This is a genomic window from Pseudobdellovibrio exovorus JSS (genome assembly GCF_000348725.1).
Classification (GTDB): domain Bacteria; phylum Bdellovibrionota; class Bdellovibrionia; order Bdellovibrionales; family Bdellovibrionaceae; genus Pseudobdellovibrio; species Pseudobdellovibrio exovorus.
Genome location: NC_020813.1, coordinates 1,610,172 through 1,840,857, shown reverse-complemented (window position 1 = coordinate 1,840,857; position 230,686 = coordinate 1,610,172). Strand labels below are relative to the sequence as shown.

225 protein-coding genes, 5 tRNA genes and 2 riboswitches (1 of these 232 running past the window's edge) are annotated in these 230,686 nt (G+C 41.8%); of the genes, 129 read left to right on the top strand and 101 right to left on the bottom strand.

What is annotated here, in order from left to right:
* Nucleotides 1-23, top strand: the 3' end of a protein-coding gene (glpK, locus tag A11Q_RS09100) for a glycerol kinase GlpK (protein WP_015470515.1). Its footprint begins 1,480 nt before the window's first position; 23 of the gene's 1,503 nt are visible here — the last part of the coding sequence; its start codon lies beyond the left edge, outside the window; it ends in the stop codon at nt 21-23.
* A 95-nt stretch (nt 24-118) separates the two neighbouring features.
* Here glpK and A11Q_RS09095 read toward each other — a convergent pair whose 3' ends face one another.
* The 3 genes from A11Q_RS09095 to A11Q_RS09085 form a co-directional block, all read right to left on the bottom strand.
* Nucleotides 119-841 carry a hypothetical protein gene (locus A11Q_RS09095; RefSeq protein WP_015470514.1) on the bottom strand — a complete coding sequence of 241 codons (723 nt, stop codon included), beginning with the start codon at nt 839-841 and terminating at the stop codon, nt 119-121.
* 19 nt (nt 842-860) lie between these two features.
* On the bottom strand, nt 861-1,889 hold the full coding sequence (locus tag A11Q_RS13600) for a hypothetical protein (protein WP_015470513.1): 1,029 nt from the start codon (nt 1,887-1,889) through the stop codon (nt 861-863).
* 260 nt (nt 1,890-2,149) lie between these two features.
* Nucleotides 2,150-2,518 (bottom strand): Crp/Fnr family transcriptional regulator, encoded by a 369-nt coding sequence (locus tag A11Q_RS09085; protein WP_015470512.1) that lies wholly within the window; start codon nt 2,516-2,518, stop codon nt 2,150-2,152.
* Between the two features lie 306 nt (nt 2,519-2,824).
* Here A11Q_RS09085 and A11Q_RS13595 point away from each other — a divergent pair, with 306 nt between their 5' ends.
* A complete protein-coding gene (locus A11Q_RS13595; protein WP_015470511.1) occupies nt 2,825-5,176 on the top strand; it encodes a lytic transglycosylase domain-containing protein in 2,352 nt (783 codons plus the stop codon).
* A gap of 1 nt (nt 5,177) precedes the next feature.
* Here A11Q_RS13595 and ychF read toward each other — a convergent pair whose 3' ends face one another.
* The 7 genes from ychF to A11Q_RS09045 all read right to left on the bottom strand — a co-directional run bounded on the left by ychF (nt 5,178) and on the right by A11Q_RS09045 (nt 10,879).
* Nucleotides 5,178-6,278, bottom strand: coding sequence for a redox-regulated ATPase YchF (ychF, locus tag A11Q_RS09075; RefSeq protein WP_015470510.1), 1,101 nt, complete (start codon nt 6,276-6,278; stop codon nt 5,178-5,180).
* A 22-nt stretch (nt 6,279-6,300) separates the two neighbouring features.
* Nucleotides 6,301-6,879, bottom strand: coding sequence for an aminoacyl-tRNA hydrolase (gene pth, locus A11Q_RS09070; RefSeq protein WP_015470509.1), 579 nt, complete (start codon nt 6,877-6,879; stop codon nt 6,301-6,303).
* A gap of 117 nt (nt 6,880-6,996) precedes the next feature.
* Nucleotides 6,997-7,638, bottom strand: a complete 642-nt coding sequence (locus A11Q_RS09065; protein WP_015470508.1) for a 50S ribosomal protein L25 — start codon at nt 7,636-7,638, stop codon at nt 6,997-6,999.
* Nucleotides 7,639-7,712: 74 nt separating this feature from the next.
* Nucleotides 7,713-8,666 (bottom strand): ribose-phosphate diphosphokinase, encoded by a 954-nt coding sequence (locus A11Q_RS09060; protein WP_015470507.1) that lies wholly within the window; start codon nt 8,664-8,666, stop codon nt 7,713-7,715.
* A gap of 95 nt (nt 8,667-8,761) precedes the next feature.
* Complete coding sequence (gene rdgB, locus A11Q_RS09055) at nt 8,762-9,367, bottom strand: RdgB/HAM1 family non-canonical purine NTP pyrophosphatase (RefSeq protein WP_015470506.1); 606 nt, start codon at nt 9,365-9,367, stop codon at nt 8,762-8,764.
* 29 nt (nt 9,368-9,396) lie between these two features.
* Nucleotides 9,397-10,140, bottom strand: coding sequence for a ribonuclease PH (gene rph / locus A11Q_RS09050; protein WP_015470505.1), 744 nt, complete (start codon nt 10,138-10,140; stop codon nt 9,397-9,399).
* Nucleotides 10,141-10,144: 4 nt separating this feature from the next.
* Nucleotides 10,145-10,879, bottom strand: a complete 735-nt coding sequence (locus A11Q_RS09045; protein ID WP_015470504.1) for an N-acetylmuramoyl-L-alanine amidase family protein — start codon at nt 10,877-10,879, stop codon at nt 10,145-10,147.
* Between the two features lie 199 nt (nt 10,880-11,078).
* On the opposite strand from A11Q_RS09045, the gene A11Q_RS09035 reads away from it, so the two are divergent.
* Nucleotides 11,079-11,657 (top strand): PilZ domain-containing protein, encoded by a 579-nt coding sequence (locus tag A11Q_RS09035; protein WP_015470503.1) that lies wholly within the window; start codon nt 11,079-11,081, stop codon nt 11,655-11,657.
* A gap of 19 nt (nt 11,658-11,676) precedes the next feature.
* On the opposite strand, the gene A11Q_RS09030 is transcribed toward A11Q_RS09035, so the two are convergent.
* Both A11Q_RS09030 and A11Q_RS09025 read right to left on the bottom strand, forming a co-directional pair.
* Nucleotides 11,677-12,849: a mechanosensitive ion channel family protein gene (locus tag A11Q_RS09030; protein ID WP_015470502.1), complete on the bottom strand. Its 1,173-nt coding sequence runs from the start codon at nt 12,847-12,849 to the stop codon at nt 11,677-11,679.
* Entirely contained in the window at nt 12,846-13,610 is a 765-nt protein-coding gene (locus tag A11Q_RS09025; protein ID WP_015470501.1) for an undecaprenyl-diphosphate phosphatase, read from the bottom strand. Before A11Q_RS09025 ends, A11Q_RS09030 begins: the two co-directional genes overlap by 4 nt.
* Before the next feature lie 158 nt (nt 13,611-13,768).
* On the opposite strand from A11Q_RS09025, the gene A11Q_RS09020 reads away from it, so the two are divergent.
* The 3 genes from A11Q_RS09020 (at nt 13,769) to A11Q_RS09010 (ending at nt 17,113) form a co-directional block, all read left to right on the top strand.
* Nucleotides 13,769-15,304 carry a S8 family serine peptidase gene (locus A11Q_RS09020; RefSeq protein WP_015470500.1) on the top strand — a complete coding sequence of 512 codons (1,536 nt, stop codon included), beginning with the start codon at nt 13,769-13,771 and terminating at the stop codon, nt 15,302-15,304.
* A 172-nt stretch (nt 15,305-15,476) separates the two neighbouring features.
* Nucleotides 15,477-16,574 (top strand): sensor histidine kinase, encoded by a 1,098-nt coding sequence (locus A11Q_RS09015; protein WP_015470499.1) that lies wholly within the window; start codon nt 15,477-15,479, stop codon nt 16,572-16,574.
* A 41-nt stretch (nt 16,575-16,615) separates the two neighbouring features.
* Nucleotides 16,616-17,113, top strand: a complete 498-nt coding sequence (locus A11Q_RS09010; protein ID WP_015470498.1) for a hypothetical protein — start codon at nt 16,616-16,618, stop codon at nt 17,111-17,113.
* A gap of 46 nt (nt 17,114-17,159) precedes the next feature.
* Here A11Q_RS09010 and A11Q_RS13590 read toward each other — a convergent pair whose 3' ends face one another.
* Together A11Q_RS13590 and A11Q_RS09000 are read right to left on the bottom strand one after the other, a co-directional pair.
* Nucleotides 17,160-17,816 (bottom strand): iron-containing redox enzyme family protein, encoded by a 657-nt coding sequence (locus A11Q_RS13590; RefSeq protein WP_015470497.1) that lies wholly within the window; start codon nt 17,814-17,816, stop codon nt 17,160-17,162.
* Nucleotides 17,800-18,492, bottom strand: coding sequence for a hypothetical protein (locus A11Q_RS09000; protein WP_015470496.1), 693 nt, complete (start codon nt 18,490-18,492; stop codon nt 17,800-17,802). The genes A11Q_RS13590 and A11Q_RS09000 overlap by 17 nt, the downstream gene beginning before the upstream one ends.
* Nucleotides 18,493-18,738: 246 nt before the next feature.
* Here A11Q_RS09000 and A11Q_RS08995 point away from each other — a divergent pair, with 246 nt between their 5' ends.
* Both A11Q_RS08995 and A11Q_RS08990 read left to right on the top strand, forming a co-directional pair.
* A complete protein-coding gene (locus A11Q_RS08995) occupies nt 18,739-19,002 on the top strand; it encodes a hypothetical protein (RefSeq protein ID WP_015470495.1) in 264 nt (87 codons plus the stop codon).
* Nucleotides 18,995-23,860, top strand: a complete 4,866-nt coding sequence (locus A11Q_RS08990; protein ID WP_015470494.1) for a beta strand repeat-containing protein — start codon at nt 18,995-18,997, stop codon at nt 23,858-23,860. Before A11Q_RS08995 ends, A11Q_RS08990 begins: the two co-directional genes overlap by 8 nt.
* 16 nt (nt 23,861-23,876) lie before the next feature.
* On the opposite strand, the gene A11Q_RS08985 is transcribed toward A11Q_RS08990, so the two are convergent.
* Complete coding sequence (locus A11Q_RS08985) at nt 23,877-25,214, bottom strand: dihydroorotase (protein WP_015470493.1); 1,338 nt, start codon at nt 25,212-25,214, stop codon at nt 23,877-23,879.
* An 85-nt stretch (nt 25,215-25,299) separates the two neighbouring features.
* On the opposite strand from A11Q_RS08985, the gene A11Q_RS08980 reads away from it, so the two are divergent.
* Complete coding sequence (locus A11Q_RS08980; RefSeq protein WP_015470492.1) at nt 25,300-26,280, top strand: hypothetical protein; 981 nt, start codon at nt 25,300-25,302, stop codon at nt 26,278-26,280.
* 1 nt (nt 26,281) lies between these two features.
* Nucleotides 26,282-26,896 carry a HEAT repeat domain-containing protein gene (locus tag A11Q_RS08975; protein WP_015470491.1) on the top strand — a complete coding sequence of 205 codons (615 nt, stop codon included), beginning with the start codon at nt 26,282-26,284 and terminating at the stop codon, nt 26,894-26,896.
* Between the two features lie 7 nt (nt 26,897-26,903).
* Here A11Q_RS08975 and A11Q_RS08970 read toward each other — a convergent pair whose 3' ends face one another.
* From A11Q_RS08970 to A11Q_RS08950, 5 genes are all read right to left on the bottom strand, one after another.
* The gene (locus A11Q_RS08970; protein ID WP_015470490.1) at nt 26,904-27,410 is read right to left on the bottom strand and encodes a hypothetical protein; all 507 of its coding nucleotides are present in this window, start codon (nt 27,408-27,410) and stop codon (nt 26,904-26,906) included.
* A complete protein-coding gene (locus A11Q_RS08965; RefSeq protein WP_015470489.1) occupies nt 27,391-28,872 on the bottom strand; it encodes a carboxypeptidase-like regulatory domain-containing protein in 1,482 nt (493 codons plus the stop codon). Before A11Q_RS08965 ends, A11Q_RS08970 begins: the two co-directional genes overlap by 20 nt.
* 142 nt (nt 28,873-29,014) lie before the next feature.
* On the bottom strand, nt 29,015-30,856 hold the full coding sequence (locus tag A11Q_RS08960) for an ABC-F family ATP-binding cassette domain-containing protein (RefSeq protein WP_015470488.1): 1,842 nt from the start codon (nt 30,854-30,856) through the stop codon (nt 29,015-29,017).
* 11 nt (nt 30,857-30,867) lie between these two features.
* A complete protein-coding gene (locus A11Q_RS08955; RefSeq protein WP_015470487.1) occupies nt 30,868-31,128 on the bottom strand; it encodes a hypothetical protein in 261 nt (86 codons plus the stop codon).
* Between the two features lie 75 nt (nt 31,129-31,203).
* A complete protein-coding gene (locus A11Q_RS08950) occupies nt 31,204-31,644 on the bottom strand; it encodes a hypothetical protein (RefSeq protein ID WP_015470486.1) in 441 nt (146 codons plus the stop codon).
* Nucleotides 31,645-31,980: 336 nt separating this feature from the next.
* On the opposite strand from A11Q_RS08950, the gene A11Q_RS08945 reads away from it, so the two are divergent.
* From A11Q_RS08945 to A11Q_RS08935, 3 genes are all read left to right on the top strand, one after another.
* A complete protein-coding gene (locus A11Q_RS08945) occupies nt 31,981-34,017 on the top strand; it encodes a response regulator (protein ID WP_015470485.1) in 2,037 nt (678 codons plus the stop codon).
* A gap of 83 nt (nt 34,018-34,100) precedes the next feature.
* Nucleotides 34,101-34,197: riboswitch (purine riboswitch) on the top strand.
* The gene (locus tag A11Q_RS13795; RefSeq protein WP_015470484.1) at nt 34,189-34,776 is read left to right on the top strand and encodes a hypothetical protein; all 588 of its coding nucleotides are present in this window, start codon (nt 34,189-34,191) and stop codon (nt 34,774-34,776) included. It overlaps the preceding riboswitch by 9 nt.
* Nucleotides 34,777-34,874: 98 nt before the next feature.
* Nucleotides 34,875-35,696: an EamA family transporter gene (locus tag A11Q_RS08935; RefSeq protein ID WP_015470483.1), complete on the top strand. Its 822-nt coding sequence runs from the start codon at nt 34,875-34,877 to the stop codon at nt 35,694-35,696.
* Here A11Q_RS08935 and A11Q_RS08930 read toward each other — a convergent pair.
* Together A11Q_RS08930 and A11Q_RS08925 are read right to left on the bottom strand one after the other, a co-directional pair.
* Entirely contained in the window at nt 35,672-36,946 is a 1,275-nt protein-coding gene (locus A11Q_RS08930) for an NAD(P)/FAD-dependent oxidoreductase (protein ID WP_015470482.1), read from the bottom strand. The genes A11Q_RS08935 and A11Q_RS08930 overlap by 25 nt on opposite strands.
* Nucleotides 36,947-36,983: 37 nt before the next feature.
* Nucleotides 36,984-37,736, bottom strand: coding sequence for a YdcF family protein (locus A11Q_RS08925; RefSeq protein ID WP_015470481.1), 753 nt, complete (start codon nt 37,734-37,736; stop codon nt 36,984-36,986).
* A gap of 251 nt (nt 37,737-37,987) precedes the next feature.
* On the opposite strand from A11Q_RS08925, the gene ggpS reads away from it, so the two are divergent.
* The 3 genes from ggpS to A11Q_RS08910 are packed head-to-tail and all read left to right on the top strand — an operon-like array spanning nt 37,988 to nt 42,088.
* Nucleotides 37,988-40,255 carry a glucosylglycerol-phosphate synthase gene (gene ggpS, locus A11Q_RS08920; protein ID WP_015470480.1) on the top strand — a complete coding sequence of 756 codons (2,268 nt, stop codon included), beginning with the start codon at nt 37,988-37,990 and terminating at the stop codon, nt 40,253-40,255.
* Nucleotides 40,256-40,271: 16 nt separating this feature from the next.
* Complete coding sequence (locus tag A11Q_RS08915) at nt 40,272-41,510, top strand: hypothetical protein (protein ID WP_015470479.1); 1,239 nt, start codon at nt 40,272-40,274, stop codon at nt 41,508-41,510.
* Complete coding sequence (locus A11Q_RS08910) at nt 41,507-42,088, top strand: ATP/GTP-binding protein (RefSeq protein WP_015470478.1); 582 nt, start codon at nt 41,507-41,509, stop codon at nt 42,086-42,088. The genes A11Q_RS08915 and A11Q_RS08910 overlap by 4 nt, the downstream gene beginning before the upstream one ends.
* 28 nt (nt 42,089-42,116) lie before the next feature.
* On the opposite strand, the gene A11Q_RS08905 is transcribed toward A11Q_RS08910, so the two are convergent.
* Both A11Q_RS08905 and A11Q_RS08900 read right to left on the bottom strand, forming a co-directional pair.
* Nucleotides 42,117-42,782 (bottom strand): sulfite exporter TauE/SafE family protein, encoded by a 666-nt coding sequence (locus A11Q_RS08905; protein ID WP_015470477.1) that lies wholly within the window; start codon nt 42,780-42,782, stop codon nt 42,117-42,119.
* Nucleotides 42,783-42,837: 55 nt separating this feature from the next.
* A complete protein-coding gene (locus A11Q_RS08900) occupies nt 42,838-43,524 on the bottom strand; it encodes an SIMPL domain-containing protein (protein ID WP_015470476.1) in 687 nt (228 codons plus the stop codon).
* A gap of 211 nt (nt 43,525-43,735) precedes the next feature.
* On the opposite strand from A11Q_RS08900, the gene A11Q_RS08895 reads away from it, so the two are divergent.
* The 9 genes from A11Q_RS08895 (at nt 43,736) to A11Q_RS13585 (ending at nt 54,169) form a co-directional block, all read left to right on the top strand.
* A complete protein-coding gene (locus A11Q_RS08895) occupies nt 43,736-44,506 on the top strand; it encodes a hypothetical protein (protein ID WP_015470475.1) in 771 nt (256 codons plus the stop codon).
* Between the two features lie 174 nt (nt 44,507-44,680).
* Nucleotides 44,681-45,061 (top strand): hypothetical protein, encoded by a 381-nt coding sequence (locus A11Q_RS08890; RefSeq protein ID WP_015470474.1) that lies wholly within the window; start codon nt 44,681-44,683, stop codon nt 45,059-45,061.
* 326 nt (nt 45,062-45,387) lie between these two features.
* Entirely contained in the window at nt 45,388-46,368 is a 981-nt protein-coding gene (locus tag A11Q_RS08885; protein ID WP_148284976.1) for a hypothetical protein, read from the top strand.
* On the top strand, nt 46,368-47,129 hold the full coding sequence (locus A11Q_RS08880; protein ID WP_015470472.1) for a hypothetical protein: 762 nt from the start codon (nt 46,368-46,370) through the stop codon (nt 47,127-47,129). The genes A11Q_RS08885 and A11Q_RS08880 overlap by 1 nt, the downstream gene beginning before the upstream one ends.
* A gap of 15 nt (nt 47,130-47,144) precedes the next feature.
* Nucleotides 47,145-47,522 (top strand): ASCH domain-containing protein, encoded by a 378-nt coding sequence (locus tag A11Q_RS08875; RefSeq protein WP_015470471.1) that lies wholly within the window; start codon nt 47,145-47,147, stop codon nt 47,520-47,522.
* A gap of 73 nt (nt 47,523-47,595) precedes the next feature.
* Nucleotides 47,596-49,071 carry a DUF3375 domain-containing protein gene (locus A11Q_RS08870; protein WP_015470470.1) on the top strand — a complete coding sequence of 492 codons (1,476 nt, stop codon included), beginning with the start codon at nt 47,596-47,598 and terminating at the stop codon, nt 49,069-49,071.
* Nucleotides 49,068-49,655: a DUF4194 domain-containing protein gene (locus A11Q_RS08865; RefSeq protein ID WP_015470469.1), complete on the top strand. Its 588-nt coding sequence runs from the start codon at nt 49,068-49,070 to the stop codon at nt 49,653-49,655. Before A11Q_RS08870 ends, A11Q_RS08865 begins: the two co-directional genes overlap by 4 nt.
* The gene (locus tag A11Q_RS08860) at nt 49,636-53,031 is read left to right on the top strand and encodes an ATP-binding protein (protein ID WP_015470468.1); all 3,396 of its coding nucleotides are present in this window, start codon (nt 49,636-49,638) and stop codon (nt 53,029-53,031) included. Before A11Q_RS08865 ends, A11Q_RS08860 begins: the two co-directional genes overlap by 20 nt.
* Nucleotides 53,024-54,169 carry a Wadjet anti-phage system protein JetD domain-containing protein gene (locus A11Q_RS13585; RefSeq protein ID WP_015470467.1) on the top strand — a complete coding sequence of 382 codons (1,146 nt, stop codon included), beginning with the start codon at nt 53,024-53,026 and terminating at the stop codon, nt 54,167-54,169. Before A11Q_RS08860 ends, A11Q_RS13585 begins: the two co-directional genes overlap by 8 nt.
* A 172-nt stretch (nt 54,170-54,341) precedes the next feature.
* Here A11Q_RS13585 and A11Q_RS08850 read toward each other — a convergent pair.
* Nucleotides 54,342-54,418 (bottom strand) — tRNA-Met (locus A11Q_RS08850).
* A gap of 286 nt (nt 54,419-54,704) precedes the next feature.
* Between A11Q_RS08850 and A11Q_RS08845 the strand changes: the two genes are divergently transcribed.
* Nucleotides 54,705-55,703, top strand: coding sequence for a PstS family phosphate ABC transporter substrate-binding protein (locus A11Q_RS08845; RefSeq protein ID WP_015470466.1), 999 nt, complete (start codon nt 54,705-54,707; stop codon nt 55,701-55,703).
* A gap of 101 nt (nt 55,704-55,804) precedes the next feature.
* Nucleotides 55,805-57,058 carry a metallophosphoesterase family protein gene (locus tag A11Q_RS08840; protein ID WP_015470465.1) on the top strand — a complete coding sequence of 418 codons (1,254 nt, stop codon included), beginning with the start codon at nt 55,805-55,807 and terminating at the stop codon, nt 57,056-57,058.
* Between the two features lie 28 nt (nt 57,059-57,086).
* On the opposite strand, the gene A11Q_RS08835 is transcribed toward A11Q_RS08840, so the two are convergent.
* Nucleotides 57,087-58,538, bottom strand: coding sequence for a hypothetical protein (locus tag A11Q_RS08835; RefSeq protein WP_015470464.1), 1,452 nt, complete (start codon nt 58,536-58,538; stop codon nt 57,087-57,089).
* A gap of 35 nt (nt 58,539-58,573) precedes the next feature.
* Nucleotides 58,574-59,515, bottom strand: a complete 942-nt coding sequence (locus tag A11Q_RS08830) for a hypothetical protein (protein ID WP_015470463.1) — start codon at nt 59,513-59,515, stop codon at nt 58,574-58,576.
* Nucleotides 59,516-59,600: 85 nt separating this feature from the next.
* Here A11Q_RS08830 and A11Q_RS08825 point away from each other — a divergent pair, with 85 nt between their 5' ends.
* From A11Q_RS08825 to A11Q_RS08815, 3 genes are read left to right on the top strand one after another with little or no spacing between them, the layout of a single operon-like run.
* A complete protein-coding gene (locus A11Q_RS08825) occupies nt 59,601-60,401 on the top strand; it encodes an HNH endonuclease family protein (protein ID WP_015470462.1) in 801 nt (266 codons plus the stop codon).
* A 37-nt stretch (nt 60,402-60,438) separates the two neighbouring features.
* Nucleotides 60,439-60,855 carry a hypothetical protein gene (locus A11Q_RS08820; RefSeq protein ID WP_015470461.1) on the top strand — a complete coding sequence of 139 codons (417 nt, stop codon included), beginning with the start codon at nt 60,439-60,441 and terminating at the stop codon, nt 60,853-60,855.
* The gene (locus A11Q_RS08815) at nt 60,848-61,603 is read left to right on the top strand and encodes a DUF2799 domain-containing protein (protein ID WP_015470460.1); all 756 of its coding nucleotides are present in this window, start codon (nt 60,848-60,850) and stop codon (nt 61,601-61,603) included. The genes A11Q_RS08820 and A11Q_RS08815 overlap by 8 nt, the downstream gene beginning before the upstream one ends.
* Nucleotides 61,604-61,622: 19 nt before the next feature.
* Here the strand turns inward: A11Q_RS08815 and A11Q_RS08810 are convergent, their stop codons facing one another.
* On the bottom strand, nt 61,623-62,297 hold the full coding sequence (locus tag A11Q_RS08810; protein ID WP_015470459.1) for a CvfB family protein: 675 nt from the start codon (nt 62,295-62,297) through the stop codon (nt 61,623-61,625).
* Between the two features lie 119 nt (nt 62,298-62,416).
* Here A11Q_RS08810 and A11Q_RS08805 point away from each other — a divergent pair, with 119 nt between their 5' ends.
* The 5 genes from A11Q_RS08805 to udk all read left to right on the top strand — a co-directional run bounded on the left by A11Q_RS08805 (nt 62,417) and on the right by udk (nt 67,761).
* Nucleotides 62,417-63,892 carry a CoA-acylating methylmalonate-semialdehyde dehydrogenase gene (locus tag A11Q_RS08805; RefSeq protein ID WP_015470458.1) on the top strand — a complete coding sequence of 492 codons (1,476 nt, stop codon included), beginning with the start codon at nt 62,417-62,419 and terminating at the stop codon, nt 63,890-63,892.
* Between the two features lie 51 nt (nt 63,893-63,943).
* Entirely contained in the window at nt 63,944-65,200 is a 1,257-nt protein-coding gene (locus A11Q_RS08800) for a GTP cyclohydrolase II (RefSeq protein WP_015470457.1), read from the top strand.
* Between the two features lie 9 nt (nt 65,201-65,209).
* A complete protein-coding gene (locus tag A11Q_RS08795; protein ID WP_015470456.1) occupies nt 65,210-66,436 on the top strand; it encodes a URC4/urg3 family protein in 1,227 nt (408 codons plus the stop codon).
* A gap of 70 nt (nt 66,437-66,506) precedes the next feature.
* A complete protein-coding gene (upp, locus tag A11Q_RS08790; RefSeq protein ID WP_015470455.1) occupies nt 66,507-67,139 on the top strand; it encodes a uracil phosphoribosyltransferase in 633 nt (210 codons plus the stop codon).
* Nucleotides 67,108-67,761: a uridine kinase gene (gene udk, locus A11Q_RS08785; RefSeq protein WP_015470454.1), complete on the top strand. Its 654-nt coding sequence runs from the start codon at nt 67,108-67,110 to the stop codon at nt 67,759-67,761. Before upp ends, udk begins: the two co-directional genes overlap by 32 nt.
* A gap of 55 nt (nt 67,762-67,816) precedes the next feature.
* Here udk and A11Q_RS08780 read toward each other — a convergent pair whose 3' ends face one another.
* A complete protein-coding gene (locus A11Q_RS08780) occupies nt 67,817-68,188 on the bottom strand; it encodes an arsenate reductase family protein (protein WP_015470453.1) in 372 nt (123 codons plus the stop codon).
* Nucleotides 68,189-68,344: 156 nt separating this feature from the next.
* Between A11Q_RS08780 and A11Q_RS08775 the strand changes: the two genes are divergently transcribed.
* Nucleotides 68,345-68,827: a hypothetical protein gene (locus A11Q_RS08775; RefSeq protein ID WP_015470452.1), complete on the top strand. Its 483-nt coding sequence runs from the start codon at nt 68,345-68,347 to the stop codon at nt 68,825-68,827.
* Between the two features lie 36 nt (nt 68,828-68,863).
* Here the strand turns inward: A11Q_RS08775 and A11Q_RS08770 are convergent, their stop codons facing one another.
* Nucleotides 68,864-71,464: a hypothetical protein gene (locus tag A11Q_RS08770; protein WP_015470451.1), complete on the bottom strand. Its 2,601-nt coding sequence runs from the start codon at nt 71,462-71,464 to the stop codon at nt 68,864-68,866.
* 186 nt (nt 71,465-71,650) lie between these two features.
* On the opposite strand from A11Q_RS08770, the gene A11Q_RS08765 reads away from it, so the two are divergent.
* The gene (locus A11Q_RS08765; RefSeq protein ID WP_015470450.1) at nt 71,651-72,127 is read left to right on the top strand and encodes a SixA phosphatase family protein; all 477 of its coding nucleotides are present in this window, start codon (nt 71,651-71,653) and stop codon (nt 72,125-72,127) included.
* Here A11Q_RS08765 and A11Q_RS13580 read toward each other — a convergent pair.
* Genes A11Q_RS13580 through A11Q_RS08750 form a run of 3 tightly spaced genes read right to left on the bottom strand, consistent with a single transcriptional unit; the run spans nt 72,124 to nt 77,455 of the window.
* Nucleotides 72,124-72,759: a TetR family transcriptional regulator gene (locus tag A11Q_RS13580; RefSeq protein ID WP_015470449.1), complete on the bottom strand. Its 636-nt coding sequence runs from the start codon at nt 72,757-72,759 to the stop codon at nt 72,124-72,126. The two genes, A11Q_RS08765 and A11Q_RS13580, sit on opposite strands and share 4 nt — an antisense overlap.
* A 26-nt stretch (nt 72,760-72,785) precedes the next feature.
* Entirely contained in the window at nt 72,786-76,019 is a 3,234-nt protein-coding gene (locus A11Q_RS08755; protein WP_015470448.1) for an efflux RND transporter permease subunit, read from the bottom strand.
* Nucleotides 76,020-76,021: 2 nt separating this feature from the next.
* Complete coding sequence (locus A11Q_RS08750; RefSeq protein WP_015470447.1) at nt 76,022-77,455, bottom strand: TolC family protein; 1,434 nt, start codon at nt 77,453-77,455, stop codon at nt 76,022-76,024.
* A gap of 195 nt (nt 77,456-77,650) precedes the next feature.
* On the opposite strand from A11Q_RS08750, the gene A11Q_RS08745 reads away from it, so the two are divergent.
* From A11Q_RS08745 to A11Q_RS08730, 4 genes are all read left to right on the top strand, one after another.
* Nucleotides 77,651-78,262 (top strand): TetR/AcrR family transcriptional regulator, encoded by a 612-nt coding sequence (locus A11Q_RS08745; RefSeq protein WP_158320366.1) that lies wholly within the window; start codon nt 77,651-77,653, stop codon nt 78,260-78,262.
* Nucleotides 78,263-78,333: 71 nt separating this feature from the next.
* The gene (locus A11Q_RS08740; protein WP_148284975.1) at nt 78,334-79,248 is read left to right on the top strand and encodes a sulfite exporter TauE/SafE family protein; all 915 of its coding nucleotides are present in this window, start codon (nt 78,334-78,336) and stop codon (nt 79,246-79,248) included.
* Nucleotides 79,238-79,600 (top strand): DUF1634 domain-containing protein, encoded by a 363-nt coding sequence (locus tag A11Q_RS13575; protein WP_015470444.1) that lies wholly within the window; start codon nt 79,238-79,240, stop codon nt 79,598-79,600. The genes A11Q_RS08740 and A11Q_RS13575 overlap by 11 nt, the downstream gene beginning before the upstream one ends.
* Nucleotides 79,601-79,646: 46 nt before the next feature.
* Entirely contained in the window at nt 79,647-79,898 is a 252-nt protein-coding gene (locus A11Q_RS08730; protein WP_015470443.1) for a hypothetical protein, read from the top strand.
* Between the two features lie 153 nt (nt 79,899-80,051).
* Here the strand turns inward: A11Q_RS08730 and A11Q_RS08725 are convergent, their stop codons facing one another.
* From A11Q_RS08725 to A11Q_RS08715, 3 genes are read right to left on the bottom strand one after another with little or no spacing between them, the layout of a single operon-like run.
* Nucleotides 80,052-80,846, bottom strand: a complete 795-nt coding sequence (locus tag A11Q_RS08725; RefSeq protein ID WP_015470442.1) for a heme ABC transporter ATP-binding protein — start codon at nt 80,844-80,846, stop codon at nt 80,052-80,054.
* On the bottom strand, nt 80,839-81,879 hold the full coding sequence (locus tag A11Q_RS08720) for a FecCD family ABC transporter permease (protein ID WP_015470441.1): 1,041 nt from the start codon (nt 81,877-81,879) through the stop codon (nt 80,839-80,841). The genes A11Q_RS08725 and A11Q_RS08720 overlap by 8 nt, the downstream gene beginning before the upstream one ends.
* Nucleotides 81,876-82,754 (bottom strand): heme/hemin ABC transporter substrate-binding protein, encoded by an 879-nt coding sequence (locus A11Q_RS08715; protein WP_158320365.1) that lies wholly within the window; start codon nt 82,752-82,754, stop codon nt 81,876-81,878. The genes A11Q_RS08720 and A11Q_RS08715 overlap by 4 nt, the downstream gene beginning before the upstream one ends.
* A gap of 244 nt (nt 82,755-82,998) precedes the next feature.
* A riboswitch (guanidine-III (ykkC-III) riboswitch) is annotated at nt 82,999-83,062 on the top strand.
* Between the two features lie 17 nt (nt 83,063-83,079).
* On the opposite strand from A11Q_RS08715, the gene sugE reads away from it, so the two are divergent.
* The gene (gene sugE, locus A11Q_RS08710) at nt 83,080-83,409 is read left to right on the top strand and encodes a quaternary ammonium compound efflux SMR transporter SugE (RefSeq protein ID WP_015470439.1); all 330 of its coding nucleotides are present in this window, start codon (nt 83,080-83,082) and stop codon (nt 83,407-83,409) included.
* A 33-nt stretch (nt 83,410-83,442) separates the two neighbouring features.
* On the opposite strand, the gene A11Q_RS08705 is transcribed toward sugE, so the two are convergent.
* Nucleotides 83,443-84,081: a DedA family protein gene (locus tag A11Q_RS08705; RefSeq protein WP_041575962.1), complete on the bottom strand. Its 639-nt coding sequence runs from the start codon at nt 84,079-84,081 to the stop codon at nt 83,443-83,445.
* A gap of 173 nt (nt 84,082-84,254) precedes the next feature.
* Nucleotides 84,255-84,881 carry a hypothetical protein gene (locus A11Q_RS08700; protein ID WP_015470437.1) on the bottom strand — a complete coding sequence of 209 codons (627 nt, stop codon included), beginning with the start codon at nt 84,879-84,881 and terminating at the stop codon, nt 84,255-84,257.
* Nucleotides 84,882-84,975: 94 nt separating this feature from the next.
* Here A11Q_RS08700 and A11Q_RS08695 point away from each other — a divergent pair, with 94 nt between their 5' ends.
* Both A11Q_RS08695 and A11Q_RS08690 read left to right on the top strand, forming a co-directional pair.
* Nucleotides 84,976-85,827, top strand: a complete 852-nt coding sequence (locus tag A11Q_RS08695; RefSeq protein WP_015470436.1) for a LysR family transcriptional regulator — start codon at nt 84,976-84,978, stop codon at nt 85,825-85,827.
* A 168-nt stretch (nt 85,828-85,995) separates the two neighbouring features.
* Nucleotides 85,996-87,249, top strand: a complete 1,254-nt coding sequence (locus A11Q_RS08690; RefSeq protein ID WP_015470435.1) for a lysozyme family protein — start codon at nt 85,996-85,998, stop codon at nt 87,247-87,249.
* Between the two features lie 15 nt (nt 87,250-87,264).
* On the opposite strand, the gene A11Q_RS08685 is transcribed toward A11Q_RS08690, so the two are convergent.
* A complete protein-coding gene (locus A11Q_RS08685) occupies nt 87,265-87,798 on the bottom strand; it encodes a hypothetical protein (RefSeq protein ID WP_015470434.1) in 534 nt (177 codons plus the stop codon).
* Nucleotides 87,785-88,309, bottom strand: coding sequence for an RNA polymerase sigma factor (locus tag A11Q_RS08680; RefSeq protein WP_158320364.1), 525 nt, complete (start codon nt 88,307-88,309; stop codon nt 87,785-87,787). Before A11Q_RS08680 ends, A11Q_RS08685 begins: the two co-directional genes overlap by 14 nt.
* A 177-nt stretch (nt 88,310-88,486) precedes the next feature.
* Between A11Q_RS08680 and A11Q_RS08675 the strand changes: the two genes are divergently transcribed.
* The 3 genes from A11Q_RS08675 to A11Q_RS08665 are packed head-to-tail and all read left to right on the top strand — an operon-like array spanning nt 88,487 to nt 89,801.
* A complete protein-coding gene (locus A11Q_RS08675) occupies nt 88,487-89,116 on the top strand; it encodes a hypothetical protein (RefSeq protein ID WP_015470432.1) in 630 nt (209 codons plus the stop codon).
* An 8-nt stretch (nt 89,117-89,124) separates the two neighbouring features.
* Nucleotides 89,125-89,418, top strand: coding sequence for a heavy-metal-associated domain-containing protein (locus A11Q_RS08670; RefSeq protein ID WP_015470431.1), 294 nt, complete (start codon nt 89,125-89,127; stop codon nt 89,416-89,418).
* Nucleotides 89,419-89,423: 5 nt separating this feature from the next.
* Nucleotides 89,424-89,801 (top strand): hypothetical protein, encoded by a 378-nt coding sequence (locus tag A11Q_RS08665; protein WP_015470430.1) that lies wholly within the window; start codon nt 89,424-89,426, stop codon nt 89,799-89,801.
* On the opposite strand, the gene A11Q_RS08660 is transcribed toward A11Q_RS08665, so the two are convergent.
* Entirely contained in the window at nt 89,798-90,430 is a 633-nt protein-coding gene (locus A11Q_RS08660; RefSeq protein WP_015470429.1) for an exopolysaccharide biosynthesis protein, read from the bottom strand. The two genes, A11Q_RS08665 and A11Q_RS08660, sit on opposite strands and share 4 nt — an antisense overlap.
* A 9-nt stretch (nt 90,431-90,439) precedes the next feature.
* On the bottom strand, nt 90,440-91,492 hold the full coding sequence (locus tag A11Q_RS08655) for a hemolysin family protein (RefSeq protein WP_015470428.1): 1,053 nt from the start codon (nt 91,490-91,492) through the stop codon (nt 90,440-90,442).
* A gap of 250 nt (nt 91,493-91,742) precedes the next feature.
* On the opposite strand from A11Q_RS08655, the gene A11Q_RS08650 reads away from it, so the two are divergent.
* Genes A11Q_RS08650 through A11Q_RS08640 form a run of 3 tightly spaced genes read left to right on the top strand, consistent with a single transcriptional unit; the run spans nt 91,743 to nt 93,469 of the window.
* A complete protein-coding gene (locus tag A11Q_RS08650) occupies nt 91,743-92,087 on the top strand; it encodes a tRNA-binding protein (protein WP_041575194.1) in 345 nt (114 codons plus the stop codon).
* A 19-nt stretch (nt 92,088-92,106) separates the two neighbouring features.
* Nucleotides 92,107-92,610: a nuclear transport factor 2 family protein gene (locus A11Q_RS08645; protein ID WP_015470426.1), complete on the top strand. Its 504-nt coding sequence runs from the start codon at nt 92,107-92,109 to the stop codon at nt 92,608-92,610.
* A gap of 49 nt (nt 92,611-92,659) precedes the next feature.
* On the top strand, nt 92,660-93,469 hold the full coding sequence (locus tag A11Q_RS08640; RefSeq protein ID WP_015470425.1) for an alpha/beta fold hydrolase: 810 nt from the start codon (nt 92,660-92,662) through the stop codon (nt 93,467-93,469).
* 72 nt (nt 93,470-93,541) lie between these two features.
* Here A11Q_RS08640 and A11Q_RS08635 read toward each other — a convergent pair whose 3' ends face one another.
* From A11Q_RS08635 to A11Q_RS08625, 3 genes are all read right to left on the bottom strand, one after another.
* The gene (locus A11Q_RS08635) at nt 93,542-93,892 is read right to left on the bottom strand and encodes a hypothetical protein (protein ID WP_015470424.1); all 351 of its coding nucleotides are present in this window, start codon (nt 93,890-93,892) and stop codon (nt 93,542-93,544) included.
* 114 nt (nt 93,893-94,006) lie between these two features.
* A complete protein-coding gene (locus A11Q_RS08630; protein ID WP_015470423.1) occupies nt 94,007-95,332 on the bottom strand; it encodes a DEAD/DEAH box helicase in 1,326 nt (441 codons plus the stop codon).
* A gap of 104 nt (nt 95,333-95,436) precedes the next feature.
* Nucleotides 95,437-97,803, bottom strand: coding sequence for a heavy metal translocating P-type ATPase (locus A11Q_RS08625; RefSeq protein ID WP_015470422.1), 2,367 nt, complete (start codon nt 97,801-97,803; stop codon nt 95,437-95,439).
* A gap of 111 nt (nt 97,804-97,914) precedes the next feature.
* On the opposite strand from A11Q_RS08625, the gene A11Q_RS08620 reads away from it, so the two are divergent.
* From A11Q_RS08620 to A11Q_RS08605, 4 genes are all read left to right on the top strand, one after another.
* Complete coding sequence (locus tag A11Q_RS08620; RefSeq protein ID WP_015470421.1) at nt 97,915-99,012, top strand: PA0069 family radical SAM protein; 1,098 nt, start codon at nt 97,915-97,917, stop codon at nt 99,010-99,012.
* A gap of 276 nt (nt 99,013-99,288) precedes the next feature.
* A complete protein-coding gene (locus tag A11Q_RS08615) occupies nt 99,289-99,873 on the top strand; it encodes a GNAT family N-acetyltransferase (protein ID WP_015470420.1) in 585 nt (194 codons plus the stop codon).
* Between the two features lie 101 nt (nt 99,874-99,974).
* A complete protein-coding gene (locus A11Q_RS08610) occupies nt 99,975-100,178 on the top strand; it encodes a type II toxin-antitoxin system HicA family toxin (protein WP_041575192.1) in 204 nt (67 codons plus the stop codon).
* The gene (locus A11Q_RS08605; protein WP_015470418.1) at nt 100,175-100,600 is read left to right on the top strand and encodes a type II toxin-antitoxin system HicB family antitoxin; all 426 of its coding nucleotides are present in this window, start codon (nt 100,175-100,177) and stop codon (nt 100,598-100,600) included. The genes A11Q_RS08610 and A11Q_RS08605 overlap by 4 nt, the downstream gene beginning before the upstream one ends.
* A gap of 84 nt (nt 100,601-100,684) precedes the next feature.
* On the opposite strand, the gene A11Q_RS08600 is transcribed toward A11Q_RS08605, so the two are convergent.
* From A11Q_RS08600 to A11Q_RS08580, 5 genes are all read right to left on the bottom strand, one after another.
* Nucleotides 100,685-100,760 (bottom strand) — tRNA-Glu (locus A11Q_RS08600).
* Between the two features lie 17 nt (nt 100,761-100,777).
* Nucleotides 100,778-100,853 (bottom strand) — tRNA-Lys (locus A11Q_RS08595).
* A 67-nt stretch (nt 100,854-100,920) separates the two neighbouring features.
* Entirely contained in the window at nt 100,921-102,219 is a 1,299-nt protein-coding gene (locus A11Q_RS08590; RefSeq protein ID WP_015470417.1) for an adenylosuccinate synthase, read from the bottom strand.
* Between the two features lie 3 nt (nt 102,220-102,222).
* Nucleotides 102,223-103,206 carry a hydroxyacid dehydrogenase gene (locus tag A11Q_RS08585; protein WP_015470416.1) on the bottom strand — a complete coding sequence of 328 codons (984 nt, stop codon included), beginning with the start codon at nt 103,204-103,206 and terminating at the stop codon, nt 102,223-102,225.
* On the bottom strand, nt 103,203-104,345 hold the full coding sequence (locus tag A11Q_RS08580) for a pyridoxal-phosphate-dependent aminotransferase family protein (protein WP_015470415.1): 1,143 nt from the start codon (nt 104,343-104,345) through the stop codon (nt 103,203-103,205). Before A11Q_RS08580 ends, A11Q_RS08585 begins: the two co-directional genes overlap by 4 nt.
* A gap of 78 nt (nt 104,346-104,423) precedes the next feature.
* Here A11Q_RS08580 and lptE point away from each other — a divergent pair, with 78 nt between their 5' ends.
* The 11 genes from lptE (at nt 104,424) to A11Q_RS08525 (ending at nt 117,567) form a co-directional block, all read left to right on the top strand.
* Nucleotides 104,424-104,966 carry an LPS assembly lipoprotein LptE gene (gene lptE / locus A11Q_RS08575; protein ID WP_015470414.1) on the top strand — a complete coding sequence of 181 codons (543 nt, stop codon included), beginning with the start codon at nt 104,424-104,426 and terminating at the stop codon, nt 104,964-104,966.
* 37 nt (nt 104,967-105,003) lie between these two features.
* Nucleotides 105,004-106,005, top strand: coding sequence for a DNA polymerase III subunit delta (gene holA, locus A11Q_RS08570; protein ID WP_015470413.1), 1,002 nt, complete (start codon nt 105,004-105,006; stop codon nt 106,003-106,005).
* Between the two features lie 125 nt (nt 106,006-106,130).
* Complete coding sequence (gene smc, locus A11Q_RS08565) at nt 106,131-109,715, top strand: chromosome segregation protein SMC (RefSeq protein ID WP_015470412.1); 3,585 nt, start codon at nt 106,131-106,133, stop codon at nt 109,713-109,715.
* Between the two features lie 23 nt (nt 109,716-109,738).
* A complete protein-coding gene (ftsY, locus tag A11Q_RS08560) occupies nt 109,739-110,950 on the top strand; it encodes a signal recognition particle-docking protein FtsY (RefSeq protein WP_015470411.1) in 1,212 nt (403 codons plus the stop codon).
* A gap of 9 nt (nt 110,951-110,959) precedes the next feature.
* A complete protein-coding gene (locus A11Q_RS08555; RefSeq protein WP_015470410.1) occupies nt 110,960-111,544 on the top strand; it encodes a hypothetical protein in 585 nt (194 codons plus the stop codon).
* A 92-nt stretch (nt 111,545-111,636) separates the two neighbouring features.
* The gene (locus tag A11Q_RS08550; RefSeq protein ID WP_015470409.1) at nt 111,637-111,960 is read left to right on the top strand and encodes a cell division protein ZapA; all 324 of its coding nucleotides are present in this window, start codon (nt 111,637-111,639) and stop codon (nt 111,958-111,960) included.
* A 29-nt stretch (nt 111,961-111,989) separates the two neighbouring features.
* Nucleotides 111,990-112,550: a 5-formyltetrahydrofolate cyclo-ligase gene (locus A11Q_RS13570; protein ID WP_015470408.1), complete on the top strand. Its 561-nt coding sequence runs from the start codon at nt 111,990-111,992 to the stop codon at nt 112,548-112,550.
* Entirely contained in the window at nt 112,541-114,103 is a 1,563-nt protein-coding gene (gene rny, locus A11Q_RS08540; protein WP_015470407.1) for a ribonuclease Y, read from the top strand. The genes A11Q_RS13570 and rny overlap by 10 nt, the downstream gene beginning before the upstream one ends.
* The gene (gene tyrS, locus A11Q_RS08535; RefSeq protein ID WP_015470406.1) at nt 114,103-115,323 is read left to right on the top strand and encodes a tyrosine--tRNA ligase; all 1,221 of its coding nucleotides are present in this window, start codon (nt 114,103-114,105) and stop codon (nt 115,321-115,323) included. Before rny ends, tyrS begins: the two co-directional genes overlap by 1 nt.
* Before the next feature lies 1 nt (nt 115,324).
* Nucleotides 115,325-115,726 (top strand): 2Fe-2S iron-sulfur cluster-binding protein, encoded by a 402-nt coding sequence (locus A11Q_RS08530; protein ID WP_015470405.1) that lies wholly within the window; start codon nt 115,325-115,327, stop codon nt 115,724-115,726.
* A gap of 182 nt (nt 115,727-115,908) precedes the next feature.
* The gene (locus A11Q_RS08525; protein ID WP_015470404.1) at nt 115,909-117,567 is read left to right on the top strand and encodes a Calx-beta domain-containing protein; all 1,659 of its coding nucleotides are present in this window, start codon (nt 115,909-115,911) and stop codon (nt 117,565-117,567) included.
* Nucleotides 117,568-117,686: 119 nt separating this feature from the next.
* Here the strand turns inward: A11Q_RS08525 and A11Q_RS08520 are convergent, their stop codons facing one another.
* On the bottom strand, nt 117,687-118,013 hold the full coding sequence (locus A11Q_RS08520; RefSeq protein ID WP_015470403.1) for a HesB/IscA family protein: 327 nt from the start codon (nt 118,011-118,013) through the stop codon (nt 117,687-117,689).
* 163 nt (nt 118,014-118,176) lie between these two features.
* Between A11Q_RS08520 and A11Q_RS08515 the strand changes: the two genes are divergently transcribed.
* Complete coding sequence (locus A11Q_RS08515) at nt 118,177-120,438, top strand: vitamin B12-dependent ribonucleotide reductase (protein WP_015470402.1); 2,262 nt, start codon at nt 118,177-118,179, stop codon at nt 120,436-120,438.
* 30 nt (nt 120,439-120,468) lie between these two features.
* On the opposite strand, the gene A11Q_RS08510 is transcribed toward A11Q_RS08515, so the two are convergent.
* Nucleotides 120,469-121,539: a branched-chain amino acid aminotransferase gene (locus A11Q_RS08510; RefSeq protein WP_015470401.1), complete on the bottom strand. Its 1,071-nt coding sequence runs from the start codon at nt 121,537-121,539 to the stop codon at nt 120,469-120,471.
* A gap of 57 nt (nt 121,540-121,596) precedes the next feature.
* Between A11Q_RS08510 and A11Q_RS08505 the strand changes: the two genes are divergently transcribed.
* The 3 genes from A11Q_RS08505 to A11Q_RS08495 all read left to right on the top strand — a co-directional run bounded on the left by A11Q_RS08505 (nt 121,597) and on the right by A11Q_RS08495 (nt 125,266).
* Nucleotides 121,597-122,286, top strand: coding sequence for a hypothetical protein (locus A11Q_RS08505; protein WP_015470400.1), 690 nt, complete (start codon nt 121,597-121,599; stop codon nt 122,284-122,286).
* A gap of 81 nt (nt 122,287-122,367) precedes the next feature.
* The gene (locus A11Q_RS08500; RefSeq protein WP_015470399.1) at nt 122,368-123,774 is read left to right on the top strand and encodes a M35 family metalloendopeptidase; all 1,407 of its coding nucleotides are present in this window, start codon (nt 122,368-122,370) and stop codon (nt 123,772-123,774) included.
* Between the two features lie 130 nt (nt 123,775-123,904).
* On the top strand, nt 123,905-125,266 hold the full coding sequence (locus A11Q_RS08495; RefSeq protein WP_015470398.1) for a hypothetical protein: 1,362 nt from the start codon (nt 123,905-123,907) through the stop codon (nt 125,264-125,266).
* 73 nt (nt 125,267-125,339) lie between these two features.
* On the opposite strand, the gene A11Q_RS08490 is transcribed toward A11Q_RS08495, so the two are convergent.
* The gene (locus tag A11Q_RS08490) at nt 125,340-127,580 is read right to left on the bottom strand and encodes a glutamine synthetase III family protein (protein WP_015470397.1); all 2,241 of its coding nucleotides are present in this window, start codon (nt 127,578-127,580) and stop codon (nt 125,340-125,342) included.
* A 152-nt stretch (nt 127,581-127,732) separates the two neighbouring features.
* A complete protein-coding gene (locus A11Q_RS08485) occupies nt 127,733-128,866 on the bottom strand; it encodes a competence/damage-inducible protein A (RefSeq protein ID WP_015470396.1) in 1,134 nt (377 codons plus the stop codon).
* A gap of 117 nt (nt 128,867-128,983) precedes the next feature.
* On the opposite strand from A11Q_RS08485, the gene A11Q_RS08480 reads away from it, so the two are divergent.
* Both A11Q_RS08480 and A11Q_RS08475 read left to right on the top strand, forming a co-directional pair.
* Complete coding sequence (locus A11Q_RS08480; RefSeq protein ID WP_015470395.1) at nt 128,984-130,177, top strand: acyl-CoA dehydrogenase family protein; 1,194 nt, start codon at nt 128,984-128,986, stop codon at nt 130,175-130,177.
* Nucleotides 130,177-130,878: a TrmH family RNA methyltransferase gene (locus A11Q_RS08475; RefSeq protein WP_015470394.1), complete on the top strand. Its 702-nt coding sequence runs from the start codon at nt 130,177-130,179 to the stop codon at nt 130,876-130,878. Before A11Q_RS08480 ends, A11Q_RS08475 begins: the two co-directional genes overlap by 1 nt.
* Nucleotides 130,879-130,891: 13 nt before the next feature.
* Here A11Q_RS08475 and A11Q_RS08470 read toward each other — a convergent pair whose 3' ends face one another.
* The gene (locus A11Q_RS08470; protein WP_015470393.1) at nt 130,892-132,481 is read right to left on the bottom strand and encodes a pseudouridine synthase; all 1,590 of its coding nucleotides are present in this window, start codon (nt 132,479-132,481) and stop codon (nt 130,892-130,894) included.
* 51 nt (nt 132,482-132,532) lie between these two features.
* On the opposite strand from A11Q_RS08470, the gene A11Q_RS08465 reads away from it, so the two are divergent.
* From A11Q_RS08465 to gloA, 5 genes are all read left to right on the top strand, one after another.
* Nucleotides 132,533-133,117, top strand: a complete 585-nt coding sequence (locus A11Q_RS08465) for a LemA family protein (protein WP_015470392.1) — start codon at nt 132,533-132,535, stop codon at nt 133,115-133,117.
* 11 nt (nt 133,118-133,128) lie between these two features.
* Nucleotides 133,129-133,848, top strand: a complete 720-nt coding sequence (locus A11Q_RS13875) for a TPM domain-containing protein (protein ID WP_015470391.1) — start codon at nt 133,129-133,131, stop codon at nt 133,846-133,848.
* The gene (locus A11Q_RS08455; protein WP_015470390.1) at nt 133,849-134,496 is read left to right on the top strand and encodes a hypothetical protein; all 648 of its coding nucleotides are present in this window, start codon (nt 133,849-133,851) and stop codon (nt 134,494-134,496) included.
* Between the two features lie 31 nt (nt 134,497-134,527).
* Nucleotides 134,528-134,603, top strand: a tRNA-Arg gene (locus A11Q_RS08450).
* A gap of 40 nt (nt 134,604-134,643) precedes the next feature.
* Nucleotides 134,644-135,135, top strand: coding sequence for a lactoylglutathione lyase (gene gloA / locus A11Q_RS08445; protein ID WP_015470389.1), 492 nt, complete (start codon nt 134,644-134,646; stop codon nt 135,133-135,135).
* A 39-nt stretch (nt 135,136-135,174) separates the two neighbouring features.
* On the opposite strand, the gene A11Q_RS08440 is transcribed toward gloA, so the two are convergent.
* The 5 genes from A11Q_RS08440 to hemB form a co-directional block, all read right to left on the bottom strand.
* A complete protein-coding gene (locus A11Q_RS08440; protein ID WP_015470388.1) occupies nt 135,175-136,269 on the bottom strand; it encodes a linear amide C-N hydrolase in 1,095 nt (364 codons plus the stop codon).
* 89 nt (nt 136,270-136,358) lie between these two features.
* Nucleotides 136,359-136,730, bottom strand: a complete 372-nt coding sequence (gene rnk, locus A11Q_RS08435; protein ID WP_015470387.1) for a nucleoside diphosphate kinase regulator — start codon at nt 136,728-136,730, stop codon at nt 136,359-136,361.
* Nucleotides 136,731-137,082: 352 nt separating this feature from the next.
* Nucleotides 137,083-137,412, bottom strand: a complete 330-nt coding sequence (locus A11Q_RS08430) for a hypothetical protein (RefSeq protein ID WP_015470386.1) — start codon at nt 137,410-137,412, stop codon at nt 137,083-137,085.
* 38 nt (nt 137,413-137,450) lie between these two features.
* Nucleotides 137,451-139,310 (bottom strand): hypothetical protein, encoded by a 1,860-nt coding sequence (locus A11Q_RS08425; protein WP_015470385.1) that lies wholly within the window; start codon nt 139,308-139,310, stop codon nt 137,451-137,453.
* A gap of 78 nt (nt 139,311-139,388) precedes the next feature.
* Nucleotides 139,389-140,366 carry a porphobilinogen synthase gene (gene hemB, locus A11Q_RS08420; RefSeq protein ID WP_015470384.1) on the bottom strand — a complete coding sequence of 326 codons (978 nt, stop codon included), beginning with the start codon at nt 140,364-140,366 and terminating at the stop codon, nt 139,389-139,391.
* Between the two features lie 86 nt (nt 140,367-140,452).
* Here hemB and A11Q_RS08415 point away from each other — a divergent pair, with 86 nt between their 5' ends.
* The 9 genes from A11Q_RS08415 to hemH are packed head-to-tail and all read left to right on the top strand — an operon-like array spanning nt 140,453 to nt 150,278.
* Entirely contained in the window at nt 140,453-141,382 is a 930-nt protein-coding gene (locus A11Q_RS08415; protein WP_015470383.1) for a Rossmann-fold NAD(P)-binding domain-containing protein, read from the top strand.
* Between the two features lie 5 nt (nt 141,383-141,387).
* Nucleotides 141,388-142,833 carry a hydroxymethylbilane synthase gene (gene hemC / locus A11Q_RS08410; RefSeq protein ID WP_015470382.1) on the top strand — a complete coding sequence of 482 codons (1,446 nt, stop codon included), beginning with the start codon at nt 141,388-141,390 and terminating at the stop codon, nt 142,831-142,833.
* 7 nt (nt 142,834-142,840) lie between these two features.
* Entirely contained in the window at nt 142,841-144,124 is a 1,284-nt protein-coding gene (locus A11Q_RS08405; protein WP_200860209.1) for a glutamate-1-semialdehyde 2,1-aminomutase, read from the top strand.
* Between the two features lie 2 nt (nt 144,125-144,126).
* Nucleotides 144,127-145,017, top strand: coding sequence for a sensor histidine kinase (locus tag A11Q_RS08400; RefSeq protein WP_015470380.1), 891 nt, complete (start codon nt 144,127-144,129; stop codon nt 145,015-145,017).
* Nucleotides 145,010-145,690 carry a response regulator transcription factor gene (locus tag A11Q_RS08395; protein WP_015470379.1) on the top strand — a complete coding sequence of 227 codons (681 nt, stop codon included), beginning with the start codon at nt 145,010-145,012 and terminating at the stop codon, nt 145,688-145,690. The genes A11Q_RS08400 and A11Q_RS08395 overlap by 8 nt, the downstream gene beginning before the upstream one ends.
* A 49-nt stretch (nt 145,691-145,739) precedes the next feature.
* Complete coding sequence (locus A11Q_RS08390) at nt 145,740-146,765, top strand: uroporphyrinogen decarboxylase family protein (RefSeq protein WP_015470378.1); 1,026 nt, start codon at nt 145,740-145,742, stop codon at nt 146,763-146,765.
* Nucleotides 146,759-148,102, top strand: a complete 1,344-nt coding sequence (gene hemN, locus A11Q_RS08385; RefSeq protein ID WP_041575188.1) for an oxygen-independent coproporphyrinogen III oxidase — start codon at nt 146,759-146,761, stop codon at nt 148,100-148,102. Before A11Q_RS08390 ends, hemN begins: the two co-directional genes overlap by 7 nt.
* Nucleotides 148,099-149,352, top strand: coding sequence for a protoporphyrinogen/coproporphyrinogen oxidase (locus A11Q_RS08380; protein ID WP_015470376.1), 1,254 nt, complete (start codon nt 148,099-148,101; stop codon nt 149,350-149,352). The genes hemN and A11Q_RS08380 overlap by 4 nt, the downstream gene beginning before the upstream one ends.
* Entirely contained in the window at nt 149,349-150,278 is a 930-nt protein-coding gene (hemH, locus tag A11Q_RS08375) for a ferrochelatase (RefSeq protein ID WP_015470375.1), read from the top strand. The genes A11Q_RS08380 and hemH overlap by 4 nt, the downstream gene beginning before the upstream one ends.
* Nucleotides 150,279-150,288: 10 nt before the next feature.
* Here hemH and A11Q_RS08370 read toward each other — a convergent pair whose 3' ends face one another.
* Genes A11Q_RS08370 through A11Q_RS08355 form a run of 4 tightly spaced genes read right to left on the bottom strand, consistent with a single transcriptional unit; the run spans nt 150,289 to nt 154,806 of the window.
* Nucleotides 150,289-151,239, bottom strand: coding sequence for a hypothetical protein (locus A11Q_RS08370; protein WP_015470374.1), 951 nt, complete (start codon nt 151,237-151,239; stop codon nt 150,289-150,291).
* Nucleotides 151,236-152,441, bottom strand: coding sequence for a glycosyltransferase family 9 protein (locus A11Q_RS08365; RefSeq protein WP_015470373.1), 1,206 nt, complete (start codon nt 152,439-152,441; stop codon nt 151,236-151,238). Before A11Q_RS08365 ends, A11Q_RS08370 begins: the two co-directional genes overlap by 4 nt.
* A 33-nt stretch (nt 152,442-152,474) precedes the next feature.
* Nucleotides 152,475-153,926 carry an ArnT family glycosyltransferase gene (locus A11Q_RS08360; protein WP_015470372.1) on the bottom strand — a complete coding sequence of 484 codons (1,452 nt, stop codon included), beginning with the start codon at nt 153,924-153,926 and terminating at the stop codon, nt 152,475-152,477.
* A gap of 13 nt (nt 153,927-153,939) precedes the next feature.
* A complete protein-coding gene (locus A11Q_RS08355; protein ID WP_015470371.1) occupies nt 153,940-154,806 on the bottom strand; it encodes a lipase family alpha/beta hydrolase in 867 nt (288 codons plus the stop codon).
* Between the two features lie 229 nt (nt 154,807-155,035).
* Here A11Q_RS08355 and A11Q_RS08350 point away from each other — a divergent pair, with 229 nt between their 5' ends.
* The 6 genes from A11Q_RS08350 (at nt 155,036) to A11Q_RS08325 (ending at nt 159,836) form a co-directional block, all read left to right on the top strand.
* Nucleotides 155,036-155,608, top strand: a complete 573-nt coding sequence (locus tag A11Q_RS08350; RefSeq protein WP_015470370.1) for a hypothetical protein — start codon at nt 155,036-155,038, stop codon at nt 155,606-155,608.
* A 52-nt stretch (nt 155,609-155,660) separates the two neighbouring features.
* Nucleotides 155,661-156,380 (top strand): phosphatase PAP2 family protein, encoded by a 720-nt coding sequence (locus A11Q_RS13565; protein ID WP_015470369.1) that lies wholly within the window; start codon nt 155,661-155,663, stop codon nt 156,378-156,380.
* 140 nt (nt 156,381-156,520) lie between these two features.
* Entirely contained in the window at nt 156,521-156,958 is a 438-nt protein-coding gene (locus A11Q_RS08340; protein WP_015470368.1) for a helix-turn-helix domain-containing protein, read from the top strand.
* Between the two features lie 117 nt (nt 156,959-157,075).
* On the top strand, nt 157,076-157,591 hold the full coding sequence (locus A11Q_RS08335) for a hypothetical protein (RefSeq protein WP_015470367.1): 516 nt from the start codon (nt 157,076-157,078) through the stop codon (nt 157,589-157,591).
* A gap of 62 nt (nt 157,592-157,653) precedes the next feature.
* Nucleotides 157,654-158,892 (top strand): RDD family protein, encoded by a 1,239-nt coding sequence (locus A11Q_RS08330; protein WP_015470366.1) that lies wholly within the window; start codon nt 157,654-157,656, stop codon nt 158,890-158,892.
* Nucleotides 158,889-159,836: a rhomboid family intramembrane serine protease gene (locus A11Q_RS08325; protein ID WP_015470365.1), complete on the top strand. Its 948-nt coding sequence runs from the start codon at nt 158,889-158,891 to the stop codon at nt 159,834-159,836. The genes A11Q_RS08330 and A11Q_RS08325 overlap by 4 nt, the downstream gene beginning before the upstream one ends.
* Here the strand turns inward: A11Q_RS08325 and A11Q_RS08320 are convergent.
* Genes A11Q_RS08320 through A11Q_RS08310 form a run of 3 tightly spaced genes read right to left on the bottom strand, consistent with a single transcriptional unit; the run spans nt 159,765 to nt 163,867 of the window.
* Nucleotides 159,765-162,713 carry a proline dehydrogenase family protein gene (locus A11Q_RS08320; RefSeq protein WP_015470364.1) on the bottom strand — a complete coding sequence of 983 codons (2,949 nt, stop codon included), beginning with the start codon at nt 162,711-162,713 and terminating at the stop codon, nt 159,765-159,767. The two genes, A11Q_RS08325 and A11Q_RS08320, sit on opposite strands and share 72 nt — an antisense overlap.
* Nucleotides 162,714-162,758: 45 nt before the next feature.
* Complete coding sequence (locus tag A11Q_RS08315; RefSeq protein ID WP_015470363.1) at nt 162,759-163,379, bottom strand: fumarylacetoacetate hydrolase family protein; 621 nt, start codon at nt 163,377-163,379, stop codon at nt 162,759-162,761.
* Nucleotides 163,376-163,867: a histidine phosphatase family protein gene (locus A11Q_RS08310; RefSeq protein WP_015470362.1), complete on the bottom strand. Its 492-nt coding sequence runs from the start codon at nt 163,865-163,867 to the stop codon at nt 163,376-163,378. Before A11Q_RS08310 ends, A11Q_RS08315 begins: the two co-directional genes overlap by 4 nt.
* A gap of 57 nt (nt 163,868-163,924) precedes the next feature.
* Between A11Q_RS08310 and A11Q_RS08305 the strand changes: the two genes are divergently transcribed.
* Nucleotides 163,925-164,818, top strand: a complete 894-nt coding sequence (locus A11Q_RS08305; RefSeq protein ID WP_015470361.1) for an Hsp33 family molecular chaperone HslO — start codon at nt 163,925-163,927, stop codon at nt 164,816-164,818.
* Nucleotides 164,819-164,906: 88 nt separating this feature from the next.
* On the opposite strand, the gene A11Q_RS08300 is transcribed toward A11Q_RS08305, so the two are convergent.
* Nucleotides 164,907-165,464 (bottom strand): hypothetical protein, encoded by a 558-nt coding sequence (locus tag A11Q_RS08300; protein WP_015470360.1) that lies wholly within the window; start codon nt 165,462-165,464, stop codon nt 164,907-164,909.
* A 25-nt stretch (nt 165,465-165,489) separates the two neighbouring features.
* Nucleotides 165,490-166,491, bottom strand: a complete 1,002-nt coding sequence (locus A11Q_RS08295; protein ID WP_041575938.1) for an isocitrate/isopropylmalate dehydrogenase family protein — start codon at nt 166,489-166,491, stop codon at nt 165,490-165,492.
* Between the two features lie 449 nt (nt 166,492-166,940).
* On the opposite strand from A11Q_RS08295, the gene A11Q_RS08290 reads away from it, so the two are divergent.
* Nucleotides 166,941-167,603 (top strand): matrixin family metalloprotease, encoded by a 663-nt coding sequence (locus A11Q_RS08290; protein ID WP_235044596.1) that lies wholly within the window; start codon nt 166,941-166,943, stop codon nt 167,601-167,603.
* Between the two features lie 68 nt (nt 167,604-167,671).
* Nucleotides 167,672-167,896: a hypothetical protein gene (locus A11Q_RS08285; protein WP_015470357.1), complete on the top strand. Its 225-nt coding sequence runs from the start codon at nt 167,672-167,674 to the stop codon at nt 167,894-167,896.
* 317 nt (nt 167,897-168,213) lie between these two features.
* On the opposite strand, the gene A11Q_RS08280 is transcribed toward A11Q_RS08285, so the two are convergent.
* The 3 genes from A11Q_RS08280 to A11Q_RS08270 all read right to left on the bottom strand — a co-directional run bounded on the left by A11Q_RS08280 (nt 168,214) and on the right by A11Q_RS08270 (nt 169,370).
* Nucleotides 168,214-168,573 (bottom strand): hypothetical protein, encoded by a 360-nt coding sequence (locus tag A11Q_RS08280; protein WP_015470356.1) that lies wholly within the window; start codon nt 168,571-168,573, stop codon nt 168,214-168,216.
* 92 nt (nt 168,574-168,665) lie between these two features.
* Complete coding sequence (locus tag A11Q_RS08275; protein WP_015470355.1) at nt 168,666-168,956, bottom strand: hypothetical protein; 291 nt, start codon at nt 168,954-168,956, stop codon at nt 168,666-168,668.
* Nucleotides 168,957-169,040: 84 nt separating this feature from the next.
* Nucleotides 169,041-169,370: a hypothetical protein gene (locus A11Q_RS08270; protein ID WP_148284974.1), complete on the bottom strand. Its 330-nt coding sequence runs from the start codon at nt 169,368-169,370 to the stop codon at nt 169,041-169,043.
* A 143-nt stretch (nt 169,371-169,513) separates the two neighbouring features.
* Between A11Q_RS08270 and A11Q_RS08265 the strand changes: the two genes are divergently transcribed.
* Nucleotides 169,514-170,470 (top strand): PBECR2 nuclease fold domain-containing protein, encoded by a 957-nt coding sequence (locus tag A11Q_RS08265; protein ID WP_235044593.1) that lies wholly within the window; start codon nt 169,514-169,516, stop codon nt 170,468-170,470.
* Between the two features lie 16 nt (nt 170,471-170,486).
* Here the strand turns inward: A11Q_RS08265 and A11Q_RS08260 are convergent, their stop codons facing one another.
* From A11Q_RS08260 to lnt, 3 genes are all read right to left on the bottom strand, one after another.
* Complete coding sequence (locus A11Q_RS08260; protein ID WP_015470352.1) at nt 170,487-171,179, bottom strand: hypothetical protein; 693 nt, start codon at nt 171,177-171,179, stop codon at nt 170,487-170,489.
* A 203-nt stretch (nt 171,180-171,382) separates the two neighbouring features.
* The gene (locus A11Q_RS08255; protein WP_015470351.1) at nt 171,383-173,716 is read right to left on the bottom strand and encodes an endonuclease MutS2; all 2,334 of its coding nucleotides are present in this window, start codon (nt 173,714-173,716) and stop codon (nt 171,383-171,385) included.
* Entirely contained in the window at nt 173,703-175,325 is a 1,623-nt protein-coding gene (gene lnt, locus A11Q_RS08250) for an apolipoprotein N-acyltransferase (RefSeq protein ID WP_051056758.1), read from the bottom strand. Before lnt ends, A11Q_RS08255 begins: the two co-directional genes overlap by 14 nt.
* Before the next feature lie 49 nt (nt 175,326-175,374).
* On the opposite strand from lnt, the gene A11Q_RS08245 reads away from it, so the two are divergent.
* A complete protein-coding gene (locus A11Q_RS08245; protein WP_041575185.1) occupies nt 175,375-176,142 on the top strand; it encodes a hypothetical protein in 768 nt (255 codons plus the stop codon).
* 117 nt (nt 176,143-176,259) lie between these two features.
* On the opposite strand, the gene A11Q_RS08240 is transcribed toward A11Q_RS08245, so the two are convergent.
* The 4 genes from A11Q_RS08240 to clpS are packed head-to-tail and all read right to left on the bottom strand — an operon-like array spanning nt 176,260 to nt 182,100.
* Nucleotides 176,260-177,684: a S8 family peptidase gene (locus A11Q_RS08240; protein WP_015470348.1), complete on the bottom strand. Its 1,425-nt coding sequence runs from the start codon at nt 177,682-177,684 to the stop codon at nt 176,260-176,262.
* Nucleotides 177,685-177,727: 43 nt separating this feature from the next.
* On the bottom strand, nt 177,728-179,509 hold the full coding sequence (locus A11Q_RS08235; protein WP_015470347.1) for a lytic transglycosylase domain-containing protein: 1,782 nt from the start codon (nt 179,507-179,509) through the stop codon (nt 177,728-177,730).
* The gene (gene clpA, locus A11Q_RS08230) at nt 179,506-181,785 is read right to left on the bottom strand and encodes an ATP-dependent Clp protease ATP-binding subunit ClpA (protein ID WP_015470346.1); all 2,280 of its coding nucleotides are present in this window, start codon (nt 181,783-181,785) and stop codon (nt 179,506-179,508) included. Before clpA ends, A11Q_RS08235 begins: the two co-directional genes overlap by 4 nt.
* Nucleotides 181,786-182,100 carry an ATP-dependent Clp protease adapter ClpS gene (gene clpS, locus A11Q_RS08225; protein WP_015470345.1) on the bottom strand — a complete coding sequence of 105 codons (315 nt, stop codon included), beginning with the start codon at nt 182,098-182,100 and terminating at the stop codon, nt 181,786-181,788.
* A gap of 142 nt (nt 182,101-182,242) precedes the next feature.
* Here clpS and A11Q_RS14035 point away from each other — a divergent pair, with 142 nt between their 5' ends.
* From A11Q_RS14035 to A11Q_RS08195, 6 genes are all read left to right on the top strand, one after another.
* Nucleotides 182,243-182,821 carry a type IV pilin protein gene (locus A11Q_RS14035; protein WP_015470344.1) on the top strand — a complete coding sequence of 193 codons (579 nt, stop codon included), beginning with the start codon at nt 182,243-182,245 and terminating at the stop codon, nt 182,819-182,821.
* Between the two features lie 136 nt (nt 182,822-182,957).
* Nucleotides 182,958-183,650 carry a hypothetical protein gene (locus A11Q_RS08215; RefSeq protein WP_015470343.1) on the top strand — a complete coding sequence of 231 codons (693 nt, stop codon included), beginning with the start codon at nt 182,958-182,960 and terminating at the stop codon, nt 183,648-183,650.
* Nucleotides 183,651-183,739: 89 nt separating this feature from the next.
* Nucleotides 183,740-184,852 (top strand): molecular chaperone DnaJ, encoded by a 1,113-nt coding sequence (dnaJ, locus tag A11Q_RS08210; protein ID WP_015470342.1) that lies wholly within the window; start codon nt 183,740-183,742, stop codon nt 184,850-184,852.
* 134 nt (nt 184,853-184,986) lie between these two features.
* On the top strand, nt 184,987-186,903 hold the full coding sequence (dnaK, locus tag A11Q_RS08205; RefSeq protein WP_015470341.1) for a molecular chaperone DnaK: 1,917 nt from the start codon (nt 184,987-184,989) through the stop codon (nt 186,901-186,903).
* Between the two features lie 62 nt (nt 186,904-186,965).
* Nucleotides 186,966-188,882: an acetate--CoA ligase gene (gene acs, locus A11Q_RS08200; RefSeq protein ID WP_051056796.1), complete on the top strand. Its 1,917-nt coding sequence runs from the start codon at nt 186,966-186,968 to the stop codon at nt 188,880-188,882.
* Nucleotides 188,883-188,905: 23 nt separating this feature from the next.
* Entirely contained in the window at nt 188,906-189,433 is a 528-nt protein-coding gene (locus A11Q_RS08195; RefSeq protein WP_015470339.1) for a DUF6580 family putative transport protein, read from the top strand.
* Nucleotides 189,434-189,444: 11 nt separating this feature from the next.
* Here A11Q_RS08195 and A11Q_RS08190 read toward each other — a convergent pair whose 3' ends face one another.
* Nucleotides 189,445-190,566 carry an ATP-grasp domain-containing protein gene (locus A11Q_RS08190; RefSeq protein WP_015470338.1) on the bottom strand — a complete coding sequence of 374 codons (1,122 nt, stop codon included), beginning with the start codon at nt 190,564-190,566 and terminating at the stop codon, nt 189,445-189,447.
* Between the two features lie 52 nt (nt 190,567-190,618).
* On the opposite strand from A11Q_RS08190, the gene A11Q_RS08185 reads away from it, so the two are divergent.
* A complete protein-coding gene (locus tag A11Q_RS08185; RefSeq protein WP_015470337.1) occupies nt 190,619-191,677 on the top strand; it encodes a tRNA-dihydrouridine synthase family protein in 1,059 nt (352 codons plus the stop codon).
* Between the two features lie 22 nt (nt 191,678-191,699).
* Nucleotides 191,700-191,822 (top strand): hypothetical protein, encoded by a 123-nt coding sequence (locus A11Q_RS14030; protein WP_015470336.1) that lies wholly within the window; start codon nt 191,700-191,702, stop codon nt 191,820-191,822.
* Between the two features lie 65 nt (nt 191,823-191,887).
* On the opposite strand, the gene A11Q_RS08180 is transcribed toward A11Q_RS14030, so the two are convergent.
* The 3 genes from A11Q_RS08180 to A11Q_RS08170 are packed head-to-tail and all read right to left on the bottom strand — an operon-like array spanning nt 191,888 to nt 193,670.
* Entirely contained in the window at nt 191,888-192,151 is a 264-nt protein-coding gene (locus tag A11Q_RS08180; RefSeq protein WP_015470335.1) for a glutaredoxin domain-containing protein, read from the bottom strand.
* Between the two features lie 52 nt (nt 192,152-192,203).
* Nucleotides 192,204-193,157 carry a tRNA dihydrouridine synthase gene (locus A11Q_RS08175; protein ID WP_235044591.1) on the bottom strand — a complete coding sequence of 318 codons (954 nt, stop codon included), beginning with the start codon at nt 193,155-193,157 and terminating at the stop codon, nt 192,204-192,206.
* Between the two features lie 6 nt (nt 193,158-193,163).
* On the bottom strand, nt 193,164-193,670 hold the full coding sequence (locus A11Q_RS08170) for an EVE domain-containing protein (protein ID WP_015470333.1): 507 nt from the start codon (nt 193,668-193,670) through the stop codon (nt 193,164-193,166).
* Between the two features lie 59 nt (nt 193,671-193,729).
* Here A11Q_RS08170 and A11Q_RS08165 point away from each other — a divergent pair, with 59 nt between their 5' ends.
* From A11Q_RS08165 to A11Q_RS08145, 5 genes are read left to right on the top strand one after another with little or no spacing between them, the layout of a single operon-like run.
* Nucleotides 193,730-194,536, top strand: coding sequence for an SDR family NAD(P)-dependent oxidoreductase (locus tag A11Q_RS08165; protein ID WP_041575181.1), 807 nt, complete (start codon nt 193,730-193,732; stop codon nt 194,534-194,536).
* Between the two features lie 26 nt (nt 194,537-194,562).
* Nucleotides 194,563-195,957: a class II fumarate hydratase gene (gene fumC / locus A11Q_RS08160; protein WP_015470331.1), complete on the top strand. Its 1,395-nt coding sequence runs from the start codon at nt 194,563-194,565 to the stop codon at nt 195,955-195,957.
* The gene (locus A11Q_RS08155) at nt 195,957-196,841 is read left to right on the top strand and encodes a hypothetical protein (RefSeq protein ID WP_015470330.1); all 885 of its coding nucleotides are present in this window, start codon (nt 195,957-195,959) and stop codon (nt 196,839-196,841) included. The genes fumC and A11Q_RS08155 overlap by 1 nt, the downstream gene beginning before the upstream one ends.
* 12 nt (nt 196,842-196,853) lie before the next feature.
* A complete protein-coding gene (locus A11Q_RS08150; protein WP_015470329.1) occupies nt 196,854-197,276 on the top strand; it encodes a hypothetical protein in 423 nt (140 codons plus the stop codon).
* Nucleotides 197,277-197,310: 34 nt separating this feature from the next.
* A complete protein-coding gene (locus tag A11Q_RS08145; RefSeq protein WP_015470328.1) occupies nt 197,311-199,317 on the top strand; it encodes an ATP-dependent helicase in 2,007 nt (668 codons plus the stop codon).
* A 35-nt stretch (nt 199,318-199,352) separates the two neighbouring features.
* On the opposite strand, the gene A11Q_RS08140 is transcribed toward A11Q_RS08145, so the two are convergent.
* Nucleotides 199,353-200,003, bottom strand: a complete 651-nt coding sequence (locus A11Q_RS08140) for an RluA family pseudouridine synthase (RefSeq protein ID WP_015470327.1) — start codon at nt 200,001-200,003, stop codon at nt 199,353-199,355.
* Nucleotides 200,004-200,030: 27 nt separating this feature from the next.
* Here A11Q_RS08140 and A11Q_RS08135 point away from each other — a divergent pair, with 27 nt between their 5' ends.
* The 3 genes from A11Q_RS08135 to A11Q_RS08125 all read left to right on the top strand — a co-directional run bounded on the left by A11Q_RS08135 (nt 200,031) and on the right by A11Q_RS08125 (nt 201,798).
* On the top strand, nt 200,031-200,579 hold the full coding sequence (locus A11Q_RS08135; protein ID WP_015470326.1) for a hypothetical protein: 549 nt from the start codon (nt 200,031-200,033) through the stop codon (nt 200,577-200,579).
* Nucleotides 200,579-200,860 carry a BolA family protein gene (locus tag A11Q_RS08130; protein WP_015470325.1) on the top strand — a complete coding sequence of 94 codons (282 nt, stop codon included), beginning with the start codon at nt 200,579-200,581 and terminating at the stop codon, nt 200,858-200,860. Before A11Q_RS08135 ends, A11Q_RS08130 begins: the two co-directional genes overlap by 1 nt.
* A 68-nt stretch (nt 200,861-200,928) precedes the next feature.
* A complete protein-coding gene (locus A11Q_RS08125; protein ID WP_015470324.1) occupies nt 200,929-201,798 on the top strand; it encodes a hypothetical protein in 870 nt (289 codons plus the stop codon).
* Between the two features lie 41 nt (nt 201,799-201,839).
* On the opposite strand, the gene A11Q_RS08120 is transcribed toward A11Q_RS08125, so the two are convergent.
* The gene (locus tag A11Q_RS08120; protein ID WP_015470323.1) at nt 201,840-202,097 is read right to left on the bottom strand and encodes a hypothetical protein; all 258 of its coding nucleotides are present in this window, start codon (nt 202,095-202,097) and stop codon (nt 201,840-201,842) included.
* Between the two features lie 58 nt (nt 202,098-202,155).
* Here A11Q_RS08120 and ettA point away from each other — a divergent pair, with 58 nt between their 5' ends.
* The gene (gene ettA, locus A11Q_RS08115) at nt 202,156-203,832 is read left to right on the top strand and encodes an energy-dependent translational throttle protein EttA (RefSeq protein ID WP_015470322.1); all 1,677 of its coding nucleotides are present in this window, start codon (nt 202,156-202,158) and stop codon (nt 203,830-203,832) included.
* A 66-nt stretch (nt 203,833-203,898) separates the two neighbouring features.
* Here the strand turns inward: ettA and A11Q_RS08110 are convergent, their stop codons facing one another.
* The 3 genes from A11Q_RS08110 to A11Q_RS13555 form a co-directional block, all read right to left on the bottom strand.
* Complete coding sequence (locus A11Q_RS08110; protein WP_015470321.1) at nt 203,899-205,200, bottom strand: hypothetical protein; 1,302 nt, start codon at nt 205,198-205,200, stop codon at nt 203,899-203,901.
* Between the two features lie 129 nt (nt 205,201-205,329).
* Nucleotides 205,330-206,934 (bottom strand): B12-binding domain-containing radical SAM protein, encoded by a 1,605-nt coding sequence (locus tag A11Q_RS08105; protein ID WP_083860503.1) that lies wholly within the window; start codon nt 206,932-206,934, stop codon nt 205,330-205,332.
* Between the two features lie 2 nt (nt 206,935-206,936).
* Nucleotides 206,937-207,413 (bottom strand): DnaJ domain-containing protein, encoded by a 477-nt coding sequence (locus A11Q_RS13555; RefSeq protein WP_051056754.1) that lies wholly within the window; start codon nt 207,411-207,413, stop codon nt 206,937-206,939.
* A 325-nt stretch (nt 207,414-207,738) separates the two neighbouring features.
* Between A11Q_RS13555 and A11Q_RS08095 the strand changes: the two genes are divergently transcribed.
* From A11Q_RS08095 to A11Q_RS08080, 4 genes are all read left to right on the top strand, one after another.
* Complete coding sequence (locus A11Q_RS08095; protein ID WP_015470318.1) at nt 207,739-208,125, top strand: SWIB/MDM2 domain-containing protein; 387 nt, start codon at nt 207,739-207,741, stop codon at nt 208,123-208,125.
* An 87-nt stretch (nt 208,126-208,212) separates the two neighbouring features.
* Nucleotides 208,213-208,971 carry a type I methionyl aminopeptidase gene (map, locus tag A11Q_RS08090; RefSeq protein ID WP_015470317.1) on the top strand — a complete coding sequence of 253 codons (759 nt, stop codon included), beginning with the start codon at nt 208,213-208,215 and terminating at the stop codon, nt 208,969-208,971.
* Nucleotides 208,972-209,158: 187 nt separating this feature from the next.
* Nucleotides 209,159-210,451, top strand: a complete 1,293-nt coding sequence (gene ahcY, locus A11Q_RS08085) for an adenosylhomocysteinase (RefSeq protein WP_041575919.1) — start codon at nt 209,159-209,161, stop codon at nt 210,449-210,451.
* 155 nt (nt 210,452-210,606) lie between these two features.
* The gene (locus tag A11Q_RS08080) at nt 210,607-210,816 is read left to right on the top strand and encodes a DUF423 domain-containing protein (protein ID WP_015470315.1); all 210 of its coding nucleotides are present in this window, start codon (nt 210,607-210,609) and stop codon (nt 210,814-210,816) included.
* Nucleotides 210,817-210,872: 56 nt separating this feature from the next.
* Here the strand turns inward: A11Q_RS08080 and orn are convergent, their stop codons facing one another.
* Both orn and A11Q_RS13550 read right to left on the bottom strand, forming a co-directional pair.
* Complete coding sequence (orn, locus tag A11Q_RS08075) at nt 210,873-211,433, bottom strand: oligoribonuclease (RefSeq protein WP_015470314.1); 561 nt, start codon at nt 211,431-211,433, stop codon at nt 210,873-210,875.
* A gap of 6 nt (nt 211,434-211,439) precedes the next feature.
* Nucleotides 211,440-211,748 (bottom strand): hypothetical protein, encoded by a 309-nt coding sequence (locus A11Q_RS13550; RefSeq protein WP_015470313.1) that lies wholly within the window; start codon nt 211,746-211,748, stop codon nt 211,440-211,442.
* 168 nt (nt 211,749-211,916) lie between these two features.
* Here A11Q_RS13550 and A11Q_RS08065 point away from each other — a divergent pair.
* From A11Q_RS08065 to A11Q_RS08050, 4 genes are all read left to right on the top strand, one after another.
* Nucleotides 211,917-211,993: transfer RNA gene (locus A11Q_RS08065), tRNA-Asp, on the top strand.
* A gap of 754 nt (nt 211,994-212,747) precedes the next feature.
* Nucleotides 212,748-214,562: a retron Ec67 family RNA-directed DNA polymerase/endonuclease gene (locus tag A11Q_RS08060; protein WP_015470312.1), complete on the top strand. Its 1,815-nt coding sequence runs from the start codon at nt 212,748-212,750 to the stop codon at nt 214,560-214,562.
* A gap of 173 nt (nt 214,563-214,735) precedes the next feature.
* Nucleotides 214,736-215,344 (top strand): hypothetical protein, encoded by a 609-nt coding sequence (locus A11Q_RS08055; RefSeq protein ID WP_015470311.1) that lies wholly within the window; start codon nt 214,736-214,738, stop codon nt 215,342-215,344.
* 60 nt (nt 215,345-215,404) lie between these two features.
* Nucleotides 215,405-215,725, top strand: coding sequence for a hypothetical protein (locus A11Q_RS08050; protein ID WP_015470310.1), 321 nt, complete (start codon nt 215,405-215,407; stop codon nt 215,723-215,725).
* A 592-nt stretch (nt 215,726-216,317) separates the two neighbouring features.
* On the opposite strand, the gene A11Q_RS08040 is transcribed toward A11Q_RS08050, so the two are convergent.
* The gene (locus tag A11Q_RS08040) at nt 216,318-216,791 is read right to left on the bottom strand and encodes a hypothetical protein (protein ID WP_015470308.1); all 474 of its coding nucleotides are present in this window, start codon (nt 216,789-216,791) and stop codon (nt 216,318-216,320) included.
* A 198-nt stretch (nt 216,792-216,989) separates the two neighbouring features.
* On the opposite strand from A11Q_RS08040, the gene A11Q_RS08035 reads away from it, so the two are divergent.
* The 3 genes from A11Q_RS08035 (at nt 216,990) to A11Q_RS08025 (ending at nt 218,911) form a co-directional block, all read left to right on the top strand.
* Nucleotides 216,990-217,631, top strand: a complete 642-nt coding sequence (locus tag A11Q_RS08035) for a class I SAM-dependent methyltransferase (RefSeq protein ID WP_015470307.1) — start codon at nt 216,990-216,992, stop codon at nt 217,629-217,631.
* Complete coding sequence (locus A11Q_RS08030) at nt 217,628-218,353, top strand: phytanoyl-CoA dioxygenase family protein (protein WP_015470306.1); 726 nt, start codon at nt 217,628-217,630, stop codon at nt 218,351-218,353. The genes A11Q_RS08035 and A11Q_RS08030 overlap by 4 nt, the downstream gene beginning before the upstream one ends.
* A 141-nt stretch (nt 218,354-218,494) precedes the next feature.
* Nucleotides 218,495-218,911 carry a hypothetical protein gene (locus A11Q_RS08025; RefSeq protein ID WP_015470305.1) on the top strand — a complete coding sequence of 139 codons (417 nt, stop codon included), beginning with the start codon at nt 218,495-218,497 and terminating at the stop codon, nt 218,909-218,911.
* Between the two features lie 67 nt (nt 218,912-218,978).
* Here A11Q_RS08025 and A11Q_RS13870 read toward each other — a convergent pair whose 3' ends face one another.
* The 3 genes from A11Q_RS13870 to A11Q_RS08015 are packed head-to-tail and all read right to left on the bottom strand — an operon-like array spanning nt 218,979 to nt 220,050.
* A complete protein-coding gene (locus tag A11Q_RS13870) occupies nt 218,979-219,152 on the bottom strand; it encodes a hypothetical protein (protein ID WP_158320363.1) in 174 nt (57 codons plus the stop codon).
* Between the two features lie 59 nt (nt 219,153-219,211).
* A complete protein-coding gene (locus A11Q_RS08020) occupies nt 219,212-219,676 on the bottom strand; it encodes a low molecular weight protein-tyrosine-phosphatase (protein WP_015470304.1) in 465 nt (154 codons plus the stop codon).
* Between the two features lie 20 nt (nt 219,677-219,696).
* Nucleotides 219,697-220,050 carry a hypothetical protein gene (locus tag A11Q_RS08015; RefSeq protein WP_015470303.1) on the bottom strand — a complete coding sequence of 118 codons (354 nt, stop codon included), beginning with the start codon at nt 220,048-220,050 and terminating at the stop codon, nt 219,697-219,699.
* 477 nt (nt 220,051-220,527) lie between these two features.
* On the opposite strand from A11Q_RS08015, the gene A11Q_RS08010 reads away from it, so the two are divergent.
* Both A11Q_RS08010 and A11Q_RS08005 read left to right on the top strand, forming a co-directional pair.
* Nucleotides 220,528-220,983, top strand: coding sequence for a hypothetical protein (locus A11Q_RS08010; protein ID WP_041575178.1), 456 nt, complete (start codon nt 220,528-220,530; stop codon nt 220,981-220,983).
* Nucleotides 220,984-221,054: 71 nt separating this feature from the next.
* A complete protein-coding gene (locus A11Q_RS08005) occupies nt 221,055-221,495 on the top strand; it encodes a DUF3617 domain-containing protein (protein WP_015470301.1) in 441 nt (146 codons plus the stop codon).
* A gap of 45 nt (nt 221,496-221,540) precedes the next feature.
* Here the strand turns inward: A11Q_RS08005 and A11Q_RS08000 are convergent, their stop codons facing one another.
* The 7 genes from A11Q_RS08000 to A11Q_RS07970 all read right to left on the bottom strand — a co-directional run bounded on the left by A11Q_RS08000 (nt 221,541) and on the right by A11Q_RS07970 (nt 227,277).
* Nucleotides 221,541-221,813 (bottom strand): hypothetical protein, encoded by a 273-nt coding sequence (locus A11Q_RS08000; protein ID WP_015470300.1) that lies wholly within the window; start codon nt 221,811-221,813, stop codon nt 221,541-221,543.
* A gap of 21 nt (nt 221,814-221,834) precedes the next feature.
* A complete protein-coding gene (locus tag A11Q_RS07995) occupies nt 221,835-222,554 on the bottom strand; it encodes a hypothetical protein (RefSeq protein WP_148284973.1) in 720 nt (239 codons plus the stop codon).
* Between the two features lie 213 nt (nt 222,555-222,767).
* Nucleotides 222,768-223,412 carry a hypothetical protein gene (locus A11Q_RS07990; protein WP_015470298.1) on the bottom strand — a complete coding sequence of 215 codons (645 nt, stop codon included), beginning with the start codon at nt 223,410-223,412 and terminating at the stop codon, nt 222,768-222,770.
* A gap of 539 nt (nt 223,413-223,951) precedes the next feature.
* Entirely contained in the window at nt 223,952-224,392 is a 441-nt protein-coding gene (locus A11Q_RS07985; protein WP_015470297.1) for a hypothetical protein, read from the bottom strand.
* 58 nt (nt 224,393-224,450) lie between these two features.
* Nucleotides 224,451-225,698 carry a glutamate-5-semialdehyde dehydrogenase gene (locus A11Q_RS07980; RefSeq protein ID WP_015470296.1) on the bottom strand — a complete coding sequence of 416 codons (1,248 nt, stop codon included), beginning with the start codon at nt 225,696-225,698 and terminating at the stop codon, nt 224,451-224,453.
* Nucleotides 225,664-226,515 carry a glutamate 5-kinase gene (gene proB / locus A11Q_RS07975; RefSeq protein WP_015470295.1) on the bottom strand — a complete coding sequence of 284 codons (852 nt, stop codon included), beginning with the start codon at nt 226,513-226,515 and terminating at the stop codon, nt 225,664-225,666. The genes A11Q_RS07980 and proB overlap by 35 nt, the downstream gene beginning before the upstream one ends.
* Before the next feature lie 42 nt (nt 226,516-226,557).
* The gene (locus A11Q_RS07970) at nt 226,558-227,277 is read right to left on the bottom strand and encodes a response regulator (RefSeq protein ID WP_015470294.1); all 720 of its coding nucleotides are present in this window, start codon (nt 227,275-227,277) and stop codon (nt 226,558-226,560) included.
* Between the two features lie 56 nt (nt 227,278-227,333).
* Here A11Q_RS07970 and A11Q_RS07965 point away from each other — a divergent pair, with 56 nt between their 5' ends.
* The 3 genes from A11Q_RS07965 to A11Q_RS07955 all read left to right on the top strand — a co-directional run bounded on the left by A11Q_RS07965 (nt 227,334) and on the right by A11Q_RS07955 (nt 230,637).
* Nucleotides 227,334-229,415, top strand: coding sequence for a sensor histidine kinase (locus A11Q_RS07965; protein ID WP_015470293.1), 2,082 nt, complete (start codon nt 227,334-227,336; stop codon nt 229,413-229,415).
* 46 nt (nt 229,416-229,461) lie between these two features.
* Nucleotides 229,462-230,295: a hypothetical protein gene (locus A11Q_RS07960; RefSeq protein ID WP_015470292.1), complete on the top strand. Its 834-nt coding sequence runs from the start codon at nt 229,462-229,464 to the stop codon at nt 230,293-230,295.
* 69 nt (nt 230,296-230,364) lie between these two features.
* A complete protein-coding gene (locus A11Q_RS07955; protein WP_015470291.1) occupies nt 230,365-230,637 on the top strand; it encodes an Lrp/AsnC ligand binding domain-containing protein in 273 nt (90 codons plus the stop codon).
* The last annotated feature ends 49 nt before the right edge of the window (nt 230,638-230,686 follow it).

Below are 230,686 nucleotides of genomic sequence, written 5' to 3'. Positions count from 1 at the left end.
AAAAGTCTCAGATAACAAAATAGAATTAAAATAGCGTTAAAATAGAAAAAGGCCAGTGCTGCTGGCCTTTTTTATTGAGTCGAATGGACCCAAAGAATTATTTAAATCAGATGTAGGCTTATTCTTCTGTGCCAGCGTTTTCGCTAGCGCCTTCGTCCGCAGCACCTTCTTCACCACCTAGGATGATATGTGTTGCAAACTCAAAAGGTTTTTGTACAAGGCCAAGAACAGAACGTCTTTCGCCGTAATCAGTTCTTAAGTCTTCTAGGACACCATATTTTTCAACTTTAATGGAAGCCAATTCAACAAGACCGAATGTCTCGCCTAAGTCCGAAGGAGACTTAAAGCGTAACTCATCAATTTTTTGAGATAGCGCCGATTGAGCCTGAGGCTGAGATGCTTTACTTAAAGATTTCATCGCATCATAAAGTTGGATAGAGGAAACAACTTCATCCATATTTGTATTTGTTGTTTCTTTTACGACTTTAAGGATTTTGATGTGTCTTTCTAAAACGACGATAGCGATAACACCATCTTTCAGTTGTTCAGACAAGGCCGCTGCTTTAGAAGCAGTTGTAATCTTTTTTGTTACTTCTTCTACTTTTCCGCTTAATTTAACTTGTTTCAAAGAAGCATTTAATTGGCTTAGATCTTTTTCGCTACCAGAGTAGAACACAGTTTTACTTTGTCCTGTGATCTCGGATAGCTCTTTTAATTCCATCACTTTACCAGCAATGGCTTTGTCCATCGTGCTAGGTCGCTCTGTTGGTTTGTTACAGCTCGTCATAGTTACGGCAACTGTGCTTAAACCTAAAACTAGAAATAATACGTGCTTCTTCATATCGCTCAATCCTTTATTCTTAAATGCTTAGAGTAAGACCTACAGAGTAAGTTGATGATGTGTCATCAAAAAACTTCAAGTTACTTTCATAAGTTTGTGCTTTGTACATAGAGTTACTGTTGGTGTGAGTAAAGTTAACACCCACAACATCATTGATGTCGTAACCTAAACTTTGAAAGTGCAAGAACGAGTTTCTTACGATGCCGCTAACTGAGTAGTTAGAATCAAATTGGAAGCGCGTTGAAAGTGATAATTGATCCGTAAAGTTATAACCGATGTTGTAACGTTGACGAATACGGTAAGCGGTATTCGGATTACCATCTAGGCGAGTATCGTAGTCAGTGAAGTTGCGATTGTAGGAAACGCTTGTGCTTAGTCTCCAGTTATCCCAGCCCAATGTTTTTGTATTTACTGATAATGAAAGAGCCGCACCGATATTGTACATCAAACCCACGTTGTTTTTTGAGTTATCTGTCATCGGTAAGATTAAGCTCATAGAAGGGCCTAAGTTGAAGTAGTCATTTAATTTCCAAGCTTTACGGCTGAAGCCAAACGCTGGATCAATGAAACCCGCACTATTTTTTGAATCAGCTAAATCCTGTACGTATGTGAAACTCACATTGGCACTGTAGTCGCTGTATTTCATTGAAGGCATCAACGTAAAATCTTGCTCTTGCGAACGAGATCCATCGTCTTGCTGTTTTGCTTGTAAAGTATAGTTCGTATCGAACATAAGCCCAAAAGAAACAGAAGGTTTTTCTTCCGCCTTAGCTGCAGGAGCTTTTGTTGTGCTGGTTGCGGCTTTTTGAGCTGCGGCAGCAGGCTTAGCTACAGAGGCACTGCTCGTAGGAGCTGCCGTCGCTGTTTTGGCTGCCGGTGCACTTGGAGCTGCTGCTTGCGCTTGGGGAGCCGCAACAGTGCTTTGAGGTGCTGTAGGGGCAGCGGCTTGCGCCGGTCTGACCATACGGACAGTTGGGGTGCCGGCGGCGTGTGCGCCAACACAGATCAAACTTAATAATGGAACCGAAATCCACAGATTCTTTTTCATGCAAAGCCCTCTTTGATAAACGAATTCGATTTACATGTATTCAATTCGCGTGCCTTGCGTAGATACGATATATTTAATCTGATGTGTACAACATTGATACACTGGGGCCAAACTATGTAAAATAGATAAGGTAGAATCAATAAATTAGTCAGTCTGTGGAGTCATTCCGTAACCAAGCTTTGACCGGTATCGACTAGATTGGTCGCTCTAGTAATAAATCGGCCCCTTATCGGAGCCCTGAGAAGATCCTATATAATAGGTTATTGGGATTTAAGGTCTTTTAAATTGCTATTCATCTGTTTCAGGCGTTTAGAGAACGAACGCAACATAGACGAGGCCCAAAGGGGGAGGTCATTCAGCATGGTTTCGTACCCTTCGGCCGAAACCTTCATCACTTTCACATCCGTCAGGGCTTGAGCGCTGGCTGTGCGGGCTCCTTGGCTGATCAGCGCGAACTCTCCAAAAGTTTCCCCATCAGACAGACGTGCGACTTCTATCTTTTTTCCAGTTTTATCTTTTACAAAAATAGAGACACTTCCAGATTCAATAATAAAAAAATGGGTTTCAATATCACCTTCGAAGAAAATAAAGTCTCCGGCTTTGAATGTCTCTTTGCTTATCTTATTCATATATTATTCCTTTTGAAGATAAGTTTAAAACTCAACTTATTTAAGCATGCACATTTAATCATGCACAGGTTTTAGAAAATTCACACGGATAATTTTACTGAGACTTTGGTCTGTGTGATGTGTTTGCTCCACGTGATTACTACCACTGGCCAGTCTTACTACGTACCAATTTTGTCTTCTGATTTTCCTTCTTAGGAAGATCTGTAAGCGCTGCAAGACTGACATACTAAAATAGTTTTGTTCTTTGATTTTACTAGAGGATCAGAGTTAACATAACAGAGGTTCAAAGCAAAGGTATTGAAATTGATGAAAACGAAAACACTCCGCTTCAGAACAGTTCTTACTTGCATCACGGCTTTCTTGCTTAGCAGTACGGCGTTGGCTAATCATCTTGAAGACTATTTCAAATATAGATCTGAAGGAAAAAAGGTAAGTGCGCGCACCAGCCTGAATAAATGGAATCCTAAAAGTTTTGAAGAGCAATCCTATAAAAAATATTTCATGGCTATGAATGAAAATTCAACGGCGATGTTTTGGCAGCTTTACCAAGAGTTGGCTAAAAGTAAAAAGATGCTGAAGCTTCAGCATGACTCTTTAAAAAAAATTCTAGAAATTGACGTCGAATCTAAAGCGGATACGACAGCGGGATTGCCAGAGTTTCCTCGTATTGCGAAGTCCATGTTGGCGAACTTGCGAGCTCAGCCCGAAGGCTTTGAATATGAACTTCTGTATTTGAAGTGGATTCTAAAAAATAAAAACTTAAAAGAACTCTGTCAGACAGAAAGACAGCGTTGGTTATCGCAGCCAACATTGGCTTTAAGTGAAGTGATTTTAGGCCTTGAAACTTGCGAAATGACATTTCGAGACTTTACTTACAGAACACGCATGTTAATTTTTGCTGGTGAAGAGGGGAAAGCACAAAGCGAAGTTAATGAGTTCATCAACTTACGAAAACTGAGCGGCTGGGAAAAAGCTTTCGTACAGGCAGTATTTTACACAAATGTTGGTGATCCCACTTCGGCTTTTGAAACTCTAAGCCCTTATGCGGATGATTTGAAAAACTTCGATGAGTACTACGCGAACTTTTTTTACATTGCGATTCGAGCTGGAGAGTTGAAAAAAGCAGAAGAAGTCGTGAATAACATTATATCTTCTGCTGGAAATGATCGTCGCCGCCGCGAGTACACCTATCAGAAAGCATTTTTGTTTTATCAAACACGTCGCTATAAAGAGGCTTCCAAAATTTTAACAACGTTGATCAACACGCATGCGTCGCATAAGCGTAAAAATAAAACACGCGAATATGATGATCTGACATGGTTAAGAGCGTGGTGCTATTACTTAGATAAAGATGCTCCTAAGGCGAAAGAAGCGCTGTTAGCCAATCAAAAGTGGGCGCGAGACAAAGCTCGTAACTTGTATTGGTTAGCTCAAGCCGAATGGAATATGGACAATCGCGTGCAGGCGGTAGAGTACTTTAAACAGTTGGCTCAGCCTGTGCGTGATGGACGATTTTTTAGCTATTACAATTATTTAGCGTGGCTTCGTTATGAGTCCTATAAAGATTTCGCTACATCAGAGCTATTACAAGCTCACATTGGCAATATGCGTGCAGGGCGTGGGTTCTTTGTTTTGCCTGATGGAAACTCATCATGGATGATGCTTCAAGATTACGATGCCTTCTTTGGTGATCTCGGCTCTACAGACGAGGGCAGTATTCAAATAGCCAATGAAGAAGATCTAGGTGAGGATGATAAAAAGACAAAAGGTTTAACCGTCTACACCTCAAAAGAATTACAAAATGAAATGTCATGGGCCGACGATTTAATTAAGTGGGGTTATCGTGACCTTGCAAAGTGGCATTTGTTCGAAGTCGAAAAAACACTTTCAGGTAGTCCTCTGACAAATAAAATCCAAGCCGAGCCATTGATTCGCTATTATTTAGATAAAGAGTTTTATAACCGCGCTTTAGCTCTTTCAAACGGAGTGAATCCTCCATCAGGTAAAAGGTTAGACTTGAAAGAGGACAATCTTCTGTGGACATCGCTGTATCCGAAGGCCTATGTCAAAGATGTCGAAAAAGAGGGTGGCAAGCGTGATATTTCACCTTATTTAATTTGGTCGATCATGAAAGCCGAAACGCAGTACAAGTACGATGCGATTTCTCCGGTGGGTGCAGTGGGTTTAATGCAGTTTATGCCGTACACATCACAAAAAGTGGCGATCATGTTGAAAGAGGACCACAAAGTTGGTGATCTTTTTGAGCCTCCGACTGCTGTTAAGTACGGAGCTATGTATTTAAGAAAACTTTCGGATGAGCTGGGGAATCAGTATCCACTTATGGCTGCTGCCTATAATGGTGGTCCACATCGTGTGAAGTTGTGGTTACGCAACTTCAAAGAAAAAGATGGCACGAATACGGATTACGACGTTTTCATTGAGCACATTCCATTTAATGAAACACGCGCGTACGTTAAAAGAGTAATGAGCTATTATTTGACATACACGAAGCTGTACGATGACAAATTAGATTTTGCGTCGACGAAATGGCTCATTGAAAAGAATCCATTTAAACTACGCGAGCCGATCGTCCTTAAAGAAGAATGGCCTTTTGATAAAGACCGCGAAGTTGCTTCTAAAGAAAAATCAGCAGAATAAATTAAACGTTGAATTTAAAGAATAGAATATCACCGTCTTTGACGGTGTAGTCTTTCCCTTCAGAGCGGTATTTACCAGCAACTTTAACTGCCGCTTCCGACTTTAAAGTGAATAAATCTTCACAGTGATAAGCCTCAGCGCGGATGAACCCTTTTTCGAAGTCGGTGTGGATCACACCAGCAGCTTGTGGAGCTTTCATACCGATTTTGATGGTCCATGCGCGCACTTCTTTTTCACCAGCAGTGAAGTAAGTTGCAAGACCTAAAAGCGCGTAGGCTTCACGAATCAGACGATTTAAGCCTGGCTCTGTGGCTCCCATACTAGATAAGAACTCTGTTCTTTCTTCTGGTGGTAACTGAGCAATTTCTGCTTCCATAGCCGAGCAAATCAAAATAGTTTTATTGTTTTCTTCAGCCGCACGTTTTTCAACAGCGCGAACCCAGTCATTTCCGCCAGCTGCAAAGTCTGTATCTGAAACGTTGCAAGCATAAAGAACTGGTTTGCTCGTCAATAAATGCAATTCGCGTGCATAAGGAGCTTCTAAGTCATTCAGAACAACAGAACGAGCGGGTTTTCCTTGTGCTAAAGCTTGATGAAGACGTTGAGTCACGTCTAAATCCATTTTTACTTTAGGATCAGCAGAGGTCTTCGCCGCTTTTTCAATACGTTTTAATTTTTTATCAACAGTTTCGTAATCGGCTAACATCAACTCTGTGTTGATCACATCCATATCGCGTAATGGATCAACGCTACCAGATACGTGAATAACATTTGGATCATCAAAACAACGAACCACGTGCACGATAGCATCTGTCTGTTTGATATGTCCTAAGAATTGATTTCCTAAGCCTTCACCTTGGCTGGCACCTTTTACGATACCTGCGATGTCCACGAACTCCATTGTTGTCGGAACAACGCTTTGAGGTTTTACGAAGCCCGTGATTTTATCTAGGCGCGGATCAGGTACAGTTACAATGCCTACGTTTGGATCGATAGTGCAGAAGGGGTAGTTCGCTGCCTCAGCCTTAGCTGATGTTAAAGCATTGAATAATGTTGATTTTCCCACGTTCGGAAGCCCGACGATTCCCACTTGTAAAGCCATATAGATCCTCGCTTAAAAAATTCTAGGTCAACTTAACAGGTCCGTTAAATTTTGTCGAAGCTTTAGTGAGCCCATCGAAGATGAAGCTTTCAATGGCATCTGAGGCAGCTTCTAGGTATTGATCCATCTGAGCCATTTCCTCTTTTGGGAAGTTTCCTAAAACATAGTCACTGACGGCGAAATCGGGATGGGGTGGGCGGCCCACTCCTAGTTTTAGGCGGGCATATTCATTACCACCAAGGACTTGGGAAATACTTTTCACCCCATTTTGTCCTCCGGCCCCACGATTAAAATGAATCTTCATACTGGCAAAGGGCAGATCAATATCGTCATGGATCACTAAAAGGTTTTCCTTAGGGATCTTATAGAAATTCATAAGGCTAATAACAGATTCACCAGACTTATTCATATAGGTTTGTGGTTTCGCTAAAATGACATCAAGGTCATTCAGTTTAAATCTTTTAGTGAGTGCTTTATGCTCTTCACGATAGTCGGCACCATTCAAAGACTTAAGCCAGTAGTCACAGGCCATAAAGCCGATGTTATGTCGATTTAATGAATATTTAGAACCGGGATTTCCAAGGCCAACAACTAAGTACATGGGCGTAGATTAACATAGCGTGCACCTGCGGTCATTAGGGGCGAAATAAAAAGTGATGAAATAAAAAAGGCGACCTTAAAGATCGCCTTTTTAGAAGTTTTATTTGATAAAACTAAATTATTTTTTAGCTGCTGGAGCTTTTCCATCAGCCGCTGCTGCTGCCGGAGCTGCTGCTGCCGCTGCTGGAGCTGCAACTGCTTCTTCTTGTTGCTCAACAACTGCTGCGATAGTGATTTCTGGACGAGAAATCATTTTAACGCCTTCTGGAACCACGATATCAGAAACGTGCATTGAATCACCAACGTTTAAGTTAGTTACATCAACTACTAAAGCTTCTGGGATTGCAGTTGGTAAACACTCAACCTCAACTTGACGAGCAACGATATTTAACAATCCACCTTCAGCTAAACCGATTGCTTTACCTTCAACACGAACCTCAACAGAAACACGTACTGTTTTAGTTAAGTCGATTGCGAAAAGGTCAACGTGCTCAGGTTTTCTAGTTAATGGGTGAACAACAACTTCTTTCAATAAAGCTACTTTACCATTCAATTTAGAGTCATCGCTTTTCAAAGTTAAAAGAGTATTCTCGTAAGCACGAGTGTTGTACTTCACGATATCATTTACGTGTACAGCTACAGTTGCATTTTCGATTGCGCCATAGATTACCCCTGGAACCATTTTTCTAACGCGTAAACCGCGTGCGCCAGCTCTACCAGATGTTCTTGTTTCGATATTTAGTTCGATCTTTTGTTTCATTTCTCTCTCCTCACTACTTCCGTCAGTGCAGCACACCCATTGTGCCACCTGAGGCCATCGTTGTTTTAAGTTTTCTAATCAAATAAAGAACTCACAGAATCGTGATCGTGAATTCTTTTAATCGCTTCTGCCAACACCGGTGCCACCGAGACGACCTGAAGTTTACCAGAAGCTAACGCCGCTTCACTTAAAGGGATCGTATCAGTAACGAAGACCTTTTCTAGCTGACTTTCGATTAAGCGTGTAACCGCAGGACCGGAAAGGACAGGGTGAGTTGCAACGGCGAACACTCGTTTTGCCCCATTTTTAAGTAGGCTGTCAACTGCTTGTGTCAGAGTCCCAGCCGTATCGATCATGTCATCTACGATAACCGCTGTTTTATTGGTCACATCCCCGATCAGATGCATGGCTTTTGCCTCATTTGGCCCAGAACGGCGCTTATCAATGATGGCTAAGCTGGATTCGATACGTTTAGCGAAGGCACGGGCACGCTCGACTCCACCTGCGTCTGGACTCACTGTGACAATGTACGGTCCCACACCGATCTGTTCTTTGAAGGCGCGGGCAAGGGTTGGAGTCGCAAACAAGTGATCAAAAGGGCAGTTGAAGAAACCCTGAATTTGGGCCGCATGTAAATCGACAGAGACGACGCGGTCGGCTCCTGCTGTCGTCAGTAAGTCGGCCATACACTTTGCCGAGATCGGCGCTCTTGGAGCCACCTTACGATCTTGGCGAGCGTATCCGTAGTAGGGAATCACAGCTGTTACAGAGGCTGAAGAGGCGCGTTTTAGCGCATCGAGCATGATGAACAGTTCAACGTAGTTTTGATTTACCGGAGTGCACGTGCTGTGAATGATAAACACATGTTTACCACGCACGCTCTCTTTGATCTCGACTTGGGTTTCCCCATCGGCGAAAGAGTTCACTTGGCTCTGCCCCAATGGGACATTCAGCAGTCGCGAGACTTCCTGAGCTAAATTTTTAGTTGAATTGCCAGCAAAGATTTTGAAGTTCGAAAGCGACGACATAAAACCTCTTAAGTGTATGAGGGCAAGGTAACAGCTCGATAGCAGAGTGTCACTGTCTGAGGAAAAAATTTCCCTGTATGTCGTTAAATCACACTTTATATAATGAAAGAGCCTGAACGCAATTTGTCTAAAAATTGAGCCAAAGCGTGGGCGCGATGCGAGTGTTGTAGCTTATAGGCAGGGCCGAGCTCGGCAAGAGTTTTTGTTTCCCCATCAGGGATAAAAATAGAGTCGTAACCAAAACCATGGGTTCCCGTTGCTTTTAAAGAAATCTGTCCCTTAAGTTCGCCCTCAAAAACCCACTCTTCATTCTGTGGAGTCAGAACGACAGTGACACATTTAAACTGAGCTTGGCGATTGGCCGCTGTGCGGATTTGTACCATCTTCAGCAATTTGGCCGTATTTTCTGAGTCGCGAGCATGTGGTCCCGCATAGCGAGCCGAGTGAACACCGGGAAGATTATTAAGCCCTGCGACTTCCAGCCCCGAGTCTTCACCTAAAATCCAGTGTTCAGACTTCAATGCTTTTACAGACTTGGCTTTAATGCGAGCATTATCTAAAAAAGTAGCGCCATCTTCAGGGCGAGGAGTGAAGTGAGGCAAATCTGCTTGAGAGTAAACTTTGAACTCAGGAACTTTATTCAGCGTCAGTTTGTATTCTTCTAATTTGCCTTTATTCCCAGTTGCAATCCAAAGTTCCATAAATTTCCTCTATCTAAACTCGACTCAAATTATCTTTTTAACGGAAAGAAGCTGCCGATGATTTTTTCTTGTTCGGCAAATAAATTCTGACATCCCACTTCGGCTAAAGACATCATATCTAAAAGCTGTTGTCTTGAAAAAGTACCTTCTTCTGCAGTCCCTTGAATCTCGATAAATTCATTCTTATCCGTCATAACGAAATTCATATCAGTACCGATTTCAGAATCCTCTTGGTAATTCAAATCTAAGATCGGAGTCACCAGTTGGTTGTCTTCGTAAAGACCAACTGAAATAGCGGAAATATAATGAGTTAATGGAATTGTTTTAATTTCAGATAGTGCGTGTAACTTTTTAAAGGCTAAAGCCAAAGCCACAAAACCACCTGTGATCGCTGCTGTGCGAGTTCCTCCGTCGGCATTGATGACATCGCAATCGATCGTGATTTGTTTTTCTCCGAGAGCTTTCAGATTTACACATGATCTTAAAGCACGGCCAACAAGGCGTGAAATTTCTTGCGTGCGGCCACCTGTCATGGATTTATCGCGCTTAATGCGGGTATGAGTTGAACGAGGCAGCATGCCATATTCAGCTGTGACCCATCCACCGCCAGTGCCGGCAAGCCATGATGGAGTTTTAGCTTCGTAACTGGCAGCGCAGAGCACGCGTGTCTGTCCGAACTCAATCATGACTGAGCCTTCGGCGTAGTCTAAAACATCTGGAGTTATTTTGATTTTACGTAATTGATCTGGGCGGCGGGAATCATGTCTTGTCATGCCTCTATTTGTCTAACACGGCTGAGCTTTTGTCACCTTTTTCTTTGTACTCGATAATAGCAGTCGCCAATTGGCGTGTGATTTCGCTTTGAAAATCTTCAGAGGTTAATTTTTTAGCTTCTAGCTTATTCGAGATAAATCCGAGCTCTATCAATACCGCAGGCATAAGAGTGTGATCAATTACAAGAAAAGGTGCGCGTTTGATAACACTTTTAGTATTGGGTTGAGCTGATTTCTTCATCATCGTATGAGTCAGCTTCAAACTACGAGACGTTTTGTCGTAAAAAGCGAAGTCATCACGTATTTTTTGAATCACATCACGATTATCAAGAGGTTTGCTTTCATCACGATCCGCTATGGAATGATTTACAGCTTGCGGAGAGTTAAAATAAAACTCCATACCTGTGACTGTATCTGAATTAGAAGTATTGGCGTGTAAACTCACAAAAAGATCTGCATTTTGTTCGTTGGCGATTTGCACACGATTTCTTAATGCAATTCCACGGGCTGTTTCGCGAGTTAAGGTGACTTTGATATCAGGGTAGGACTCAAGCTGACTTTTTAATTTTTTTGAAATTTCGAGGACGATTTCTGACTCCACATAGGCATCGCGAACTGCTCCAAGGTCTTGTCCACCATGGCCGGGATCAATGACAACTCGAAAGGGACTTGTCTCGGACCATGCGTGAGTGGTCACCGAGATGAGAAGATAAAGAAATACGGTCCGAATGAATTTCATATTCTGAGGTTAGCGGTATTCTGGGGTAAAGGGCAAAAAAAAAGACGGCCAGGTTGGGGGGGACTCCTAGCCGCCATGGGGGGGTACCTTTTACTTAAGCAAGACTTAAACCCATTTCATGAGGCCTATATCTCAATAGGAATGTATATAATTTTGACAGTGACAATACAGGGCGGTAACTTCGAATAGAGGGGTCAATGTGAGTTCAACTTGGGCGCTACATAACGCTTTAAAAGCGTGGACTTTATATAATCTCAGCGAATCCGAGCTGAGGCTTCTTCTATTGGGCCTTTCTGAAAACGAACTCAAACTAGCTAAAATCTGTAAAAAGCAAGATTCCGAATGGCAAAGAGTCGATAAGACTCAGCATGCGGGGCTGCTGACTCGTCAAGGGTTAGAAACCTATTCGTCAGCAGAGGGCTATCCCGCAGTTCATCACGATGTGGGTTCGGCTTGTGATACAGAGTACTTTGTTATTAAACCCAATAAAGTGATTCAACCGCGTTTACACAAACGCTATGAAATCGTGGTGCCGTGTACTCTGGTAGGGAGTAAAGAATTTCTAACAGAGACGATTGATTTGTCGGAAGGGGGATTGTACTTCAAAGATATAATCCCTTCGTTTATTGCAGGATACTTTTTGGTGATCGTAGATGGAAGATATCGCTTGATGTGTAGCCTTGTTGAAGATCAAAAAGAAAAGAAACGTGTTCAAATCGTTTCTGAAGAGTCAGACGCACACTTTGTGCAATACAAAGCGTGGCTCAGCACGCTTTGATTTCTATCTATTAAAAATACTAAGTTGTCGGTGGGCGATTTTCCAGTAGGCGATTGCTTTCTTCTGGCGAGTTCTGCTGTTGCACGATAATAGTTCGTGTTGGGAACGCAAAAGAAAGACCACAGTCAGCAGCGACCTGATAGATAAGATCTAAGAAATTATTAATACGAAGAGGGTCTGTTTCGTCTGATTTCAAAAGGTAATGAAATTGGACTAATACATTTAAGCTAGAGTCTCCGTAACTGTTGAAGTGCACCACGATACGTTTTGAATCCACAGACTCATCTTGAAACAGTTGATAGCGTAGATTTTCACAGAAAGACTGTAGCATTTGCGGAGTCGCATCGTAGGTGAAACCTAGAATATGACGGAAGCGTATCCAGCCTTTTCGTTTTGACAGATTATCAATACGCTCTTTAGCCATAACCGAGTTAGGAATAGATAAAAGAGAGTTGTAAGGTGTGCGAATGCTGGTCGAACGAAAGCCAACCTCTTCAACGATACCTTCTGTTTCGCCGATCTTAATGGTGTCACCGATTTTAAACGGATCATCTAAGATAATAGTGATAGTTCCGAAAAGATTAGCCACAGTATCTTGTGCAGCAAAGGCGATCGCGATACCGCCGATACCTAAACCGGCAAGGAGTGTTGTGACATTCACGCCAAAGCTTTGCAGTGTTAATAAGAAACCGATAACCAAGACAATGACTTTGATTGTTTTGCTGACAAGAGGTGCGAGCTGGTTACTGATAGGAGTTGAATTCGCTCTAACCCAAGAATTAAGGGCCATGCCGAAAGCTTCTGCGGCACGATAACAGGTGCGAATGATATTCCAAATCATGATCAATTTCAGGATAAAAAGTAATTTACTTTCAATTGAAGGTAGAACTTGTAAAGAGCTGATCGCGGACATTGCCAAATAGGAAACCAATATCCAACTGAGTGGGCGTTCGATTTTCTGCTCGATGAAGTAATGAGTAAATGTCTGAGGATCTACCTTAAAGCCCATCTTTTTGATACGGCTTAAAAGATAGCGAAGCCCCATGCGTAGAAAGTAAAGCCCGACAAAGATGCCGATTAAAGAGAGCCACTTCCACGTGGGCATATCCCATACGACATGGTTAAAAAAAGCCTGAACCTCTTCTGAAAGAATTTTTTGACCATTCTCGATTGAAGCGTTGATATCGCTCATAGAACACCTGTATACAGCCCTAAAAGAACAAGAAGACCAAGTACGATTCGGTAGTAACCGAAATACTTGAATCCAAACTTATTCACCACGCTGATGAAAAATTTAATAGCGAAGATTGCAAAGATAAAAGAGAACAAAATACCCAATGACAAATTCACAGCTTGTGAAGAGTCAATAATGTCACGAATTTTCCACAGCTTATAAGAAGTGGCGGCTCCCATTGTTGGGATAGCTAAAATAAAAGAAAATTCCGCTGCTTTTTCCCGTGAAAGACCGGCAACTTGTCCACCGATAATGGTGGCCGCAGAACGTGAAACCCCTGGGATCATGGCAATACATTGAAAAAGACCGATCATCACTGATGATTTCGGAGTTAAGTCGCGATGAGGCTTATTCTTAAACCACGAGTCGATTCCGATAAGAACAAAACCACCAAGAATAAGAAAGATAGCAACTGTCAGTGTACTTTCTAAAAGAGCCTCCACATGTCCTTTAACAAGGAACCCAATGATAGCCGTGGGAATAAAGGCCAATATGACATTGCGATAAAAAATCGGATTCCACTTCAAGCGATCTCTATATAAGTAGACAACAGCTAAGATAGCGCCGAATTGAATGATGACGTCGAAAGCCTTTGTAAATGTGGTGGGCTCGATATTCATCAAAGCACCAGCTAAGATAAGATGGCCTGTGGACGAGACGGGAATAAATTCGGTTAAACCTTCAATCAACGATAGTATGAGAACTTCAATAAATGTCATATATATAGTATGGTTCGGCCAATTGGGGTTGACCTCAACCAATGTCTAGGTGCGTAAAACTGTTATTTTTCTATTATTTTCCAAAAAAGTCGGGATACGATCTTTCAAAGTTAAAATGGTTCCAAGTAGGAACTAGCTATTTCACGGAAGGAAATAAAATGAAACTGACCAATGTAGTTTTGTCGTTGGCGTTAGTATTGGTAGCTCAATCATCATTCGGAGCTGAATACATCGTTAAGTACAAAAACAAACAAGCACTTAATAAAATGGCAGCAATGCAAACTGAGTCTACAGGACTTCAAATGAAGAGCCTGCATGAAGCGGGTAGCTTTGTAACTGTTGCTATTAAAAACAAAAAACATGAAGCAAGAACTTTGGCATCTATCCAAGCAGATCCAAATGTTGAGTACGTTGTAGAAAACGTAACGATCAGAGCTTTTGAAGCCCCTGTTGATGGCGAAAACTTAAGAGAGCAATATGCTCTTGCTAAAGTTAACGCAGTTAAAGCATGGGAGCGCGCTGGTAATCGTGGTAACAGAAGTGTTCTATTAGCTGTTATCGACACTGGTGTTGATTACCGTCATAAAAACTTAGCTCCAAATATGGTTGCTGGTTATGACTTCCGTGATAACGATTCTGATCCAATGGATCAAACATCTGCACAAAACCCAGGTCATGGTACTCACTGTGCTGGTATCGTAGGTGCTACTGGTGTTGTTGAAGGTGGTATCGTAGGTTTGTCTCCTGAAGTATCAATGATGCCTCTTAGATTCTTAGGCGCTGATGGTTCTGGAAGCTTAGAAGGCGGTATTAAATCAATCGATTACGCTATCGAACATGGTGTTCACGTTATTTCTGCAAGCTGGGGTGCTTCTGTGTCTCCTGCGAATGCACGTCCACTTGTTGAAGCAATCGAAAGAGCTGAAAAAGCTGGTATTATCTTTGTAACAGCAGCAGCTAACGATGGTAAAAACAATGATCGTACTGATGTTTACCCTGCAAATGCTCCTGTATCTAACGTGATCACAGTAGCGGCTTCAAACTCATCAGATACAAAACCATCTTGGTCAAACTACGGTAAAGCAAAAGTTCACGTATCAGCTCCTGGTGATGCGATTATGTCAACTGTTCCAGGTGACAAATACTCGAACATGTCTGGTACTTCTATGGCGACTCCACTTGTTGCTGGTTTAGTAGCTTTCTTAAAAGCTCAAGACCCTGCATTGACTGGCCCAGAAGTTAAAGCATTGATGCAAACTACAGGTACTAAAGTTCAAATCGAAACAGCTTGTAACTGCCGTGTAGACGCTTTTGCTGCTGTGGATACTTTATTATCTAAAAAAGCATGGTTAGTTCCTACAGCAACAACTTTAGCTGTAGATGCAACTCAACAAGTAGTTATGAAAAATGCAGTGGGTGCAGTTCAGTTTGAATCTTCAAACCCTGCTATCGTAACTGTTGATGCTACGGGTTTAGTAAAAGCTGTTGCTAATGGTACTGCAACAATCAAAGCTACTGACTCTACTGGTGCTGTAGCTCAATCTTTAGATTTCAACGTTGGCACAAGCAGCGGTGGCTCTAACCCTGGTGAACCAGGAAATCCTCCAGGTGGCGGCGGTGACTGTCCATTCGGAGACGAGGCAATGTGCCAAATCATCTGCCAAATCATGCCTCAAGCACCTTGGTGCCAATAGGCCTCTGAAAGTTAGAGCTTAGAAATAAAATTTCGAATTCTAAAATAAAAAAGGACTCACTTGTGAGTCCTTTTTTATTTTGTCCCATATCAATACGCTGCTGATCAGAACCTCGTCAAAATTCTAAATAATTCTAGATCTTCGTCCGATAGGTATCCCTGATGTGGTACGTATGAAGACTTCTATGGGTGATTTTTTAGACTGTTTGGATAGTTCGGCTCTGATCTTAGATACAGATGACTCTATTGTTAAGATCAATAAAAAACTCCAAGAAGAAAATAAAGTTTTCAAATTTTTTCATTTAAAAAACGACTCTTATCAATTAAATCAAATCGAAAAAGAAGATTGGTATAAGTATCTCAGTATTTGTGGCACTACGGGCAGTGCTAAATTTCTTATAAAATCCTGCTTTTATGAGTGTGTGATGAATCGTCTTTCGATTGAGGGTAATAAACTGATTATGGTTCAGTTTTTTGAAAACAGATCACTTAAAGAAGATGTGGCTGAATACTTCCTAAATGACTTTCGACTTTCACAATTAAAAGAGCTAGGTGAAATTGCGGCAGGTATTGCACATGAAATTAATAATCCTTTAACGGTCGTTTCAGCGCGTGTACAAATGTTGTTGCAAGCGCTGAAAGAAAAGAAAACTATCCCTGCAGATGTCTTAGAAAAGAACTTAGATAAGGTCTATACTCAGGCTGAGCGAATTAAAAAAATTGTCGATGGTATGCGGGTATTTTCACGTAACTCAAACTACGATGAAAGAGTTTTGTATAATCTGAAGTCTATTGTAGAAGAGGCCTTTTCCTTAGTTTCAGGTGGTATGCGTGATAATGGAATAGAGTTTCGCTTTAACTTACAAAGTAATGAAAAGTATATCAGTTGTAAACCCACAGAGCTGATTCAGGTTTTTGTGAATCTGTTTAACAATTCGATTTATGCTTTATCCAAAACAACATTTCCGACAATAGATGTACACTTTGTTGAAGATTCACAAAATTACCATATCTACTTTAAAGATAATGGGCCGGGTGTACCTGAAGATTTTGATACAAAAATATTTGCCCCATTCTTTACAACGAAACCAGTGGGTGCGGGAACGGGGTTAGGGCTGAGTATATCAAATAGAATTATTCAATCTTACGGAGGCAGTTTATCATTAGATAGGACTCATGGTAATAGCTGTTTTTATATTAAGCTACCGCGAGCTTATCCGCAGGACTTCCCCGCGGATGGAGCAACGGATATTTATAAGTACAGTTCTTAATGTGGGTTTATTCAGACAAAGATAAAGGAAAAGGTTAAGACGTGAAAGTATTCAATAAGCGTTCCCCCGATTACAGTCAGTATGACTTGCAGGCTGAAAAAGATAATCTGAGGAAGTTTTTAGATGAAAATGATTTGTGGATACCCGAAAGCTTTTATAACAATATCCGTGTAGGTGATGTCATTGATGTGTACAACAATCCTCCTGATATCAGTCAGATTTATGCCAATAAGCAGTTTAAAGCTCTGTGTTCTTATTCTGAAGAGCAGATGAAGGATGTTCCATTTCCTAAATTGTTTTATCGTTCTGATGATGTGCAGTTAGCACTTATTAAACAAATGACGGATGTGGCGTTGAATAAAGATGATGCTGTTCCATGGAATTTAAAAGATCACGAGTTAGTGGAAACTTTGCATCCGAATAAAAGAACTTTCGAAATCAATATGGGGTGGGTAGCACCCTGCTTTAAAAAGGGAACGAATGAAAGAGTCGCTTTTGCCTCGTCTTTAAAAGTCGGATTGATCTTTGAATGGGGCTAGCTTCTTCTGCTAGCCCATAAATATGTATTTTTATACAACTTTTGAATCAGTTCACTAACTGCTCACTGTAATTTTCTACAGATGTCTGTTGTGATACCTGTTGTGATTGAATCACACATTCTTCCAGCAAAGCGCGGTAATTTCTAACAGATTGGCGCATATTATCCTGTATTAGAAGTTGAAGCTGAGCGGGTAAGCTCGCTATAGCCTCAAGAGCTTTATCCACATGATCTGGATCTTCTTCGACATGAAGCTTTAAGAAACGTGAGGACTCAGTGCCATGTGCGCGATAAACTTTTTCGATAAACAGAGGGCAGATCAAACTCGCAATACCTTCTAATGCTAAAATATATCCGAATAATGAGGCTGGGTGTTCTCGCTCAATCTTAAAATATTGGGTTTCATATAGATTTTTAGCCGTGATAGATTTTGCTTCTAGATTTTCGACGCCCAATTTTTTTAAATCATTCAACGCAATTTTTTCGTGCCCTTTTTCTTCTGCAATATGGGCTGAATAACGACGATGCAAAGAGTCTTCTTCTAAAGAAGCATGGGCAGCAGCTAAGGCCAATAGACGGGTTGAGTGTTGCACGAAGTAGTAAGTTTGAGTTAGAAAGCTGATGTAAAACTTACGATTTTCCCATGGAAGATGAATCATCATTTCTGACAGAGATGAGATTTCGTTTTTAAATGTGGTTTTCATAATTCTCCTTTGAATTATTGTTGTTGGTTATCAATGAAAGTCTTTGCATCCACAGTTTCTGCGTTTCATCTGAGAAATAGTGGTTTTGTAGATTGCTTGAAAAAAAACAGACAAGATCAATCAAAACGCCATGATGTAGGACGTCTTCAAAGACTGTGGTGCCACCGGCTTTTTGAATAAGAAGATGGACAGAACGATCTTTGCGGGGAGTGCCAAAGGCTAGTTCAGACTGCGTGTGCAAAGTCATTATGGCAATGAGTTCAGATAAAATTAAACCGAAGTTCAAGGTTGTAAATCCGGTACTGCGGCGGCACTTAGGATGGATACTCAGCCAGCTTGGAACCAAAGCCTTTTTAAATGATACAGAGAGCTGTTGCAGGAAAGAAGGAGGCCAAGGTTTGAACCACGAATCATTTAAGCTGGCATTTAACTGTAAATCCATTTTTTTAAAACAACAGAGGGCAATGACTTCTTGATTGTGAGCGATGGCCACCATGAAATCGTTACGAGTAAACTGATCGCTGTAGAGATGTGTTAGGCCATCTAAATCTGTTAATGTTTTTGACCAAACAGAATGCCATAGTTGATAAGCAGAATTATAGAGTGCAGTGCTCGCCTGTTCGAACGGCGAGCATGGAAGTATATAAAGCTGAAATAACGAAAGTGTGTCTGACATATACGGAGCGGGAAAATAGATTTTAAATTTTAGAACGGCAAAGAGTATTCGTTACCGTATTTGCTTTTGAAAAAATACAGATGGCTTATAAATATTATAGGACCAATCTTAACGGATTCTTTACAAGTGTTAAAATTTGCTAAATTGCAAAACTAAGGTCTGGTTGGTGCGCACCTAGTCTTAATTTTTCTACGTATCATACCGATACAGTCTTTAGGGGTATTCCCTATCCATGAAGGAGAAAAGTTGAACGGACGCACACGTGTACTTATTTTAGCTCTTGTATTTGCTGTCTATGGCACTAGCTGTAGTCCGGCAAAGGATTCAACAGAAGAGAATATGACTCCTCCGCGTCCCGTGGCTCCGATTGATCAATCTGGTGATAATAATTTTAAATATGCGCAGACTGTAGTTTCAGAAAATGGGTGGACTGTAACCTATGACAGTGCTGATGCAGTAGAAGAAGTGGTGTTACCAGATGGTTGGCATGTTGAGGTGAAATATGAATAACAGTCATCAGTTCTGGATGAAGATCGTTATTATTTTTTCGATATTAGTGAGTGCTGCCATTACAAAAGCAGAAATTGGAGTGCCGGTTCAGTTAAGAGTCAAGTCACCGACAGGATTTTATCCTACAGAGTCAGGTGTCAACTTTAAGTTATTAGTTTTATCTCCTCCTGGCGGAGCGGGTGGAAATTGTATTCTGCGTGAAGAAAACTACAGTGGTCGAGATATAACCAATGGTAATATCTCTTTAAATTTAGGAAGTGGATCACGCGGTTCACGTGATCCCAATTTAACACTGCAACAAGTATTTGATAACTCCTCTGCCAAGGCGAGTTTATTTTGTGTTGATGGAAATAATAATATCGTTTCCAGCGAGCAAAGCTATACGCCGACCTCATCGAGTCATCGTGTCTTGCGTATTGTTGCCGAAATTAATCATGAAACTCTTTTAGTGAACTTCAATATGCGTGCAGTTCCATTTGCGATGCAGGCTGAGTCTATCGGCGGAAAAAAATCGGAAGATCTGTTGTCGCGAACTGCGGGAACACAACTGACTCAAGGAAATCTAAATTTATTATTACAAGACTCTACGCGCTTAACCAATTTGTTACGTTTAGCTGAACTGGGTGAAGCCACGTCAGCGACTACCGCGCAAAACTTTACAGGCAGTTTAGCAGGGGATGTGACGGGCACACAGTCGTCCACTACGGTGGCTAGAATTAGAGGTGTGACAGTCAGTACTTCGGCGCCGAGTTTACATCAGGTCTTGCGTTATGACGGCAGTGAGTGGGTGCCTTTTACACTTCCTGGCGCGCCAGTAACAAGTGTTGCGGGTCGAACTGGAGATGTAGTTTTAGCTCATACCGATATTTCAGGTCTTGGAACTGCTGCAACATTGGATGCGGGTACCGCGGCTTCGAATCTAGTACAATTAGATGGCGGAGCTAAGATTCCTGTGGCTCTTCTGCCCAATTCTGTTTTGTTAAATAGCAGCACCGCAGGTGGAGACATCTCAGGAACTTTTTCAAATCTCACTGTGGACACAGTAGGTGGGAAAACCGCGACCGCAGTGGCAGGAGCTGTCGACACAGTTTCTGCGGCTACGGCGGCGAATACAGCAAACACATTAGTTCAGCGCGATGGCAGTGGTGATATTAGTGTTCAGTCACTACAGTCTGCTGCTGTACAAACGACAGCGGCTTCTGTACGTACGCTGGCCGTATTTAATGCGAACAACAACAAAGTGACTGTGCAATCGCCAGCGGCTTTTTCCGATTATGGCCTGACGTTGCCTGTGGATGCAGGAACAAGTGGACAAGTGCTCACTACTGATGGATCTGGTGTTTTGACATGGAGTTCTCCGACTGGTGGTACGGTAACGCAAGTGACGGCTACGACGCCGTTATCCTCTTCAGGCGGAACGACTCCACAGATTTCTATTTCCCAAGCGAATACAACAACCTCGGGATATTTGAGTTCAACGGATTGGAATACATTTAACTTAAAGCAGGCGGCCTTAGGTTATACACCACTTGATCCAGCAAATAATTTAAGTGAGTTATCGGCGACAGCGTCTACAGCTCGTACGAATTTAGGTTTAGGAAGTGCAGCGACTTTGAATGCAGGTGTGGCAGCATCCAATGTGGTGCAATTAGATGCTGGGGCTAAAATACCAGTGGCGCTATTGCCTAATTCTGTTTTGCTCAGCAGCAGTACAGCTAGCGGTGATGTCTCGGGAACATTTTCAACTCTGTCTGTGGACACAGTGGGTGGGAAAGCCGCGACCGCAGTAGCAGGAGCTGTAGATACAGTTTCTGCAGCTACGGCGGCGAATACAGCAAACACATTAGTTCAGCGTGATGGCAGCGGTGACATCAGCGTGCAAACACTACAATCTGCGGCTGTGCAAACGACAGCAGCTTCTGTTCGTACGTTGTCGGTGTTCAATGCTAATAATAACAGTGTGACGTTGCAGGCTCCAACTCCGTTTGTGAATTACAGTCTGACCTTACCAACAAGTGCCGGCGCCAATGGACAGGTCTTAACGACGAATGGCAGTGGTGTCTTGTCATGGACATCTCCGACAGTGGGAACGGTGACACAAGTGACGGCTGTTGCGCCGTTAGCATCGTCTGGTGGAGCAACGCCAGAAATTTCGATGGCACAGGCGAACACGACAACTTCTGGATATTTGAGTTCAACAGATTGGAACACATTTAATTCGAAACAAGGAGCCCTTGGTTATGTACCTTTGGACCCAGCCAATAATTTAAGTGAATTGACTGCCACCGCTTCTACGGCTCGTACGAATTTAGGTTTAGGTGCTGCGGCCACAATGAATGTGGGAACAGCCGCGGGCACAGTGTCCGCGGGTAATGATTCTCGTATTACAGGTGCTCTTCAGTCGTCGACATTTAATGGTTATGTGGCCTCAGCAAGTTGTGAAACTACGGAAACAATGTACTGGAGTAGTGTGACGGGAACCTTCCTGTGTCAAAGCATTGATTTTCCAACGGCTCCAGTGACCACTGTAGCCGGACGCACCGGAGACGTAACATTATCGAATACCGATATTTCAGGTCTTGGAACTGCCGCTACTTTAAATGCTGGCACAGCCGCTTCGAATCTAGTGCAATTAGATGCTGGAGCTAAAATTCCAGTGGCGCTATTGCCTAATTCTGTTTTGCTAAATAGCAGCACTGCAGGTGGAGACATCTCGGGGACGCTTTCGAATTTAACAGTGGACAGTGTCGGTGCAAAAACTGCAGCTGCTATTGCGACTAGTGTGGATGCAACAACTGCGGCGACAAGTGACAATACGGTATCGACTCTGGTGAAGCGTGATAGCAGTGGTCAGGTCAGTGTGACGGCATTGAATGCTTCTAGTGTTGCTAGTACGACAGTGGCAGCCACTAATGTTAGAGCTTTGAATGTGAATATACGTGGCAGTGATGACGCGAATCATATTCAGCTGCGAGCTCCAGCGGCAGGAACATTTTCAGATTACAATTTAACATTACCAACCGGTGCTGGTGGTAACGGGCAAGTATTAACAACGAATGGCAGTGGTGTTCTTTCGTGGACGACACCAACAGTGGGGACTGTGACGCAAGTGACGGCTGCTGCGCCGTTGGTATCTTCTGGTGGAGCGACACCAGAAATTTCGATTTCACAGGCGAACACGACAACCTCTGGATATTTAAGTTCGACAGATTGGAATACATTTAATTCGAAACAAAGTGCATTGGGGTATGCGCCATTAGACCCAGCCAATAACTTAAGTGAATTGACCGCTACTGCTTCTACAGCTCGTACGAATTTGGGTTTAGGAAGTGCGGCCACTTTGAATGCAGGGACCGCAGCTACTAATTTAGTGCAGTTAGATGCCAACTCTCGAATTCCAGTGGCGCTATTGCCAACAGCCGCTTTGCTGACAACAAGCAATGCTGGCGGTGATGTATCTGGAACATTTACGAATCTTACTGTAAATGCAGTGGGTGGAAAAACAGCGACGACTCTTGCTGGAACCGTGGACACGGTAGCCGCAGCCACAAGTGATAGCACGGCATCGACATTAGTGAAGCGGGATAGCAGTGGCCAAGTGACCATTTCAACACTGATAGCTCCAACAGTTAATAGCAGTAACATTTCCTCATTACATTTCAACGTTCAAGATACAAATGGGACTAATCGCATTCAGGTACGTGCACCTACCGCGGGAACATTTGAAGATTACAATTTAACATTACCGACGAGTGCTGGTGGTAACGGACAAGTATTAACAACGAATGGCAGCGGAGTTTTGTCATGGACATCTCCGAATGCAGGAACAGTGACACAAGTGACGGCTGTTGCGCCGTTGGCATCGTCTGGTGGAGCGACGCCAGAGCTTTCTATTTCACAGGCAAACACGACAACTTCGGGATATTTAAGCTCGACAGATTGGAATACATTTAACTCAAAGCAGGCGGCCTTAGGTTATACACCACTGGCCCCAGCCAATAACTTAAGTGAATTGACCGCCACCGCTTCTACGGCTCGTACGAATTTAGGTTTAGGTGCTGCGGCCACCATGAATGTGGGAACGGCTGCCGGTACAGTGGCTGCGGGTAATGATTCTCGTATTACAGGTGCTCTTCAATCGTCGACATTTAATGCCTATTTCGCATCAGCAAGTTGTACAACAACAGAAACACTGTATTGGAATAGTCTAACAGACACTTTTGCTTGCCAATCTATCAACTTCCCAACGGCTCCAGTGACCACAGTGGCGGGGCGCACCGGAGATGTCACTTTATCGAATACCGATATTTCAGGTCTTGGAACTGCGGCAGTATTGGATGCAGGAACAGCCGCTAGTGAATTGGTACAGTTGGTGGCAGGTGGACGTTTACCAGCATCCGTTGTGCAAAAATCAGAGCTACCGAGTTATGTAAAGAAGACATCAGGACAAGTATTTTCTTCAACAGCTTTATCTGATGTAACGGGGTTGACAGTTGCTGTCACTAGCGGAAGCGTTTATAAAATTCGCTACACGATTCTGTATACATCTGCTGACATCAGCACGGGTCTGCGTTTAAGTTTAGTTTATCCATCGGTATCAGCGGCCACGGCTGTTGCAAAAATCCCAGTGGAAGTGGACGGAGTGAATGCGACTTATGTTGGACACATAACATCTTCAGGCAATGTTGTCGCTTCATCGGCAACTCCGACGGCAGGTGATGTTTATATGGCGACAGTCGAAGCGGTTGTTGTTCCAAGTTCTAATGGAACAGTTGTACTGCGAGCCGCAAGTGCCGTGAACAGTTCCGATATCACGGTCGTAGTGGGAAGCTTTGCTGAAGTTTCAGTTTTGAATTAAATCAATAATACATCTATTAGGCGAATTGAATCGGTTCGCCTGTACTTTCCAGTTTTACCACATCATCTTGCATAACGACTTTACCTTTTAAGATCGTATGAGTCGGCCAGCCTGTGACTTTCATGCCATCAAAAGGAGTGTATCCACACTTAGAGGCAATCCATTTGTTGGTGATCTCTTTTTCTTTTTTAAGATCCACAATCGTAAAATCAGCATCATAGCCAATTTGAATACGCCCTTTATTTTGTACACCGAAAAGTCGTCTTGGATTTTCAGTCACTAGGCGAGTTAAGTGTTCTAGTGAAAGCCTTTGTTGGTGTACATGGTTGAGCATAATAGGAAGCAAAGTTTGAACACCCGGAAATCCCGACGGAGATTGCGGGTAGGGCTTGTTCTTTTCTTCTAAGGTGTGAGGAGCATGGTCAGAACCAATCACATCCACAGTCCCATTGAGGACAGCTTTCCATAAATGTTCCATATGCCGTTGATCGCGGATCGGAGGATTCTGCTGCGCCAGAGTACCCAATCGTTCGTAGCACTCCGGAGATGACAAAGTCAGAAACTGCGGAAGAATTTCCACACTGGCAATGTCTTTGTTCTGTGCTAAAAACTGCATCTCTTCAGAAGAGGAAATGTGCAACATATGCACAGGACGATTATATTTTTTCGCCAGAGCAATAGACTTGCGCGTAGAGATCATAGCGCTTTCTTCATCACGCCATAGAGGATGTGCGCGAGGATGTGCGGCCTCTTCGGCAATATGTTTACGGGCACGCATACGGGCTTCATCTTCAGAATGAATCGTCAAGCGGCGGCGACCATTTTTCATGACATGTTCAAAAACAGCATCGTCATCCACGAGCAACGAACCGAAAGAGGCTCCTAGGAAAATTTTAATTCCAGAACAGTGGGGCAAATTTTCATAGGTATGAAGGTGTTGTGCATTGTCGGCAGAGGCCCCCATAAAAAAAGCATAGTGGCAGTGTGCACGTTGACGGGCCAAACTCAGTTTGTGTTCGAAGGCTTCTTGAGTTGTCGTTGACGGATTTGTATTCGGCATCTCGAAAATGGAGGTGACGCCACCAAGGATGGCTGCACGTGTACCACTTTCAATATCTTCTTTATGGGTCATGCCGGGTTCGCGGAAGTGGACTTGTGAATCAATGACTCCAGGTAATACGCAAAGACCTTTTAGGTCTAGAGTTTCGCGGGCGGCATATTGAAGAGGACTTCCAATATCTAAGATCTTTCCATCAAGTACGGCTATATCCACAGAGACTTTCTTCAAATGATTCGTATCATTATCAAACACCAAGGACTCTGTATTTTTTAATAGAAGATCAACTTGTTTCATGCTGTTAAATTTAAAACAGCTCTCGCTATAAGTCTAGGGACTTCGCTTGCCACAAAGCTGAAGTAACAGAGATAATAAGGACTACATGGCGAATATAATCAACTGGCTTGTGACACAGAATACGTTATTGATCCGAATTGGTTTTACTGCGGTATTAATACTAGTGGGGATCTACATTTACAGAACTGTGTTTAAACAGCGTGTGAATGCATCCGATAAAAAATCCAAAGTCGCTGAAAAGCCAGTAGAGCAAAACTCAACAGCAAAAGAAAAAGAAGCGGAAAGTGCTCCGGCTGCCAATGAAAAGACAGCCGCTCCGAAAACCGCAGAAGCAGCGGCAACAGCTACGGCTGTTCTATCTGAGGCTCAAGTCGCTGAAATGACACGCTTAAAAGATGAAGTGCAAAAACTATCTGCGGATTTAGCTTCGTCATTGGCACAAAATGAAGAATTAAAAAAGAACAGTGCAGCCGTAACAGAGCCTGAAGTTGTCCAGTCAGCAAAAGAGCGCATCAGTGAAGCTGGTGGTGACGAGTTAGCGGCTGAGTTACAGGATAAAATCCAACAATTAGAGTCACGTCTAGCTGAATATGAGATTATCGCCGAAGATATTGCTGAGATCTCACAGCTCAGACAGGAAAACCAAGAGCTTCGCAAAAAAACAAGCACAGCTAACCCTGAAAGCTCAAGTTCTGAAAGTGAAATGTCCACAGCAGAGCCTGTAATTGAAGCTGAGGAAGTTGTTGTGGATAGCGAGCCTAGCAATGAAAGTAGTGACGAAACCAGTGACGAAATAATTGCGGACATTGCCGACGTAGCTTTAACGGAAGAACTTGTGGAACCGGAAATTTCGGCCGAACCAGCCGCTATGGAGCTTTCAGAGGCAGAACTTTTACGAGCAGAACTAGAAGCTCTAACGGATCAGATTGAATCGGTTCCAGCTGAAGAAGTTTTCGCAGACAAATCAGCAGAGTTTAATCTAGTTAGTGAAAAACCGGTGACTCAGACGGAACAAGAGTTAATCGATCAATTTGAACAGGATATCGATAATAAGAAGGATTCTTAATATGCGTCAGATGATAGTGGTTCTTTTATTGGGGTTGTATGCAGGGGCTGCACACACAGCAAATTTTCAAACCTATATTAATTCTGCAGGTAATAAACAGCTGAATATGAACGAGCGTTGGAGTTCGTTAGTTAAAGCGGCAGAAGTAGCAACAGCAGGACAACTGGGGCAAATAAAGGAATTTTCAGATCACTCTGAATGGTTTATGCGAAATGCAGCTTTAGTCGCTCTAAAGAAAATCAATCAGCAAGAGGCTCGTCAAGAAGCGCGTAAGCTTATTAAAGATAAGGCCTTAGTTGTTAGATCAGCAGCAGTCGATATCTTAGCGGAAGATCTTGTGGCTTCTGATGATCGTCGGTTATTGATGGAAGAGCTGAACCAAGATTACAACTTTAATAAAAAAAGCAGTTTGTGGATTCGCCAGCAAATTTTAGAAAAACTTTCAGACACGGCAACAGCATCTGATCGTCAGTTCTTTGCGAAAACTCTTTTTGATGCAGATAAAAACTTAGCAGAGTTAAGTGCACGCACTTTAGCTAAGATTGATGGACAAGGCTCTGAAACTAAATCACTACAGCAGTGGCAGAAGTTAGTTAAAGAGCGCAATTGGTTGTAATAGTCTTTTAGTTGTTCTCTTGCATAGCGGCTCTTCTAAGAGCCTGTGCGATCACGATTTCACGTTCAATACGATAAAAGATACTTTGTTCTTCAAGCCCATCTGAGGGAACTATTTTTTTCTCGGAAATAAAATCACGGAAGATCTCGATTTTTTTCTCGATTGTCACGCGTGTGGACTCGCGTCCTCCGGTAGTCCCTTTGGCAAAGGTCAGGATCAGTTTATAGCGTGCGCTTTTGTATTCGGGACGTGTTTGATCTGGCGGTAGCCAACCATCAACAGACTTAATGTAATCTGTTTCGATGATGCCATAATCCTGATTTTCGCTGGCTATAGTATAAGAAATGGCAGCGTGAGCAGCCCTCCAAACAGAATCATAAGAAGCATAGAAAATCTTCTGCTGCGATGCCTGTTCTAGGATCTCATTAGGAGAAGAGCGCGTGGCTAGAAGCCCGCACCCTGATAAGCCCGATAAGAAAAAGGCAAGAAGTAAACTAGAAATCAGCCGATGCATGAGTCACATGTGTTGCATTGTTGATAAGGCGATCGTCGATATCAGTTGATTTGCTGATTGTCGAACCGATGAAGTTAACTTCAACGCGCTTACGGTTGTTTGTTTGTGGTAATGACCAGTCAGGCAAAGTAATGCTTTGATTCCATCCAGCACCGATAACTTCCCAGCGTTTGATAGCTAAAGTGATTTTTTTGTTACCATCTGTAACTTCAATTAAATCAGAAATTGCCGCCGATGTTGCCGTTGGATTGATTCCTGCCGTGTGAGGAAGATTTGGTAAACGGATTGTGTACTGATTAGAACCACTGATAGTGGGATTAGCCATTAATGGTAAAAGGCGAGGACTTACAGTGGCTGTATAAGGAACCATAGAAGCGCTCATGCGGCTAGCTCCTGGGGCATCTGACATAAACTCAGATTGTTTTTTGATAACGTTAACAATCACTGTTTGCTTTCCAGCAATAGATTGTAAATTTAATGGTTGGCCATGAGTGGCGCGTTTAACATCTGTCGGCATCATAAAGCCTGAAAAATCACTAGCCGCCAATACGATCTGAATTTCATCAGCTAACGCACTTGCTGTTTGCACAGGAATTTGCTGGTTGAAAGCCATGTCATTGCCGGAAATTTCTAAATTAGTAACTCCGCTGACAATAGTCACATCACGCATTGAACCACCTTCAATAGAGAAGTGATTGATCAAGTCGTGGAATGATTTACCTTTTCTTAGTTCTGAAACAACATCTTTAAATACAAAGCGTCCGCGAGCGGCAACAACTTTGCGATTTCCAAGCTGATTCATTTTTAAACGATAAAGTGGTTTATCTAAAGTGACACCAATGATGTAGCTTTCTTTTTGCTTAGGAATAGAAACGTTGCTCGGAATATCGCTTTTTTGCCCAGCAGCGGATAATGTATCTGTGTAGGGGCTGATCACTTGTCCGATATCGAAATTCAAAAGATCTGCCCGTGTTACTGCGGGCATAACTAAAGCAAAATCAATTAACTTGTCACCATTAACTACTGGTAACTGAGTTACATTGCCACGCATTTCTGCCTGCTCATTTAAAGGAAGAGGATTTAATTTAAGAACGATATTGCCAGGGGCTTGGTTCAAAAGAGTTTGGCGAATATAACCACGGGCATCGATCGTTACAGAAGCTGGTGTTTTCCATGAATTTGAAATTGTTGCGCGGCCCGAGCTATCCGTTGTCACAAAGTTATCACGGAAAGGATTGTTAGGGGCTTGTCCAACAAGAATTTGTGCGCCAGAAATGGGCTCACCAAATTGGTTCACTACACGGATTTGTGCCGCTGCGATTTCTGATTTAGGGCTCCAGTGGTGACGCTCAACAACGCCTGCTGATGAAGAGTCAGGTTTTTCATTTTTATCACGGCTACAGCCTGAAAAGCCGATGCCTAAACCCAGAACAGCCACAGAAAATAGTTTGGAATACTTCATGTATTATCTCCTTAAAAATCCTTTATTTATATAGAGTATTCCACCTAGGATCTGAGTCTAGGTCACCCATTTTCTGGTGTTGCTGCGAGTTAAGTTATTGATTCTTTTAATTATTAAGAGCTGTATGACGCGCGAAGTTGTGTCATTGGTTTTGGCTGCGCTCACTGAGGTCGGCCCATCGATCCATAAGTTGGGCGATACGACTTTCAGTATCTGAAATCAGCGAGGTCAGCTCGTTTAATCGCACGTAGTTACTTTGTGTTTCTGGCAGAGCCAGCTCCGTTTGTAACTTCAGTAGGCGATCCTCTTCTGACGAGATCACAGATTCAATTTTTTCAAATTCGATTCTTTCTTTGTAGCTGAGTCCGGCGCGTTTAGCAGAGGTTTTTGCCGACACCTCATTTTGAGTATCACTTTTGATGGCAGCTTTCGCATCTTGAGGACGAGGTTGTCTTTTGCCAGACTTGAACCATTCTTCCCACTGAAGAGTGTCAGCAAAGTTAATGATCGAGTGTTCATTGGAGTCAAAGGCCCAAATGACATCACAGTTTTGATCCATAAAGTAACGGTCATGGCTCACTAGAAGAACGGCACCTTTGTATTCACTCAGGCAATCACTGAGGGCTTCAAGTGTTTCCACATCCAAATCATTGGTTGGCTCATCTAGAATTAGAACATGGGCTTGCTTCAGCATAAGCCGTGCTAAAATCAGACGACTTAATTCGCCGCCTGAAAGGCGATGGGCGGGCATATCCATTTGCTGTGTTTTAAAATTAAAGCGACTCAGATAAGAGCGAGCAAAGACGGGTTGACCTTGAAAGTGAACGTAGTCTCCTTCAGGGCAAACAATTTTTAAAACAGTTGTGTTCAAATCCAGTTGATCTTTGCCCTGTTCAAAATAAGAAATTTCGATATCTTCATTGACGACGACTTGTCCAGAGTCCGGTGGAACTTTTCCAATAAGACATTTAAGCAACGTGGATTTACCACTGCCATTCGCTCCAATCAAACCATAGCGATGGCCGGGCCTGACCATCGCACTAAAATCTTTAAATAAAGGCTGGCCACTATAGCTTTTAGTGATGTGACTGGCTTCGATTAATTTTTTAGGCGATTTAGCCGTGTTACCAAAATCTAAGTCTAAAGCACGTTTAGTATTTTTTTGTTCTAAATCTTTAACTTCATCAATAATTTCGTAGGCCCGTTCGATTCTGGCTTTCTGTTTTGTCAGACGAGCTTGTGGTCCGCGAGCTAACCATTCTTTTTCACGGGTCATGGTGTTGCGGCGTTTGTCTTCAAGACGTTTTTGTCCATCCAAAAGCATTAATTTACTTTCGATGTGTTGGCTATAAGAGCCACTGGTACGCAAAAGTCCATTAGGCAGTTGTGGATCAAGATCGAAAATAACAGTACTTGTATTCTGTAGAAAACGTCGGTCATGGGTTACAGTTAACAAAGCGACATCAGTACTTTTTTGAAGGAAGTCTTCCAGCCAGATGATACTTTCAAGATCCAGATGATTCGTCGGCTCATCTAATAACAATAGATTGGGGCGTTTCATGAGTTCGCGAGCCAGCGCCACTTTCTTTTGCCAACCTCCAGAAAGTTGTCCTACTTTTTTTTCGGCGCCTTCCGGAAAAATATCCAAGTTCATTTTGGAAATCAGTTCGTAGGCTAATTGGATATTATCTGAATCATATTCGTCAGAGGTGATCTGAATCAAAGCTTCATAGATAGAAATGTCTAAAGGTAAAATAGGTTTCTGCTGTAGATAACCCAAAACTAAGTTGTTTGCGAATGAGATCTTTCCTTGATCGGCCTCTTGCTCTTTTGCAATCAAGCTCAGCAGAGTGGATTTGCCGGCTCCGTTGGGACCGATAAGACCAATGTGTTCAGAGGTTTCAATGGCAAATGAAATACTTTGAAAAAGAGTTCGCGAGGCAAAAGACTTCGATAGTTGGTGGGCAGAGATCAATGTGGGCATGAATTTATAAACTATTTTTCCGCTTTAAGCTGAGATTTTTTTGCTTTGCAATCTGAGATAACAGAAGCGGGTACATTGACGCCACTAACACTTTGTCCATTTAGCAGAGGCTGCGTGCAAGTTTTAGAAATATTCTTGTTGTATCCGGCGGCTTTGCAGGCATCCATGATCTGGATACATGAGCCTTCGCGGGTTTCTGTAGAGCTTTGAGCCATGACTGTGTGACCAACTGTGCAGGTAAGCACTAAAGTCAAAGATAACAGTGTTTTCATGGTTCCTCCTAGTCAATAGCTAACAGTTCATTAGCTAAACGGGACACATGGTCCCGTTAGTCTATTTTGACGCTGTTATTTTCTATCTACAATCAAAATCTTGTTACCAACGATGCTGGTCGGCATCTTGTTTTCTACATTCACTTTAAACGAGATCTGTCTTTCTTTGATATTGCCTGATTTGTACATCACTAATAAAGAGCATTTGGCGATGCGTTCATTACAGTCAAATTTCAAGTCTTTAACGTTGCCTGTGTACTCCTCATCGTCCATATCACCTAAAAGAGGAATATGTGAAAAGATGTGTAAGATGTATTCTCCGGCATCTTCCAAAGCCGCTTTTAAATTAACTTCTCTGCCATCGGCTGTGTAACCGCGCATATCGTCGATGTTTTCATTTAGAATTTCGAAAGCTTTGGTTGCGTAGTCTTCATCAAGGTTTACTTCTGATGGAGATTGAGCGAAAGCTGAAAATGAAAAGACAACTACAAGTGTGGCTAAGATAAATTTTTTCATAAAGACTCCTTTAATAATAATAATTTTTAATAATCTAAGTAATAAAACTGTTCATATTGGGTAACAGCACGCCCGATGCCAGCTTTAAAGGCTGTAAATTTTAGTTGATAGGTGGATAGGCGCAAAATTGTTAGACAGTTATCGGGATGGCATCGAGTTATGTCTGAGTGTTATGTGCTTTGAAGAGATGTCTCAGAATGAGAAAATACAAAAATCAAGAGAATGTAAAGTTCTCTTAACATTGAGATATCACTGAATAAGATTTGCACATTATGCGGGATATTATAAACAAGAATTTAGAGGAGTTACCATCTAAGTCTGATATCATGAACCCCTATGCTTCACCGAAAAATAGATCGTATTTGGAAAGATCTATCAGTCTCGAAAAAACTGTACGTTGTCGTCGGGTTGATGACATTTTTGATCGTCTTTGAGCTTCTGACTCTTAAGTACACGGCTAACATCTTGTCTTCGGTTAGAGGATTTGTCGCAGGTGAGAGTCTTTGGTCGAAATCGCAAAAAGATGCTTTGCTGGCGATGCATAATTACATCGTTTCAAAAGATGAAAAGTACTATGGACAATTCTTAGAGCATTTAGCCATACCATTGAATGATCGTATTGCGCGGGAAGAGCTGGAAAAAGCACAGCCTGATCACGAACGCATGTATCAGTCCTTCATCAATGGAGGGATTCATCCAGATGACATCCCATCCATGATTCATTTGATTCGCTATTACAAAAATTTTTCGTATGTGCAGAACTCCCTTGAGGCATGGCGGCAGGGGGATACTGCGATTGATGAGATTTTAGCTCTGGGGCAGACGATACACCAAGAAGTAGAAGAGTCTTTAAAAGGCAGTTCTCCTCTTCTGCCGATTGCTAATCAAGATTTGCGATTGCAGCAACTTGCAGAGTTGAATGTACAGGTTTCAGCCCACGCTGATCGCTTCAGCTACACGCTGGCAGAAGCTGCACGTTGGGTGGAAACTCAGTTCTTTTTGTTTTTACTTTTTGCAATTTTAGTTTTGCAGTCAGCAGGTCTTTATTTTGCTTTTAGATTGAGTAAGGGGCTTCTGCACTCTTTACTACATTTAAACAAAGTGGCTTATCTGATTGGAACGGGCGACTTCAGTCAAAGAATCCCAGTGGATTCTTTAGATGAGTTGGGCCAGCTAGCCTCTTCATTGAATTTATTAAGTTTGAATTTACAAAACATGTCTGGCGAAAAAGACCAAGCGGAAGAGGCAAATCAAGTTAAGAGTTTATTTCTAGCGAATATGAGCCATGAAATTCGAACTCCGCTAGGGGCTATTTTGGGCTTTGTCGAAATTTTAAAGGAGCCGAATCTCAGTGACGAGCAGCGGAAGCAATACCTGAATATCATCAGTCGTACAGGTGATACTTTAGTCACGATTATAAATGATATTTTGGATTTGTCTAAGGTCGAAGCTGGAAAGATCGAAGTCGTTAAAGAGGTGTTTTCTTTATCGCAGCTTTTACGTGATGTGGAATTGTTAATGAAGTTACGAAGCGAAGCCAAAGGAATTGAATTGGTTTTCGAGTCATCTCGTCAAACTCCAGAAGTGGTGTACTCAGATCCATTGCGACTACGTCAAATTTTGATCAACATTATTGGAAATGCCATTAAGTTTACTCAGCGAGGGTCAGTCCGTGTTTATTGTGAAGCGACGCCATCGCACTTGTTATTTAGAATCAGTGACACAGGCTTAGGGGTTGAATCTCAAGATGTGGCCAAATTATTTAGACCATTTTCTCAGGCCGATCTGTCTATTCGTAAAATGCACGGCGGGACAGGGTTAGGTTTAGTGCTTTCGCGAGAGCTCGCACGTCTTTTAGAAGGTGATATAGAACTGGAAAGTACGCAGCCTGGTGTTGGCAGTGTGTTTGTTGTTAAGGTTGCCTACCGAATTCCACGTCACCTGCGTCCAGAAAAGGTTGCTGTACATGAGCGTATTGAACGACAGGCAGCCATAGATCCAATGAAGGGCATTCAAGGGAAACATATTCTTTTAGTTGAAGACACATCCGAGAATCAGATTTTGATCACTCATATTTTGTCGAAGAGTGGTGCCACTGTTCAAGTTGCTCACAATGGTCAAGAGGCGCTTGAGTGTGTAGATAGTGGTACCTATGATTTGATTCTTATGGATATGCAGATGCCGATTTTAGATGGTTATTCGGCCACTCGAATGCTGCGTGAAAAAGGTTATCGCAAGCCGATCATCAGTCTTACGGCACATGCTATGCGCGAGGATTTGCGCAAATGCATTGAGGTTGGATGTGACGATGTTTTAACCAAACCGATTAATAAAGTACTTCTTATTGAGACCCTCACTCGATATTGTAACTAAAATTGTAACTGAAAAAGGCAGATCCCTTTCTTATACGCAGCACGCCAAAGCTTTTAATGAAAATCTTGCTTAAATGAAAATAATCTTCGATGCTGACCCCGCATCATATAAGTCAGTAATGGGACTGACGTTTCTACAAAGCACCGAAAATGCTTAACTATGGGGGCAAAAATGCTATCTTCTTTACGAGTCACAGCGTCTACACTGGTTCTTTTTTTCAGTCTTAATCTTTTCGCAGGTCTAAGCGAAGATTATCATGCTCTAAAAAACTCAGGTAAAAACTTTCAAGCTATCGGCACTATCTGCGAGCTTGTTGCACAACTAAGATTTCAAGAACAATATCCTGAACCTGAATATCGTGTAGTTACTGGAATTGCTTACAACGACACAGTTAGAACTATTGGTGAGTTAGATCTTATCGTATTTGATCAGCAAGAAAATAAAGCTTTATTAGTAGGTGAAGTTAAATGCTGGAAAGACCCTAAAGGTGGCTTAGCCAAAGCTCGTGATCAACGTCAGCGTTTTTTAAATCATTTGCGTTCAAACAAACCAATTCGTTTTAAATACTTAGAAAACCCATCTGAGCCTTTCGATAAAGCACAATTTATCGATGTAACTGAATTTATTTCTATCGCACAAAAAGGTACAGCTCGCGTTGGATTTGATTATGAATTTGATTACACATTAGATGAGTTGATGCAGTTAAGAGCTGACATTATGTCTTGCCAGAAATCTGGTGAGTGCCAAAGACCTCAATAAGGTCTTTGTAAAACAAAAGATCGGCATACAGAAGATTGGGACAATCCAAAATTACAACCACACATCCTTTCTTCTTCGTCCTACTACTTCTAGTCGCAATGGCCTCAATTCAATCTGGGGCCTCTTTAGCAAAAAGTTTATTTTATATTTTAACTCCTCAAGGTGTAACCGCCTTAAGGCTGTTATTTTCTTCTTTGTTATTACTTCTTGTGTGGCGCCCTTGGCGCTATACACTTGATCGCAGTATTTGGAAGTCGATCTTTCTTTACGGAGCCTCATTAGGTGGAATGAACTTGCTGTTCTACATGGCTTTGCAAAGGATTCCATTGGGAGTCGCAGTAGCCCTTGAGTTTACGGGGCCCTTATTGGTGGCTCTTTTGGCATCACGTCATCTGCGTGATCTTCTTTGGGTAGGTCTTGCGATTTTAGGGATATTACTTTTATTGCCATTGGGATTAATTGACGGAGCCAACCTCGATCCGGTCGGAATTACTTATGCTTTACTAGCTGGAGCCTGCTGGGCTTTGTATATTATTTTCGGACAAAGAACGGGTAGTAGTGTTCCCAGTGGGGTCATTACTGCGTGGGGAATGTTAGTTGCGGCTATCGCTGTTGTACCCTTCGGCGTATTCGTTGCACATAAAGAACTTTTTAATTTGGATGTGTGGCCAATCGCTTTCGGTGTGGCTGTACTTTCCAGTGCCTTACCCTATTCGCTCGAAATGGTGGCGTTGAAACGATTGCCTGCAAAAACCTTTAGTATTCTGATGAGCTTAGAGCCCGCCTTGGCGGCTTTATCAGGTTTATTGTTTTTAAATGAAAAATTGAATTTCACGCAATTGCTGGCAATTGCGCTTTTGATTATAGCTTCTGTGGGAACAACTTTAACGTCTCGCTATGATGAAGCCCGCGGCGGCTGATTCGATCTCCACTCTTTGTCTAAAATTAAGCGAGCTCCACGTTTAAAGGTGATATAAGACCATGCCCATTGGAAGAAAACAAAAAACTTATTCTTAAATCCGATCAGATAAAAGATATGAACAAAAAGCCATGCGGCCCACGCCATAAAACCACCAAACTTTAAGTGAGTGGTTTGAGCGATTGCTTTTTTTCTTCCAATGGTGGCCATCATGCCCTTATCAACATATTGAAAGTCGGTGTAGGCGTCGCCTGCAATGGCGCGTTTGATATTGCGTCCTGCATGAGTTCCCTGCTGCATCGCCACCGGAGCCAAACCGGGAAGGGTACTGCCATCGGGTTGTGTGAATGAAGCTTGGTCACCGATAACAAAAATTTCTGGATGATTTTCCAGTGTCAGTGACGAGTTGATGATCACGCGGCCTTGACGATCCAAAGGAGCATCTAAAGCTTTTGAAAGGCTAGAGGGTTGAACACCGGCGGCCCAGATCACAGTTTTAGCTTTTACAAATTCTTCGCTCAGACGTGCGCCCTCTGAGGTGATTTCAGTTACACGAGTGGAAGTCCATATTTGCACACCAAGACGTTCTAAATCTCGTGCCGCTTTTTTCGAAAGGCTCTCATCAAACCCAGCAAGGACACGAGGGCCTGCTTCGATCAAAATCACACGGGTGCGTGAGGGATCAATGCTGCGAAAATCTTTTTCAAGAGTGTAACGACTGATCTCGGCGATTGAGCCTGCAAGCTCGACTCCGGTTGGTCCACCACCCACAATGACAAAAGTGAGCAGAGTTTTTCTTTTGTCGGGATCTTGTTCTTTTTCAGCAAGTTCAAACGACAGAAGAATACGGCGACGAATTTCTGTGGCCTGTTCTAGCGTTTTTAAACCAGGTGCATTTTCCTCCCAGTCATTATGACCGAAGTAGCTGTGTTTCGCTCCGCAGGCCAAGATCAAATAGTCATAGGGATATTCAGCATCGATAGTGCGAACCTTTTTGTTTTCTTTATCGATGGATTGCACATTGCCATAGACCACATTGACATTAGAGTAGCCGGAAAAAACACTGCGAATAGGTGTCGCTATGTCAGCCGGAGATAATCCTGCTGTGGCTACTTGATAAAGTAAAGGTTGAAATAAATGATAGTTTCGACGATCGATAATCGTGATCTGGACATCTTTTTGTTTCGCCAATTGACGGGCAGCTTTTAAACCACCGAATCCGGCGCCAACGATAACAACGGATTTTTTCATAGTAGGTTGATGGTATCAGTCCGTTGAAACCTTGTCTTTAGTTTTTCTTATTCCATCCCATCATATTATAGTAATGAAACTGAGCGATTCCCGTGGCTTCATGTAAAGCGCTATCAAGTAAAAAGAAATTGCGCGAAGCCACACTGTAACTTTTAAGTGACTTAAGGTGACTGGCTGGTGCCGGAATGGGATCAAGGTCAAAAAAGTTAAAAAACAGTAAAGAACGTCTCATATGAATACCAGAGGTCACTAAATATATCTGGTCAAAAGATTTATCGGAAGGTTGTTCTGAAATGATTTTTTTTGAGTTGCGCGCATTCAAAAAAGTATTGCGGCTTTCAGCTTCTAAGATAACGTCATTTTCTGGAACACCAATCGCTATCAACTCATCGGCCATAACACGGGCTTCGGGTTTACCGAAGCGTTGAGGATCGCCTCCGCTGACCAGGATTTTACAAAAATGTTTTTGTTGAGAACAGTTTGTATACAGCCGTGCGGCTTCGTAAAGACGAGAAACCTCTAAAGGATAAGAGCTAAGCTGTTCATCCTGCGTCCAACGAGTCGAACCATATCCTAAGAGGATGATCAGATTGTTATTTTTCCACTCGGGTTGTGTAATGTGTGGATGGATCTGAAATTGTCGCAAGACGTATTCCGTTGCAAAGCCATTCCAAATCGAAAAGATAAGGATGACTTCAACCAGAAGTAGAATCATTCCCCATAGGCGTTTTTTAAAGAAAAGCAAAAGTGTCGAAATCAGACCAACAGTGAAAATTAAAATTAGACTCATAGATGTATCTCAGCATCAGTTGAAGATGAGGTCAATTTTATAGCTTTCAAATAGAGCTAAATTATGCTATACTGATTTCTTTTGAGCAGAAAATTTTAGTTAATTTGTCAGAAGCTCATTCTAAGACAACAAAAATACAATACTGGTTTTGAAAATCATTCAGCAGAATGATTGGATCAATTTTATTTTTCATACACCAGAAAAATTTCAGAAAACCACCAGAAAAATCCTAAAAACTTGGAGGAGTATATATGAGGTATAAACTTAAATCGCAGCGTTTGACTTTGGTTGTGGATTTGGATGGAACTTTTCTGGCTTCGCATCCATCACCGAAAGATCCACTTTATCAGATGATTCAAGAAAATCGCGAAAGAATCCATCTTGTATTTTGTTCTGGTCGCGGGCTAGAGAGTATTATCCCCTTACTTTATCAAAGCGATATCCCACGTCCTGACGATATTATTGGTGATGTGGGGGCCAGTGCCACTGAAGTGCAAGATCTAAAACCGATAAGCGATATTCAAAATTGGATTGATAAAAACTGGGCCGGTGAAGATTTAGCAAAGATGATATTGGCCGACTATCCACAGTTGATTCGCCAGAATGTCCCACAAGATCGGCGTTGTTCCTATTTTATTCGCGATCCCAGCATGAACTTATCATCGTTACGTCAAGCTCTAGAACAAAAGGGATATGATCTGCTTCTTTCGGACAATAAATATTTAGATGTTTTGCCTAAAGGTGTAAATAAGGGCTCAACCATTCAGAAACTTTTAGAGTATCGTAAAATTGCTACAGATTCAGTTTTAGTCGCGGGTGATACACTGAATGACCTATCGATGCTAACCAGTGGCTTAAAAGCTGTGGCTGTTGGTGGATCCGAGCCTGCGCTACTTCAACAGACGCAAAAGATGACATCTGTATTTCAAGCTAAGAAAAAAGGGACTTTGGGGATACTCGAAGCACTCGCACACTATGGATTCGTCGAACATGAAGAAGATAGTTCACAATCCCATCAGATCACTTATGGAAAGTCTAAGTTGGTGATGGTTTATCATCGCCAGCCTTTTGATGAAATCAGAAAAGGTAAAGAGGTGATTCGTCGGACACCTCAAAGTCCGAATGGAATCATTCCTACATTGATGGGCTTTTTTGATAAAGAAACACCAGCGTCTTGGATCGCATGGTCATTGCATCATGACTCAAAGGAAAAATTTGACACTCATGTTCCGGTTAATGAGGAACTGTATCCACAGCTTACGGTTGCACGGATACCATTGACCAGTGAAGATGTGGACCTGTTCTATAAGAAATTTTCAAAAGAGGCATTCTGGCCAGTTATTTTTTCATTTCCTGGAAAAGTACAGATTAATCACGCGCATTGGCAGCACTTCAAGACAATCAATCAGCGATTTGCACAGATGACGGCTCAAGAGGCGGCAAAAGGGGCATTGGTGTGGATTCATGATTATAATTTATGGTTAGTCCCTGGCTTTTTACGCCAGATGAGGCCCGACTTAAAAATTGCTTTTTTTCATCACACATCATTTCCATCACCTGATATTTTTAATATCCTTCCTTGGAAAAAAGAGATCGTTGGCAGTTTGATTCAATGCGATCATGTTGGTTTTCATATCCCTAGCTATGCTGAAAACTTCTCTCAGGTTGTGCGGTCTAACTTTCGAGCGAAAGTTTTAGAAAGCACATCGGCGGCTCCGCGCTTTATGACTTATGGTGGAGCTCTTGGGGTTGAAAGCTATGGCAGCCGTTTATATGTGGAAGGACGAGAACTCACTTTAAGTGCTCATCCCGTCGGGACAGACGTGCAACGAATACGTCAAACTTGTAAGCAAGAGCCTATTCAAAATCAGTGGCAGCAACTCAAAGAAGAGTTTGCTGGACGTCAGGTTATTTTGTCTGTTGAGCGTTTAGACTATGTCAAAGGACCGATTCAAAAAGTCGAAGCCTTTGAAAAGCTATTGGAAACACATCCCGAGTTACACGAAAAAATTGTATTTATTAATATCGTAACTCCACCAGCACCGGGTATGGAAGTCTATAAACAGACGCGTGATAAACTGGATCAAGTCATTGGACGCGTGAATGGTCGCTTTACAAAAGTGAGCTGGACACCGATTCGCTATTTTTACAAAGCATTTCCATTTGAAGAGCTACTTGCTTTTTATGCTCTAGCTGATATTGCGTGGATTACACCTTTACGTGATGGTTTGAATTTAGTTTGCAAAGAGTACATCGCAGTTAAAGATGCAGTTCAACAATCAGGAACGTTAGTTTTGTCAGAGTTTGCAGGGGCTTCGGTTGAGCTGCATGGCTCAATTCTAACGAATCCATTTGATAAAAACGAAATGGTCGAGTCCTTATTAAGGGCGATTCAACTAGACCCTCAAGAAAAAAAGCTCAGACAAAGGCAGTTGGCTTCTATTGTAAATCAGTATGATGTTGTGAAGTGGGGGGAGTCTTTTTTAGAAAGTGTTCGTCAGTTGACATCGACCAAATAATGCTTAATTTAGAGATATGATTACAGTATTAAATCCTAGCTACAGCTCGTCTTCAGATTCCACCCTAACGACAAAGTCGGAAGCTTTAGCTAGGGAAGCCACACAAAAAGTTTTGCAGCAAAAGCCCGGTGGACTTAAGGGGATCGAAGCATCCTTAGAAGCTCTATCGGTTATGCCTGAAGAGTTGAATCTTTTCAAAAACCGACATTCGCGCTTTGTTGTCGTGGGAATCGGTGGAAGTAGTTTAGGTATTCAAGTTTTAGCAGAAATGAAGCAAGCTTCTAACTTTCAGTTTATTGATAATGTGGATGCATATCATTTCGAGCAACTTTTTGAAACTATGCCCGAACCTGAAAAAACAGGTTGGCTTTTTATTTCTAAAAGCGGCGGTACCATTGAAACCTTAACGGCACTTGAGTTTATCGAGCAAGAGCTGAGCACAAAAAATATCTCGTTATCCGAACACAGTTTAGTTATTACAGAAAAAAAAGACAGTGACCTTTATCGCTGGTCTCAGCAGAAACAGGTGTTGTTTTTTGAAATGCCCGTCAGTGTTGGGGGGCGATTTTCTGTTCTAACGGAAGTGGGATTAATTCCTGCATGGCTGATGGGTTTTGATATGAAAGCCCTGCGCACCGGAGCTATGGAAGCGTATAATGCATCCGATGTTTTAGCCAAAGTGACATCCGAGACTTTAAAAAGCTGGCAGCGTGAAGAATGGATCACGGTCTTGTGGAGCTACAGCTCACGTTTAAAATCGTTTGGTCTTTGGTGGCAGCAGCTTTGGGCCGAGTCTTTAGCGAAGAAAGTCGATATTCAAGGCCAACCGGCGGCACGAGTCAGTACGCCGTTGCCATTAATTGGGGCTACGGATCAGCACAGCGTTCTACAGCAAGTGATGGAGGGAGCCCGTGACAAGTTAGTTGTTTTCTTGCGTGTGCAAGAGGCGGAAGCTGGAAAGTCGCTGCTACAGAAATCCCAAATGCGCGAAACAGCTTTACTGCAAGGGCGTAATATGGGGACGCTGCTACGTGCAGAAGCCGAAGCCATTCAGCAAGCTCTTAGCGAAGTACAGGTTTCAAATATCTCGTTACAAATTTCAGATGTTCGCGATCAAAGTGTTGGCTATCTGTTTATGTTCTTTCAGCTTTGGGTGATGTGCTTGGGTGAAGCAATTCAGATCAACACATTTGATCAGCCGGGAGTTGAATTAGGAAAAGTAAAAACAAAAAAAATCCTTTCAGGGCAACTATGAGTTCGGTAAAGCGTATTGTCTTAACGGGAGCACCTTCTTCGGGAAAAAGCTCGGTGATGGCTGAAATACAAAAACGTCAGTGGCCCCATGTGGCACTGGTTCCCGAAAGTGCAGTCGTCTTGTTGTCAGGCGGATTTCCAGCTCCACAACATCATGACATTGAACAAATACGCAGCTTTCAAAATGTAATTCTGACTTTACAAAGTCATCTTGAGCAGGTGATTGCTAGACAAAACCCTGCAGCAAAGTATTTAGTCTTAGACCGCGCCCGTTTGGACGGGGCGGGATTTTGGTCATTAGGTGTTCAAGATTATTTGCAGCAGTTTCAAGTTTCTAAATCGGATGAGTACTCACGATATGATCAAATTATTTTCCTAGGACTGCCAACTGATGAATTCTTTGAAGGAGTGAACGAACGTCGTTTTCACAACTTTGAACAGAGTCAGCAGAGTGAAAAGCAATTACTAGAAGTTTGGTCTGGACACCCGAACTTTCACTTTGTGCCTGCCGAGCGGGATTTTAATGTGAAAGTAGAGAACGTCTTATCGTTGATTCAGCAGTCGATGTTATCATCCTAGTCTCAATATCAGGTCGCTCTTGACGCGATCATGTGCATATAAGTGAACTCGGAGAGATTTCCGCTTCATGCTTAAGAGGCGTTTTGAAGTGCAGAGTTAGTGCGTAAATCGCAATGCTCAAATAAATAATAAAAAACAGTTTGCGATTAAAAACCAATGACCTCAAACGAGGGAAGTATTTACTTGTCAGGTGATGAGTCAGGTTGATAACCGAAAAAACAGGAATAGTTCCCACCCAAAAGATCACAATAAAAATATAGAATAAGAAAAGGCTTTGAATTTTAGAAAGCGTAATCAAAATTAAGAACAACCACGCACAGGGCAGTAAGCCATTTAAAAAACCAAAAAGAGCTAAAGAGGACACCCGCTTTTGTGGCACTGTTTTTTTAATACAGCAGTGGTGGGAGAGGAATTCATCTTTCGAGACTTTAATAAAATAGCCAAGGAATAGTAACCCCCACGCCAGCCAGAGCCATTGATTGCGTAGTGCGATCTCTCCGATGAAGTAAATGGCGGTGCCCACAGTTAGATAAGCGGTTAGGCGTCCAAGGTGGTATGGGGTTAGGTTTTTCGTTTTGTAAGTGGCGACGAGGGGTACACACATAATCGCACAGTGATTGCTGCCAATAAGACTGACAAGCAGTAAGATCAGAGGAAGTAAACTAGATTGTAGGTCTAAATTTAAAAAGTCCAACGAGGTAGACTCCTGTTACCAGTAATCTACCACGAAATTGAAAAGGGCGGAATATCTAATTCAAATAGTAGCCGACTTGAGTAACCACACGAACTTTTTTCGTGATGGACTGGCGCGATTCATAATCAGAGTTCATATCAGTAATACTGAAAAGCCCTTGGGACGCCGATTTGATTTTTCCTAAACTAGAGTTAGTGTCGTCAGCAAATTGTTGCGCTGATTGGCGGGCATTCGCTGTAGCTTCTTTAATCATTTCAGGTTTGATGCTATTTAAGTCAGTGAACATGTAATTAGTCGTCGAGCTTTCAAAAGTCACACCTAACTGAATCAGCTCATCTGTTTTATCCAAAGCTTTCGCCACTTCAGAGACTTTTTTTGTGCTGACACTGACGGTGCCGCGAATGGTGATGCGATCTGGTGGACGAGAGTTTCCATAGTAGTTTGCCCAATTGTCGACGATATTCGCCGGTGATTTTTGAATCTCGTCTTCACTAAATCCTAATTTTTTGAAGAACTCTAACAGAATTTTTTGATTTTTTTGATATTGAGCATTGGTGGCATTCAGATCGTTACCCTGAGCTGCATAAGTGATCGCCCAGTAGGCCTCATTAGAGGTCACCATTCGTTCTGAGAGACCACGAACCTCGACAACGCGTTCAGAGCTACGAAATTGCTCTAACCCAGATTTGACTAGAAATGCACAGATAATAGCTGTTGCTGTGTAAGTTAATGTACGAAACATAAGGACCTCATTTGTTGTTGCTTTCTATGTTTTCACTGATTGTGAAAGGGGTCAATTCACGATGTGTTCAGTCGTTAGTCTAGACATTTACTTAACATCAAGAAGCTTTTGTAGATACTATGGGGCAAGAAAAAGTTTATATAAGTGGCTTCCATTACAGAGTGGCTTATAGAGGTGGTAAAAATAATCAGCTAACGAAGGAGAGAGTACAGTGAAAAATATAATGGGAAAGAGCTTGAGGAATAAAGCTGGAAATAAAATAGCACTGCTGGTTTTATTGGCTTCAGGTCTAATCGTGAGTGGATGTACTCATTCTATCGAAATGAACTCGGCACATTTTATAACGCCGATGACCAATGACAATCAATGGGGCGGAATGGTGGCTCTATCAGGAGCTAAGCCTACGACAGTGATGTTAGTTGAGGGTATTGGGTCCAATCCGCCAGTGCGTAATGGTGTCAAAATCAATGACGATATTAATTCTACAGAGTTAATTTTATTAGAATACTTGGATGTGGATTTAAAACTTTCAGTTTACCCCAGCGTCGAAGTTACAGTGGACAGCGAAGTGGTAGGGGTTAAATGGCAGTTCTTAAATCATCGTCAGTCAGATACTGTGTTAGCTTCACTTTTAGTGGGCTATGGAAGCCGTAGTAAAGAAAGCTCTACGGGAACAGCAAAAGCAAAAACAGAATTACAAACAACACGCACGGGAGTGAGTGTGGGCTATGGTTTTGCCGAGTGGGCTCCGTACGCCTCATTTGTGTATGATCAACATAAAACGAAAACAGAAGTGAACAACAACTCTGGTAAGTTCAACTATGATGATAAAGGGACACATCAAAATATCTCGATTGGTGTCAGCACTCGCGGACAAGCTCTAGCGGCAGCTTTAGAGTTCAATCACGTGATGCTCGATTGGGATGGCGCTAAAAAAACATCGCAAGATGGCATTGGTATCCAGTTAGGTTATCAGTGGTAGTTGGCGAATTTGGTCGAAGTCGTCTTTGTCAATTTAACAGAATCTTGACATAAAGACTGTCGACCAAATATACGCTTGATTCTTTTTTTCAAATTTTTGAGAGTTCATTGAAGTCCCACTTCAATGAACTAGTGTGCGCAGCAAGATAAATTAACAATTTTTTTGGAGTTTATAATGAAGCCAGCACTTGGACTACTTTTGGGGATCTCTATTTCAATTGCCGCTTTTGCCAATACAGAAAGTAAGACACCTTTTTATTACACTCAAGGATCACTCAAGAGTCAGACTGTCGAAGATACGACTTTTTTAGCCTACGAAGGTTACGGTGAAGCTTGCTATGTGGGGAACGCATGGAAGGCCCGAGCTGTTTTGAAAAACATGGCCAATGACGACATCGAAAAAACCAACGTGCAAGTTTGGTTAGATCAAAACACCGGAGCTCTGACATTTTCATACGTAGACACCAAGTGCACCGATGATTCAGGCTACGAATCCGAGGAAGCAGCAGTAGAAGCCTGCTCGGTTTCCGTGGTTATTCCGGCTTGTGGGAGTTGATATCTGAGAAATCCTGAGAATAAAAAAAGGCTCAGAGTTTAAAGTCTCTAAGAGTTCATCTCACACAAAGTTATAAGGGCAATGAGGGGTGATCGAAAAGCTTGAAAACAAACCAAAAAGACTATGCTTGTTTCGTCTTACAGCGAAATAAGCATAGCATAATTTAGTTAAAATAGCAACGCCTTAAATTTTATAGTTTTTGATCATTTGTCTAAATAAGCTCCTATTTTTATTTAAAAAAACAATAATTTCATATAATTAACAAAATATAAATTATATTAACATTTTTATGTTACTAACCGATATATAATGTTACTATGGTGTATATGGAACAAATAGACTTTAGAAATTATTTAAACGATTTGACGGGGATTCCTAACCTTACGGGCAGTCTTAAAGGTATTCAGGCTGAGCGAGTAAATCTGCCTAAATTGATTCTCAATCGCTATGATTTGAAACAGATTGAGATCATGAATAAAGAGTTTATATTAGCTCAAACTAAAAATGCCGATATCGAAGTTAAAAAGCTAACAACACATGAAAAGCTGATTCGCAAAGCCTTTAAAAAACCCGTAATTTTCTTTTTTAATGAATTAGGCCATTATCAAGCTAAACATTTAACGAGCCATAGAATCAATTTCGTAGTCAATCAGGGGGATGTATTTCTACCTGAAGTTCTGTTGATACTTAACGGGTACAAAAAAGAAGAAATGAATAGAGAAGTTGTTAAGTTAACTAATTGGGCTATGATGGTTTTAATTTACCAGCTCAATTACAAAACACTTCAAAACAAAAAAATTACTGATCTAGCTTTGATTTTTAAATGCACAAAAATGCAAGCCAGCCGTATTGTTGATGAACTTAAGGCTGCAAAACTTGTCGAGTTAAATCAAAAAGGTACTTATAAATATATCCAGTTTCCAAAAACACAGGATCTTTGGAATAGCCTAAAGCCGTTTTTTCAAAATCCCATTATAAAAAGAATATATACAGACGAAAACTTAGCCACGGGCAAACTTGCGGGTTATACCGCTTTAGATAGATATTCAATGTTACACGATGGTGGTATAAAAACTAAAGCTGTCTATAAAAAGAAATTTGCGGAAATGACTAAGGGCAAGGAAGTTAAAGCGACTCCTAAAGAGTTTGCTAAATACTGTTTTGAAATATGGAATTGGGACCCACAAGTATTAGCAAAAAAAGATGTGGTCGATCCAGTATCTTTGTATTTAAGTATGCGAGATTATACTGACGATAGAACGCAAATAGCTTTGGATGATTTATTAAAAGAAATTGGGGTTAAATAATGGTTCACGGATTAAAACACTTTGCAGATCGACTGGCCGAATTTAAAGACCATTATGTCTTGGTCGGTGGAGTGGCTGGTGACATGCTGATGGACGCAATAGGGGGCGAGTTTCGTGCCACTAAAGATTTAGACATCGTCGTATTTATGAAGCCAGATCAGAATTTTTTATCAGCATTAGCTGTTTACATCAAAGAGGGTGAATACGAAAACAAAGAAAAAAGTGATGGAAGCCCTCAATTCTTTAGATTCAACAAACCTCGTAAGTTAGAGTTTCCAAAACAGATAGAGCTTTTTTCTAAAAAACCCGAAGACCTAAAACTCTTAGAAGACCAACACATTATTCCTATTCAAAATATAGAGGCTGGAACTCAATTTTCGGGGATCTTGCTCGAAGATGAATATTACGACCTCATTAAAAGTAACGCACAAGATGGCGAAAACTGTAAATACATAACAGCGGTCGCTCAGATTCCATTAAAAGCACGAGCATTTAACGAGCTTAGAGATAGATCTGCTCGGGGTATTTCAGTTGATGAGCGTGATATCAGAAAACACCGCAATGATATTTTATTGTTTTCAGCTGCATTGCCAAATGGTGGAGCTTTCAAACTTACTGGGCTTCCGCAGGCACATCTAGCTGAGTACATCAGAGTTGTTTCTGAAATGGAGACTGATATTGGAATTAAAGATTTCTGTAAGCAAAACAATCTTGGAACTCTTGCGGATGTGATCGCATCTGTGAAAACATTTTATTTATAATATGAAAATGAAGTTATGAAAATGTATTTCAAAGACGTTGAAAGCGGTCGTGCAATCAGTATTCAGCAGCCGTTTATAGAGCAAATTTTAACTGGAAAAAAGAAATACGAATACCGAAGTCGTCCAACTCAAATTCGTGGACGTGTATTCTTATACGCCTCGCTAAGACCAGGCGCTGAAGAACGTTGGAAGCGTACAGGTTATAAACCAGGTGACTTGCCGACAGGTTTGATTGTTGGCTCAGTTGAAGTTGTAGATTGTGTATATCTTAAGGAAGATAAAATATACGGCTATAAGCTACGAAAGCCTCGTCGTTATAGAAAGCCGATCAAACCGAAGCAGCAAGCCCAACCTTGTTGGTTTTTTCCGTTTGGGAAAAGGCAATTGGCTTAAAATATAAGCACAAAATAAGACATTATTTAGTTTTATCTTGCTGATATATTACCACTCAAGTTAAACGATTTAGGTGAAAATTCGCCATGAAATTACATTCGAGCAATTACATCATCTACGCAAGTTTAGTGCAGCTTGGGGATTGCTATCTTCAACTATGGCTCCTTTCGTTGCGAGCTTTCTATATAGAGTATTTATACAAACTAATCGACGATCTATTACTGTTTCTGAAATAATAGAAGCTCTAGATAATTATTTGTACGTCATTCGTCAAAAGTATCCAGATGATGCTCCACCAAAGTCTGCTAAAGAATATATTGAAGATTGGAGTTCGCCTGATAAAGCCTGGTTAAGTCAAAGATACACAGGCCGTGGAGACATGCCTGAAGTTGACCTTACGCCAGATGCTGAGCGAGCAATTCGATGGCTGGAAACTCTTAACCCAAGAAATTTTGTAGGGACGGAGTCGAGATTACTTACCATATTTCAATTATTAAACGAACTTAATCAAAAAATTGAAACAGATCCTAATAAAATTTTAGACGATCTTTATAAAAAGAAAAAAGAAATCGAAGACCAAATTGATAAATTTAAATCAACAGGTAAAACGGAAAGACCTGATGCTACTCAAATTAAGGAGCGTTACTACCAGTTAGATGATACAGCAAATACATTGCTATCTGATTTTCGTCAGGTTGAAGAAAATTTTAGAAAGCTAGATCGGGAAGTCAGAGAAAAGATGACATTATCGGTAAAAACCAAAGGTGATTTTCTAGATGACGTATTTGGTGGAGAAGATGAAATTTCAGAGAGCGATCAAGGAAAAAGCTTCCGAGCTTTTTGGGAATTTTTAATTCACAGTGAAAAGCAAAATGAATTTGAGGAACTATTAGAAAACGTATTAAAACAGCCTGAAATCGCCACACTTGAAGATAAAGGGGTTCTGCCTTTGTTTAGAGACTTCCTCCTCGATGCTGGAAATAAGGTCTATATAGTTAATAATCAACTGACTAGCCAGTTAACTAAATACTTGTCTGAAAAATCCATTGCCGAAAACAAACGTATTGTTGAAATGATTTCTGAAATGGAAAAAACTATTATTGAATTGCGGGGTGCGGACTTTGATAAGTATTTCTTTTCTGTACCTTTTTTGAAGCCGACTTTAAATCTAAGCGCAAGTCGTCCCTTGTTTGAAATACCAGATATGATTCCACTGAATGAGCCGGTAGACAGCACAGATGAGACCATTCTGTCTGAAAATGACATGAGCAAGCTCTTCTCACTTAATATAGTTGATGAACAACTGTTAGAAAGAATTATTGAAAGTTCACTGGTTCAAAATGAGCAAACCTCCCTAGAAGATATCTTAAAAGAAAATCCACCAAGCAAGGGGTTATCTGAAGTTATCAGTTACTTAAAAATTGCTGAGCGTCGCAAACATACTCATGTCTATGAAGACAAGTTCTTCATAGCTGAAATGTTGAATGAAAAAGGAAATAAAAAAAGAGTTAAATGTCCACAGGTGATTTTTCAAAGGATGCTATTATGAGCTTTGACATTAAAAAAACAAAAGTACTTGTCCAGCTATTAAAGGGACCAATTTATCGTGATTCAATGCCAGTCCTGTGGCAAGACTTTTTGATTTATAAAGAGCAAGTTCACGACTATTTTCAACATATAGGTCTTAATGTTTTTGTTCACGATGACTTTGGTTTTGCATTTTTGAGGCAGCCTCTAGCTAGTGAATCTGTTGATGACGACAAAGTAGTGCCACGACTTATCCAGCAAAGGGAGCTTTCGTTTGAGTTAAGTGTTTTGCTCATATTACTTAGAAAACGTTTGGCAGAGCATGATAATTCATCAAGCGAAGCTCGTGTCGTATTGGATGAGCGTGATATAATTCAAATGATGAAAGTATTTTTACCAGAAACTAATAATGAAACTAAACAAAAGAAAGATGTCGACAGCCTTATTGAAAAGGCAGTGGATATGGGTGTTTTACGAAGAATGACTCACGATCAAAGAAAATTAGAAGTGTTAAGAATTTTAGCGGCCCTATTTGATGCTTCTAGGTTGGCTGAGCTGCAAAATCGAATAGAGGAATATAAAGAGTATGCACAAAGATCAACTTGATTTATTCGTTAAAGGTCAGCGACCTGGATTTCGGTTAAAGCATCTCGAAGTATATAATTGGGGTACTTTTCACAATAAAGTATGGACACTATTCACAAACGGAGGCCAAAATCTTTTAACGGGTGATGTTGGGTCTGGTAAGTCATCATTAGTGGATGCATTAACAACTTTGCTAGTTCCGCATAATAAAATTACATATAACAAGGCCGCTGGTGCTGATAAGCAGGAACGCAGTCTTTATACTTACATTAAAGGTGCATATGGAAATGAACAGGACGAAGAAAGTCAAACGAGTAAGCTTTTAACTCTTAGAGATGAAACTTCTTACTCAGTTATTTTGGGTGTATTTCATAATGAGGCCATGCAAAGGTCAATAACGTTAGCGCAGGTCTTTCGTTTGCGAAAAAACGATAAAAATCCAGATAGATTTTACGTTCTTGCCGAAAATGAACTTTCAATTAAAAACGACTTTTTTGCTGTCAAAAAAGATATTTCAGATATCAAATCGAATTTGAAGAAAAAAGATGGGTGTGAAGTTTTTGACAGCTTTAAAGAATATAGCATTCGCTTTAGACAAGAATTTGGAATTAAAAGCGATCAAGCGCTAGATCTGTTTTATCAAGCCGTGTCTATGAAATCAGTTGGCAACCTGACTGAGTTTGTAAGAACGCATATGCTTGAAAAAACTGAAGTTGAAAACCACATTGAAGAGCTGTGTAGTTCTTTTGAAGACTTGCGTAATGCACACGAGGCAGTTATTAAAGCTCGTAAACAAATTGAACATCTAGAGCCAATAGTTGAATTGGGTAAAAAATATAATGAAGATCAAAAAATAAAATCTGAAAACATACTATATCGTAGTCACACAGAATCCTATTTAGCAAAAATTAAATTTCAATTATTAGAAGAGTCGCTTCTAAATCTAAATGAAAAAAAAGAAAGAACCGAATCTAATTTAACCAATGTGCAAAATCTAAGACAAGCGGAGTCTAAAAATCTTATTGATTTACAGGTTTCTTTGCAGTCGGCAGGTGGCGGACGTATCCAGTCTTTGAAGAGCACAATAGAAGAAAAATCTAAAGAAAAAGATCGCAGACTAAGTCAGCATAATAGATACGATGAACCTTGTTCGTTTTTAGGATTGCCAACGCCTAAGAGCGTAGATGAGTTTATAACCAATAAAAATCAAGCTCAAGTAATACAAGATGAAACAAAGTTGGCCAAAGACAAAATTGAAACAGAAATCCTGAATCTAAATATAGATGTTTCAAAGCTTAAAACGCAAGAAAGTTCAATAATTGAAGAGATTGAGTCTCTAAAAAGTCGTCAGAGTAATATTCCAAAACATAGTTTGGATTTACGAGCTAACATGGCGAGAGAATTAAATCTCAATGAGCAAGATTTGCCATTTGTAGGAGAGCTTTTGCAGGTCAAATCGAGCGAAAAAAAGTGGCAAGGTTCAATTGAGCGGGTCTTAAGAAGTTTCGGTTTAAGTATACTGGTTTCGGAAAAAGATTATCTGGATGTATCTGCTTATGTAAATAGGACACACCTGAAGGATAAACTTGTATATTTTAGAGTAAATGAAGCTAGAAGAACAATTAACTCAAAACCAGCGCAAGATACCTTATTAGGAAAGCTTGATATCAAAAAAGACTCTCAGTTTACTGCATGGCTCAGGCAGGAACTAGAAGGGCACTTCAATTTCATATGCTGTGAGTCTGTAGAGGATTTCCAAAAACAAGTACGGGCGATTTCGATTAGTGGTCAAATAAAATCCTTTAATAAACGCCATGAAAAAGATGATAGATTTAGAATAGATGATAAAAGTAGATACATTCTAGGCTGGTCAAATAAAGAAAAAATTGAATCTTTAAAGAATGATCTTAAATTGCTTCAGCATGAAGGGCAGAAGTTAATCGATAAAGTTTTACAAAATAATAAAACTAAATCTGAATTAGATTCACGAATGTCGAACTGCCAAAGAATTTTACACTTTTTGTCTTTCGAGGACATCAACTGGTATGACATATCGCAGTTAATTTTAAGCATTGAAAAAGAAATCAAAAAACTAACGGCTGAGTCAAGCAATCTTAAAGCAATTGAGGACTTAATTAAAGTTTCTAATGATAAAATACAAGAATTCGACAATAAACTGAACGAAATGCAGAAAAGTTGGGGTGCTCTTGACAGCACTATTAAACAGCAAGAAGAATCCAAAGTTAACTGCTTAGAGCAATTAAGTACTTTAGATTCAGAAGTGACTGAAAAAGTATTTCCTCATTTAGATGAAATTTGTCAGACGTTAAAATTATTTTCAGATGTTAATTTGGCAAATTTAGGTAAAAAACAAAATCAACTGCGTGACAGTATTCAAAGTAAAATAGATGCACTTTCAAAAATAACTGAAAAAGATCAAGAACGAATTGTCAGGTTGATAGGTGGATTTTTAAGTCAGTTTCCAGAATTTACAACCAATATAGATGCTTCACCAAAAAGCTTATTTGAAATTTCAAATATTCTTAAAAAGTTGAAAGACGAAGATTTGCCACGTCATGAGCAACGGTTTTATAAAAAATTGAAAGAAGATACAATTAAAGGCATGGCGATGTTTCAAGAGTTACTTGAAAAAGAGAAAAGAAATATCGAGGGTAAGATTAAGACAATCAATGTTTGTTTAAGAGATATTGATTACAATGAAGGTACTTACATAAGTATTCTTTTAAACAAAAGTGCAGATCAAGAAATTGTAACTTTTAGAAACGACTTAAGACAAATTTTATCTAATACCGCAGGGGTAGAAAATGTCTATAATGAACAAAAGTTTACTCAAGTTAAAACTTTGATTGATAGGTTCAGAGGAAGACAACAATTTAGTGATATAGATAAAAGGTGGACAGCTAAAGTAACAGACGTAAGAAATTGGTTTACATTTGCGGCGTCAGAAAAATTTCACGCTGATAACACTGAAAAAGAGTTCTATCCAGACTCAGGTGGTAAATCAGGAGGCCAAAAGGAAAAATTAGCCTATACTGTGCTTGCGTCTGCTTTGGCATACCAGTATGGAATAGATTCGATGCAGGAATCACCTAAATCATTTAGGTTCGTAATGATTGATGAGGCATTTGGGCGAGGCTCTGACGAGAGTGCTAGGTATGGTCTTACTTTATTTGAAAAACTAAACTTGCAGTTATTAGTGGTGACACCACTTCAAAAAATTCATGTAATTGAAGACTACGTCAGTCATGTGCATTTTGTTCATAATGAAGCGTCTAAAGAATCTCGATTGCACACGCTAACTATAGAGCAATTTCGAGAAAGTAAAAATTCTCATCGCAACAAGCAAGCTAATGTTGGAGATGTGGTTGATGCTTGAAGATTTAAAAAAGAAAGCACAAAGGCTCTATGAGTCAAAAGAAATATTCAGATCCTACTTGTTAGGTGAAAATAAGTTTCCATTGGAAATTTCTTTACGTAATGTTTCCAGTGCTCAATTAAGAGATCAGTTTGTAACGGTCGGGCAGCAAATAGATGAACTGGCTAAAGAATGTAAAAAGTTTTCTTTAGAAGTTGTTTCTACTGAGGTTAACAATAGGCAGCGGGGAACTCAAAGCATTCCTGATAAAGTAGTTTTTCCAAATCTTGAATCTTATTTGAAGTTTATTTCTAAAGTTAAAGATTATCAGTTGTTTAAAAACACAATAGATGAGCTATTACTAATTGATAACTCAAAGCTTAGAGAGTTTTTTGTGAAATCACCTCAGTTGGCAATAGAATACAATTCTGTTTGGTCGAAGATTTTGGCAGTAACTAGATTTTTAATAAATAATCCCAAAACAAATTTATATATACGTCAGTTAGAAATTCCTGATGTAGACACTAAATTTATTCAAAACCATAAAAAGATAATTTTACAGGTTGTAAGTGCTCTTACCGGTGACGATGAAGCCATTCTTGAAAATTTAGAATTTGAAGAAAGGTTGGGTCTAAGAAAAGAATCGGGAAGAGTCAGGTTTAGAATTTTAGATCCAAATATTCAAAAACTTTTTTATGGATTAGAGGATATCGAAACTTCGATTGAAAAATTAGCTGAAACAGAAATACCATGTGAAAATATAATTATAGTAGAAAATAAGATTACGGGGTTATGTCTTCCTCATTACGATAAGACAATTGTATTTTTTGAACTCGGTTACAAAGCTGCTTTACTTAAACAAATCCCATGGATCTCGAATAAGCGAATTGTTTATTGGGGTGATATTGATACTTATGGTTTTTCGATTCTTTCTAATATTCGTGAGGCCTTTCCAAAGGCTGAGTCAAGACTGATGGATCTTGATACATTATTTTCATATCAGAATTTGTGGGTTGAAGAGAAAGTTCAGTATCAGGGGGCTTGTGGTGGTTTGTCACAAGCCGAGTTAGAATTATTTAACGATTTAAGAAGCAATAGATACGGTCAAGGGGTTCGCTTGGAGCAAGAACGTATTAAAATTTCTGATTTTAAATTGTAGATTTCGGCTGCTATTTTCAACTAAAATACTGAAGAGAACCAGAGGAGGGCTTTCGGGTATAAGAGCTTTAAAAATTACCGACTGAGAACGCTAAGTGCTTGTTTATTTAAGACTTTTTGAATCTATCTAACGTGAAGTGAAGAGAACCAGAGAACCAGACTTTTGAGAAAATTGGTAGTGAGAGGCGGACTTGAACCGCCGACCTACGGATTATGATTCCGTTGCTCTAACCAGCTGAGCTACCCCACCACGTTGTCAAAGAACAATCAGTTTTAATGGCCCACGGAAGCCTTGTCAACTTTCGCCTTTTATAAGTCCCAAATTCCATCCCTCAAAACCAACCCAATAGCACGACATCACAGAATAAGCCCAAAAAACAGGCTAAAATTACCTATAAACACCCGCAAAAGCTTCCTTCCAAAACTTCCCCAAGCCCTCTTAGAATCTTAATAAAATCCTAACAGGACTGTCGCGGTCATTCAGGGCAAAGTAAGCTCATAAAGATCCCTGAATATTGTCTACAGGAGACGACTCTATGTTGAAGCAAACTTTGACTCTTATCACATTGACCACAATCGTACTTTCTCAAGCTCACGGGCAATCTCTTATCAAAGCCGATGGCTCCAGCACGGTGTATCCCATCACAGAAGCGATGGCGGAAGAGTTCCAAATGGCGCAGAAAAACAAATACAAAGTCACCGCCGGCATCTCAGGAACGGGCGGTGGATTTAAAAAATTCTGTCGCGGAGAAACGGATTTGCAAGGAGCGTCTCGTCCGATCACGGCTGTTGAAGCAGCTGATTGCAAAAAAAAGGGTATTGAGTTCTTTGAACTTCCGATTGCTTACGATGCAACAGTAGTGGCCGTTCATCCTAGCAACAAATGGCTCAATGAAATCACAGTGGAAGAATTGAAAAAAATCTGGGAGCCATCTGCGATGAGCAAAATCAAACGCTGGAAACAAGTAAACCCTGCATGGCCAGATGAAGAGATGAAACTTTTCGGAGCGGGTTCAGATTCGGGAACGTTCGATTACTTCACGGAAGCCATCATGGGAAAAGCCAAATCATCACGCGGAGATTACACCGCTTCAGAAGACGACAACACTTTAGTTAAAGGTATCGGTGGTGATCGTAATTCAATCGGTTATTTGCCAATGTCGTATTATGTGGAAAATAAAAAATCACTAAAGGCCTTAGCGATCATTGGCGGCGCAAAAGCTCCTGTTAAAACCGGAGTCCTTCCTTCGAAAGAGACAGTTGAAAACAGCACTTACTTTCCGCTTTCGCGTCCATTGTTGCTGTATGTGAATGCGAAGTCAGCTCAGCGCCTAGAAGTGGGTGAGTTCGTGAAGTTCTATTTAAAGAATGCTCAGGCGATTGTTCCAGAGGTGAAGTATGTGGCGCTACCAGCTCAAGCCTATACGATTGCTGCCGATCACTTCGTTAAGGGGAAAACTGGGACTGTTTTCGGTGACGGGCACTATGTGGGTCTTAAAATTGAAGATCTTTTGAAAAAAGAAGCCAGTCACTAATAGCCGGAAAACTAACAGTGAAAGTTAACGGCAGAAGATAGCCATAGGTTCACTCATTCTAGCCACTTTACCTCGGCCTAACAGACTGCTAGGCTGGTGGTATGAAAACACACAGCTATTCAACATTGCTCAAAGCTGCAGGGGTAGGAATCCTATTCACTGTGACTTTTGCATTCTTATCTTCTTGCGGTTCGACGCCTAAAACAGAGTCACCAGCCGCGAACTTCAAAGCCTTTCAGATTCGCAAAATCACAGGAAGCGGCTTACAAACTGTCAGCATCAAACCACAGTCTTCAGATTGGCCCCAACTGAGCTTTCAAAATTCAACACAAGGCTCAACATCAACCTCAACATCGAAAACGAGCGGCAGTGCTGAAAAGTTTAAAATGAACGCTTCGCAATTGCGTTTGGCGGTTATCGGAGACACTGGTTGTCGACTCAAAGAATCTAAAGGGAAGTACTCGTATCAAAACTGCCTTGATGGACAAGACTGGATATTTCCTCAACTCGTACAATCAGTGGTGAAAGAAAATTATGATTTCTTAATTCATACCGGAGACTACCACTATCGTGAACACTGCACTCGCGAAGAGTGTCCCAGTGTCACCAAAAGCAGTGGCTATGGCTGGGCGGCATGGTGGGATGATTTCTACGGGCCATCACAGGATTTATTTAAGAAGTCTCCTGTTTTGTTGGTGCGCGGTAATCACGAAGATTGTGAGCGGGCTTATGTAGGGTGGGCGCCGTTATCAGCCCATCAGCAGGATTTTACGTCTGAGTGCCGTGACATAGAAGAGTATCAATGGATTGAAATGCAGGATCTTGTCTTTATCAGTTTTGATAACTCATCACTCTCTGGCAGTGGAAAGATAAAGGATAAACACCGCCAGAAGTGGCTGCCACTTTTAAAGCAAGTGACAGAAAGAATTCAAAAAGAAGCGCAAGGTAAAGAAGTGTGGCTACTAACGCATGTGCCAGCCTTTGCTTTTGTGCCAGATGAAAAATTGGCCGAACCAGTAGAAGCCAGTGATCGCTTCGCTGTCTTAGCTAAAGAAGCGGGCTTGTTGAATAAGGTCGATTACATTTTATCAGGTCATGTGCACAGTCAGCAGATCGTGCCACGCAAGCAATTACCACTGCAAATCGTTGTTGGAAATTCGGGAACTGTTTTAGATGCTTTCGGGCGGATTATTAATAATCACCGCGTGATCACCACGACAGAAACACGAAGCAGCTATGGTTATGGAGTGTTTGAACGTGAAGGCTTTAAAAAGTGGAAGCTGCATTTTAAAGACAAAGACGGAGAAAAAGTGTTAACGTGCGAGATGGAACAACAGCGCGTTTTCTGCGAGTAGTGGAGTCAATTTAGTCTTTATAGATGGCCTAGTCTTTTTGGTTTTTTTCGATATGTTTTTGTAAAGACCACAGACGCATGGTCTTAAGATATTCATCCTTCATTCCAAAGAGGACAAACTGCTGTAGAGTGAGTTTGTCCTGTTCGGGTTTTTCGCTGACAAAGTGAACTTTTCCCTTCACTTCTTGCAGATGATTTTCATCTTCCTGAGGTAGAGCGATCTCAATCACTTCCCCGAGCTCGTGGATATGTTTATCTGAAAATAGCATCGCCGCTTCTGAAAATTCTTTGATTTTAATCACTTCAGCTAATGCGGTCACTTCATTCACCACGGCAGTCAATTGCATCACTTCATCACTGACGGTAATTTTAGGAAATAACAGGTGGAACAACTTGATCATTAAAGATCGGTCCACAGGTTTTTCAAGTCTTAGATATTCAACTTCTAAACGCGGCTTCAGCTCAAGGCGTGTTAGGTTTTCGTCAAACAGACGGATAATCAGAGGCTGATTGCTAAATTGAGCCTGCAAACTGCTATCGCTGTGTTTAATATCCGTAATCAGAACATCGGCTTCAATCAGAGCTGTTGCTGAGCCGCTGGCGGGATTCGCATTACCGGTATCCCCAGTTCCTGCATCTAGGCAGTTGATAAATGTAAGTCCTTGATAGTAGCGATTTAAAACTTCTTTTATCGATTCGGCTGTTTTTTCATCTGTTTGTAGGGCAATTTTTAAAGTGGTTTGAGCATTGTCACTGATACCCACCCACTGCGGCGTCTTAACTTTGTTTTTGGAAGCGGCGATATGTTTACGAATTTGCGAAAGCACAGCATTTGTATTCTGACAGAAAAAAAGCTCGTAGTGAGTGTCTGTTTCATTGATCATGCGCGCCCAGATATGTTGAGCTTTTCGATGACTGAAGATCGGGTGATAAAACTTATAAGCTTTATTTTTTTCTAAGGGATATTTCTTAGTGATCTTAAATCCAAATTCTGAAACTTCAAGCAGAGTGAATTTTTTTAAGTGCTCGATAATGGTTTCAGTCTGCGTGGTGTGCACATGCTGAGTTTTTACCTGATTGCCATGAAGTAAAGCAAAGCGGGTGTGCTCTTTTAAGATGGTTAAATCAAAAGGTTTATAAAGCACATTGCGAACAGAAAGAGTCTCGATGTTTTTGATGGATTTTACGGGATCGTTAAAAAGTGAAAGCATGATCTCAGCACCATAGAGTTCTTTCAGCTTTTGAATTTTAGTTTCAAGGTCTTCTGTCTCTGGTAAAAGCAAACGAAGTTCTTCGATAGTAATCAGAATTAAAAGAGGTTTTTTACCTTCATTGTCGGGATCAGCCATGAATTCTTGGAAATCGGCAAGGGATGAAAACAACGACATCTCGTGATTCAATTCAACAGTGACTTCAGACCAACTGTCTTGAATCTCTTTGAAGCATTTTGGATCACGTTCGATGGCGACCACATAGCCCATAATGTCTATATTTTAGCCGAATTCGATCTAAATAACTACTGAGAACTGGATTGTCCTAGCCTGATACATAATATTTCAAGTTGTTGGGCATCAGATACACTAAAATCGCGGCCATTAATGCGACTCAAGGCAAGAACCTCTGTTGGTAGAAACTCGGGTTTACTAGACCATGCACTCCAGATCGTAGATGAGGTGGCATCATCTTGTATCTCTGAAAAAACAAGGGAGTGCAGAGTTTGAAAAAGATGGACAGGATGTGAGTTCATATCAGAGATAATGTACTCGAATCCTTTGCGAAAGTTTTCCGACTCTAAAAGTCGGGTCAAAGATTTGTTGTGTAAGATACTTTCAATAAAGCGATAGAATCCCAACTGACCATCGCGATGAAGGGGATCATGAAAAAAATGATCGGCATGTATAAGATCATGTAAAACAAATCCTAAAAAATCGCGATCGGCATAAAGTGTGTCAGGCCACGAGGTAAAATCTTCGTTGTACGAAAGCACGCGTCGTCCTGCTATTTGCAAATGCAATAACTCTTCAGGCGTCGGTACTTCTTGTGTTACCCAAAGAGGATAACGACCTGTATGGGTATAGATCAGACTGCGAAAGCAAGATTCCGGTACAGCCTTAACGAGCAAGGTATTTAAAGCGTCGAGGACATTCATATCACCGGAAACTTTATTGGGTATTCTGATAGGACTTCCTGCGAATAAGTTTTCCAAACTCAGCGGATGTAATGGTTCGCTCATGTGAGGACTGATTGATCGAGGACGACGGCCTCCAAACCAATCTTCTGGACGCCTTAAGCAGCAGAGCGCCAGCGTCCATGCGGTGGCTTTTTCCACATCGGAAAAGCCATGGAAGCGAGTTTTCCACAGACGGAAAAGAGCTTGATGTTTTATATAGAAATCACGATCGCAAAAAATTGTACGATAACGATCTTTATAATTCCTTTTATGAATAATGTCTGACATGCAATGTATAATTTAGTGCTTGCTAATCCACTAAAGGTCAAGTTCAAATAGGGGCAGCTCTGACTGTGATTCAAGGAGGGATCTCATGAAGAAGTGGCCTGTGGCGCTTATCGCGTTTGTCTTTTCTGTAGCTGCCTTTGCAGATCTCAATGCACTTAATGTTGATGCGTTAACATCCAGTGGTGAAGACTTTCATTACTCTGATTATTTTGAAATCCAAGAAGCCCCTGTTTCGGGATTTATTAATTTGCTGAATTATCGTCATATACAAAAAAGTTTTCCACTGCCGCAAGCTCCATATAATCGCGATCGTCATTTCGGCGGATGGCTGCGGGACGAGACTCCAGAATCTTGTCTGAACACGCGCGGTAAAGTTCTTATTCGTGATTCGCAGACAGAGGTGAAATTAACAACCAGCGGTTGCAGTGTTGAAAGTGGTGAGTGGGATGATCCTTACACAGGTCGTATGCACTTCAAAGCGTCTGATATCCAGATTGATCATTTGGTCGCTCTTAAGAATGCTTACATGACCGGAGCCCACGAGTGGGATTTCGAAAAGCGCTGTCTGTATGCGAACTATATGGGAAATAACTTCCATTTACTTTCTGTGAATGGCCGCGAGAACTTAAAGAAAAGTGATCATTCTCCAGCAGGCTATACGCCACCGAACAGAGCCTATATGTGCCAATTCGTTAAACAGTGGTTGAATGTAAAACTGATTTGGACTTTACGTGTAACCCCAGTGGAAAAAGAAGCCATTCAGCAGATCGTGGAAGAGAATCACTGTAATCGATCTTGGTTTGATGTGACATCGCAAGAGCTACGCACTCAGCGTGATTATATGCGGCAGAATGCGAATCTCTGTGTTGCACCCCCAGTTTTTTAACAGGACAAACGCTATTTTTTGGGTTTAAAATAATCCAATGCCTGAGTTAGCTTTAATTTTTGCGGCTGGATGTTTAGCATCTTTAATCACTGGCCTGCTATTTTCATTTTTTCAATTATCCCGCTATCGTTGGGTGAAGTATCGTACATTACAAAAAAATCTAGTTAAAATAGGACTGCGTTGGAATGACCTTGAAGGAGTCGTTTCCGATAATGAAGATGGTCACACCATGGCTGAGTATAAGAAAGCGCGCACGACCTATACCATTTTTACAGTGGTGGCGGTGATGCTCAGTTGGGTGGGCTGTGCTTTACTACTTTTGATTTGGATATCTATTCGTATGTTGGTGAAGTCAGGTTTAGAAACGGCAATATTTGCCAGTGATTTGGCCTCGCAGGAGTTGACGGAAGCTCAAGTTAAAGAAAAGTGGGAGACCTTAAGAGCTTATGAATAAGAAAAAGATCGTTTCAATATTGTTATTAGTAGTGGTGGGTTTAAGTCTTTCTTCGTGTGCTTCTTACTTTAAACGTAAAGACTGTGAATCCACTAATTGGTTTGACTATGGTCAAAAGGTGGCCTTGGATGGACGTCGTTTAACCGGAGACCAATTCATTTTAGAATGTCGTCAGGCTGAAGCGAATATCTCGGATTCAGATTTAGATCGCGGCTTTAAAAGTGGATTAGCCAAGTACTGTCAGCCTGAAACTATTTATCAAGTGGGACGTAACGGTCAGTTTTTTTCTAGCGAGATGTGTATCGGCGAGAACCTAACATTGCTTCGTACGCGCCACTTAGAAGGCGTGACCGCTTATTGTCAAAAATCCAATGGCTATAGCGCTGGTAGCGCCGGACATCCTTACAATAAAATCTGCCCCTCTGGTTTAGAGCCAGAATTTTTAAAAGAGTTTAATCGTGGACGTAAACGATACTTGAATGTGATGATCACCGAAAATGATCGTCAGATCAGCTCACTCGAGCGCGAGATTAGCTCTGCTGAAAGTGAACTGCGTCTACGTCGTTTAGAAATGCAGCGCTATCAATTGTCAGCCAGCCAAAACGAGCAGGCTATGGAACGCTATAACAGCCTTAGTTCACAGGTCAGAAATTTGGAATACACTGTAAGTAATAAGCGCAGCGAGCAAAACAAATTGCGCGAACAGAATCGTCAATTGCAAGTGGAAGTGGTTCGTACAGAATACTAATTGAATGGCTTTCTGATTATTACTTATTAATTAAATGAAGCCCGTCATCTTCGATACGGACGAGTCGCTTTTTATAAATAAAACCTAGGGCCATTTTATACTTCTTTTTACTGACACCGAACAGGCGATAAATTTCTTCGGGTGGAGTTTTCTCTGTCAAAGGTAAGAAGCCGTTATTGTCTTCAAGAGTTTGGATGATCATCAGACCCAATTCTTCCGCGCCTTTGTTTCCTGCTGCCTGTAAAATTAAATCAATCTTTCCATCTTCGCGAACTTTACGAATGAAGCCACTGATTTCATCAAGGTAATGTAAAGGTCTAAAAACTTCATTTTTGTAAAGCAGTCCGAAGTGAGTGTTGTTGATCAAAGCTTTGTATCCCAGATCTGTTTCCGCAAATACAATCAGATCTACCTTTTGTTCGACTTTATAGACTTGAGTCCCATCTTGGGCTGTGAACTTTTCTATTCGCATCGAAGCCGTCGGTCGACCTTGGTTATCTGAATAAATATAAACTAAGACTTCCTGTCCGATTTGCAGTCTTTGAGTCTGTTCGGCAAAAGGAAGAAAAAGGTCTTTATCCTCTGGTTGTGAGTGTGCTGAACTGTATGAGCGCCATGCGTCTCCGTTCAAAAATGCACCGATATTTTCTAATGAAACAACTCTGAGAATGGCGAATAAACCTGTTGAGGACATAGAGTAGATCTTAGACGATTATACCCCGCATCAGCAAGGGATGTCCTTGCTAAGACAAGTCTTTGTTTTATTCTTAATCTTTGGTTTATTTTAAGTTTGCTTAAATCAGGGAGGTTTTTATGCAGACGATTTTACCTGTCGAACCGGTTATTTGTCATAACCTCATTAATGGTGAATGGGTTAAAGGTGAGGGCGGACAGCCCGATGTGTTTTCTCCGTACAATGGTAAAAAAATTGGTGAGGTTTCTTTACCGAGTCCCAATCAGATCGAGATCGCTTTACAAGCCGCCGCTGAAGCTCAAGTGAGTTGGGGAAAAACACCGATCAAAGAGCGCAGCCAAATTCTTTTCAACTTTCGTAATATTTTATTGCGTGATCTGGATCAAATTTCACATTTGAAAAGTTCTGAATGCGGAAAAACATTTGCTGAAGCCAGAGCGGGTTTAATGAAGGGGATTGAGGTCCTTGAGTTTGCTTTATCATTACAGAATTTAGATCTAGGTGGAAAGTTAGAAGTTTCCCGCGGTGTGACCTGTGAATACCGCCGTGAGCCTTTAGGGGTGATTGCGAACATCACACCATTCAACTTTCCGGCTATGGTGCCGATGTGGACAATTCCTATATGCTTGGCTCTAGGAAATGCTTATGTTTGGAAACCTTCAGATAAAACTCCATTGACGGCTTTGCGTATCGCGAATGCGCTACTGGAAGCAGGATTACCAAAAGGTGTTTTCACTGTGCTTCATGGTGGAGCTTTCACTGTGGACGCAATCATTGATCATCCTGCAGTTAAAGCCATTGGATTTGTGGGATCAACTAAAGTTGCCAAAATCGTCTATCAGCGTGGGACTCAATTGGGTAAACGTGTTCTGGCCTTAGGCGGAGCTAAAAACCACATTGTCCTTTTACCAGATGCCAACGCAGAACTCAGTGGTATTGGAATTTCTGATTCTTTCACTGGATGTGCGGGACAGCGCTGTATGGCTGCCTCTGTTTTACTGGCGGTCGGAGATGTGGATCGTCATATTCAAAAAGTCATAGCGCGTGCTTCGTCAATGGAGCTTGGCAAAGATATGGGGGCGCTGATCACGAAATCTCAAAAGGATTTCTTAGTCGACGCTATTGATAAAGCGGAAAAAGCAGGAGCTAAAATTTTACTTGATGGACGTAAAGCAAAGGCTCCAGCAGGTATGGAAGATGGTAACTGGATTGGACCTACAATCCTAGATGATATTCAGGTGGGATCAGAGGCGGCAACAGTTGAACTCTTCGGACCTATTCTGAGCATCGTGCGCTGTAAAGATATTTCAGAAGCCATGAAAATTGAGAACTCTGTTGAATACGGAAATGCCTGCAGTGTTTTCACCTCTAGCGGTCCTTTAGCTGATCGTGTTGTGCGTGAAGCCTCAACAGGTATGGTCGGTGTCAACATTGGTGTGCCGGTTCCTCGCGAGCCATTTTCATTTGGCGGCATCAATGCTTCAAAATTTGGTCATGGTGATATCACAGGACATCATAGTTTAGATTTTTGGTCGAATGTGAAAAAGATCACAACTAAATGGGAAACCCAAGCTGACTCCAATTGGATGTCATAGTTTTTAAAGTAAAACTTATAGGAAATAAAACAAAGGAAGAGATAGGCTAAAATGGAAAAAGAAAAACGCTCTCCACATATTATATTAGCTTCGCAGAGTAACTTAAAATTCAAAGAAACATTACCCATTAAATGGGGTGCTCAGACAGCCATGGAACGTGGACCAGTAGTGGCTTCTAACACCAACCACAAAGCGCGTAATGCGATTGGCGCTCACAGCGGAAGCTACACGGTCTATCGCGCGCTCTCTATTGCCAGTGGAAAGTTCCCTCCGATGCATCGTCCGGATTTAAACAACACTCAAAGTCCTGTTAAAATTGGACCTTACCCTCAGTGGAAGGACCCGTTAAAAATGGTAACTGTGGACCCATGGGGATTAGATCCACAGTTGAATTTCAAACCACTTTTTGAAGAGGGTTATGATATTCGTCCCACTATTTCTGTGACACAGGCCCATTTGCAGATTCCTGAAATCAATGAGGCCATTGATAAAGGTCGTTTGCAGGTGGATGGCAGTATCATTCGTGAAAATCGCGATGTCTGTGTGACCAAGGTGGCGATTGATCCTGTATGGTACTTACCAGGGGTGGCTGAACGTCTGAATGTAGACGAAGGCGATCTTCGCCGCATTTTATTTCAGGAAACTGGCGGCATGTATCCAGAATTCATTACGCGCCCAGATCTGAAAGTTTGGCTTCCACCTATTGGCAGTTCGACGGCGTATATTTTTGGGAAGGCAGAAGATCTAGCAAATCCAAAGGTAGAACTCACATGCCGTGTGCATGACGAATGTAATGGTTCGGATGTATTTGGTTCGGATATTTGCACGTGTCGTCCATATTTGATGTATGGAATTGAAGATGCGACTCGCACAGCCCAACGAGGCGGTGTGGGGATTATTATTTACTATCGTAAAGAGGGCCGCGCTCTTGGTGAAGTGACGAAGTTCTTAGTTTATAATGCTCGTAAGCGCCAAGAGGGTGGTGATACGGCCGCGACTTACTTTAGACGCACAGAGTGTGTGGCTGGAACGGAAGATGCGCGTTTCCAAGAGTTTATGCCAGACTGTTTACATCTTTTTGGAATTAGCAAAATTCACAACCTGCATTCTATGAGTAATATGAAATACGATGCCATCGTCAAAAGTGGAATCGAAGTGGTGAACCGCGTATCCATTCCGGATCATCTGATTCCCCAAGATGCACAAGTAGAGATGGAAGCGAAAAAAGCGGCGGGATATTTTTCGAAAGAGCCGAAAAAAACGACTGAGGAACTTAAAAAAGTAACTGGTCGCGCGATTAAAGAGTAGGAATTAAGTATGAGTCAGAATTTGAATTTGACAGAAAAACAAGTGAATTATTTGTTATCGCCAGCGGCCATTCGTGAGCGCGCGCAAAAAATTTTACAACTGACAGAGTCAGGTAAAGGTCACTTTGAATATCACCCAGAAAAGTTAGATGAAACTGTAGACTATGTTTTGTCAGTGATTCGTCAAAACTATCCTGATCTGAATATCCCATTTCACTCAAGATGGGGACATTTTCGTGCAGGACAAATTGATCGTGCAAAAAAATTCAGATCACTTTTAGATCCCACAGATAAAATGGAACGCGTGCGTTCGCAATTAGATCTTGTGATCACATCGGTATTGTTAGATGCCGGCGCGGGTGCGGATTGGAAGTATTTAGAAGAAAGCACAAAAAAAAGTTTTGCTAGATCAGAGGGGCTAGGCGTTGCAAGCTATTACATGTTCACTTCCGGAGTGATGTGCTCGGATGGCTATTCTATGAAGGCTGATCAAGAGGGCTTATTGAAAGTGACGGCGTCCGATTTGAAAAAGTATTTTCAAGTTTCTGATAGCAATCCTCTTGTGGGTGTTGAAGGACGTGTTCAGCTGTTGAATAATCTAGGCAAGGCCATGGAAAATCGCACTATTTTTAAAGATGGGCGACCGGGAAATATTGTCGATTATTTAGCGGCGAAATGTGGCCAAACAATTCCTGCCACAGAAATTTTCCGTGCAGTATTGGATGGCCTAGGAGTTATTTGGCCGGGGCGTTTGTCGGCAAATGGAGTCAATCTTGGGGATGTTTGGCGCCACTCTCAATTAGGAGATGCAGGTAGTTTTGAAAGTCTTGTGCCTATTCACAAACTATCGCAGTGGATGACTTATTCACTGATTGAGCCAATTGAAGAAGCGGGCTTCAAAGTCACTCAAGTAGAGGGGCTTACAGGGCTTGCAGAATACCGCAATGGTGGACTGATGTTAGACTCAGGTCTTTTAACACTTCGAAATCCTGAAGCGGCCCAAACGCCATTAACTCCTGACATGGATTTGATTGTGGAATGGCGAGCTTTAACAGTTCTGCTATTAGACATGATCGGGGAACGTGTGCAGAAGGCTTTGAACAAATCTGCTGAGGACTTTCCTTTGGCAAAAGTTCTTGAAGGAGGCACATGGTGGGCAGGTCGCTTTATTGCTCAACAAAAACGAGCAGGTGGGACTCCGCCATTGAACATTCAAAGCGATGGAACAGTCTTTTAACTGTAGGATTAAGTAGAAAGATTAAGCTGTAAGACTAAATTATAAGACTAAATAGTAAGATGAGGATTTTATGTCTGGAAAAGTAATTGTAATTGATCATCCCCTGTTACAACACAAATTGGGATATTTACGTGATAAAGAAACAGGCTCGGGCGAGTTCCGTGAGCTAGTAAAAGAAATCAGTCGTATCTTGGCTCACGAAGTGATGCGGGATTGGAATGAAATGCGGGATGTGGTGGTTGAAACACCTATCGCACAAACGAAAGTGCAACGTATTGCCAATGCACCAGTTGTGGTTTCGATTATGCGTGCAGGAAATGGGATGTTGGATGCTGTCCTTTCCATGATTCCTTTCGCCTCTGCTGGCTTTATTGGAATCTATCGCGATAAGTTTATTCACAATACAGTTGAGTATTATTTCAAGATGCCAGAGGACATTAAAGGTAAAATGGCCATCATGTGTGACCCCTTGGTTTCAACGGCAGACACGATGATTGCGGCGATTGACCGCTTAAAAAGCTATGAAGTGAAAAAAATACGCATTTTAACCATCCTTTGTAGTGAGTTTGCTATTGAAAAAATTAGACATTTTCATCCGGATGTTGATATTTTTACTTTAAACATAGAAAAAGAAATAAACGATCTTGGGTATTTAGTTCCAGGATTGGGCGATGCAGGAGACCGACTTTATCAAACCAAGTAGTCAAGTCAGACCATTCATTTTAGGTGTTGCGGGGGGCAGTGGCTCGGGAAAGACATTTTTCTCGGAAGCCCTAGTACAAGAGTTAACTCGTCAACACGGTGAAGGTGTTTGTCAAATTGTCTACCAAGATAATTTCTATATCGATCAGTCCCACAGATTCGACAAAGATGGTGGGGCTGTTAATTTCGATCATCCCGATAGTATTGATTTTTCTTTATTAGCCCAGTGCCTGCGCCGTCTTAAAGCGGGCGAGTCTGTGCAGATTCCCACCTATGATTTTGCCACTCATAAAAGACGCAATGAAACGTTAGAAGTCATTCCTAAAAAAATTATTATTGTGGATGGGATTTTAATTTTCCATACACAAGAAGTGCGTGATCTTTTTGACGACTTAGTGTTTTTTCAAACCCCAGAAGAGTTGCGCTACTCGCGCCGCCTTGAAAGAGACGTGAAAGAAAGAGGCCGCACACCTGAAGGTGTGAAAGAGCAATTCCTGAAACAAGTAAAGCCGATGCACGATCTATTTGTTGAACCATCAAAAGCTTTTGCGAAGACGATTGTTCACGATTTAGGGGATTACAATCAGGCGTTGAAAGAATACAGTCTTAAACTAGTAAAGTAACTAAGACTGTATCCGGCTTCACAATCCTATGGATACTACAAATTCGATTATAAGATTACTTCGTAAAGAGCTTCTTCCAAACATCTTCCTTAAAACCCACAGTTCCAGTTTTGTCGCTTAAGATGAAGGGACGCTTGATCAGTTTTCCGTTCGCCGCTAGTAACTTTAAAGCTTCAGTTTCTGTCATACCAGCCTTGAGTTTATCTGATATACCGAACTCGCGATAAAGCTGTCCTGAGGTATTGAAAAGATTTTTGAAGCTTCCACCTTGTTCTTCTAAGTAGGACAGCATAGTTTTCAGTTCTTTCAATGTGGGAGGCTGTTCGACGATAGGGAGCTTTTCATATTTAACTTTTTTTGTATCTAAGAATTTCAATGCTTTCACACAAGTGCTGCACTTGCTGTATTCATAAACTTTAAGACCCATTTCAACCTCCACCAGACTTTTTGCTTATTTTTGATCAATAAGTAATCACATTTTTTTTTGAAAATCGTAGTTTGAAGATTTCATCAAATGAATTCTGAATCAATTAAAAACTGCTCGCTTACAAATGAGTCAAGAAAACAACGAAAGGTGAACAGCATGTTTCAACATTACAGCAAGAGAGCTGGAAAGATCGTAAGTTTATTGGTCCTTATTTTTTCGACGTCAGCATTTGCAGAGGAGATGCAATTGGGTGTGATTTTGGGTTCATTGACTGGGATATCAGGTAAATATCGCCTAGATAACGGGCGCGCTATTGATGGGGCTTTGGCTTACACTTTTGATGGGCGTAAGGGAATGTCGATCCATGCGGACTATTTGATTGATCCTGCACGGAGGCTCAATGCTGGTGAGCTGACTCCGTTAAATTTGTATTATGGTTTGGGCGCGCGCGTCAGTGATATTACAGATGGCAGTGATAGAGGTAAAGCGCGTGTGGGAATTCGAGCCCCCATTGGCATTAATTACTTAACGACAAATCCTAATCTGGAATTATTTGGTGAATTGGTGCCAGTGCTAGATTTGGCTCCGAGTACAGATGTGCATTTAAATGCAGGCATCGGAGCCAGATTTCGCTTCTAGAGGATCGCTACAGGATAGCGTGATTTGATTTAGGTGCTACCATCCTTGCTGTAAATTGGGTTCTGAAGTCGGGATGGTGGCACAACTGCGGAAGTACGGAGCCATACGTGCAAAGGCCTCTGCCTGTTGTGTTGGTCCATTGACCTTACCTTCCAGATCTGAAGCTTTAATAATATTCATATAACAGAAATTGGATTTGTCATCCTCGACATAGCGGAGTTTGTTAAGTTCGCGTTGCCAGTAGAAAAGATTGTAAGCGGTCCACAGATAACCAAAACGATAGTCCGTGGGGTTTTGCGAGTCGTTGGCTTCCCATGCAGTTACTAGTTTTTGGTGGGCTGGCTGCATAGGAATAAGGGATTTTCTTCTGTCTGTGATTTGTCGTCCTGTTTGAAGCAAGCGATCAAGGCTGTTGAAGAATGGCTTCATCTCATTCGCTGATTTATTTTTAGAACGGGCTAGACGGGCTTCATAAATATTAAAAACAAACGCGGCCCTTAATGAATTGATATGGGCTCCGTCTGTGAATTCTTGTAAGAAAAACTCAAGACCTTTAATTATTTTTTGTTCTTTGAATGCCTGTATACGTTGAGCATCTTGTTGAAACGTATTGGCCATGGCCCTTAATAAGGGCTTAAGTTCAGAGTTGTATTTAGCTTCATTCAAATAAAAAGGGCGAGCGAATTGGAAAGCCCAATCATCGCGAAATTTATTAGGCTGAGTTAGAGGTACTGAATTCTTTAGCGGAGAAGGCAGGTTCTCGCGGGTCCACATGCCGATTTCATCAAAACTATCGACTCCGGCCATGTAGGCCATGCCATTGCGTTTCTCAATAGAGTTCTGCCGAGCATTTGAATGCTGACCTAAAATCAAAAGACGATGTTGATTCTGAGAAATAGACGAGATCAATTGTGCTAGACCACTAGAGCGACCATCGACTTTTTCATCTAAGCGGAAAGTGTCACGAATAATTTCTTGGAAAGCCAAAGCAGAACTGGCTGCATTTAAACGTGGATTCCACGCGGCCTCGGCTGTGATCACATCATTAAACCAATAGCCCCATTCCCAACCACTAGAAAAAATAACTTGCCCGTGAATATGCGCATTTTTCCGTTTCATTTCTCCGGAAGTTTCATCGCGTGCGATCAAGCGCAAATCGTGGACGCGGCGGTAGGCATAGACGGGTAGAAATAAAGGCACATCAATATCATAAGAAACCCAGTAAGAAGTTTCGGGATAAAATAGAACTTCACGACGGCGTCCTTCGACAGCCCCTGTGGCCGCCATTTTGATAAAGCGGAACATATCCATGAAGTTTTCATTTTCGTAAGTCGGGGCTGGATCATCTAAAGAATAAATCTGAATCGTGTGTGGAAGTACACCCACATTTGAATTGGCATAAAGAGGCAGGTAATTGAAATTGATGTCTTTTCTTGTCATAGGGTCTTGGTAACCCTTGGCATACTGTTTCTGCGAGACATGCACTTTTACGCGGTAAGGAACTTTTGGATTTTGTGCGGCTAGATGATCTGCAATCGCATTGAGTTCTTGGATTGTATTAGCAGCAGGGGCACTGCTGAATTCACCTTCGCCGAGTTCTCCGCCAATAGCGGTGAAACCAGCCTGTAGAAGCCAATTGATATTGTGTAGAATTTCGTTGATATTTTGTCGCTCTTCATTCGGCTGACCTTTACGAGATTCGTGATTTCTTAGTAAGGTCCATCCATTTTGTTGAACGAAGCGAACAGGGGTAACGGCGCCAACATCAACACCCCAATCTTTTGATACAGTTGTCAGGCGCTTCAGTCGGTTTTGTCTTTCGGCACTTTGATTATAAGTACCTGCATTCGGCGACCAAAGTAACATCCACTCTACTTCGTTTTGCTTATGTGCAGTCATCCATTCCATGAAATACGTCCAATAGGGAAGCATCTCTTCCCAGCCGCGTAGATCTTGTGGGCCACGTAGTCCCCAACCATTGACAAGGTTGGTGAGTTCTAAAGGATGCATAGTGTGCAGATGCATAGCGCGTGTTTCCCAACGTGGTTCTTCTGTGCGTGAAAGCTTTTCGAGTTTGGAAAAATCTAAAGTGACCGAGTCATTCTGCGGTTTAAGTGGGTGTAAGAAACGGAATCCCAAGTCTTGCATGACAGCGTAGGCACCATAGCTGGCACCCCGTGAGGATTTAAAATCTGAAAGCTCGGTGGCCTTTCCATCGGCGGCTAAAGTCAGACAGTGGGGAAGACGTCCTTTTTGCGCTTTGATAATAAATCCCTCATTTGTTTTAAGGGCACGTTTTTCAGCCAACTGAATTGGTCCATCAGGTACATAACCAAACTGTAGATGTAAATGACGTGACGATGTTGTCGGACAACTGTTTTCTGTCACTTGAGGAAAAGTAGACGTAATCAGGGACGAAAGACGAAGGCGAATAGCTTCCGGTAAACTGTCAGACAGCTTAAATGAAACAGTCACTTCAGATAACGAGGGATCTACAGACTGAGGAAGTCTTTCTGTTACAGAGGTCGTTGTGCGATGATCTTCATTAAAATCAAACCAACAGGCCATACCTAGAACGCCACAGAACACAGTTAAGACAAGCCCGTAAACAAGTGATTGAAAATATCTGAATTGCATAGACCTTTTTATCGGATTTCGAATTGAGTAAATTAAAAAAATCATCGGATTCTAAGGGGATACAGATTTTCGTTTCATTGTGGGACAGATTTTCATCCGTGAGGATGGATTGCCGAAAGATTCTATGTCTTAGAGCTATAAAGACTGTGGCTATGGATGACGATATTCGATGGAATAGGGGATAGAATGACAAAGACGCTCATCTTTGTACGTCATGCAAAGGCATTAGATCGTGCAGTGGCACTTATTAAGAAAATTAAAGAAGCTCAACGACCGCTGACAGAAGAGGGAATAGAAGAGTTTCGTAAACAGGTAAAGAAAAATAAAAAGGTATTCAAAGAGGTGGAGCTATTTATTACAAGCCCTTATCTACGTGCGGCACAGACCTTAGATATTTTGCTGGAAGGATTGGAACTCAAAGAAGCCTTCATCGAAAGTAATTCATTGATTGAACCAGATAAGAATCCAATAGAGTTTTTAAAGTGGTTACAAGATAGAGGCGAAGAATGTGTGGTCGCTGTATCCCACGAGCCTTTTCTAAGTAACTGTCTGAAGTCTATTTTTAAAAAAGAGACTGATTTTATCAAAATCAAAAAAGGTGCAATTGTAGTTATTAAGTACCAAAAAGATCAGAAGAAGTATCAGCTCGTCAATATTTTCTAGTTTTTATAAGCGACATCTTTGGCGATAGTGGCAATGAGTTTTTCTCGAAACTCAGGATTCTTCAAAGAGATATGGAAGTGCTGTTTGCTGGATTTAAAACTTCTTAGTAGACTAGAGATAGGCGAAATAGTTCGCAAAGATAAAATCTCGATATCGGTCTCTGCAGAGATCAAACCTTGGGATTTTGCCTTTTCTAAGAAAGCCATGAAGCTTTGATAAAGTCCGACAAATGTTTTTGGAAAAAGATCCTGCGCCTCTTGGCTTTCAAGCTCTAGCTCACAAAAGAATAAAATCAGAAGCTCATGGTGTTGCGAGAAAAAATCTGTAAGTTCTTTAAGAAAATTATAAGTTTTTTGTTCTAACTCTTCACGGGAGTTGATCGGTCCAGAGAAAAGACGATCTGTATCGAAAATTTGATGCTGACTTAATTCTTCAAAAAGATTTTGTAAAAGACCTTTTTTGCTACCGAAATAAAATGAAATCAGACTGATATTGGCTTTGGCTTTTTCGCTGAGTTCTTTTGTGCTGACAGCGTGAAAACCTTTTTCAGAAAACAATTTGAGTGCGGCGCATTTTAAAGCTTCTCGCTTTGTGGGCTTAAGAATTTTTTTCTTTAAATCTGCCGCACTCATAATAACCTTTCGGCCTAGGGGTTAATCTAGGCCTCAGTTGGTTCAGAGGCATTTGAGTTAACGATTGCCGGCTGAACAGTTTCGATTTCTTTCTCTTCTTGGTGCTGACTTGCTGTTGGAGCAGCACCAGATTTTTCGTGTGAAGTGAAACGGGCACCATAATTATTAGCCCACACTCTGAAACGATCTACGTACACGAAAAGAGCCGGAACCACGATCAGAGTCAGGATTGTAGACAATAGAACACCGGCCACAATCGCCACACCCATAGAGGTACGAGTTCTTGATGCCGGATTTAGACCAATCGCGATTGGAAGTGTACCAGCGATCAAGGCAAATGAAGTCATTAGGATTGGACGAAGACGTGTGCGTCCAGCTCTAATTAATGCTGTCGTACGATCGATACCTTGATCCATCAACTGTTTTGTAAAGTCGACTAGAAGGATACCATTCTTACCTGCGACACCAATCAACATAAAGAGACCGAGGATAGCAAATAGATTGATCGTTTTTCCTGTGATGAATAAACCAAGGAAAGCACCACTCAATGCTAGAGGTAGAGCCACTAGAATCGTGATCGGAGTGATAAACGATTCGTAAAGACTCGCAAGAATTAAGTACACACACAGAGTACCGAAGATAATTGCTAGAACAGCAGAACCTGCTAACTCTTGCATATTTTCCGCATCACCTGCGAAGCTGTAACGAACATCAACAGGTAATTTAGTGTCTCCGGTAGTCATAGATTTAACAAGGTCGTTAACCACTTCACTTAAACCTACACCTGGCGCCACACTGGCAGTCAATTGCACGTAACGAGATCTATCTTGTCTTTCGATAGAGGCTGGTCCCGCAACAACTTCTCCATTTGCGATATCAGAAAGTCTAACAAGCTTTCTATTGATATTAGGGACATAGATGTTTTTAAAGTCTTTTTGTAAGTCACGTTGGTCGTCTTTTAGACGAACACGAACATCATACTCACGACCCATTTCACGGAACTTAGCTGTTGTTAAACCCTCAACTTGAGCGCGTAACTCAACACCCATAGTAGAAGTATTGATACCATACTCTTTAGCAGCCCCTGGTTTAAGACGTACTTGCATTTCTGGTTTACCAGTTCTGTAGTTCGTATTTGGATCTTTTACGCGCGGATCATTTTTTAGTCTTTCAAAAACCTGATCAGCAGCTTTTGCTAAAGCCTCAGGGTTAGGAGACAACAAATTCAGCGTAATAGGCTGTGCTTGCATACCACCACTTGTATCGTATTTTTTTACGATAGGGTTGTACTCCTCAACGAAACCAGCAAGTTCTTGTCGCAATTGATCACGATACATTAAACTTGTAATTTTACGAGTTGGTTTAAGTTTTACAAGGATATCGGCTTTATTTGCTTCACCGTAAACACCACCAATAGTCACCAGTGAAAATTCCACATCAGAGTTTTTCTTGATGATAGTATTCACTTCGTCCACTGCCTGAGCTGTGCGATCAAGGCTGGCACCTGGAGCTAACTCAAGAGTTACAGCAACCTCACCACTGTCATCATCTGGGATAAACTCAGAAGGGACGTGGGCTACAGTATAGATACTCAGAGCAAAGACGACAAATGTCCCCGCGATTGTTAGACGTGTATGACGTAAAGACCACTCTAACATATTTTCGTAAACATTTTCTAACCATGTTTGGAAACGATCGAAACCTCTTAACATACGACCAATAGTTTTTTCGTATAGTCCATGAGGTTTGTGTTGTTTGCCATGAGCGCCATGTCCATCGCCACCGAAGTAAGCGGCTAACATTGGGATGATCGTTAAGGCTACGAACAAACTGATCGCCATAGAAATAGCTACGGTTAAACCGAATTGCTTTAAGAACTGACCCACGATACCAGTCATCATAGCAACTGGAACGAAAACGGCGATAACCACAAGAGTGATGGCGAAAACAGCCATTTGGATTTCGCTCGTACCTTTTTCAGCACCTTCTAACGAGTTTTCACCTAGCTCCATACGGCGGTAGATATTTTCGATAACTACGATGGCATCATCGATAAGAAGACCGACGGCAAGGGTTAGGGCCAATAAACTCACAACGTTGATAGAGAATCCTGCAAACTTCATCAGAGCAAAGGCACCGATCAATGAAACCGGTAATGAAAGTGCTGTGATTAAAGTAGAACGCATACTTCCTAAGAAGAAGAAAACAGTGATAACTGTTAAGATAATACCGATAATAATAGTTTCGTAAACGTCAGCTACGTTGTTACGGATAACACGGCTGGAATCGATCACAACTTGAAGTTGTGGAGTTCCTTCTAATTGAGATAGCTCAGGTTCGATTTTAACAAGTTGTTTTTTGATGTCATCTGTAACACTTAAAGTATTTGATCCAGCTTGTCTGAACACTTGAAGCACGATAACTTTATCGCCCTCAAAGAAACTGCGTGTTTTTTCATCTTCTAATGTATCAACAACAGTACCAAGATCGGCTACGCGGGTAGGAACTTCATTTCCGTAAAGGTTAACTAGTGTATCTGCAACTTCTGGAACAGAACGAAATTCACCTAGGCCACGGAAAATTAACTCTTGATCACCTTTGTTAACTTTACCACTTGGGATGTTTTCACCTGAAGCTCCAATTTGTGCCGCTACTTGTCCGACAGAAATTTCACGAGCTTTAAGCTTTTGACGATCAAGGATAACGTGAACTTCTCTTTTTCGTCCACCGACGATTTCAATCGCACCGACGTTATTCACTTGCTCTAAGCGCGGCTTAACGTATCTATCTGCAATGTCATAAAGTTTTGCATCGCCGATATCCTTGGCAGATAAGGCCAACATCATGATAGGGCTATCTGCAGGGTCAAACTTTTTAATGACAGGTTCTTCAATATCATCTGGCAAGTTTGGCTTCGTCAGATTGATTTTATCACGAACTTGTTGCTCGGCATCTTTCGCTTCCACAGTACTTTGGAACTCGACGATAACCATACTGACGCCTTCAAGGTTTCGCGATGTCAGACGCTTAATTCCGGATATTGTACTGACATTGTCCTCAATAGGGCGACTGATTAAGTTTTCAATCTCTTCTGGGCCTGCTCCAGGGTAGACTGTTTGTACTGATACGACAGGGATACTGACGTCAGGGTATAAGTCGACACTCATGGCTTTAAAACCAGCGATACCGGCAGCAAGAATCGCAATGATCACACTGGTGATAAAGATCGGTCTTTTAATGGATACGTTAGCGAGACTCATAATTAGATCCCATCTGCGGCGTCAGAGTTTGAGGCCTGATAAAGTTTAAGTTGTGATTGTAAAGCTAAAATTTGCGAAGCTGCACGGATACGAGACGCCTGCGCTTGGCTGTAATCTTGTTCGAACAATAGGATTTGATACGTAGTTGTACGGCCTTGTCTTAGGCGAACACGTTCATTATCCAATTTTGATTTTTGAGCTTTTTCCATCGCTGTAGTCAATTTCAGAGTTGCTTTTGCTTCTTCGATTTTTTCAACAAGATCAGCCCAGTGTTGGTCTTGCGTAAATTTAATATATTTTTCATTTTGTTCCGCAGCTAAAACACTTTTACGTGCCCCTTCGCGAGCGTCCGATGTGGCGCTGAAATTCAAAGGAACTTGCAGTCTGACACCGATAAAAGCTGTTTCGCGATCTGCACGATTAACATCAGTCATCGCATCAGTGGCTTTGGCCTCACGACCATTCATTGCATAGATACCATAGAGATCTACTTTAGGACGGTTACGCTCTAAAACGACTTGGCTATTCGCGCGCGCTAGCTCTGTTTGAGCTTGTGCGGCTTTTACGTCTGCTCTGTCACCAGGGCGGACTTTAGTGACTTCCACATTTTCTAAAGCTTGTAGATCCAGAGCGCTCAAAACAGGAACTTCAGTATTGAAGTCTTGATTGAGATGTAAGTTGAAATTACGTTTTGCCGCTTGTTCTTCGATTTCGGCTTGTTTCAATTGTAATTGATAAGCTTCAACTAATGCAGTGGCTTGTAATACATCAGCAGCTTCACCTAAGTTCTTACGTTTCTTTTCGTTTACATAGTTATAGATGTTCTGTGCTGCTTTCAAAGCTTGTTGTTGGACTTTCAAGCTTTCTTGAGCAGAAGATAGTCTCCAGTAAGCGATTTCCGCTTCAATTAAAGAACCATCAACTTTGGCTAAGTTACCATATTTAGCGGCTTCGGCTTGGCTACGGATTAACTGTTGATTGGCGCGATCTGCACGACCAAAACCATTCTGCCAAAGGGGTAAAGACCACTCTAGGCGCGGAGATGCATCCCAATAAGAGGTGGGCACGTTGGGACCGAAGTTGGCTCCATCAAAATCTGTTTTGTTTAATTGGTAAGATAAAGAGGCTTTTAGACCGAAGTTAAACTGCTGAGATACACCAACAGAATAGTTTTGCGATTTCAGGTCATCGTAAACCATGACGGGTGGGCTAGAAAGCTTGGCGTCGTGGCCACTGCGACCTTCAGCAAAAAAATGCGGAGTAAAAAGTAAGTCAGCTTCACGAGCCTGCAAAGCAGCACCTTCGGCGCTATTCACATTGCTTTGGTAGGAAAGACTGTGCTTTTTTACCTGTTCAAGGTATTCGGGTAAACTAAGTGCGGAAGCGTTAAGCGATACAAAACTTAGCGCTAAGACAAGTAAGGGTTTCGTCATCATAGGAACGGTCCTTTCGGGTGCTTTAAATAAGTAATCAAACGATTACTTAACAATATGAACTAAAATCTTAAAGTAATCAAGCGATTACTTAGTTGAAAAGCAGGTGAGAATTCGCTATAATCTAAGAAACCCAATAAAACCCTGTGTTTTTAATGAGTTAAGTTGAGGTGAGTGGTGAGTCAAAAAAAGACGGTAGTGCGATTAAATGATAGAGCAGCTTCAGAAGAGCGGTTATTAAATGCCGCCGAAGAGCTCTTTTCTAAGATCGGCTATGATAGAGCAACTACTCGAGAAATCGCCAAAAAATCTGATGTGAACATCGCTCTGATCAATCGCTACTTCGATGGTAAGCAGGGACTATTAATCGCCCTTCTAAAAAGAAAGATGGAAAGATTTAAGATCGAACAACTGTCTTATCCAGAAGAAGCTACTGTAACAAAAGAAGCGGTCAGTTACTGTGCTAGTAAGATCCATGGTGTTTGCCAAGATCTGAGTTTCGTGAAAATCATTTTCGTACAACTGCTTGTTGATCCAAAGTTCAGTAAAAAATTTAAAGAGCAACTGACTTTCTCGCAAAAAGTAAATCCACTTTTCCTAGAGCGCATGGAAAAATTCAGAAAAGCTGGAAAACTCAAATCATCTCGAACGACGGAAGAGATTTGTGAACCGCTAGAGCTATATGCGTTTAGTTGCGTTTTATTTAAGATCATTATGGACAATGAACCTAAAGATGTCGTGTTAAAAAATCTTAAAAATTTTGTTGAAGACTACATCTATCGCTTTGATGCCGACAGGCACAAGTCTTAATCCATATAAGTTGTCACATCTAACTCTATAGATTAAATTGAAGACTCAGAACTCATAAGAAGGGACGCTGAGTGGACGCACTTACAAGTTTACCAACCTTATCCATAAATTTATCAGTGGCCTTGATCTGCGGCTTAATTTTTACCGGTGTCTTTGCAGGTATTTTAGGAGCACTAATGGGTGTCGGCGGTGGGATCATCGTTGTCCCTATACTGGTATTGGCCTTTGGTTTCGATATTAAAGTAGCCGTAGTCTCATCCTTATTTGCCGTGGTCGCATCTTCCACAGCCGCTGGTAGTGTCTATGTGGGTAAAGGTTTGGCGAATATGCGGTTAGGCATGTGGTTAGAAGTAGCAACTACTTTGGGCGGTATCGCAGGTGGTTTAGTTGCTGTATTTGTCTCTTCGCATTTGATTACTATGATTTTTTCTTTTCTGATGATGATCATCGCTTTTTTAGTCTTCAGAGCAAAAGATAAAACTAAAACAGTGAAGTTTGATGGGACAGAGGACTCGAAGACAGTGATGATCGAATCGCAAGAAGATGCTCACAGTCTTTCGGGGTCTTATTACGATGTCAGCAGTCGTTCGACTATTCACTATCAAGTCGAGCGAAGTTTTCTAGGCAGTATCATCTCATTTTTTGCAGGGATGCTGTCAGGTCTTTTAGGTGTTGGCGGCGGCTTTATTAAAGTTCCAGCGATGCATCTAGGGATGAATGTTCCGATCAAAGTCGCAACAGCGACCTCTAACTTTATGATTGGGGTGACGGCGATTTCCAGTTTATTTGTGTATTTTATGAAAGGCATGGTTTATCCATTGGTGGCAGCCCCTGTAGCGATCGGTGTTGTGGGTGGCGCTTTATATGGAACAACTTTGGCGCAGAAAATATCGGCCGCGCTTATGAAAAAAGTATTTGCGATACTGCTGGTGTTGGTTGCTGTTCAAATGTTATTGAGTGCGATGGGGGTGAAGTTTGGGCAATAAAATTAAACTTCCACAAAAATCAAATACGGCATTTGAAAGAAAATCAGTGCAGTTTCTTCTTAGCGGTGGAGTGATCTTATCTGTAACGTTAATGTTGGTGGGATTGATTGCTTTACTCTGGATGGGCGAGACCTCGCTGACAGCAGTCAGTATTTTGGATATTTTTTATTCTGATTTAGGTTGGGCTTATCGTCTTTTGTCTTTTGGGATGTTGATTCTAGCATTGACTCCGGCATTTCGTGTTATCACATTGCTGTTCTTATGGTGGCGTGAAAAGGACTGGAAATTTGTAGGTGTTTCACTGGCCGTATTAATCACATTGACGCTTTCTTTAATTTTAGGGGCGATTTAATTCTGGCAAGATTTATGCATTCAGCTTTCTATATACAGGAGGTTGTATGGACTCATCTTTAAAAAATGCAGCAATGGCGGTAATAGCGCCAAAAGTAGTAAAGAGCTTTCGGTGGCAGTGGCTTCTTTACGGAGCAGCTGCTTATTACGTCCTAAAATATCTCGCGGGACGGGGCTTTTTTGGAAAGATGCCACCACTTAAACAGTTTATTGATGTTGAAGCGACATCGGTTCAAGAAAAAATCGATTTATCCGATTACAGACCAAGTGATGTGGCGCAAGCGAGCACACTTCACTAGCACACGTCATGAGTGAGCCAGTGAAATAAACCAGTGAAATAAAAATTAATTAAATTAAATCAAATTTTTATTAACGACAGTTTACAAAACGGCAGTTGTCCTGCCGTTTTGCTTGAGATTGTGCAGCAGAAGTTATATCTAGAGAAGTTGTACCTAGATCAGATACGGGCAGCCTCTTGTAGGATCTTGCAACACGTTTGCATGATAGTTAAAAGCTTCAGCGATATTCTCACTGGTGAAAACGTCTTGTGGTGTTCCTAACGCTAAAGTTTTTCCTTGTTTCATAATCAATAGGCGATCGGCATAGCGGGCTGCCAGATTAAGATCATGTAGAATAGCTAGGATACCCACATTGTTTTTTTTGATTTTTCTAAGAAGCTCTAGAAGTTGATGTTGATGGTAAAGATCAAGACTACTGGTCGGTTCATCTAAAAGTAAAAGCCGCTCTTCTTGAGAGTCTCCGAGCTGCGCTAAGACGCGGGCCATGTGGACACGCTGTTGTTCTCCGCCAGACAAAGAGAGGTAACCCCGATTAGCGAAATCTTGTAGATCTACGAGTTCTAAACAATGCAGTGCCAGTTCACGATCAAATTGTTTTATAGAGTTAAATTCGGAATGAGGCGTGCGCCCTAACAACACCACATCTAGAACCGAGTAATCAAAAGTTAAAGAGGTGAATTGTGTTAAAACAGCGCGACGCTTCGCCAGTTCACGAGGATGGTGCTCACCGAGTTCTTTGCCAAAAACCTGCACGGAACCTTCATTAGGTTTAAGCTGTTTCGTGATTAACTTCATCAATGTACTTTTGCCAGCACCATTGCGGCCGAGGATAACAAGTAGTTCTTGGCTGCTGACAGCAAACTCTAATTGATCCACTAATTTTCTTTTTGAACTTTTATCGGAAATTTCAAAAGAGAGATTTCTAACCTGAAGAAGTGGGTTAGCCATGTAAACCTCGGCGTTTCTCTCTTAAAATAAGGTATAAGAAAAATGGTGCTCCTAGAATAGAAGTCATTAATCCAATAGGCAGCTCTTGTGGTGTGATAACAGTTCTTGCTAAGAGATCTGCAGAAGTGAGTAGAATAGCACCTACTAAAATAGATCCCGGAATTACTAGTTTATGATTAGGGCCTGTTACCAATCGAACTAAATGGGGCACGATCAAACCGATGAAACCAATCAGACCGGAAATGGCGACTGAGGCTCCTACGCCAAGAGCCACTAAAAAGATAATACACCACTTCAAGCGCTCGACGCGCACACCAAGATATTGAGCATTGTCTTCACCTAACAACAAGGCATTCAAAGAGCCTGCTAAAAAGGGAAGGCCGAAAATACTCACCAGCATAAATGGGCCAGCAATGGCTAATGATGTCCAACTGGCACTGGCTAGTGAACCCATTTGCCAAAATGTAATGGTACGCAGCTGCTCATCCGTTGAAAAATAAGTGGCAAGTCCGGTCCCTGCCATAAAAAATGAATTTAAGGCGATACCAGCTAATAACATACTGGCGACCTGAGTTTTTCTGGCGGAATGTGATAATCCCGAAACTAATAAGATGGCACAGGTGCTACCGACAAAAGCTGCGAGTGGTAAAGTAAAGAGTCCAAATTTGTGAAATTGTAAAACCACCGCGGCGGCCACAAAAAAGGAAGCTCCGCTCGAGATACCAAGTAATCCAGAATCTGCTAAAGGATTTCTAAAAAGTCCCTGTAGCACAACGCCAGCGGCAGCCAGTGTGGCGCCAACGATAACACCTTGTAGAACGCGTGGGAGGCGAATCGCCCAGATAACGGCTTCATGTTGTGCATCCACAGAGGTCTGAGTGAGTAGTCCAAAGTTTTTTAATAAAATGCGAACAACTTCGGCTGGTGCAATAGTGACGGCACCTTTAGAAATAGAAATGACTATTGTCAGCAGCAGCGCTGCTAACAATAGTATAAAGGAAACTAAAATGACAGAGCGACGGGCAAGATTCATTTCGCTAGAGCCGTATTTAACTCTTGTGCAAACTCAGGGAAGCGAGGTCCAATCCAACGAACGCTGTCATCGATTTCGATAACACGTTTGTTTTTTCCTGCAGGTGTTAACGAGATTCCTTGTAGTTTTAATACGCCCTCAGTTCCACCTAAGTTTTTAGAGACACGTTTCAAAACCAGAATGGCATCTGGCTGCATCTTTACCATAGCTTCTGAAGTGAAGTCTTTAACGCCTTCAACTGATTCTGCGGCATTATGAGCGCCAGCAGCCTCGATTAAATAGTGGGGACCAGTTTGTGTTCCATAGATGCGGCCCGAAGCCGCTCCGTGGGCGTACAGGAAGAAAACTTTTGCTGACTTGCCTTCAGTCGCAGAACTGTTGATTTTTTTAAGTCCTTCTTCAAAACGCTGAATTTCTTTTTCTGCTTTTGCTTCAATATCAAAAGCTTTTGCTATCATGCGAACACGGCGTTTGTAGCCATCAACGCCACTTTTATCTGAAGCTTCAAGTACTAAAACGGGAATCTTTGCAGATCGAATTTGTTGAGCTGTTGCAGGCGGAAGACTATCTTCCGTAGCAATTACCAGATCTGGTTTTAAGCTGATGATACCTTCTGCTGAAGGTCTATAAGGGTGACCTACTTTTGGAAGTTTTTCAGCGACAGCAGGATAAGTAGAGCCGGCATCAGTGCCGACAATGCGATCTCCGAGTCCTAAGGCAAATAAAGTTTCTGTTGCAGATGAATTAATAACAACAAGACGTTTTGGGTTTTGAACACTGACTTCTGTATTGTCAGCTCCTTGAACGGTAGCACCTTCTGCAAAATTGAAAGATAGTAATACAAATGGCAATACATAAACGAAAAATAATCTCACAGGCATGAGGAGTCTCCTTTTTTTGAAGTTGTCGTAGATGACAGTCTGTATGTTGAAGCTCTTATAGGCCCGTTCATTCCTTCGGAGCAAGAATTCGCTTGAAATGGATATAACTGAATACGAGTTGAATAAATAAAAATTCAGTGGTTTCAGAGTGGAACTATAAAGTTGTACAAAAAGTTATAAAAAAGGTTACATGAAAACACATTTTAATTTTTATGGATTTGTGTTTTGTTTGTGCTAGAATCACTGAGTGGCATCAGCCCCTGACGAGGTGAACCGTACCAGGTAAGTAAAGACGGGTCTTCTAACAAAAGGAGAAAACATGTCGACGACTTGGTCTTGGATCATTCTTATTATTGCGGGCTTATTTGAAATTTGTTGGGCCATCGGATTGAAATACACCGAAGGCTTCACCAAACTAGTTCCCAGTATCTTCACTCTTTCTACATTGGCGATCAGTATGTTTTTATTAGCGAAAGCAAGTCAGACATTACCGATTGGTACGGCTTATGCGGTATGGGTAGGTATCGGAGCCATGGGAGCTGCGATCCTAGGTATTTTTCTTTTCAATGAATCGGCATCACCGATGAGAATTTTTTTCGTTGTGTTGCTGTTGGTTTCCATCGTGGGACTTAAGCTCACATCAAAATAGAAGTCAGATTAACCAAACGCCACTAGTTAGAGACTAGTGGGCGCGTCTTTTTTCAAAATAATTTTGAACAAAAGGCCAAACGACAGGAATTAAAGAAACGGCGATAACTCCAAAAATAACAATGTGGAAGTTGCGTTTAACCACAGGAAGATTTCCGAAGAAGTGTCCAGCGAATAAGAAAATACTCACCCACAAAATAGCACCGGCCACATTGTAGGTAATAAACCTGCGATATTGCATAGTTCCTATGCCAGCAACGAACGGAGCGAATGTTCGTACAATCGGAGCAAAACGGGCCGCTACGATTGTAAAGGCCCCCCAGCGATCATAGAACTTTTGTGTCTGTTGCAGATATTCCGGACGGAAAACACGCGGATACTTTTCAAAGGCAAGAGGGCCAAGGTATTTTCCTATATGGTAATTGACAGTATCACCGATAATACCTGCGATAATTAAAGAGACCAGTAGAATCCAAAGATTTAGTCCGCCTGCAAAAGTCGTCATGGCCCCTAAGGCAAATAGTAAAGAGTCTCCCGGCAGGAATGGGGTTACAACCAATCCTGTTTCCGCGAAGATGATTAAGAACATGATGACGTAGATCCAAGGTCCGAAAAAGGCAATCCACTGTGGAAGGTGGGTGTCGAGATTCAAGATAATATCCATGAAATCCATGATGCTCATAACTGCTCCTTTTTCTAACATTGTGAATTTATCTAAAAAATGATCTAGCGTCTAGACGTAGTTCTTTTGATAATTCGATATGTTACATAATACTTTTTGTGATTGCTTAAGTATTAAGATAAAGAAGCAGAAATGGCAGGGACAATAGCACGATTTAAAAGACTTTATTTACGGATACAAAAAGAGCCGTTGTTGTCTTTTTGTGTGTAGAAAAAAGTATCCCACTTCAATGTGATAAGCTGATTGTCGATCTCAGTTTGCACTTCAGCTTCTACATCCAGTTGATCCATACTGATCGTGATAGTTTTGCTGCTGTCTAATTGATGAGGTCCGTGGCTGCGTAAAACAGTACGTAGTTTGAGGTCTTTAACTTCGATAGGAACACTCAGCGTTAGGCCAACCCAGTCTTTACCTGTTTGGTGTAAGTAACCCTCAAGTTGAAGTGTGGCTGTAGAAGGCGTGTTGGTGCAGGTAACAAGGAAGCCCGAGTGAACTTGGCATTCTCCGTTGTGTTTGGCCACAATGAGGCTGGTTTTGCGGACGGAAAAATCACCTTGTAAGCCTAATTTTTTCTGGATGATGTCCACGAAGTTCTGTGAACTGCGAACCATGCTGTCTCTTAAAATAAGTGTGTGTTCGTTAACTTCAAAAAGAGCTTCACGAAACATTCTGTTTTCACATACGAAGTGTGTCTCTTTAATAGGATTTTTAGCTGCTAAATCAGCAGCTTGAGCTACAGACAGAGTATTTAAAGTTAATCCTAAGAGGGTGCATACGATAAATCTTTTCATTTTTTCTCCTTTAGTCAGGCAAGGCCTGTAAAAACAGCTTGTTTATAGAATTATCTTGGTATTTTTTAAAATTAATAATATTAGTTTTACTATTATGAAAATTAATACCTATCCAAACCCATGGGACCTCAGATACTTTCAAGAGATCGCCTACACGCAAAATCTTTCACGTGCGGCAGAAAGGCTGGGGATAGGGCAGCCTGCTTTGAGCCTATCTTTGAAAAGATTAGAAGAAAGTATTCAGGCGAAGCTCTTTTACCGCCGTCACAAAGGACTGACGCTAACCTCAGCAGGACAGAGGCTGCTTAAAGAAAGCAATCGTCTATTGGCTGATTGGGAAGCTTTAATAGCTCAGACAAAAAAATCACAGAACGAGATGGTGGGACGCTTCAGCTTAGGGGCCCATCCTTCTGTGGCTCTGTACGCTATAAATAAGGCTCTAAAGAAAATATATTCAGAACATCAAGGGATCGAAATACAATTGGAGCATGATCTGTCGCGCGTGATCAGTGAACGGGTGATCAGCGGTGAAATTGATTTTGGTATTGTCGTGAATCCCACACGGCATCCTGATCTTGTGATTCAAAAGTTAGCCACGGATGAAGTTGGATTTTGGAAAGTGAGTGGGGGGCTTAAAGATGTGCTGTTGTGTAACAGTCATCTGCACCAGACACAGAGTCTATTAAAAAAAATCAAATCTAAAAAAGTATTCTCACGCACGATTACATCCGACAGTTTAGAGGTTGTGGCTTCGTTGGCGCAGGCCGGATTGGGCACGGCAATACTCCCTACGCGAGTAGCAAGATTCTTTAATAAAGATCTTGAGTTAGTCGAGGGGTTACCCGTTTATCAAGATGAAATCTGTTTTATTTATCGTTCCGATCTTGTGAAGACGAGCAGCTCCCGTTACCTCATTGATACATTTACAAATTATAAACTCTTATAGTTTTGTAAAGGGAATGGTAGCCCTATGACAATATTAGGCTCTTTATTCTCTATTTATAAATAATCTCATACTGAGACACCTCAGCTTAAATTTAAAAGCATTTCAGCTATTTTAAACGGAATAGAAATTGATATGTAAAGGGTGAGTAAAAAATCACGAGGTGTGTTTATGGCTAAAAATCTGGATCAATTCGCTAAGTTAACTCTTGTTGTTCTGTGCAGTCAATTATGCAATCCATTGGCATGGTCTTATGAAATGGAAAATGCACTGTATGTTGATGCACCCGGAGTTATTGAACAGGGTGAACAGACAGATGAAGAGGTCATAGATCAGGGCAGTGAGGCTTTCGCTGTAGAGCCATCTGAAAATGAGTTTGTGCAAGATGAAGATGCAACTGATTCTCTTGAGGCGCGTTTGGCCGAGATGAGTATAGAGGATATTCTGAGTCATTATACGGTAGAAGAACCAACAGATGGCTACGAGCGTGTTATCGTCAACATGGCAGATCAATTTGGCTCTAGTGTCGATACCAGTCTTTTTTCTGCAAGCGATTTAAACCCAGGTCCATCGTTTGGAATGGATTATGACGGTAAACAATATCTATTACTGGAATCAGGATACATGCGTGGTGGAATGGATACACAGTTAACAGCGGGTATTATCGCTAATCCGAATGTGGCCAGTTTGTTTCAACGTTACGCTGCTTTAAGAAATCATCGTGGAATTGCATTGCCAGCCGCATTTACTCCACTAATTCAATTTGTTGAAGGTTATATCCGCTCTAACGCACGTGAAGGTGCAGAAAGAACTAATGGTTTATCACACCGCGCTTTAGCGAGTCATGTGGTGAGAGCGTCTTTCTGTTTTGGGAATGATCCCTTTATGGTTTTATCAAAGATGAGACGCGAGACACACTTCTCGCGCGCAGAGGAAAGTCCAACGGGAGCGGTGGGTTTTTCACAGATGACTGGTGCGGGTATTCGTGAAGTTCAAGATCAGATGAGTGGTAATAGCACGATCTCGATGGGAAATGCGCGCGCGACATTCCAAAAAGCAATTCGCTGCTTTACAGGTCTTGAGAATTTCTCAGTGCCGACTGGCGGTCGTGTTGAAGTACAAAAAAGTTTAACAGAGCGTTGGGGATTGGATTTAATTTTCGGTCAGATTATGACAAAAGCGATTGTGAGTTATGTTAAGGCTGGTGGCGGTCTTAGCAATAACAGTGCAGGAAATATTGAGGCTTATCGGACTACATTCCAAATGTACAATGGTGATGATGCGATGACTCGTGGCCAGTGTTTACGCCGTGATCGCGTGCAAATGCGTGAAGAGTACGCCTGTGATGTGATTTCGCACTTCAGCCGTATGAGTGCGCAGTGGAACCGCTTTATCACACGCAGTACAGGTCGTGATCGAACTTAAGAGTTGAGTAAGAGTTTAGGCAGTGGCTTTTTTAAATTTCCACACAAGCGTGGTCGCAATGAAGCCACCTAACAGTGCACCCAGTAGCCATAAAGCTCCGATGCTTAAAGCCATTTCGACGCCGAAGGATAGGAAGATACCAATCGAGATAAGTCCTAAAGTTAAATTTTGTAAAAGCTCTGTTCTTTTCAGAGCTTTTATTTCTTCCAACGTTAAGAAATAACCTGAGAATAACAAACTGATGCTTACGAATGTCAATCCACAGCCAAGCATACAAAAGTGGTGACCACCGACTTTCATGAACCAATCGGCTAAAGAGTATTGAGTTTGGAAGGGATTAAGTCCGAATTGATGGCACACAGCTAAAGAAAGAAATCCCGTTACCAGATGCACACCTAATATTTTTGAAAACACGAATAGGGCATTCGGTTTTAGCAGAGGATTGATTTTACTGAAAACAGCAGTGGTCTGATCCGGTGGAACGGGAGTTTGTTCTGCATCCAGAAAATCTTGATAATCTTGAAGCCATTTATCACTATGATCTGTCATGATTTCCTCCTACTTTTTCGCTAGGATTAACCAGTTGTCTTAGGCGTCTAATACCACGACTGATAATCTGTCGTGCATTGTTTTCGGACATATTCAGTGTTGCCGCAATTTCATTAAATGTTTTGTCATCAACATAGCGAAGCTCAAGGGCCTTTTGTTGCTGTGAAGGCAGTTGGCCAAGCAGAGAGTCCGTATCAATTGGGCTAGCGGTCACTTCAGGCCCAGAAGCGATAACATCTTCGAACATAACATGTTGTCCTTCTATTTTTTTATCTTTGCGAACTTCATCAATCAAAACGGACTTTGTAACAGTAAAAATCCAAGGAAGCACGGCAAAGCTGTCATTATAACGATGCTTAGATTTGTGTATTTTAATGAAGACCTCTTGATAGATCTCGGACACTTTTGCCTCATTTGGAATACGCTTTTTTATAAACCCATAGATTTTGGACGAATGACGACTGTAAAGCTGTTGGAAAGCAGCTTCGTCTCCGTTTTGATACAGCTTCATCAGCTGTTCATCGGTCATCTCGTTAATGGTTACTGGCCCTTTGGGGTGCACATATTCCTCTATAGGCTATTACGTGGGTGCTGCTTACTTTGTGACAACGCCAACAAAAATAAAAACTAGTACTTGTCACAATCTATCTTCTTTTAAACGTAAGACAAGGTGAAAGAAAGGGTGATTATGCGATCTGTGCTATTTGGATTGTTACTTTTGCTTGGGGGGCAGGCTTGGTCTCATCCTGTATCTTATAAAGGTGCCGTGAGTTTGATGTCTTACAATACCGATCAGATGAATGAGCTCTTGTTGAACTACTCCCTCAGTCATCGCGTAGCTATTGGAGGAATGTACTTACAGGCAGATAAGTCAGAACTCTATATACCTCGTGCTAATTACTTAGTTAAAAGATGGAATAATGAGGACTCTCAAGGAAACTTTTATATCAGTGCTGGGGCCGGAGCAGAAAAGTATAACTCTGATGTCTATGGTGTGCGAATGTTAGAAGTGGTGGCGGATTGGGAAAGCCGTAAGTATTACACGACATTTGAACATTTATATTTATCCCGCGATAATCGTCTGAATCCTCTTTGGGGTCAGCGTGATGACCATCGCACTAAAGTCAGACTGGGGTTTGCTCCCTTCTTAGCTGATTATACAGATTTGAATATCTGGTTTATCACTCAATTTTCAAAACAAAATGATAAGCCTATTGGAACTACTCAACTATTGCGATTCTACATCCGCAATGTTTTGTGGGAGGTAGGATCTGATTTTGGTGGCGGATACACATTTAACTTTATGATCCATATTTAGGGGGATTTATGAAAAAGATAATCACAATAGCTTTGCTTTTTAGCTCAGTGGCATTCGCACAGGCGAATGCGCCGATAGACTCAGCCCGCATCAAAACAGTAGGCGTTAATGGTATGGTTTGTGCTTTCTGTGCACAGGGGATCGAGAAAAAATTTAAAAGCCAATCAGAAGTAGAAGATATCGAAGTCAGTCTGGAAAAGAAATTTGTCAAAATCAAATTTAAAGAAGGCAAGAGCCTAAGCGAAGATAAAATTACTGAGCTTCTAAAAGACTCAGGTTACGAAGCTGTTTTTAAAGAGTGAATAATATGACGAAGATAAAAGAGTCCCTTTTAAATTATTTCACTCTGTTTGGTTCACTGAGCACATTGTTGTGCTGCGCTTTGCCAGCGTTACTCGTGAGTTTAGGACTGGGTGCTGTTCTTGCCGGAATGGCCTCTAATTTTCCAGCATTAATTTGGATGTCAGAACATAAAGTTAAATTTTTTATATTTGCTGGCAGTATGTTGGCCTTAAATGGTTTCTTATTATGGCGAAACCGAAATGCTCCATGTCCAATAGATCCCAAGTTACGTGAAGCTTGCATTTCGGGAAGAAAGGCAAGCCGTAATTTGTACATTGTGAGTGTTGGAGTTTTTGTATTAGGCTTTCTATTTGCTTACGTTTTACCAGTCTTGATGTTTTAAATCGCAGCGACTGTTGGCATTGAATTGTCGATAAATTCGATGCCAGTTTTCAATCCATAGGCAAGCGTTGTGAAGAAAATCAGACTGAGCACTGCTTGTATATAGGAAATCAGAACTAATACGCCATCGCGCTCAAGATGACCAATCGCTTGCAAAAGGATCACCCATGCTGGAATGGCATTCGAAAAAGGTATGGGAAGAGGCAGTGCTAATAGAATTGCATTCAAAATAATAAATATAATATTGATAGATTTAAAAGGTTCAGAAAAAAGAAACTCTAAACGAGGTTTGATGAATCTTTCGAGCTTTTTAAAAAACTTTTCAGCTCCTTCTGCTATTTTTAAGAGGGTGGTGTGATTGATGGTTTTGTTTTGCCATCTTTTAGGTAAGTAAGGAGGTTTTTGCAGATAGTAAAAAAAAGCGACTAGTGAAATCAATAGCCCGAAAGGGGTTGAAAGTCCCATCAGAGGAATGGGCTGTAAGAATGGAAGAATACAAAATAAAATCAGAACGAAGTGTCCATCGGTACCGAAAATAGTGACAACATCTTTCAATGTAATCTCTTGGTGTGCTGCTTTTTTTTCTAATTCAGTGAGGTGTGCAATTAAGGGGCTTTTGTGTGTTTTCATATGTAATACCTATTTTTGTGGCTTAACCATTCTGGATTTTGTTTTTGATGCATAAATTTTACGAATACGGCCATCATCGTCTTCATCGAAGATATCTCCCACAACTTCTTCAAGAATATCTTCTAAAGTCACAATGCCGGCGACTTGCCCCTGTGGTGTTATGACTACAGCCATATGTGTTTTTTTATCCTGTAACAGGCGCATAGCCCCAAGAGCTGAGTCTGTAGATTTAACGACAGTGTGAGGCCTAATGATTTTTTGCCATTCGGTTTCTCCGGATTCTTTAAAAGAGATAAACTCTTTTGTATGCAGGACACCTGCAATAGTGTCGTTGAGTCTGACGGGTAATCTGGTGTGGCCTGAATTCAAAACAGTTTGTAGAACATCGCCTATATCTGTCACGACATCAACGGACACGACTTGAGCAAATGGCAACATAATGTCTTTGATTTGTTTTTTTTCGATATCGGCTAAGTTGAGCATGAAGGTTTGGTGAATCGGGGACAGTTCATTTAACTCAATCGTCGGAAGTTCCTGTGGCATGGCTTTTTTAGAGCGAGGAAATAGATTTTTTAAAAGGAACTGGGTTGACCACTCAAGTACCGTAATAATAGGTGAAAAGATTCTATCGGCGACAAATAAAAACTTAGCTCCGGCTAGAACCACTTTTGAAGGGTTTCTTAACGCAAGAGTTTTCGGGACAAGTTCCCCTACGACCACACTGAGGTAGGTAATGGGAACGACGACGATCAGAAGTGAAATGGCTTCTGCGACACGCTCAGAAAGATGAAAGGTTTGCATTAAGTAGGGTTCTAAAGTTTCTCCGGCTCCAGCTCCGCCAACAGCAGCGGCGATGGCACCTACTAATGTGATACCGATTTGTATAATAGAGAGTGTGCGCTCTGGGTTTTCCCGTAGATTTAAAAGAGTTTTGGCTTCATTATGGCCTGCTTTAGCAAGGGCTCTAAGTTCAGATCTGGCCACAGAAACAAACGCCATTTCATAGGCGGCTAAAAGGGCATTGAGTAACAGACAAATCGCGACAACGATAAGCTCATCCATGGATTAAATTCCTAACTTTAATTTCTTTAATTGTTGTAAGGCAAAAGAAGATCAACGCATTCGAAGCGTTAATAATTTGAAATAGATCACAGACTTTTGATGTATATGCAGTGGTGCACCTGGCACCGCCGGGGTCATCGTCCATGGCGTTAATTAAACAGATAAATAGCCATGATGTCAAATGAACAACTATTACGCATCTTCTGAAAATATGGTTAAAAAAATATGCAGAGTGAGTTCTAATAACAAGATGAGTACACAGGATTTTATATCGTGGGATGATTTCGTAAAAGTCGATATTCGGGTGGGAACTATTCTTGAGGCGAGGCTTTTTCCTGAAGCAAAAAAACCTGCATATAAACTAAAAATTGATCTTGGCGATTTCGGCATTAAAAACAGCTCAGCACAAATCACGCAAAACTATACGCCAGAGCAATTGGTGGGTAAGCAGGTTATTTGTGTCGTTAACTTTAAACCACGACAAATAGCAAATTTTATTTCTGAAGTTTTAACAACGGGATTTTATCTGGAAGATCAATCTGTTGTCTTAGCCACGACAGAAAGAAACGTGCCAAACGGCGCGAAATTACTATAGTCACAAAAAGGGAGTTTTTATGAAAAAAATAGTATTTGGATTTATTTTGTTACTGCAGTTAGGGGTGAGTGCGCAAGAGGCCGTGACACCAGCGCCAGATATCGAGAAGCTATTTACAAGTGCAGATCCGAAATTACATGCCAACAAACAAGTGGTGTATTTCATTATCCGTGATTTGTTAGAAGCCAACAACTGGAACTTAGCCGATAAATATATCTCAGAAGAGTATATTCAACATAACCCCAATGCCGCTTCAGGAAGAGATTCTGTTGTAAAGTTTTTTACTGAAGTTTTAAAGGTTAAACCAACACGTATTCCAAAGAAAATTCAAAAGTATAAAGTAGTAGCTGTGACCGCAGAAGATGACTTAGTCACTGTGGCCTTTGTGCGAACAGTTAAAGACAAGAACGATCCGAAAAAGTCATATACTACAACCTGGTTTGATATGTGGAGAATCAAAGACGGGAAGGCCGTTCAGCATTGGGATTCCAGTTTAAAAGGTGAAGCGGCCGATCTGCATTAAGATTAATTATTAAACGATAAGACATGAGCAAGATTTGTCTTGAGGTTTCATGAGCGCTATTACTCACGATCATTGGATACAAACTCCTAAAGGGAAGCTGTTTGCACGTTCTGTGTCAACAGAGGCTGCACCAGTAGCATCAGAATTAGCACCAATTGTATTGTTTCATGATTCACTTGGTTGTGTTCAGTTATGGCGGAGTTTTCCTGAGTTATTGTCCCACAAGTCCAAAAGGACAGTCATTGCCTATGATCGTTTGGGCTTCGGGCAATCTGATGCCTATGAAGAAGAACCACACACAGATTTTATTCAAGAAGAGGCCGCTTATTTTTTTCCGTATGTTCGGGAGCAATTAAATTTACAACAGTTCGTGGCTTTCGGCCATAGTGTGGGCGGAGCAATGGCGGCGAGCTGTGCGGCGTACGTGTCTACTCAATCAGAAGAGTCTTGCGTCGCAGTTATCACTGAGTCCACACAGGCATTTGTTGAACAGTTGACGCTAGAGGGTATTTCGGCAGCGAAGACGAGCTTTTCCAACCCAAGTGAACTTTCACGCCTACAGAAATACCACGGCAGTAAAACTGAAAGAGTCCTGCGAGCATGGACAGATATTTGGTTGTCAGCTGAGTTTTCTACGTGGAATTTGAAGGAAGTTTTATCGCAGGTAAATTGTCCGTTGTTGGCCATTCATGGTGACCGCGATGAATATGGATCATTGCAGTTTCCCGAGATGATAACCCAGTGGAGCGGCGGTAGCTCTAAGAAGCTTATTATCAACGATTGTGGGCACGTGCCTCATCGGGAAAAGACAGACGAAATTTTAAGTGCTGTTGAAGAGTTTCTGAAAGAGAAAAAATAGCTCCTCTTAATAGCTCCTCTTAGATGTAGAGGTTAGATGTAGAGGAGCTGAAAGAGGGATGAAGTTAATTCGTTATCTGTACTCACACTTTACGATATCTTTAATTGTTGTTCCGCGAGTGGTGACTTCTAATGTGTTCTTATTTAAATCTAATTTGAATTTTGCATTAGAAGCATTGCCGCGAATAACACCTTTTTCAATTAATTGTTCGACAGTTTTATTGCTGATAAAGGCATTGAAGAGGTCTGCATATTGTGCTTTTTCGTATTCACGGTCCCAGATTTCGGCAACGGTTCCTGACTCATCCGAGTAGGTTTCGTTATAACTAAGAACAGTTTTGGTTTCGAATCCTTTACAAACCAGTGTCCCTGCAGCCGCGTTGATTGAAATAGACAACATCAGAAATGCAATAACAGTCTTCATGTAGAGCCCCTTTTGTTTAAATAGAACATTCGTTAGTGTTTTATCATTAGTGTCTTAGCACTAGTGACGATTTTTCTAAAGAGGCGTTGTAAAAGTTATAGAATCAAAAGGTCTTTATCGTTTAATGCGTCCGTGAATCTTCAGCATAGTGGCATCAGAAGGTTTTGGCTTAGGTTTAAACTTCGGAGGAGCACTTCTTTTCGGTTTACTAGGTTTTCCGGTTGTAGCCTTTCCTGTAGCTAACTTTGTTGGACGCGGTTTACGCTGCTCTTCGGTCACATGCAGGCGCTTTCCAGATTTATCTTGAAAGCGTTTCTTGAGCTCTTTCGGGGATTGACCTTTTCCTTCGATATTAGCGATCAGATTCAGATCTCTTTCTGTGACAAGGTTGACCACAAGTCCCGAGCGTCCTGCGCGCGCCGTACGTCCTGCGCGGTGGAGGTAGTTTTCTTTCTGTTGAGGCAGGTGATAGTTGATAACTCGTCCTACGTGTTCAATATCCAAACCGCGAGCTGCAAGGTCTGTTGAAACAAGAATATCGATTTCTCCTGTACGGAACTTTTTCAAATTAGTGCGGCGTTCACCTTTGTCCATTTCTCCGCGGTAGACGAGGCATTGATAACCTTTTTCCGTGATAAGCTGAGCTAGTTTATCACATTGCTCACGGGTATTCGTGAAGACAATAGTTCCACCTTCTACTTTTTGTTTTAGGTATCTTTCAAATATAGGCCAGCGTATACCATCAATGACGGTTTCATTTTTAGTTATTAACTTCTTCGCCGTTTTTCCACTGCCACTGCTGCGAACAACTTCTGCTTTTGTAAAAATAGAGTTAATCAGAGCTTGCACGGTTGTGGAAACAGTTGCTGAAAACAAAGCCAGAGTGGTGTCTTCAGGGCAAATATCAACGATAGCTTGTGAGTCTTCTAAAAAACCTTTATCAAGCATTTGATCGGCTTCATCGAAAACGAGCATGCGGACATCATGTAAGTAGATTAAGTCTTTCGAAATCAGTTGTGCCAGTCGCCCCGGCGTTGCCAGTAGAATTTCAAATGGACCACTGACATTACGACGAGCATGCTCGAACTCCATACCACCCAAGGCAGGGCGGACGCGAACGCGTGTATCATGGGTGAATGTTTTAAAAACTTTCGAAACCTGTTCCCCTAATTCACGGGAAGGAACCATCACGATTCCGCGCGGAGCGGCTGTATCAGTTACAGGACGGCCTTCATTTTCCAATGTCTTCAGTAAATGCAGCATAGGCAGTGCGTAAGCTAATGTTTTTCCACTGCCAGTTTCAGAAACGCCAACTGTTGATTGTCCTGACATCGTCAAAGGAATGGTATTACTTTGAATTTCTGTAGGTACAAAAATTTTCTGAGCTTTTAGAGTTTTAAGAATTGAAGGCAATAAACCAAAATCAGAAAACGTTTTCATGTCGAGAGTCCTTTAAGTAAAGATTACAAAAAGGAATATATAGATACTGGCGGCAAGCTGCCAGTAGTTTCACTCTATTTCGATAAAATTAGAAAAATTAACAATTAATGCTCCCTAATTTTAAGGTTCCTAAGGCGTAGGGCATTTCCCACGACCGAGACAGAGCTAAGGCTCATTGCTAAACTAGCCAGCATTGGGCTCAATAGAATACCAAAAGCAGGGTAAAGAAGGCCCGCCGCGATGGGAACACCGAGCATATTGTAACCAAAGGCAAAGACTAGATTCTGACGGATATTGGACATGGTAGCTTGGCTGAGTCGGTGGGCGCGAACGATGCCAATCAGATCGCCTTTCACTAAGGTCACACTGGCGCTTTCAATGGCCACATCTGTGCCTGTACCCATGGCGACACCGACATTGGCTTGCGCCAAGGCGGGGGCATCATTGATCCCGTCTCCGGCCATAGCCACGATGTGTCCTTCACTTTGTAGCTTTTTGATGATTTCGTTTTTTTGTTGAGGAAGCACTTCCGCCTCAACGCGATCAATTCCCATTTCACGGGCCACCACTTCGGCCGTATGACGACTGTCTCCGGTTAACATCACCACTTGAACTTTTTTCGAGTGAAAATAGGCAATGGCGGGTTTTGCAGATTCTTTAATTGGATCTTTGACGGCAATAACTGCTGCAGGTTTTCCATCAATTGCGGCGAGCATAGCTCCATGACCTGTGCTTTGAAGTTCTTTTGCGATGCTGACAAGTTCGGTTGTATCTACTAGAAATTTTTCTAGAAGTTTGCGGTTACCTACAAGTACAAGGCGATTTTGCACAGTTCCTTTTACACCCATTCCGGTGATAGATTCAAAATCGCTAACCGCATGGATTTGTAATCCTTTTTCCACTGCGCCATTGACGATAGCTTCCGCCAAAGGATGCTCGCTAGATTTTTCAAGAGCAGCAACAGCAGACAAAGTCGTGGCTTCATCAAATCCATTTAGAGTTTTGACGTGCGCTAGCTTCGGTTTTCCCAATGTTAAAGTCCCAGTTTTGTCGACAACCAAAGTGGTGATCTTCTCTAAACTCTCTAAGGCCTCTGCATTTTTAATTAAGACACCGAGGTTGGCTCCTTTGCCTGTGCCCACCATAATCGACATCGGAGTTGCTAACCCCAAAGCACACGGGCAGGCGATGATCAGTACCGCGACGGCATTGACAATCGCATGTGTCAGTTTAGGCTCTGGACCGACAAAATACCAAATTAGCGCAGTCACGATTGAAATTAAAACGACCGCTGGAACAAAATAGCCCGACACTGTGTCGGCTAATTTTTGAATAGGAGCTCGGCTTCTTTGTGCTTGGGATACCATTTTTACAATTTGAGACAACAGTGTATCCGAGCCCACTTTGGTAGCTTTCATGACAAAGCTTCCTGTACCATTGACAGTGGCTCCCGTTACATGTGAACCGATTTGTTTTTCTAAAGGAATGGGTTCCCCAGTGATCATGGATTCATCAACAAGGCTTCGACCTTCTACGATTGTGCCGTCCACAGGAATTTTTTCTCCGGGTCTGACACGTAGAAGGTTTCCTAAGTGAATATGTTCAACGGGAATATCTTCTTCTGTACCATCGGCTTTTATTCTACGTGCAGTTTTTGGGGCTAATCCTAGCAGTGCACGAATTGCATTTCCGGTTTGGTTGCGAGCACGTAGTTCAAGGACTTGTCCCAATAGAACTAGCGTAATAATAACTGCGGACGCTTCATAGTAAAGTGGGGGAAGGCCTCCGTGCATTTTTAAACTTTCAGGAATAAGAGAAGGAATGAAAGTTCCGACCAAACTAAAGAGGTAAGCAACACCGGTGCCGAGAGCAATCAAGGTGAACATATTGAAGTTTTTTGACTTAACCGAGGCCCAGCCTCTTTCGAAAAAAGGTTGTCCTGCCCAAAGTACAACAGGAGTCGCCAAGATAAACTGTATTATCGCATTTAACCATGCGGGGATGGCGTGTTGTACAGGTTGACCGGGAATCAGGTCCGACATCGCTAACAGTAAAAGAGGAACTGCCAATGGAATACTGACTTTTAATCGTCGTGTAAAATCAATGAGCTCGGGATTTTCAACATCCTCCAAAGAAATTTCTTCTGGCTCTAAAGCCATCCCACAGATAGGACAACTACCGGGCCCTTTCTGACGAATTTCTGGATGCATCGGGCAGGTGTAGATAGATTCCAATTCAGCTGTTGTTAGCTCTTTCTTCGCTTCATTGGTGTTTGAGGAAATGTACTTTTCAGGTTCAGCTTCAAATTTAGTTTTGCATTTAGGGTTACAGAAGTAGAAATTTTTTTCTTTGTAGCGCGTACTTCCACCCTTAGCTGTTGCGGGTTCAACAGTCATCCCACATACGGGATCTTTTTCAGAAGTTGGCGATGGTGGCGAGTGATGATGGTGTGAATGATCTGAATGGCTCATAAAGTCTCCGCTAGGTATAGCTCAATATAGAGTATACGAAGAGAGCTTAAATTTTGTGACAAGAAATTGATTTGTATTGCTTGTTTTTAGTATGTAAATTATATGTAAATAATGAGTGAAAAAGCAAGAAAATCTTTAGACCTATTATTAAAAACAAAAGGACGTGGGGCTGTCAGCAATCAGTCGGGGCGATTTAATAAAACCCAGCGTATCTATGATGTGACGGATGCTGATTACTACGCCGATGAAAACGAGATTCCCTCACTCAAGACTGAGTTTTTGGTCGATAGTGCGAAATCGATTCTTTCCCGTAATGATAGCCCCGACATGGGCAAGATGGTCAGTATGAATGTCTATCGAGGTTGCGAGCATGGTTGTATCTATTGTTATGCAAGACCAACTCACGAGTATTTTAATTTATCCGCAGGATTGGACTTTGAATCCAAGATATTTGTTAAATACAATGCTCCTGAGTTGTTAAGAAAAGAGCTGATGAAGCGCAGTTGGCAGCCCGAAGTGATTATGACCAGCGGAGTGACGGATTGTTATCAACCCATTGAAAGAAAACTTCAACTGACGCGTCAGTGCTTACAAGTTTTGGCAGAGTTTAAAAATCCAGTGGCTTTAATTACAAAAAATTTCTTAGTCACCCGTGATGTGGACATTCTTTCTAAGATGGCTTCGGAAAATTTGGCGGCAGTGACTTTGTCTGTTACCACATTAGATGATCATTTAGGTCGCGTGATGGAGCCACGAACATCAACGCCGAAGCGCAGATTAGAAGCCATTCGAATTCTGTCCGAGGCGGGCGTACCTGTATTTGTAAATGTAGCTCCGATTATTCCCGGCCTTACCGATCACGAAATTCCACGCATTTTAGAGGCGGCTGCCAAAGCCGGAGCTAGATCTGCCGGTAATGTCGTGGTCAGACTTCCACACTCGGTAAAAGATCTATTCAGCGAATGGCTTGAAACCAACTTTCCCGAAAAAAAAGAAAAGGTTTTAAGCGCCATCCGAGATATCCGTAACGGCAAGCTGTACAATGCCGACTTTGCAACCCGCATGACCGGAACAGGAGCGCGAGCCGATCACATCGCCGAAGTCTTCCAAATTTTCAAACGCAAATATTTCCCCAAACAAGACTACCACCCACTGCGCACAGACTTATTTAAACGGCCTAGTGATCAGTTGAGTTTTGAGGTGGATTAAAGTTCAAAAATTTTTTGGATAAGATTGACTTCATTAATACGGCTAAGTTAGATAGTCCCAGATCAAAATCAAAGGAGGTCTGTATGGAAAAATTAAATTCACAATCTGAGCAGTCTTCTTTGTCTGTTATTTAGTTATTTGAATTACTGTCAAATTTTTCTGCTCAAGTCACAGTATAACAATACAGAGTATTTTATTAATCTATAACAAACTTGAGGTTAATCATGTTTTTTTATAACAAAAAACGACCAATAACTTTGGTCGGAAGGACCCTCTATGCGTAGAGGTCTTTTTAAAACGCGCCGACTTATTTTAAGAGCTATTAATTCCAAAGACTATGATGTTTGGTTTGATGCCTACGTCAATAGACTGCCGCAGAAAAGCAGATGGGATGCTCCGCCGTTGTCAGCTGACAAATGCACTCGCAAAATCTTTCAAAAGGTTTTGAAAGAGCACGAGCAGTTGGCAAAGGTAGACGACTATTATCGATATTATCTTTTTGAAAAAAAGACGGGTGCCATCGTTGGTCAAGTTGATTTCGATATATTCGTCAGAAGCACGCATCAGTTCGCGAATTTCGGATATCAGATTTACAATCGACATTGGGGTAAAAAGCTTGGAAAAGAAGCGGCCACCATGGGACTTAAAATCGGCTTCAAACATCTGAAGTTGAATCGTCTAGAAGCGGCAATCAATTTGGATAACAAAAAATCTATCAAATTGGCCCGTTCTATCGGAATGAAAAAAGAAGGCATTAAAAAGCGCTACTGGTACGAAGACGGACAGTGGGTCGATCACGTGATCTATGTGGCGAATCCAGAGGATATCGGATTGAGAGGGAGAAAACCGATTTTCGGATAGACTATCCGTCTATTGTTATAAGAGTCATTTTCGGCAGCTCTAACTATTTGCAATTACATGATATTTTCGTGTAATTGCAAATACCACTTTTAAGTGGTATTATGATAAAGGTTAGGTCGAATATGCCGATAAGTGGTAAAGAGATGCTCAAACTATATAAAGAGCATGGATGGCAAGAGCTGCGGCAAAGTGGCAGTCATGTCACAGTTGGAAAAGGTATACGGCGCGAGACTATTCCGCTGCATCGAGAACTGAAAAAAGGTTTAGAGCAGAAATTGAGGAAAAGATTGAAAGGCAATTTATGAAATATCACTTTAAAGTTCATAAAGATAAAAAAGGATTTTGGGCTGAGTGTATCGAGCTAGACTGTCTAACTCAGGCAGAGAGCAAAGAAGAGTTGGTTACGAATATGCAAGAAGCTTTGGATCTACACTTAGCTGAGCCCGAGAACTCGAACGTTTTATTTCCAGAGCCCCAAGCTGATTTGAAAGGAAGAAGTATCGTGGCTGTTCAGGTTTCACCGAGTGTGGCCTTTGCGATGGAGCTTCGTCAAACTCGCTTGAAAAGAAAGATGACTCAGAAAGCGATGATGGAGCTATTGGGAATTCGGAATCTTTCCAACTATCAACGCCTTGAAGATCCCGATCGTGCGAATCCAGAACTGAAAACTTTATTTGAATTGCAGGGTAAGTTACCTGAGTTGAGTGTGGCGCGGATATTCGGATAATTAAATTAATTGAAGTAAGACTTTAGATCCACCAAAACGAAAAAACCCGAATCTTTCGACTCGGGTTTTTTTAATTTACAAACTTGGCGTTCCCAAGGGGATTTGAACCCCTGTATCCTCCGTGAAAGGGAGGTGTCCTAGGCCACTAGACGATGGGAACAGACAGAGATTCAAAGTTGGTGACCCGCGATGGATTCGAACCATCGACCCTTTCATTAAAAGTGAAATGCTCTACCAGCTGAGCTAGCGGATCACTTTGAATCAATGAAGAGCCAATTTCTATCAGACTTGCGAATCAGTCAAATACTTTTTCGCAGTGCTTAATCTTTATACAAGGGTTTGATCCAAAGGGTCTGATCTCGGTCTGGTCCCACTGAAACCACGTCAATTGGACAGCCTACATGGCGTGAAATAAAGTCAATGTAGCCAATAGCTTGGCGAGGTAAATCTTTTACTGACTTAACTTCAGTCAAATCCTCTTTCCAGCCTGGTAAATATTCAATTACTGGCTCTAGGCGACTCACTAGCTCTGTAGATGTTGGGAACTCGGTGATCACTTCACCATCAAGCTTATAGCCCGTACAAACGCCGATTTGCTCATGCTCAGAAAGAACATCTAACTTCATCATGGCTAAACTGTTGATACCATTTAAACGGATCGCATATTTCAAGGCGACCAGATCTAACCAGCCACAGCGACGGGCACGCCCAGTGGTAGAGCCAAACTCGTGCCCATCCTTCTGAATTTTAGTGCCGACATCGTCATGTAATTCTGTTGGAAATGGACCGCTACCAACACGCGTACAGTAAGCTTTAAAAACACCCACAATTTTTGAAAGATGGTGAGGCCCAATACCCGCACTGATAGAACCAGAACCTGCAATCGTTGAAGAGCTGGTTACAAATGGATACGTGCCGTGATGAATATCTAATAACGTACCTTGAGCGCCTTCAAACAAGATGCGTTTTCCCTGTTTGATTTTCTGAGAGACCAAAAGACTCACGTCAGTTGTACGATAAGCTTTGAGTTCACCAATAACAGTTTGAATTTGATCAAAGATATCTTTCGCTTTAATTTCTGGAGCATCATAGAGGTTTTGTAAAAGCACGTTCTTTTCTTTTAAAACGGCTTCGAGTTTTGCTAATAAAGTCTTTTCATCAAAAAGATCACTCATCACTAAAGCGCGACGGGCCGCGCGATCTTCATAGGCTGGGCCGATTCCTTTTCCTGTTGTTCCAATTTTCCCTTCAGATAGAGCCTTTTCGCGGGCTTGATCTAAAGCTTTATGGTAGGGAAGTAAGGCTGTGGCATTATCTGAAATCAACAATTGTGAAGAGCCAATTTCAAATCCACTTTCTTTCAACTGACGAATTTCTTGAGTTAATCCGAAGATATCCACGACAACGCCTGAAGCGATCACGCAGGTTTTATCGGTATGTAAAATTCCTGAAGGAATTAAATGAAGCACTGTTTTTTTGCCGTTAACGACAAGTGTGTGTCCTGCGTTCGATCCGCCTTGAAAGCGGACAACTAGATCAGCTTTCGCTGCTAGAACATCGACTAATTTACCTTTTCCTTCGTCTCCCCATTGGGCTCCGATAACTACCGTTGCTGACATAACTCAGACCCTTTCTGCAAACGACAGGCTTCCCCAGTCGTTTTTAAGTGGCAATGTGTTCAGTGTTTTATTCAATTCGAAGAATTCTGTCACTCTTTGTGCGGCTTCTAACGAGGCTTTTGAAAAAGCTTCCTCAGTATAGGCTCCAAGATGAGGGGTTAAAATAACATTTTGACATTTATTGAGCTTAGAATCCCGTGTTAGAGGCTCTTTTTGAAAGACGTCTAAGGCGGCAAATCGAATTTTTTTATCTAAAAGGGCATCGGCTAAATCATCTTCGTTGATAGCACTGCCTCTAGAGGTGTTTACAATAATCACTTCTGGATTTACATATTCGATTTGCGATCTAGAAAACATATTTTTGGTTTCAAAGGTGGCCGGAACATGAAAACTCAGAAAATCAGATTGTTTTAGAATCTCTTCGTAACTGACGCGCAAAGCTTGTGTCTGCTGAAAAACGGCTTCGTCTTGGTAGGGATCGAAAGCCAGAGTCTTCATTCCAAAAGCTTTGGCAAAATTGGCCACACGTGAGCCGATACGACCCAAACCAATAATACCTAAGGTTTTTCCACTCAGTTCATGGCCTAAAAAAGGTTCGCGATTCCATTTTCCAGCTTTCATCTCGCGATGGGCGGCGCAAACTTGGCGATTAGCTGCCATCAGAAGTGACCATGCCAGTTCCGCTGCCGATATCGCATTAGCTTCTGGGGTAAACATCACAGTAATGCTGCGTTTCTGTGTTTCCTCAAGGTCAATATGATCAAAACCACTGGTGCAAGTGACGATAAGTTTTAAATTCGGTGATTTATCTAACTGCGCTGCTGTGATACGAAATTTCGAACGAATAACAAGAGCATCCGCAGTTTCAGATTTTTCATCTGAGTAATTTTCAACAAGAAACTTTTTATTTTTCTTAAGTTCGAGCAAGGCTTCTAAGTCAAACCGCTCACAAATTAAAATATTTTTGATGTCGGAGTTCATGTTCATACAGTGTGGGACTTCAGCCAATTTTCGCTGGCGACTTTAATTTGTTGAGGATCGATGTTGAATTGAAAGTCTTGCAAAGCCTGAGCGAGGCGAGTCATCGTTTCCACCATATCTTCATCGCGGATGTAACCCATGTGACCAATGCGCAGAATTTTTCCTTTTAATTGATCCTGTCCACCCATAACCGTAACTTGATATTTCTGTTCTAGGTGAGTGCGCAGTTTGGCTCCATCAATTCCCTCTGGAACACACAGGGCTGTGACGGAATCAGAAGGGGATTTTGAAAAAAGTTGCAGATTCATTTGGCGGGCCAGTTCACGTGTGAAGTCTGCACGTCGACGCAGTTGTAAGAAATGTCGTTGTAAACCAACTTCTTGAATACGCGTCAGCACAAAATCCAAAGCTTTAATTAAAGGTACACTAGAAGAAAAAAGAGTTTCTCCGTTTTGATTCGCTTTATATTCTTTACGTAGATCAAAATAAAAACGTGGAAGCGGAGCTGTCTGCGCCACTTTCCATGCTTTTTCCGACAGGCAGACGAAGCTAAGACCGGTTGGTAACATCACTGCTTTTTGACTGCCAGCCACAAGGCCATCAATATGCCATGTATCCATTGGAATGTTGTAAGCACCTGTTGCTGTGATGCCATCAACTAAAAATAATGCGGATGTTTTAGAAATGATCTTTCCAAGAGCTTCGATATTGTGTGCGGTTGCCGTACTTGTTTCTGTTGCTTGGCACAAAACTAAACGTGTCTGTGGGTGTTGATCCAGATATTGTTGAACAACATCCGGATTCACAGCTTCGCCCCATGTGACATCAAGGCGATGCACTTTGGCTCCGTACAAAGCGGCCATATCGGCCCAGCGCTCACCGAATTTTCCAGAGACAATTGCTAGAACTTCATCGTTTGGTGATAGTAAGTTTACGAGCAAAGATTCCATACCGCCGCTACCAGTAGAGGTGTGCATAAAAACAGGTTGAGTCGTTTGAAATAAAAATTTCAAATCTTGCAAAACACGTTTTAGGATGGCGTCGAATTCAGGTGTGCGGTGATGGATCATGGGTTGTGCCAAGATCTTCTGCACTTCGGGGTGCAGTTGAACCGGGCCTGGAGCTAGAAGAATAGCATTTGACATTGGTCTTTCCTTGCGGGTTTATTAAAGCAGATGAAGACTAAATTTTCCCTCATTTTTTTGCTCATAACGGCCTCAGTCATGTTGCTCGTGTCTTCTGGGTGTGCTTATCGATTAAGCTCTGAGTATGCCACATTGCCGGGTGGGGTTAAAAGTATTCAAATTCCAGTGTTTAAAAATGAGTCCCCAGAAGTTGGAGTTGAAACTTTTTTCACCAACTCGTTGAAATCAGAAGCTTTACGCTCACGATTTGTGCGTTTGCAAAATGAAGAGTCGACCGCCGAAGCTGTTTTGCAAGGAACTATTAAAAGTATCACTGTGATTGCCGATGAGTCGGTCATCGAAGCAAAAAACACTCAGTACATGCCAACAGAAACCGTTTTAGCGACTCAATATAAGGTGACTGTAAATGTAGATGTGGTTTTAAAAAGACGTGGCAGCACGGAAGTGTTGTGGAGCGGAAGTTTTAGACAAGAGTCGAATTATTCAGCACCACAAATTACGCTACCGGTTATTAATACGGCCAATGCACTTTACAACGTCTCGGCTAAAAGGCAGACTCTTGACGCTATTGCGAAAGAGATGATGCAAGCTGCGTTCGATCGCATGGTAGAAGATTTTTAATTTGGCAAATTTAACTTAGGTTAATTTAGGTAGAATAATGGCGATAGTAGATCATCAGAAATTTTATAAAGACCTTGAAGATAAGAAATTCAAGCCGGTCTATTTTCTGTTTGGTGACGAGCCCTATTTACTGAATCAATGTGTGAATCGTTTCAAGTATGCGGTTTTAGATGAAAACAGCACGGATTTTAACTACTCACTCTATTATGGTGGTGATGCTGATATCACGCAGGTCAAAGATACGGTTGAAACATTGCCAGTTTTTGCTCCAAATCGCTTAGTTATTCTTAAGAATGCACATGACTTAAAGGATTCAGCCTTACAGGAATTAGAATCGCTAATCACAAATCCTGTAGATTCCACTGTGTTTGTGATGTTGGCTGAAAAAATTGATAAACGGAAAAAAGTTATCAAAAATATTCTAGATAATGCCACCTGTGTCGAATTTAAAAAGCCCTATGAAAACCAAGTGCCACAGTGGATTTCTTATATTTGCAAAAATGTGAACTTAAAAATCACAACTGATGCGATTCATAGATTGCATAGATTAGTCGGAAACAACCTGACAGAGCTTGAAAATCAGATTTTCAAAATTCAAGATTATATCGGGGATAAGACTCAAATTGACATCACCGACGTCAACACGGTGGTTTCTGTCAGTCGTGAAGAAAGTGTCTTTGATTTTACCAAAGCGCTAGGTCAAAAAGATCGCGTGAAAGCCCTAGAACAATTAGTGAACTTGATGGATCAAGGACAAAACGAAATTGCTATTGTCAGCTTAGTGGCGCGCCACATGCGCCTTTTACTGACAGTGCGTGCGGGCATGGATCAGGGTTACGGCGGTGCTAAGTTAGCCGGCCTTGCTAATGTGCCGAGTTATTACATTGAAAGCTACTGCGATCAGGCCCGCATTTGGCCCGTGAAAAAGATTGAAGAAGCCCTGATCGTATTACATGAAACAGACAAAGCGCTTAAATCATCACCACTGTCTTCGCATATTTGGCTTGAAAATTTGGTATTAAAATCCTGCTCTTTATAGGTATTTGCTCCGTTTTTCGCCATCAAAATTAGCCCTATATTTCAGCAACAGAAAGTTGATTTCATTATTGACTCACTACCCAGACCAAAGGACAGTTATATACTGTGTTATAAGGAGAAAAACCCGTGAGAATTAAAAAACTCGAACTTATTGGTTTTAAATCTTTTAAAGATCGTACGGTTATTCAGTTTGATGCGGGTATTACCGGTGTTGTTGGACCGAACGGTTGTGGTAAATCTAATATAGTAGATGCCTTAATGTGGGTTATGGGTGACCAATCCGCAAAAGATCTGCGCGCAAGCGCTATGACGGATGTAATCTTTGCTGGTGCTGAAGGTTATGCTCCGTTGGGAATGTGTGAAGTTTCGTTGACGTTAGAAAACGATGGCGGTCCATTCCCAGCCAAGTATTTAAAACATTCTGAAATTATGGTGACTCGTAAACTTCACAGAAATGGTGAAGGTGAGTACTTTATCAATAAAGAACCTGCTCGTTTAAAAGACGTACAAGAGATCTTTATGGATACGGGTGCGGGCTCTAAAGGTTTCTCGATCATTGCTCAAGGTATGATCGGAAAAATCATCACAGCGAAACCAGAAGATCGCCGTATGTTGATCGAAGAAGCGGCGGGGATCACTAAGTTTAAAGCTCGTAAAAAAGAATCGCAAAGAAAGTTGATTTCAACTGATCAGAACTTAGTGCGTTTGCAAGACATCATCGGCGAGTTAAAACGCCAAATTGATTCTTTACAAAGACAAGCACAACGTGCTGAACGCTACCGCAATATCAAAACTCAAATCGAAGACCTAGAGTTGTGGTTATCTTCAGCTCAATATGTGAATTTGAAACAAGCGGCTGATGAAGCCCAACGCATTTTCGATGAAGCTCAATCTATTGAAGTGGGCAGCGAGGCGAATTTAGCGTCAATGCAGTCAGAACTCGAAACTTTGAAGTTGTCAGTTCTAGAGCAAGAAAAAGCAGTCGAAGCGAAACAACAGGATTTTTATAATTTCCAAACTTCAGTTCAAAAGAAAGAAATGGAAATTCAAGAGCTTCGCTTTGAGTTAGAACAAGCGAAACGCAATGAGCAAATGACGGGGAATATCCTTAGCGAGCAAAAAGCTCGTCATGAGTTATTAGCTCGTGATTTATCGTTCCTTGTTGAGCAAGCGGATACTTTAAAAATTGAATCTGAAGAACTAGCTGCGGATTCCATGTTAAAATCAGAAGCCTTTTCATCGGCGCAAGCTCGTTACAGCCAAATTGATACAGAATTGACTGAAAAGCGTCGTCAGCAAATTGCTTTGGGGCAAAGTGAATCGGCATTAGATGCGCAAACACAGTCATTCTTAGGACGTAAATCTGAACTTGAGTCTTCTCAAGCAGAAGAAGAAATCACTTTGAATGAGTTGCGCGAGACATTGCATGACTTTGAAGGCCGCCGTAGAAAAGTGTTAAATCAGTTAGAACAAGAGCGCCAATTACAAATGGACCTTTCTAGCGATGTGACAGCTTTTGAAACGAATAAAAAAATCCTAACGGAACAATTGCAACAAAAGCAGGTAGAGGTTCAGGATTTTAAAGATAATTTAAATGAAACGGCATCACGCCTTTATGGCTTAGAAAATTTAGCAGCTAACTTCGAAGGTTTCGAAGAGGGTGTTAAACAAGTGATGTTGTGGAGCAAAGCTAAGTCAGTAGAAATGCATGCTGATGGAACTGTAAGTGAGTTCTTCAAGCCTGTTTCTGAAGTGGTAGAAGTCCCTGCGGACTATGAAATCGCGATGGAAGCAGCTTTAGGCTCTAAACTACAGATGTTATTGTCACAAAAACCAGATACAGCAGTTGAAGCTGTTGATCACTTGAAGTCACAAAATTCAGGTCGTTCAAGCTTCTACTCAAATGATGGACATTACATCAAACATTTACAGGGTAATCCTAAATCTGAAACAGGTGTTATTGATCTGTTAAAGAATGTAGTGAACTCAAATGAAATCTATCAAAGCAAAGTGTCTGAGATTTTAGATGGCGTTGCGATTGTGGATTCTATTCGTACGGCTCTAAGACTACGTCCGAACTATAAAGGATGGACTTTTGTCACGATGGATGGCGATACGTTGTCAGCTGATGGCGTATTAACAGGTGGATCTAAAGACTCTGCGGAGTCTGGTGTTCTAAAACGTCGTCGTGAAATCAAAGAGTTGTCAGACAAAAAGAACGAATGGGCTGGTAAATTAGCCTTAGCAACGGCTGCTTTGAAAAAAGTGGAAGAGCAATTAGCTAACGTGGTTTCTGACTTCGAAGGGGCGCAACAGCGTCGTATTGAACAGGAAATTAAAGTTGCTGAATTGAAAAAAGACTACGAACGCGCAGATGTCGAGTTTAACCAAGCTCAAAATGCAGTTGAAAAACAAGAAAAAGAAGTGCGTCGCGTAGCTGAGCAAATTGAACAGTTATCTGAAAAGATTGAAGACCTAGAAAGTCGCTTAGTTGAAACAAGAACTCAAAAGCTAGAGTTGGAAACATCATTAGCTGAATTGAGTACTGAGTACAATTCGATGAAAGATGGTTTTGAATCACAACAGTCTGAAGTGATGGATCTGCAGGTACGTGCGGCCTCTAAAGCGCAAGAGTATGCAGGTGTTAGTCGTCAATTAGATATGGTTCAAAAACAAGTGAACGATCTTGAATCTCAACTTTCACGTATGTCAGAAGAGGCAGAAGGTTACACGTCACAAATGTCAGAAGGTCAGTACGCGCTTGAACAAGCGAAGATTGATTTCGAACGTATGTTGGCGGATGTGGAAGCTCGTCGTCTTGAAGTTTCGCAGGTGAAAAACCAGTTCGAGATGGAAACATCGCATATTCGTGAACTAGAAGACAAAGTGATCACGATGCAACGTGAAAGAAATGAGCGTCTTTCTAAAATGAATGATGCTCAGTTGAAACTTGAGCAAGCGAAAATGAAAGAACAGTATTTGATCGATCAAGTTCGTGAAAAGTACATGTTAATTTTACCTGATGTTGTTGAAAAATACGCTGGCCGCGAAGGTGATCCAGTGGTCGCTGATGCTGAGCTAAAAGACTTAAGAGATAAATTAGCTAAGATTGGCGAAGTGAATCTTTCGGCGATCACTGAGTTCTCTGAAACTCAAGAGCGCTATGCTTTCTTGACTCAGCAGCATGCTGATTTGACAGAGGCGAAAGAACAGCTTCGTAAAGTTATTGATCGTATCAATAAAATCTGTGCGAAACGCTTTAAAGAAACATTTGATCTTGTTAATGATCGCTTCCAAAAAGTTTTCCCTGTCTTATTCGGCGGTGGTGAAGCCATGCTTCAACTGGTAGAAGATGAAGATAAGGGCGAAATGGGTATCGAGATCATTGCGAAACCTCCAGGAAAGAAAATGCAGAACGTAACGTTGATGTCGGGTGGTGAAAAAGCCCTGACAGCGGTGGCGTTGGTATTCTCGATCTTCCTTGTGAAGCCGTCTCCGTACTGCTTACTGGATGAGGTTGATGCGCCATTGGATGATGCAAACGTATTCAGATTTAACGACTTAGTTAAAGAGATGGCGAAGCGTTCTCAAATCATCGTTGTGACACATAACAAACACACGATGGAAGTGGCACAAAAGCTTTACGGCGTAACAATGCAAGAGCGTGGTGTATCAACCATGGTTTCTGTAAGTTTAGCTGACATCAGATAGTTTCTATAATAGGGTGGGCTTCTATGTCAGAAGCTCACTCGAATCAAATGCTGTTTTTGTTGGGTTTTATCGGATTACTATTTTTAGTAGTCATCGTCGTTATTGCCCTATCTCAATCTAAAAAAAGAAAATCAAAATCGGAATTAAAATCAGAAGGCTCAGTCAGTCCAGCCAGACTGCCGGAAGCTCCGGAGCCTCTGCCGACTTCGTCTTCGATACCAACGGCCGTCGTGGCAGGTGTGGCTAAGTCCGAGACTGTTTCTGTGGCTGTTGAAGCTGAGCCCAATTTACACCAAGCCTTACGCAAAACCGAAGAGAACTTTTTTGGACGTATTCGCCGTGCATTTTCTCAGGCGGACAAAAAGGCTGTTTTAGAAGAAGTGGAAGAAGTTCTTTACACAAGTGATCTTGGCCCGACAACGGTGCAGAAACTTTTGGATACAGTAGAGTCTGAATTGAGTGGCAGTGAGATGGCTAAGATAGACACAGTGAAGTCATCTTTGCGTCGAACGATGTTAGAGATTTTAGAACCGGTACAAAGTGCTGATCACGGTAAAGTGAAGGTTGCAGAGCTGTTAAAGAAACCAGAGTCAGGACCGTTTGTTCTGATGGTGGTAGGAGTTAATGGCGCGGGCAAAACCACTTCGATAGGTAAAATTACGGCTCAACTGGCATCACAGAACTATCGTGTTTTAGTGGCTGCGGGGGATACGTTCAGAGCCGCAGCTGGTGGGCAACTCAAGACATGGACAGACCGTGCTAGCAATGCCTCCAGTGGTGAAGGCGCTGTTGAAATTTACTGGCCGGAAAACACAAAAGACCCAAGTGCAGTGGCATTCGATGCAGTGACAAAAGCGAAGTCGCAAGGGTTTGATTTTGTGATTTTAGATACAGCAGGTCGCTTACATACTCAGGCTCATCTGATGGATGAACTCAAAAAAGTAAAACGTGTGATGGCGAAAGTTATCGAATCGGCCCCACATGAAACATGGATCGTACTGGATGCGAATTCTGGACAAAATGCCTTGATGCAAGCGAAAGAATTCCATCAGGCTTTAGGATTAAATGGAGTGGTTCTAACGAAAATGGATGGCACAGCTAAAGGTGGAGTCGCCTTGGGAGTTGTGGATCAAATTGGGATTCCAGTGAAACTTGTGGGTATCGGAGAAAAGATTAATCATCTAAAAACTTTCGATTACTCTGAATATGTTGATTCCATCTTAGGCCACGAATAAAATGGAGCCATGCGGGAAGTGAAACTGTTTTTGATTCTTCTTTTTTGGGGACCCTTGTCTTTTGCCACTGTCCGTGTGCCGAAGTTGACTCCTTATCAGGTCAGTCTACAAAGTTGTCTGGGCTCTGCCATTGATCTTCAAAAAACAGACAATCACCGCAAACTCTACAGCGCTATTGAGTCCGCGTATTCGTTAGTCTCTTCAGAGCTGTTGTATCGTGAAGTTGTTTATAAACAGCGCAGTGACCTTAAAAAGCTGAAGTATGAAAATGGTTCCATTAATGTTTATGAGGTCGACGAGGAAGACGACAGTCTGAAGCTGATCTCCACTGAAAAAGTAGGGGAAGACGACAAGACTAATGAGTTGCGTCATAAACCATTGAGTGCCGAAGCCAGAATTCGCCAGCTTCTTATCCGTGCGGACATTCGCTCTGATTTTACACGTGTGCGTGAAAGACGCTCAGGTGGCCTCATATTGAATATCTCGTGGTCAGACCAACAAATACGCTCTTTGAAAATCGATTTTTCAGAGTCAAAAAAGAGCCTGAATTGTACTCAAAAAGAGTCAGCCGACATTTGCACCTGTACAGGATAAATTTTCTTGCCTCATGCCTCTAGAGGCTTAATACTTATAAAGCTAAGTATTTGTTTACTTTGGATTTTTACTAGGAAAGTACAGATTAAATCATGGTTGAGTCCGACAAAGCTCATTTAAAAAAAACCTTCAATTTCACCATCGCAGGTGTTCCATATAAGTTAAAGACTTCTCATGAAGAACACACGGTGTACGAGCTTGTGGACTATGTCGATCAAAAAGTGACTGAGGCCTTGGCTGTGACCAAGAACTCATCCTTTCAAAATGCGGCTGTGCTAGCAGCACTTAATATTGCCGAAGAGATGATTCTGTTAAAACAAAAGGCGCAGGCCGAATTAGAAAAGCTAGAAGCTAAAGCGCTGAAACTTTCTCAAGACCTAGAAAATTCCAAAACGAACAAAGCTAGTATTTACTAATCTGTACTCGTACAGGCTTTGAGGTTGTTTTGAAATCAGTTGTTAGAAGTAACATCTTACAAAAATTGCGTGCATTAGATTTGGCTGACAAGCAAAGCCAGTCGTCGCGTATTCAAGACAATTTAAAAAAAGTCCTATCTTCTCAAACCGGGGTTTGGGGCGCTTACAGTTATTTAAGTGATGAGCCGCAAATTCAGTGGGATCAGGTTTCAGGAAAAATCAATTGGGCTTTTCCTAAAATGCAAAAACAAGAGCTGAGCTTTGTGCATTCGGCACAAGTATTTGAAAAATCAGAATTTGGTTTTATGGAGCCAAATGATGGGGAAACAGTTTCTTTAGAAGATATTAAAGGGTTCGTTATTCCGGCGGTGGCTTACGATAAAAAAGGTTATCGATTAGGTCGGGGTAAAGGGCATTATGACCGCGCATTACAAGATTATGCGGGTATAAAAATTGGTGTTTGTTTTAATGTGTCTTTGTGTGAGGAGTTACCTCGCGAAGAACACGATATTCAATGTGACCTAGTTGTGACGGAAGATCATGTATACCAAACAGGTCGGAATTTTGAAGGAGTAGGTAAGTGGAATTAGTATTCGCATTAGTGGGAGTCATCGTCGGCGGATTTATCGTTTTTGCTTTTAAAAGATTGCAAGATCAAAACTCGAAAAAGTCTGCAAAAGCGGAAGCTGAAAGAATTTTGAATAAAGCTAAATCTGAAAGCTTGAAAATCAAAAAAGATTCAGAAAGCAAAGCGAAAGATTTTGAAACGAAAGCTCGCCGTAACGTAGAAGCTGACATCAATAAACAGCGTGCGCAGTTGAAGAACAAAGAGTCTCAATTGGAAAGACGTCTGAAAGAAATTGATGATCAGTTCAAAAGCCGTCAGGACGAAAACGATAAATTCATGAATCAATTGAAAGATCGTGAAGAGAAAATTTTAATCTCTGAAAATCGCATCAAAGATGCTGAAAAAACAAATCAAGAGCAAATCAACAACTTACAGAAGAAGCTTGAAAGTGTCGCGCAGATGACACAGGAACAAGCTCGTCGTGAGCTATTTCAAGTTCTAGAAGAAACAGCAAAGGCGGAAGCAGCTAAGAAAATCGCTCAAATTGAAGAAGAAGCACAAAAAGAAGCGGACAAAAAAGGGCGTAACATCTTGGCGCGCGCCATGGCTCGATTTGCTTCTGAGTATACATCTGAAAGAACTGTTTCCGTTATGTCTCTTACTTCTGACGAGATGAAAGGTAAGATCATTGGTCGTGAAGGTCGTAATATCCGTACCTTAGAGGCCCACTGTGGTGTGGATCTTATCGTAGATGACACTCCTGAAACGATTGTTATTTCGGGATTCGATCCTGTTCGTCGTGAACTAGCTAGAAGAACAATTGATAAGTTAATGGAAGATGGCCGTGTTCATCCAGCGCGTATCGAAGAAGTAGTTGAAAAACAAAAAGTAGAGCTGGCGAAGTCGATGAAGGAAGAGGGCGATAAAGTTATTGTTGAGCTGGGCGTTTCACAAATTCATAACGAATTGATTAAAATGCTAGGAAGCTTAAAATACCGCAGTACGCATGCGCAAAACTGTTTGAATCATGCTATGGAAGTGGCGCACGTGTCAGGTCTATTGGCTGCTGAATTGGGTATGAATGTGAAGATCGCTAAACGCGCGGGTTTGTTGCATAACATCGGTTTAGCTGCAGATCATACTTTTGAGGGCAGTTATGCCTTTGTAGGTGCTGAAATTGCCAAGAAGTATGGTGAGTCAGATGATGTATGTCATGCGATTCGTGCCCATAACGATTATGAAAAACCATCATCTGCTTTGGCGTGGATAGTTCACTGCGCGAATACTTTATCTAATAACAGACCGGGTGCTCGTCGTCAGCAAATGGATAGCTTCATTAATCGCTTAAAAGATTTAGAAAGTATTGCCAATTCTTTTGATGGCGTTATGAAGTCTGTGGCCATTCAAGCTGGTCGTGAAGTGCGTGTCTTAGTCGAAAGCTCACGTGTGACAGACGATCAAAGCCTTATGTTAGCTCGCGATATCGTGAAAAAGATCGAAAGAGAATTACCTCATGCTGGACAAGTTAAGGTAACAATCGTTCGAGAAACTCGCTCGGTTGAGGTTGCACGCTAATGTTCAAACGTCCCGAAGAGCAACTAGAGCTTATCAAGTTTGGTGCTGTAGACTTTATCAGTGAAGCTGATTTTTTGAAGAAACTGAAAAAAAGCTATGAAACCAAAAAGCCTCTTAAGGTGAAGCTAGGGGCGGACCCAAGTCGTCCTGACATTCATTTAGGTCATACAGTTGTTATTAATAAACTGAAGACACTTCAAGATCTGGGACATCACATCCAATTTCTAATTGGTGATTTCACGGCATTGATCGGGGACCCATCTGGTAAAAATACCACGCGCCCGATTCTGAGTCGTGAAGAGATCGAACAAAATGCGAAAACTTACGCTTCACAAATTTATAAAATCCTTGATCCTGAAAAAACAGAGATCGTGTACAACTCTAGCTGGTTGTTAAAATTAACATCGATTGATTTCATACGGCTGTCGGCGCAGTACACTGTGGCACGTATGTTAGAACGTGATGATTTTACGAAGCGTTACAAGGCCAATAGTCCAATTTCTATTCACGAGTTTATGTATCCACTTTGTCAGGGGTATGACTCTGTGGCTTTGAAAAGTGATCTTGAACTAGGTGGAACCGATCAGAAATTTAACCTTCTAGTTGGACGTGATTTACAGTCTGCTTATGGTCAAGAACCTCAGTGTATTTTGACGATGCCAATCCTTGAAGGCTTAGACGGTGTGAATAAAATGTCGAAGTCTTTGGATAATTATATCGGAGTAAATGAGTCTCCTAAGGACATGTTTGGTAAAACAATGCGTGTTTCGGATGATTTGATGTTCCGCTATTATCAACTATTGACGGACATTACTCCGACGGAGCTGGCAAAATTAATTTCGGATGTCAGTGAAAAACGTCGTCATCCACGCGAAGTAAAAGTGAATTTAGCTAAGATCTTAGTGGCACGTTTTCATTCTCAAGCGGCGGCACAGGCGGCCGAGGATGAATTCAATCGGATCTTTGTTGATAAAGGGATGCCAGATGTTATCGAAGAATTTTCGATAGCCCCACAGGCTGAAATTGGATTAGTGAATTTGATGACACAAGCAGGACTTACAGCTTCGAACAGTGAAGCTAGCCGTCTTATCACTGGCGGCGGTGTACAAATTGATCAACAAAAAGTGAGCGATCCGAAGCTGAAGCTCAGCTTACGGTCTGGACAGTCGATGGTTATCCGTGCAGGTAAGAAGAAATTTATCAAGGTAGTGGTTTCTTAATATGAAGATTAAATTTATTCCTCAAAATGTTGAAGTCGATGTCGATCCCTCTAAAACTCTGATGCAGTTGGCGACAGAAGCGGGTTTAAAAATTAAGTCTATTTGTGGTGGAATTGCTTCGTGTTCAGAGTGTCGTGTGCGCATTGTTGAGGGTGAAAATTCGATTCCAGAGCCCAGCAAAGCCGAGCTGAATCTTATCGGTTCAAGTTATTACTTAGATGGACGTCGCCTGAGCTGCCAGGTCAGATGTTTTGGTTCTGTCACTGTGGATTTAACAGAGCAAATCAATAAAGTGGACTCGCAGAAAAAAGTCAGAGGCTTTAAACAGCGTGATCCAAAAGAGCTTTCAGCAGTACAAGACACGATGATTTTAGCTCAGAAAAAGCCTGAAAAACCTCAGTAGATGAAGACCCTCGCCATAGAGGGGTTACCACTATCTAACTTTCAGACGATAACGACGATTTTTGTCGCTTTTTCAAGATACAAATTTTCTATTTTACCTTTTTACATGACTAATTTTTTGACAATGGTTATTTGACCTGAGTTTGCATATACTGCGCCGGTATCAAAACTTGAGGAGTTCTTATGTCGTTGAACCTGTCATTGAAATTTGTTGTTCGTTTGTTGATGGCCTTTACTGCTATTGCAGTCGTGAGTTCATGTTCTAAAGTAAACTACGATGGACGACCTGCAGGGATTTTGGGGCAAGGACAGCAGTCTCCGCAAAATAAATTAGATGGCGCGAACGCATTCGTGATGACAGAAGGTGAAAAGAACAAACAGTTCACCTTGCAGTTAACTAATGCATTTAATGCCGACACGAACTATTCATGGACGATCGTTTCTAAAGATCAAAGTATTAACCCAAATGATCGTTTTGAAACTCCACATGGTACAGCAGTTGGAACTCGTGGACAGAAAAGTTTAACAGTTCAAATTTCAGCTGTAGACATCGATTCTATTCAACAAGGCACACAAGAGTTCGTTATTGCGTTAACACCAGTAAACAATCAACGTGAAATCCTGAACGCGGATTTAACATTATTGGATGCGAGCGTAGGTAACACACCAGACAATCTGCCAATCGTGAGCTTTGTAGAATACAATCTTGAATCCGATATTCGCGGTGAAGTGCGCTTAGCTTTACAGTTGAGTCGTTCGTCGACGTCTCCAGTTGTAGTCGATGTAAAACTACGTGATGGGTCTGCTATTCGTCACCGTGATTACACGGGTTACAAAACATTGAGTCCTAACAATGCCGTAGAACAAACATTGATCTTCCCTCCGGGAACAACACGTATGGATTTGCCAGTTGTTGGTATTCACTCGCAAGCACTTTGCCATACAGAGTTTTACGCTAAGATGAACAGAATCACAGTACAAGGTGCAACTATTGTTAAAGATAAGGCGACTATCGTTATTCCATGTCGTCCGGCACCAGTGCCTCCAACTCCAACGCCTGAACCTACACCAGAGCCAATTCCAGAACCACCAGCTCCAGTAGTCGTGGCTTTAGTTGATGGACAAAGATTCATCATGTCTGAAGGGGATACTCGTAACTTAACTCTGCACTTTGTCGAGAACTTCAAACAAGACATGAACTTTGGATGGACGATCATTCCTAAAGAACAAGGGATTGTGGTTGGCGAAAGATTTAAGACACTAAGTGGACGCATGTTCGCAACAGCTAATACGAACTACGCAAGCATCATCGTAAGCGCGGTGGATATTGATAACTTACGCCAAGGAGATCAAGAATTTGAAATCGTATTAACTCCTGAAGAACGTGATGCGGGAACAACTTTAGGTAACTTGAAAGCAGATCTGACATTACTAGATAAAGTAAAACAGCCATCAGCTAGCTACGAGCGTGATAGAATTTCGGCAGCTCAAGGTACGATTGCTACAGCCAAAGTGGTGTTAACTGAAAGTTCGACTTTACCTGTGGTGATTGAAATTGAAACGCAAGATGGTAGCGCACGTGCTGATGTAGATTATGCTCCAGTGAAGCAAAGAGTTGTTGTGGCTCCAGGTTTAACTTCAGTAGAAGTGCCAGTACGCATCTTACCTCAAACAGCTTGTAAAGATGCTTCTGAGTTCTACTTAGTTGTGACACAAATCGAAAATGCAGAGATGGCTAGTAAACGCGCGACCATCTCGATTGCAAAAGATGAAGCTCTTTGCAAACCGCCGACTCCGCCACCACCAGCTCCAAGACCGGCTTCGGACCGCGTTCGTTTCTAATCGAAAAAGTGAATGATAAAAATAAAAAAGCCAGAAACTCAGTTTCTGGCTTTTTTTATTTAGAGAAGTGATTGTTAGCTAATAAGTAAAGTGATGAGTGAAGCGAGTGTAGGAAAGATCTAGACGTTGAAGCTAGAGCCGCATCCACAATTTTTTGTCGCATTGGGGTTGTTGAAGACAAAACCTTTGCCATTCAAGCCACCAGAGTAATCTAACTCCATACCAATAAGGTAAAGAATGCTTTGAGTATCAACCACAATACGTTGCCCGTGGGCCTCAAAAGCTTTATCGCCTTCTTTTAGTTCCGTATCGAAATCCATTTTATAAGAAAGCCCAGAGCAGCCCCCTTTTTTAACTTCAACACGTAAAAAAGCTTCCGAAGGCTTACCTTCTTCATTTTTTAAAGCGAGGATTTTCTGTGAAGCGGATTCTGTAATTTTAATCATGCTTTGATTATAGCGCTTTTTTATCTTTTTGGGGAGGTCCTTTTTTATGGATAAAACGGGTCGCGTAGAGGCGCTTTCGGGGCTTAAAGGGATGTAAAAGTGGCCTATATTGGCTTTGGAGGCAGACTTGGTTAAAAATCCAAAACAGTATAAACTGTAAGTCATGGCTCACGCAGCGCGATTTACTATTAAACCTTATTTTGTTCCAGCCGGAAAAACAGCGCGGCAGCAGTTTAAATGGAAGCATCACGATTCTCAAATTACAGGAAAAGATGGACAGATCTATTATCAAAAGAAGCGTGTCAAAGCTCCTGAAGATTGGTCGGCGACAGCTATTGATATCGCGGCCAGTAAGTACTTTCGTAAATCTGAAAAATCGGAAAACTCAGTTGAAGCTTTAATAGAAAGAGTGGGTAAAGGACTTAGCCGTGCAGCTGAGCAATCGGGATTATTTAAAAATAAAAAAGATATTCATATATTTATCGAAGAGATCAAATACATTTTGTATTCTCAGAAGGCTGCATTTAACTCACCTGTCTGGTTCAATCTGGGGCTACACGACAGCTATGGAGCCAAGTCACAGAGTGAACATTTTATTTGGAATAAAAAGAAAAAATCAGTTGTGGCGGTGAACGAAGCTTATCGTCATCCTCAGACCTCTGCGTGCTTTATTCAATCTATTGACGATAACTTGGAATCGATTTTGGGACTTCTTGATTCCGAGGCTAAACTTTTTAAGTTTGGTTCTGGATCTGGGACTAATTTTTCGGCTTTACGAGGTAAAAATGAAAAATTGTCTTCAGGTGGATATAGCTCTGGATTGATCTCGTTCTTAGAGGTTTTAGATAAAGCTGCCGGAGCTATCAAGTCAGGTGGAACCACTCGTCGCGCGGCTAAGATGGTCTGTTTGGATTTAGATCACCCTGAAGTGGAAGACTTCATTCGGTGGAAGTGGAAAGAAGAAAAGAAAGCTCAATCTTTAATAGCTCAGGGATATTCTGCTGATCTAGATGGAGAAGCTTATAGGACTGTCTCGGGGCAGAATGCAAATAACTCTGTCCGTGTGCCAGATCGGTTTATGCGATCTATTGGAAAAAATAAAAAATGGGCATTGGTAAATCGCACCGATGGAAAAACATTCAAGCAAATCTTAGTGGATGATTTGTGGAAGCAAATATGTGAGGCCGCATGGCATTGTGCTGATCCAGGATTACAGTTCGAAGATACGATCAACACATGGCATACCTGTGGCGTTACAGGTCGAATTAAAGCCAGTAATCCATGTTCGGAATACATGTTCTTAGATAACTCCGCCTGTAACTTGGCTTCTTTGAATCTAGTGAAATTTCTAGATGGGCAGCAGGGATTTTTACTAGATGAATTCATTTATGTGTGCCGTATGATGTTCATCGCTCAGGAATGTTTGGTGGATTTTTCCAGTTATCCAACTGAAGTCATTGCGCAGAACTCCCACGACTATCGCCCTTTGGGGCTTGGCTTTGCGAATCTAGGTTCTTTCTTTATGCGCAAGGCTTTGCCATATGACTCTGAAGAGGCCCGCGCATGGGCCGGAGCTTTAACTTCAATTCTGGCTGGAACCGCATATAAAACAAGTGCCGAGATGTCAGCTATCTTGGGTAGTTTTGCTGGTTATCAAAAAAACAAAACTGAAATGTTACGTGTGCTAAAGCGTCATCAAACATCACTTAAACATGTGCAGTGGAGAAACCTACCTCAAGAATTAAAAGCCAACGCATCTGAAGTTTGGGAAACTGTTATAGCGACAGGAAAAAAACATGGTTACCGCAATGCGCAGGCGACAGTGATCGCTCCGACAGGAACCATTGGGCTTGTAATGGATTGTGATACCACGGGCATAGAGCCTGATTTTTCATTGATCAAAAATAAAAAGCTTTCTGGCGGTGGATACTTACAAATAGTAAACCAATCGGTAAGTCATGCTCTAAAAATTTTAGGATACAGTTCGGATTCGATAAGACAAATTATAGAGTGTGTATCGCAAACTGGCTCGATTCGAGGGAGTGGTGTACAGAGTGAGCATGAATCGATTTTTGCCTGTGCGACAGGTGATCTGTCTTTATCTTCTGACGCTCATTTAAAAATGATGGCGGCGGTTCAGCCTTTTATTAGTGGAGCTATTTCAAAGACAGTGAATTTACCCGCTGAGGCAACAGTAGAGGATATCAGTCGGACCTATTTTCAAGCGTGGAAACTAGGACTCAAGGCCGTTGCGATCTACCGTGATGGCAGTAAGTTTGCTCAGCCTCTGAATGCTCAGAATACTAAAGATGCAGAAGAAGAAAAACCCCTGCCACTTTGTGGGGAGTGCGGTCATCAGACGATATTAGAGTCTGGTTGTTATCGTTGTTTGAACTGTGGTACGACCACGGCTTGTGCCAGTTAGTTTCGAGCGAATAATAAAACCTAAAACCAACTAAGATTCCAATACCTTAACCCAACCAAAGGGATCAGATTTTTTTCCTAGCTGAATGGAAGTGATTTCATTTAAGAGCTTTTTCGTTAAATCACCCACTTGGTTGTTATTAATAGTGATGCGGTGATCTTGGTCTGCAAGTTCTCCGACAGACGAAACAACAGCAGCCGTGCCGGAACCGAAGACTTCTTTTAGTTGACCTGTTTTGTGAGCGTCGAAAACTTCGTCGATGCTGATTTTTCTTTCCGTAACAGGAATGTTCCATGATTTAAGAAGTTGGATGACGCAGTCTCGGGTGGCGCCAGCAAGGATACTTCCGTTTAAAGCGGGAGTGATCACTTCATCATTGATTTTGAAGAAGACGTTCATAGTTCCCACTTCTTCGATATATTTTCTTTCCATCGAGTCTAACCAAAGTACCTGCGCGAAATCTTTTTTCTTTGCAGCAGTTGAAGCGGCAAGGCTGGCGGCATAGTTGGCACCGGCTTTGATGTCTCCGAGTCCACCAACAGCGGCGCGAACACGTGAACGCTCAATCCAAATTTTAACTGGGTTAAACCCCTCACTGTAATAAGGACCAACAGGAGACGTGATAATAAAAAATAAGTATTTCTGTGAAGGGCGTACACCTAAGAAAGATTCTGTTCCAATTAAAGTGGGACGTAAATACAGAGCAGAGCCTTCAGATTTTGGAATCCACGAGCTGTCTACTTTTACTAAAGCTTCTACCGCTTCTGTAAAAAGCTCTGCGGGAACGGAAGGCATACAGAGTTTTTCGGCTCCGTGAGCTAATCTACGAACGTGAAAGTCAGGACGAAAAAGGTGGATACGATCATTTTGTCCTCGGAAGGCTTTCATTCCTTCGAAAAGCGCCTGCCCGTAGTGAAATACAGAAGCGCCGGGATCTAATGATAAAGGCCCGTAGGGTACAATGCGCGCCTCTTTCCAAGAACCTTCGGAATACTCGGCTATAAACATATGGTCGGCAAAGTATTTCCCAAAACCTAATTGGTCTTCAGGGTGGCGGGTGCGCTCAGATTTTGTTTTTTCAATTGAGATAGTCGTTTTCATGAGGTCTCCGATCAAACTGGTGGACTTTTTATAGGCCTTAAGGGTTTAATACGCCTTATGCGTAAATCAGTCATCATCTTAATCGTTTTGGCCGCTGTTATTTTAGCCAGTATTTACTTTTTTCAGACGACGGACTCTTTGAAATCTGAAGATATTTTAGAAGAGCAGACGATGGATTCCTCTGTTACAGATGATGAGGAGCAAGAGGAAGTTTCTGACAGTGAAATTGCTGCTACAAGCGTCACTTCTGAGTCAGGCGCTCCTGTAGGATTACAGTCATTAAATGAACAGCAGTTGAAAAAGTGGATTTCCGAAGAGTCACGTTCGATGAATTCGACAGGACTGAATACGGAAGAAATCCAGCTACGTCTCAAGGCACAAGCGCAGACATTGACAACAGAACAGTTGAAGGCTTTGGTTAAGGTCACACGTGAAAGCAGTATGCCGGCAAACGAGCGGGTCTTAGCTGCTTATATGCTCAGTTTAAATACGTCGGCAAATTCTTTAGAGGCCATGTTTGAGGTCTCAGCACAGCCAATAACAGATCATGGTCCCTCAATTCCGCACTCAGAGGCCGAGCTAAGAAACGCTCAAGAGCTAGCGCTGCGCTATATGCAAGTGGATGAGCTGGCTCAACGGGCGAAAACAAATCCTAATGCCAAAGATAAGTTAAAATTATTGAGTCAAAAGGCGGAGTCCCAACAGGTTCGGAGCTATGCAGAAAGACTGCTGAAAGAGCTGCGATAATTCAGTTTTAGATAGACGTTTCAGAATTTGCCTAGATAGAATCTGCTGTCTTCAAATATGAAGGTGGGCAGAGGGGGCTCTATGATCAAATCTATTTCTCAGTTTTTAGCTGTGGTGATTTCATTTACATTCGTGTCAGTTTCAAATGCACAAGTGGATATTTTTCCAGAACCAGCAAATGACAACAATCCGGTACATACAGGTGACTGTATTCCTCAAAGCGAAATGGCAGCTATTGCGAAGAACTTTAAACAGTTTTCCAATATTGCTAATCGTGAATTTTGTAACGACGACTCTCAGACATGGCATTTATTGTCGTCATTGATGTTCATGCGTCAGACGAAGTTTGCTGAGACCATGACTCCAAGTGAAGATGAGTTGTTTTCGGGTAAATTTGCACATGGTTGGTATGATTACTTTGTTGGTCGTATTAACAAATTAGAAATCGTAAGTAACTGCCAAAAAGGTGTTATTGCCTATGTTTATATGTGGGGCAATACGATGTACACATGCCCGATGGCGCTTACAAATAGCTTTTCATCTTTAGATCGCGCCAGCGTGATGATGCATGAAGCTCGTCATATTGATGGCTTTCCTCATATCACGTGTTCAAAAGGGGCTCGTCAGGGTCTACAAGGTGCATGTGATGATCGCATCTCTAAAGGTGGATCTTACGCGGTGACGGTTGAAACTTATGCTCAACTTTCAAAGTATGCTGAAGGCATTCATCCTGCATTAAAAGCCTATGCTAAATCTTCTGCTATCGTTTATGCGGATGAGGCATTTGAAATTCCTGTTAAAATTCATCGTGCTGAAAAATTGTTAGCATTAACAAACACACAAGATTTTCACTCAATGGATATGGAGACTAAAGAGATCAAAACTTTAGGTAAAGCTCCAGCTTTGGGACACATTGTTCGTCGTGGTCAACACATGATCTTATTCCCTGAAGATAAAACATTAAAAGCGGGATATGTTTTCAGTCATGATGAAGGTGGATTAGAACAATCGCCATCTGATATGGTGACAGATTACAATGCGCAAACTCCTGAAGAAAAAGCGAAGTTAATCGACTTGCATATCGGAGCTCAATGGAGTGCACGTGTATATGGTGACTCTGTTAAATTCCTTTGTGATCCAAGATCACCAAGTGAAACAACTTTATCATTACCAAATGGTTTAACAGCATCTTCTTTGGTGTATCCAGAGGGCTACGCTCGTGACAAATACAGTGTAGTTCTATCGACAGTAAGTGGAGATCTTCTGGAAGTGGGCTGTGCGAATAAGCGCGCTTACGTAAAGGCCTCTTCAGTTGTGTTGGATCAACCCTACAAGCGTATTCAAAAAGCGGGTGGCGTAGTTCTAGGTTTGACGGCTACTGGTGACTTATTCCAAATTGAGCAAGGTCGATCAACTCCTGTTACGACAGACCTTCAAGGTACGATTGTGGATATTACTCCACAAGAGTCGTTCCGCTTCTTCGAGTAATCGATACTATTTAAGTCTTAAACTGCTAAAAAGGGCCTGCCTGAGGAGTATCAGGGCAGGCCCTTTCTTTTTTGCCTGTCAAATTTTATGACACTATTGAGGACATAAGAACTGTAGTAGAAATAGGGGTATGAAAAGACCTATTGCTGTTATCCTGTTGTTATTAGGGTTCGGAACTTCTTTTGCTTTTGCATCTTCTTTGGATTGCATTCCCCAAAGTGAAATGGCTGTCATCTCTGAAAATTTTAAGCAATTTCAATACTTAGCTGATAAAGAGTTCTGTAATGATGACTCACAGACATGGCATTTGTTGTCGTCTCTGATGTTTATGCGCCAAACACGTTTCTCTGAGTCCATGCATCCAAGTCAGGATGAGTTTTTCAGTGGCCGTTTTGCAGGTAATTGGTACGAATACTTTATTGGAAGAATTAATCACATCGAGGTTGTTTCGAATTGCCCTAAAGGCACTATTGCCTACGTTTACATGTCGGGCGGAAGCACTATGTACGCGTGTCCATTGGCGCTATCGTCACAACTGTCAGCTTTAGATAGGACTAGTGTCATGATGCATGAAGCCCGTCACATTGATGGGTTTCCACATATTGAGTGTAGTCGTGGGCCAAGAAAAGGATTAGCTGGTGCCTGTGATGAAGCGATTTCTGATGGTGGCTCTTATGCTGTGACAGTGGAAACCTATGCTCAGCTTTCTAAATACGCTGAAGGGTTACATCCTGCGATTAAGGCCTATGCGCGAGCCTCTGCCATTTTGTATGCCAGCGAAACTTTCGATAAGCCGGTACGCATGCAGAAAACACAGAAACTTATGTTATTTGCAGGTGCCGGTGATCAGTACTTGATGAATCCTAAAAGCCTCGAGTTAGAAGAGTCTGGAAGACTTCCTCTGTACGGAAAAGTCACTCTTCGTGGACCACATTTGATTTTATTCCCCGCGCAGAAAGAACTTCCGGCGCAGTTCTTATTTGCACAAGCAGAAGGTACGATTGCGCAGTCTCCACCTCTTTTCGCGAATGATTACAACGAGCAAAGTGTTGTCGAACGTGAGCGCTTCTTGGATTTGCATATGGCGACACAATGGCAGGCCCGTTTAGAGCCTCGCTCGGTGATTATGGCCTGCAATCCGAAGTCAGATGAAAAGCAGACATTGCCTCTTCCAAGTGGCTTGAGCGCACAGAACTTCATATACCCTAATGGTTATTCCCGTGAGTCTTCCGTGGGGCATGTGATGACCCGTGAAGGAGAAGTGGTTGAAATTGGTTGTCGCTCTTTGCGGGCCTATATTAAAAAGTCTTCCATTAAGTTGGACAGAGCCTATACGAGTCTATTTCAAGTTTCAGGTGATACTTTTGGTGTCAGCGAAGGGAGCCTGTATAAAGTGAAGGGGCGCCGTTCTGAGCTACAGAGAATTGGCCTAGAGGGAAGTATCTTTGATATGACTTTCTATGAAAATTATAACTTCTTTGATGCTGAATAAAAACTCATAGAGTTCATAAATAAAAAGAGGGTCTTTACGACCCTCTTTTTATTTTATCTGAGGATAAAAATGATTACGTCAGATTGTGTGCTAGCAACATTTCACGATATTTTGGGAATGGCCACAGTTCATCTGAAACAAGCAATTCAGCGGAGTCAACTGCATCACGCAGTTTAAATGAAGCGGGTTGCAGGTCTTTTACGATGTCCCACATACGTTTATGCTCGTCGTGGCTATTGCGTGATTTCTCTGTCTTAGCTAAAAACTGCTCGTAAGTAGAAAGGACTGTCGTGAACACTTTTTCGAATTCATCCACACGGCCTTTATGCAGCTTTTTTAAAGATGCAGACGTCATCGAGTCATGTGAGTCTGATAGCAGCTTCATATGTTTTTCCATTGCAGGAATGATATAAACTCCGACCATTTCGATTAAGCTAGTGTGTTCGATATCTATCGTTTTCACATAGCGTTCAACCGCGATGTGATAGCGGGATTCAATTTCTTCTTTAGTTAAAACTTTCGTGTCGACTAAGAATTGAGTTAGCTTTTTGTTTTTCAATACATCCAGCGCATCTGGAGTCGTTGAAAGGATAGGAAGTCCACGTTTTTTAGCTTCTGCTTTCCATTCGTCAGAATAACCATTGCCATTAAAGCGAATAGCTTTTGTTTCTTTAATGACTTTGCGGATAAGTTCCATCACGGCTTCGTCGCGTTTTTTCTTTTTAAGAAGATCGCGAAGTTCTGTAGCTGATTCACGGAAAGATAAAGCTACAGCGGCATTTAAGAACGACATAGGGACAGATACACTTTGTGATGATCCCACAGCGCGGAATTCGAACTTGTTGCCGGTGAAAGCAAAAGGACTTGTTCGATTTCTATCTGTGTAGTCTTTTGAAATGTCAGGAATTTGACTAACACCTAAATCAATAATCTGTTCGTCAGTGGCTTTTAATGCCTTACCAGACTCGATAGAGTTTAGAATATCTTCTAATAGGCTACCTAAGAATACTGAGATAATAGCAGGAGGAGCTTCGTTGGCACCAAGGCGATGATCATTCCCTGGGCTAGCAATACCAGCGCGCAAAACAGCGGCATGGTTGTACACAGCTCTTAAAACCACACTTAGGCATGCTAAGAAACGTAGATTTTGGTGTGGAGTATGACCCGGTTCTAATAGATTTTCACCTTTATCATTGGCAATAGACCAGTTGTTGTGTTTTCCCGATCCATTAATTCCAGCAAAAGGTTTTTCGTGTAATAGACATACTAATCCGTGTCTTAAAGCTACACGTCTTAGAACTTCCATTGTTAACAGATTGTGGTCCGAAGCGATATTCATGTCTTCGAAGATCGGCGCTAATTCGAACTGTGCCGGTGCCACTTCATTATGGCGAGTTTTAACAGGAATACCGAGCTTGTACAGTTCAAATTCCACTTCTTGCATAAACGATTTAATGCGTGAAGGAATTGAACCGAAATAGTGATCTTCTAATTGTTGGCCACGTGCTGACGAGGCACCTAGTAAAGTACGGCCGCTTAATAATAAATCCGGTCTTAGAGCTGCAAACTTTTTATCAATTAAAAAGTATTCTTGCTCGACACCTAAAGTAGGAGAAACTTTTTTCACATCGACGTCGCCTAAAAGTTTTAGGAAGTCTACAGCGTCTTTTGAAAGCGTATCGACAGAGCGTAAAAGCGGAGTTTTGTTATCTAGAGCTTGCCCGTGATAGCCGAAGAAAACAGTTGGAATACAAAGAGTTTTTCCGTTTTCCTCTTCAACAATAAATAATGGCGATGTGGGATCCCATGCCGTGTAGCCACGCGCTTCGAATGTCGAGCGCATACCACCAGATGGAAACGAAGAAGCATCAGGTTCACCTTGGATTAACTGTGAACCAGTAAATCTTTCGATCACTCGTAATTCAGAATGGTGTGCATGTTGAATTGAAATAAAGGCATCGTGTTTTTCAGCGGTTGAACCTGTCATCGGTTGGAACCAGTGACAGAAGTGAGTTACACCTTTTGAAACAGCCCATTCTTTTACAGCGGAGGCAATAGATTCAGCGGTGTCTTTAGGAAGTTTTTTGCTTTGATCTAAAGTGCGCATCAGATGAGTGTAGTCATCTTTAGGAAGTTTTTCGCGCATCTGTGCAAGGCCAAATGTCATACAGCCAAAGTATTCAGATATCGGAATTTCTTTTCCGAAATGATCTTTAATTTTTTCTACTTTGCGGGTGGGTGTTTCGACTGAGGCTAAAAAAGCGCTCGCACGCGATTGTTGAGTCGTTGACGAAGACGACGTCGTGTTGTTCATAGGAACTCCTTATGTGGGCTCTTAATGAATTCTAAACTCATTAAAAGATTAAGTTGATGACTTCTGGCAGAACCGGAGCTCTACAAAAAGCCACTATTAGATTAAATGAGATTTAAAGACGATGGCAAGAGCAATGTAGAAGTGTAAAAACTCTACTGAAGAGAAGGCTTCCCAAGTTCAATTAATGCGATCTCAGCGTAGTATTGGTAGCGTCTTTCTTGCATCAGGGGGGATTTAAGGGGGGGCTCAATCTGCTTTTGGTACCTTTGTCCATCCACTGAGTACAAGAGGATACAGCTCAGGTCATTATAGGGAAGTAAGGCAAGGAAGTCATCTTCGTGATCAAAAAGATCCACAGACGGAGCCGTAAGATTCTGTTTGAAACTCCAGTTTGAAATCGATTTCAAATGCGGACTTAATCTGAAGTGCAGATTCCCATGGCTAGCGAAATCATAGAAAGTAAAGTCTCTATTTGAAAGGCGCTCGACAATCGGAGAAAAAATATCAGCAAAATCTCTTGTGATGGTGACATCATCTAAAACAGCATCGACTTTTTTGACCCATGGTTCCCATACGGCTTTGTCTTTTTCAGAATAAGATAATTTTACTTCACAGTAAGGGTGATGTACGCGATAGCCGATTTCAAGTGATGGTGAACTAGGGCGATCTTTAAGAACTTCTTCCACGCGACTGGCAATATCGGATTCGCCTAAGCCTAATGTGTCCCATGAGCGAATAATAATTTTGGGAGTGCCAGACATCAACTCAGTTAGAGTTTCATTCAGATGGTCTCTCCAGATAGCGGCAATTTCACGTGGAGGCCCTGGTAGAACAAAGACTGTTTTTTTTCCAGAATTTTTCAGAACATCAAATTGAAAGCCGTTGGCCGTGCCTTCAACGTTATAGAGGATGCGACTGTCTTCAGGGAAGTAGCATTGCTGTTTTTGCATTTCACGGACTTGAAATCCGCGGTTGGTCAGCCGTTGGGTGATATGCTGCCATGAGGTCTCGTCAAAGACCATTTTGACCTGTGCCCAATCCGCAACAACATCCCGTGTGAAGTCGTCTGACGTGGGGCCAAGGCCACCAGTTATGAAAATTAAATCGGATTGAGTTTCAAGGAACTGTAATGCAGATAAAATCGTTTCGCGGTTATCAGCTACTGTTAAATGGCTATTAATGACGATACCAAATGAGGTGAGCTTCTCGGAAAGGGTGACGGCATTACGATTTGTAATTTGCCCTGTGGTCAGTTCTGTTCCGACGGCTAATATTGATGCTTTCATGGGCACAACCTCTTTACATGGTATCTTAAAAGTGGTTTAAAAAACTTTATCTGAACCAACAAAACTGATAGAGTCAAGCCCTCTTAAAAACTAAGCAGGTAACGTAAGGAATATCTAATGAATAACTGGAAAACGTTCGACCTTTTGAATCCGACCGAAGAACACAAAATGTTGCGTGATATGGTGAAAAGCTTTGTTCAGGCTGAAGTGGAACCTCAGGCTCACCAGTTTGATCGCGAAGAAAAATTCAATGTAGATTTATTTAAAAAATTAAGCGAACTGGGTTTATTGGGTATTACTGTTCCTGAGCAGTATGGCGGATCAGGTATGGATGCGACTGCGGCTGTTATTGCTCATGAAGAGTTGTCAGCGAGTGATCCGGGTTTCTGTCTTGCGTACTTAGCACATACTTTATTGGCTGTTAATAACTTGGCGGTGAATGGTTCGGAAGAGCAAAAGAAGAAATATCTTCCGGGTTTAAGCGATGGCAGTTTAATCGGTGCCATGGCGATGTCTGAACCTGATTACGGAACAGATGTTTTAGGCATGAAGACGACTGCGGTGAAGCAGGGTGATCATTATGTGCTGAATGGCCGTAAGATGTGGATCACAAATGGTGCTATCGATGACAGTAAAACGGCTTGTGATTTCGTTTGGGTGTATGCCAAGACTGGCGAAAAAAATGGTCGCGCTTTGATCTCAACATTTATCGTTGAAAAAAACGACGTGGGTTTTTATGTAGGTCAGAAAATTGGCGACAAATTAGGAATGCGTGGATCTAACACAGCCGAGCTAGTTTTTGAAAATTGTAAAATCCCTGCGGATCGTCTTGTGGGTTCTGAAGGGGACTCTATGCACCACATGATGCGTAACCTCGAGATCGAGCGTATCGGTTTAGCAGCTATGGGTTTAGGTATTGCCCGCCGTTCAATCGAGATTATGAATAAATACGCGACAGAAAGAAGTGCTTTTGGAAAACCATTGAACTTCTTCGGACAGATTCAAAAGTATATTGCAGACTCTTATGCCGAATTCAAAGCCGCGCAGGTTTACGTCTATGAGACGGCTCGAAAAATGGATCTAAACAAAGAAGGCAATCGCTTAGATTCGGATGGAGCCAAACTAGTGGCGACGACAATGAGTAAAAATGTTGCCGACCGCGCTATCCAAGTTTTAGGTGGTTATGGCTACGTAGGTGAATACACCGTGGAAAGACTTTGGAGAGATGCCAAGCTATTAGAAATCGGTGGTGGAACCTTAGAGGCTCACCAAAAGAACATTACACGTGATCTGGCGAAGTCAGGTTTTTAGTGTTTCCGTTAAACCGTGAGATTCAACTAAAGCAAAATAATCTGCGTGTAACGACAGAGGATGTTCTACAGCACGTGTATCCTCTATTGACAGAAGAACGTCGTCAAAAGATCGAGCGCGTAACAGCGGGGCGCTGCTTTGATATTTCCGTAGTGCTCGAAAGCATTTATGACCGCGGTAACATCAGCGCGGTTATGCGTACAGCCGAGGGTTTAGGTTTTTCAAATTTTCATGTCATTGAAACTTTTGAAAAATTCAAAGAAGCTAATCGAGTAACTCAAGGTGCAGATAAATGGGTTGAAGTTAAGAAGTGGAAGACGACTCGCGATTATATCGATTTCGCCAAAAAAAATAAAATCCGTATTTGTGTAACCTCGCTAGAGGCCTCTAAACCCATCCATGAAGTGGACTTCACGTCTCCGTTGGCCTTGGTTTTGGGGAATGAAAAAAGTGGGGTTTCTCCTGAAATTCTAGAGGCAGCAGACGAGCGTGTGATTATTCCAATGCCGGGTTTTGTACAGAGCTTTAATATCTCGGTTGCGGGAGCTCTTTGCTTATATCAGATTTATCAGGATCGCCTTCGTCGTCGCGGTCAAGTACAGGATGTCACTCCAGAACAGATCGAGATTTTAAAAGCTCATTATGCTTTGCGGACTTTGGATTCTGCTGAGGATATTCTTAAGTCACATTTAGCCAAATAAAAGTTTACTCATGCTACTGGCTCTGTAAGACGAAAAAACCCTTCATTAGATTTACGCGGTCATCTGTTAACTCATAATCCAGACTTAACAGTGGCAGTCTATCGAAGTTCCATTGTTTTTTATTTTTTAAGCCCTTTTGAAATAGCTGAATAATATCTTGGCGAGTTTTCTTTTCTAGATTGCACGTAAAAAGAATTTTTCCGTTTTTATTTAGACATTGAATGAGGCTAGAGGCAAGTTCAGGAAGGTCTCGCTCTAGTTTCCAAACGGACTCTTTAGATCTACCAAATGATGGTGGGTCGCAAATAATAAGGTCCCATTTGCGTCCTCGTTTTACAGAGCCTTTTAAAAAGACAAGGCTGTCTTGAGCAAAGAATTCATGCTTTTGAGGATCAATTTCATTAAGTTGGAAGTTTTCACGACTCCAATTTAAAAACTTAGCGCTGACATCCACACTTGTGACTTGCTTCGCCTTACCTAAAGCCGCATTTACCGAAAAACCAGAAGTATAACAGAACAGATTTAAGACGGACTTATTTGAACTATTTTGTTTTACCCAAATACGATTCTCGCGCTGATCTAAAAAAAGTCCTGGGGAAAATCCTGAGTCGGTGCGTAAGTGGTAACATACACTTTCTTCTTGTGCGACCCAGTTTGTATTGGCGCTAGAGTTGTGAAGGGTGCTTTGTTCCAAACCACCAACACCTTGGCCGCGGTTGAGCATGTGGCGGATGATCGGTTGTAAGTTTTTTTCTTTAGAAAAACTTTGGATGGCATCCTGTTCCTCTGAAGTGATGCCGTCATGAGTGTAGTCGTAGACCCAAAGACGCTCCGAGAAGACGTCTGCGCGGATATCTGTACTTTCTAAATGAAGCAGGCGATAGCTTTCATTTTCTGGAATATGGTAAAGTATTTGGCGCTTGTGCCAATTTTCATAGAGCAGAGCTTCCAGTGTTGTGTTGAATTCTTTTTGAAAAATCGGGGGAAGTTCGGAGGTCACCTCAAAGGTCTTACCATCTAAAGTGAACTTCAACTCTTTCGCGTGAAGCGCTAATCTGTGGAAGGGGCGACCGCCATGTTCGGCGTCTCCTAAAATAGGAATCCCTGCTTTTTCGGCGTGAAGACGAATTTGATGAGGCTTTCCTGTTTTGGGCTTAGCCGCCCACAGAAAGTTTGTTCCCACAGCTTGAATGAATTGGAATTCAGTCTCTGAGTTAGCTTCTTTATCTTCTATATTGAAATAGGTCCCATTTTGCTTTTCGATATGTGAGTTAATCGTGAACTGATGTTCCGCAAGGGAAGCATGTGTTAAAAAATAGTAGGTTTTCTTAATCAGATGTTTTTCAAATAATTGCGAGATATTGGCAGCCGCTTCTTTCGTTGTTGCAAATAGAATCAGGCCTGAGGTCCCTTTGTCCAAGCGGTGTACAACAAATAGGCTTTTAGAGAGTTTTTCAGCTACATGTTCCACAAAACCGAACTGACCATCAGCCACTTGGTGGGTTCTGAAGTCATAGGGCTTGTCAAAAGCCAAAAAGTTCTCATGTTCTGTGTAGCGAAGCTGCATGATATCAGAAATACCATGGTATTTATTGTAGGTCATGGGCTTATTGGATATGATAACCACTCTTGTAACGACTCTATTGGAGGTCCTATGAAAAATGTTCTTCTGGCAGGTATGGCTGTTTTGTTTTTAACGTCTTGTGGGTTTCAAAGCATCCCAACTCAAAAAAATGAAGTTGAGGCAACAGTAGCTGAAATCACGAATCAATATAAACGTCGTGCGGATTTAATCCCGAACTTAGTGAATACAGTTCAAGGTTATGCTCGCCATGAAAAAGAGACTTTGACCGGAGTAACTGAAGCTCGTGCTAAAGCAACTCAGATCACAGTAGATGCTTCTAATCTGACACCTGAAAAATTAGCGAGCTACACCAAAGCACAAGGTGAGTTGTCAGCGGCTTTGGGTAAACTGATGATGATCAGCGAAAACTATCCTCAGTTGAAAGCGGATGCTAACTTTCGTGATTTACAGGCTCAACTTGAGGGAACTGAAAATCGTATTACAGTAGCGCGCAATCGCTATATTGAAGCGATTAAAACTTTTAACAATTTAGTAACTGTGCCGCCTACGAGCTGGACAAACTCAATTGTTTATCGTTTTGAAAAAATGCCTCAGTGGGATGTTTCTGATGAAGAAAGAGCTCAGAACGAAAAACCACCTGAAGTTAAATTCTAATCTCACGAGCAGTGACAGTTAGAAATTTAGCGTTAGCTTTTTTATTTGTTTTCGGAGTCAGCTTTCACGCTGACTCTTTCGAGGTTCCTCGCTTAACAGGTCCTGTTATAGACGAAGTGGGCCTACTGAATGCTTCAACTAAAGCTCAGCTTGAAAAGTCTTTACATCAATTACGACAAGATCAGCGGGTACAATTACAAGTCTACATCACAAAATCCTTGCAAGATGAGCCTATTGAAAATGTGGCTATTCAAATTTTTGACAATTGGAAGTTGGGTGATGAAAAGACAGATAAAGGCCTATTGTTCCTTATCGCGCCAAATGAAAAACGTATGCGTATTGAGGTGGGGCAGGGGCTAGAAGGTGATGTTCCCGATGTCATCGCCAAACGAATTATTTCGGATGTTGTACGTCCCTTTTTTCAAAGAGGAGAATACTCTTTAGGCGTTGTTCAAGGTGTTGCCACCTTACAACATTATATAGGGAATGATGATCCCGCCTTAAAAGCCAGTGTGCAAGAGGCTCAGCAGGCCAGTGAAAAAGGCAAGGGCGGTTCGTGGATTATTTTTATTATTATCGGAATCTGGATATTGATCTTTATTTTTAATCCAAGTTTGGCTTTGTACATTCTTTTCAGTGCTATGAGTGGCGGCCGTGGTGGTGGCGGCGGAGGCGGCTGGTCCGGAGGCGGTGGCCGTTCTTCTGGCGGAGGCGCCAGTGGAGGTTGGTAGATGAGAATTCAAAATATCAATTCTGCATTAATTGAAAAGGCGATTGAAGACTTTGAAAAGTCCGTGGACTTTGAATTTGTTCCTGTGATTGCTAAAAAGTCTTCCTATGTGGAACATATCTCATGGGTACTATCATTATTGTTTTTAGTTCTTTTCATCGGACTTGTGGACTTTGTCTTCGCATGGCACTTACATGATTCATGGACTTCAAGAACTCCATTTTATATTGCGGCTCCTTTTGTGGCGTTTATATTTGGAGTTCTTTTGGACAAGTCGGATCTCGTAGATAGATTTTTTATCACTAAAAAAGAAAGAAAACGTCAGGCACAAGAAAAAGCCGAGCTATTTTTCTATCGTCAGGGATTGCATCAACTCAAAAATAAAAAAGCGCTGTTGTTGTATATTTCCATTATGGAAAAACAAATTATTATCTTTCACGAGCCCCATATGGGGGGCTTTCAACAAATGGAAAAGTTAGATGCCGAGCTTTTAGGGGTCTTGCAAAGTTACTTTAAAAAACATGACTTTGAGCAGGGATTATTACGAGCTATTGAGCATTTGAAGAATACTTTGGAGCCTCATTTTCCTAAAAATGAAGCATGTGAGGCCAATCCAGTTCCGAACAAGTTGATTTGGTTGGACGATTAGAATAGTCTTAGACAACATCTTTACCTACAGTGCAGTCGTAGTTCAATGGATAGAATTCCCGGCTTCGAACCGGTAGGTTGCAGGTTCGAGTCCTGCCGACTGCACCAATTCTTTTTTAAATATTTTGTATTACCTGTGAGGTTTTATATGGAACAAAAAATAGATCCGGCAACAAAAGGTTATGTTTTCAATCATACAATGTTGCGTGTGCGTGACCCTAAAGTGTCATTAGACTTTTATAATCGCATTTTAGGTATGAGTCTTATCCGCAAAATTGATTTTCCAGACTGGAAATTCTCGTTGTACTTTTTAGCTTATCTACCAGAAGGAACAAAGTTGCCGGAAGGTGATGTAGAAAGAGCGCGCTATACAAATTCGCGCGAGTCAGTTTTAGAGCTAACTCACAATTGGGGAACGGAAGATCAACCGGAAACTCCTTACCATAATGGAAATACCGAGCCTCGTGGTTTCGGACATATCTGTGTCAGTGTCCCAGATATTAAGACTGCTTGTGAAAGATTCGAGTCACTGAATGTTCCATTTCAAAAACGATTGGGTGAAGGCGGTATGAAGAATATCGCATTTATCAAAGATCCAGATAATTACTGGGTTGAAATTGTTCAACCCGGGTTGCTTTAATCAGAAAGATAAAGGGGAGTGAGAACTCCCCTTTTATTATTAAAGTCCTAAAAACTTAAATGGCGCTGAGTTTTGAAAAGATGAAGTTGCATTGCCTGCGTAGATAGTACGTTGATTTTTTCCTAAGCTCAGCTTTTTAACTTTTCCTTTATCTGCTGAAAAATCCACTTGTTTTAGATCAACCCAGAAAACATTCGGAGTCATAACAGATTCGAAGAAATATAAAAGGCGTTTATGATCGACGACGCTTCTCCAGCGAGTCGAAGAGATATTAGGTCTATTAGGGGTACTGATCCCCAGTGGCACGGATACGTTGCGAATAACTCCAAAGACACTGGCTAAAGCTTCCTCTGGATCTTTACTTTTTGGGATGGCGCTGACGTAGAAACTGGCGCGTGCGAAGCGGTCGGCGGGACGACTTGTACCTGGCAACATAGCGATTCCATCCACCTCTTTCCAGTAGTCTTGTATCGCTAATTGTTTTTCATAGGTAGGTTCATTGGTCATGACTTGATATTGACGATTGTGGTGAATGACTTGCTTCCCGCCAATGTATTCGATAATCGCGCTATCGCCAGAAGAGTCAGAAATAGAAAGGTGAAGTGTGGCCAGACGTTTTTGCCCAGGAACTTCTGCCGTGTAGACGTGAAAGGGTTCTGCTTGTAGGGCGGTAACGGCTTCTTTGACTGTGGCGTAGTTATCTAAAATATACTGAGCCCAAAGCGAGATCGCCATGGCAGGTTTGTTCTTATCAGGCTTAGGATACTCTGAGTCGGCTAACCAAAGTAAATTGGCAACAAGTCCTTTTTCATTCAAGCCATCTGTTGTGGCGATATCGTAAGCGGTGGTGACAACACTTCCGTACTTGGCGGTCCATTTTATAGAGTTGGGTCCGGCTTGGCCATTACGGGCAATCCCACGAGGTAATATCCAAATATCGGAAGCTATGTCTTCCTTCCAGTCCATAGAGCGTGCCGTGATAATTTGAGAGTTAACCCCATGATAGACAAAGCGACTACAAGCCTGTGCTTGTAGTGGGGCTATACTGGAAGTGACGGAAAGAAATGTAATAAAAAGTATAAGTGCTGAAGATGAAATGTAACTGACGTTCGAGCGATAGATGGTCTTTTTCATTGATACTCCTTAAATTGGTATTTAAAGAGTATCATACAAAAAAATGTTTACAAACGAGATCGAAGACTCGCTTCATTTTAGAACGAATGTTAGCTGTTCACCGCGGTGACTTGAAGGTTTCTATTCTTACCATTAGGTAAAGGCCATTTAATACTTTGTCCAACGCGCAACCCAATTAAAGCAGCTCCGATAGGAGCTAAGATAGAAACTTTGTTTTCTTCTAAACTGGCTTCGTGTGGATATACCAACGTGACTGTTTGTTCTTTCTTAGCATCTAAATCGACAAAGCTAATTGTTGAATTCATTGAAGCCACATCCACAGGAAGTTCTCCATCTTCTACGATAGACGCGCGTTGTAGCTCTTCATCTAGTAATGCGGCTAAGTCACTGTTGTTTTGACTGACAAGGTGAGAGATTTTTTCGAAGTCTGTTTTTTTTATTAAAAGATTTTCTGTGTTCATTTGTGAAGTCCTTTCTATCAGCCTTTATGTAAGTAGGCTGGAGGTTATGATTTTAAAATTTAGTTGTGTTTATAAGGGGCTAAGAGATTCTGTCGTGATTAGTACTGCGCAGGTGGAAAGGCAGACAGAACCTGACGCTTGCGATTTAGCAAGCAGGGTAGTGTCTTATTAATAAAGTGAATACCATTTCCAAACATTTGATCAGTATAACTCAAAAATGCGGATTTGACTATCAAATGTAAAAAGAAGCGATCTGGAAGAGTTATAATAGATAAAACCCTATTATATTCGAGATAGAGAAAATTCGCCCGACTAAGAGCATCGGGCGAACGTGCTGTTAAATTTATTTAACTTATTTAACGCAAGAAGGACGGCCATTCTTCATTTCAACGCGTAAAGCGCCTAAACCAAGAATTTCGCTTCCACCCTGACCAAGAAACTGAGTGGCTAACCCTTTAGTTACATAAACTTTTTCAGTTGAAGTTGGATCTTCTGGGTTTGCTGGGTGAACTTGAGTCACTTCAAGATGTGGCATAACGATGCCATTGAAAGAAATGCTTTTGATTTCGTAGTTAACTTCGTAGCCAGATTTTTCGCTACGGCAGTTATAGCTGCCATCTTTAAAAGCGTGAGCTGAATAGCTTAATGCCACAACAGCAAAGAAAGAGATAATAGATTTCATGGTGCCTCCTGATTGAGCCATAATTCTATGGTCAGTTTTTATGGTGAGCAACCCAAATCTGTGAATTCTGGCTGACATGAAAGTCTGTTGACCAATGCTGGGCTGAGCCAATCCAGTAGTCTTTCATCATTTTCGCGATGAGGTGCCCGATCTATAATCAGATCGCGCAAAGATTGATAGTGGTGATAGTTGGATTTTTTTAAAGAAGGCTTATCACAAAGCCAAAAACTTGAAGCTAAGTAGGCACTGCGTACCTGAGACAGAGTTGGATACTGTTTTAAATAATCTGCCACAGCATAGCTCGCCATACGATCGGCAAAGCGTTCACCGGATGGCGATGAATAGTGTTCGCTCTGTAGTTCCGAACGGGATGAAAAGGAGCCTTCACTTTTGAGTACAGAAAGCATCAATGTCTGAGTCATGCGTTTTGATTCTTCAATTGAGCTGCGTAAAAACTTTGGATCAGAATTTCCTTCGCAGCGATAAGTTGCGGTAAAAAAGATAAGGCTGGTAAGTTCTGAATCCACTTGAAAATTATCTGAATCCCAAAGATGGGATGAGCAGGGATTTAAGAAAGAGTTGTTCGGGACAGCTTCGGCTCCATCGGCAGAAGGCAGTTTTTCAGAGATCATTCTTAAGAAAGCAGAGTTACTGGTCAAATCAGAAAAACGTGCCCGTGTGATTCGCTCAGCTTTCTGTTCAATGACAGTGGGTGTGATCTCACGTGAAGGTTTGCTTTTTTGTAGACAACTGTGGAACTCAGGAAGTTCTGGCTGATACTGGGACAGCGATAAGACTTCCTGTGGAAAGCTAGCGCGGAACTGCGTCCAATCTTCACACTGGAAATTAGTTTTTCCGCAGACCATGTCTTTAAGGTGGCGTATGCGTCCAACAAATTCGTTGCTCTGTTGAAAGTCGATTAAGCGTGAGTTGAAATCCAAGGCGTGGGCCAACTCATGGGCCAGAGTTTGGATTTGTTGTCCGCCATTAAAGTATCCCGCACAAACAGTCAGTGTATTTTGGTAGGGATAGTAATAGGCATTTTGCGATGTGGAAATGCAGGTGTTATTGGCTGTCACAACACTTTGACCAGGAAGTGTTAGGCGAACCTTTTTGATTTTTGTTGTCCACTCACTTTTAAGCTCATCCGAGATATTCATTTGTTGGATAGCACGATTAAAAGAGGTCTTTAGCTTAGCAAAGTCTTCTAAAACACTATTCCAATTCGGTTGATCTTTCCAAAGAGCCACTGAAATCTCAGACCAAACACGATAGCGAAGGCGGCGGCGTTCTAGCTCAATTTCCTGTGACATTTCGTCATCCATGACAAGGTAGAGACCTTGGAATTTCTGGCTTAAGCGTCTTGTTACTGTTTCTTCAATGGCGTTATTCCAAATACGATCGACTTCATTTTCTAAATCAAAAAAATAGATACTTTCTTCTATAGGCATTTTTTTTCTAGAAGGGCGAGTCAGAAGTTTTTCAATTTTCGGATAGAACTCACGTTTTACTAAGGCTTCGCGTAGATCTTTGGGAAGACGGCCACGGCGTTGAAGGCGGGCGCGATTATAGGCAAAAGTGGCAGTGTCGAAATTGTTAGTGGTTTTCCCTTGTAACGTGACACGCGTTTTTTTGCCATCTTCAATTTTTAAATTTCCGGCGGCGTCTTTTCCGTAGAGACTGGCACAATAGTTATCGATAAGAGCGCGGCATCCAATATTTTCCTCATCTACGCGAAAAACTGCAGGAGAAAAAAAAGTATCTTTTTCGATTTGTTGGCGGCGGATCTCTTCTTGACGGTAATCGATATACGCTTTCGCTGAAAATAACACCGCTCCGACAGGGAGGATGGCGAGTATATATTTCAGCGCGTGCAAAGCGCGTTTTGAAAAGATCATCAAAGAAGTCTACAGACAGTTTCAGAGTCCGAGAAGTCCTGATACGTAGAGTCCACCTGCGTTGATTGCTGAAGCGATTTACTGACGCAAAAGCTCCGCTACCTGAGGTGCAAAGTAGGTTAAAATGGCATCGGAACCAGCGCGACGGAATGAAGTCATAACTTCAAGAATCGCACGATTTTCATCCAAAGCTCCAGCGGCCGCGGCCGCTTTAATCATGGCATATTCTCCGCTGACATTATAAGCCGCGACGGGAACATCAGAAATACGCTTTAAGCGAGCGATGACATCAAGATAAGGTAACCCAGGTTTTACCATGATCATGTCCGCACCTTCAGATAAATCTAACTTGGCTTCGCGCACGGCCTCTTTGATATTGCGAGGGTCCATTTGGTAAGTTTTTTTATCGCCGAACTTAGGAGCCGACTGAAGAGCATCCCGAAAAGGTCCATAAAAGGAAGATGCGTATTTAGCCGTGTAGGCTAAAATGTTTGTTTCTGTGTAACCTGTTTGATCGAGTTTTTTTCGAATCGCACCAATGCGCCCATCCATCATGTCGGATGGAGCGACCCAGTCCGTTCCCCATTCCGCCTGTTTCAAAGACATCTCGGCAAGAATCTCAACAGACTCGTCATTGAGAATGCGGCCGTTTTCAACGATGCCATCATGTCCATCAGAAGAAAAAGGATCTAAAGCCACATCGGTGATAAGGCAAATATCTGCGTGGTCATCTTTCAGACGCTTAATTGTATTCGGTAGCAAACCATTATCATTTAGGGCTTCTGTACCGCGGGAGTTTTTTTTGTCTTCTGAAATTTGCGGAAAAAGAGCAAAATGAGTAAGTCCAAGCTTCTTCCACTGAGCTACTTTTTTAGATAGTAAATCGGGGCTCCAGCGCGACTGACCTGCTAATGTTTTAATCGGTGATTCTACATTGCTGCCTTCGCAGACAAAAACCGGATAAATAAGGTGTTGTGGAAGAAGGTGTGTTTCCGCTGTAAGGTCGCGAATTTGTTGGTTTTTTCTGTTTCGTCTTGGTCTTTGAGTCAGTTTCATAAAGAACTCCACTTTTAAAGTTATTTTTTCAATTTCATGACAAAGATGTGACACTTTAATGAAAGCTACATGATAATGTCGATCCTATGTCTGATCTTGTTATAGTACATCGTTCTCATAAAATGTCTCGTCCGGCTGCTTATAGCTTTCAGGGCGTGGATGTTTCACAAGATCCATCTTTTTTAATGTGGGAAACTTGTCGACGTCAAATTTTCTTTTCAGAAGAAATCTATGGTCGTGATTTTTCTTTGTCGGAAACAGATGAGCTTTATCAGGGTTTAGATGCCGAAGAGTTTTTAATTGAAGTTCTTTGCGGTTTAAAAAGTCCGTTGGTTGGCGAAACAGAAGTCTTTGGTCAGTTTAAAAACTGGTGGCAAAACCTTGAGGACCAAGATTTTAAAAATAAATTTTCTCCGCGCATTCAACATATTTACTCTGTTGTAAAAAAAGTCAGAGACGAAGCTCTATGCGGAATGGGATCTCAAAGCTACGGATCGCTTTTAAGAAAAAAACTAACTGATCGTGCGTTGGCTAAAGTTCAAACAGAGCCTGTGGTTATTGATTTTATCGGAGCAGGGCAGTTAGTTGAAGAGATGATCCCTTGGATTCAAAAAAAATACTCTTACCGCATTTGGTGTCGTGACGTTGAAAAGGTAAAACAGAAATCTTTTGGTGCACAGGCTCTTGAAGTGCTTCCGATGGATTCTGCTACACCACTTTCATCAGTGGTGGTAGTGGCAGCACCATTAACCCACAGCTCATTGCAAAAGTGGATGGGCGCACAGCCAACGAATGCCCAGCTTGCAGTTTATGATTTCCGCCATGACTCAATGGCTTTTATCCCTTCGGTACAGATTGCACATTATTCTCATTTAGATCATTTCGCCACGGAAGTCGAAAGCCAACGTCAGGAAATTCAAAACCACATCAGTCGAGCCTACACTCGAATTGAGAACTGGAAGGCTGAAGAAAACGCGCGAGCACAGATTCGTCCTTTTGGTTGGGATGATCTGTAGTTCTTATGAAAACAAAACTTAGAATATCGGCTCGACAAAGCGAATTGGCACGCTACCAAGCGTATCAAGTCGGCGAAGCTCTGCAAAAGGCAAACCCTCAATTAGAAGTAGAGTACCTGTTTCGCGAATCCCTCGGAGATAAAAACTTACAGAACCCACTTTGGAAGATGCCAGAAAAAGGAGTTTTCACTGAGGACTTCTATTTAGACTTGGTTGAAGAAAAAACTGAAATGGTAGTTCACTCGTGGAAGGATTTACCGACACAGGAAAAACCTGATACCTACATTGCGGCCACTTTGCCACGGGCTGATCAACGGGATTTTTTATTATTCAAAAAATCATCGCGCCAGAAAAAAAATCTAAAATTTTTCTCGTCGTCCCCAAGACGTATTCATAATCTGAAAGATTTTTTTTCGTGGGCGTTGCCATCTAACGTAGAAAAATTAGAGTTTGAAAGTGTACGTGGGAACATTCCGACACGTGTTCGTAAATGGTTAGCAGATGACAGTATAGACGGACTGGTTTTGGCGAAAGCGGCCTTAGATCGTCTTTTGGATGGAGACAAGTTCCCTGAAACACGCGATTTTTTGCGCGAAACCCTCAATACGTCTGATTGGATGGTTCTGCCTTTAAGTTACGATCCAAATGCTGCCGCACAAGGGGCATTAGCCGTCGAAATTAAACAGGGGCGTTCGGATGTGGCTGATCTTCTTAAGACGATCAATTGCGAAGCCACTTTTTCCGCTGTCGAAAAAGAACGTCAAATTCTTCAAGCTTTTGGTGGTGGATGTCACTTGGCTTTAGGTATGAGCTATCTGAAGCGCTCGTATGGCGATGTGAAAATTGTCCGAGGCTTAACTCCTGATGGGCAAAGTATCTTTGAAAAAGTTTTAGTTACTGACAAAGCATTGCCTGCGAATGTTCAACGAACACGTTTAGAATTTCAAGCTGAGCGAAAAGAACGTCCTACACCCGATGTGCAACATTTGGATGCGCTCTATGTCGCGAAAGCGGATGCGTGGACCTTAAATCATGAATTTAAAGGTATTGTCTGGACCGCTGGTTGCGAGACGTGGAAAAAGTTGGCCGCTCGTGGCGTATGGGTTCATGGTAGCAGTGAGTCCTTAGGGGAAGTGGAAGATTTACGAATTGAACATTTCTTTGTTGAACCTCTGAAGTGGGGACGCTTAAGTCATTCCCTTTCACAGGCGGGTTATGGCGATAAGCAGACAATTGCAGCTTATGATCTGTCGCTAAGTCTGATTTCGCAGAACATCAAGACTGAAAACACAGCATTTATCTGGACGAGTCCGCAAGAGTTTGATTTAGCTGTATCTCAGGTTCCCGATATTCAGAAAGCCTTTCATATCTGCGGTCCGGGGCGAACTTATGAAGTTCTACGCCAGCGCTTGGGGTCAGATGAAAGACTGTTTGTCGAATTATTGAATTAAAAATCTACTGGAGAAAAAAGTGAATTCAAAAGAGTACTTCGAACGATCTAAAAAAGTGGCCCCAGGGGGAGTGCATTCACCTGTACGTAGTTTTGCAGGAATGGGACGTGAACCTGTTTTCTTTAAATCTGCTCAAGGGCCTTATTTGTGGAGCGTTGAAGGCAAGAAGTACATCGACTTCTGTCAAAGCTTTGGTCCACTTGTTTTAGGTCATCGTGATGCAGAAGTGGAAGCCGAAGTGCGCGAGATGATCGGCACCGCGTGGAGCTTCGGAGCCTGTGAACCTTACAGCTTGGAATTAGCTGAGTGGATCACTTCACGTATTCCTTGGGTTGAAAAACTGCGTTTTGTGTCTTCGGGCACAGAGGCGGTTATGAGCGCTCTACGCGTGGCGCGTGCGGTTACGGGTAAAGAAAAAATATTAAAATTCGAAGGTTGTTATCATGGTCATGCGGATTCCTTACTGGTTAAAGCAGGAAGTGGTCTTGCCGGCATAGCCGCGTCTTCAAGTGCTGGAATTTCGGCCCGTATGGCTGAAAGCACAGTCGTGTGCCCTCTAGACGATGAAACGCTTTTGGAAGAGGTATTTACTCTTCATGGTAAAGATTTAGCTGCAGTGATTATTGAACCGTTGCCAGCTAATTACGGATTATTAATTCAAAGAAAAGAATTTTTGCAAAAAGTGGCGGATTTAGCCAAACAACACCAAGTCCTTTTAATTTTCGATGAAGTGATTTCGGGCTTCCGTATGGCTTTAGGTGGTATGGCACAGATCCTAGGGATTCAGCCAGATCTTGTGACCTATGGAAAAGTTATCGGTGGGGGATTCCCTGTTGGATGTTACGGTGGAAAAAAAGAATACATGGATTTAGTTGCTCCCAATGGGCCTGTGTATCAAGCCGGAACTTTAAGTGCCAACCCTGTGGGAATGAGAGCTGGTCTTAGAACATTACAAAAAATGGAACGCGAACAGGGTTGGACTCAGCTAGATAAAAAAGGTGAGTTTTTTGAAAAGCAGTTAACAGATGCCATGGCAGAAAAAAACTTACAGTTTATTCGTCAGGGAAGCTTGTTCTGGTTCCATCAAAAAACAGAGACTCCACTACGCCGTGTAGACCAGATTCCCGCAACTCAAAAAGAAAGCTTTAACAAAGTCTTCTTGCAGGGATTAGAGCGTGGAGTTTATTTGGCTCCTAATGCTTACGAAGTTGGATTTTTATCTTTGGCACATACAGATGAAATTTTAACTGAAGCGGCGACAATTCTTACTGATGTAATTAAAGGATTATAGTCATGATAGAGAAAGCTGTACGAATCGAAAGATGGAAACTCGGGCTTTCTTTATTTTGGTTTATTTTTACATTCTCTTTAGTTGTTTGGTGGTGGATGTTTTCACTGGAACAACTCGAACTGATGACCAGTGTTTTGAATCAGCATAAATTTGAAAGCCTACAAAGAATGTTAATATGGGAAGGTGCTGTTTTGGTTTCAGCAGTTTTCTGTGGTGGCTTCATGCTAGTGATGTTCACGTATAAAGAAAAAAGCCGTAATCAAAAACTACGTAATTTCTTTTCAAATTTTGCACATGATTTAAAAACCTCATTAACAAGACTAAGACTTCGTACTGAAGTGATGGCTGAAAAAGCGGAAAGCCCCGAGTTTCAAAAGCTTTTAGAGGAAGTCAGTCGTTTAGACTTACAATTAGAAAATTCGCTATGGGTAGCGCGTGAGGGATCACAAAAACTATTAACCCAAGAAATCAAGTTGAGTTCAGTGATTGGCTTTTTGCGCGTGGAATGGCCTGATTTAGAAATTAAACTACATCAAGATGCTGTTGTGGTTGCGGATGGACAGGCGCTAAAGAGTATTTTTAGAAATCTATTCCAAAATGCGTGGTTACATGGCAAAGCGAATCGTGTCGATATCAGCCCACGTTTAGATAAAAATAATTGGCACATTGAAATTTCAGACAATGGACAGGGCTACAAAGGCGATCATCGTCAGTTAGGCTCACGTCTTCTTAAGGCTCGTAGCGAACAGGGCAATGGACTTGGTCTTTATTTAACAAAAGATCTGATAGAGCGAATGCGCGGTCAAATTTTGTTTAGAAAAAGTGATCAGGGCTTTAAGGTTGACGTCGTGTTGCCAGCATCTTCTTCACAGCAGGGGAAGAAAAATGCGTAAGAAAATCCTTTTAGTCGAAGATGAACTAACACTAGGTGATATCTTAAAAGAGCGCCTGCAAATTGAGTATGATGTGGACTGGGTTAAAACACAGTCTTCTGCTTTTGAGGCTTTGAAAAAAAACACATACGACCTATTGATTTTAGATGTGGGCTTACCAGATGGTAATGGTTTTAACATTGCTGAAAATTTGAAGAATATTTCATCAGGAAACCCACATTTTATATTTTTAACGGCACAGGGTGACCCAGAAACTCGTCTGCGAGGTTACGAAGCGGGAGCCGAAGAGTTTATTCCGAAGCCATTTCATTTAAAAGAAGTCATGATTCGTGTGAAACATGTGCTGGATGCTCACGTGAGCACAGCACAAAAAATTGATTTAGAGCATTGTTCCATTGATTTGCAGGGATATTCGGTACACTTGAAAAACGGCCATATCGAGTATCCACCAGTGAAAGATATGATGATTTTGAAACTTTTGGTTGAACAGGCCCCGCGAGTCGTCAGTCGTGATGAAATCATCAATAAAGTATGGGGACAGGATAAAGATTTAAGTCCACGCACAATAGACAATGCCATAGCCAGATTACGCAATACGATTTCAGATGCGGATGAAAAGTTAATTCGCTCTGTACGAGGGGTCGGCTATCAGTGGGTTATTGCTGGGACATAACCTGTGTATAAAGCATTGAAGTGAGTTTTTTAATAGAGGAGACAGCAACATGAGTCAGTTATTTCTAGATACATTAGCAGGTAAGACTGTAAAGACTCCACCAGTTTGGATGATGAGACAGGCTGGACGTTATCACCAACACTACCAAGCGTTGAAAGCCAAACATACGTTCATGGAGCTTTGTATGGTTCCGGAATTAGCAGCAGAAGTGGCAATGGGACCTATTCAAGATTTTGATTTTGATGCGGCGATTTTATTCAGTGACTTATTATTTCCATTAAAAGCATTTGGGCAAGGTTTAGATTATACGGATCAAGGACCTCAATTAGGTTTTCATTTAACGATCGAAAATATTTCGAAGCTTAAACCTTGGAAAGAAGCATTGCCAGAAATGGAATTTCAAAAGAAAGCGATGTCACTGACACGTGAAAGATTAGACAAAAATAAAGGCCTAATTGGCTTTGTTGGCGGCCCATGGACTCTGTTTGTTTATGCAGTTGAGGGAACCCATGCTGGTTCATTAATTAAAGCGAAAACGGCGATCCCCAATTTATGGTCCAAGTTTACTGAGATGATGACGCCATTTTTGATTGAAAATATACGTCTGCAATTTGAAGGTGGTGCCGATGTGGTGATGTTGTTTGATACGGCAGCCGGAGAGTTATCACCTCGTCTGTACAATGAGATCATTGTTCCTGAACTAGCTAAATTAGCACAGGCTTTCCCTCAGCGTTTGGGATATTACTCTAAGGGAACTACAGCAGACCATTTTACTTCGGAAGCCTTTCAAAAAATTCCATTTGCGGGAAGAGGCTTTGATCACCGATGGAATTTACCACAAATCTTAAAAAATAATCGTTCTGGATTTGTACAAGGGAATTTTGACCAATCTTTACTTCACTTAGAAACTTCTGAATTTAAAAAAGAATTAGATAGTTACTTGCGTACTTATCAAGATCTAACAGTGGAAGAGCGTAAGGGATGGGTATGCGGGCTAGGTCATGGAGTTTTGCCTAAAACACCAGAAGCTAATGTTAGACTATTTGTAGACACAGTAAGGAAGACGTTATCGTGAATCATCTGTTTGCTAAATACGATATACCAGCTCCAAGATACACCTCGTATCCGACAGTTCCCTATTGGGAAGAAGCACCCAGTACAGATTTGTGGATTGAGCATTTGAAACAGACGCTTTCGGATTCGCAGAGTTCATGGGCGATGTACATGCATGTTCCGTATTGCGAGTCTCTTTGTACATTTTGTGGGTGTAATACAATCATTACAAAAGATCATCGTCGCGAAGAACCCTATGCTGAGTTGATCTTAAAAGAGTGGCAAACCTATTTGTCTCAGGTGCCAGCATTAGGTCAAAAGGCACTTAAGCATTTGCACATTGGTGGTGGAACTCCGACATTTTTGTCTCCTGAGAACTTAGTGAAATTACTTAAACCTATACTCAGTCAAGTTAAGTTAGCTGATAATTTTGAAGGCTCTATTGAGGTGGACCCTCGTCGTACAACGACAGAGCAGCTTATCGTTTTAAAAGAGTTGGGGTTTGATCGAGTCAGCCTTGGTGTGCAAGATTTCAATCCAGAAGTGCAAAGATTAGTAAACCGCATTCAACCTTACGAGATCACAGAAAAAATCACATCAGAAGCTCGTCGCCTAGGATATCGTTCTGTAAATTTTGATCTTATCTACGGATTAGCCAAGCAGACACCTGAAACGATGCTTGATACAGTTCAGAAAACGGTACAGTTACGCCCAGATAGAATTGCTTTATATAGTTTTGCTTTAGTTCCTTGGATTAAACCCGCTCAAAGACTATTTAAAGATGAAGACTTACCAACGGGTAAAGCTAAACGTGATCTTTATGAGTTAGCTCGTCGCGAGCTGATAGCAGCAGGTTATGTTGAAGTGGGTATGGATCACTTTGCATTACCGACAGATTCATTAAGTCAGGCCTTGTTACAGAAAAAACTGCACCGCAATTTTATGGGGTATACAGATCAGAAAACGGATCTTTTACTTGGCCTCGGCGTCAGCAGTATTAGTGAAACGCCTTATAGCTTCCATCAAAATGAAAAAGTTTTTGCTACTTACCAACAAAGAGTGGAGCAGCAGGACATTCCAACCCATCGTGGGCATATTCTGAGTGAAGAGGATCGCTCTAGGCGTGTTCAAATTTTGCAATTCATGACTAATGGAACTGTTGAATTGGACCAAGAGCAAAAACAGGCGGCTGAGGATTTTCTAAAAGAAATGATCTTAGATGATTTAGTGCAAATCAATGGATTGCAATTGCAAATGACTGAAAAAGGGAAACCATTCCTTAGAAATGCATGTTTGTTCTTTGATGAAAGATTGAAACGTCAAAAACCACAAACACAGGTGTTTTCTAAATCTTTATGAGCGAAACAAAAGCGCCCCCATCAGTTGCTATTATCGGTTCTGGTTTTTCTGGAATGACTTTAGCGTGGGCGCTCTCGAAGCAAGGGATTTCTTGCGAGATTTTCGAGTCCTCTTCACGCAGTGGGGGCTTGATTTTTACCGATCGAAAAGAGGCCATTTTGGCAGAGAGTGCTGCGAATGCTCTTTTGTCAAACCAGCATGTGGAAACCCTGTTTCAAGATTTAGGTTTAAAACCTCTTGTGGCTGGGTTCCGTTCAAATAAGCGCTGGATTTTCCGTAACAAACCACAACGATTGCCGCTAACACTTTTAGAAATAGTCCAAAGTGCTAGTCGTCTATTAAAAGCTAAGTTGACCAATAAGCTTCATCCATTTGCTGATGAAACTGTGGCTGATTGGGGGATACGCTGTTTTGGTCATAGTTTTACCCAGAACCTTTTAACTCCTGCTTTGCAAGGTATTTACGGAGTGGGAGCTGCGCACTTATCCGCTGATTTAGTTATTGGTGGAGTTTTAAAACCACAAATTAAAATTCCTAAAGGCCAATTGCGCGGCAGTATTTCTTCCGAGAATGGTCTTTATACAGTAATCGAGTCTTTAGAAAAATATTTGAAATTGCAGAGAGTAGTTTTTCACTATCAGCAGCAGGTTGAAATTTCAGATTTACAGAAGAAGTTTGCAGCGGTAGTGGTGGCGACGTCGTATCTAAATTCGTCACAGCTCTTAAAGTCAGTAGCACCACAGTTGTCAGAGTCTTTAGCGCAAGTTCCAGCGGTGGGTTTAGATGTCGTGGTGATGGGCTTTAAAAAAGAAAAACCCCTACAGGGTTTTGGCTGTCTTTTTCCTCGAGAGCAGGGGTTTAATTCCCTCGGGGTATTATTTAACACAGATATTTTTGCGGGGCGGGGTTCTTTACAAAGTGAAAGCTGGATTGTGCCTCATCAGGCATCGCCAGCACTGACCGAGGATGAATTAGTTCAGCATGTTCTTTCAGATCGTAAGCAAATGCTTCAATACCACGATGAACCTGAATTTAAAAAGGTAACACGATGGCCGAAGGCTTTACCACTGTATGGGTTTGAGCTGAAGAAGGTGCTAAATAGTGATCTTTTAAAAAACCGTATGCGTGTATCAGAGGCGAAGTCTCCGGTTTATCTTACTGGAAATTATTTAGGGGCTATTGGCTTAGGAAAAATTTTAGGTCGTAATCTAAAATTAGCTGATGTGATTCGGGAAGAGATTGCAGAATGAAGAAGTATTTAATCTTAAATCAACTGGGGACTCCCGATGAACCAACAGCAGAAGCCGTTGGTGAATATCTTAAAGAGTTTCTGATGGACCCCAACGTGATTACATTACCTCGTCCATTTCGAGATCTCTTAGTGAAGGGCCTGATTGTACCCCGTAGAAAAAGTGCTTCAGCAGCGAAGTATCAGAAAATTTGGATGGACAGCGGGTCGCCCTTAGCCGTGTATACAGAGCGCCTACAAAAAAAACTTCAGCAAGCATTGCCTTCTGACTGGGAGGTTCTTGTCGGGATGAGGTACGGAAGTCCTTCGTTAGCTGATGCTTTTTCGCAGGTGCCTCAAGATGCAGAAAGAATCGTCTATTTGCCTTTATATCCACACCATGCTCGGGCCACTGTGGGAAGTGCCATTGACAGGATGTCAGAGGTGGCTTCGCATTTAAAGGTTCAAGTTCTTCCACCTTTCTATCAACGTGAATGGTATATTGAGGCCTTGTCCCACCAGATTGGTTCCTCTTTGACTTCACAAGATCATCTGTTGCTTTCTTATCACGGGTTACCGAAGTCTCAGGATATGGATAAAGGGATATCTTACCAACAACAGTGTTATCAGACATCAGCAGATGTTCGCCGGAAATTAGGCCTATCTGAATCACAGGTTTCGACAGCTTTTCAAAGCCGCTTAGGACCTAAAAAGTGGTTAGAGCCATCCACGGAAGAGATGATGCTCAGATTGGTAGGGTCAGGCATCCGTCATTTAAAAGTGGCCTGTCCTTCCTTTGTTGCAGACTGTTTAGAAACCCTTGAAGAAATCGGCCTTGAGCTACGTAAAGAATTTTTAGCCCATGGGGGTGAGTCATTTGAACTTATTCCCTGCCTGAATGATTCGGATATGTTGGTGCAAGGATTACGACAAGAGCTTCAAAATTAGTAATTACTAATTACGGAGATGGCTTTGCTTCGGAACGAATTGTACAATCTTTATCTGGTGTGCAGTCCTCAGCTTTAGAGTCTGATTTTTTAGCAGCGGGTTTAGTTATTCCCCAAGCCAGTCCCACTCTTAAATAACTCAGATCTTCGTAGTCTTTTAGGCGAAGAGTTTCGTTGTAGTCGCTATCCATAAAGCGATAACGTCCACGGAACATACTTCCTAAAATAATATTAAGCTTCATGTTGTGTGGAAGATAGAAGCGTGAAGCAATACCTACTGCTGTATGTTCTTGATCAAGATAGCGACCTTGTGGAGCCAATGGATGATCGTCAGGAATGTAGTTTAAAGAGGTGTCGCGTCCTAGAAAAGTACCGAACTCGGCGTATTCATTTAAAAAGTAAGTAATGGCTATGAACGGGAAACCAAAAGCAAAGCGCCATTTACGATCATCGCTGGCATAGCTGTAGCTTCCTGTGGGAAAGATATGACGGCGTTTTGATTTGTCTAAGACAACAAAACCCAAAGACCACGTGGCATCATCAGCCTCTGAACGACGACTGTAGGCTACAAAGATATTATTAAAGTACGAGTCGTTACGTAGTCGTGGCTCATGCTCTAAGGCGGCGAAAGTCATAGGTAGGCCAAAGGACATACTGGCTCCCTCTGCTAGAGGAGCAACCAACATAGGTGAGTAGCGGTACTGCGAAAATCTAATTTGATCTAATGGCAAATTACGAACTTCGTTGAGCTCCCACTGGTGACCAGAAAACGAATTGATCCACAGGATGTTGCCAAATTTAACTGGTGGGATAAGGCCAAAACCAAAATCGAGCCCACGCACATCGCTGTCTCCAACCACAATGTTGTCGATATACAGGGGATCGCGGCGCATTTGTGCAGAGGCCACATGAGTTGTAGCAATCCATATTACAAAAGACGCCAGTAATAAGTTTAAACTCATGTTAGGGAAGGCTGTAGTTTTTGGTAAATCAAATCAGGAGTCAGTACTTTTAGGCACTGGTTATCACTGCATGGTGTTTTACGATGATTATAAGCACTCACACACGGAGAGCATGCAAAGCCAGCGTATAGAGGCGTCGTATTACCTAAAGAGCCATAAAGTGCAGGGGTCTCTGGCCCAAAAAACACAAACGATTTAATAGGTGTCACACTTGAAAAGTGTCCAGGCCCTGAGTCATTGGTGATCAGTACTCGGGATAAGGTGTAAAGAGCGGTGAGTTCATTGAATGCCACTTTGCCTGCAAAATTATGGCAGCGCTTACTTTGAACAGCATCTTCTATGGTTTGAATTTCAGGACGTTCTTGCGGCGATCCTGTCATCAAAACGATATAGTCAGGATGTTGAGCTAATACAAGGCGAATCAATTCAGTGTAGTTATTTAAAGGCCACTTACGCTGTGGTAAAAACTCACTGGCATTTGGGTTCACTAGTAAGATTTTTTGCTCAGGAGTGTATTCAGGATAAAGTTCGCGAATAGCTTTCTGAACTCGTTCTATCTTGTCCTGAGGCACAGGCACTTGGCGAATTTTAATTTCGTCGTCACTAATGGCTGTTTTTAAATAGGGAACTTGTGGTTCTTGCGTAAAGGAAGCATCCACCAAAGCGACAAAGTTTTTAGCGATGTGAATATGCGGATTATAACTGACTTTGCGATTAAGGAAGTCTCCGCGGTAAAGTCCTTCACCATGATAATTATGAAAACCAGTTTTAATTGGGCTACGAGTTAAGAACGACAGTAAAGCTGTAGCTCTTGAAAAAAGCTCAAGGTCAATAGTGACATCGATCTTATTTTTTTCACACCAAAAGAAAAGACGGATAGAGTCGGCAATAATACGAAACAAAGAAGAGTCTTCAATAGTGAAGATATTCTTTTCATCGACAGATTTTAGAAAGTCTAAGCTAGCTTTATTGCGCTTGAAAATAACGAAAAAGATTTCAGCCTGATACTTGTTCTTTGCCCGTTGCATACACGGGTCAGCTAAAATAGCACTGCCCATTTCTGAAAGTTCAATAAAAAGTACTTTTTTTGGAACAGGGGAACTTAATTTTCTAATAGGAAAAAGAAATTTAAACAGGGTGATCAAAAAGGTCAGAGGGATTCCGACCCCATAATCGATCTTTCGCATCGTTTCGATCTTCATGGTGAACCTTGCCGTCGTTAATGTAAATTCAATCTATTTATAACCTAAGAAGTTTGCACAATGATAGTACAAAAACTCATTAACGGGTACATTTTTCAGAACGGATGTCTTCTGACCAACTAGAGTCAACTCACTGCAATTTAAATGGGATGTGTGCTCGTCTTTTTTGCGAGATTCAATGACTACAATTAAGTCATAATTAAGTGGTGCTTCGGGCATCCAAATATCAAATTGGTCTTGTCGGCTATCAATAACAAAAACAGGTGTATCGGTTTTGTTGTAATACATGGCGCGACTTCCCAGTGTCCAATTCATGACGGCGAGGCCTTTTTTCTCTGCAGAGATTTCATTTAGTTTTTCAGAGGCACCACTCATAATTTCTTCCCAGCCATAGATGCCTTCGTAAGCACCAGCCATCCATTTAGCAGGAAGAAGTTTAAATCCAAGCTCGAACAATAAAGCTAAAGTTAGCACAGCCGAAAAAGAAGCTCCTAGAATATTCAGCTTTTTCCAGCGGTCATTTTGTGCGATCAAACTGTAGGCCACAGGGATCATTAAAATAAAGTAGATGAGCATCCAGTGAGGTAAAAGGACTTCTGCCAAAGAAACATAAATAAAGAACCCCAAGAAAACTGATGCAAAAATCAAACTTGTTTGCAGCTGCGGATATTGTTTGAATTTTCTTAATAAAATGACGTGAAGGATTAAGGCTGCCCAAAATGGTCCAATACCCCAGCTGACCATTTGAACAGCTACTGAGCTAGCGAAGTTGGAAAGCATTTGAGTATCTATTTTTAAAACATGATCTGCTTGATACTGGAAGCTGGCAAAATCATTTTGGATATTCCAATAAAGAATAGGAGCAATTAGAACAAATGAAATCAGAACTCCAATCCAGAGGCGATAATTCAGTAGTTCTTTGAGTTTTTTGTTGTAAGCAAAAGTCAAAACTAAAGCCAAGATATATACAACCGAGGTGTATTTTGCTAATCCGGCAAGCCCTAACCACAACCCCAGTAAACACCAATTCTTAAGGTTGGTCGCACGTAAAATATTCTCTGTGCTTGTAATGATTAAAAAGGTTAGCGGCATTAAAAGAGTATCTGGCAGTAAAGCAATCGACATGGCGTTAAACATCGGTGTGAGGTTGAGAGCCAATACAGATAAAGCAGCTAAGTGACGTGGAATGTTTTTAGATAAAAGATAATCCAATGCCAGTTTGGAGGTCAGAATAGCAATCAGAATGGCAGCTAGGCGAACCTGCACCAGTGGATTAATTGGTAACAACTGAAATAAGGCCTGCGTCCATCCTACGAGTGGGGGATGGTCGAAGTAGCTCCAATCTAAATATTGTCCGTAAAGTGCATAGTGGGCTTCGTCAACACCAAGACCAAACTGACTGGCAACGCGTAATCTCAGCAGAGTGATAAGGAATAGGCCAAGCCAAAAGAACCAGTTTTGTTTCAGTGCAGAAGAAAAGCTCATTTCTTAAGAAGACCTACTGCTGTTTCAGTAAGTAGTCTGCGATTCCTGTGTAAAAGCGTTTTTGTTCTTTTTGAATGTAGCTAGGGTTACGAATACCTAACAGTAAGAAGGCATGGCTATCGAGGACTTGTTCCCAGTGATCTAATGAAAGAGGGTAGTTGGGGTGACGTAGTTGCACCGCTGATTTCCCTTGAGTTGTCATAATATGGCCAAGCCCCATAGATGAGCTATAGCTGACGATTCCGTCAGAATCACCATTTGTAAAATGACTGCTAATGCGCATAGGTGCTGAGATATAGCGTGCATTCCAAATATCAAGGGACTTCTTTTGGAAGCCTCCGAAAGCTAGAATTTTGGTCTCGGGTTGGATGCGAACAGAGCTAATGAACGCTTTAACTCCTTGAGGAGTGAGTTGTTTTAAGCTGTCGAGGTGAGCCAGCTCAGTTAAAGCTCTGAAGAGCGTCGAGTCTTCAAGCCATTTAGTAACAAAATCGACGCCTTGAAATGGTGTCGAGATAGTCACGATGTTTTTAATAGTGAACTGCTGTCTATTAGCTACATATAACGAGTAAAAACCGCCAGCACTGTGGCTTACTAAATTGAAAGAGACTCGTTTGTTTTCAGCTTTTTCAACTTGAGCTAAGAATTTTTCCAGTCGTGAACCATTATCTTCAATAGTCCCAACGGGATTAAAGCCAGTTGGAATGTAAACCTTAAAACCCTTATTTTTAAACGAACTGATAATTTCGTTAGAAAAGTACTCAGGAGCTAAAGAGTTGAAAAAACCAGGCACGAGGACAACTACATCTTGAGCTTTAGCTGCTAGAGCCGTGCAAAGGAACCCTAAAATAAATACAAACTTAAGAAAGAAAGACTTCATATCCCCTCCATAGTAGCTTTTATCCAAGCTCTATATATCCACAGCGCCTCACCTAGCACTGTCCATCACTAGTTTGAATACTCTAGATAGAGACGACAGGCCTTGCAACAAAGGAAGTCGCTAAAATTTAAATTTTTTACACGTTAAACAATTAAAACTGGTTTGACATATTGCGACATGAGGTCAAATAGAGTATAAAGGGTCTTCTTTTCAAAACGGGGGAGATTATATGTCCACGACTGATATTACGGCAGCGATCAATAAAAATGTAGACGAAAAAGAGTTTAAAAAAATCGAGCGTGAAATTGACACGGATAATGACGATTTAGACTCTGATGATGAATCAAGTGAGTCTTTAAGAGCACGTGAAGAGGCTGAAGCCGCTTTAGAGCTGGAAAAGTTAGCTCAAGCTGGTGGGTTCAATTTCGATGAAGAAAACGATTTTGATTTTGATGCTGTAGATAATATTTTAGATTTGAATGAGGCTTCATTTCCTCAATTTACATTAGCTAAAAACAAAGCTCGCTTTTTACGTATGGTTTCTTGGTATCGTCAAAAAGAAGAGTGGATTGAAGTAGCTCCAGTAAGTGGAGTAACGAAATTATTCAAACAACAATCTAAAGAGCTAGAAGGTATCCGCGCTAGCAAAATGGATTACGAGATGGAGCTTGAAACAGGTACTTTGACTCCGTCTCAAAGATCTTATCGTCGTGATGAGTTGAAAATGTGTAAGGTTCAAGAAAAAATGGCCGTACACTTAATTTCAAAACTACAAGTTAAGATTAAATCTGGCAGAAGATAGTTTTTAGTAAAACAACATAGACTTGCTTATTGAAATGAGCGCATAATTTTTTATGCGCTCATTTTTTTTGTTCTTCATCTTATTTCTTACAGCAAATCTTCATGCGGAAGAGCTGCCGACATTTAAAGAAAAAAATATTGATCGAGTATGGGGTCGACTGACAGATCAGACCTCATTGAGTGTATTGGTTATGGGGACCTTCGCGTCTGTAGCCACAGAACCACAAGATAATCGCTATCGTGAAGAGTGGAAGCAACATCAGAAGATGCCACGTTCTGTGTCAGCTCTTGGAGATTTAGTTTTAGGAAGTGGTGCCGCTGGTGCTACGATTATCGGTCTACAGTATTTCTTTGATGATAACTCTGAAAATTGGCAAAGCCATGTGCGCGCCCTTGCATGGCAAACGACAACAACGACACTGATGAAGTACTCATTTGGTCGACCACGGCCAGGGAATAAAAATCGCTATGAGTCTTTTCCCTCTGGGCATACGGCGACAGCTTTCGCTACGGCGACCAGTGTCTCTTATGCTTATGGGTGGAAGGCAGCCGTTATAGCTTATCCTTTAGCGGTGGGAGTGGGGTTATCCCGCATGGCGGATGATATGCATTGGGCTAGCGATGTGGTAGCAGGGGCCTTTATTGGTTTTCTAATGGGACGCGCGGCCTACGAACCGAGCGAAGCTACCATAAGCAGTAGTCGTAGTTACGGAAGGCTGACTCCCGTCCTAAGTCAAGGGTATCAGGGCTTAAACTACGTATATTCGTTTTAGACGTATCAATATAAGACGTATCAACAAAATTCTATAAAAATAAATTATTTTGCAAACTGGCCCTCATCTTTTCTGGTTATCAAACCGATACATTCATTGTGAGTCACTTGATTCATTTTAAATATTGAGGAGGAGGCCATATGGCTCGTTCGTTTGTCTACATCGTAAGTGAAAACCCTGAGGTTGCAGAAAAAGTGAAAAAATCATGTGAAGGTCAGGATGTGAGTTTTTATACTTACTCGGGCCAGCAGTGGAGAGAGGGATTAGATAACCCATTTTTCCGTTCGCAATTAGTTAATGGCGTACCATCATTATCTACTGGTACAAATCCTGTGACGGTAGAAACTGCCGGCAGTAACGTTGTGGCTTTCCCAACTCCTCAAACAGAGACGGTTAAAGTACAAAAAATGGAAGATATCGAGGCTAAGGCTATCGAAGCTGCTATCACGCAGTATAAAGGTAACCTAACTGAAGCTGCAAAAGCTCTAGGTATTGGCCGCGCGACTCTTTACAGAAAAGTTAAACAGTATCACATCGACCCCTCCCAAGCACGTCGACGCAAAGTGGTTGCAGCTTAATCGCTTAGATCATTTAGCAGTTTAAGATGCGGCCCGCTGTTTGTCGGGCCGTTTCTTTTTGTATCAACTGAAGAAATGCGACTCGTATTTTGAATTGAGATAAGGTAGAATGATTGTATGAATCAAAGAAAAAAGATCGGTCTGACATTGTTTATGGTGGTAGCGGGTGCTGTTGCTGTGAACGAATTAGTGATCCAAAACTCTTCTCAAGAACAAAATCGTGGCGTTGCTAATGTTGGTGAACGATTTCAGCCAGAACAAATCAAATGGGAGCAAGAGTTAGCAAAAACAGTGGCTCAAGACCCATCTGGAAAAATTCTTATTGGTAAAAAACCAAACTTACAGGAAAAGCTGCTTTTCGGAGCCCTAGAAGGTAAGTACGAAGCCAGCGTGGTGAATGGTAAGTTGCTTAAAATTGCACTTTTACCAAATCAAACTCCAGTGACTCTAAAAACAGATCAGTTGATCAAACAACATGGTTCTGTATTCAAAGATGCTCAGTCGTATGAAGTTGTAAATTCAGATGCTCAGCACGAAAATATTTTACTCAAAAATAGCCAAGGCCAAGAGATTGGCAAAGTCAGCATCGAGCGTAACGACCAAGGTCGCGTGCTCAATATCGAGATTCAGTAAAAAATAAAAATAATAGTAGTGAAACTGTTTTATCGCCGCATTCATTGTGCCGATAAAACAGTATGGTATTTCCTGATTTTTCTTCTGAACAAGGCACTCCACGTAAAGTTAAATTTGCTCCAGCACATTTGATGGATCGATTTTTTTCATTTGTTATTGATTACTTGGTGTTATCACCTTTTGTGTTATTTTTTCTGTATCTGACATTTCGAAATGGTTTTGATTTTTGGAGATCCCATCCCTTAGCACCGGAAAACTTTCTATTTTTTATTTTGGCATCGTTTGTCTATGTCATCTATTTCAGCGTGCTACAGAGTTTATTCGTGGCGGTGGCCAAGGCGACTCCGGGACAATTCTTTTTGAAAATTCAGTTCGACTTTGGCGAATCAGACAGTTTCATATTCTTTCGGATTCTTTTAAGGCAAATAGGTTTCTGGTTCAGCTTTTTGTTTCTGGCTATACCATTCTTGTCTGTCATGACAAATAGATCTAGAAGAACTTTTTATGATCGCATTGCTGATGTCACTGTGGTGAGTCGTAAAGACAGTGAAGTCCATTTGGGTTTTGAAAAAGAATACCGCTATTGGCAGTCATTCACCGTGACGTTGAGTTTGTTTGTGGGTTTTCTGTTTTCGGCCATGATCTGGCAGAATTACGAAAAAATAGTAGATCGAAACCTAAGTTTCAACGCCTTTAAAGAGCAGTCTTTCTTTTGTGAAGCTATGGCAGATGTTCCTGCTACAGAAAGATTACCTGTAGCGATCGCGATGAATATCGTTAACCAATTGTCAGACGAGTGCCTAGACAGGGAGTCTGATTTTGTCCTTTGGAGGCAGAAAAAAGGTGATACGAGTTTGGCGTATTATGCAAAATCTTTGACGGCCGTCGATGATGCGAAAGAGCTGTTATATAAGAACCAAGCGTGTGTGAACGAGTCTGAAGAGGACTATGATAAACTGTCTTTAGGTTGTCGGGTCGCCAGAGCTTTTCAATATGACGAGACCGAAAAGCTCTACAGTAGCCTTGTAGGAAAGGATATCTTATCTGATGTCTTACGCTATGAAGTGGGGATTCTTTTAGATAAAGATACGGAGTTAGCAGAAAACTTCAAACACGTGGCCCGTCATCAACATATCAAACAGGTGAGGAAGTATCAAATTTCTGAACTGTTATGGCAGATGAGTTCACAGCAACAGCCACGTCGTGTCCCTGCGAGCTTTTCATCTGAAGATAAAGTCGAAGATATTATTAATACAGAAAGTGCAAACCAAAAAATATTAGATCTACTGGAGAGTATGTGATTTTTCCAGGTGATTTTAAAGAGCTTAATTTAAAGAAACCGGAATGGAGCCTTTCATGGGCCGTTTTGATTTTAAATATAACTCTTTATGTTGTGACTGCGATTATTTATGATTCTTGGCCGGCACGAGATACTTTACAGATACTCAATGATGAAAAATTTAAAAACTCTGTTGCCGAGATGTATGTTCAAACCTTAGATCCTGTAGAAGTCAAAAATCTAAAGGGCAGTGCTGCGCAAATTTATTTTTCAGCTCTTAAAGACGAACGTTTTTGGAAGCGAGTAGAAACGTATCCGTTTACAGGAGACCAAGTTCAGATCGCAGAAAATCGCGAAGTTATTTCCGGATTTTATAAAAGCTATTTGAATTCAGTTCAGTATCAATTTGGTTTAAGTTCTTTCGAGTTATCGCCATGGTCTTGGGTGACCTATCAGTTTATTCATGGGTCCTTTATGCATTTGTTAGGTAATATGCTCGTGATCTTTATGTTATTGCGATACCTTGAAAAGCGTGTCAGTGAAACATGGTTGATGACGGTGTATCTATTCTCAGGATTCGCTGGAGGCGTGGCCTTTTTGCTTGTTGATAAAACAGGTGGCATGGCTGTTGTCGGCGCGAGTGCAGCCGCCAGTGGACTTATGAGTTTCTTACTGGCGACTAATGGAAACCGATTGATGCCGTGGGGTTATTTGATTGCTCCGGTCAAAAATGGTTATGGGCAAATTTATTTACCGGTATTTTTTCTGTTTCCCGTTTTTCTAATCTCGGACTTTGTGACTCTTTTGTGGGAACCCACTGGAGTAGCCGCCAACGTGGCCGTTTCAGCACACGTTGGTGGGGCATTGATGGGATTTGCCTTGGGAACCTTTTACTTATTCTTCAGGAGCAAAGCCGCGTCTCATCGTGTTCTCAGTTACAACGATGGGCTCCATGAACTGTCTTAAATAGTCTGGTCCACCTGTTTTTGATCCGATGCCTGACATTTTAAAACCACCAAAGGGATGGCGTTCCACCATAGCACCTGTGATACCGCGGTTGATGTACATGTTACCAACTTCTAATTCTTTTTTTACTTTTTCAATATTAGCAGGTGAACGTGAAAACAACCCGCCTGTTAAAGCATACTCAGTAGAATTCGCAATTTCGATAGCATGATCTAAGTCGCGTGCTTTGACTAAAGCCATGATAGGACCAAAAAATTCATTTTGAGCGACATCGTCATTAGCCTGAACATTTCCTAAAATTGTGATCGGGGCATAGTATCCTCCGACAGGAGATTCGCCTTTGAAAAGGACTGTGTATTTCTGCTCAGCTTGTTGGATAGTATTCATCAAACGCGTGTAAGCCTCTTCGTCTACAACAGGTCCAAGATAAGCATCAGGATTTTCACTAGAGGCAATTTTAATTGAGCGTGCAGCTTCAACAAGGCGTTCAGTGAATTTTTCATAAACTTCATCTAATACAATCACGCGTGAAGCGGCTGAGCATTTTTGTCCTGAAAACCCAAAAGCTGAGTAAAGAACCGCATCAACGGCTTCATCTAGATCGGCATCGTTATCGATGATTAGGGCATTTTTTCCACCCATTTCGATAATGCAGCGTTTGACGTGTTGCTGTCCGGCTTTCACCTCAGCGGCATTTTTCAGGATCATAAGACCTACAGCTTTAGAACCTGTGAATGCAATTGTTGTCGTTAATGGATGTTTAACAAGGTAGTCACCAACTTCTTCACCATATCCAGGTAAAAACTCAACTACAGACGTCGGTAATCCGGCTTCTTTTAGAATATCAAAAAGACCTTGAGCGACTAATGAACTTTGTTCTGCAGGCTTCATCACCACTGTGTTTCCAGTGACAATCGCGGCTGTCACTTGTCCAGCAAGGATCGCCAGTGGGAAGTTCCATGGAGCAATCACGGTGACGACACCACGAGGTTTGTAAATGTATTGGCTGATTTCACCAGGGGCGTGTCCTACGCGTAATGGGTGAGCGAGTTCACGCATGTGGCGTGCGTAGTAACGTAAAAAGTCAATAGCTTCACAGATATCACCATCAGCTTCAGCCCACGGTTTTCCAACTTCTAAAACTTGCGTGGCCATTAACTGATAGCGTTTTTTCAGCATCAGATCTGCAGCTTTATCCAAAATAGCCGCGCGTTCAGTGGCACTGACTTTCTTCCAAGAAGCGTAAGCTTTGTGTGCAGCCTGAATTGCTTTTTCAGCCATAGCGTTATCTGCCATTTGAACTTCAGCAACAGTTTGTGAAATCAAAGATGGATTTTTACGCTGATAGATTTTTTCAGTTGTTAAGGCCTGCCCAGCAACAACAGGTAAAACCTTTACTGGTAACTGGCGGCGCAGTTGATCTAAAGCCGCTAAAGTTTGCTGACGAACTTCAGCCACGGCAAAATCCAATAGGGCTTCGTTATAAAACAAACCTTCTTTTTTTACTGGCAGTGGGGACGTTGGTGTTAAACCCACTGACGGATCTTTTAGAAGTTCCGCAGGTGTTTTGTCTTCAGCAAACTTGCCACGCAGCCATGATTCATTAGATGTATTTTCAAGAAGACGACGAACAAGGTAGGCCATTCCTGGAATCAATTCCCCGACCGGAGCATACTCACGCACGCGGTAGCCCATGTCAGCGAATGTTTTTTTAATCGGCTCAGCCATTCCATAAAGCATTTGGATTTCAAAAGCATTTTTAGGAAGACCTAGTTGCTCAGCTTTAACTAAAGCCGCTGATAAGCTACGTACGTTGTGTGACGCCAGTGCTACGCGGATGTGTTTATAATTTTCTAATAAGTAACTGGCACAAACTTCATAGTTCGCATCACTTTCAGCCTTGATGGTGTAGACGGGAATTGGCCAATCTTTTTGTTTGGCTTCGATGGTTTCAGAATCCCAGTAAGCACCTTTAACAAGACGTATAGTGAATGGAACTCCGCGCTCACGGGCGAATTCTGTCAGGTCTTTAATATCTTGGAAAGAGTCACGCAAGTAAGCCTGAACCACACAACCGAAGAAACGATACGAACGTAATTCCGGTTCGTTAATTAATTCTTTGAAGACTTCTACAGTGAGGTGTTTAACTCCATAGTGCTCCATATCCAAATTGATAAAGACTCCTAGGTCCATACCTTTTTTAAAGACAGGGCGTAGACGATCTTTCAGGATAGTTTTAGTTTCATTCCATGCTTTGTCATTGATCTGAGAATACAGAGCTGACATTTTTACAGAGACATTCACTTTTGGAATAGATCCATCCGCATCGCGATCTAATTGTGGAATCTCATTCCATGTCGCCGCGTCTTTTGCGAGCCATTCGATCAGTTCTAAATAACGGCGTTGGTAATCCATCGCCTCTTTTTCAGAAAGAGTCGCTTCACCTAAGATATCAACTGTGAAAGTTAAATTATTTTTACGAGCTTTCTTCAGAACAGTTAGCGCGTCCTGTGGATTTTCTCCGGTGATGAACATCTTTGCCATTGAGGTGACGTTTTTTTTGATCGCACCAGCCATCAAGCCTGGGGCCAATGAACCTAAACCCAGTCCGACATTGAAGACAGCTGGCAATTCAGTTTTGCCACCTTCCGAGAAGTATTCTTTTAAGTGCTTAGCGACATCGTCACCAGAATTTAAAGCAGGTAATACGTCCACAAAGCGAAACATATTCGTTTTGAACTTATCGTTTTTCATGCTCCATTCCATGATAGAGCCGTACCAGAAATCTTTAGAGAACAAAGAAGCCTTAGATTGAGATTCAATTTTTTTAAGAATCTCTTCGCCTAATGATAAAATTTTGCTTTGCGTGTCCTGCATGAACATCCCCCAAAATATGATTGTGATTTCGGGGTGAATCTTGCTCTAAATGACGTCCCAATGGCAAGTTAAAATCTCGCGGTCCTCACTCTGTAAAATGGCATCCAAACTGTCGCCACTACGTAGGGCTCCAACACCTTCAGGGGTGCCCGTTAAAAGGATGTCGTGTGCAGTGATAGGGAAGTGGTTTTTCGCGTATTCTAGCAGTTCCTGCGGCTTAAAAATCATATCTTGGCTTTGGCCTCTTTGAACGGAACGTTTGTTTATAAAAAGCTCAAAATTCAAGCTGTCGAGGGACTCAATCTCTTGTAGGTTTACCCACGGGGCAATGGGGCAGGAACCTTTGAAAGATTTAGCCAGTGTCCATGGAAGGCCTTTGGCTTTTGCCTGATTTTGGGCATCACGTGCGGTCAAATCTAAGGCTAAAGTAAAATGGCTGTAGCTGAGGTTTTCATCAAGCCACAGTGCCAGTTCCAGTTCATAGTGGACTTCAGCGGACCATGTCGGTAAGTGAATCACAGAGTTTGTTTCTAAACAGTTCCCAGATTTCAAAAAGAAAACTGGCGTCGTCGGAATCTCGTTATTGAGTTCACGGGCATGATTGGCATAGTTGCGTCCGACGGCCCAAATATTACGTGAGATATTATTTGAATTCTGTGAGCTCATTTTGCAGTTCCTTTGCGTACAAATTTCCAAAGATCATCCTGTATATCAAAAACAACATACTGAGTGGGGTGCCAGTGCGAAAACTCAAATGTGTTCAAATCCCGATCACAGTTGATCAAGGACATGGCCTCTTCGATCCAATCGTAATGTGTGCACATAAATATAACCGCATTTTTGTCTGTGGTCGCGCTGACCTCATCGAGCCATTTCTGAATGCGTTGACGGAATTCCTGCAGGCTTTCACTGTGAGAGTGTTGATCAAGCTCTGGACATACTTGTAGGTTAAGATGATGCATTTTGCTCAGAGGGTAGAGTGTCTGCGATGTGCGGCGTTTTGGGGACACATAAAGCAGGGTTGGGATTGGCAGGCGAGACAGCGTCACTTCATCCATCAGGCGAGCCGCTTGTTCGAACCCCTGTAGGCTCAACTCTGGATCTTCAAAAGGCATAATACCCTTGTGGGCGTGTCGAAACAGGACGCACTTCATAGTGTCTCAGCTTAGCTTATTTGTTGAGTCAACCCAAGCGATTTGATAAGTTGTGCTATGGCTAAAGTTCAACGTTTCGTATCGCATGATTTTACACTCCGTATCGCATCTGTAGATGCCACTGATGTCGTGGCCGAGATGCAAAAACTCCATAACGCATTTCCTGTTGCTGCATCAGGTGTTGGTAAAGCAATGGTGGGTGCTCTTCTTTTGGCAAGTCAGCTAAAGGATAAACAGCAAATTGGATTGTTATTCCGTGGCAGTGGATCTTTAAAAAGTATTTATGCCGAGGCTGATTTTGAAGGGAATATCCGCGCCTATACTCCACATCCTCAATTTGAACCTGAAAGTTATGATGGCGGACTAAAATTATCCGAAGCTTTAGGAAAGGGAACTTTAACAGTGGCTCGTCATGTCCCTTTTCAAAAACAACCCTTTCAAGGGATGGTTGAACTGGTTACGGGTGAAATCGGTGATGATATTGCTCACTATTTGCATCAGTCACATCAGATTCGTTCGATTGTATCTTTGGGGATTTATTTGGATCAACAGGGACAAGTACAAAAAGCCGGTGGATTTATTATTGAAGTGATGCCAGGTGTAGATGAAGCGATGGTGGATCTGTTGCAAAAGAATTCTGAAAAACAGAAGCCAAGTGTATCGTCTGTGCTACGTGATGGGGGAACTCCAGAAGATTTAATCCGTCCTTTCATGGAAGGCATTGATTTCATGCAGTTAGAGCATGAACACGAAATTAAATACTTCTGCCCATGCTCTAAAGAAAGAGTGGCGGAAGCATTAACGATTTTAGGTGAAGAAGATCTGCAAGATATGGTGAATAAAAACGAAGAGCCAGAAGTGACTTGCCAAATGTGTGGTAAACCCTATGTCTTCACCATGGATGAAGTCGTTGAAATTCGTGACCGCGTAAATAAAAAGCCTTTGCACTGAGGATAACCCTTTTGCCGAAAGCAATGGGAATTGTATTTGGGGCGCTGGTGTGCTAGTTTTTCACCGCGCCCACACAATCAAGTGAAACCTACTGTTTAGATTTCAGTTCAGCTTTGCAGATAGCGACTTTTTCTTCGTACTCGTCTTGACGTTTATCAAGAATAGTTTTGTAGCCTTTAAAACGTTTAATACGATCAGCTAAAAACTCTTCAGAAACGCCGACTAATTTTTTCTCTTCGTCGATTCCGATTTTGAATTCTTCTTCTTTTTCAGTGACGCGATCGATAGGTTCTGTCCATTTTAATTTGCCATCGCCACCATTTTTTGGATCAGATAGTTGCAAGCGGCAGTCGCGCAGAACACCATAAAGCCCTAAAGAGCCATACTTGCGATTCCCGTAAACACGGTCTTCAAGTTCATAGACTTCATATTGAAGGCGGCGAAGCTCTTCGTTCATCTGAACTTTCTTTTGTACCACCATCATACCATCTTTTATGCCCAAGCTGGTGTCACCTGTAACCTCAGAAGAGTTTTCCATCTTGGTTTCGATATCGCGAGCTTTGTTCGGATTGCTGCTGCAAGCAGTGAAAAGCATTTCTACACTTAGTAGCAAAGCTGCAAAACCGATATATTGTTTTAATTTCATCTGGCCTCCTTACGTGATGACCTCATTAACGACCTAAATTTTGAATAATAGCGTCTGTAAAGGTGACCGTGTTTCCATGTCCACCTAAGTCAGCTGTACGAGCATTGGCATCACCTAAAGTTTTGATAAGTGCGGCCATAATGTCTTGAGCTAATTTTAATTCGCCTACATGTTCCAGCATCATCACAGCAGATTGAAGTAATGCTGTTGGGTTGGCTTTGTTTTGTCCGGCAATGTCTGGCGCTGATCCATGAACCGCTTCAAACACAGCGATGTCACGACCGATATTGGCTCCAGGAACCACTCCCAAACCACCAACTAAACCCGCACAAAGATCTGATAAAATATCGCCATAAAGATTTTGTGTTACAATCACTTCAAACTGTTGTGGTTTCGTAACCAATTGCATACAGGCATTGTCTACAATGACGTCACGAGTTTCAATTTGTGGAAATTCTTGTCCTACTTGTAGAGAGGTTTTTAAAAACAACCCATCAGACATTTTCATGATATTGGCTTTATGGACGATGGCGACTTTTTTACGTTGAGTTTTTTGCGCTAACTCATAGCCATAACGAGCAATACGCTCTGAACCCTTATACGTGATGCGTTTGATACTTTCTGCTGTGTGGTCATCCACCATACGTTCGATACCGGCGTAAAGATCCTCGGTGTTTTCGCGTACGATAGTCAGATTAACGTCTTGTCCTACACAAGGGACGTTAGGCAGCGTGCGCACAGGGCGAACGTTAGCGTAAAGATCAAACTTCTGTCTGAGGCTCACATTGATGGACTTGTGTCCTCCGCCCACTGGTGTGGTTGTCGGGCCTTTAATAGCCAGCTTATTGCGAGCAATCGATTCAAGTGTCGACTCGGGTAATAAGCTTCCCATTGTGTTGAGGGCGATTTCGCCTGCGGCAGCCTCTTCATAACTGAAAGGGGCGTTAACGTGTTTTAAGACTCTTAGAACCTGTGCTGTGATTTCCGGGCCGATTCCGTCACCCGGTATGACTGTTATCTTATGCATGACATCATTCTGCGGCATAAAAGAGGAGCTGTCCTCTTTTAACGCGCGCGGGCTGGAGACCGGGGTGTTTGCCCCTTCCAGCGAAGGAAGTTTTAGGTAGGATGGTATCACTCATTAGGGGTCCACGATCGTGGTGGAGTGAAAGACTTGACTCACTTTCGTACACACTCGGACGAACGACAATTTAGAAAAAATAATGGTGAAAATAAGAGATTTTTTGGTTAGCTTTTTTGATGTCTAATATATTGAAATTACTTGTGATTTTTTATTTTGTAGCGGGTCAAAAATACGCCTAATAGACGCTATAACAAAACTTTAGACAACGCCGTGTCGAGAAAAGTCTCTTTTATCACTTTTACGTCATGTGTCTCAGTATAGTACATCGTACTCACGTATAGACGAGATGAGCCCATTTTTTTGGTCATATTTTTGATAATAGATAAATTGAAATGAAAAAAATGATCACAAAGGCATCAATGGCGGTTTTCTTTTTTGCAGTCTCTACTGTGTTGGGAGCTTGCGCGCCGCGACAACAGAAGGACTGTGGCTTTGTACAAAATATCTATGGTCAGCGCATTTCTTGGAAAAAGAATCTTCCAATTCCACTTATTTTACATAAATCAGTTCCAGAAAGTTTACGCCCTGCAGTTTATCGTGCTGTTGCCACGTGGGAAACAACTGCTGGCCGTAAATTGTTCGAGGTATTTGAAGATTCTTCACAGATAGAAGATACCCCGTCTAGGGATAAGAAAAATGCTATTTACTTTTTATCCGAATGGGAGTCAGATAGAACGTCTGAGCAGGGTCGAACATCTGTCTACTGGGCAGGTGATCAGATTCAAGAGGCGGATATTCGTATCAACGCCCACGACTTCAGTTACTACGATCAAAGTCCTCAACAATTGGTAGGATCTTACGGAGTTTCTTCGTCAGGTATATCTTTGAGTGAAGGTTATAGTTTCGAAGCACTTATACTGCATGAGTTAGGTCACTTTCTAGGTTTAAAACACCGTGAAGGGGAAACCGTTATGGCCACACATCTGGCGGCCTATAGCGATCGTGTCGCTTTGGCGGCGGTAGACCAAGAGTCATTGTCGTGTGAGTACAAGTAGAGTTTGAAAGTAGAAGTAGAAACAGAAGTTGAATCAGAACAAGTAGTGGAAAGTATAACAGGTGAGTTATGAAAGAAAATATGCAGATCGAAAACCAAGTTGAAATTACCTCAGAAGATATGGCTTCAGATTTAGCTTTTGCTGATATGGTGGCTTACAATGAAATGGCTGATCAAACGGCTGTGAAGATCAATTTGATTCAACAAATTCACCAACAGTTAGATCAACTAGATGAGTTGTCTAACAAACGCCAATTTATGTTGAAAGAGATTTTACAGCACATTGCAGATTAGTTCTGATTGCTAGTTACCAAGATCAAAATATTTTTTATTAAAAAGGCGTCACACCGACGCCTTTTTCTTTTATCAAGTTGCAGAGTCATATGACTCTAAAAATCACTCTGAAAACTTAGCGAATAATGTGCGCTGAGCTGGTTGAGACGACTGCTGAGCTGCGGCTCCTAGCTTATTGAGGACCTCTTGTAAGACCTGAGCCATCTCTTGCTGTTTAGTTTCGGATGGGGAATCAGATGCGGCAGCTTCGGTTGAAATAGAAGCTGGCTTTTGAGATGTTGAAGTTACGGATTGAAGTTTAGCTGAGTGATTTGGACTCAGCTCTTGATTTCCGAGGCTTTTTTTTTAAGTTTGTCGACTTCTGCATTGGCTTCGTGTTGTGCTTGCAGGCGGGTCGCACGCTCTGTATTTTTTCTTTCCATTTCAGCTTGAGCTTTAGCTACACGTTGAGCTTTTTCTTCGCTCGCCATGATACGTGATTCTTCTTTGATATGGTTCACGGCTGCTGCTGTATCTTGATCAAGGCGTTTATTTTGATCAGCGTAGTAGTCACGTACGCTTTTCATATCTTCTTTTTGAGCCTCTAAAAGTTCACGTCTTTTAGACGCGCGCTCTTGTTGGATTTGTCGTAAGTAAGTAGCCTGTTGATTTCTTTTTGATTGGATTGAATCTGCCATAGAACTAAGTGTATCAAAAAGAGATACAAAGTGTTTAAGAATCAAAAATGGATATTCAGTTCTGGGCTTAGGCTGGTATGAATCTCTAGCCCTTAGTCCTGAGCTTCAGCGGGCTCACGGGTTTTAGGGTTTGGGCAGTGCTCTTTGAAGAAGTCGGTGCGCCCACGGCAGCGCCAAGTGTCCACATAGGTGATGATTTCACTGGGTTTTAAAGGGTAGACACTTTTGTACTGTTCGGGATCTAAAGTGCTTTGAACTTGGCGTGTGCTTTCGGTGGCTTGATCCTGAATATGCAGGACAAATACGCGATATTCTGCATGAGTCTTTAGACTCAATAGATTGAGAGCGAGCGCTAAAATAAACGCAGATAGAACTCCATGCATAAGTTCTTATCGGCTGAAAAAAGCTAGAATTAAAGCCCACCTTTTGAAGGTGTTTGAGGTGCTTTTAAAGTGGAGTTCGTGGGCTTAGTGGGGTAAGCGCTGCTGAGTTCTGAGGTTATTTTCGATAATGTAAAAATAAGCGCGAACGATTCTATGTTGCTCGGACTCACTCAGCGAGTGAATGAAGTTACGCTTATCATTTAAAGTTTTGTACTGAAGTAAAGTGAGGATGTCCTCTTGAACTTTTTTGATATTTTCGATAGCGAAAAACTCTTCTTCTGTGCAAGCTTCTTGGAAGGCTTTACTGATTAAGTCGTTATCGAAAAGAATGTGAATGCCAAACTCAGACTGAGTCAGAATAGACTTAAGATTACTGATCTGTTGTTCGTCTAAGTAGACTTCGATTTTAGACAAAGGCACATCCTTTTTATTAGGTTCAGACTGAGCGAGCAGGGGGCTTATGTCTATCATAAGCGACAATGACTTCATCAGTCATAACCATGTACAGATGCTTTGATTTAATTTTTGAGCTAGTATTTGTGCAGAGGGGTAACCGAGTGAGTAAAGTTGCTAGTAAATTAAACAAAAATATCAATTCTAAAAAAAGTAAAAACATCAAAATCAAAATGAAAAAAGCGGCGACTCCGTCAGCATCTAAGCGGAAAGCTCAGCCTCATAAAGCCGCAAAAAAAGTTCAAGAGAAAGAATTGATTATTATCGATGAAAAGCAGGGATTGATCTTTGAAAATGATAAGACATTATTTGGTTACTTTTCTATTCCTATAAAAGAATACGAGACTCTTTTTCAAAATAATTACAATGCAAATGCTGACTTTTCGATGATCGAACATCAAGAATACGAATCTCTTTTGGAAGAAACATTGGATGAGCCAGAAGAAATCTGGATGGATGAGACGACCTTTGAAGATCTGACAGTTCACACGCTGATTAGAACTTTTGAAACGAAACAGCAGGTCTTTCATTACATTGCCGTTGTGTATATCAATACAGAAGATAATTATCCTACTTTTGTATTTATGCACTTTCCGACTAAAGATAATCGCCTTTTAGAAGCTTTTCGCAAAAATGAAATCATCTTCCACAAAAAGTTAGAAGCTATTCAGTTTGCGGCCATTGATGGGGACTCTTTATTAGAGGGTGACTATTTAGCCATCGGTTTACTGGAATCTATGCTGAAGGTCCGCGGTGATAAAGATATCCCACCGGATAAGTTTCGTGACTTTACAGACTGCCGTGATGCCACAATTGAGTCTCCGGATGAAATTTGGAGGAAGGTGGACTCTACGGGGTATGTACTCGTAACTTTTATTAAAGAGTTTACAGACATGGGTGTGGAAGATTTGCACTACATTGTAGTGACAGAAGAAGATACGGAAGCTCAGGTGAATTCTTTATTATTTTCGTTTCCTACTAATGATACCACTTTGGTGGACCGCTATCGTCAGGGCGAGAATCTGGAAGCAGAAGAAGTGGCTACGGAATCTAGCCACTAGTTTTAGTTATTGCCGTTTAGAAGCAGTAAGCGCTGAAGTACTGTTGCATTTGTGCGGTAGTCCACTGCGACACATTTGTATTAGCTAATGGGTGCATTTGGATTAAATTGTTAGCGCGTGCATTGCCATTGTTATCAAACTGATAATCAGCAGGGCTCGCAGCAAACTGAGGAATCAAAACATCTGTTTGAGCTAAAACAGTTCCATCTGATTTATAAGCAACGACTTTTAAAGCCTGATAAGGATTTTGAGCATCGTCACGTAATTGAATGTACAAACCAGTTTGTGTCGAGATCTGATTTGCTAAAACAGTATTTGCTGTATTGGCAGAAGATTGACCTGATGAAATATTGTAAGACGCGAAATTAAGAGGAGTGCTGTCTAATTGTGAAGTGCTGCCAATCATTCTCCATTTATAAAAACGAAGGGTGTAACCAGATTGTGTCACATCAGATGATAAATAGCGGAATTTAAGTTTGATCCAGTCGTAATTGATTTGACCGCTACCATCTGTGTAGACAGAAAGGTCGAAGCTAAAGTGGTTGTCTGTTTTGCGATTACAACTAGCCATAGGCTTTTGAGAACTGACATTAAGTGCACTTGAGTTAGATGGGGCATTTGGTTCACTTAACTTCGAAGCGCTGCACGAAGTGAATAGAGCTAGGATTAATCCTGACAATACTACAGTAAGTGTTTTTGTTGTTTTCATAAATCCCCCTTGGATATACAGACTAGTAATGCAAGGGGATTGCCATATGTCAGAATGAGAACGCCATTGAAAAAGCATAGGATGCTTTTCATTCAGTCGACTTGAGACACTCCTTTCAAGGGAAATCTCAGGCTGAAACAGCTGAAAAAGAGCTTATGACGGTTGTCAAAAGCTCAGACAGTTTGGGGTGGTGGACGGGTATCTTAGAGCTGGCCTAGTTCTACCCACGTGACGCCATCACCTCCGGTTTCAGAGGTTCCGGCTTTCCATTTCTTGACGTAAACCGAGCGGGATAAGTATGTGCGAACTGATTTTTTTAAGGTCTCGGTACCATGGCCATGGATGATTTTAAGACGATCTTCATTCAATTCGGTGGCGCGATCTAAGGCGATCTCTAACTGCGAAATGGCTTCATCGACAGTTTTACCACGCAAATCCAACGTGCGGTCTGTGTCGGCAAAGCTCACTTGAACCTGTCCACTTTTTCTGACCAGATTGTGAGTCGGATTAGCGGCTTTGGCTGCAGGCTTTAATTCGGACCATAGAACTTGTAGTCGCACTGATTGAGATAGAACTAAGACCTCACCGCGCGCATTCGGAGTGGATTGAATGATGCCATCTTGATTTAACGAGGGCACAAAGACTTTCGTTCCGGCAGGGAAGTTTTTGCCAAACTCCTCTGCTGACTTGATCTGTGGACCAGAAGATTGCACAGGCTTAGCTTTAACGATTTCAGGTAGATTATACTTGATCTCTTGCAATTGGCGATGCTTATCGATAGCAGAGCCTGCCTTTGCCGTGGCGATAGCTTCCTCTACAGTGGATGTTACTTTTTTAAGAGTCTGAGCTAATTTGTTATCTTTTTCTTTTTCAAACAACTGGATCTTTTGCTCATACTCCTGTTGCAACTTCTGCGACTTTTTAAGTTGTTGTTTCAGGTTCTCTTGCAAAAGAACGATATCTTTTTTCAGACTTTCCAGTTCATTCATCTTGCTTTGACGGGCACGTGCTTCTGGGGTCAGTTTCTCAACGGCTGATTGCACGATCTCAGTTGAGACGCCAACGCGTTTGGCAGTTTGAATCGCTAAAGATTCACCGGGAATTCCAGAAAGAAACTGATAGGTCGGTTTTCCGACAGTCGTATCGTATTCTAAACTTCCGTTTAAAATAGGATCACTTTCTTTCCAGCCCATTTTGAGTGGACTTAAATGGGATGTGATGATGCCGAAGACCTGATTTGCCGCATATTTTTCAATAAAGGCTCTGGCTAAGGCAGAACCCTCTTCGGGATCGGTCGAGCCACAGATCTCATCAATCAGAATCAAATTGTGCAACCCTTTAAGATGTGAAGCTCGGTCTAAAATTTTAAGATGCGCGGCGAATGTACTTAAATCTTCATCTACGCTTTGCGAATCACCAATGCCAGTCACCACTTCTTGGAAGAAGGGCAAGGTTGATCCCTCGGCCGCGCAAATAGGAAGACCACAGCGGGCCATTTGAGCTGCCAGTCCGATAGATTTAAGTAAAACTGTTTTTCCTCCGGCATTGGGTCCAGAAAGAATTAAAATATATTTTTGCTCGTTTAAAAGAACTGTATTCGTTACAACCGGTTTTCCCGAAAGTTTCAAAAGCGGGTGAGAGAGTTCTTTTAACTCCATTTTTGAATTATCGAAGGTACAGCTATTCGCTTCTAGTAGGGCTGAAAGCTGGGCTTTCGCAAAAAGAACATCACAGGTGTAAAGCGTTTGGCGTGTGCGTTCAAAATCAAGGGCCAATGTCGACATGTAGTCCGAGATTTCAGTCAGCAGTCTTTCAATTTCATCTTCGATTTCTACTTCAACTTGGCGCAGACGATTATTCATTGGAATAACAGTCTCTGGCTCCATGTAGACAGTTTGTTTTGTTTGTGAACTGCCATGAATCACGCCCGAGACAAAGTGCTGCATACCACCTTTAACTGGAATAACCCAGCGGCCTTCACGAGTGGTTACATACTTTTCTTGTAGCATATGTTCGACCTTGTGATCGCGTACCAGCTTATCCATGTGGGTTTGAATTTGGCGAGCTAGATTTTCTTTCTCTTTGGATAGGCGGAAGAGTCGTTCTGAAGCATCCATGCGGATGTCTCCGCTGGCGGTCATCAGATTATCAATAGCCGATAGGGGCTCCTCGGCTTGCATCAAAGAGTTGAGTTGCTCGTGGGCCCAATCGGTATCTTGTAGTTTTAAGGCTTCTGTTAAAGCAATACTTTCAAGACAGAAGTGGCGGATATCTTTTAGTTCTAGGGTTTTAAGTACAGCTTTTTTCTTAACACGTGAAATCCACAGCTCAAATAAGTCCAAGCTTTCCATGTGAGGGCGAACGCCTGATTGAATAACAAATTGAGCGGAAGTGATTTCATTGAAACTTTTTTCAGCCTCTACCGCAGAAGCCAGATGGCGTGTGCCATTAATCACTTCACGCGCGATTTCGCTAGTAGCAAAAGATTTAATTTTTTCTAAAATTTCTGTCCAGTCTAAATTTTTAACTTCGAACATGGCGACCTTTATTTTGATATAGAGTAATAGTAGTAATTAAAATTAAGCTCCATAGAACCCAGTCAAGGTGACCGAAGCGGGTGTAGAGGCTCAATTGAGGATTTTGCTTGTAAGGAATATTAAACGTATGCGCCCAAGACTTGTTGATCGGAGACTGTTCTAAAAGAGTGCCATCAGCTAAGATAGCCGTTGAAATTCCGGTGTTGGTTGAGCGCACCATGGGTCTACGCACTTCAATAGCGCGTGCCAAAGTCATCCAGCCATGTTGATAGGGTTCTGCCCACCATCCAAACCACGAATCATTTGTAACATTGAAAACAATTTGAGCGCCGTTTTTAGCCAAGTGGCGCGTAAATGATGGAACTAAAGAGTCATAGCAAATTTGTGGACCTAGTTTTAGAGTTTGGTTTTGAGTTGCAACATCCGCCACGATCGGGCCGGAGCCTTTTTCGTAGACGCCGACGAAAGGTAAAAGTTTATAGAGGATGGGAAATTGTTCCCCGAATGGCATGTACTCGCCGAAGGCTAACAGATTCGTTTTATAGTAAGGGGCATCCGAGAAGCTCGCTTGAGGTGATAGATAGAAAATAGCATTGCGCGTGAGTGGATATCCTAGGTGATCTATTTTTTCTGAGCTAACAGAGTAGCCACCAGTGATGACGGGTATGTTCCACTGAGTGATGCTATCAAATAGAGCTTGTTGTTCGCGACGTCCGTGGTAGTCAGGGTCAAGGGCAAAGGGCAGGGCTGTTTCTGGCCAGATAATCGCATCAGCGGGTTGTTCTTGAAGTAAGTCTGTAGTCAAAGAAGTATAAATTTGGCGGATATGGGTGTGGTACTGCGAGCGCATTTCCGAATGCAGCTTTTCGGCGTTTCCAATATTTCCTTGCGCCACAGCAATACGAACGGTGCTGTCTGTTTTAGACCAGTAATTTTTTTTAAGGTGACCAGTGAGGTTCAATAAGGCGACAAGAATCAGTGTACTGGCAATGGTCACAAGAGCTTTGTTTTTTTGTGAACGATAAAGACTCAGACCGTAGGCAAGAACAGCTTGAATCACCAGAAGCCATGTCGAGAGTCCCCAAAAACCAACAGTGTCCGCCCATTGATAAAGAGGCCATTTGATCCACAGGAATGTATAAGCCAAATTCCATTCAAAGATGCTCGGCCAAATTCTTTCGAGTAGAGCTAAGCTAAGAGCCAAAATGAGGTAGTGTGCAAAGCGGTTCGAGATGGCGAAAAAGCGTATCAGAGCCACACTGATCACCAGTGAAAAGGGAATGTAAAGGTGCATGAGCGCTGCAAAAAGCAAAAGGGCAAGAGTCGCAATAGCTGGATGAAGATGGCCAAACTCTGTCGAGACATAATAAATCCAGTTGAAACCAATGAGTGTCAGGATAAATTGGCTCATCCATCCTGCTAAAAATACCTTTTTCAGAGTGGCGCCAGAGCCAAGAAGTTGAAGGGTTGCGATCCACAGAGGTATGAAGCAGAAGAGGAGTGCCCATCCATTAAATGGAATGTAAGAAGTACCAATCAGGACCCCGCTTAGAGCTGACAATAAAAAAAATGCAGGAATACCCTTGAAAAAGTTCAAAACTTTAGTCATGCTGATATCAGTATCACATTCTGTTATTCGGGGGAAGACGCAGATGAATATGGAACTTAATAATTCTCAGGAATTAAATCGGCTAAGTGAACAGGAAGTACGCTTTCGCTGTCCTCATTGTCAAAAGCTCTATCGCACGAGCACTGACGTTTTTGAGGGGAGTGAACCGGAGTTCGACTGTTCAGACTGTAACAAAGCATTTCTATTGCACAACAGATGCGATGACTTCGGTCTGTATGTTGCTTCAATGGTTCAGGAGCCTGTGCAGTTTGATAGCTGTCCAAAATGCTCATCATTAAAGCCACATAAAAGTGATGAATGTCCAACGTGTGGAGTTCTAGGCTCTAAGTATCTGGAGCTGCAAAAGTTGGAAAGCCCAGCTCTATTTGAACTCAACCAAATCTGGAAACGAGTGATGCAGGGATTTGACCAAGATTCTCTTCATCAGGAGTTCTTAAATGAGTGTCATCGTAAGATGGCTCTTAATTTTGCATTTCAAAAGTATTCAGACTTACAAAAGACATTAGGTTATGATTCTTTATGTAAGCAGTATTTAAGACAGATTGAATTACGTCTTGAGCAACAGTTGAAAGCGGTACAACAACCGGCTAACGAAAAAGCTAAAGCTCAGACGACACCTCCAATGTCGAAAATGCAATGGGTATTTATGGGTTTAGGAGCTGTTGGTATGGCTTCATTAATCTATAATAAGTTTGTCCCGACATTCCCGAACTTTAATGGTTTGGTGATGATGTTAACTGTTTTAGCATTTGGTATTGGATTATTTTCTAATAGTAAGTCTGATCTGAAGTTATAATTTAGCTTACTAGCGCTTATTTGAACTTATACATCTGAATAAAACTAAAAAAAACCGATCTGAAAAGATCGGTTTTTTCGTTTTAGCCTTTAAACTTTTTATATTAATAAGTCAGGATTAGTTTTCATTCGCAGCGGGTTGTCCGCTACCTAAACGAGGCTGTGCGCTTGGACGTTTTCGCTCTTTTTGTGATTCGATACTGTGCAGAAGCTCTTGTCCGAAGTGAGCTACGCTACTGACGGATTCCATGTTGGGGTCCGAACTCGTGCCACGGCGGTTGCTATCTGAAGGGAAGCTATCTTGAACCTGAGCTCGAGCAGTGCCTGATAGACCAGTTTCTCCGCCCAAGATCGTCAAAGACTTAAATAGGTTGAGCTGTCGTGACGTTTTGGTCTTGGCTAGCAGGGAAGTCGAAGGGTCTCCGGTAGCTAAGATATAATTTTTTACTTCTGCCGCTTTGAAGTATTGATCTTTGTGGGACATAACTAAAGCGGCGGCTCCTGAAACGAAGGCCGTCGCTTGCGAAGTTCCTGTCATTAAACCATAAGAGTTATTAGGTAGACACGAGAGGATATTTTGGCCGGGAGCTGCTATATCCACAGTTTTAACGCCATAGTTTGAAGAAGGTAAAACTTCTGTTGTGGGGTCAATAGCTGTAACCGAAATGATATTCTTCAAACCATAATCCGCAGGGTAGTAGGGATGATGATCTGAATTGGATCTTTCATTACCAGCAGCGGCCACAAACAGAATGCCTTTGCGTTCTGCTTCAGCGACAGCATCATATTCTTCTTTGGAGTAATCTGTACCACCACCTGAGTAGTTGATGATATGGGCCCCCATTTTAATAGCGTAGTGAATAGAGGCGATCGTATTTTTTAAGTTATCTGTATTAGGTACTTTTGGATCGAAATACTTGATGACCATTAAGCTGACATTCGGAGCAACACCGCTGATCCCTTTGCCATTAGAAGCTTCGGCTCCAACGATACCGGCAATATGAGTGCCGTGCCCATGGTTATCATCTAACTTATTATTATTCGATACAAAATTCCAGCCGTGAACGTCGTCGATAAATCCGTTGCCATCATCATCAACGCCATTGCTGGCTTTATCGCGACCACGTTCATCTGTACCGCTTTCGCCAGGATTAACCCAAAGATTATTTTTTAAATCTTCGTGATTGATATCAATTCCCGTATCAATAATCGCGACGATGGTGTCTTTTGTCCCTTGAGTCACTGACCATGCACGGGCAGCATCGGATTTTTTAAGTCCCCAAGCCTGTTTAATAGCAGGGTCATTAAAAAGTGCTGAGGGTTCATCGGAAACTTTATCGGTTTGATTCTTAACTGATCCCAGCTCGAGGTCACGCTCTGAAGAAGAAGCGGCAGAGCCATTTTTCCCAGTGGTCTTCTTAGCGGACTGAGTTTGGCGCCCAAAACCAGAATCTGAATTATATTGCGAATAAAGAAATGCACCGATGCAAAGAGCAATAAACAGGGTGTTGATGGCCACCAAAGGATTGAAAATCTTCTTCATACAGCATCTATTCGGACGAACGGATAGCTGTCTTAAGAAGATTTTAATTATTCAAAAATTCACTTGGGAAAGACTGTTCCTTGTCTCGATTTGAGATTCTTTGATAAAACAGCTGATTACGGGCGATCAATTTAACGTAAGTCCGCGTCTCTTCATAAGGAATTTCTTCGATGAACTCTAGAATGTCGTCGCGATTGCGATTCTTCAGCCAACCAGCCAGAGCATTAGGCCCCGCATTGTAGGCAGCGGCCACGTAAGTGAGCTGTCCATTTTGTTTTTTAACCTGCTCCATAAGTTCATAGCTCCCTAATGGGATATTGATCTTAGGATTGTAGAGGTCTTCAGCTTTGCTGTAGGGGACATCAAACTTTTTAGCTAATTGCTGTGCCAGATTCGGAATAACTTGCATGAGCCCCAGAGCATTCGCACCACTTCGGGCTTTCGGATTAAATGCCGACTCCTGTTTGATGATGGCATAAATTAAAGAAGCAGGCAGCTCCGTTTTTTTAGCCATTTCATTTACCTGTGATTTGTGAAGCTGTGGAAAAATAAGCTCTGGATAATTCATAAAAAGGTCGATTTTTTCATTATTATTCAGGCGTGAAAACGAACGAAAGATAGGTAGGAAGATGTCATGGTTTTTAGCCAGATAAAGAGCCATATTCATCTCTTCATTGGGAGTTGCGGCAAGAAGACCACTGGCTTTTTCAGCCAAGGCGAACTCTTTATATTTTAAAAGGTCTTTAAAGAGTTGGCGATTTTCACTGGATAAGAAGTTGAGTTTTAAGTCATAGCGTAAGGAATATTCGGGTTTAATATCTTTTAATGCGGGAAGCTTTTTTCCCAGCTCGTGATAAGAAACAAGGCTGTAGTAACCGAAGAAATCCTGATCCGGAATAGATTCCATCAGAATTTTATATTGGACTTGTTGATCGAGCTGCTTCAGACAGCGAGCTTGAAAAAACAGAGCACGTGATCTTTCGGACGAGTCTTGGGTGCTATTCACTAAATGAGCAAAAGCTTGCTCGGCCTCTTCGAAGTTTTTATCTTTATAAAGAATCCATGCTTTAAGCCAAAGGAGTCGGTCCGTATTAAAGCTAAGCCCTTTTGGGTTGTGCTTTTTGATATCTTCTTCGGTCAGAGTGTATTGAGTCACTGCTATTTTGCTTTGTTTCGACTCTTCGGCAATACGTCCTTTAAGAAATAACAGCTCGGCCACAGAGTGAGTTTTTTGTAACTGTCCTAAGGCAGCATTAATAATGGTTTGAGCCTCTTTCGTATTTCCAGCAGTCCATAAATCGCGAACAGCTAGCTGCGAGCCTTCATACAGGGCCGTGTAGGCTATTGGTTCTTTCTTATGTTTTTTATAATATTGTAAGGCCCACTGATGAAGTTCGGTTGAGGCTTTTTGAGCTGCAGTTTTATTGCCTGTTTTACGGTGCTGTAGGCGTAACTGTTTATAGAGCTCATATTTAGTAGCAGCTTCTTTTTCTGTTTTAATTTTTTTAGCAATATCATCAGCGGTTAATAGAGCTGTAAGAATTTGTTCGGGGCTGGCTTCAAGCGGTTTTATTTCAGCTGAATAAAGTTGGCGTTCTAAAGCAGAAATCTTACTGAGATCAAATGTGAAATCAGCACAGCGCGAAAGGGCGCGGATAGCGGCCAGTGTTTTCAAAGCAAAAGAGTCCTCTTTTGCTTTTTCAATTAAGTCGTCACACTTCATACTGAGCAGCACAGGGACATCATCAGACGACTGTGCGTAGATAAGTGATGGCGTAGACACCGAAAATAGAAGCATGAAAATTACAGGTAAAACCGGTCTCATGCTTTTACACTTTCCTTTTGTTTTACATTCAGGGGCTTGAACTCAAAGCTCAACTCATCCTTCTTCATATCTACAAGGACTTTCCCGCCATTTTTGAGTTTTCCAAAAAGTAATTCGTCTACCAATTGATTTTTGATCAGTTGATCTATCTTGCGCGCGACAGGGCGGGCGCCATAGATAGGATCGAATCCTTTATCGGCTAGATGTTGAACGACATCGTCGGTAAACTGTAAATCGACTTTTTTGTGAGCTAAGGTCAGACGCAGATCAGATAAAAACTTTTCAACCACTTTAAAAATTAATTCAGGAGTCAAAGAGTTGAAGTAGACAATCTGGTCTAAGCGATTAATAAATTCAGGCGAGAATGTTTTTTTAATGGCCTCAGCACTGACTCCTGATCTATCCGGAGCTGAAAGGCCAATAGATCCTTTGGCCACATCTGCGGCTCCAGCATTTGTTGTCAAAACAATCAGTGTATTTTTAAAGTCCACTGTGCGTCCGTTGCCATCAGTTAAGCGGCCCCCATCCATGACTTGCAATAAGATACTGTAAATATCTGAATGAGCTTTTTCGATTTCGTCCAGTAGAATTAAAGAATAAGGATGTTTTTGTATTTGTTCCGTTAGCTGTCCACCTTGTTCATAGCCCACATATCCGGGAGGAGCTCCAACTAGGCGTGAGATACTATGCTTTTCCATATATTCACTCATGTCGAAGCGCTGGAACTGAATACCTAATAAACGTGCGAGTTGTTTGCAAACTTCGGTTTTACCCACACCTGTCGGGCCGGCGAAGAGGAAGGAACCCCATGGTTTATCTTTGGCATCTAATCCACTGCGAGCAAATTTAATAGCGCGTACTAAAACATCAATGGCTTCATCTTGACCGAAAACTACGGATTTTAATTTTTTGTCTAAATCTTTTAGGCTTCGTAAATCATCCTGTGACACTTCAACAGTAGGAATGCCAGCCAATCTGCTGACAACTTCAGTCACGTGGCGGGCTTCGATGTGGCGATCCTGTGAGTTCAGCTTTACATGGCTTCCCACTTCATCCATTAAATCAATGGCTTTGTCTGGAAGTTTACTGTTCATTAGATATTTTTGCGAAAGCTCTATGCAGGCTTTCAAGCTTTCATCACTGTAAGTGACTTGGTGGAACTCTTCATACTTTTTCTTAAGGCCTTGAATGATTTTTAGAGTGTCCTCTGCTGTGGGTTCGCTGACATCAAGGCGTTGAAAGCGACGAGTGAGTGCGCGATCTTTTTCAAAGTGCTGTCGATACTCTTGAAATGTGGTCGCTCCAATACAAGAAAGTGTGCCTTTGGCTAAAGCTGGCTTCAGCAGATTCGAGGCATCCATCGAGCCTCCCGAGATAGCCCCAGCGCCCACGATGGTGTGAATTTCATCAATGAAAAGAATAATGTTTTTTCTTTCCTGTGTTTCTTTCAGAATGTTTTTTAAACGTCCTTCGAAGTCACCGCGATATTTGGCCCCGGCGAGCAGAGAACCTAAATCTACAGAGTAGATGATTTTATCTTTTAAGAAATCAGGAACTTGTCCGGCTACAATTTTTTCAGCTAGACCTTCGGCAATCGCCGTTTTACCGACACCTGAGTCGCCGATAAGAAGTGGATTATTCTTCGTGCGTCGTCCAAGAGTTTGGATCATTTTTTGTAAAAGATCGTCTCTGCCAATGAGGGGATCTTTTTTTCCTGATTGGACGTACTCGTTAAGATTGACAGCGAAATCATCTAGGGCTGAAGACTTGGCGCTACCTTCGTTGGTATTTTGAGAGTCCTCATCTTTTAAGCCCTTAACCGGTCCGCTTGAAAGTTCATGGCTGACAATCGAAATCACTTCGAATTGTGTGACATTGAATTTTTCTAAGCAATAAGTGGCAAATGATTTCTTTTCTTCTAGTAAAGAAATTAAGACGTGACCTTCATGAATTTCAGCTTTTCCAGCTCCCTGTAACTGAAGAGCGGCGCGTTCAAATACGCGATGCAGAGAAACAGCGAGATCTGGCTTCCAGTTTTCCTTAACTCCGAAAGCTTCTTTTTGTTCGTCGGTCATGGTCGGGTTTTTTTGTAAATGCGTTTCGAGTTCTTTTTTGATTTCTGTTGGGGTGACGCCGAGCTTTTCTAATATTTCAATAACAAGCGGTGACTCCACTAAAGAGTGAAGTAAATGCTCCAGCGTGACAAATTCGTGATTCTTTTTAAATGCTAAATCAATAGCTTTACCTAAGCGTTTATCAAGTTCCTTTGAGAGCATTTAGTCCTCCTCTTCCATACTTGTTTTGAGTGGATGCTGATTGTTTTTAGAAAATTGATTCACTTGCATGACTTTTGTTTCTGCAACTTCAAAAGAGTAGACTCCGGCAAGTCCAACACCTTTGTTGTGAACATCGAGCATAATTTTGAAGGCTTCATCTTCGCTTTTCGTAAAAAATTTTTTTAACACAAATATAACAAAATCCATGGGAGTGTAGTCGTCATTGTGAAGAAGCACACGATAGAGTTTCGGCTCTTGCGTGAGGCTTTCCATATCAAGGTCTAGTGATGTGTGGTCAGATGGTCGGTTAGACATAGTTATATTATAAACGAAATCTCAAAATGAAATAGGGAAATCTAGATTTAAACAAAATCTTGCACTTATAGAAAGCTGGTGGCTATAATAATAGTGTTGTGAAAAAGAAGTGGTACGTAACTTATAAAAAGGAGTCTCTGAAATGAGTAAGAGCATGATTACAAATCAAAAAGGTTTCTCGTTAATTGAGCTGATGGTCGTCGTGGCGATCATGGGTGTATTAGCGGCGATCGGTGTTCCGCAATATTCAAAATTCCAAGCGAAGGCTCGTCAATCTGAGGCGAAGAGCTCTTTAGCTGCTATTTATACAGCTGAGCAAAGTTTCATTGCTGAGTTCAATAACTATTCAGTGGATCTGAAAAATATTGGATTTGGTGTGACTGGTCGTGGTTTGAGATATGTAACTGGTTTTGCTGCAACTGCTTGTACGAACTACAGTACTGCTGGTGGTGCGCCTTCAGAAACAGTGAATGCGACCAATACATGGTCTGATGGTTCTGCTGTGAATCCGGCGACAGCCTTCCAAGCGCAGTTTGCGTTTGTTCCAGCATCAAGAACTCTTGGTGGAACAACAAGCTCTTGTGTTTCAACGGCTGGTTCTCAGGCCTTCCGTGCTATGGCGATCGGTGATCCGAATGCCAACGTGGGTACGGCTCCACTAGATGGTTGGACAATCGACCAACAAAAACTAGTGAGTAACTCAACTCCAGGTATCTTATAATATAATTTTATACGACAAGTATGATGAAGCGGCTGTGTGAAAACACGGCCGTTTTTATTTTGTAGATATTTTATAGACCAGATGTCATTTTTTATGGGAACATAGGATCGAAAGACGAATTGGTGACAGAGACCTCATGAAACTGACCTCTTACTCATTTAATATTGTTCTAGTGGTATTAGCCTTATTGTGCTGGGCTATGGAATTGTCTTTGCCAGAACCGAACCCAATAAAAAGAGCTGACTACATTGCTCCCCCTATAGAATTAAAATATTTAAGTGCTGGATTTGCGCACCAAGCGTCAGATTCTTTTTGGTTACGAGCGGTTCAAGACTTTGATCACTGTAATCAACCTTTAAATGAGCAAGAGTGCAAAGGGCGCTCATGGCTGTTTGATGTTGTGAATATGGTGGTTGAGCTCGATAAATATTTTAAAGAGGCCTACTATTATGGAGCTTTATCTCTAACGGTACTTATTTCGGATTATATGGGGGCTTCCATTATCTTCGATAAGGGCGTTAAGGTTTTCCCTCAGGAATGGCCTTTGCTTTATGCTGCTGGCTATCATGCTTTGTATGAAGAGCAAGATAAATCCAAAGCGGCTGACTTGTATTTAGCTGCGGCCAATAATGGTGCTCCGGAATGGGTAAGAAGTATGGCGGGCCGCTTAGCCAGTGAAGGTGGTGATAATATCAAAGCCGAAGAGATATTGCGGCAGCTCATTGACCTTGAAAAAGATCCTCGTTGGATCGAGAAATTACAGAAAAAAATTGAAGCCTCGAAAGCGTCCTCAAAGGCAGGAAAAAAAACTAAAAAAGACGGCGAATAAGAGCGACTTCTTCAAAACAGAGCTTTTATTTTTAGCATTCCTGAGGTCGGCCTTGACCTTTTGCTAAAAGAATCCATATTTTAGCCATTATGTCTTCAAAACGCGATTATTACGAAATCTTGGGGGTCGATCGTTCGGCCGATGCGGATACTATTAAAAAAGCCTATCGCAAATTGGCTATGCAATATCACCCTGATCGAAACCCTGGGGATAAAGTAGCAGAAGACAAATTCAAAGAAGCGGCTGAGGCCTATGAAGTGCTGAGTGATGGCGAAAAAAAAGCCAGATACGATCGCTTTGGTCACCAAGCTTTCCAAGGCGGTGGAGGCGGCGGTGGCTTCCACGATATGAACGATATCTTTTCACAATTCGGAGACATTTTCGGAGATATCTTCGGCGGTGGTTTTTCACAGCAAGGTGGCGGACGTTCACGTTCAAGAAATTCTGTACGTAAAGGTTCAGACCTGCGCTTTATCACCGAGATAGAATTAGAAGAAGTGATCTCGGGTAAAGAAGCTCAGATCGAGTTTGATACAGAGGCGAATTGCGATGACTGTAATGGCAGTGGAGCCGCAAAGGGTTCAAGTGCCACAACATGTCCCGTATGCCGTGGCTCAGGACAAGTTGTCAGACAGCAGGGCTTTTTCACGATGGCGACGACCTGTCATAATTGCCAAGGTTCAGGTGAAGTGATTGAGACTCCGTGTTCTGGTTGTCGCGGTAAAGGCCGTGTTGGTGTTAAACGTAAAATCAAAGTGACGATTCCACCGGGAGTCGACAACGGCACACGTTTACGAGTGGCAAATGAAGGTGAGGGCGGCTATAGAGGCGGTCCTAACGGAGACCTCTTTGTTGAAATTCGTGTGAAAGAAGATGAAATTTTTGAGCGTGATGGAGATCATCTTTTTGCTCAGTTAGACGTACCTTATATCCAATTTCTATTAGGTGGTGAATTGACCACAGATGTCTTAGACGGAGAAGTCACTCTTGAAATTCCTCGCGGTTCAAAGGCGGGAGATCGTCTGAAAGTGGCTGGCCGAGGCATGCCTTCGTTAAGGGGTTCGCGCCGAGGGGATTTGTATTTCACTTTGAATGTGGAATTCCCTAAAAAACTGTCCGAAGACGAAGAGAAGCTGATCAGAGAATTGGCAGAAATCGGCAAAGTTAAAGTCAGTGCTAAAAAGAAGGGCTTTTTTAAGTAGATTTGAGCCCGAATAGGAGCGATTTGAGCTCGTGTTCGCAATAATTTTGATGGCTTAGCTTGACGCATTCGGATTAGTCTACACATTCATTTCTGAGATAGTTGATTTAATTTTTTATTAAGGAGTACTGAAATATGGGAAAAATCATCGGTATAGACTTGGGTACCACGAATTCATGTGTTGCCATCATGGAAGGCGGAGAGCCTAAAGTTTTAGTTAACGAAGAAGGTGCAAGAACAACGCCTTCGGTTGTGGCATTTACAAAAGATGGTGAGCGTCTTGTTGGTCAGATTGCAAAACGTCAGGCTGTTACAAATCCTGAAAATACAATCTACTCAGCTAAACGTTTTATAGGTCGTAAGTTTGAAGAAGTTCAAGAAGAGATCAAATTAGTTCCGTACAATGTCGTTTCTAAAAACGGCGGAGCTGACTGTGCCTTCAAAATTCAAGGTGATAAACTAGCTTCTCCTGAGGAAATCGGAGCGGGTGTTTTAGCTAAATTGAAAAAAGTAGCTGAAGATTACCTAGGTGCGGAAGTGACAGATGCCGTGATCACAGTTCCTGCATACTTTAACGATGCACAAAGACAAGCAACGAAAGATGCGGGTCGTATCGCAGGGTTGAATGTTCGTCGTATTATCAATGAGCCAACTGCGGCGGCATTAGCCTACGGATTGGATAAGAAAAAAGATCAGAAGATCATTATCTATGACTTCGGTGGCGGTACATTTGACGTGTCTGTTCTAGAAGTCGGTGAAGGTGTTGTTGAGGTGAAATCAACTCATGGTGATACTCACTTGGGTGGTGATAACTTCGATACAACTATTTTAGAATGGTTGATCTCTGAATTTAAAAAAGATCAGGGTATTGATCTTAAAAATGATAAAATGGCACTTCAACGTTTGAAAGAAGCAGCTGAAAAAGCGAAAATTGAACTTTCAACAGCGCAAGAGTCAGATATCAACTTACCATTTATCACGGCTGATCAAACAGGTCCGAAACACTTACAGATTAAATTGTCGCGTTCTAAATTTGAACAAATGACAGAAGATCTTGTTAAGCGTTCAATTGAACCATGTAAAAAAGCTTTAGCTGATGCGGGTATGAAAACATCTGATATTGACGAAGTGGTATTGGTGGGTGGTTCGACTCGTATCCCTGCGATCCAAAAAGCAGTAAAAGAATTCTTCGGTAAAGAGCCGAATCGCACAGTAAACCCAGATGAAGTGGTCGCTGTAGGTGCTGCTGTTCAGGGTGGTGTTTTAGCTGGTGATGTTAAAGACGTATTGTTGTTAGACGTAACGCCATTGTCATTGGGTATTGAAACTCTTGGCGGTGTGATGACGACATTGATCGAAAGAAACACGACAATCCCGTCTAAGAAAACTCAGGTTTTCTCGACAGCGGCTGACAACCAACCAGGTGTGGATATCCATGTCCTGCAAGGTGAAAGAAAAATGGCTGGCGATAATAAATCATTAGGTCGTTTCGAGTTGTCAGGAATTCCAGCGGCTCCGCGTGGTGTTCCTCAGATCGAGGTGACATTTGATTTGGATGCGAATGGTATTTTGAATGTTTCAGCTAAAGATACAGCTTCAGGTAAAACTCAAAACATCAAGATCACGGCTCAGTCTGGTTTAAGTGAAGACGAGATTAAAAATCTAGTTAAAGAAGCTGAGTTACAAGCGGATGCGGATAAAGAAAAAGCAGAAGCGGTACAGGCCCGTAATAACCTAGATAACTTGGTTTACCAAACTGAGAAGTTGGTAAATGAATCGGGCTCAAAATTACCAGAAGCAGACCAAAATAGCGTAAAAGAGATGATCGCCGATGCGAAAAAAGTCTTAGAGAATAAAGAAGCGACAACAGCTGAGTTAAAGGCTGCCTTCGAGAAGTTACAAACTTCGTCTCATAAGATTACAGAAGAGCTTTATAAAGCGTCTGCGGCGCAACCAGGGGCTCAGGGTGCAGAAGGTGCGGCTGATGCCGGAGCTGGCGAGAAGAAGTCTGGCGACGACGTGATCGATGCTGACTTCAAAGACGTCAACTAATCTATAAGCAAATAAATAGCTTTCGATTGAAGGCAGGATTGAAAAGACCTATCGATAACTCGATAGGTCTTTTTTTATTTGGACAAACTCCTTACACTTTAAGTATGTCGAAAATAGATTGGTTAGAAGTTTCTGAAAGAATAGATTGGCTTAAAAAACCCACAGTGGCCGGAGATTACAGCTTTCATAAGCCGGTTTCTATCCAGTGGTTTGCTGATGGCGAATTAAATGTAAGTTATAATTGTGTTGATCGTCATTTACCTCAACATGCAAACGAAGTGGCTTTGATTTGGGAACCGGATAACCCAGCAGAGGCTTCTAAAAAAATCACTTATGCAGAACTTTCAATTCAAGTGAATCGTTTTGCCAACGTATTGAAAAAACAAGGCGTAAAAAAAGGCGATCGTGTAACACTCTACCTTCCGATGATTGTAGAAGCAGTCTATGCCATGTTAGCGTGTACACGTATTGGCGCTGTTCACTCTGTTGTCTTTGCGGGATTTTCGGCGGACTCAATTGCAAATCGTATCGAAGACTGCGACAGCAATATTGTCATTACGGCGGACGAGGGACTTCGCGGTGGTAAAAAAATAGAATTAAAAAAGAATATAGATGAGGCGCTAGAATTACTTTCTGCAAAAGGTAAAAATTCTGTCAGTAAAGTGGTTGTGGTGAAACGCACGGGTGCTGATATCGCATGGACCTCACAGGTGGATGTTTGGTATCATGAGGAGTCAGCTCAGGTTTCCGATGTTTGTGCTCCTGAACCAATGAAGGCTGAAGATCCATTATTTATTTTGTACACATCAGGTTCTACTGGAAAACCGAAAGGGGTGTTACACACCACAGGTGGTTATTTAGTTTACGCTGCCTACACACATGAAAAAGTATTTGGCTATCGTGCAGGTGAGGTCTATTGGTGTACAGCCGATGTGGGATGGATTACAGGGCACAGCTACATTGTCTATGGTCCATTGGCGAATCGTGCCACCACATTAGTTTTTGAAGGCATTCCTAGCTATCCAGATGTTTCGCGTTTTTGGCAGGTGATAGACAAACATCAAGTGAATATCTTTTATACGGCTCCGACAGCTATTCGCGCTTTGATGCGTGAAGGGGAAGAGCCTGTTAAGAAATTTTCTAGAAAATCATTACGCTTATTAGGGTCCGTTGGTGAGCCGATCAATCCAGAAGCGTGGAGTTGGTATCAGCGTGTGGTGGGTGATGGACGTTGTCCTGTGGTCGATACATGGTGGCAGACCGAGACCGGAGGGATTTTAATTTCAGCCTGTGCTTCTGAAGATGGAACCACTTACCCAGAAGTTTTAAAGCCTGGGGCTGCGACACGTCCTCTTGCGGGGATTTACCCAGAAATTTTAGATACAGAAGGTAAGATTTTAACGGGAGCTGCGGAAGGACTCTTGGTGATTAAAGAATCTTGGCCCGGCCAAATGAGAACGGTGTATCGAGACCATGCGAGATTTGAAGAAACTTATTTTTCAGCATTTGCAGGTTATTATTTTACAGGTGATGGTTGTCGCCGTGATGCGGATGGGGACTATTGGATCACGGGCCGAGTGGATGATGTTTTAAATATATCGGGACATCGTTTAGGAACAGCCGAGGTTGAGTCTGCCTTCGTGAGCGACGCCCGTGTTTCCGAGGCCGCCGTTGTGGGATATCCACATGATATCAAGGGACAGGGAATTTACGCCTATATCACTCTGAAGAATGGAGTGACTCCAACAGAAGAGCTAAAGGCAGAGCTTCGTCAGCATGTACGTCATGTGATTGGTCCTATTGCGACTCCGGATATTATTCAATGGGCTCCGGGACTACCTAAAACGCGATCAGGTAAAATTATGCGACGTATTCTGCGTAAAATTGCTGAAAATCAAATCGAGAGCTTAGGGGACACCAGTACATTAGCTGATCCTTCGGTGGTTAAAGATCTTGTCGAAAATCGCTCAAACAAGTAGGATGTGCCAGTTAGGACAAAATTATGAAAAATAAAACGTCAATTATTGTATTTGCTACCTTGTTTCTAATGGCCATTCTATCCCGTTGGGTTTCACACTATTGGAACTTTACGGTGCTGGGAGGGGCTTTCTTATTAGCAGGTGCCTACTTTGCGGATAAAAAAATCTCTGTAGTTTTAATGTTGATGGTTTTGTTGGTCAGTGATGCGGTTATTGGCTTCCATGCGCAAATGCCTGCGGTGTATTTTTCATATTTCTTAGTGGTCGCTTTAGGCTTTTTGCTTAAGGTTGATTCGGCTCGCTACAAAGTTTTTGGCTGTGCTCTTTTAGGCAGTGCTTTATTTTATTTAATCACGAATTTCGCGGTTTGGTATTCTGGGACTTTATATCCTCTGACACTGCAAGGATTGAAAGATTGTTATGTTATGGGGCTTCCATTTTATCGTAATCAGCTTATTGGTGATTTGATGTCATCAATGATTTTCTTTGAAGTGGCTCGTCGCGTGTTAGCTGTTGCTCCATCAGCTTCAACAGCTCAACAAAAAAATTAGAACTTTAATTTTTAAATTAAGATCGCGCGTCGTTCACTAAGCGCTGTCTTCAAGAGTTCATTCTTACTGCGCCCCACATAGTTAACATGGCCCATTTTTCGGCGAGCACGGCTCGTGGGTTTATCATACCAATGTAAAGAACCCGTTGGGAATTTTTTGATTAAGGGAACACGAGCTGATTTCCCCAGTAGATTGACCATCACAAAAGCAGGGAAGCGAGACTTCACTTCTGGTAATGGCATGCCAAGGATACAGCGCAGGTGCAATTCAAATTGATCCACACTTAAGGCGTCCTGTGAAAAGTGGCCTGTGTTATGAACCCGCGGAACGATTTCATTGATCACTAGCTCTGATCCTAAATCAAAGAGTTCAAAAGTAATAACACCTACGTAATTAATATCATTTAAAAAGTGGGCTATGCCATCGCGCAGTTTCTTTTCGGCAGGGTGTGAGGCTGGGCCGACTACATAATCACATTGATTGTTATTTTGTACGGATTGAATCATCGGCAGATGAACGATCTCGCCTGTTAGACTACGGGCAAAGATCAAAGCCTTTTCAGATTTGAAATTAACCACAGGTTCGATGATGTAATTAATCTCGTCACCTTTGATCGTTTTACGAAAAGCTTTGAGCTCTGGCATATTGCGAACTGTAAATGTTTGATTTCCATCGTAGCTGCCAGTGCGTTTCTTAAAAACGACTCTATGTTGAAAGGCTTCAAAGGCAAGGTCAATTTCATCGCGTGAGTGGATTTTAATATGTTCAACTGTGGGCAATCCATAATCGTGGAGCCATTCTTTTTGAAGAAGGCGATCTTGAAAATGAGCTAAACACGAAAGACTTGGGAAAATTTTAACAGAGCGGTAATCGTGTAGAGACTTTTTTAAAAAGGCAGCTGGAATTAAATCGCTTTCAAATGTCAGAACATCGGTCAGGCGAGCCATAAGACGCACATCTTTGGTTGAGTCCAACTTTCCTTTAACCCAGCGAGTGCAGACTTTAACGGCGGGGTCTGTGGCTTTTTCAGCTAAAACGATTGTGTGCAGCCCCATTTGGTGAGCCTTTAAAACCAGCATGCGAGCTAATTGTCCGCCGCCTAAAATACCGATTGTTTTGCGATGTATAGACATATTCAGATTCAATACTTTTTTTTCACAGAAATAAAGTGTAAAAAGCTTCAGTATGCGAAATGTGACAGATTTGAATTTTCCGCTTTGTCTGGCGCCGATGGTGGGGCTAACCCATGTGGGCTTAAGACGTCTTATTCAGGATTATATGCCTCGGAATGCGACGACCCATTGGCCAACAGAGATGTTGAATTCAAGACGAGTCCCCAAAGAGAACTTGAAAACCACACCCGAAACACTAAGACGGGCCGAAGAAAGTTTCTTGGTACCACAAATTTTAGGAAATGAAGAGCTTCCTATCTCTGAATCAGTGAAGCGGCTGACCTCGGAATGGGGAGCTGCGGGTATTGATATCAATATGGGGTGCCCTGTTCAGAAAGCATTAAAACATAACTATGGTGTTTCGCTAATGGGTGATGTTTTGTATGCGGCCCGCGTAGTTGAGTACACCAAAAAACATTCGACTGTTCCCATCTCGGTGAAGTTACGGGCTGTGGGAAGCCAGAAGACGGTTCCGGAGCTGATTCAATTTGTAAAAACCTTAGTCGATGCTGGTGCGGATTGGGTGACTTTGCATCCTCGTACAGCAGAGCAAAAACGCCGTGGGTCTTCTGATTGGACACAGATAGGTGAACTTAAAAAGCATCTGACAGTTCCCGTGATTGGCAATGGAGATATCCAAGTGGCAGAAGATGTTTTTCGCATGTTAAATGAAACCAAAGCCGATAAAGTTATGGCAGGGCGAGCTTTAGCAGCTCGTCCGTGGATGATGTGGCAAGTGGGAGCTGAGCTTGGATTTGAGGCTCCGATTGGATTTGAGTCTTTGAAACCACCACAGACTCCTGATGAAGAAGGGGCTGAGTATGGCCGCTGTCTTTTACGCCTGATTGATTACTGCGAAGAGGCTTTTATGGCGGAAGCGGGAGCTTCAGAGTCTATTACACTACGTAAAATTCAGTTTTATATTAAGACAACACATGTGTGGTTGGAATTTGGGCATTCGTTGATGGCAAAAGCCAGTGGTTGTAAAGCCTTAGTGGATCTAAGAGTTGCGGTGACGGATTTCTTTAGTCGTCCGCAGGCGATGTGTGCTAGAACGGAATTGCGTCAATAGTGTTTCAATAAAGGGGTTTGTGATGAACGGGAAAAAATTTATTGCGGGTTTTATCGTAGCCGTCGTTTTGACCAGTATCGGTATGGGGATTTGGATGCAGCACGCCTATGACAATCGTCCTCAAATTAACCACGAACAAAAATAAGAATAAAAAAAGCAGAGCCAGCGCTCTGCTTTTGATTTTTTGAACTCAAACTCAGTTTGTTCTTATTACGAATTCAGAAGAGCGTCTAACTTTCCTTCTTCTTCCAAAGCTTTAAGATCGCTATAACCACCGATCAACTGATCGTTGATAAAAATCATCGGCACTGTTTGCCAGCCTGTTTTTTCTTTCCACGTTTGAAGTTCATCAAGGTTGTTTGTAAGATCGACGATTTCAACCTCTAAGCCTCTACCATTAAAGAAGTTCATCGCGCGATCGCAATAGGGACACGGATTTTTTTTAATCATTTTGATTTTAGCTGTTTGTTTCATAGACTTTAATATAACTGAAATCTTCGATTGGGTCTAGAGCAATAGATTTTTTCTATAAAGAGCTGATTCGCTGCTCAAACTCTATTGGCTTGGTGATCACTTTGAGCTCATCAAACAGGATATTGAATTCAGGGGCTGTATGGGCCAATTGCTTCAGCCATCCTTTGGTGCGCGCCACAGCAAATGGAGCGCTGACATAGTTCGAGCTGGATTCAAAGAAACGGGGCAAAAGCACCTTGATGTCGTCGTAGGTAGAGGGAGTTTCGTTTAAAGAGTCTTTAATTTTTTTAAATAAAAAAGGATCGCGTAAAGCGGCGCGGCCAATCATGTAGTCCTCTGTTTGTGCTTGCGCATGGCACTTTTTGAAATCTTGCACACTCCAGATTTCTCCGTTGGTGACTAAGCGGATATTCGATACCTCTTTGATTTTGGCGATCCATTCCCAATAGGCTGGAGGTTTATAACCATCAGTTTTGGTACGACAGTGTACGGTGAGCCAGTCGGCTCCGGCTGCCTCAACGGCTTTCGCATTTTCAAGACAAGCATTGGGATTATCAAAGCCGAGGCGTATCTTGGCGGTGACGGGAGTTGTAAGAGGCACCGCTTTGCGAACAGCACTGACGATATTGTAAATGCGATCTGTATATTGCAAGAGGGCGGCTCCACCATCGTGGCGATTGACTGTTTTGGCGGGGCATCCGAAGTTGAGATCAACACCAAGGGCTCCTAGCTCTACAGCGCGTACAGCATTGGCTACTAAGGGATCGACTTTTCCACCTAAAAGTTGAATGAAGACGGGGGTGCCGCTGCGGGTGCGTGAGCCTGTTAAAAGTTCGGGACAGTTTTTATAAAAGACTTCGTCCGAATGTAGATGATCTGTGACGCGTAGGAATTCGGTCACACACTGATCAATGCCTCCCAACTGTGTCAGCAGATCGCGCATCGCCCAGTCTGTGACGCCTTCCATAGGAGCTAGAAAAAGTTTAGGAACTGAAAAGGTACTCACACTCAACTAGCTTTGCTGTCCAAGTTTTTGGAGATGCTGAAAATCCTTAGCTTTAACGGGCTGAATAGAAAGGCGTGACCCTTTTTGGATGACCATCATCTCGGACAATTTAGCATCTTTGCGGATTTCTTCTAGGGATACAAAGTGAGGGAACTCGCTGACAAATTTCACTTCCACGCAAAACCAAATAGGCTTTTCTTTTGTGGCTTTGGGATCGAAGTATTCTGACTTTTTATCAAACTGAGTAGGGTCGGGAATGGCCGCTTTGCTAACAGTGGCGAGGCCGGCAACTCCTGGAGGAGTGGCATTCGAGTGATAAAAGAGCACTAAGTCACCGACCTGCATTTCTTTTGTCATAAAGTTACGCGCTTGGTAGTTGCGAACGCCTTCCCAGAGTGTTGTTTTATTTTTCTTTAGGTCTTGGATAGAAAAAACATCGGGTTCGCTTTTCATAAGCCAATATTGTGATGATGAATTAAGAGTTGTTTTTTTATTCTCTGTATTTGCGCCCATAGAATACTTTCTTCAAGATAAACTTGAACCTCAAGGAGGCCTTGCTTAGACTGTATAATATGAAAAAAAAGCAAAATAAAGATATAAATCCCTACGTGGTCATCACAGGGGCATCTGCAGGTATTGGAGAGTCCGTAGCATTGACCTTGGCTGCACAAAAGCAGGGGCTTATCCTGACTGCGCGTCGTCTAGATCGATTAAAGGCTCTAAAGAAAAAGTGTCTTCAGGCTGGTGCTCCAGATGTGCACATATTTAAGTTGGACATTCAAAACCGAATCCAAATCGAAAAGTTATCCAAAGAGTTAAAAAAGAAAAAACTTAAAGTAAAAACTTTAGTGAACAATGCGGGCTTAGCTAAAGGAGTAGAGCTTTTACAGAATTCAAATCCAGATGACTTTGATAGTATGGTGGATACGAATGTAAAGGGACTGCTTTATATGACTCGCGCCTTATTGCCCGAGGTTATAGCGCAAAAGGGACACATAGTGAATTTGGGCTCTGTAGCTGGACGTCTTGTCTATGAAGGCGGTGTTGTTTACTGTGCGACGAAGTTTGCGGTTCGTGCTATTAGCGATGCTCTAAGAATGGATTTAAAAGGGACCGGAGTGCGTGTGACGAATATCGAGCCGGGTATGGTACAGACAGAGTTTTCGGTTGTTCGCTTAGGAAATCAGCAAAAAGCAAAGGGTGTTTACGAGGGAATGATGCCGCTTAGCGCTCAGGACGTGGCGAATACAATTTTGTGGTGTTTGAGTCAGCCTCCTCATGTTAACATCTCTGAACTTGTCATTTATCCAACAGATCAGGCCAGTGTGGGCCAGGTCGTTCGGGGCGATAAAAGTATAAAAAATTTAGTACGTCAGTAAACGTCATGTGAACGAAAGGTTTTTTTATGTCACAAGAATTCAGAGTTGAAAAAGACACGATGGGTGAAGTTAAAGTTCCTGCGCAGGCACTGTGGGGAGCTCAAACACAAAGATCTACTGAAAATTTTCGTATTGGTGGAGACCGCTTTCCACGCGAAATGATTCGCGCTTTAGGTGTTTTAAAAAAATGTGCGGCTTTGACGAATGCTGAACTCGGTTTGTTAGATAAGAAAAAAGCTGAATTTATTATTAAGGCAGCTGATGAGGTGATTGCGGGTCAATTGGATCAGCACTTTCCATTAGTGGTTTGGCAAACGGGTTCAGGCACACAAAGTAACATGAACTCAAATGAAGTTATTGCGAATCGTGCCATGACGATGCAGAACTTAACTTTGCCAAATAAAGAAATTCATCCGAATGATGATGTGAATAAAGGCCAAAGCTCGAATGACACCTTCCCAACAGCGATGCATATCGCGGTGGCAGAGCGAGTCCATAATCGTCTATTGCCTATGTTGGAAAAACTTTACAAAGCTCTGGATGCAAAAGCGCAAGAGTTTAAACCGATTGTTAAAATTGGTCGTACACATCTGATGGATGCAACACCATTGACGTTAGGACAAGAGTTTTCAGGTTATGCGACTCAGATGAAAAATTCTATCCAAAGAATTAAAAACACTTTACCGCATTTGCATGAACTAGCTTTGGGTGGAACAGCTGTGGGAACGGGTTTGAACACTCATAAAGACTTCGCAGTGAAAGCAGCGGCGGCGATTGCAGCTGAAACTAAAATTCCATTTGTGACAGCTCCTAATAAGTTTGAAGCTTTGGCTTCACACGATGCTTTAGTTGAAGTGCATGGTGCTTTGAAGACCATCGCGGTTTCATTGATGAAAATTGCCAACGACATCCGTCTTTTGGGAAGTGGACCTCGTTGTGGTTTTGCAGAACTGAATTTGCCAGAAAATGAACCTGGATCTTCTATCATGCCAGGTAAAGTGAATCCGACACAAAGTGAAGCGATGACAATGGTGTGCGCGCAAGTTCTAGGAAATGATGTGGCTGTGAATGTGGGCGGGGCGACTGGACACTTTGAATTAAATGTTTTTAAACCAGTGATTGTATTTAACTGCTTAAATTCAATCCGCTTAATTGCTGATGCTTGTGAAAGTTTTACGGATCACTGCGTGACAGGAATCACAGCGAATACACAACAAATTAAAAAGCACTTGGATAATTCGTTGATGCTGGTGACGGCGCTGAATCCACATATTGGATATGACAACGCAGCCAAAATTGCGAAGACAGCTCATAAAAATGGAACGACCTTAAAAGAAGAGGCTGTGAATCTGGGACTTATGACCGCTGAAAAATTTGATCAAGTGGTTCGCCCAGAGACAATGATCGGACCTTTGGGTTAATGTTAGCGTCGATTAATCCTCTTTTATTGAAATCAGAATGGATGCATACGGGCGATATCCGCCCGTATGTTTTTGTCAGACCTGAGAATCAAATTGAACAGCCGGGAACACGTCATAAGTTGGACTGGTTTCAGTTTGAACCGATTTATAAAAACCCATTGGACTTAAAAGAATTACCTTTTGCTGAAGCGATCTATCAGATTGAATGGAAATCTTTTGGGCATCAGTCACTCTCTATTCCAAGATGGACTTTCTATGACTGTGCGGCTATGCCGGGCTTCATTGCGGGTTTCGCAGGAAGAACCAGTAAATTACCTCGTAAAATATTAGAGCTACTGAATTACTCGGATGAGCATGAGTGGTGCCCTTTATCATTATTTATTATTATCCCGACTATGCGTAAAGGCGAGTGGGTTGCTTACGACTTATGCGCTGTAAACTCAATGCTTCCAAAAGAAGAGCAGTATTATGGTTTAGGTTTCTTATCGAAAGCCTTTGGTCTTTGGTATGCGAATGTAGAGCAGTGTTCAGGTATGACTCAATGGGGAAGTCCTGCGCTGAAGTTGCATTCCCACTATGGTCATATGGAAGTGATTGGCTCCTATGCTCCGTTACATACACACGCGAAAACAATGACTTATCGCTGCGAAGTGAATACGGATTGCTGGGAAAAATTCTATACTCGTGAAAATGATCTGGCCTTTCTTGAAAAGTATGGTCCGACAAATTTAGTGATCGATCCGACTAGTGAAGAGTCCATGATTGAATTACAAAATCGTATTCAAAATAAAGAGGGGCCATTTTATTTGAGCGCCCTTGAAATAGCCCAAAAGAATTTAAAAGAAAAATTAACAATTTACAAAATCAAACAGGACAACTCTTAACAAGGATAGTTTATGGCAGAATTGACATTACCAGCAGTAGCAAAATCATTTTTCACACTTTGTAAAAAATGTGATGCTGATCGCTACCATCGCGTTTTAACACATACTTCTTCAACATCAGCTAAGATTGAGTGCGAAGTATGCCATAGCAAAAAAACGTACACTTTACCAAAACCAGGCGTAGTTCGTAAGAAAACAAGCACTACAGGTCGTCCAGCAGCTCGCCGTAATACACATGCAGATGAGTACAATCAATTAATGATGAATCGTGGCTCTGAGCAGGGATTAGCATTTAGTATTCGCACTAAATATTCAATCGACCAAAAAATTGATCATCCAAAGTTTGGCGCAGGATTTGTTAAAAATGTTCAATCTGATCGCGTCGATGTTATGTTCCAAGATGAAGTCAAAACGCTGATCCACAATAAACAATAAGTTTCATCGTCAGAGCGGGAAAGTTTAAAAATCGATGGATTGGTACGAGGGTTTAAATCCTGAACAGTGTGCGGCTGTAGCTCATAACTATGGGCCGCTTTTGATTTTGGCGGGTGCAGGCTCGGGCAAAACGACTGTGCTTGTATCCAGAACGGGACGCCTTATTGCGGAAGGGATCGCACCCGCATCGAAAATCTGTGTTCTTACTTTTACCAATAAAGCCGCACGTGAACTGAAGCATCGTGTGCAATTAAAAATTGGCGCTAAAGCTAAAGGTCTTTGGGCAGGGACTTTTCATTCATTCGGGTTACAGCTCCTCCGGAAAAACTACAAACGTGTGGGACTTTCTGCCAACTTCGGAGTTCTGGATCAGTCGGATACGGCTGCCATTATTAAAGAGCTAGTAAAAGACATTCGTACCACTAAAGAAAAATTCGATGCGGATAAACTGGCTAACTTAATTAATCTTATCCGTGCAGGTAAAAAACTGCCTCCAGGTTATTTGGAAGAGTACCACGAGTTAGCTGAAGTCTTGGCTCCGAAATACGAAAAAAGATTAAAAACTTTGGGTGTAACTGATTTCGAAGGACTGCTTTTAGAACCCTTACGCCTATTCAAAAATCACCCTGAAGTTCTAGATGGACTGCAAAATCATTTCTCGCAGATTATGGTGGATGAGTTTCAAGATACAAATTTAGAACAATTGAATTTGATTAATGCCATTTCATCAGGTCATAAAAACCTGACAGTGGTCGGCGATGATGATCAATCTATCTATGGTTGGCGCGGAGCTGAAATCAATAATATCCTGAACTTTCCCCACAGCTATGAAAATTGCGAAGTTGTTAAGTTAGAAAGAAATTACCGTTCGGTCTCGGGTATTTTAGATCTAGGCAACGAAGTGATTTCGAAAAATGCGAAACGCCACGGAAAAATTTTAAGATCAACTAAGTTAGATGGTTCAAAAGATAAACCTGAAGTGTTTGTTTTAGAAAATGAAGACGAGGAATCTGACTTTGTTGTGCGCGAGATCACTCACTTCAGAGGATTGAACTACCAATTTGGTGATATCGCTATTTTATATCGTTCTAATACTCAAGGGGCCTTTATTGAGTCGGCGTTAAGACGGGCACAAATTCCCTATGCCATTTCAGGTGGTACATCCATCTTTGACCGCAAAGAGGCCAAAGATTGGTTGGCCTACCTCAAACAGTCTATTTGGCCGGATGAGGTCAGTTTAAGACGTATTATTAATACGCCTCCGCGTGGAATCGGCGAGACCACTTTAGATAAACTGACTGAGTTTGCGGACAAAAATAATATAGATTTTCAAGAGGCCTGTAAGCGTTGGAAAGAAGCTGAAGTTCCTGAAAAGACAGGCGAAGCCATTGATAATTTATTGAAATGGCTGTGGACTTTCCCGCAGCGACTTTTAGATGACGAAGCTATCGGTAAAACGATTTCTGAGCGCTTTCAAATTTTAGTGCGTGAGTCTGGGTATCGGGATCATCTGGCACAGACTTCTGCGGAAGGGCATGTATTCGAAAAGCGCTGGCAGGTGATCGAAATTGTCGGGCGTATCATTGAATCATTTGTCAACAAACGGGAATCGAGCGTCGGCACACTCAAGGATTTTATTGATGCCATGTTATTACGTGATGATCCGAATGAAGATACTGAAAAGAATCAAGTTCAATTGATGACCATGCATGCGTCGAAGGGACTAGAATTTCCTGCGGTTATCCTCGTCGGCGTAGAAGAAGATTTACTGCCGCACAAGCGATTGGGTGGGGATATCGATGAAGAACGTCGATTGTTTTATGTTGGTATTACTCGGGCGCAGAAGAAATTAACTTTAACTTATTGTCGCCAAAGAAAAAAAATGGGACAGATCAAGCCTGTTTTCGCTTCACGATTTTTATCGGATTGTTCTAAAGAGTTGTATGAGTTTTATGAACATGGTTCACGTCCTATCAGTGGTGAAACCCGCGAAGCCATGGTCAGCGATTTTTTAAAAAAACTCAGCGAAAAACCAAAGTGATTTTTAGTTTTTAAATTTTAAATTAATCTTTTAAATTAAGTGTGAAAGTAGCGATCTAAGTTGTAGGGCGAACTCAATTTGTAGTTTTTTGTCCTAAAAACGAATTCTAATTTCTCGGCATGCAAGTGCATGCGAGATTCCCCGTAGCGTGAAGAAATATTGTCGTTGTACTTTTTGTCGTTGTAACGGGAATCCCCTACAATAGGCTGTTTAGCTAGGGCTGCGTGTTTACGAATCTGATGCTGACGTCCTGTTAAGAGTTCAACTTCAATTTCAGTGAAATAGCGAGATGAGCGAACCCTTTGTACCCGTGTCGCGCAGGCCTTTCGCTCACTGGCCGCTCCTTGGGGATTCTGGCGGCCTTCGGCTTTATCCGTTAAGGGCCATGTCCACTCTGTCTGTTCAGTCTCAGTCTGCTGAGTGGGCTGCTTCCATTCACCGCGCAAGAGGGCTCTGTAAAACTTTTTTCCACTTTGCATAGATTCTACAAGCTCGGTGTGAAGTTCTGGTTTGAGGGCTACCAGAAGTAAACCCGATGTTTCTTGGTCGAGGCGATTCACGAAGTGTAGAGGTTTATTGGATTTTTTCAAAAAATCGGCCACAGACGGATTCTGATTGTGGACACTATATCCTGCGGGCTTGTTTAGTACGATGAAAAATTCATTTTCCTCTAATATTTGAATCATGGTAGAATATTTGCCATAGAGGTTTATATGATTCAAGAAAATGACGTAAATGCAGGTGGAAATAAAACGGAAGAAACAGCCGAGGTGGCTGATGCGGCAAAAATAGCTGCGACGGAAGCAGAGGCTCAAGCAACTACTGAATCTGCAGATGAAACTGTAACTGAAGTGGAATCAACGTTGGACGCGTCTTCGGATGAAGAATCCAGTGAAACTCAAAATGACAACTCTCATGATAATTCCTCTGATAGCTCATCTGACAATTCATCAGAGGATTCTGAAAAAGCCAAAGTGACCATTGATTTTCCTTACAGTGAGGTTTTGCGTGCGAAGGTGCCAAAAGCTTTTGAAGTGGCTGAAAAAGTAGCGACTGACTGGAAGAATGAAGGTGACTTCACTGACGTGGGAATTACACATCCGATGGCAGGTATTGTGGCGTCTCAGGCCCTATTAAAAGCCAAAGATGTTGAAAAGAAATTAGAAGAAAAAGGCGTTTTCACTATGGCTAAAATGGGCCTAGAAATCGCTAAGTCACAAGTTAAATCCCAAGTTGAAAATATCAAAAGCAAGATCAAGTAATGTCGACGCGAGATGAAAGAATTCTACAGGCTTTGGTGGAATTAAAGCCTGTAGATATCAAATTAGTAAATGACAGTCATAAACACGCTGGGCACACGCAACATTTAGGTGGTGCTGGTTTTACAGGTGACACCCACTACAAACTTCAAATTGTCAGTGATCTCTTTAAAGGAGTTTCACGCATTGATCGTCAGCGTATGGTGATGGATTTGTTAAAGCCTGAATTTGCTTCGGGGCTGCATGCGTTGGAAATCAAAGCCCGTTCCCCTGAAGAGGTTTGAACTGGTCCTTTAAGTTGTTGATATCGGTTAGTTTCTCATTCGGTTTAATATTTGCTCTCAGCTTCTGTATGAGAATAAAAATTATTAAACCCTGTTCCTGTAGCCAGCCCCCTGTAAAAACCGGTTCTTTTTTCCGCAAGTCGGATAGCAAATATATACAACGTTGGAAATGCCCCATCTGTAAGAAGACTTTCTCAGCAGCAACAGGTAATTTGTGTTTTGCTCAAAAGAAAAGAAGGCTTAACCCTCTTATTCAAAAATATTTACTGGGCAAAGTCTCGCAGAGGCGAATTTCTATTTTTCTAAAAATTAATCGCAAGACTGTTGCCAGAAAAGTAATCTTTCTGGGGCTTAAGCATCATCTGTCGCGTATAAACTACTTAGAAAAATATCGAAGGCAAAAGACTTTAAAACTTCAATTTGACGATATGATCACGTTTGAACACACCAAATGTAAACCTGTAGCGATTAGTCTTCTGGTAGAAGAGGGCTCGCGAAAGATATTGGATTTTGAGGTATCTTCCATTGCTGCCAACGGAAGACTTGCTGAAATCTCTCGCAAAAAGTACGGGAAACGAGAAGATCATCGTCGCCGTGGATGGGAGAAACTTTTTAGAAGAACTCAAAGCATTATAGATGAAAAAGCACACTTTAAATCAGATGAATATCCGCTTTATGCCGATGTACTCAGAAAGTATTTTCCTAACTCAACACATGAGCAGTTTAAAGGTAGGAAGGGATGTGTTGTCGGGCAAGGAGAGTTGAAAGCTGGAGGATGGGATCCACTATTTTCTTTGAATCACAGTGCCGCGATGATTCGGGATGGGCTTGGACGGTTAGTGCGTAAGACATGGTGTACAACTAAGAGATTAGATCGATTGCGGGATCAGTTAGAGATCTATATTGATTATCACAATCGGGTATTAACGCCACCATAGTGATATTTCTAGGTAGGCTATCAACAAGATAAGGGACCAGTTTAAAATTGCTCTAATTTTGATTTAAGCTGACCTATAAGGCCCTTAATCTTAACCATCTGCTCTTCGTCGGGGCTCAATTTCGGTGAATTGCTTTCTAGAACATCCCAATTATGAATAGCATTTTCGAGTTCCTGTTGAATAAACGACCAGCGTCCCATCTGGTTTGACTTGTGCGTAGGCTGGGGTGCAGTGGAATTGCTATCCAGAGAGCCGTTTAAGGCGGTGTTTAAATCAAGTTGGTCAGACGAGTTGCTCATTAACGCCCGTGATGCTACTGTGGGTTTTTTAAGTATTCAACCATAAATTGAGGTTTATATGTCACAAGATATTATCTACACCATGAAAGGTGTTTCTAAAGTTTACCCTCCGAATCGCTACGTGTTGAAGGATATTTATTTGTCATATTTCTACGGAGCTAAAATCGGCGTTCTAGGTCTGAATGGTTCTGGTAAATCTTCATTGCTTAGAATTATGGCGGGTGTGGATCAAGAGTTTTTAGGTGAAGCTTTTCCTGCGAAGAAAATGAAAGTGGGCTACCTTGAACAAGAGCCACAATTAGATGAAACGCTGACAGTTCGTGAAAATATTTTTTCTCAGATGGGCGAATTGCCAAAGCTGATGAAAGATTACAATGCGATCAATGATAAATTCTCTGATCCTGATTTAGATCCAGATGAAATGAATAAGCTGATCGAAAAACAAGGTGAGCTGCAAGAAAAAATCGAAGCCATGGGCGGTTGGGAAGTTGATCAGAAGATTGAACTTGTGATCGATGCTTTACGTTGTCCAGACGGAGACGAACAAGTGACTCACTTATCAGGTGGGGAAAAGCGCCGTGTGGCCTTAGCTCGCTTGATTATGAGCAATCCTGACATCCTATTGCTGGATGAGCCGACGAATCACTTGGATGCGGAATCAGTTGCATGGCTAGAGCAATACTTAGCCAAATTCCCAGGGACAGTTATCGCCGTAACGCATGATCGTTACTTTTTAGATAACGTAGCTGGTTGGATTCTAGAGTTAGACCGCGGTGAAGGTATTCCTTGGAAAGGGAACTACAGTTCGTGGTTAGAGCAAAAAGATAAACGTTTGAATCAAGAGTCGAAAGAGCAGTCTCGTAAAGCGAAAACACTAGAGCGCGAGTTAGAGTGGATTCGTCAAGGGGCTAAAGGTCGCCAATCAAAATCTAAGGCGCGTATTTCAGCTTACGAAAATCTATTAAAAGAACCTTCTGCAGAAAAAATGCAAGAGCTTTCTATCTACATTCCGCCGGGACCTCGTTTGGGTGATATCGTAGTGGAAGCACAAGGTGTTACAAAAGGTTTCGGTAAGAAATTGTTATTAGATGGTGTGGACTTCACGATTCCACGTGGAGCCATTGTCGGCGTTATCGGACCGAATGGTGTGGGTAAGTCGACATTATTCAAAATGATCACGGGTAAAGAACAGCCAGATGGTGGTACTTTCAAAGTGGGTGATACAGTTAAGATTGCCTACGTTGATCAAACTCGTGAAACATTGGATCCGAACAAATCTATCTTTGAAGAGTTGTCGGGTGGCCAAGACGTGATTCAGTTGGGTGGTCGCGAGATCAATGCCCGTCAGTACGTGAGCTGGTTCAACTTCTCGGGTTCAGACCAACAGAAAAAAGTGGGAGCTTTGTCAGGTGGTGAGCGCAACCGTGTGAACTTAGCTAAAATCTTAAAGCAAGGCGCGAACTTATTGCTACTAGATGAGCCGACGAATGACCTTGATGTGAACACCATGCGTGCGCTAGAAGAGGCACTACTTGAGTTCGGTGGTTCTGCTGTTGTGATTTCCCATGATCGTTGGTTCCTAGATCGTATTTGTACTCATATCATGGCATTTGAAGGTGACTCTAAAGTTTACTTCTATCCAGGAAACTTCAGTGAGTATGAAGAAGATCGTAAAAAACGTATGGGCGAAGATGCGGCTCCAAAGCGTGTGCGTTTCCGCATGATCGAGCAATAATTTTTATTTCCTTCAGAATCAGGTATCCGGCGCTTAGCGCCGGAGTATCCAAAGTTAGCTAAGACGCTAAATCCCGCCGACGTTCAGTAAGTAGCTGTCGCCTTCAAGTGGTTTTTCCATATCCTTCAAAATAGTCATCCATTCGACATCGGTATCCTCAGGCATAAACAGATAATCTAAAAAGACAAATAAGACAGCGGTTCCGGTTTCAAAATAGCTAGAGAGTCCGTACGAAACCACATCGATCTTGGCTTTTGTTTTTTCAGCGGCAAAGTGCTCAAGGTAGTAAGAGTAACTAGAGCAGGAATCAAAAAAGAAGATTTGTTTCTTCGCAGGATTAAAAGTGAACTTTCCTGCCTTTTCTTCTAATGATGGGATATCAAGGTTGGCACCTAGGCCTGAATGTCCACCATAGATAATCACATCCGCTGTTTCGACAGCCTCTTTGAAAAACTTCGCAAACGTCTTCGAGCGGGCTTCGATACCCGTGTCGACTAAAAGGTGCTGCACTTCGACCTCAAGGGATTTCTTGGTGCCATTGGGCTTTGTGATCTCGATAGTCTTACGATATAAATTGATAGGTTTATTGGTGGCACTACGGCGGCTTCTTACGCTGAAGCCACGCTCTTCAAAACTGCGTCTGATGTCGTCGAAATTTTCATAGCCAAGATCACTTTTATCGCTGCCATCTTCATAGTAACCACTGATGATGAAGATAGAAAATAAGTCTCCGTTGCCATTGTTTCCACGCAGTTGTGGTAAGCGAGGAGTCGTGTCGAGTTTTTTGTAGTTGATTTCACTTAGACGAACTTCAACAGGGTTGGCTTTAGGAGCGCGACTGAGATAATCACAGCCACGGCGATAAGGATCATAGAAATACCAGTAGTCTGAGATGCTATCATAGTGTTTGTCCGTACAGCGTTTGTCATAGATTTCATAGGGATTAGCCGGCAGAGGCAGGGTCAAACTGCCCTGAGCTAGCAAACGGCGGGCTGCGGATTTGTGTAAAATCATTTTTCCCGTATTCGAATAGGTAATTGTGGTCATTCGTCCGTCTGTAGATTCTGACAAAATTCGAATGCGCATCTGACTGCGAGGGGCTCCAATGCCACCAATAACGGAATTGCTGCCAATTAGATTTGTAATCATGGTCTTTGAGGCAAAAATCCCAAAGATGTGTGAGGCATGGAAAGAGGCAAGCTCTTCGGCGTCTTGTAAATCGTTATCGGTGGGGACTTGAAAACTGGTGCGATAGCTGTATTTAACTTCGGTCGTGCTAGGCCCTAAGGTTTGGGCTAGTGCCAGTGAAGCCATAAGTGTGACTGTTAAAGTCATAAGCATTCGTGTAAAAAAGAAAAAACGTCCCATCTGAATCCCCATTTAAATTAGTGTCAGTACAAGGGATGGGGAAAAGCAATTCTGAGGCCGCAAATAAAAAAGCGAAAAAAAGTTAAAGAGTCAAAACATAGCTAAGTGGAACTCAGCTGAGTAAAAGGCTTAGTTCAGGTGTTTGAGTTGTCGGCTATTGCGTCCGGCATTTTGGGTTGTTGGGTTACCTGTTGAGCTGCTTATTGAGCTACTGGCAGAGCTTGCGTTGGGGAGGGCTCGTGAGGAGGTGTTACTTAAACCCTGTAGCTTTTTTAAAAATGGTGGAAGGTCACGGCGTTTGCTGCCGTAGCAATAATCCTGTTCGATGATCTCGGCGGCGATAGAAGACTCGACACCATTTTCTATTAAAAACAAATAGGCTTTTTCAGCGAGGTTCATCAAAGAGATGCTATGGGTTTCACTGTATGTTTTAGACAGATACTCACTGAGCTGATCGAACTTCCAGAAGTAAGAGGCGCCGAGTTGTTCATTGGTGCGCAGCCATTCCGAGAAGTGTTTGAATTCGCCACTGTTGACGTAGAGGTCCCAATACTTTGCAAAGCGATTCATCTTTTGCAATGTCATAAAGTCCATAGTGTCTGTTGAAAGAATCTGAAAAGGTGGAGCTTCTGAGTAAAGCATTTTAAAACTTTTTTCGTGACGGGCTATAGGCGTGCCTTTAAGTCGTTTTAAAATACCCACTTGAATTTCATCCGGCCCAAATGAGGCTAAGCGGTCAAATCCTTCCGCAAAGCTCTGCAGCGTTTCCCCCGGAAGACCAACGATCAAGTCGGCATGGGTATGAACGTGAGTATGCTCTTTGATGTAGGTGAAGTTTTCGGCCACTTTCACCATGTCGTTTTTGCGTGAAATATTCTGAGCCACTAGAGGATTCAATGTTTGAATACCAATTTCAAATTGTAGACTTCCCGCGGGGAACTGACAGATCAGCTCGCGAATTTCCTTAGGTAAGCGGTCCGGCACTAATTCGAAATGTAGGAAAAGACCCAGCTCAATATGCTCTAAAAAGAATTGAAGGATGCGTGTCGATGTTGTTGGGGAAAGATTGAACGTGCGGTCGACAAACTTAAATGTGCGGGCGCCACGATCTAAGAGCTTTTTCATCTCGGCAAGGAATAGGTCTAAATCGAAACTGCGCACGGACTTGTCTAAAGACGAAAGGCAGTATTCGCACTTATAAGGACAGCCCCGCGAGGCTTCCACATAGATAACGCGGTTTCGGATATCGTCATCCGTATAGAGGTCATAGGGTAATTTGATTTGTTTGATATCTGGAAGCTTCGCTTCGATGATTTTTTGTTCAGGTCGTTGTTCGTGAATTAAAATATCACGGCAAAGATCACGGAAAAGGAAGTCCGCTTCATTTTTAATGATGAAATCTGCCCATTGTGTGTGCGGCTGTGTTTCGGTCTCGTAAGAAATTTCTGGGCCACCTAAGACAATAACGACTTCAGGGGCTACTTTTTTCAGGATCATAATGCATTCCAGAGTCTCGAGGGTATTCCATATATAGACGCTGAAGCCAACAATGCGTGGGCGATGTTGCAGAAGTTTTTCGACAAAGTTACGAGGGGTTTCCTTGATTGTGGACTCTAGGATACAGGCTTGGCTTTGAAGCTCGTCTAAATTGGCATAGAGATACCTCAGCCCAAAAGAAGAGTGCTGGTAGGTAGAGTTCAAAGTGCACAGAAGAATATCGTGGGTTGCGTTCACGTCTATTTTGTAACTAAGGAGGATAGAATTTGATAGCTTTTTTTAACAAGGTGAAAACTTTCGCTATTACCACCGCGATCAGGATGGGTTGATAAAACCGAACGGCGATAAGCTGACTTTAATTCGTGCAAATCAAAATTGTCATTCAAAGACGGGGCATAGGCTTTAAGCGCGCTGTAAGCTTGAAGCTGTTCTGGTGTTAGGTTATGGGCTTGGCGGTCGCTACGATTGTATTCTGGCGTGAACTCTGGCGATTTGGGAGCCTGTGGGCGAAGCGAAGGGCGGGGGTAGGCTTTTTGCGCTCGTCCCATTGTTGTGTAATGAGCAGAAGGGCGTTGTATGGAAATCTGTCCCAATAACTGAGCTAAGCCATAGGGATCATGGTGGCTTTCCCATCCCGAGGTAAAATCAACAGACGTGTCGTTTTGATCCTGAGTCATCGAACTAAGAATGTCGGCGAACGACGTGGAAGTTGACATACTTTCTTATCGGAAAGCTTTCAAAAAAGTAGAGTCCTGAGTGGCGGAAACCCTTTATCTATAGGGATTATAAGGGAGTTTTCAGGGGAGGTTAGGTGTTGAGAGTCGGCGCGAAGAGGGGGTTTCCCTCTGAAAAAACAGTAAAACTCGTATTTTTCAGAGGGGAGAGTCCTTTAAAAATACAAAAAAGAGAAGTTTTTGATTTTTTCTATTGGACAAACTGAAAAAACTCATCTTAGACTGATTTCATTCAAATTTAAGATTTTAGTCTTAAGACTAAAGGATTATAAACAATAAAAAGCCACACACCCTACGGAGGAACACAATGGCAAAAGCAAAGAAAGCAGCTAAAAAAGCGGCTCCAAAAAAAGCAGCTAAAAAAGCAGCTCCAAAAAAAGTAGCTAAAAAAGCGGCTCCAAAAAAAGCAGCTAAAAAAGCAGCTCCAAAAAAAGCAGCTTCTAAAAGAAAACCAAATGCAGCATTCATGAAGGCTTTGACTCCTTCTACAACTTTAGCTGCTATCGTTGGCGCTTCAGCACTTCCTCGTACTGAAGTTGTTAAAAAATTGTGGGCTTACATCAAAAAGAACGGTTTACAAGATTCTAAAAACCGCAGAAACATCAACGCTGATGATAAATTAAAACCAATCTTCGGTAAAAACACAGTTTCTATGTTCGAAATGACTAAATTGGTTTCTAAACACTTAAAATAGTTTTGAACTGATTTAATCCAGAATATAACTGGTACAAACCCCTGATTGCCACTGGCGCTCAGGGGTTTTTTCGTTTATGATGCCCTCATGCAAAAACCGTTGTCTGCTGAAGAAATCGTAAAAATGAAGGCCGTTTGTAAATTGGCCGCAAAAGTGCTCAGCCACACCGGAAAGTTCGTCAAACCCGGAATTACAACTCTTGAACTAGATAAGATTGCTGATGACCATACCCTTTCTTTAGGGGCTGTATCGGCTTGTATTGGCTACCACGGCTATCCGATGTCGACTTGTATATCTCCGAACGAAATTATCTGCCACGGCCTTCCTAACGACTATGTGTTGAAAGAGGGCGACATTGTGAATATCGATGTCACTGTTAAAAAAGACGGCTTCTTCGGTGATACCTCTAAAACCTTTATGGTGGGTCAGGTGTCCGATGCGGCGGCCGATCTTGTTGAGGTGGCCCATCAGGCGATGATGATCGGTATTGAAACGATTACACCGAACGGGTGGACGGGCGATATTGGCTTTGAAACTAATAAATTCGTAACTCGTAAAGGATACACCACCATCAAAGAAATTGGCGGTCATGGTATTGGACGTGTGTTTCACACAGACCCTTTTGTACCCGCATTTGGAAAAAAAGGTAAAGGTGAAAAACTCAGACCGTGGACTTGTTTTACGGTTGAGCCCATGGTGAATCAGGGCACCGATGATTTTGAAGAGTTTGATATTCATGGTTCTTCAATCAAGTACTACAAAACAGTAGATCGTAAGCTGTCGGCGCAATTTGAACACACGATATTGCTGACAGATACGGGATATGAAATTTTAACTTTAGATTAATTGAAATTTAAAAAGTGATTTAAACAAAGGAACTAACATGCGTACAAACCTTCAGGGAACAGGAAGCAAAATGAAAAAAAACATCGCCGTTTTAAATAAGGCAAAGGCTGCTAAAAGTGCTGGAAAAAGTACGGCTAAAGCCGCAGCTAAAACAACAACTTTAGATTATGCTGTTTGTAAAGAGGCGATGAACGATCCGCAACGTTTTGCTGAGCTGGCTCGTTGGGGCCGTGAAGAGATTAAAATTGCAGAAAAAGAAATGCCAGGCTTGATGGCTCTTCGTAAAGAGTACGGCAAATCTCAGCCGCTTAAAGGCGCGCGTATCGCAGGTTGCTTGCACATGACGATTCAAACAGCGGTATTGATCGAGACCTTAACTCATTTAGGAGCTGAAGTTCGTTGGTCATCATGCAATATCTTTTCAACGCAAGATCATGCGGCTGTAGCTATGGCGGCTGCTGGTATTCCGGTATTTGCATGGAAAGGTTTAACTGAGCAGGAATTCAACTGGTGTATCGAGCAAACGATCACAGGTTGGGGTGCGCAGGGTTACAACTTGATTTTAGATGACGGCGGCGACTTGACGAACATGATGCACGAACCGCGCTTTGCAAAAGAATTAAAAAACATCATTGGTCTTTCTGAAGAGACAACAACAGGTGTTCATAACCTTGAAGTGATGTTAAGAAACAAAAAATTAAAAATCCCTGCAATCAACGTAAATGATTCAGTAACAAAATCTAAATTCGACAACCTTTACGGTTGCCGTGAGTCTTTAGCTGACGGTATTAAGCGTGCAACAGACGTTATGGTGGCTGGTAAAACAGTGGTTGTTGCTGGTTACGGCGATGTAGGCAAGGGTTCGGCTCACTCAATGCGTGGCCTTGGCGCTCGCGTATTGATCACAGAAGTTGATCCTATCTGTGCGTTACAAGCGGCTATGGAAGGTTATGAAGTGACAACTATGGAAGATGCGGCTCCACGTGCAGATATCTTCGTCACGACAACTGGATGCTGCGATATCATCACAGAAAAGCATTTCATGAAAATGAAAGATAATGCGATTGTTTGTAACATCGGTCACTTCGATATCGAAATCGACATGGCATGGTTGAATAAAAATTCAAAAGTCCGTGAAGTTAAACCGCAAGTGGACATTCATACATTGAAAAATGGACGTCAGATCATCGTGTTGGCTAAGGGTCGTTTAGTGAATCTTGGTTGTGCGACAGGGCATCCATCATTTGTGATGAGTAACTCATTCACGAATCAAGTGATGGCACAAATTGAACTTTACACGAATCGCAAAGCTTACAAAGAAGTGGCGATCACACGTTTGCCGAAACACTTAGACGAAAAAGTGGCATTCTTGCACTTGGCTCAGTTGGGTGTGAAGTTGACAAAACTTTCTGGTAAACAGGCGAAGTACTTGAGCATTAGCTCAGAAGGCCCATTTAAGCCTGAACACTACCGCTACTAGTTTTTGATTCTCAGATCACATTTAAAGCCACTTGTCAGATGACTCAGTCCTCTGGCCAGTGGCTTTTGCCTTATATGGGTATCGTTATAGGGTGTCTTAGTGGATCAAATTGAGAAAAACTCAAATCTGACACGAGGTCCGTCGATAAGTAAGATATGAAAAAGATGATGTATGCTTCCATATTACTAGGCGGGTTACTTTTCAGTGGGTCTCTGTCGGCGACAGTTCTTACAGACACTTCGCTTTTAACAGAAGAGAATTGCCGTAAGATTAAAAATGCGCAATCAACTCAAGATGCCGACACAAACGAGCAGCTTCGACTGATCAAAGAAGAGTGCCTTAAGAAGCACCCTCAGTTGAAGTAGTCAGAAGTCGGTTATTTGAAACGACTTCTATATTGAAACTCCATGTCGGTTCAAGCTTACTTGTTGTTGGGCTTATTGATGTGATCTAGATAAAACTTCAACTCACCGATACTTTCGCGAATATCGTCTAAAGCGCGGTGGGAATTTCTTTTTTTGTATTCAATTTCAAATTTATTCGTCAGGACAACTTTGAAAGAGCTGACATCCACCATGCGGTAGTGCAGGCGGGCAGATAGATCTTTAAAGTATTTATCAATAAACAGACGATCTTGCATGATAGAATTACCAGCTAAAATCGGACGCTTCTTAAGATCTGATTTTGAGTATGGGAAGTGTTTATCAATGAGGTCGATTAATTTAGCTTCGACCATGTCCGGTTGCATGCCATTAGGCACTTTGGCCGCAAGGCCTGATTTTCCGTGGTGCTCTTTGTTCCATGCATCCATGTTGTCGAGGTAGCTTTGTGGCTGCTTCACAACGGTTTCAAAACAAGCGAGCTCGCGGAAGTTCATATCGGTGATAATACACGCCACTTCGATGACGACCTCTTTGTTCACATCAAGGCCGGTCATTTCCATATCGAGCCAGAAAAGATTTTCTACTTTTTCGTATGCCATGAAAAATTACTTCACTGTCTCGGCTGTGATTTTGTAATCTTCGCCTGCAGCTTTCAGTTGTTTTTTTACAGTGTCTAAATCCACTTTGCTATCTGCTTTAGAGACAATGTGAATAGCACCGATTTGTTTTTTTGTATCGACTAATTTCACTTCGCAAGATTCAGCAAAAGCTTTAACACTTGGATCATCACACACTTTTTTAGTGATCAGTTTACTGCAGCCAGCGCAGTGGACACCTTCAACAGTGAACTCAGCGGTTTCAGCTAGTGCAGAAACAGAAAACAATAGGGCTGCTGCCATAAGAATAGATTTCATAAAAACCTCGTTTTTGATGGTTATAAGAGTGATGGGACCTAGGCTACCAAGCTTGAAGGCTTGGGTCAGCTCATTTCTTGCATCAAATATAGGCATTTAAAAATTAGTAGTTGAATTTTAGAGGGCTTAGCTTTAGTTTTATTCTTCACAAACGTCAGACACGACTACGGAGTGGTAGTTAAGTTGGTTATAACGTCCGCCTGTCACGCGGAAGGCCGCGGGTTCGAGTCCCGTTCACTCCGCCATTTTTCTAAATCAGTAACATTAGGTTCTCTTCACTTCACGTTAGATAGATAGGTTCTCTTCACTTCACGTTAGATAGGTTCTCTTCACTTCGGGTTCGATAGTACCAAATTCACTAATTCACGCTTTTCTTCTGCATTCATGGGTTTAAACAGCGTAGAAGCTTGTTTGGCGAGTCCATAATTTTTAAGCCTTGATCTAAGATGAAGAAAATGGAGTTTTTTAATCTTGCTGGCATTCAAAGTGTTCCTTAGATGGTGCGAGATGCAAACGGAAGAAATTGGCACCATTTCGGTGTAGGTTGTACTAAGACTAGGATCGATACAACAAAAGCATTTACATTGTATTTAATCCGGAAAATTAAAAATAATACGAATAATGATGAGACAGCTTCTTTTGTATGGGATATCCAATTGAGTTATTTCGTACAAAATGATTCTAATTAGAATATCTTGAAAGTGAGAAGGTTTAAATATTAGTGAGCTTTCACGAACATTTTTGAGATATTTTTTACATAGCTTTTCTCTATGTATTAGATTGCGAGACTGAGGTCTGGAGTCGAAATTAGTATTTGTTTATTTTGTTTTTATTTTTTAAAATTAGTTTGGTCTATGGGTAGACTTTGTGCTGCGGATCGCAGCATTTGATGAATTGTCATCAAGTGTCTTATTTACTCTACGAGTGTCTAACCGTATAGTCTCTTTCGCTTGGCTTTAGTGTATGTTGGTAAAGAGTACCCATAGACCAATATTTTTTATGATGGTTAATTATTTAAAAGAATTACAGCAAGCAAAATCCCTTCAAGATCTTGCAAAGTTACTTGGAACAAACGAGAGCAACCTAAATATTCTTTTATACAAAATATCTAGGAAAAGTTTATATAGAACCTTCGAAATACCAAAAAAAGGTGGCGGTTTTAGGATTATATCAAGTCCAGATGAATCACTAAAGGTAGTACAGAAAAGGCTTGCCTCTATTTTGTCATCAATTTTAGAGCCAAATTATCAGCTAAAACATAAAAAGAAGTTACAAAATCCAAAAAAAGAAAGAGCAACTCGAGCATATTCTAATAAAAGTGTTTCTCATGCATTCAAGCAAAATTTATCAATCGCAACAAATGCAGAACAACATCTTAAAAAAAAATATGTACTTAATTTAGATTTAGAAGATTTTTTTGGATCTATTAACTTTGGAAGAGTTCGCGGATTTTTCATTAAAGATAAACAATTTAAATTAGATCCCGTTGTAGCAACCCATATAGCGAATATTATTTGCCATATGGACAAGCTTCCACAGGGAAGCCCTTGTTCACCTGTAATGTCTAATCTTATAGGGCGTCTTCTTGATAGGCACTTACTGAGGTTAGCTAATAGAAGAGGTTGCTTTTATACTCGTTATGCAGATGATTTGACCTTTTCATTTAATGGTCCTAAATTCCCAACAGAGATTGCAATTTTGGAGCAAGATCAATGGGTGATAGGAGATGCTTTAACAGAAGTTATTGAGAAAAGTGGATTTAAAATTAAAAAGTCTAAGGTCAGAATGCATTATCGAACATCTCGTCAAATGGTTACGGGTCTTGTTGTTAACTGTCATGTGAATGTACCAGCAGAATACTATAGAGATACGCGCTCTATGTGTTTAAATATTTTTACGACTGGAAGCTGCTACTTAAAAACCAATCGCAATAAAAATTTAAGTATGCAACAACTTGAGGGACGACTTAACTATATTTACCAAATAAAGAAATTTAAAAATATTTATGCAGATCAGGGAGGATATAGACACAGTAGACACAATGGGAAATATAAGAGTGATTCCAACCTGGACAGGTCGACACAGTATGCTGATAACAGCCATCAAGTGTCTCTAGATGGTATTAAGAATATCTATGGTCGCTTCTTGTTCTATAAAAATTTCTTTGCGCCTCAAATGCCGCTTATTTATTGTGAGGGGAAGACAGACCCTGTTTACCTGAAATGCGCTCTTTTGGCACTAGAAACTAAGTATTCGGGCATGGTTAGCAGTGGAAAATTGAATGTAAGATTTTTTGCAGGAAATAATCTTGATGGGGAAATGATGAAGTTAGTCGATGGTACGGGGGGTATGAAGTATCTAATTTCTTCATACAATCGTATGAAAAAGGAGTGTAAGTTTAATGGCGTTCCGCTTCATCCCGTTATTATAGTCGTAGATAATGACAGTGCTGGGTTAGAAGTTAAGAAGGCAGCCAAGAAAAAAAGAAGTATGACAAATGGAGTATTTCATATTTTTCATAATTTGTACATTTTAGAAATTCCAAAAAATCCTACCGATGCGGTTGAGACGGTTATTGAAGACTATTTTACTGATAAAACTTTAAATATGAAATTTAAAGGGAAAACATTTAAATCAGGTGACTTGGATGAAAAAGATGCGGTCAATCATTTCGGCAAAGCAGTTTTGTCAATGTTAGTGAAAAAGCGTTGTAAAAAAATTGATTTCTCTAAATTTTCAGAAATATTTGATAAGGTCGATGAAATTATAAAAGATTACCAAACGATATTATCTACAAAGACATCGCAAGAGTAAAAATTATTAAAGTATAGAGTTGTCAGGCAGGTTAATCTTAAATAACTCTTGTATACTAACATCTGAATTTTTTTCTATCTTAATATCAGGGCTTTTACTTTAACTTGATTTAAGAGATAAAGCAAAATAACAATTAGTTTAAACATTTGTGGCGGCTAAAGGGGGGAGTAGTTATGCGTCTTTTTTTTGAAAAATACTTGAATAACTGGTTTTTTAAATTATTAGGTGTAGTTGTTGTTGGATTAATTACAAATGCTATTTGGGATTATTATGGGCGTGCATTTGTTACAGTCGCAGGAGATGCGATTTTGTGGATTATCAGTGTGTTTAATTCAACTGTTATTGACGAAATCTATAAAAATGCCGCGAAAGGGTTTCGTGAAGAGATACTTCTTAGTTTTTATAATTTAGTTATAGGTGTGTTGTTGGCAGTTATTTTTGTAATGCAAATAAAGATTTTTAAAGTATTTCACAAAAATAGCAAAGCAAACTTTAATGGCAGTATAGAATCGCGAAAAGCTTCGGCTGAACGATCGATACTTATAATGTACATTATGTCTGCGTTTTTAATTTTTCAATTTACACAAAAAATTAGGACAAATAATTTGATTGCCAAGTATCGACAAGCGCTAACAGCATGTATTCCATACATGGAAGAGGTAGAAGTGAAACAATTAGAGTCTAGATTTGCACAGCTCCAAAGTAAAAAGGAATATGAATTGATATATCAATATTTGGAAAGTGTAGCACATAAGAATAATTTGCACATTCCTGCTCTGTGAAGGACTGGCTACGAATACATGTTTGGACCAATTTAAACTGCTTTTTAGCAAGGATTAAGGATGATAGTTTTAATTGATATTGATAGGTATATTTCACTTTTAGAAAATTCAATAGAGGATTTAAGAGAAGAAAAAAATATGGCTAGAGTGAGTGAGTTATTGCAGGCAAATTGGCTTGAGCAGAATATAGATATGCTTATTGCGGAAGAGATTGAGAGTACAGATTGCGATAAAAATATTTTCAATGAATCTGTTAAAGAGCAATTTGAACAATATGGTATTGAAAAAGGTGGCGCGGTGCCTAGTGAAACAGTGAGCAACGAAACTGCATTAAGAAAACGTATCATTTATCTTCGTGCGTTAAAAAAAGTACGTCGGTAAAGGATTTTTAAAAGAAAATATTTAGTTGATCATGGATACTAAAAATAGGTACTCAAAAGAAGTTATCGATACTTTAAACTCGCGGTTTTGGGATGGTGAAAGCCTAAGAAGTGTAGATGAGTTGAAACAAAATATTAAAAAAATAATTAGCGCTAACATAAGCTGCGATCATGCTGAGTTTAAATTTATGCTTGATCAGTATTGGACATAGTTTTTCATGCTACACGAGCTCTTAGAAAGAGCTTTGCGGCCTTTCTAGTTGAGTTTACTGAAAAAGAATACACTCTATATAAAATTTATGAGAATTGCTTATTAGATTCACATGCGGCATTGCAAAGTTTATGTTCAGGATTCGCGATAGACCCTCTGCACTGATTATTCGAGGAATATTAGAGAACATTTCTATAGCTATAGATGGTGACTCTTCGGACGAAATATTCAAGAAATACGTAGACGGTAAGTATAAGAAAGATCGTTTCGCTGTGTATTGACCATATCTGTAAAGTGTGTTGCGCGCCCGGCTTAGTTCATATGCGAGTTTAATTAAACAGAAAGAGTAGCCATGTTGGTAATGGTTACTCTTGTAGAAGTCTCAATTAGTCCTGATGACTTGAACCACAGAAGTATTCGAAACATTTTCTCCACAGGTAACATACACTTCATATTCACCATCCAGCAAGTCGTTCGGTAAGTAATTTTGAAGATCAAAATAAAAGTAAAGTGTCGACATCTGGCCTTTGTAAAGAGTTAAATCAACAGGCTTGTTGCGGCTTGGTGCCTCAATTTCGTGTTCACGTTCGGGAACCACTTCAAGTGTCTGAAAAGCCTCTTTCACTTGGGTTTTTCTAAAGTGAATAAATGTTTTTTGTTCAAGAACTGAAACCGTATCTAAATTATAATAACCACAAATCGGCAAAATAAGTTTTTCGTTACCTGAAAGATTGATTTGCTCTGGAGTACGAATAAGAAAGGCTTTAGAGTCCTCGTGAGTAACCAAAGGCGAACAGTCACTTTTTGACAAACTTCCGAATGGAAGATTTTTAAATAGGACGGGTGTGTATTCCATGGGACTTTCTTTCTTTTTACAAGAGATCAATGATATAGAAAAAAGACTTAGCAGAAGCGCTTGGTATAATTTCATTTGTTGAATTTTAAACAGATCGTCTGAATTAATCAACGTGTAGACCTGAAGTCGCGGCAATTGCGACTTGAAATCGTCTGTTTTTCATTGTCACCAAGTTAAAAATCGAACTAACCTTAATATATGAAAAACAACTTCTGGAACGAAAATGTCGAGCAGTGGGTTCAGGTTATTGATTCTATGGGTATCGATAGCCGTAAGATCACAAATCCTGCCATTATCCAAGCCATCAGCGACAATAAATTAAAGTCAGTTCTTGATGTGGGGTGTGGTGAAGGTTGGTTAGCAAGGTCTTTACCTGAAGACATCCAATACACGGGGATTGACGGTTCAGAAGGGCTTATTAAAAAAGCTCAGGAACGTTCAGGGCATTTATTCGAAGCAGTTTCATACGATGATTTAAAAAGTAAGAACTGGCGTCCGAATGCTTTAGTCGAAGGCGTTGTATTTAACTTTTCGCTTTTAGATGAAGATATAAGTTCCACCTTAAAAAGTGTCAGTGAATTTCTTTTGCCTGAAGGGAAAATTATTATTCAGACGATCCATCCGTGCTTTAAGTTGCCAACGTATCAAGACGGTTGGTTTATTGAAGATTTTAAAACAATGTCTGTGGATTTTAAAGATGTCATGCCGTGGTATGGTAGAACGTTAAGTTCATGGATCAGTGAATTTGAAAAATCTGATTTGAGGCTTTGCCAGTTGATCGAACCCAGAGGGGAAGGGCTTCCGACTTCTATTATTTTTATTCTGAAAAGTGTAAAATGACTATCAACCTATCAGATCCTAAATCATTCTCTGACAACGGTATTCTGGCATTGCGAGGATTTCTGTCGAACAAGTCTGTAAAGGCTGCACGTGATTCTATTCTATCTGAACTAAAGAGATTGAATCTAATTGCAGGCGGGAAAGTACTTTCATCGAAACTTCAAAGCCTTCCGCTGTTTCAGCAGACAAATCGACTGAGTCAGATGGTGGGCCCCAGAAAAGAAGTAGACGAATTGTTTTCTAAAGAGCTACTGACCACTATGGAAGAATTGGCCGGGTCAAAACTAAAACCTTCACAGCCAAGCGCGCAAATTCTGTTGTCGTTTTCTCATAAAACAGATTGGTCTGTAGAAAATCTGAATTGGCATCTGGATCTGGCTGTTCCGAAGAGGGATCAGATTCCCGGCCTGCAGGCATTTGTTTTGATAGACGATGTGCTGCCTCGGGGCGGGGCCACACTGGCTTTGGCTGGCTCCCATAGATTGCATTACGTATCCTATGAAGATAACGCCCACGGTATTCTTAAGAAAAGATCTGATTTTGCCTTAATGCCCGAGAAGTATTTAAAACCGCAGGTTGTAGAAGGGATTCCGATCCAGATTGTCGAGATGTCCGGCCGTGCAGGGGATGTTTTTGTAATGGATTTAAGAGTGCTGCACTCTCCATCGGTGAACACAACAAGTAACATCCGCATGATGGCGACGAATCGGTATTTCAAGTAAATCCAGCATTACTTCTGAGTCAAAACCAAGCATCTCCCGACTTACGTCCCAGCTAAAAAGCTCTAAATAAAAAACCATTTCACAAACAAAAAGCAATGTTTAGTATGGGGATATTCAAGTGCAATAACAAAGGAGAATGTCTTGAAAGCTTTAATCAAATTAACTTTAGCAGCGAGTGTTTTATCAGTAGCAGTTGGTTGCGCCAGTGCAAAATACAAAGGTTACTCGGATGGTAATACGTTTGCGCGAACTGCTGCCCAACAAAAAGGGAAAACACCAAAACAAGTTGTAGAAAGCATGGGCCAACCTATGGGAGCTTACTACACAAACAGTTCTAAAAATGAATACCTATTGTACTATCCGGTAGGCGCTAATGAAGTGGGAATGACAGAAGTGATGTTTAACAAGGACATTCAATGTCACTGGTTGATGTTCGAAGGAAGTAAAAAGTTTGTTTTCGACGGTGAATACCACTCGAAAGCAAACCAAGCTGAAAACTGCTATGGCGATACAATCAAAGCTCGCGGTTTAATTTTAAGTGCTGATCTGATTCAATAGTTTGAATAGAATATTCTGATTGAAAGAGGCTAACTAATTTAGCCTCTTTTTTTTTGAGAACTAAAAACTAGTTCCCTTTTCGTCCACCCCAAGACGGACCAACATTGGAATTATTCAGATTCCGTGGCTTGCTCGGCTTGAATTTACCAAAAGTCTCAGAATTTCCACCGGCTTTTTGGGCTTCCATTTTGCGATTGGTGAGTTCAACCAGAAGATTGGGTTTGTTAGCTTTCTTTTTCATGGGCGTAGGATTAACACATTAATTTAGCTACGCCAGCTAAATAGTGATTAGTAGGCAGATTATTCTTTCGGTAGGGCCTGCTTCAAAAACCCCGCCACACAGACCTCTAAATAATCTAAAACCTTTTCAAACTCCTCGGGGCCTTCGTAGTAAGGATCGGGGATATGGGTGATTTCTTTTTTAGGGTCATAATGACTGATCAGTTCAACTTTATGGGCCAGCTCTTTCGGAGCTATTTTGGATACATTGGTGAAATTGGATTGGTCCATTACTAAGATATGGTCAAATTTTTTAAAGTCTGCTTGCGTGATTTGCCTTGCAAGGTGGGTCATTTGATAACCACGCTTTTCAGCATGATGGATAGAACGAGGGTCCGAGCGCTCTCCGGTATGATAGCCAGCGGTTCCTGCAGAGTCCACCTCGATATCTAATCCTAGTTCCTGCGCCTGATGGCGCAAGATAGCCTCGGCAGATGGCGAACGACAGATGTTACCTAAACAGACCATTAAAACTTTTTTATGCATAAACTTTACTTTGGCTTTACCTACAGACAGCTGAATTCGACATAGTTGTACATCGTGCTACCGCGATTAGAACCACCGACAAATATAGCACCAGCGCCCACACCGAAACCGGTACTAATGCCTGTGGATGAACGACCTTCTTCGAGTGCTTGATATTCCCGTGTGATTTTGAAGTCTCCACCACAGAACTCTGTAGCTTTTTTATTAAGATCGGCGCGATATTTGGCTTCTCGTTCGGCATCATCGGTAGGGTAGTAGCGAACAACACCTTGACGAGTCGGAGCGGTATCTTTGCGAACAAACTCTACTGTGCTACATGCACTCAAAAACACAGTGAGCAGAGCGAAAAAAATCAGATTTATTTTTGCAGACATAAATTACCTCATAAGTCCTTTGAGTCTTTAATTCTTTAGTCTTTATGTAAAGAAGCAATATGTATTCCAGAGGCAAGAATAGCACAGGAATGATTCTAATGAAAGAAAGTGGAACTTTGGGACACTCTTTTGAGATATAGAAATAAATTTAAATTATCTTTTCTGACAAGCACAACCCGCAGGTTTGTGACAGCGCTTCGAGCGAGCAATACAGCTATTCCCGCAGGCTTTGCCCTTGTCACATACTTTACAACAGTACTGTGCGGTCGCTCGGGTAGAGCTATTGGAGTTCTGTGTAAAGGCGTAAGAGGTCTGCGCCGTGAAACTAAAAAACAGAGAGAAACTCAGAATTAATAATACGTTCATTGGTGTTTTCTAGCCTTTGTTTTTATTAAAAGAAACAGATCTCGTATAAGTGAAATGTTGTCAACACTATTTATTGTTTATATATTCAGGACTTACTTAAAAGGGGATAAAATGAAAAAAGAACTATTTGAAGGTGAAGAAATTATTAGAACTTGGAAAGATTGTGTTTTGACTAACAAAAGAGTCTGGAGACATATCGAGGTCGGAGGTTTATCAGAGTATCGTGGTTTTCCTCTGCACCAATTTCAAGGGGCCACTGTTGGTAAGGTTTCATACACATGGATGTTAATCGCTGGATTTGCGGCGATAGTGCTCGCAATATTCTCTTTAATGATGGGTGGTAAGGATAGCGCTGCTGTGATGGCATTCTTATTAATTCTAGGTGGAGTGTTTTTATATACATGGCACCGTACAAAACGAGCGCAAGTATTTTTTGGATCAAGTAAAGTCGAAATCAATGTAAATTTACATGCAAATGAACGTGATTTTCAAGCGGCTGTAGGATTTGTTGCTGATATTGAAATGGCGGCGACGACGACAGCGAAACTCACGGCTGTCGCTGTCTAGACCTACAGAGTCTAGTGAATGAGGATTTATGGGACTAGCAGTATTTTAATGAAACTGTTAGTCTGTAAGAGATGAAAAATTTGTTGAGCCAATTACAATTATCATTTTTTACGATCTTCCTCATAGTACCATTTTTTTCTTTCGCCCAATCCTTCGAAGCAGGACTTTGGAAAACAAAAGAGAGTGTGAGTGTTAATAAGCTCCCTCTGCCATCTTCGGATGCGGAGGAGTGTTTCAGTGCTGTGCAGGCAAAAGATGCGAAGGCGTCTATTGAAAAAGAGCTGAAGAAACACGGCTGCTCTTTAACTAAATGGAATGTTAAAAATCAAAAACTAGATGCAGGGATTAACTGCGAAAATCAAAACTTCACAGCCAGTGGAAAATTGCAGGGGAGCTTTACCCGTAAAAGCTATGACCTTGCAGGTGAAGCCAGTGGAACTTTGAAACAAGTTCTTCCGGCCATTGCGGAATTTAAACTGTCAGGCCAGTGGATTAAAAACTGTCCGAAATAGTTTCAACAGATTTGAAAGAAAAAAGTTCGCCAGCAGCAGGCGTTCTTACGAGCGTTTCTGTTTAAAACCTAAAATATCAACGTAAGTGATCCCTTTAGCAACAGCGGAAGACGGACGTGCTTTTTGCCCTTTGATTTGGATTTTACCCTCGTTGAATAGCTCTTTGTAAGCCGAACGGGAAATTTCGCGAAGATCTAGGTTTTCATTTTGTTGTTTGATCGCCAGTAACAAAACATTATCGAGGCGTTTTTCAGCGCGAAAAAGCTCAAGTGTAATACGGAATGAATTGGCTGGTTGTGGTGGGATGTTGTCTTTCATTTTATTCTCCGTACGTTCTTTTTAGTAATTGTCGCCAATCAGATGCGATAACTGCTGTAGATTCTGCTTCAGGCCCTCATGAGTTTCAATCAGTTTGATATAATCAAAGCCCAGTGCTTGCGTCACTGTAGTGTGAATCCCATTGAGGTGCAAATACATTTCGGTTGTGGTGTAACGAAAGCGCGGGTTCAAAGCGAATGCATTTTCACTGAGGACTTTTAAGGCCTTATGGTCGGACTTGTCCGGTTCTAAATGGCTCAAAGAGTAGAACCTTTTAAAGTCATTTTCGCCGATTTGCTCGTTTAAGAAATTACTATGCAAATAGCAAAGTAGCATAAAATGAAAAAGTGGTCTCGCGCCATGCTTCTGAATCGCTTTTTTCAAATGAGTCCGGTCTTCAAAAACAGTGAAGTAAGAGTTCATTTCTAAGAAAGTGCGGTGAATTACCTCGTGAGCTTCAGCAATGGCGAAAAATTCACAGGTATTAGCAAAAGATTCCTCAATCAGCATTTGTGTAATTTGGATTTTGGCCTCATCGATTGAGGACGAAATAGGGCGAGTAGCTAAAGACCTTGCTATCGCGTGACAGGACTCGTGAAAAACATAGTTGGGCCTAAGATTATCAACCACATGATCCCAATCCAATTGGGAAGAGGTACGAGCATTTAATTCTTCTAAAGGGGTGACATTATCGACGTAGGGGATAGACTTTTTTACTAGAATTTCTTCGAGCTGTCCCATAGGGAAAGCCTGATAGGCTGAGCTGACATTGGTACTATAGGTGAATCCGAGTTCCAAAGTCTTAAGCCGAATCTGGCGAAAGACGGGATTGTGTTGAAGGAGGTATCCATCCCCTAAGCTATTGGAAAGGCAGCTGACTTCTTTGGTATATTCAGAATGTTGAGCCAGTAAACTGCTGATTTTCATGTTGTGATGTATTTGGGATGTGAGGTTTTACTCCTCACCATCATCCAAACCTTCCGAATCATCGCTGTCGTCATTTGTAGGTTCACGGCTTGTGTCAGAGCTTTCCTCAGAGGTGTCATCGCATAAAGAGGGATCGGAAATGATTCCAAGACGGCAAAAGCGAATGCGCTGTTCTTCGTTTTGTGGTGTCGTGGCTCTGCGGATATTTTCACGTTTAGTATCAGCGAGTCCTTGAAAGTAGTTCTGTGTTTCTGGTTTTAACTTATACCCAGAAACTCTAGAGTCAAAAATAGCCTGTTTAAACGAGTCATGGAAATCGCTGAAGTAGCCTCTGATAACACGTGAAGAAGCAAGTCCTAAGCTATCGCCTCCAGAACCGATTTTGGCTCCTAATCTTGCCGGAATAGATTCTTTATAAATAGTTTTATTTCCAACTTTAACTTTACAGTAGTAGCAGAATTTCTTATTACCAGCTTGGTCACGGCGCTGCTCACAGCGAGCAATACGACATGAGTATTCTGTGTCAACGGGTTCTCCGTCAGTGGTGAGGACATCATTTTCATGCTCGCACTGACAGCTTTTTTTACCACAGGCACTGTCGCGAGCTTCGACTTCAATTGTAGAAAATGTAAAAGATAAAGAAGCCAAGATAATGAAAAACAAAATCTTCATAAAAGATTCCCCCAAAAGATAATTAAGAAAGACAATTAAGTTTTCGGAGGAATTGAAAACCATCTTGAGTTTGTCGTTTATTGTACTGAATTAGGACAGACTCAGAGATTGAGGTCTAGTTATTTTCTCAAATACATGGAGACTGCTTTGGCTATACAGACATAGATAAGAAGGTGATTCGCTTAGTTATTGTGAGTCAGGCAGTGTAGAATGACAGAATGGAATTTTCATATCGAAGACTCCTATAAGAAAGAAGGTCTTCAATGAAAAAATCCTTTCACTGTAAAAACATGAATCACAGTCGAATACTGGTTTCTATTCAGTTTTGCCCTATGTGCGGAGAAAAATTTAATGCTCACACAGACTCAAAAGACTGTGAGGACAGCCATGCTGCACGCAGGAAGAATCGGGATCACTTCTGTTCAGATTGCGGCGTCGACTTAACTAAAAAACCTCAAACATATTCGGCCTATTAACTCCGCGAGAGGGTGAGTGAAATGACTTTACACGGAGTCATTTCATTGAGCATTTTTTCCACTTTATGGAGTCGCTGAGGCTTTAACTGGAGCCTTATTCGATTTTTGTTGGGCTTCGATCTCGGAAGCTAACGCGCGGATTTTATTGCGTTGTTCCTCTGGGATGCTGTTAAAGAAGCTTTGGGGATCACTTTGAAACTTCTGCATGATCTCAGCCATTTTATTAGGATCGCCTGCCGCTTGCTGAGCGAGCCATGGCAGTAAGGCCGCTGCAAGGCTGTACATCTCTTGTTTTTTCGAGTTGTCCCCAAGGGCTGTGATTTCAACCTGTCGGTCGGCGGAACGGGCTTCCGGTGTATTTAAAGCTTCTTGGCGTTTCTGAGGGTCTACTAAAGACTGCTGAGCCTCGGCCACAATAGCCTGTTGATTAAGAGGTTCTTGAGCCAAGACATGAAACGGAGATAAACCCAAAACAAACACCGCTAGAAAATTGTATGTTTTCATACAAAGTCTATCGGAATAAAAATCGAAAGACTGAAACTTTGTATCAGAATGAATCGCGCTAGCGAATCTGTCCGGTGCCATCAATCAGCCAGCGTTCACTGGTCAAAGCGGCTAAGCCTACAGGGCCACGCACATGAAGTTTCTGTGTGCTAATTCCAAGCTCTCCACCTAAACCAAATTCAAAGCCATCGGTGAAGCGAGTTGAGGCATTCCAATAGACAGCTGCCGCGTCGACCTCTTGTTGAAATTTTCGAGCTGTGACTTCATTTGAGGTGACAATAGATTCTGAGTGGCGACTGCCAAACTCTTGAATATGATCAATCGCCTGTTCCAGTGAGTTGACGACTTTACAGTTGATAGCAAAATCTAAATACTCTGTTTTCCATGAGCTCTCGGTAGCGACATTGACCATTGGGAATTTTTTTAGAATTTTAAATGCGCGGGGGGCTGCATACCAACGAACATGAAAGGGGCTCATCGCTTCATACACTTTTGGCAAAAGTGTGGCGGCTATTTTTTCGTGAATTAAAAGAGTCTCCATAGAGTTGCAAACTCCAGGCCTTTGGGTTTTTGCATTAACTAAAATCTGTGTGGCCATTTCAGGACGGGCATCTTCGTGAATGTAGATATGGCACATACCGCGATCATTTTTGATGATAGGAATAAGTGAGTTCTCAGTGACAAATTCAATCAGTTTGTCGCCTCCGCGGGGAACAACCACATCAATCAATTCTTTTTGTTTTAAAAGTTGGTTCACGATTTTACGGTCGGGATCGGTTATACCCAGAAGTGTATCTTCAGAAAGATCTGCCTGTTTCAATGCCGCTTTTAAGATGCGGTAAAGGGCCGCGGTGGTGTGTTGGCTTTCTTTCCCTCCACGCAAGATCATGGCATTGCCAGCTTTAAAGCCAATGGAAAAAGCTTCGATAGCTACATTCGGGCGTGATTCGAAAATCATAAAAACCACACCTAACGGAGAACGCACTTTCCGCAGAAGAAGGCCATTTGGTAATTGTCGTTTTTCTGTCTCGACATTTAAGGGATCAGGTAATTCAGCCACTTGTAAAAGACTGACCGCCATGTGGCCTAGGCGGGTGATGTCTAATGTCAGGCGATCACGAAATGCAGCAGGTGTACTGGAAGGAAGATTTTTAAGATCTTGAGCGTTGGCTTTCAAGATACTTTTTTGTTCTGCAATTAGTAACTCAGCTGCAATTTTTAAAACCTGATTACGCTGTTCCGTTGTACTGAGTCTTAATTGCCTAGAGGCTTTATTTACTTTTTTTAGCTTTGATATGAGTTCCAACCGAGACTCCTTTGGCTAATTGTAAAAGAACGGAAGGCAAATCGCCCTTGACCAGAAAACTCTCGATACCTTTTTGCGTGGCTAGACGTGAAGCCAATAGCTTCGAGTACATTCCACCTGTGCCATGTTGACTCTTTCCCTTAAGGCCGGGTTGAGTCAGATCCTTCGTCGCCACTCGTTCCAGCGATGGGACCAATCTTGCCTGAGGATTTTTAGTTGGATCTGAATCGAATAGCCCGTCCACATCCGTTAGAATAACTAAGCGATCAGCATTCATGTGAATCGCCACACGTGCGGATAACGAGTCATTATCACCAAATTGGATTTCTTCCGTGGCAACAGTATCATTTTCGTTAAGAACAGGAATAATGTCCCACTTTAAAAGAGTTTGTAGAGTGTTTTTTAAATTTTGACGACGTCCACGATGATTCAAATCATCAGAGGTTAAAAGCACCTGTGCTCCACGCAAAGACTCAGCTTGTAAAGCCATGTTGTAAAGGTCCATCACCAGCGGTTGTCCGATGGCGGAAAGAGCTTGTTTTTCATTGAGCTTCAGATTTTTTTTAGGAATTTTATTTGTAGCGATACGACTTTTCGCAGAGGCGATAGCTCCCGACGAAACCCATATAACTTCGATATTGTAATCCCGTCGTAATTGGGCCACTTGTTGAGCCCATGATTTAATAAGAAGAGGTCCACCATTACAGACCATATTGCTACCTGCTTTAACAACCCAACGAATACGCTTTGATTTTTTCGCCATGATTAAAATGATCTTACAGAATAGGAAGTGAAGCAAGAAACTCCACGATGCCATAGAGAGTTCGGCATCAGACAGTCTGAGGCTGAGACAAAATAACTAGCCTAGACCTAAGCGGATGGCTTCGCGGGTAGCCTCTGCGCGATTGGTGACTTGCAGTTTTTGGTAGATGATCTTCACGTACCCAGCCACGGTTTGGGGGCTCAGCTTCATCTCGCCAGCCGCTTCGGCCACAGTTAGACCGCGGGAAAGCAGAGTGAGAGTCTCTTGCTCACGGGCTGTTAACGGAGTCTTTTTTGTTTCCGTGGCTTCAGGTATTTCCAATGACGAAGAGGAAGTCAAAGCCATGGTGTTAAAGTGGGCCAGCATCTTACGGGCAATAGATGGGGACAACGGCGGTTCATCTTTTTGGATGCGTTTTAGAATTTCCACAAAGTGAGCCGGTGATTCAAATTTTAAAATATATCCACTGGCACCAGCAGCTAGGGCTTCAAAGACATGTTGGTCATCGTCATAAATGGTGACGACCACACTGCGTGTATCGGGCTCATTCGTTTTTAGATAGCGAATCAGTTCGACTCCGGAACCATCGGGCAATCCAAGGTCAATTAGGCCAAGGCGTAATGGCTGCTGGGCCTTCATCTCTGGCGTACGTTGTTTTAACCACTCGATAGCTGCTGTGATATTGGAACGGACAATAACTCTAAGTTCAGGGAAGGCCTCAGTCATTGACTGAGTAAGAAAGTTGCAGACTTGAGGTTGGTCCTCGACGATTAAGCAAATATTCTGAAAAGAGTTAGAAGTGGGTAATATCGACATAGCAACTCAACCAAAAAGTATTGACTTAACTCCGAAAGATCAAGGACAAAAACAACATGAATAAATTAAAAAATAGCCTCAATACTCCGAATGTGCGTCTTTTAGGGGCGTTGGTCTTTATGTTGAGCTGTACGGCTGCTGTGATTGGGATGGCGTTAGCCCAACCTCGTACGGGGATTGCCTTTGATGTCGGTGGAGTCTTGCGCTCAGCAGAGGGGCAAACCTTTGAAATCGAAGCCTTGGACATGACACCAGAGCCGGGGGAAATTGCGGTGGATGCTGACTTAGATCGATTTTATCAGCGTCAGGGGGCATTGGAGTCACTTTTGTCATCAGAAGGGACTGTCTATGAGCAAGATGGGTTTGAACAGTCAGTAACAAAAGTCCCATTTGCTGTGTCGGATTTGATGGCCATTTTTTGGATACAAATCGCGGTAGGAGTAGGCGCTTTCGCTATTTCCGTTTGGGTATGGGCCCTGCGTCCGCGGGATCTGGCCACATCGCTCTTTGCTTTGAGTGGCGTTTCGACATTGCTCTTTACATTTTCGGCAGCACTTTACACAACACGTGAGCTCGCTTTACCTGTTGGGCTTTTCAAAACTCTGGCTGCTATGAACTGTTTTGGAGCCTCACTTTTTGGTATTTGTGTAGTCGGATTATTCCTTGTTTATCCGGTTCGTTTGAAGTTCTGGCGCCCGATTTTAATTACTCAAGCGGTCGTCTTTATGGCATGGACGGGACTAGCTATAGCACGTATTACTCCTGCAAATTATGCTGTTAATTTTATCACGATGATTGAAATGCTGGGAATCTTGTTGGCGATCATCGCACAGTATTTTGCAACGTCACGTTTGCCACAGGCCCGTGCGGCGCTGATTTGGCTTGGCTTAGCCGTGCTTGTCGGTGCCGGAGCGTTTATTTTGTTAAATGCAGTGCCTTTAGTTTTTGATAGCGAAGTTGCCATTGAGCAAGGCTACGCTTTTCTATTTTTCTTAGTGATCTATATTGGCTTAGCGGCAGGACTGCGACGCTACAGACTTTTTGAAGTGGGGCAGTGGGCTTACCGCATTTTATTCTATGCTGTTGGCGCGTTAGTCTTAATTGCGTTGGATGTCTTTTTAGTGAGTTCATTAGATGTCAGCCGTGTGCCAGCATTGAGTGTGTCTTTACTTGTTTTGACTTTGGTGTACTTACCTTTGCGTGATTATATTTGGCAGTTTGTAGGAAGACGTCAAAAAGTGAAAACTCAAGATCTTTTAGCAGAAGCGATGCACGTGGCCTTAGCCTCTTCATCGTCAGGTAGATCTGAAAGATGGCAAGGTCTACTTAAGAAATTATTTGATCCCTTGAAAATTGAAGCGTCGTTAGAAGAGGTGAACGAAGTACAAATAGTCGAGGATGGTTTACAATTGCTGATCCCATCTGTAGCGAATACACCCTGCTTGCGTATTTCTTATCCTTGGGCGGGGAAGGCTTTGTTTGATGTGGAGTCGTCCCAACTGGCGGCTCAGGTTTTAATTTTAGTGAAGCAGGCTGAAACTAATCGTGAGGCCTATGATCGTGGAGTGATTGAAGAAAGACGTCGTATGGCTCGTGATCTTCACGATGATGTGGGTGCGCGCCTGATGACAGGGATCACATTGGCTGATGATAAGCTCCGTCCCAACTTGCAGGCCGCATTAGAAGATATTCGCAGTATTGTCAGCGGAATTTCGGAAGAGAATGTGGTTTTGCAGAACCTCTTGGCGGAAGTTCGTCATGAAACAGCTCGCCGAGTTGAATCTGCTGGAATAACTTTGCATTGGCCCGTGTCTTCGGCGCAGAGCTTCGATCCACAACTGAGCTATCGTCAGCACAAGGCCATTCGCTCGGCACTACGGGAAGTCGTATCGAATGTGATTCGCCATGCGCGTGCGAATCAACTTAAGGTTTCTGTTGAGGTCGGTGAAAATAAAATGAATATCGTGGTTGAAGATGATGGGTGTGGAATTCCTGAGTCTATTTTGTCTGCTGGTGCCGCCGGAAATGGCTTAAAGAATCTGCAATATCGTCTGCGCGATATTCAAGGATCTATTCAGATTGTACGTTTAACACAGGGTACACGGATTGATTTAGTAGTGCCTTACGGCTTGCAATAGACAGGTGATTCGGCTGTAATGGCGTGACGATATTGGGGATAGAATAATGAAAAGACAACAACGTATTTCTGTTAGAACATTGATTTGCTTATTTCTTGTGGCGGGCTTTTTAGGTTGCGCCACACCGCTTAAGACATCTGAAATTCAAAGTAAAATAGAACCGGGGAGCAGCCGCGCCGATACATTGGTGACATTGGGAATTCCTGATAGTCGTCAAACATTAGCAGAAGGCCGTGAAGTTTTCTTTTACTTCGACACGGGTGTGTATTTCGTCGCGGATAAATTGGTTCATGTCTACAATGTTAAAACTCAAAATACGTCAGATCTTTTAGAGTTAGAAAAACAGATGCAGGAAAAATGGAATGAAATTCCTGATGTTAGAAATAAGTTGGTTTTTACTGCGGTTAAAGGACCAGTAAATGCCTATCGTGCGTTTTATTATTTGAATGATGAAGTGAACTTTCGTGAGGCCATTCGTCATCGTGTAGAGCCAGAGGGATACTCTTCTGATCTGAATGCTTTTTGTTTGGCGGTGCGCGGTGGTTTTATGGAAGCGATTCCTGAGCTTCTGGAAATCAAAGTCAGAACTGATATGTTAATTCGTGACCATCGTGCGGGACGTGATCTTCTGCGAGTTGAAGAGTGTGTTCAATTCCAAGAAGATAAAGCTAAAGCAGAAAAAATTAAGCAGATGATGCAGGCGCAGGTAGAAAAGATAAAACAACAGAAAGCCGCGGCAACTGCGAATCCAAATGCAGCACAAGAACCTGAAGCTGAATCGAAAAGTGTAGTAGATTGGGACGCTATCAAAGATTGGTTAAAGCCACAAGTTCCTCAGCAAGCACCTCAAGCTCCACAAAATAACGATCAATCAAAGTAAGTGGTCTAGCTAGCCTTATTTGTTCAAAGTGTACTGCCGATAAAGACGTGGTCAAAAAAGGAGTACACTATGTGGCAAGCACAAGTATGGGTTAAATGGAACGAAAAGACACCTCAACCAGAAAATTGGAATTGGCAGCAAGAATGGCCTGAGGTCACGTCAGCGTGGTCTGTAATGGGTGACTGGGATATGCTGTTGACGATTAAAGCGAATACACCTCAAGAGGTGGAATCATTTATTTGGAATAAGCTTCGTAAAAAAGAGTGGGTGTCTAATACACACACGACGTGGGCGAATCAAGTATGGCACAATCCAGACTGGCAGTGGAAAAAAGCAGGTTAGTCAGCCATCTTAAATTTAAAAAATCAAAAGCGAATTCTTTAAAAGAGGA

Coding starts and splice junctions, on each gene's coding strand:
- A11Q_RS09095 (WP_015470514.1), bottom strand. CDS start 841: ATGAAGAAGCACGTATTATTTCTAGTTTTAGGTTTAAGCACAGTTGCC.
- A11Q_RS13600 (WP_015470513.1), bottom strand. CDS start 1,889: ATGAAAAAGAATCTGTGGATTTCGGTTCCATTATTAAGTTTGATCTGT.
- A11Q_RS09085 (WP_015470512.1), bottom strand. CDS start 2,518: ATGAATAAGATAAGCAAAGAGACATTCAAAGCCGGAGACTTTATTTTC.
- A11Q_RS13595 (WP_015470511.1), top strand. CDS start 2,825: ATGAAAACGAAAACACTCCGCTTCAGAACAGTTCTTACTTGCATCACG.
- ychF (WP_015470510.1), bottom strand. CDS start 6,278: ATGGCTTTACAAGTGGGAATCGTCGGGCTTCCGAACGTGGGAAAATCA.
- pth (WP_015470509.1), bottom strand. CDS start 6,879: ATGTACTTAGTTGTTGGCCTTGGAAATCCCGGTTCTAAATATTCATTA.
- A11Q_RS09065 (WP_015470508.1), bottom strand. CDS start 7,638: ATGAAACAAAAGATCGAACTAAATATCGAAACAAGAACATCTGGTAGA.
- A11Q_RS09060 (WP_015470507.1), bottom strand. CDS start 8,666: ATGTCGTCGCTTTCGAACTTCAAAATCTTTGCTGGCAATTCAACTAAA.
- rdgB (WP_015470506.1), bottom strand. CDS start 9,367: ATGGAACTTTGGATTGCAACTGGGAATAAAGGCAAATTAGAAGAATAC.
- rph (WP_015470505.1), bottom strand. CDS start 10,140: ATGACAAGACATGATTCCCGCCGCCCAGATCAATTACGTAAAATCAAA.
- A11Q_RS09045 (WP_015470504.1), bottom strand. CDS start 10,879: ATGAAATTCATTCGGACCGTATTTCTTTATCTTCTCATCTCGGTGACC.
- A11Q_RS09030 (WP_015470502.1), bottom strand. CDS start 12,849: ATGAGCGATATCAACGCTTCAATCGAGAATGGTCAAAAAATTCTTTCA.
- A11Q_RS09025 (WP_015470501.1), bottom strand. CDS start 13,610: ATGACATTTATTGAAGTTCTCATACTATCGTTGATTGAAGGTTTAACC.
- A11Q_RS09020 (WP_015470500.1), top strand. CDS start 13,769: ATGAAACTGACCAATGTAGTTTTGTCGTTGGCGTTAGTATTGGTAGCT.
- A11Q_RS09015 (WP_015470499.1), top strand. CDS start 15,477: ATGAAGACTTCTATGGGTGATTTTTTAGACTGTTTGGATAGTTCGGCT.
- A11Q_RS13590 (WP_015470497.1), bottom strand. CDS start 17,816: ATGAAAACCACATTTAAAAACGAAATCTCATCTCTGTCAGAAATGATG.
- A11Q_RS09000 (WP_015470496.1), bottom strand. CDS start 18,492: ATGTCAGACACACTTTCGTTATTTCAGCTTTATATACTTCCATGCTCG.
- A11Q_RS08990 (WP_015470494.1), top strand. CDS start 18,995: ATGAATAACAGTCATCAGTTCTGGATGAAGATCGTTATTATTTTTTCG.
- A11Q_RS08985 (WP_015470493.1), bottom strand. CDS start 25,214: ATGAAACAAGTTGATCTTCTATTAAAAAATACAGAGTCCTTGGTGTTT.
- A11Q_RS08980 (WP_015470492.1), top strand. CDS start 25,300: ATGGCGAATATAATCAACTGGCTTGTGACACAGAATACGTTATTGATC.
- A11Q_RS08975 (WP_015470491.1), top strand. CDS start 26,282: ATGCGTCAGATGATAGTGGTTCTTTTATTGGGGTTGTATGCAGGGGCT.
- A11Q_RS08970 (WP_015470490.1), bottom strand. CDS start 27,410: ATGCATCGGCTGATTTCTAGTTTACTTCTTGCCTTTTTCTTATCGGGC.
- A11Q_RS08965 (WP_015470489.1), bottom strand. CDS start 28,872: ATGAAGTATTCCAAACTATTTTCTGTGGCTGTTCTGGGTTTAGGCATC.
- A11Q_RS08960 (WP_015470488.1), bottom strand. CDS start 30,856: ATGCCCACATTGATCTCTGCCCACCAACTATCGAAGTCTTTTGCCTCG.
- A11Q_RS08955 (WP_015470487.1), bottom strand. CDS start 31,128: ATGAAAACACTGTTATCTTTGACTTTAGTGCTTACCTGCACAGTTGGT.
- A11Q_RS08950 (WP_015470486.1), bottom strand. CDS start 31,644: ATGAAAAAATTTATCTTAGCCACACTTGTAGTTGTCTTTTCATTTTCA.
- A11Q_RS08945 (WP_015470485.1), top strand. CDS start 31,981: ATGCTTCACCGAAAAATAGATCGTATTTGGAAAGATCTATCAGTCTCG.
- A11Q_RS13795 (WP_015470484.1), top strand. CDS start 34,189: ATGCTATCTTCTTTACGAGTCACAGCGTCTACACTGGTTCTTTTTTTC.
- A11Q_RS08935 (WP_015470483.1), top strand. CDS start 34,875: ATGGCCTCAATTCAATCTGGGGCCTCTTTAGCAAAAAGTTTATTTTAT.
- A11Q_RS08930 (WP_015470482.1), bottom strand. CDS start 36,946: ATGAAAAAATCCGTTGTTATCGTTGGCGCCGGATTCGGTGGTTTAAAA.
- A11Q_RS08925 (WP_015470481.1), bottom strand. CDS start 37,736: ATGAGTCTAATTTTAATTTTCACTGTTGGTCTGATTTCGACACTTTTG.
- ggpS (WP_015470480.1), top strand. CDS start 37,988: ATGAGGTATAAACTTAAATCGCAGCGTTTGACTTTGGTTGTGGATTTG.
- A11Q_RS08915 (WP_015470479.1), top strand. CDS start 40,272: ATGATTACAGTATTAAATCCTAGCTACAGCTCGTCTTCAGATTCCACC.
- A11Q_RS08910 (WP_015470478.1), top strand. CDS start 41,507: ATGAGTTCGGTAAAGCGTATTGTCTTAACGGGAGCACCTTCTTCGGGA.
- A11Q_RS08900 (WP_015470476.1), bottom strand. CDS start 43,524: ATGTTTCGTACATTAACTTACACAGCAACAGCTATTATCTGTGCATTT.
- A11Q_RS08890 (WP_015470474.1), top strand. CDS start 44,681: ATGAAGCCAGCACTTGGACTACTTTTGGGGATCTCTATTTCAATTGCC.
- A11Q_RS08885 (WP_148284976.1), top strand. CDS start 45,388: ATGGAACAAATAGACTTTAGAAATTATTTAAACGATTTGACGGGGATT.
- A11Q_RS08880 (WP_015470472.1), top strand. CDS start 46,368: ATGGTTCACGGATTAAAACACTTTGCAGATCGACTGGCCGAATTTAAA.
- A11Q_RS08875 (WP_015470471.1), top strand. CDS start 47,145: ATGAAAATGTATTTCAAAGACGTTGAAAGCGGTCGTGCAATCAGTATT.
- A11Q_RS08865 (WP_015470469.1), top strand. CDS start 49,068: ATGAGCTTTGACATTAAAAAAACAAAAGTACTTGTCCAGCTATTAAAG.
- A11Q_RS08860 (WP_015470468.1), top strand. CDS start 49,636: ATGCACAAAGATCAACTTGATTTATTCGTTAAAGGTCAGCGACCTGGA.
- A11Q_RS13585 (WP_015470467.1), top strand. CDS start 53,024: ATGCTTGAAGATTTAAAAAAGAAAGCACAAAGGCTCTATGAGTCAAAA.
- A11Q_RS08845 (WP_015470466.1), top strand. CDS start 54,705: ATGTTGAAGCAAACTTTGACTCTTATCACATTGACCACAATCGTACTT.
- A11Q_RS08840 (WP_015470465.1), top strand. CDS start 55,805: ATGAAAACACACAGCTATTCAACATTGCTCAAAGCTGCAGGGGTAGGA.
- A11Q_RS08835 (WP_015470464.1), bottom strand. CDS start 58,538: ATGGGCTATGTGGTCGCCATCGAACGTGATCCAAAATGCTTCAAAGAG.
- A11Q_RS08830 (WP_015470463.1), bottom strand. CDS start 59,515: ATGTCAGACATTATTCATAAAAGGAATTATAAAGATCGTTATCGTACA.
- A11Q_RS08825 (WP_015470462.1), top strand. CDS start 59,601: ATGAAGAAGTGGCCTGTGGCGCTTATCGCGTTTGTCTTTTCTGTAGCT.
- A11Q_RS08820 (WP_015470461.1), top strand. CDS start 60,439: ATGCCTGAGTTAGCTTTAATTTTTGCGGCTGGATGTTTAGCATCTTTA.
- A11Q_RS08815 (WP_015470460.1), top strand. CDS start 60,848: ATGAATAAGAAAAAGATCGTTTCAATATTGTTATTAGTAGTGGTGGGT.
- A11Q_RS08810 (WP_015470459.1), bottom strand. CDS start 62,297: ATGTCCTCAACAGGTTTATTCGCCATTCTCAGAGTTGTTTCATTAGAA.
- A11Q_RS08805 (WP_015470458.1), top strand. CDS start 62,417: ATGCAGACGATTTTACCTGTCGAACCGGTTATTTGTCATAACCTCATT.
- A11Q_RS08800 (WP_015470457.1), top strand. CDS start 63,944: ATGGAAAAAGAAAAACGCTCTCCACATATTATATTAGCTTCGCAGAGT.
- A11Q_RS08795 (WP_015470456.1), top strand. CDS start 65,210: ATGAGTCAGAATTTGAATTTGACAGAAAAACAAGTGAATTATTTGTTA.
- upp (WP_015470455.1), top strand. CDS start 66,507: ATGTCTGGAAAAGTAATTGTAATTGATCATCCCCTGTTACAACACAAA.
- udk (WP_015470454.1), top strand. CDS start 67,108: ATGCAGGAGACCGACTTTATCAAACCAAGTAGTCAAGTCAGACCATTC.
- A11Q_RS08780 (WP_015470453.1), bottom strand. CDS start 68,188: ATGGGTCTTAAAGTTTATGAATACAGCAAGTGCAGCACTTGTGTGAAA.
- A11Q_RS08775 (WP_015470452.1), top strand. CDS start 68,345: ATGTTTCAACATTACAGCAAGAGAGCTGGAAAGATCGTAAGTTTATTG.
- A11Q_RS08770 (WP_015470451.1), bottom strand. CDS start 71,464: ATGCAATTCAGATATTTTCAATCACTTGTTTACGGGCTTGTCTTAACT.
- A11Q_RS08765 (WP_015470450.1), top strand. CDS start 71,651: ATGACAAAGACGCTCATCTTTGTACGTCATGCAAAGGCATTAGATCGT.
- A11Q_RS13580 (WP_015470449.1), bottom strand. CDS start 72,759: ATGAGTGCGGCAGATTTAAAGAAAAAAATTCTTAAGCCCACAAAGCGA.
- A11Q_RS08755 (WP_015470448.1), bottom strand. CDS start 76,019: ATGAGTCTCGCTAACGTATCCATTAAAAGACCGATCTTTATCACCAGT.
- A11Q_RS08750 (WP_015470447.1), bottom strand. CDS start 77,455: ATGATGACGAAACCCTTACTTGTCTTAGCGCTAAGTTTTGTATCGCTT.
- A11Q_RS08730 (WP_015470443.1), top strand. CDS start 79,647: ATGGACTCATCTTTAAAAAATGCAGCAATGGCGGTAATAGCGCCAAAA.
- A11Q_RS08725 (WP_015470442.1), bottom strand. CDS start 80,846: ATGGCTAACCCACTTCTTCAGGTTAGAAATCTCTCTTTTGAAATTTCC.
- A11Q_RS08720 (WP_015470441.1), bottom strand. CDS start 81,879: ATGAATCTTGCCCGTCGCTCTGTCATTTTAGTTTCCTTTATACTATTG.
- sugE (WP_015470439.1), top strand. CDS start 83,080: ATGTCGACGACTTGGTCTTGGATCATTCTTATTATTGCGGGCTTATTT.
- A11Q_RS08705 (WP_041575962.1), bottom strand. CDS start 84,081: ATGGATTTCATGGATATTATCTTGAATCTCGACACCCACCTTCCACAG.
- A11Q_RS08700 (WP_015470437.1), bottom strand. CDS start 84,881: ATGAAAAGATTTATCGTATGCACCCTCTTAGGATTAACTTTAAATACT.
- A11Q_RS08695 (WP_015470436.1), top strand. CDS start 84,976: ATGAAAATTAATACCTATCCAAACCCATGGGACCTCAGATACTTTCAA.
- A11Q_RS08690 (WP_015470435.1), top strand. CDS start 85,996: ATGGCTAAAAATCTGGATCAATTCGCTAAGTTAACTCTTGTTGTTCTG.
- A11Q_RS08685 (WP_015470434.1), bottom strand. CDS start 87,798: ATGACAGATCATAGTGATAAATGGCTTCAAGATTATCAAGATTTTCTG.
- A11Q_RS08680 (WP_158320364.1), bottom strand. CDS start 88,309: ATGAAGCTGTATCAAAACGGAGACGAAGCTGCTTTCCAACAGCTTTAC.
- A11Q_RS08675 (WP_015470432.1), top strand. CDS start 88,487: ATGCGATCTGTGCTATTTGGATTGTTACTTTTGCTTGGGGGGCAGGCT.
- A11Q_RS08670 (WP_015470431.1), top strand. CDS start 89,125: ATGAAAAAGATAATCACAATAGCTTTGCTTTTTAGCTCAGTGGCATTC.
- A11Q_RS08665 (WP_015470430.1), top strand. CDS start 89,424: ATGACGAAGATAAAAGAGTCCCTTTTAAATTATTTCACTCTGTTTGGT.
- A11Q_RS08660 (WP_015470429.1), bottom strand. CDS start 90,430: ATGAAAACACACAAAAGCCCCTTAATTGCACACCTCACTGAATTAGAA.
- A11Q_RS08655 (WP_015470428.1), bottom strand. CDS start 91,492: ATGGATGAGCTTATCGTTGTCGCGATTTGTCTGTTACTCAATGCCCTT.
- A11Q_RS08650 (WP_041575194.1), top strand. CDS start 91,743: ATGAGTACACAGGATTTTATATCGTGGGATGATTTCGTAAAAGTCGAT.
- A11Q_RS08645 (WP_015470426.1), top strand. CDS start 92,107: ATGAAAAAAATAGTATTTGGATTTATTTTGTTACTGCAGTTAGGGGTG.
- A11Q_RS08640 (WP_015470425.1), top strand. CDS start 92,660: ATGAGCGCTATTACTCACGATCATTGGATACAAACTCCTAAAGGGAAG.
- A11Q_RS08635 (WP_015470424.1), bottom strand. CDS start 93,892: ATGAAGACTGTTATTGCATTTCTGATGTTGTCTATTTCAATCAACGCG.
- A11Q_RS08630 (WP_015470423.1), bottom strand. CDS start 95,332: ATGAAAACGTTTTCTGATTTTGGTTTATTGCCTTCAATTCTTAAAACT.
- A11Q_RS08625 (WP_015470422.1), bottom strand. CDS start 97,803: ATGAGCCATTCAGATCATTCACACCATCATCACTCGCCACCATCGCCA.
- A11Q_RS08620 (WP_015470421.1), top strand. CDS start 97,915: ATGAGTGAAAAAGCAAGAAAATCTTTAGACCTATTATTAAAAACAAAA.
- A11Q_RS08615 (WP_015470420.1), top strand. CDS start 99,289: ATGCGTAGAGGTCTTTTTAAAACGCGCCGACTTATTTTAAGAGCTATT.
- A11Q_RS08610 (WP_041575192.1), top strand. CDS start 99,975: ATGATAAAGGTTAGGTCGAATATGCCGATAAGTGGTAAAGAGATGCTC.
- A11Q_RS08605 (WP_015470418.1), top strand. CDS start 100,175: ATGAAATATCACTTTAAAGTTCATAAAGATAAAAAAGGATTTTGGGCT.
- A11Q_RS08590 (WP_015470417.1), bottom strand. CDS start 102,219: ATGTCAGCAACGGTAGTTATCGGAGCCCAATGGGGAGACGAAGGAAAA.
- A11Q_RS08585 (WP_015470416.1), bottom strand. CDS start 103,206: ATGAACATGAACTCCGACATCAAAAATATTTTAATTTGTGAGCGGTTT.
- A11Q_RS08580 (WP_015470415.1), bottom strand. CDS start 104,345: ATGTCAAATGCTATTCTTCTAGCTCCAGGCCCGGTTCAACTGCACCCC.
- lptE (WP_015470414.1), top strand. CDS start 104,424: ATGTTGCTCGTGTCTTCTGGGTGTGCTTATCGATTAAGCTCTGAGTAT.
- holA (WP_015470413.1), top strand. CDS start 105,004: ATGGCGATAGTAGATCATCAGAAATTTTATAAAGACCTTGAAGATAAG.
- ftsY (WP_015470411.1), top strand. CDS start 109,739: ATGTCAGAAGCTCACTCGAATCAAATGCTGTTTTTGTTGGGTTTTATC.
- A11Q_RS08555 (WP_015470410.1), top strand. CDS start 110,960: ATGCGGGAAGTGAAACTGTTTTTGATTCTTCTTTTTTGGGGACCCTTG.
- A11Q_RS08550 (WP_015470409.1), top strand. CDS start 111,637: ATGGTTGAGTCCGACAAAGCTCATTTAAAAAAAACCTTCAATTTCACC.
- tyrS (WP_015470406.1), top strand. CDS start 114,103: ATGTTCAAACGTCCCGAAGAGCAACTAGAGCTTATCAAGTTTGGTGCT.
- A11Q_RS08530 (WP_015470405.1), top strand. CDS start 115,325: ATGAAGATTAAATTTATTCCTCAAAATGTTGAAGTCGATGTCGATCCC.
- A11Q_RS08525 (WP_015470404.1), top strand. CDS start 115,909: ATGTCGTTGAACCTGTCATTGAAATTTGTTGTTCGTTTGTTGATGGCC.
- A11Q_RS08520 (WP_015470403.1), bottom strand. CDS start 118,013: ATGATTAAAATTACAGAATCCGCTTCACAGAAAATCCTCGCTTTAAAA.
- A11Q_RS08515 (WP_015470402.1), top strand. CDS start 118,177: ATGGCTCACGCAGCGCGATTTACTATTAAACCTTATTTTGTTCCAGCC.
- A11Q_RS08510 (WP_015470401.1), bottom strand. CDS start 121,539: ATGAAAACGACTATCTCAATTGAAAAAACAAAATCTGAGCGCACCCGC.
- A11Q_RS08505 (WP_015470400.1), top strand. CDS start 121,597: ATGCGTAAATCAGTCATCATCTTAATCGTTTTGGCCGCTGTTATTTTA.
- A11Q_RS08500 (WP_015470399.1), top strand. CDS start 122,368: ATGATCAAATCTATTTCTCAGTTTTTAGCTGTGGTGATTTCATTTACA.
- A11Q_RS08495 (WP_015470398.1), top strand. CDS start 123,905: ATGAAAAGACCTATTGCTGTTATCCTGTTGTTATTAGGGTTCGGAACT.
- A11Q_RS08490 (WP_015470397.1), bottom strand. CDS start 127,580: ATGAACAACACGACGTCGTCTTCGTCAACGACTCAACAATCGCGTGCG.
- A11Q_RS08485 (WP_015470396.1), bottom strand. CDS start 128,866: ATGAAAGCATCAATATTAGCCGTCGGAACAGAACTGACCACAGGGCAA.
- A11Q_RS08480 (WP_015470395.1), top strand. CDS start 128,984: ATGAATAACTGGAAAACGTTCGACCTTTTGAATCCGACCGAAGAACAC.
- A11Q_RS08470 (WP_015470393.1), bottom strand. CDS start 132,481: ATGACCTACAATAAATACCATGGTATTTCTGATATCATGCAGCTTCGC.
- A11Q_RS08465 (WP_015470392.1), top strand. CDS start 132,533: ATGAAAAATGTTCTTCTGGCAGGTATGGCTGTTTTGTTTTTAACGTCT.
- A11Q_RS08455 (WP_015470390.1), top strand. CDS start 133,849: ATGAGAATTCAAAATATCAATTCTGCATTAATTGAAAAGGCGATTGAA.
- gloA (WP_015470389.1), top strand. CDS start 134,644: ATGGAACAAAAAATAGATCCGGCAACAAAAGGTTATGTTTTCAATCAT.
- A11Q_RS08440 (WP_015470388.1), bottom strand. CDS start 136,269: ATGAAAAAGACCATCTATCGCTCGAACGTCAGTTACATTTCATCTTCA.
- rnk (WP_015470387.1), bottom strand. CDS start 136,730: ATGAACACAGAAAATCTTTTAATAAAAAAAACAGACTTCGAAAAAATC.
- A11Q_RS08430 (WP_015470386.1), bottom strand. CDS start 137,412: ATGAAATCTATTATCTCTTTCTTTGCTGTTGTGGCATTAAGCTATTCA.
- A11Q_RS08425 (WP_015470385.1), bottom strand. CDS start 139,310: ATGATCTTTTCAAAACGCGCTTTGCACGCGCTGAAATATATACTCGCC.
- hemB (WP_015470384.1), bottom strand. CDS start 140,366: ATGAAACTGACTCAAAGACCAAGACGAAACAGAAAAAACCAACAAATT.
- A11Q_RS08415 (WP_015470383.1), top strand. CDS start 140,453: ATGTCTGATCTTGTTATAGTACATCGTTCTCATAAAATGTCTCGTCCG.
- hemC (WP_015470382.1), top strand. CDS start 141,388: ATGAAAACAAAACTTAGAATATCGGCTCGACAAAGCGAATTGGCACGC.
- A11Q_RS08400 (WP_015470380.1), top strand. CDS start 144,127: ATGATAGAGAAAGCTGTACGAATCGAAAGATGGAAACTCGGGCTTTCT.
- A11Q_RS08395 (WP_015470379.1), top strand. CDS start 145,010: ATGCGTAAGAAAATCCTTTTAGTCGAAGATGAACTAACACTAGGTGAT.
- A11Q_RS08390 (WP_015470378.1), top strand. CDS start 145,740: ATGAGTCAGTTATTTCTAGATACATTAGCAGGTAAGACTGTAAAGACT.
- A11Q_RS08380 (WP_015470376.1), top strand. CDS start 148,099: ATGAGCGAAACAAAAGCGCCCCCATCAGTTGCTATTATCGGTTCTGGT.
- hemH (WP_015470375.1), top strand. CDS start 149,349: ATGAAGAAGTATTTAATCTTAAATCAACTGGGGACTCCCGATGAACCA.
- A11Q_RS08370 (WP_015470374.1), bottom strand. CDS start 151,239: ATGAGTTTAAACTTATTACTGGCGTCTTTTGTAATATGGATTGCTACA.
- A11Q_RS08365 (WP_015470373.1), bottom strand. CDS start 152,441: ATGAAGATCGAAACGATGCGAAAGATCGATTATGGGGTCGGAATCCCT.
- A11Q_RS08360 (WP_015470372.1), bottom strand. CDS start 153,926: ATGAGCTTTTCTTCTGCACTGAAACAAAACTGGTTCTTTTGGCTTGGC.
- A11Q_RS08355 (WP_015470371.1), bottom strand. CDS start 154,806: ATGAAGTCTTTCTTTCTTAAGTTTGTATTTATTTTAGGGTTCCTTTGC.
- A11Q_RS08350 (WP_015470370.1), top strand. CDS start 155,036: ATGTCCACGACTGATATTACGGCAGCGATCAATAAAAATGTAGACGAA.
- A11Q_RS13565 (WP_015470369.1), top strand. CDS start 155,661: ATGCGCTCATTTTTTTTGTTCTTCATCTTATTTCTTACAGCAAATCTT.
- A11Q_RS08340 (WP_015470368.1), top strand. CDS start 156,521: ATGGCTCGTTCGTTTGTCTACATCGTAAGTGAAAACCCTGAGGTTGCA.
- A11Q_RS08335 (WP_015470367.1), top strand. CDS start 157,076: ATGAATCAAAGAAAAAAGATCGGTCTGACATTGTTTATGGTGGTAGCG.
- A11Q_RS08330 (WP_015470366.1), top strand. CDS start 157,654: ATGGTATTTCCTGATTTTTCTTCTGAACAAGGCACTCCACGTAAAGTT.
- A11Q_RS08320 (WP_015470364.1), bottom strand. CDS start 162,713: ATGCAGGACACGCAAAGCAAAATTTTATCATTAGGCGAAGAGATTCTT.
- A11Q_RS08315 (WP_015470363.1), bottom strand. CDS start 163,379: ATGAGCTCACAGAATTCAAATAATATCTCACGTAATATTTGGGCCGTC.
- A11Q_RS08310 (WP_015470362.1), bottom strand. CDS start 163,867: ATGAAGTGCGTCCTGTTTCGACACGCCCACAAGGGTATTATGCCTTTT.
- A11Q_RS08305 (WP_015470361.1), top strand. CDS start 163,925: ATGGCTAAAGTTCAACGTTTCGTATCGCATGATTTTACACTCCGTATC.
- A11Q_RS08300 (WP_015470360.1), bottom strand. CDS start 165,464: ATGAAATTAAAACAATATATCGGTTTTGCAGCTTTGCTACTAAGTGTA.
- A11Q_RS08295 (WP_041575938.1), bottom strand. CDS start 166,491: ATGCATAAGATAACAGTCATACCGGGTGACGGAATCGGCCCGGAAATC.
- A11Q_RS08290 (WP_235044596.1), top strand. CDS start 166,941: ATGAAAAAAATGATCACAAAGGCATCAATGGCGGTTTTCTTTTTTGCA.
- A11Q_RS08285 (WP_015470357.1), top strand. CDS start 167,672: ATGAAAGAAAATATGCAGATCGAAAACCAAGTTGAAATTACCTCAGAA.
- A11Q_RS08280 (WP_015470356.1), bottom strand. CDS start 168,573: ATGGCAGATTCAATCCAATCAAAAAGAAATCAACAGGCTACTTACTTA.
- A11Q_RS08275 (WP_015470355.1), bottom strand. CDS start 168,956: ATGCATGGAGTTCTATCTGCGTTTATTTTAGCGCTCGCTCTCAATCTA.
- A11Q_RS08260 (WP_015470352.1), bottom strand. CDS start 171,179: ATGAAAACAACAAAAACACTTACTGTAGTATTGTCAGGATTAATCCTA.
- A11Q_RS08255 (WP_015470351.1), bottom strand. CDS start 173,716: ATGTTCGAAGTTAAAAATTTAGACTGGACAGAAATTTTAGAAAAAATT.
- lnt (WP_051056758.1), bottom strand. CDS start 175,325: ATGACTAAAGTTTTGAACTTTTTCAAGGGTATTCCTGCATTTTTTTTA.
- A11Q_RS08245 (WP_041575185.1), top strand. CDS start 175,375: ATGGAACTTAATAATTCTCAGGAATTAAATCGGCTAAGTGAACAGGAA.
- A11Q_RS08240 (WP_015470348.1), bottom strand. CDS start 177,684: ATGAAGAAGATTTTCAATCCTTTGGTGGCCATCAACACCCTGTTTATT.
- A11Q_RS08235 (WP_015470347.1), bottom strand. CDS start 179,509: ATGAGACCGGTTTTACCTGTAATTTTCATGCTTCTATTTTCGGTGTCT.
- clpA (WP_015470346.1), bottom strand. CDS start 181,785: ATGCTCTCAAAGGAACTTGATAAACGCTTAGGTAAAGCTATTGATTTA.
- clpS (WP_015470345.1), bottom strand. CDS start 182,100: ATGTCTAACCGACCATCTGACCACACATCACTAGACCTTGATATGGAA.
- A11Q_RS14035 (WP_015470344.1), top strand. CDS start 182,243: ATGAGTAAGAGCATGATTACAAATCAAAAAGGTTTCTCGTTAATTGAG.
- A11Q_RS08215 (WP_015470343.1), top strand. CDS start 182,958: ATGAAACTGACCTCTTACTCATTTAATATTGTTCTAGTGGTATTAGCC.
- dnaJ (WP_015470342.1), top strand. CDS start 183,740: ATGTCTTCAAAACGCGATTATTACGAAATCTTGGGGGTCGATCGTTCG.
- dnaK (WP_015470341.1), top strand. CDS start 184,987: ATGGGAAAAATCATCGGTATAGACTTGGGTACCACGAATTCATGTGTT.
- A11Q_RS08195 (WP_015470339.1), top strand. CDS start 188,906: ATGAAAAATAAAACGTCAATTATTGTATTTGCTACCTTGTTTCTAATG.
- A11Q_RS08190 (WP_015470338.1), bottom strand. CDS start 190,566: ATGTCTATACATCGCAAAACAATCGGTATTTTAGGCGGCGGACAATTA.
- A11Q_RS08185 (WP_015470337.1), top strand. CDS start 190,619: ATGCGAAATGTGACAGATTTGAATTTTCCGCTTTGTCTGGCGCCGATG.
- A11Q_RS14030 (WP_015470336.1), top strand. CDS start 191,700: ATGAACGGGAAAAAATTTATTGCGGGTTTTATCGTAGCCGTCGTTTTG.
- A11Q_RS08180 (WP_015470335.1), bottom strand. CDS start 192,151: ATGAAACAAACAGCTAAAATCAAAATGATTAAAAAAAATCCGTGTCCC.
- A11Q_RS08170 (WP_015470333.1), bottom strand. CDS start 193,670: ATGGGCGCAAATACAGAGAATAAAAAAACAACTCTTAATTCATCATCA.
- A11Q_RS08165 (WP_041575181.1), top strand. CDS start 193,730: ATGAAAAAAAAGCAAAATAAAGATATAAATCCCTACGTGGTCATCACA.
- fumC (WP_015470331.1), top strand. CDS start 194,563: ATGTCACAAGAATTCAGAGTTGAAAAAGACACGATGGGTGAAGTTAAA.
- A11Q_RS08155 (WP_015470330.1), top strand. CDS start 195,957: ATGTTAGCGTCGATTAATCCTCTTTTATTGAAATCAGAATGGATGCAT.
- A11Q_RS08150 (WP_015470329.1), top strand. CDS start 196,854: ATGGCAGAATTGACATTACCAGCAGTAGCAAAATCATTTTTCACACTT.
- A11Q_RS08145 (WP_015470328.1), top strand. CDS start 197,311: ATGGATTGGTACGAGGGTTTAAATCCTGAACAGTGTGCGGCTGTAGCT.
- A11Q_RS08140 (WP_015470327.1), bottom strand. CDS start 200,003: ATGATTCAAATATTAGAGGAAAATGAATTTTTCATCGTACTAAACAAG.
- A11Q_RS08135 (WP_015470326.1), top strand. CDS start 200,031: ATGATTCAAGAAAATGACGTAAATGCAGGTGGAAATAAAACGGAAGAA.
- A11Q_RS08130 (WP_015470325.1), top strand. CDS start 200,579: ATGTCGACGCGAGATGAAAGAATTCTACAGGCTTTGGTGGAATTAAAG.
- A11Q_RS08125 (WP_015470324.1), top strand. CDS start 200,929: ATGAGAATAAAAATTATTAAACCCTGTTCCTGTAGCCAGCCCCCTGTA.
- A11Q_RS08120 (WP_015470323.1), bottom strand. CDS start 202,097: ATGAGCAACTCGTCTGACCAACTTGATTTAAACACCGCCTTAAACGGC.
- ettA (WP_015470322.1), top strand. CDS start 202,156: ATGTCACAAGATATTATCTACACCATGAAAGGTGTTTCTAAAGTTTAC.
- A11Q_RS08110 (WP_015470321.1), bottom strand. CDS start 205,200: ATGGGACGTTTTTTCTTTTTTACACGAATGCTTATGACTTTAACAGTC.
- A11Q_RS13555 (WP_051056754.1), bottom strand. CDS start 207,413: ATGTCAACTTCCACGTCGTTCGCCGACATTCTTAGTTCGATGACTCAG.
- A11Q_RS08095 (WP_015470318.1), top strand. CDS start 207,739: ATGGCAAAAGCAAAGAAAGCAGCTAAAAAAGCGGCTCCAAAAAAAGCA.
- map (WP_015470317.1), top strand. CDS start 208,213: ATGCAAAAACCGTTGTCTGCTGAAGAAATCGTAAAAATGAAGGCCGTT.
- ahcY (WP_041575919.1), top strand. CDS start 209,159: ATGAACGATCCGCAACGTTTTGCTGAGCTGGCTCGTTGGGGCCGTGAA.
- A11Q_RS08080 (WP_015470315.1), top strand. CDS start 210,607: ATGAAAAAGATGATGTATGCTTCCATATTACTAGGCGGGTTACTTTTC.
- orn (WP_015470314.1), bottom strand. CDS start 211,433: ATGGCATACGAAAAAGTAGAAAATCTTTTCTGGCTCGATATGGAAATG.
- A11Q_RS13550 (WP_015470313.1), bottom strand. CDS start 211,748: ATGAAATCTATTCTTATGGCAGCAGCCCTATTGTTTTCTGTTTCTGCA.
- A11Q_RS08060 (WP_015470312.1), top strand. CDS start 212,748: ATGATGGTTAATTATTTAAAAGAATTACAGCAAGCAAAATCCCTTCAA.
- A11Q_RS08055 (WP_015470311.1), top strand. CDS start 214,736: ATGCGTCTTTTTTTTGAAAAATACTTGAATAACTGGTTTTTTAAATTA.
- A11Q_RS08050 (WP_015470310.1), top strand. CDS start 215,405: ATGATAGTTTTAATTGATATTGATAGGTATATTTCACTTTTAGAAAAT.
- A11Q_RS08040 (WP_015470308.1), bottom strand. CDS start 216,791: ATGGAATACACACCCGTCCTATTTAAAAATCTTCCATTCGGAAGTTTG.
- A11Q_RS08035 (WP_015470307.1), top strand. CDS start 216,990: ATGAAAAACAACTTCTGGAACGAAAATGTCGAGCAGTGGGTTCAGGTT.
- A11Q_RS08030 (WP_015470306.1), top strand. CDS start 217,628: ATGACTATCAACCTATCAGATCCTAAATCATTCTCTGACAACGGTATT.
- A11Q_RS13870 (WP_158320363.1), bottom strand. CDS start 219,152: ATGAAAAAGAAAGCTAACAAACCCAATCTTCTGGTTGAACTCACCAAT.
- A11Q_RS08020 (WP_015470304.1), bottom strand. CDS start 219,676: ATGCATAAAAAAGTTTTAATGGTCTGTTTAGGTAACATCTGTCGTTCG.
- A11Q_RS08015 (WP_015470303.1), bottom strand. CDS start 220,050: ATGTCTGCAAAAATAAATCTGATTTTTTTCGCTCTGCTCACTGTGTTT.
- A11Q_RS08010 (WP_041575178.1), top strand. CDS start 220,528: ATGAAAAAAGAACTATTTGAAGGTGAAGAAATTATTAGAACTTGGAAA.
- A11Q_RS08005 (WP_015470301.1), top strand. CDS start 221,055: ATGAAAAATTTGTTGAGCCAATTACAATTATCATTTTTTACGATCTTC.
- A11Q_RS08000 (WP_015470300.1), bottom strand. CDS start 221,813: ATGAAAGACAACATCCCACCACAACCAGCCAATTCATTCCGTATTACA.
- A11Q_RS07995 (WP_148284973.1), bottom strand. CDS start 222,554: ATGGGACAGCTCGAAGAAATTCTAGTAAAAAAGTCTATCCCCTACGTC.
- A11Q_RS07990 (WP_015470298.1), bottom strand. CDS start 223,412: ATGAAGATTTTGTTTTTCATTATCTTGGCTTCTTTATCTTTTACATTT.
- A11Q_RS07985 (WP_015470297.1), bottom strand. CDS start 224,392: ATGAAAACATACAATTTTCTAGCGGTGTTTGTTTTGGGTTTATCTCCG.
- proB (WP_015470295.1), bottom strand. CDS start 226,515: ATGGCATCGTGGAGTTTCTTGCTTCACTTCCTATTCTGTAAGATCATT.
- A11Q_RS07970 (WP_015470294.1), bottom strand. CDS start 227,277: ATGTCGATATTACCCACTTCTAACTCTTTTCAGAATATTTGCTTAATC.
- A11Q_RS07965 (WP_015470293.1), top strand. CDS start 227,334: ATGAATAAATTAAAAAATAGCCTCAATACTCCGAATGTGCGTCTTTTA.
- A11Q_RS07960 (WP_015470292.1), top strand. CDS start 229,462: ATGAAAAGACAACAACGTATTTCTGTTAGAACATTGATTTGCTTATTT.
- A11Q_RS07955 (WP_015470291.1), top strand. CDS start 230,365: ATGTGGCAAGCACAAGTATGGGTTAAATGGAACGAAAAGACACCTCAA.